Genomic DNA, 172688 nt, shown 5'->3' on the forward strand with positions numbered 1-172688 from the left:
GCTTCTATAGCTACCTTATCGGGCAGTTCGATTAAAGGGCTGAATGATGGCTTGTATGATAAAGCATGGTCCAGTGTGGATAAAGGAGTGACGTTCCCGAATTACATTACGCTTGATTTCGGTGCGAGAACCGTGACCGTGAACAATATGAAGGTCGTAACACGGTTCGGAACGGGTCAAGGGGTAACGAGTCTGGATATCGAAGCTTATGATGGTACATCATGGATTCCGGTGAAGACAGGCGTGCAATGGGTTTGGCAATCGAACGACCAGACGAATGAGACCAAAAGCGTAGATTTTACGGCAACGTCTGCAAGCAAATTCCGATTAAAGATGAATGGAGCGAACCTGAAATGGGGCAATTTCGCAATCAATGAATTGGAACTCTATAATCTCAAGCCATAATAGATAAGAATAGAGGTGGAAAGAGACGGATGAGAAATCATCGGTCTCCTTTTTTCGGAAACGTAGGTTACATGTTTTTTCGTGCGATCTTCAAGGGGATGGTTCTTTTTATTATTCCTGATTATACTTAATGTTGAATCTTGTCAGAAAATGGAGGTATCGCATGAAACTGCAGGCTACGGGGAAGGCCAAATGGTTCGTCTATCAGAAAATTGTCATCGTATTTATTGCATTCCTTGTCCCGCTCATTTCGATGAACATTTGGGTGAATTACAAGGGAATGTCCTTTATGAAGAACGCCATCTTGGATTCATCGCTGGCGGGTGCGTCATTCTATTCGAAGCAGCTCGACAAAGAGATGTATTTCATCCGCAACCTACAATTGCAATTTTTGGGTGATAAAGATTTGCAGAAGCTTAGCTTTCAAGGCGGCAGGTTAGAGCGTTATGACGAGGTTGAACTCATCGACCAGGTTCGCGACCGGTTAAGCACACTCCTATCGTCTAGTGATTATGTGGTCAATGGCGGGGTCTATGTCGAGGCGATCGGCAAAACCATCAGCAGCGAGACAGGGGTCACAAATACGTCGAATGATGAATATAAGCGCATAGATTCGCTGCTGAAGACAAAACCGAAGCCGTCTTTTTATCGAGATGGAGATCGCATCTTTTTCATAGAAACCGAAAATAATGCAGGCATCTGGTCGTACATTGAAATTTCCCGACCCAAGCTCTTAGAGGCTCTTCATGAAATAGCTACCTTATATCAGGAATCCGAAGTTTTGTTAGGGAACCGCGAGATGGGGAAGGTATTATCCACGACAGAAGAAGACCAGGTATCGACGGCCGTTCTTAATCTGATAGATGAACAGAACGCTCATGATCCGGACTTGCCGGAAATGAAAAAGGTGAACGGCACAAGCTACTTTATCATACATAACAATGTCAGTGCGTTGAATGTATCGTTAGTCATGTATGTCAATCAGAATGAAATTACACGTCCCTTAAGCCAGTTCAGCACATGGTTCTATTGCTTGTTCATTATCGCGATCGCAGTCATGCTGCTCTATTCTTACTCGGTAAATATCATGATTCATCGACCGCTCTCCAAACTAGTGAAAGCGTTTCATATGATCGAGACGGATAACCTAAATCTCGTTATCGAGTCCCGAAGCAGGGACGAGTTCCATTATTTATTTCATAGCTTTAATCGCATGGCCTTTCGGCTCAAACGCTCCATTGAGGAGAACTACGAACAGAAAATTGCCCTGCAGCACTCGCAGCTGAAGCAGCTTCAATCGCAAATCAATCCGCATTTTCTGTATAACAGCTTCTTTAATATTTATATGATGTGCAAAGTAGGCGATGCCGACAGCGCAGCGGAGCTATCCCAGAAGCTGGGTAGCTACTACCAATATATTACGAGGAGCGGTTCCGATGAAGTGCCATTCTATAAAGAATATCGGCATGCACTCGACTATTGCGAGATTCAGTGTATTCGATTCTCGAACCGGATCCATTATGAATACGACGAGATTTCGGACGCGACGAATGTGATTGCTGTCCCAAGATTAATCATTCAACCGATCGTCGAGAATGTGTTCGAGCATGCTTTTGAAGATGGTACGATGCATGGCGTGATTTATATTGGCGCGGATTGTCAGGAAGGAAGAGTACGAATTGCGGTAGAGGATAATGGGAATCTATTGACGGATGAAGATATCGTGCGATTACAAGAGAAGCTGGCGATGCATTCCAGCCAAGTCGAGAACACCGGTCTCATCAATGTAAATAACCGATTACAACTAAAATATGGAGCGGGGAGCGGCTTATTCGTCTCGCGCAGCTCGTATGGCGGATTAAAGGTAGAACTGATCATAATCTATCAACATGAGGGGGCATAACTATGTACCGACTATTAATCGTGGACGATGAGCCTGTCATCGTGAATGGACTCGTACAGCTATTTCAGGAGAATCGTGAGTTTGAACTCGATATATGTAAAGCTTATTCCGCCGGCGAGGCGCTCGAAATCGCGAAGAAAACCAAGCTGGATATTTTAGTAAGCGATATTCGCATGCCGCAGAAGAACGGGCTTCAACTCGTGGATGACATCATTTATTATTGGCCGTTATGTCGGATCATCTTTCTTACCGGATATAGTGAATTTGATTATGTATATGAGGCGATGCGCAAGCATGTCGACAATTATATCCTGAAAACCGAAGGGATTGAACCGATCTTTCAAGCTGTGAAGACGGCGATCGGCAAGCTCGAAGAAGAGAATGGACGCAGGCTGCAGCAGGAAAGGGCTCAAATGCATTTTCAAATCGCGGAGCCGTATCTGAAGAAGGAACTAATGGCTTCGATGCTAAGCGGGGAGTCGATAACCAATCTGTTGTCCCACGCCCATTACGCAGAGGTGGAGTTTCTGATTTCGCTCGCGCGACCTGCTTTCTTCTTGGTGGGTCATGTAGATCGGCTCGAGGGGTACTCGTCGCAAATCCTCGCATCGGTGCAGCGGATATTTAGCAATCATTTGCCGAGTTCCATCGTCAGCGAACAAGGGATTTATGACGATCGTGTGCTCGTGTGGCTGTTGCAACCGGATGAAGAATTGCTGCAGAAGCTTCAGGTGCATCAGGATGCGGAATATCCATGGCACGGCATGGTTGTGTATATGAAAGGGATTCTCGAGCTGGTACAGACCCAATGTGAAGAACTGCTCGGGGCTTGTGTTTCATTCGGTATCTCCGGGAACCTATTGAATACGTGGGACACGATTCATCTTCAGGTCGAAGCGGCACTTGCCGGTATTCAACGAAGAGCTTCGCTAGGCCATAACATGGTCATTGTTGATCTTGAGAAGTCAGGGAATCAAGAAGATACCCTCGTTCAGAACAACGTGATCGAACAGGAGGATTACAAGACGCTCGTCATCGAACAAATCCACCGGTTTGTAGCGAATAACTTGTCTGCCGAGGTATCCCTTACTTCGATTGCGGCTGAGGTGCACTTCAATCCATCGTACTTGTCTCGTTACTATAAGCAGATGACAGGCCGAAATTTACTAGAATATATTCAGTCGACGAAGCTGCAAGTCGCGATTCAATTGATGGGAGATAAAACCTTGAAATTGAATGAAATCGCCATGCGAGTAGGATTCGATTCGCACTCTTACTTTACGACGTTTTTTAAGAAAAAGATGGGTGTTTCCCCCCAGGAATACCGAAATTCGAAATAAGTAAAAAAAGTAAAAGCATTGTAAAAAAATCAAAATTGATAGCGCTTTATCTTCAACCTAGAATAAAAGTAAGCACCACAGATTGCTGATTGCACTGCACCAAACAAAGGGGGAAAGGGTCAAGATGAAGTCATTCAGAACATGGAAATTGATTTTGCTGGCTACGATGGTACTTTCGGTATTTACAGCCTGTGCGAGTCAAGAAAAAGAAACGGCTAGTACAACGAAACCAACCGCTACGGAAGAAAATAAGGATACTGCAGCAACACCGCCGGATCCATTAGGTAAATACCCGGAAACGGTTACCGTCTCTGAAGTGCTAGGTTATAATCCACCCGAAGATCCACGAACACCTAAAGGCATTACGCCCGACCAGAATGCTTATATGAAAGATCTCAAAGAAATGTTGAATATTGAAGTGAAATATAAGTGGACGGTACCTTCCAGCCAGTTCGAACAGAAATTCTCGCTTGCCATGGCATCCGGTGACTTGCCTGATATTTTGGAGCTGGATCAGAAGAATTTTGAGAAATTGAAACAGCAAGATATGCTGGCTGATTTGACAGAGGCTTATCAACAATATGCTTCACCCGCCCTGAAGAAGTATATGGAGTCGGACGGCGGATTCGCGATGAAGACATTCAGCTCGGACGGCAAACAACTGGGCATTCCGGCATTTGAAGATCCGTTCCTGTCCACACAGTTGCTATGGATTCGTAAAGATTGGCTCGATAACCTGAATTTGCAGCCGCCGAAGACGATGGATGAGCTGGAGAAAGTGGCAACCGCATTTGTTCAGCAAGACCCGGATAAAAACGGCAAAAACGATACGTATGGCATTGCCATGCAGAAGGAATTATTTTTCTGGGGATTTGATGTAAGAGGGTTCTTTAATGGATTCGGAGCATATCCGTCCATTGGTGACAAACAGTCGGCTTGGTTAAAAGACGGCGACAAATTGAAACCGGGCCTCATTCAACCGGAAGTGAAGACAGCGCTAGGGAAATTGCAATCCTGGTATCAGAACGGGATTATCGATAAAGAGTTCGCGTTGAAAGATGAGAATAAAGCCGTGGAAGATATTACGGCAGGTAAAGTAGGCATTTCCTACGGGGAATGGTGGTATCCGAACTGGCCGTTGAATCTGAATGTGGACAAAGATCCGAAGGCAGAATGGATCGCCATTCAAGTTCCAGGGTTGGACGGACCAGGCCAATCGCTTGTTCCGAAAATCCGCAGCGGTAAATTATTCGCCGTGAACAAAAAAGCGAAAAACCCGGAAGCAGCGATTAAAATGATCAATTTCTATATTGAAATGGGCAACAAGAAATACATGGATCAGAACAAAGCGGAAAAAGGCTATGTATATAACTGGTTTAACCCGCGGATCTACAACCCGGCCCAAATCGAGACGATCTATACGGAAGTGAATAAAGCGCTTGATGCGAAACAGACGGAAATTACGCTAGACGATGAGAATTATAAGAACGTAGCGGATGTCTTCAAGGCCGCGACGGATTATCTTGCAGGAAATACGAAAGATGCGACCAAAGGCGTGAACTGGGGTCAATATTACAGCCGTGCTGCCAAAGACGGAGGCTGGGGATTGACGAGACAGATTAAAGAGAGCAAAGCCTTCGTAAATAATGAATATTACGGTCTTCCGACGTCAACCCAAGTGGAAAAAGGCGGTCAACTAGATAAGCTGATGCAAGAGTCCTTTACGAAAATAATTATGGGTGCTCCGCTAGATGAGTTCGATAAGTTCGTAGCGAGCTGGAAATCTCTTGGCGGCGATCAAATCACACAAGAAGTGAATGCATGGTATAGCGAGCAAGCTGCCAAATAAATGAGGAGATCGTAAAGCGGGAGAGAGGAGTCGATTATGTCGGCAACCCCTCCCGTTTTAAAATTCGGTCATAGGTTAGGAGGATCATCGATGAGAACGCTGAAAAAAGAATATCTGCTTCATTTCATGTTGATACCTGGAGTTATTGTAACTTTGATTTATGCATACGGCCCGATGGCAGGTCTGATTATGGCGTTCCAGCAGTTTGAACCGTTATCCGGTTTCTTTAAATCGAAGTTCGTTGGGCTCGACAATTTCCGTTACGTATTTGAACTGCCCGATTTCAACCAAGTTCTTTGGAATACGATCATTATCGCCCTCTTCAAGATGGTGTTATTTTTACTCGTCCCGCTTATCCTTGCTTTGTTGTTGAATGAAGTGACGAAGAAATGGTTCTCCCGTTTTATCCAGTCGGCCATTTTCTTGCCTTTCTTTCTTTCATGGACCGTACTTGGCGGTGTCGTTATTGAATTATTCTCCTTGCATGGACCGGTTAACGCGATGTTAACCTTTATTGGCTTGAAGCCTATTATGTTTATGTTAGACAACCAGTGGTTTAGAGGCATTGTGATCGGATCAGATGTTTGGAAAGGAATGGGCTATAACATGATTGTTATGCTCGCTGCCATTACTGGCATCAACGCGACGCTGTATGAAGCGGCAGAAGTAGACGGGGCTGGAAGATGGAAGCAAATGATTCACATTACGCTCCCCGGCATGGCTCCGATCTTGATCCTGCTTGGTGTATTAAGTCTTGGAGGAATCCTGAATGCAGGCTTCGAGCAGATCTTAATCATGTATAACCCAACGGTGTATGCAGGGTCAGACATTATCGACACGTTCGTCTATCGTCTGGGGATGTTTAGCCAACAATTTGGACCTGCCGCCGCGATCGGACTTTTTAAATCGGTCATCTCGTTAGGGTTGGTATCTGCAACCTACTATGCGGCTTACAAATATAATAATTATCGAATATTCTAGGCTGGAGGTCGTACTGTGATACACAAACCAACAATCAGCAGAAAACTCTTTGTCGTGATCAATACCATCGTATTAACGGGCATCACCTTGCTTGGAATTATTCCGTTCATTCACTTATTATCGATCTCACTGAGCTCCAATACAGCGGCTATGGCTGGCGAAGTAAAACTGTGGCCCGTCGGATTTTCTTGGGATGCGTATGTGTACTTAGGCGAAAAGGTCGAGTTCTTCCGATCCTTATGGGTATCGATCGAACGTGTTGTGCTGGGAACAGCCGTGAATATGTTTCTCGTGTTCATTACGGCGTTTCCGCTATCTAAATCGAACGATCAATTTAAATATAGAACACCGTATGTGTGGTTTTTTGCGATTACGATGTTTTTCGGGGGCGGATTGATTCCAACCTATATCGTAGTCAAAAATACGGGTTTAATCGATTCGATTTGGTCCTTGATTTTGCCGGGTGCCTTAAATGTATGGAACATGGTCTTAATGTTGAACTTCTTCAGATCGATTCCGAAAGAATTGGATGAAGCAGCAAGAATTGACGGTGCGGGGCATTGGAGGGTCTTATGGCAAATCTATTTGCCGGTATCCCTGCCATCGATTGCAACCATCGGATTATTCACGATTGTAGGGCATTGGAACGCTTGGTTCGACGGGATTCTGTATATGAACTCGCCGGATAAATATCCTTTGCAGACGTATCTCTCTACCTTAATTATGTCGATTAATGCCCAGATGACATCGATCTCGATCGAACAGCTGAAGGCGATGGAAAATTTAAGCGAGAAAACCCTTCGGACAGCACAAATATTTATGGGCGCTTTGCCGATTATGGTGGTATATCCATTCTTGCAGAAGTATTTTGTCAAAGGGATGACCGTGGGCAGCGTTAAAGAATAGTTCCATACAACGTGAGAGGAGAAGGATGACAGATGAAAAAGGTTAGGGTTGCATTAATTGGAGCGGGATTACGAGGCGTGAATTATTTGGATTATGCGCTGCAGCACCCGCATGAACTCGAAGTTGTCGCTGTGGCGGAGCCTGTCGCGGAACGGCGGAATAGCTTCAAAGCGAAGCACGGGATCGCGGATGACATGTGCTTTGAGCATTGGGATGCCTTCTTTGCCGAACCGAAACTCGCAGACGCCGTGCTCATATGCACGCAAGATAAGCAGCATTTCGAACCGACGATGAAGGCGCTTGAAGCTGGGTATCATGTGTTGCTGGAGAAACCGATGTCTCCGGATGCGAGGGAATGTATGCTTATGGGGGAGAAAGCTTCGCAAATGAACCGTGTTTTCTCGATATGTCACGTGCTTCGGTATACGAACTTTTTCTCGACGATTCGCGAATTGCTGCAGCGGGGGACGATTGGCCAGCTCATGTCCATCCAACATAATGAGAACGTAGGGTATTGGCATCAAGCACATAGCTTTGTGAGAGGGAATTGGCGTCGAAAAGATGAATCTAGTCCGATGATTCTAGCCAAGTCCTGTCATGATCTTGATATTCTGCTCTGGCTGGCTGATGCGGAATGCGTGCGTGTGTCTTCCTTCGGTTCGTTATCCCATTTTAAGGCGGATCAAGCCCCGGAAGGAGCTCCGCTGCGGTGTCTGGATGGATGCCCAGTGGCTGACGAATGTCTCTATTATGCGCCGAAGCAATACTTAACAAGTGATACGAATTGGCCCACCTCGGCGATCAGCGATGATCTGAGTTACGAGGCCCGCTATCGAGCGCTGCAGGAAGGGCCGTACGGCAGATGTGTCTATCATTGCGATAACGATGTCGTAGATCATCAAGTCGTGAATTTGGAATTCGCGAATTCTGTCACGGCTGCATTTACGATGAGTGCATTTACCCGTGACGTTAGCCGCACGCTCAAGCTGATGGGAACCAAGGGCGAAATTCGTGGTGCGATGGAGAAGAACGAAATCGAGATTATCCACTTTGGCAGCGGCAAGGTAGAGCGGATTTCATTTGAGGATATGGGCGGACATGTCGGTCATGGCGGCGGAGACATGGGCTTAGTCAAGGATTTCCTCCGGTTAGTTCGTGAGGACGGCAAGAGCCAGGGGCTGACCTCGGCTCATCATTCGGTACAAAGTCATCTGATGGCTTTTGCCGCGGAACAATCCAGGGTGGATGGGAACAGCATAACGCTGCAGGATTTCGCGCAGCAGCTCCGCATGCCTGTTGAGGCTTAATTCACTAACCTGGATTTGACAGAACGGGCATATTCCGTCGGCGTCATATTCATTTTTTTCTTAAACGCTTTGGAGAAATAATGAACGCTGCTGAACCCGAGTTGGGAGGCGATTTCGGTCATATTGGAATTCCCTTCACGGATCATAAGTTTAGCTTTATGCAGCTTTAACTTGAGAAAATATTCCATGACCGTCGACTCGGTTTGATGTTTGAATACGTCTTTAAGCTGTGTTTTGGAGATCAGAAAGGTATGGCTGAGTTCCTCCAGCGTTAGATGGTGACCGATATGGTCTTCCATATAAGCGATTACTTTGCTCACGATGTCTTCATGATTTTTTTCTCTGACAGCGGAGGACAAAGATTTGGCGGGAGGGACTTCGTTTTTACTCCGAATCAATTGCAGGAGAAATATCTCCAGATAACTTTGAATGAGCTGTTCGCTGCCAAGAAGCCCGTCCATTCGCCGGTGTAACGGATAATCGAAAGGAAACGCAAATACGTGTTTTGCTTCTTCGATGATTTTGGCGAGCAGATTTCGTTCTTCATCTTTTAATTGCATCACTTGATCTTCCAAATGGCACATCGCTTGCGAATGGCAGTCAAAGGTCATCACGATCAGATTTGGTGCTTTTCCGTTAAGCGCGTGAAAGCTGTGGTACTCATTTGGTTTATGAAAAATGATCGTTCCCTGTTGCAGCATATGTGTCGTATGATCGACGGTTACCTGCACTTCGCCTCGATCAACATATAAGAACTCCCAGAAGTTATGGCGTTCCCCGGTGAATACATAATCCTTGACGAATTCAAAGTAATGGATCGTGATGATGTTATCAATGTCGATCGTTTTGGTTAAAGGTGTACGTATAAAATCGTCGATCGGTGGCGTTTCCTGACCCACTTTGAAGCACTTCCTTCCCTGCACGGTGTACATTGTTCTCATAGTCAATTTTAATATACGGCTTTCCCTATGGAAAGTACCAAAAAAGTGGCTTTGTAGACAAAGAAACGTCTATGACTTGGTTTTATACTATAGTTGCCGATGGGCAGTAGGATGGAATCGAGGAGATGTTACAGATGAAGTTAGGCGTAATTGGTTATGGAGAACGAATTCAATATGTTATATCTGAAATTATGAGCCAGGATGAGCAGTGCCGCGTGACAGCCATCGTGGACGTTCGAGAGCAAGAGATTCGCGCGGAGCTTCAAGCGAAAGGGATGCAGGATGTGAGGATCTATGCCACAACCGAAGAGATGCTGGCCTCCGAAACATTGGACGGTATTCTCATTGGTACACGCTGCTCGAAGCATACGGAATTGGCACTCAAGGTGCTTCCTACGGGGCTTCCTCTTTTTCTTGAGAAACCTGTCTCTACGACAATAGAAGATTTATATCGGTTAAAACAAGGCTTTGAAGCTTCGAATTCACAGGTTGTGGTCTCGTTTCCGCTGCGCCACAGCGGGATCGTCACGCTCGTGAAAGAGATTATCGATTCCGGAAAAATAGGGACGGTTGAGCATGTCCAAGCGGTAAATAACGTTCCTTATGGCAACGTCTATTACATGAATTGGTACCGTGACGAACAGGAGACAGGCGGATTATTCCTTCAGAAAGCAACGCATGATTTTGATTATCTGAACCATGTGATCGCATTGCCGCCGAAGGATATTTGCGCGATGACTTCCAAGCAGATCTTCAAGGGAACGAAGCCGGCGGGCTTAAAATGTAAAGCGTGCGACGAGAATCGGACTTGTCTGGAAAGTACTGCTTTTGAACCTGAAGGTTCGACGCGTTGGGAATATTGCGCGTTTGCGGAAGACACGGGCAATGAAGATTCGGGCAGTGCGTTGGTTCGATATGCATCAGGAATGCATCTATCCTACTCGCAGAACTTCTTCGCACGCCGAGGAGCACAGGCCCGCGGTGCAAGATTCCTAGGATACAAGGGAACGGTTGACTTCGATTTTTATACAGGGATTGTCAAAGTGCACATGCATCATTCACCGCGTGTTGAGACGTATGATCTATCTGCAGGGCAAGGTCATTTTGGCGGAGATACCGAGCTAGCACGTAATTTTGTGGGGATCATGAGAGGCGAGGAAGTCTCGACAAGTCCATTGGATGCCGGATTGTTAAGCGCTCTCATGTGTCTGAAAGGAAGAGAATCCGCCGTAACGGATACGTTCCAATCCCTACGTTGGGAATAGCACGGCAGGAAGAGGAAAGAGTGATAAAATAACGTTAGGAGTGAAGGAAGGATATGAGTTATCAGCCGCAATTTCAAACGATGTTATTAAGTTCGCTAACGAAGGTATTCGCTGATGAGGTGCCGAATACTACATCGTATAGTCGCGCATCCGCCCTTTTCGGGGAGACATTTTCGTTCCAGGTCGCATACACCTCAGATACCTTACTCAAGAATATCGTCTTGGATATCGATTCAACCTTAGCAGACCGCACATGGATCAGATCCGTCGGGCTAGTCCCTTCGGAAATGCCTTGTTTCAGCAATCATGATACAGACGTATTGCGAACTGCGCCGGGTCTTTATCCAGATCCACTTTACGAGCTTGATCAGCAGTCGATTAACGCCATTCCCGGCCAATGGCGCTCGGTTTGGGTAACGGTTACACTCGATGCGTCGGTTCCAGCTGGAGACCACACCTTCCAATTCACCTTTCGTTCCTCGGAAGGGCAGGTATTTGGCGTATCGGAACTGTTCCATTTGCAAGTGATTCCCGTAAGTCTTCCGCCGCAACGATTAATTCACACGGAATGGTTCCATGTGGATTGTCTTGCAACATATTATGGCGTCGAAGTCTTTAGTGAGGAACACTGGACACTTCTCGAACGTTATGTGGATACGATGGTCAAACATGGCATGAACATGGTATTGACGCCGTTATTCACCCCGCCGCTGGATACGGATATCGGTGGGGAGCGTCCGACGGTTCAGCTCGTTGACGTTGTTGTGGAGGGAGATTTGTATCAGTTCGGGTTCGATAAACTTACGCGCTGGGTATCGATGTGTCAGCGGGTAGGCATGAAATACTTCGAGTTCTCTCATTTGTTCACGCAATGGGGAGCGAAGCATGCGCCGAAGATTATCGTTACGGTAGATGGCGTAGAGCGTCAGCAATTCGGTTGGGAGACGGATGCCTCTTCAGAGGCTTACCGCGGTTTCCTGGATCAATTATTGCCGCGTCTGGCTCAATATTTGAAGGAACATGGATTGGAAGAGCTAAGCTGGTTCCATATTTCGGATGAGCCCGGTCAAGAGCACCTGGAATCGTATCGTGCAGCAAGCGAGATGATTCGCAAGCATCTAGCCGATTATCCGATCATGGATGCGTTGTCCGATATTCAAATGTATGAACAGGGGCTTGTGAAACGACCGATTCCTGCGAACAATCATATCGAACCATTTCTTGCGCACCAAGTGCCGGATCTCTGGACGTATTATTGCTGTGCCCAGGGCCAACAAGTATCGAATCGGTTCTACAACATGCCGTCGGCAAGAAATCGTGTCATTGGACTTCAGTTGTATAAATTCGGACTGCAAGGATTTCTGCATTGGGGCTATAACTTCTGGTATTCGCAGTATTCAATAAATCAGCAGTTGGACCCTTATCGGACGACGGATGCGATGCATGCCTTTCCTTCGGGTGATGCGTACTTGGTATATCCGGGCGCGGACGGACCGATTGAATCGATTCGACTGGAAGTGCTCTACGAAGGATTACAGGATTTGCGCGCACTAGAACTGCTTGAGCAGAAAATTGGCAAAGAACAGACGATTGCGCTGATGGAAGAGACGCTGTCTGAGCCATTGACATTCACCGAGTATCCAAGAGGAAGCGGTGATTGGCTGCTGGCGATTCGGGAACGGATTAACCAAGCATTAGCCGACTAAAATGCTTAAGCGATAAAATAATTTCATGAGGCGGAGAATATATGGCTACATTTCATTATTCAGGTTCATCCTTTTATTACAATGAGCAACCCGTGCGACTCCTCTCCGGAGCCATTCATTATTTTCGCATTGTCCCCGAATATTGGGAAGATCGATTATTGAAATTAAAAGCGGGCGGGTTTAATACAGTTGAGACGTACGTGCCATGGAACTTCCATGAGCCGAAGAAAGGCCAATTCCAATTTGAAGGCATGGCGGATATCGTGCGTTTCATTGAAGTGGCCGGAGAAATCGGCCTGCATGTTATCGTTCGCCCGTCACCTTACATTTGCGCGGAATGGGAATTCGGGGGATTACCGGCATGGTTGCTGGCGGATTCCGAGATGCGCTTGCGCTGTTACCATAAACCGTTTTTGGATCATGTCGATGCGTATTATGATGTATTGCTGCCAAAATTGAAACCGCTATTATGTACCAACGGCGGACCGATCATCGCGATGCAAATCGAAAACGAGTATGGGAGCTACGGCAATGACAAGCGTTATTTGACGCATTTGAAAGACAGCATGATTGCACACGGCATGGATGTGCTTTTGTTTACCTCCGACGGTCCCGAAGACCATATGCTGCAAGGAGGCATGATTCCAGGTGTCTTGGAGACGGTTAACTTCGGTTCCCGCCCTGCAGAAGCCTTCGCGAAGCTGCGTGAATACCAACCCGATGCGCCAATCATGTGCATGGAATATTGGAACGGTTGGTTCGACCATTGGCGTGAAGAGCATCATACGCGTCCGGCGGACGATGTTGCGCAGGTCTTGGATGAGATGCTCAGTCTAGGCGCATCCGTCAATTTCTATATGTTCCACGGGGGGACCAATTTCGGCTTCTATAACGGCGCGAATGGCCATACGAAAGATGGCTACGAACCGACGGTAACGAGCTATGATTATGATTCCCCGTTGAATGAATACGGCGAACCTACAGCGAAATATTATGCCGTGCGTGAAGTGATCTCGAAGTATGAGGACATCGGTGCCTGTGAATTGCCGGCTCCGATTGCGAGGAAAGCATACGGTCGAGTCGCAATGACTGAGCAAGCGGCATTGACGGCGAACTTGGATCGCCTATCGACACCGATCCATACGACGTACCCGGAGACGATGGAGAAGCTGGGTCAGGATTATGGATTCATTCTGTACAATACATTTATCCCTGGGCCGCGGGCGAGACAAGAATTCGTCTTGCAAGACTTGCATGACCGTGCTCAGGTATTCGTGAATGGGGAGCTCGTGGGGGTTCTTGATCGAGCGGTTCCAGATACGAAATTGGAGTTCGACATCCCTGCGGGTGGCGTACATGTCAGCGTGCTCGTCGAGAACTTAGGCCGTGTCAACTATGGTCCATATATGAGAGACCGCAAAGGGATTACAGAAGGAGCACGTTATGGATTCCAGTTCTTGTCCGATTGGACGACGTATACGCTGCCGTTAACAGATCTATCGGGTCTGGTCTTCGGTACGCTGTCTGAACAATCCGAACCAAGCTTCTTCCGTGGAACGCTAACCGTGGATGAGCCTTGCGATACATTCCTGAATATGACGGGATGGACCAAAGGGGTTGTCTTCATCAATGGCTTTAACCTTGGCCGTTATTGGGATATCGGACCGCAGAAAGCATTATATGTGCCGGGGCCACTGCTGAAGCAAGGCGATAATGAAATCGTGATCTTTGAATTACATGGATCTTCGGAAGCGGCAGTCACGTTCGAAGATCAACCGAGTTAAGGATAGGATAGGATGGATGACGGAAGAGCTTGTAGAGGTGTGTACTCTACTAGATCAGAGTGTCGATAAAGTCCAGAGGACTTTTCGGCACTTTATTTTTTTGGTAGATCTCGTTTCGTAGTAGAAAAATCAATTTAAAACGAGCTATAACAACGATGAAGATGAATGAAGTTTGCTATGTTGTTTAAAATCCAGTACAGGTGGGGAAAAAGGACTGGTTGTATAGATTTGTTGGAAAATCCATTTTAGGTCCGCGAACTAGTGATGGTGGCAAGCTATATTGGATAAATCCACTAACTTCGCCGTTTTCAGTACGATTTCGCACTCTATACTGGATAAATCCAATAGAATGTGCTGAAAATGCCTCTAAAATGCTGATTTTCCCTCTCTATATTGGAAACGTCCAGTATAGGTGCGCGTTTTAGTGCTGGTAGTGAAGCTATGTTGGATAAATCCAGTACAGGTCCGCGAAAAACAATCTTTTAGGTGCCCTCCAAAAAACGGGGGTATCTCGACAGCCTAAGCTTGTAGAGATGTATACTCTACAAGCTTTTTTGCATGGAGCAAGACTCGAATGGGGTTTTCGCGGTCGCTCATCTTCGAAAGGTCGAGGGTAGAGGTTTGCTCATAAAATACATCTTGGACAAATGGAAGATTTAATATATAATTTCATTAATATTATATATAATTATTAACTAAATACGATCATGCAAGGAGGAAACAACATGGTTCATCTATCGCTTCGTCAAGAAGAAAGTCAGCGTACCATTAGTCGGAATTTATATGGTCATTTCTCAGAGCACTTAGGACGTTGTATTTACGAGGGATTATGGGTGGGAGAAGACTCACCGATTCCGAATACGGACGGGATTCGCAACGATGTTTTGGAAGCGCTTCGAAAAGTATCCGTGCCTGTTCTGAGGTGGCCTGGAGGTTGCTTTGCCGATGAGTATCACTGGAAAGATGGGATTGGCCCAAAAGAAGGCCGTCCACGCATGATTAACAACAACTGGGGCGGCGTGGAAGAGAATAACCATTTTGGAACCCATGAGTTTCTCCGTCTCTGTGAGTTAATCGGCGCCGAGCCTTATATTAGCGGCAATGTCGGCAGCGGTACCGTTCATGAAATGCAGCAATGGGTCGAGTACATGACTTTTGACGGTACGTCGCCGATGGCGGATTGGCGGAAAGCGAACGGTCGTGAGGAGCCGTGGAAGCTGAAGTATTTTGGCATTGGTAATGAGAATTGGGGATGCGGCGGGAACATGCGTCCCGCGTATTACGCGGATTTGTACCGTCACTATGCTACATACGTTCGGAACTACTCAGGGAATGAAGTCTATAAAATCGCGTGCGGAGCGAGTGAGCATGACTACCATTGGACAGAAGTATTAATGCGTGAAGCGGGCCGCTTCATGCAGGGACTAAGCTTGCATTACTACACGATTCCAACGGGAAATTGGCACGATAAAGGGCGCGCTACAGGCTTTGACGCATCGGAATGGTTCTCGACGCTGAAGAAGACGTTATTCATGGAAGAGTTAATCGTGAAACATAGCGCGATCATGGATCAATACGATCCTGACAAAAAAGTAGGCCTACTCGTCGATGAATGGGGAACATGGTACAACGTAGAGCCGGGTACGAACCCAGGTTTCCTGTATCAACAGAATACGATGCGGGATGCGCTGGTGGCTGGCATTAACCTGAATATTTTCCACCAGCACTGTGACCGGGTGACGATGGCGAATATTGCACAGATCGTCAATGTGCTGCAAGCTCTGATTCTTACCGAAGGTGAGCAGATGCTGCTTACGCCCACGTATCATGTATTTGACATGTATAAGGTTCACCAAGATAATACGCTGTTAGCGCTTGAGTTCGATAACCCGACGTATACCTTTGGGGAGGAAGAGATTCCGCAACTCAGTGCATCTGCCTCGATGGATTCGCAGGGGAACATTCATATTTCGGTATGTAATCTAAGCCATGATACAAGTGCGGAACTACAATGTAACCTTGGTGATCTTGTTCGTACGCAGGTAACCGGTCGAATGTTATGTGGAGATGCACTCGATGCGCATAATACGTTCGCTGAACCTCATCAAGTTCAACCGGTTCGTTATGAAGGAGCACGGCTAGAACAAGGATTATTATCTTTTGCACTGCCTGCTGCATCGGTCGTTGTCATTACCTTAACTTAATCGGGGTGCTATATGGATACAACTTCAAATTGCAAAGGATGTAGGGAAAGTGTCAGGCTCTCTCCAGAGGAGATTGCAACATTGTTTCGAAATACGGTTCAAGATGTGGATCTCCCGCTTGTCACCGTGGAAGAGTATGAGATTCGGATCGAACACTGTCGGCATTGCGAAGCCCTGCAATACGGTACGACGTGCAAATATTGCGGATGTATCGTGGAGATTAAATCCAAGCTGCAGCATGCCAAGTGTCCTTATCCCTATGCGCCGAAGTGGTAAGATCGATGAAGAAGCCCCCCCAAACCGTAAGGTCTGAGGGGCTCTAGTTTTATTAGAAAGCGGAAGAGACCTCTTTCATTTCCAATGTTCCAGAACGTTCTTCAACCCGTAGAATGATAGGGCGTTCCTTCGGATTGTTATTCGGCGCGTGGAGGGTGAGGAGCAAGTTGCCGTACCAATCCTGGAACAACATCCCGTGCCCGCCATCTTCATGGAAGATCGGAGTTTCATCTTGTTTCCATGGACCTATAATTTTACCGCTAACAGAACGTGCCAGACCTGTGGCATAACCCTGGTAACCTCCGCTTGACCAGAGCATGACTAATTGACCGTTCCCCATCCGATGAAGATAAGGGCCGTCCGTCACCTGCTCGCCGCCTTCGCCAGGCTTCGACCATGGAGCAGAAGAGGCTTTGAATAGCAAGATGGGTTCTCCTACGGTATCATACAAGTTCGGCGCTAACTGCACCGCATACATCTCGCCATCGGTTACTTGCAACCATTCACGGCAGAATACCATCCAAGGTGTTCCATCCTTCTCGATATATAAGGTTCCATCAAGACACTCCCAATGGCGCGGGGTTATCGGACTATCCCCATGCGTCTGGAAGGGGCCTAGCGGGTGATCCGCAACGAGGATATGGGTTGCACGTGCGATGCCCTCTGCTTTAAAGGAGGCGAACATATAGAATTTACCTTGATAAAAATGAACCTCTGGCGCCCAATAGTGGTGGGTGCCCCAGAACGTCGGCCCTGGTCGAAAGGCAGGGTAAGGACCTTCCCAGTTGAGAAGATCACAGCTTTTATACACATCAAATCCCGCGGGTTTCCCATGCCAGGCCGTCGCTCCGTCTGTACCGTACAAATAATAAGTGTTCTCTCGGGACACGGGTAAAATGTACGGATCACGTAGGTTGATATCGGATAGCCTTTTCACACAAATTCTCTCCTTTACCATATGGTTAATAGTACTAGAGTAGCATGACTCTGGTAGGTGTTCAATATGTTGGACGGCTGCATGGAGAGAATTCATATAATAGACAATGATGGTAGATTATAGATCGTGAGCTTGATAAGGCTGTAATATTCGCATACATAAAGCCCGCAGCTGGATGCAGCTGCGGGCTTCTCACCTAACACTATTCTGTTCGTTGTTCAGGACTTGAGATTTTGTGATAGAAGAGCTTGAATAGAATGTCCTGGTTATAGTTCCCGAAGCCGGAACCGAATAAGGTGACGCCGCCGATATGTTCAGCATCGTCGAGTACGGCGATCCGAAATCTCCATTGTTGCTGGCGCAAGTTCAAGTCCTTCAATTTGACGTCGGACAGTTGGAGACCGTCCATGAAAGTTCCGTCTTCGGTTACTCTCAATCGCTTCAATAGACCGTATTGGTTAACCACTTCGAACCACCAATCCGGATTGAGCTTTCCTTTGCTTCCAGCAAAGTCCCCAGGACTTGTCCACGTGCCAAGGTTCACGTCGTTCAAGAAAAAGGTAATATCCGAAGGCCAATTGCTGTTCGCGAACGGGGCTTCCGAACCGAGCTCTAATGAAATCTCAAGCTCATTAGGCATTTCGCTTGCTAGGAGGTAGTTCGGGATTTTGTATTCAACAAACCCTTTGCCGAACCATAAGATCTTGGCGTTCACTCGCTCCGGATCCAGGAAATAACGCGGATCATCAAATACGCCTATGACATTCTCGCGCGTGCATATCCCACAGGTGGGAACGATTTCGAAATCGGTATATAAACCAATCGATACTTCGGTAATGTGAGATTCACGGGTTTTCTTCTGTTGTGTAGGGAACTCAATGCGGATCTCATCCAAATGGAGGGAACACATTTTACGTGCGGCACCTTTACTGGGAACCATTTCGCAATGGACGATTCCTGATTTTTCGAGCTTGCGAATGTGCATAGTCATGATGGCACTGCTAAGATTCAAGGCTTCGGCCAGCTCTTTAATATTCATCGATTTTTCATTTAATATATGAATTATTTGAATGCGAACTTTGCTAGCGAGCGCTTCAAAGACGGGGAGATACTTTTCAGATACATCAATATCCATACGCAGGCCCTCCGTATACAATTTGTTAACATATAAATTAATATTACGTGAGGTTCAAGGTGATGGCAAGTTTTTCAAGTTCATACGGCGAATCCATGAATACGGCGCGTTTGTCCTTGAAGTACGAATAAAAGCTTCCGGGGGATACGCCTACCGCGGCAGCGATTTCTTTGGTGTTGGTCTGATGGCACCCTTTTTAAGGCTTATTTAATATTCAAAGGGTATACTTGCGCGTAACTGCAATGAAGGAGGATTTTTATTCATGGGTAAGCCGCGCATCGAAGAATGGACTCAGCTAAGGGCGCTTGCGTTTCTGGCCATCGTCATGCAGCACTCGATCGCTGAGTACATTTACAGGGCCGATATTGAACAAGTCGACTCCATTATGCTGACGATGGTATACCATTTGACCCGTTTTGGCACCCCGACATTTGTGTTTTTGTCTGCTGTATTGTTGTTTTACAATTACGACGGCAAAATGAACTATTACCAATTTATCCGAAAAAGGCTTAGGGATGTCTATGTCCCTTTCCTATGCTGGACTGTGATTTATTGGCTGTATGTCCACGTATTTTCGCCGTCATTTTGGCAGAAGGGCGGACAGGATTGGGGCACCTTACTCCGAGAGCTGCTCATCCCGCAAAATGGCTACCAGCTATGGTTTATTAATATGATCATGCAATTTTATATTTTCTTTCCCGTATTTGCGGCTGTTTACCGAAGCGTTAACGGCAAGCTTCAGTCTCTGCATGAACGGACTCGCAGCCGGAGCGTTTTCGCGATCATCGCCTGCACCGGCATAGGTTATTTCGCGTTGTTGTATCTTTCTTATCATCAAATGGGTTCCTGGGCGGAAGCGCTAGGGAGACCTTGGTCCGATTTGCTCGAGTACCGCAGCTATTCCTTTCTTATGTACGGGTTTTATTTTGTGATCGGTGCGGTATGCGCCGCAAATATTGGAAAGTGGCGGACATGGTGCACAAAGCTGCTGCCGTGGAGTGGGCTTGTCTTTCTGGGCATGTATATCCGGCTTGGCTCTGATGTGCTGCGGGGTTCGGGAGAGGTCGTAAACCTGAATATTTCCACGTATCTCAAACCGGCCACCTTTATCATCATCATGGCACAAATGCTGCTATTATACGGTCTTTTGATCATGATGCAGGGCCGAAATAAAATTTTTTTGCGCCTGCTTTCATGGATCGGCAGGTATTCGTTTGGAGGGTATCTGGTACATGCCCTGATTATTTACGTCATCGCAAATTTTACCCGTCCTTTGGCGCTTGGAGGAAACCATTTGAGGTTCGCGCTGCTGACCTTTATGCTGACCGTGGCAGCATCGCTTGGGATCAGCTACATGTTATCCCGTACGCCGGGTGCGGGTTGGATCGTTGGGGCCAAAAAGCGGAGCCAGCAGCGGAAAACTACGGAGGAATCCGATAACCGGAGCGAGTCCCGAGTGTTTCTTATCGCCAATAATCGCTAGTTTGCGACGAGTGACAATGATATTTCTACGAAAATAAGTAGGGGATATTCATCCAACATAGCATCAAGGGGAGAGAAAAGTGAAATAAAGTTGTAAGCGAATAAGGTGAGACGTACTGGCTAACGAGCTGGTACGTCTCTTTGATGTGCATATCTGGCTTATAGATTCTTTCTATAATTGGATAGAAAACCCTGATAATCCAAGTTATTGACGCTCGATATGCCCGGTGATAAGCTGTATTCACAAGATTAATACCGACAATATTTATAGGAATTATATAATTTAATAAAAGAAGAAATAGAGGAGGAGAGGCGTTATGACGAAACAAAGACAACTAAAATTTGGCGCGATAATTCATGGGGTTGGCGGAAATATGTCAGGTTGGAGGCATCCGGATGCGATTGCAGACGCAAGCGTAAATTTCAATTTTTATAAAGAGCAAGCGCAAAAGGCGGAAGAAGGCAAATTCGATCTCGTATTTATAGCCGATGGGTTGTTTATCAACGAAAAATCGATTCCCCATTTCTTGAATCGGTTCGAGCCCATCACCATCTTATCCGCGTTAGCCGCAGTAACGAGCAAAATTGGCCTCGTGGGAACCTTATCGACTTCGTATAGCGAACCTTTTACCGTAGCCAGACAGTTCGCATCCTTGGATCATATCAGCCATGGCAGAGCAGGCTGGAATGTCGTCACCTCTCCGCTCGAAGGATCTGCGCTGAATTACGGGAAGACGATTGAACAGCATCCGAAGCATGCCGACCGTTACCGGATCGCGGCAGAGTATTTGGAGGTAACAAAGGGGTTATGGGACTCATGGGAGGATGATGCATTTGTTCGGAATAAAGAAACCGGCCAATTTTTTGATCCGAGCAAGCTGCATACGCTGAATCATAAAGGAGAGTTTTTCTCCGTACAAGGGCCTTTGAATATTGCGCGATCCAAGCAAGGGCAGCCCGTCATCTTTCAAGCGGGTTCCTCGGATGCAGGCAAGAATCTAGCGGCCAAAGAAGCGGATGCGATTTTCACGGGACATCCAAGTATCGAAGAAGCGAGAAATTTCTATCAAGATGTCAAGTCGAGAGCTGCGGGATATGGACGGTCTGGGGATGAGATTGTTATTTTACCGGGGATTGGGCCCATTGTGGGTCGAACGGAAGAAGAAGCAGAGCGTAAATATCAGGAAATCGCGAGTTTGGTCACGATTGAGAATGCGTTAGATTATTTAGGGCGTTTCTTCGAACATCATGATTTCTCGCAATATCCGCTGGATGATACATTCCCTGATCTGGGGGATTTGGGAAGCAATAGCTTTAAGAGTGGTACGGATCGGATCAAAAAAGAAGCAAAGGAGAACAACTTGACCCTCCGCCAAGTGGCCTTGCAATCGGCTACGCCGAAGCCGCAATTTATCGGTACGCCGGAGCAAGTGGCAGATCAAATACAAGAATGGTTCGAAGCCGGCGCAGCCGATGGATTTATTTTTGCTACAGCCTATCCGGGTGCCTTACATGATTTCGTCGATGGGGTCATTCCGATCCTCCAAGATCGCGGGATTTACCGCACGGATTATGAGTCAGATACCTTGCGCGGTAATTTAGGACTCGCGGTTCCTGAGAACCGTTATGTCAAAAATCCAGTGGCGAACGGCTAAATGAATAGGCGACATGTAGTTGGAGAAGCTGGTTGAAATCGTACCGAGCGAACAACTCTTTCTTGATCCGGCTCACCATTACACGAAAGGTCTTCTTGCATCTATTCCGGTAGCTGATCCTACACGAAAACGTGAATATGTTGCGATGCAAGGCGAGATCCCATCCCCCACAAATCCCCCGTCCGGCTGCAGGTTCCATACACGTGTCCAGCGGCGACAGCCCGTTGCCGCGGACAACAACCGGAGCTGAGCGAGCTCCGCCCAGGGCATTGGGTAGCATGTCATGATCCGTTATAGATATAGAACTTCATAGATTGATTGATAAGAGGAGTGATGGTTATATGGCTAAAACTGCCGTGATCTCAGGAAGTCCATCCATAAATTCGCGTCTGAACGGGGTTCTGCATCTCCTTCAGTCACAGCTGCTCTCCGCGGGCATCGACATTAAAGTCATTGAAGTTCGGAGTTTACCGCCAGAAGATCTCATCTATACCCAATTCGATAGCCCCGTGATTGTCGAAGCGAATCAAGTGATTGCCGATGCAGATGCGGTTGTTGTTGCAACGCCGATTTATAAAGCTTCCTATACGGGAGTCATCAAAACGTTCTTGGATGTAATCCCGCAGAAAGGCTTGGCGAATAAGGTGATTCTTCCTGTTGCAATGGGCGGAACCATTGCCCATCTGCTAGCGTTGGATTATGCCTTAAAACCCGTATTAGCCGCTTTAGGAGCTAGCGTACAGCTCTCAGGTGTCTACGCACTGGATGCGCAGGTTCTTCGGAATGAGGATGGAACCTTTGAGGTGGCAGACGAATTGAAGCAACGCATATCCAATGTTTCCCATGAATTTCTTCATGAAATTCGGCTTCGTGCCCAAGCGGGGACAACGCGCATTCATTAAAAATAGATCGCAACAATAACCCTCCGGCAGAGCATGGAGGGTTATTGCTTGTCTCGTTTTCTAGACAAACTCTCTCAAAAAAGGGGACTGTTTTGAAGAAAACCGTCGTAAAATATACCAAATTATAGGAGATGGGTGAGATAGGAGAGGATTCTAATGATTATCATTAAAGTTATATCGAAAACAGATTTTCTGAATTTCATGACGATAGATATTGCGCTAGGTTCTGCATGTTACATGGCCTTACGGATCAAGCATACGCTAGGTTATGAATTACTAGGGATAGTTGGAAGTTACGTCATCACAGAAATTGGCAAAAGGGTGATGCGATCCTATCCTATATGGAGTAAATTGCACCAAATTGCTTATCGAATTCAACCTGTTCGCACCGTAGCTCCGTCTAAATAGTACATGCGTTTCAACCCTGCGGGTTCATGAATACAGGAACGATATACGACAACATTAAGATGTTATATAAACCCCTTATTCATGACCGATAAACATAGTAAACGTAATTTTTTATAAGATGGAACAATCATGCACAAACCAATTAATCTTCAAGGAATTATTGATGGACTGGAAATGCAAATGGATGGAACGAGCATTTACTTAAACCTTAAGACCGGTGAAGTCATTTCAGTATCTGATGAAGACATTAGGACAGCGGAAGAGGATGAACCGTTTGATCATTTACCGGATTGGCAGCAAGAAGCTATTAATGCAGTAATTGATATTCTTGAAAACTTTGATGATTATGAAGAGCTGCCAACAAAATTTGAAATCAATGAATATGAAATGATGGAAGATTTCTGTTGTGAAATAAAGGATCAAAGAAATAAAGAGCAATTGTTGGATGCAATTCGTGGAAGGGGAGCATTCAGAAGATTTAAGGATCAGGTCCATTATCTAGGAATAGAACAAGAGTGGTATGCTTATCGGGATGAACGGTATAAACAAATTGCAATTGATTGGTGTAAAGATTATAACTTGAAATACATTGAATAATACTAAAACTAAAATTTTGTGGGTATCTCAGGTTGACGTCGTCTAGGCTAAAGCAAGGAAGCAGATTCAGCGGACACACCCGGGCCACCCAACCGCATCGCGGCCGGACCTAAAGGTCCTTAGGGTGGTGAGGTGTCGCGAACACGGAAACGTATCTGAAAGGGATGCAGATATTGAAACCGTATAAAAAATAAACAAACAACACAAAAACCAATAAATATATAGGAACGCTTGTACGTAGATATAAATAAAGGTAAAATATAACTACAATTGAATCTTGGGTGGGCATGGTTTCCCTTCGAAAGGAGGTGAGGCCATGGAAGTAAAAGATGCAATAACGATTATGTTCCTTTTTGGAATGTTCATACTTGCTCTTTTAACATACATTAATAATAACAACGAGAAAAAGTAAAAACCCACCCGAAGATTGATAGCCGAAGGTGGGTTTACGTTCCTATTTGACTAGGAAGGGAATAACCATCCAAGCCAATTGTACGGACCAAGTGTTCCAGCACTTGGTCTTTATTAAATATATAATAACACACTTAAAAACATGTATCAAAACAGAAAATGAATAAAAGTTAAACAATCTGAAAGAGCATTATTTAAGTATACTCAAAGAAGGCATCCCATCATATAACACCGTTTTCCTACAGGGTCGCGTTGCTCCTTGGTCTTCCCGAGGCATTTCGAGGAAGAGAGTCAGGCAAACAACCCTACGAGGCTAAGTGGCGAAGCCCCCCAGTCGCTGCGCTCCTTTAAGCCCCTCAGGTCCAGGAACACAACAACGTTAGATGAAAGGGATGCACAAATTCAATTCCAAAAACTTATAAAAACAATATAAGAACGCTTGTACGTAAATGTAAATAAAGGTAAAATATAACTACAATTGAATCTTGGGTGGGCATGGTTTCCCTTCGAAAGGAGGTGAGGCCATGGAAGTAAAAGATGCAATAACGATTATGTTCTTTTTCGGAATGTTTATCCTTGCTCTTTTAACCTATATAAATAATAACAACAAGAAAAAGTAAAATCCCACCCCAAGGTTGACCGCCGAAGGTGGGAATTTATCCCTGTAACTTGAAGGGAATAACCATCCAAGCCAATTGTACGGACCAAGTGTTAGCGCACTTGGTCTTTATTAAATATATAATAACACACTTAAAAACATGTATCAAAACAGAAAATGAATAAAAGTTAAACAATCTGAAAGAGCATTATTTAAGTATACTCAAAGAAGGCATCCCATCATATAACACCGTTTTCCTACAGGGTCGCGTTGCTCCTTGGTCTTCCCGAGGCATTTCGAGGAAGAGAGTCAGGCAAACAACCCTACGAGGCTAAGTGGCGAAGCCCCCCAGTCGCTGCGCTCCTTTAAGCCCCTCAGGTTCAGGAACACAACAACGTTAGATGAAAGGGATGCACAAATACAATTCCAAAACTTATAAAAACAATATAAGAACGCTTGTGCGTAAATGTAAATAAAGGTAAAATATAACTACAATTGAATCTTGGGTGGGCATGGTTTCCCTTCGAAAGGAGGTGAAGCTATGGAAGTAAAAGATGCAATAACGATTATGTTCCTTTTCGGAATGTTTATCCTTGCTCTTTTAACCTATTTAAATAATAACAACAAGAGAAAGTAAAAACCCACCCCAAGATTGGAAGTCGAAGGTGGGTTTGTTCCGTACTGACCAAGAAGGGAATACCCATCCAAGCCAATTGTATGGACCAAGTGTTAGCGCACTTGGTCTTTATTAACTATATAATAACACATGTAAAAACATGTATCAAAACAATATTGAAAAACGATCAAAAAATATGTAAGTAATTCAATGGAGGCATTCCCATCATATAATACTATATCTACGCCGCGTCGCTACGCTCCTTGGTCTGCCCGAAGGTTTTCGGAGAAGTGGATTCAGCAGACAACCCTGCAAGGCAAAGAGGCGAAGCCACCCGGCGCGCAAAGGAGACATTATGAGAACAATAATAATCTTGCTTTTTTGTGCGATAATAACTATTGGATGTAATAAACAAAAAATAGATTTTGATGAAGTAACCAATTCATTAAATAAAGCTGAAAAAACAATGAATAGTAAAGATCGTATTGTGAGAATTGAAGCAAGTCCAAATAATGAAACAATAAATTTTAGAATAATGGTTGAAGATCGGATAACAAATGAACAAGCTAAAACTTTAGTTTCTGTATTTCTTAATGAAATTGAAAAGGGTATTCAAAATAAGGATTTATTAAGAAAAAGCTATTTGATTAAATTCGATATAATATCTCAAAAAGACGGGGCGATTTTATATAAAGGCCAGAGAAATAAAGGAGTGGAAGAGATTTGGTGGCAATTCTAGTAGCCAAGGGCTTCGTATAACACCTTCCGGTGTAGAATATATAGAGTTCTCTAGTAGGCTCTGACAGATGGCCCAGGCATGTTTAGGGTTGTCATATTCAGAAACTACAGACATTTCCTCGATAGTTCTTTTGTGATTATTTGAATGAGCAGCTAGAGCTTCAACTAGAACCCAACGATCGGGATAAATATCACGGATATTAACCCATTTCATATATGAACACCTCCGAAAAGACCTTATAAATGAATTGTACGACCCTACTGATGTCCGCATTGTGTTCTTGCCCGTCGAATCAGGATTCCAAACTTTATAGGCGATGATCATAGTTTTTATGTTTATCCCTTGTAAAGACCGCCAAAAATATATATCATATATAACAAATATATAATAATTGGTGAAAACATGAAAAATGAACGGATGCCGCTGTATCAACAAATTCAGGATTATGTTAAAGAGCTGATCGATTCCTCGGGGTTGAAGCAAGGCGACCGCATTCCATCGGAGAAGGAGCTAATGGAGCTCTTTCATGTGAGTAAAATTACCGTTGTTAATGCTTTAGCAGGCTTAGTTAATGAGGGGTTAATATCACGAATTCCAGGTCGAGGAAGTTTTGTGAGTAGCCCGAAATTAGACAAAACATACGCCGATTCAAGTCAACCTGTCGTCCGCCCCATGGATTCCTTGAATGTCATGGAGGAGAGGGATCTTATTGGCATTGTGATGCCGAGTATCGTAGATTATTTTTCAATACGATTACTGGAGGGCATGCAAAAAGGTTTAGAAGAACAAGGCTACCGATCCATCATTCAGCTAACCGGAGGGAGCTTAGAGCGAGAAAAAGAAGCTATTAAGCTGTTAATGGCGTTCGGCGTGAAGGGATTACTCGTTTTCCCGGTTGACGAAGAGAAATATAACGAGGAAATTATAAGCATGAAGTTCGGCAACTTTCCTTTCGTCCTGATCGACCGTTATTTGCCTGGCGTGGAGACGGATTACATTGCATCGGACGGGAAGATGGGCACTCAGCTTGCGGTAGATTACTTATGGGAGCTAGGTCATCGTGATATTGCGATTTGCTCGGACTCACCCATTCAGACGGTTACGGTACAGGAACGAATTGACGGATATATTAGCGCCCTGAAGAATAAAGGTGCACTCATTAATCCGGCGCATATTATAACCGGGTTTAGCATACTTGATTCGCAAGACTTCAAAGATCATGCACTGGCCAAATATATTAAGAGTAGAATGGCTACCGCTTATATTACATTAAACGGAAGACTGGGAGCCCGTATTTATCAAATCGCGGGACAGGCCGGATTACAGGTTCCGCAGGATTTATCGATTGTGACATTCGACGACCCTATGGCAATCATTGAAGGGCTAACGACATTCACGCATATCAAGCAGTTTGAATATGAAATGGGTTATAAGGCAGCCCAAATACTGCTTGAACGTACGAAATTAGAGCGGGAGCAAATGAAGAATTACAATAAGATATTAATGAAACCAGAGTTGATCATCCGTCAAACGACGAGTCCATACGTGTAAAGATCATAACGATAAGGCCCATGCATTTATGCATGGGCCTTATCGTTATTTAGATATCCTTAAGGTTTATCAGGGAGTCCGTTGGCTTGACTAATGAGCGAGAAATACTGATCCGCCCGGACGGCTTGATATTCTGGTCCTAGAGATTCCGTGAGTGCGGCAACATCGGTCGGCGTCATGCTCCAAGCCAACAATCCCAACGAAACGAATAGCGGTGATTTCCCGTCCCAATTGGCTTTGGCTTCATTGAGCACTTTCTTACCGTCATTTACGGTGCTAATGCCTCGAATCGTGGATACCGGAAGGCTATCGTTCATAATGGTAACGCCATACCGATCTTCCCAACTTAGGAACAGACCAGATGGTTTGTAGTATTCCTGATAGGCAGCTGCTTCGGACGGGCTGAGTGGAATATTCTGGCCGTCAATTCGGTTAAGTACATAAGTAATGTTCATGTCTGTTTTCTTCATGTAAGATCGAGTGAATTTCAAGAAATCTGGGAATGTAGCATCCGGCCAAGGGCTAGGACTGAAGTATCCAGCACCGGAAGGTCCTGCGATCAGGAGATCATTTTTTGTTGCTGTCTCTTGGTAGTGATTCAGGATTGCGGGAGCACCGTCATAGAGAAGCGGGCTGGTAGTCCAGTTGATAGGTACTTTACCGCGGCCGGGATCATCCCAGAGAATCCGCAACCGATGCTGGTTGTATTGGAAGTTGTCCCCTTCGCTAAAGGTGTACGTGACATAAATTTTATTCTCTAACTTAGGCGTTTGGACAGGTTTGGCTTCGATGGATTTTGCTTTGGTGCCTGAGAATACGGTCATATTGCTGAACCAATCCGCGGCAAGGACATAGACGCTATAGCCCGACACGATTTCGACGGAACTGAATTCGCCTTCGACGTCATTGCTGAACCAACCGAGGTACGGCGTTCTGGGTTGAACGCCAGATAGAATTTTCTCGAATAATGCTTTTTGTTCAGGCACATTCGAGTCTAACCAGAACACCATGGCTTTGTTGGCGACGGCATAATCGCGAAGGTAGCCGTAAGGTTCCTTCTGTTCGGACGAAGGTGGCTGGGTATTTCCGGCAGATACTTTGTATTGATTCCACATGTCGACAGAAGCGGTTAACTGCGTCGTGCCTGCAGGAGGCGTAAACTTGTAGATGAAGTAACGGTTATTGTCCGCGAACCGGTGTCCACCTTTTCCGGCGGATACTTGGGAATTTTGCCGATCATATAAGTAAGGCTCTTCTTCAGGGGTTCCCGGAATGAACTGCGCGATCGTCTGCCCGTCGGCTTGAACGGTGACTTGATGAACGGCAGCTCCCCAACCGTCCTGCGGGAAGGCGTCATCGAACCGGAGATATACGGAATCTTGGCCTAGATAAGTGGACAAGTCGAGATCATACACTTTGCGATTGTTCCCGTCTCGCTCCTGTGTTGTGTCTTCAGCAATCGTAGTGAAAGATTCAGGTATTCCACCCGGAATCCGGACGGATGTGCTCGGGCTTAACCCAACGAGCATCCGGTGCGTCGTATCCTTCCATAAATTCTCGTATTGCCATGTGTATGCATCCAGACGGTCTTTGAATTTGCCCTGCAAATCATCGATCACCTGTAAATTGTACGGGGATGCTTGCAGCTGCTTCGCCAATTCTGGACTAGCCACAACGGCGTCTTTCAGTCCCGCCAGCGTCGTTGCCACATTGATGGAGTCCTGAATCTTAGGATCATAGACGATGATACCCTGAGCTTCCTTGCTATATTTCTTCACCACATCCCAGTAATCTGCATGTTCTTGATAAGGTACTTGAAGGTCATCCAACCAGGTTTTTTTGCCTTCCTCGACATTCTCGAAGAGGTAGATTCTCGGTTCCTCGCGATTTACGATGCCTTGCAGCGTGGCAAGTAGTATTTTTATATCTCCGGGAGCATCATAGACATCCGCGACATCCAGGTGTTTTGCTTTGGCGAACGTAGGCAGCGCTTGTTGTGGGGACCATGTGATAGATCCCTTCTTCGACTGTGCATCAGGAGATGCATGTGCGCCAAATGAAAAAGATAACGTGCATATCAGTGCTAGACAAGTGATAGTTAGCTTTCGATACATGGTTTACACCTCTTCTTTGGATTAGATAGAACAACCTGATTTATTTGCTTTCTTCCACCTTCACCTCCTTTAACTTGATACCTTCCTTAGCAAAGGATCGTACCTAAAGTTATATTAAATATATTATTAACTTTTTTACAATAGCTTCGATAAAAGCTATCAAAATAGACAGCAATTTGCGATGTTTTTACAAAATAAGCTAACATGAATCTTGTTGTTTCACGGTTTTTCGACCAAGGATATCGATGTTCAGGTGCGATTCGTGTAGGTGATCTATACAGATTTTTCTTATTTTTTAAAAATGTATTAAAAATATATTGAATATATAAGACCTAGAGATTATACTTATAAACAATAAAAGGAATTATTTAACATGATATTGGAATCAATGGGAGATCACGAAAACACGGCATGGAGGTGTTCAGAATGGTTAGAAGCAGAAATGAGGAAAAGACTGGATTTCAAGAGTCTGGTCCGTATCACCCGGCGTATGATTTGCAGACCGATTTTGTCATGGTGTATGGAATTGATGATTCGATGCCTACGCGTATCCAGCAGTGGAAGGATCGGGGATATATTGTTCATTTAATGACAGGTGTTGCCTGGGGGAATTATGAGAATTATTTAAACGGGCAAATCGACGGAAGGACGCATTGGGACGAAGCGCAGATGGATAGGCACGAAGAACGGATCATTCACGGGGATACACCGGAGATTCCGTATATGGTACCAACACTGTCTTATGCAAAATTTTTGGCTGAAAGAATTCGTATTGCCGTTGATGCTGGCGTTGAAGCCATTCATCTGGAAGAACCGGAATTTTGGGTGAACGGCGGTTACTCGGAAGCCTTCCAACGGGAGTGGAGGTTGTATTACAAGGAGCCTTGGGCGCCACCGCACTCGTCACCGGATGCACAGTTCCGCGCCTCGAAGCTCAAAGCCTACTTATATACCCGTGCCTTGGACCGGTTATGCACGGAAATGAAAGACTATTGTTTGACAACGTACGGTCGGGATTTGCGATTTTACGTACCCACGCATAGTTTGATCAACTATACGCAATGGAGAATTGTCAGTCCGGAATCCCAGTTAATTGACCTGCCATCGATCGATGGGTACATTGCCCAAATCTGGACGGGGACATCCCGCACCCCCAACGTCTATCAAGGGCTGCGCAAAGAAAGAACGTTTGAAACCGCATACCTTGAATACGGAATGATGCAAGAGTTGGTCCGGGGGACGGGACGTAGGATGTGGTTTTTGCATGATCCAATTGAAGACAATCCGAACTACACCTGGTCAGATTACCAGCAAAACTATTACCAGAGTGTCACCGCTTCGCTGCTGCATCCCGCTGTATCGCATTTCGAGGTTTCCCCTTGGCCGAGACGGATTTTTCAAGGGAAATATCCATCCGAAGACGGCACAGGAAAAGAGAGCATTCCGCAGGACTATGCCACGACGCTGCTTCAAGTGATGCACACGTTAGGGCATATGGACCAAGATTGGGAACAAACAGAGGATGCGATGCAGCAGGTCGGGGTGTTCATTGCCGATTCGGCTATGTTCCAGCGCATGAAGATAGAAGACGATAACACACCTGCTATTACAAGTAAATATGATGGCACGAATTCGGAAGCACTCGAGGCAGAAGGAGATATAGAGCTGCTTAATTTTTCACCCTTTTATGGGCTTGCTCTACCTTTGCTCAAGCATGGTATTCCGGTTCGACCCGTTCAACTAGACAATGTGCGGCGCTTTGCCCATTATTTGAACGACTACAAGGTTCTGGTGCTGAGTTATGAATTCATGAAGCCGGAATATCCGGACCTTCATTTTGCTCTGGCAGGGTGGGTTAGGAACGGAGGCGCACTGGTGTATGTCGGCGACGATACCGACCCATATCATGGCGTAAGAGCCTGGTGGAATGAAACCGATTCCAAATATGCATGCCCTCGTGAACATCTCTTTGAGCAATTCGGCTTGAAGGATGCAGAGGACGGTGTTTATCAAGTCGGTAAGGGGGCGGTTGGTTATCTGCCTGTGGCTCCAGAGGGTTGCGCCATATCGGAGGAAGGTGCGAACGCCTTACGCACCATGGTTATGAAGACAATGGAAGCGCTTAATAATCCAGATTGCAAGTGGCGGCCGAAGCATTATTTCCAGGTGTGCCGCGGCCCCTACATTATAGCTGCTGTTCTTGACGAGTCGGTTGCAGATTCGCCAGTGACGATACCGGGTCCTGTAGTGGATTTATTCGATCCGTCACTATCCGTCAAGCATGACGTACAAGTAGCTCCCGGGGAACAAGTCTTGTTGTTTGATTTAGAAAAAGGACGCGTTGCCGTCGGAGAGGCGGGTTGTATTGCGGCATCATCACGCATTGAATCAGGATCACGAAGCAGCTCCGGATTTGAATTTCAAGTCAAGGGACCTGAGGATATGTCTGCCACAGCTCGTTTCTATTGTTCGAAGCAGCCTGTTGCCGCTGTGATGGACTGTCACGATAAGGCGGAGTCGATCCCGTTCGAATGGGATGAAGCATCTGGTACGGTATTGCTCCGGTACTGCCATCGAAGCGACACAGATGTCGTTGTGAAGGTAAGTTGGGAAGCGAGCGAAGTGCAATAGAGAGGGGACATAATATGCCATACGAAATCGTCAGGCTGGAGCAACTGAAATCCGCGTTAAACGAATGGAAAGAACAAATATATATTCCGTTGGAAAAATTAAGCGTAACAGCTTGGGTGACAGCGGAACCCGTCCCTTTTGAAGAACGAATGTCTGGAAGAAGGATGGAGCTTTTACCAAGTGATCGGTGGGGCAACCTGTGGGATTGCGCATGGGTTCACTTTACCGGTGCGGTTCCGGCGTCGGCTAAAGGCGCTAAAGTGGTTTTGCTGATCGATGTGAATGGGGAGCTTTGTCTTGTGGACGATGCCGGTTCACCTCGACAGGGACTGACGAATATTAACTCAGAATTTGATTATTCGCTTGGTTTGCCAGGCAAGCGGGTTGTGCATGTAACTGAATCATCGACTGGCGAGGAGCTCATTGAGGTATGGGGCGATGCAGGATGCAATGATTTATTCGGCAGGTATCGAAGCGGAACGCTGAAAGAAGCGGTCATCGCCATCTGCCGCGAGGAAGTTCGACAGCTCTATTATGATGCGGAAGTGCTTCTAGAAACTGCGGAACATCTCCCTGAAGGATCGGCTCGGAAGGAGCAGATCGCGCAAGTGCTGTATGAGGTGTCATTGTTGTTAACGGAATTGACGGATGAGCGCGTTGCTCGCGCAAGGGCGATCCTCGGCACACAGCTCTCGAAACGGGGCGGTGATCCGACGCTAACCATTAGCGCAGTGGGGCATGCACATATTGATCTAGCATGGTTATGGCCGATTCGGGAGACGATTCGCAAAGGCGCAAGAACGTTCTCTACCGCCCTTCGGATGATGGAACGCTACCCTGATTATGTATTCGGGGCAAGCCAACCGCAGTTGTACGATTGGATGAAGTTACACTATCCGAAGCTGTACGAGGAACTGAGCCAGCGCGTTCGGGAAGGTCGTTGGGAGCTTCAAGGCGCGATGTGGGTCGAGTCGGACACGAATGTGCCTGGCGGTGAATCGCTGATCCGGCAGATTCTGTACGGCAAACGGTTCTTTCAACAGGAATTCGGACAAGAGATGAAGTCGCTCTGGATGCCGGACGTATTCGGATATTCCGCGAGCTTGCCGCAGTTATTGAGAAAATCCGGCGTTGACTACATGATGACGCAGAAGTTGTCTTGGAGTGTGTATAACCGACATCCGCACCATACCTTCATGTGGGAGGGCATCGACGGCTCGAAGGTGCTGACGCATATGCCGCCGGAAGATACGTATAACAGCCCTGCGGCGCCGCGATCCATTGTGAAGGCGGAGACGCAATATCTGGACAAGAACGTGTCCGATCATTGTCTCATGTTATTTGGAATTGGCGACGGCGGCGGTGGACCGGGCGAGGAGCACCTCGAGCGACTAGCACGTGAGAAAAACTTGCTCGGTCTGAGTCCGGTGGAACAGATGCCTTCCTCCGTCTTCTTCGAGAAACTGAGCGAAGGGGCGGAAAAGTATCAAACGTGGTGCGGAGAATTGTATCTGGAGAAGCATCAGGGAACATTGACCAGCCAGGCTCGGAATAAGCGGTATAACCGCAAGCTGGAGAAAGCGCTGCGGGAGCTGGAGTTTGCTGCAGTCCTAGCGCGTCTAGCAAGTGGGAACGAGTATCCGGCAGAAGCCCTGGAAGTCATATGGAAGGAAGTCCTGTTGTATCAGTTCCATGATATTTTGCCAGGATCGTCCATTAAACGGGTATACGATGAGTCCTTGGAACGGTATGCCGCATTACAGGCACAAGTTGATCGCTTGATTGCCTCCTCCTATAACGCAGTGGCGAGCAAGCTTCCTGTACATGGGACGGAAGGTAATTCGTACGCGATATTCAACTCCTTGTCTTGGGCACGGGATGGATGGATCAAATTCGATGGGCAATGGATTCGCGTCAATGTCCCATCCATGGGATACGCCGTATCCACTGGGCTTGAACAAGCCAAAGACTTTGAAGAAGTGGCTGCTTCTACGGGTGTGGGGGAGATCTTACCGGATCAAACAGCGACGGGAGCTCCTGTCATCCAGAATGACCTGTTGGTTCTAACGTTCGCTTCTGACGGTTCCATCGCTTCCATTTATGATAAAGAACATCGGCGCGAAGTCGTGCCGCAAGATCAGAAGGCGAATGCGCTTCGCGTCTATCATGATCCGGGGGATGCATGGGATTTTCGCCAGGACTACCGGCAGACCGACAGCCTTTCGATGCAGCTGGAAGAATCGGTTCCCTACCAAGATGGGCCGACAGCTGGCTTGATCCACCAATACCGGTTCAGGCAATCCACATTGACGCAGAAGGTTGTGTTGACGCACGGCAGCCGAAGAATTGATTTCGTGACACATGTAGATTGGCAGGAGTCCGGCAAAATGCTGCGTACATCATTCCCTGTTCAAGTTCGATCGGATACGGTCAGCTGTGAGATCCAATTCGGTTACTTAAAACGGCCGACCCACCGCAATACGATGTGGGATTATGCCAAGGATGAGATCTGTGCGCATCATTGGGTAGATCTGTCGGAACCGGATTATGGAGTAGCGCTGTTGAACGACTGCAAATATGGTCATCGCGCGGAGAATAACGTACTCGACTTGAATCTGCTGCGCAGTACGTCATATCCGGATCCCGAAGCCGATCGGGCAGAACATCATTTTACGTACGCGCTCTACCCTCACAAGGGAGATCATGTTCAAGCTGAAGTGTATAAGCAAGGCTATGACCTGAATGTTCCGCTTCAAGTGATTCCGGTATCCGCTGAATCCGGTGGAGCAGGGCAGCTCCCGTCATCACAAGCTTTGTTATACCTCGATCATCCGAACGTTATGGTGGAAACGGTGAAGAAAACAGAGGATGGAGAGGATCTCATTATCAGGCTATACGAGACAGCTGGAACTCACGCTGCTACAACGCTGCATTTCGGATTCAATGTCTTGGAAGTTTGGGAAGCTGATCTTATGGAAGTAAAGCTTGAATCTATACCCGTCGATGAGGGTAAGGTGGAGCTAACTTTTACACCGTTTGAGATTAAGACGTTACGATTGACGAATCAAGCTATGATTGCAGAGTAAAGGAGGAACTCTTATGATGGCACCTAATTTGAGAAAGCGGATTTGGCAACACAAAATATTCTACTTGTTTATGCTGCCGGGCATCGTGTGGTTTTTCATTTTCTCGTATGTGCCCCTATTCGGCATTCAGGTCGCGTTCCGTGATTACACCTTTTCGGGCGGCTTCACCGGAAGTCCATGGGCGGGTCTGAAATATTTTCAGCAATTTTTCGATTACTACAAGTCCGCGGAAATCATTCGCAACACGATTATTATCAGTTTCATGAAACTGGCTGTCGGTTTTCTGATGCCGATTATATTAGCCATCCTATTAAATGAGGTACGCAGTCTAAAATTTAAGAAAACTGTGCAAACGCTTTCTTACTTGCCTCATTTCGTTTCCTGGATCGTTGTTGTTACCCTGATGCAGCGGCTCTTGACACCCTATGGCGGGCCGGTTAACGATCTGTTAGGCGTTTTTGGAGTACAGCCTATCCAATTCCTCTATAATACGTCTTGGTTCTATCAAGTCATCCTCGGATCGGATATCTGGAAGAACATAGGTTGGAACTCTATCATTTATATGGCCGCGATTGCTGGTGTCGATCAACAGTTGTATGAAGCAGCTAAAATTGACGGCGCGAACCGGTTCCGGCAAATCTGGCATGTGACGCTCCCCGGTGTTCGCAACATTGCCATTATCCTGTTCATCCTGTCGATCGGCAGCTTAATGAGCGCCGGATACGAGCAGTTATTGCTCCTCAACGGGCCGGCTACAGCAGGCATTGGAAGTGTCCTCGATGTCCATGTTATCACATCAGGCATAAGTGAAGGACGATTAAGCTACGCAGCCGCTGTCGGCCTCTTCCAGAGCATCATCGGTCTCATCTTAATTCTGACAGTCAACCGAATTGCCCGCAAGGTTAGTGACGTATCCCTGTTCTAAGGAGGTGGCAAGATGAAACGCAAAGTGTCGATTTTCAACCTTATCAATTATTGTGTATTGGCTTTAGTTGGATTTTCAATGATCTATCCCTTCATCTACATCCTAGCGTATTCGTTGAACGACGGGAAGGATTCCATGTTGGGTGCCTTGTATTTCCTTCCCCGCAAGTTTACGTGGGACAATTATGCCCAGGTATTCGACAATGCCCGTATTTGGCAGGCGTACAAGATTACATTGATGCGTACGATTCTCGGTACGTTCCTTCATGTCGTACTCTGTTCGCTCCTGGCTTATGCCTTGTCCAAAAAGTCATTGCCGGGAAGATCATTCTTCGCCTTCTATATATTCCTGCCTACGATCTTTAGCGCAGGGTTCATTCCATACTTCATTACCCTACAGAAACTTCATCTCATCAACAGCTTCTGGGTGTATGTGATACCGATGTTGTTCAACTTCATGCATGTTGTCATCATTCGAACATTCCTGCAAGGCATTCCCGCAGAGCTGGAAGAGTCGGCCCGCATTGACGGCTATGGGGATTTTCAGATCTTCTTGCGCATCATTCTGCCTTTATCAGGTCCGGTGCTTGCAACGATCTCGCTATTTATCGGCGTCGCGCATTGGAATGATTGGTTTACCGGGGCTTATTACGTATCGGATAAGAATTTAATACCCGTGCAGACCCTGCTTCAGCAGATGTTAAGCCAAGCGGAGGCATTATCCTCCTCCATGGCGCGTTCTGCGCAGCAAGGCGGTCAGACGATCAGCGCCAGCGCACAAGGATCAACCCCTGAGTCATTGCGTATGGCATTGCTCGTTGTCACTGTATTTCCCATTCTCTGTATTTATCCGTTCTTGCAGCGGTATTTCGTTAAGGGCGTTATGATCGGTTCGGTCAAAGGATAAAAGTCCTCATGTAGGACATTATCATACCTTTAAAAATCGTATTGGGAGGGTTCGTATGAAGAAGATCTGGTTTAAAGGCGTATCCATACTAATTGCATCTACACTTGTTTTAGGTATGTTGGCAGGGTGCACGACCAAGGAGAATGCTGAGAATGGCGGGAAAGAGGGTACTTCGACAGATAAGACGGTGAAGCTGAAAGTCTTGCACAATTGGAACGGATCTTCAGGGACTGATGTCGATATGACGCCAATAGCAGAAGTCATCAAAGAGAAAACCGGCGTCACCGTCGAATGGGAGTATACCACGGGCAGCGAAGTGGAGAAGGTGAATGCCATATTCGCAACTCAAGATTTGCCTGATATTTATACAGGACCTGCATGGGGTGGAGAATTGGATGGCATGATCAAAGCAGCCAAGGAGGACCAATTGGTTGACATCTCCGATAAACTGGATAAATATCCGAACCTAGCCAAGTCCATCGCCAAAGAAAACGTCCCGCCAGCATTGTATGAAAAGGCGATCGATGCGTATGGCGGCAAAAAATACTTACTGCTCCAGAACCAGCCTGCAACGGATAAGGACGGTACGGATTGGTTATACGGGTTCTATGTGCGCAAAGATATTGCAGAGCAAATAGGAGTGGATCCGCAATCCATTGTCACAAAAGAAGATTTCTATAACTTTCTGAAAAAGATTAAAGATGCGAACCTACAGGCCAACGGTCAACCCGTCATTCCGTTCGGAGGCTTCAGTAACGGTTGGGCTGTTGGGATCGGTAATACTATGTTTTATGGCGGCGCCGGATACATGGATAAAGGCGACGGTACCCTCGAAAATAGTTTCTTTACCAAGGAATATGATGACTATACGTTGTATTATCGCAAACTGATTGCCGAAGGACTGCTGGATAACGAATCGTTCACGCAAACGGATCCTATCGCCAAAGAGAAAGTATCGCAAGGACGCGTCGCGGTACTTGCTGCACACTTCCCGGCGATATATGACGCATCCAAAGAATATGTGAAATCGCATCCGGGGAGCGATTATATCCCGATCGGCCCATTGGAACGAGGAGGCGTAGATCCGAGTCGTCCAGTCGATCTAGGCATCCAAGGAAATAACGTAACGGCTATTACCAAAGCGTGCAAAGATGTGGATGCTGCACTCCGCCTTCTTGATTTCCTTGCTTCGGACGAAGGTTTCCTGCTAGTTCGTTACGGTGTACAGGGAACGCATTGGGATATGGTAGACGGTAAGCCGACACCGAAGCAGGAATGGTTCGATAAATTTGCTGCCGATACCTCATCTACTTTAACAGTTCGCAAGAGTGTAGGCATTAACATCGGATTTGAGTCGATGACAGGACGAGATCGTCTTAATTCTGTGGGCGCAGGCGATTTCTGGCTCGATAAAGAGCGGGTTCAAGCCATGGAGAGCGCTCGTAAAATTCTGCGGCCAAACGGAGTCAATATCGTTACTGGGTATAACCCGGGTGATGTCATTATGAAATCCGAGCAATGGGAGATGCTGAAGCCGTCGATGGATAAAATGGGGGATGTATGGAAAGAGGCTATATTTGCGAAGTCAGATGACGCAGCGTTGAAACTGATGAATGATTTCCGCAATCAAATGAAGAAAACAGGGTATGACGAAGCCATGAAGTATACGAATGATCAATTGAAAGGCAAAGATGTCGTCACCATCCAAATGCCGAATTAATAAAAGTTCATCGTAGGGAGCCGTTGTGCTCCCTTATTTTTAAGAGAAACCGAATTTAACTGCATATAAAGGAGATGTGTTCCGTGACTAATTCCTTCAGACCCCCATCCGTACCTCTTATTTCAGTGGATCCTTATTTTAGCGTCTGGTCAGCGGCGGATCGTCTTTACGATCAACATACCGTTCATTGGACAAACAAGCGGCATAGTATGGCAGGCATCATTCGAATCGACGGAAAGTCGAGAAGATTCATGGGCAAAGTGGAAATGGCCGATGAGACAGCGAATGAGGAAACGCCGGTATTGGAGCAGCAAAGCTTGAAGGTCGAGCCGTTAATAACGACCTATGTATTTGAAGGTGACGGCATTCAGCTGGAAGTGAACTTTACGACCCCGTTGCTTCTAGATGATCTAGATGTATTATCTAGACCTGTTTCCTATATGACATTTCGTGTTCACTCGGTAGACGGCGAACCGCATGATGTTCAAGTTTACGTCGATATCTCTGGCGAATTGGCAAGGAACACGCCGGATCAACTTCTAAGCTGGTTCCGTACAGAATTAAATGACAATATTACGGCGATGTTCATGGGCACGAAGGAACAACCCGTTTTGCAGCGTATCGGTGACGACACCAGAATCGATTGGGGTTACGCCTATCTTGTCTCGCAACAGTCCGAGAACGTTCACACGGCTATAGGTTCTTATCAGATCAGAAGACAGTTCATAGAAAAGGGATGCTTGCCGCCGAAAGACGCTGATTCCAGCACAAATGATGCAGCAACAGATATCCCTGTCATGGCTTGTGTCATTGATTTCGCTCAAGTTGATGATCGACAAAAATCGCATTATGTGATCGCAGCGTATGACGATATCCATTCCATTGAATATTTTGGCAAGCCATTGCCTGCCTATTGGCGCAGAGAAGGAACATCGTTTGAGGACATGTTATCCTTGGCTGTGACAGAATACGAGGAGATCCATGACCGATGTACAGCTTTTAACCGCCAACTAATTCAAGAAAGCATCGAGGCAGGTGGAGACAAATATGCAGATTTGTTGTCGCTCGCTTACAGGCAGGCTATCGCTGCGCATAAGCTCGTATGTGATGAGAATGGAGAGATCTTGTTCTTATCTAAGGAAAACTTCAGTAACGGTTGCATCGCCACCGTAGATGTAAGCTATCCGTCTATACCACTGTTTTTGCGTTATAACCCGGAGCTTGTTAAAGGGATGATGAGGCCGATATTTCGGTACGCGAATAGTCCGTCATGGACGTTCGATTTTGCTCCACATGATGTGGGTTGTTACCCGAAAGCCAACGGCCAAGTATATGGAGAGAATAAATTGGAGTACCAGATGCCTATTGAGGAATGCGGCAATATGCTGATCATGGCTGCTTCTGTCTGTTTATATGAAGGACGGGCGGACTTTGCAAGGGAGCATTGGGATTTGCTGACGAAGTGGGCGGCTTATTTAAAAGAAAATGGATTGGATCCGGACAATCAACTGTGCACGGATGATTTTGCGGGCCATTTAGCGCATAACGCCAATCTCTCCATTAAAGCCATTGTTGGGATAGGTGCTTATGCTGCCCTCTGTTCGATGCTCGGTGAGAAGGACGCGAGCGTCTATTCCAATCATGCTCAACAAATGGCATCGGATTGGGAGACATTGGCCTATGCGAATGATCATTATAAGCTTACATTCGATAGCTCGGAGGAATCTTGGAGTTTGAAGTATAACCTGGTATGGGATCGTCTCTTCGGTCTGAATTTATTTTCGGCTTCGATTAGGGAACAAGAAATGGAGTATTATAAGGTCCAACAGCATAAATACGGCACACCGCTTGACAGCAGGAATACCTATACTAAGGCGGATTGGCTCGTATGGTGTGCATCCATGGCGAACTCCAAAGCAGACTTTGAACAGATGATCCAACCGCTCTGGCTTGTATTCCATGAATCCGCCAGCAGGGTACCCTTGACGGATTGGTATGATACGATAACGGGCAACCAGATGAATTTTCAGAATCGGTCGGTCGTTGGAGGGTTTTTTATCCAGCTCCTGCATCCTACGACATGGAAGCCCGCCGCGATAGCAGAAACTAAGGTTGGAAGGTCATAGAATGAGGGACTCCCCAAGTGCAGAAATGCTAGGGGAGTCCCTTTCTGTTATTTGCAAAAAATACAGTTATTTACAATGATAGACAGAGATATTATGATCTAAGTAGTGTTCGATTACATAAAGGAGGATTAGATGAATGAGTAAAGTGGGTTTCTCGGTACAAGTATTATTAGTGTCGAATCTGGAACAATCTCAAGCCTTCTATCGCGATGTCCTAGGTTGTGATGTCACCGACTTTTGGGCGGTCCGCGATGATTTCGCGCTTGGCTTCAAATTAATGCAAGCGGATCAAGCGGAAGACGTTAAACCGAACAAACCAGGTCGCGGGCAATTGATTCCATGGGATACCTATGCTTATGTAGAAACACATCAAGAATTGGACCAACTCTATCAACAACTGAAAGATAAGGGAGCGGGTATCGTACAAGAACCTTCGACCACAGAGGCAGATTGGGGTTCATGGAAAGAATTCGCGATTAAAGATCCGGATAGCTATGTGATTGCCTTTGGTTCAGGTAAAAAAGACTAGAATGATCCGCACGTCGGTCCATGTTGACTGATCCGTGCGGATTTTTTTACGAGGGTAGAGGTTTTTCTCATGACGATACGGGAATATCACATGATGACGAATTATGTGATTCCGTGCCACTCGGTTAGATATAAAATAGGATAAAATTTCCATGAAGTTCGTTCTTTTCATACATGATACATGATATACTATGGGCATGTCGTAAAAATGGAGATGAGCCCCATGGCAGATAAACGATTGAGCCGCTATGTTTTAACGGATGAACTCTATGGATTGTTGAAGCAAAAAATCCTGTCCCATGACATATCCGCAGGGAACAAAATCAATATCGATCAATTAGCGAGGGATTTGGGCGTCAGCAATATCCCGATTCGAGAGGCATTGTTCCGCTTGGCTTCCGAAGGGTTTGTCAAAGTCGTGCCATTTAAAGGGATGTATGTCGCAGAAATGAACATGACGGATATCGACGAAATTTTCGAAATTCGCTATGCGTTAGAGGAACTTTCCGTTCGAAAGGCGGCACCACATATCCCCCAAGCCCGACTCGAACAAATTCTGCAAGAACTTGACACCGATGAACAAATATTGGAGGCGAGCCATGAAGCGAACGTGATCTCCAGGATGAATCATGATCTGCATGGAACGATATTAGCTTATGCAGGCAATGAAAACCTGAAGCAGATGGTGACGGCGTTAATCGAACGGGTTCATCGCTATTTGAACTTGGTTCATTACAAAATCGACATCAGCGCGGAAATTGAGGAACATCGAAAGATTGTGTCAGCGTTGCTTGAAAGGGATACGGAAAAGGCCGTAGAGGCTTCCAGAATCCATCTACAGCAGGCCTATCAACGGTTGCGAGGCAACTATAAATAACTTCCATATTCTTCTTTACACTATAAATCGTGTGTGATATTATTCTAAATCATACACGATTTATACTTTTGTATGCGATTACATAATAGCGGAGGGGACGATCATGTTTGTTCGCACAGTGAGCTTGTGGAGGAAAAACATCTATCGGCATTGGCAGCTTTATTGTATCGTGGCATTACCCGTTCTATTCCTCATCACGTTTAATTACGTCCCGATGTTCGGCATCCAGATTGCATTCAAAGAGTTCAACCCCATGCAAGGAATATGGCACAGTCCCTGGGTCGGAGGGAAGCAGTTCGAAATGTTCTTCGAATCCCCTTACTTCTGGCCAATCATCCAAAACACACTCCTTCTTAGTGTCTACGCATTATGTATCGGAACACCTGCCGCCATCCTACTGGCACTCGCACTCAACGAAGTAAAAAACCAACGCTTTAAGAAAATCGTTCAAATGTTCACGTATGCCCCTTATTTTATTTCCACCGTTGTATTAGTAGGTATGATTAACATTATTTTATCCCCCACAACAGGACTTTACGGTCAGTTATCCCATCTCTTTGGCGTCCAGAATGTCTTTGATATTTTAGGAGAATCAAAAGCGTTCTCATCGCTGTATGTATGGTCTGGCGTTTGGCAGGAAACAGGTTATGGCGCCGTCATTTATCTTGCAGCCTTAGCGAATGTGAACCCAGAGCTCTATGAAGCTTCCAAGATTGACGGTGCAACCCGGCTTCAGAAAATCATACATATTGATTTGCCTACGATTCGCCCCACCATCATCGTGCTATTAATTTTAGCGGTTGGCGGGCTGATGAGCGTAGGATTCGAGAAAGTCTTTCTGCTTCAGAATATGTTGAACCTGAGCACGTCCGAAGTCATTTCCACGTATGTGTATAAAATTGGGTTAGTGAACACCAATTACAGCTTCGCGGTTGCCGTCGGCTTGTTCAACTCGGTTGTCGGGTTCATTCTGATCTTCACAACGAATGTGCTCGCTAGAAAATATTCGGATTCGAGTCTGTTCTGATGAGGGGGATAGCCATGGAGAAAGCCATTCACATTCGCGAGCCTTGGAGCGATCGGGTGAGCATGATTGTTATTTACATCTTTCTAAGTATCATTCTACTTTGCGTTGCCTACCCCTTAATCTATATTATCAGCTCATCGTTCAGTTCATCTGCCGCAGTCACCTCCGGTAAAGTATGGTTGTTCCCGGTAGAACCTACGTGGTATGGGTATCAAGCCGTGTTCCAATATCCGCAAATATGGACGGGTTACCTCAATTCCATCATCTATACCGTATCGGGCTCCATCATTAGCGTTGCTCTAACCATCATGATGGCGTATCCCTTATCGCGTAAGACATTTATGAGCAGGAAGGTCCTCATGTGGGCGCTGTTGTTCGCGATGCTGTTCAGCGGCGGATTAATTCCTTACTATCTCGTCATTAAATCTCTTCATCTGCTTGATACACGCTGGGCCATGATCCTTCCAGGTGCACTCAACATCTTCTCTATTATTGTCGCCAAAACATTTTTCCAAAGCTCGATCCCAAATGATTTATATGAAGCCGCTCAGCTCGACGGATGTAATGATACCCGGTTCTTAACACGGATCGTTCTTCCATTATCCAAGCCAGTAATCGCTGTATTACTGCTTTGGGCCGCAGTGAGCAATTGGAACTCCTATTTTAACGCGCTGATCTTCCTGAACAGTGAAAATCTCTATCCGCTGCAGCTTGTGTTGCGCGAAATTCTGGTCTTGAACAATGTCTCGACGAACTCGATTACGTTATCTCCGGAACAGCTCAAACAGTTCGAAGATATGAAGACACTCCTGAAATATTCCGTGATAGTTATCGCAAGCATACCGGTGTTGATTTTGTATCCGTTTATTCAAAAATACTTCGTCAAAGGGGTGATGGTGGGTTCCATCAAAGAATAAGCACAGAGGGTCGTTAGGGTGAATTCCATTTCGAATTTTGGAGGGGTATGCATGTTTCGTTTCAATCGAACGGTATTGGCTGTCATGATGGCATCCATCATGATCATATTATCCGCTTGTTCAGGCAATTCGACGGATCCAAAGGACAATAATACATCGACGAATACCAATGGTACGGTCGACGAAAACAAAGTGGTCGATGTTTCCTTCTTCGCGGTTCCGTCTTCAGATGTGATAGACCTCAAAACGAACTGGTTCACCAATTATGTAAAAGAAACCTTCAAACTGAATATTCAATGGAATCTTGCACCATCCAGCGATTATTTAACAAAGCAATCCCTTCTGCTGTCCAGCGGCAACTATCCGGATGCCTTCTGGTCGGGCAGCTTTTCACCGTCAGATATTCTGAAATATTCACAGCAAGGGATCCTCGTCCCGCTTAATTCTTATATCGAGAAATACGCTCCCAATCTGACGAAAGCGATCGAGACCGCACCAGGCTTGAAGCAAGCCGTTACCGCACCGGATGGGAACATCTATGGCATACCAAGCTATAATTCATGCATTCATTGCTACTGGGGACAGAAATTCTGGATTAATACGGATTACTTGAAAAAATTCGGCTTATCTATGCCGACGACGACGGATGAGCTGACGAATGTGCTGCAAGCCTTTAAAGATAACGGGCTCGTGCCGTTGACCGGCACATCTGACGGGTTTGACCCGACGATCTTCCTCATGAATGCCTTCATTTATGACAATGGGTCCGATTTCTTTAACGTAGAGGATGGGAAAGTGAGCTATGCGCCCGTGCAAGAAGGGTGGAAGAAGGGCCTTACCTATATGCGTGATCTGTACGCGAAAGGACTCATCGATAAGCAAGCTTTCAGTCAAAAGGGCGATGTTATCAAACAGTTGGCTGCGCAGAACAAAGTGGGCGTAGTACCTTATTTGTATAGCGCGGGATTTATTGATACTGCCGATCCGAGCTATCCGAACTGGAGTACTGTATCCCCATTGAAAGGGCCGGATGGTACCCAATATGCAGCATTCAGCGGAAATACGCCTAAATCCCTGACGTTCGTGGTTACGAAAAACGCTAGCGAAGAGCAAATCGTGCGAATGATCAAACTCGTCGATTTCATCTATACACCAGAAGGCACTCAAATGATGAATTTCGGTCAGGAAGGGAAGTATTGGACCAAAGCCGGTGCCGGGATTAAGGGTCTGAGTGGGGAACAAGGGCTGTTCATTACCCAGTCTGATAAATTCTACTCTGCTGGCGCGAAGCAGAATGAAGGCTGGAACCAAATGGGACCGATTTTCCAGAATACGACGTGGAGAAACGGATTTGTTGAAGCGAAGGCACCATTTTCAGCGGATGGTTTGGAATCTCTTTTGATGCTGGAGACGATGAAAAATTATGCAGGTCATCAACCGAAGCAAGTGTATCCAGGGGTTATTTGGATTAAACCTGAGGAATATCAGAATTTTGCGTTGCTGAAGACCAATATTGAACAGTATGTCAAACAAACGATGGCCCAATTTATTAATGGATCGAAATCCATCGAAAAGGATTGGCAGTCCTATGTGGACGGCATGCAAAAATTAGGCTTGACGCAATACTTGGAGATGGCACAGAAAGCCATGACAGCGCCGTTCGATACATCCGCATTCCAATCTGATACGAAGACGGTTGAGTTCTTGTCTTCCTTGAAATAAAGCACGGAGGTGTGCTCGCGAAATGAAATCTAAGACGCTTCGGGTTGCGTTCATTGACGGCCCTGCCTATGCCCCTCTGTATGCATGCTTGGCACAATTCAGCCAACAATTCGGGATACAAGTGGATATCGGGTTCAAGGGAACGCACCCTGATCTGAATCGTCATGTACAAGAATGTTTTGAGAACGGCTTGTCTTCCTATGATCTGATATCCACGCATACGAAATATGCTCCGTCGCAAGCGCGTTATTTATATGGACTAGATCAGGCATTCACAGCAGAAGAGCTGGGGGATTTCTCTCCCGCTCTTCTGGAGCTTGCCCGCGTGCAAGGTGAATTAATAAGCATTCCGCGTAATTTTGATGCCAGGTTGCTGGTCTATCGGCGCGATCGCCTGGAGGAGCTGGGGTTGTCCGTTCCGGAGACATGGGAGGAGCTAGCTGATGTTGCGTCCAGAGCGACAGAAGCAGGCTATACGGGGTTCGTATTCCCTGGGATGGAATCCGGTTTATTCGGGACTTTCTTCGAATTGTTGATCAGTGGTGGTGGACAGCTATTCGATGAGCAATTACAGCCTAGGTTTGCCAGTGAAGCGGGTGTCGAAGCCCTTCATAAGCTCAGGCAATGGTATCAATGCGGGTGGACGCCGAAAGGGCTGCCTGACATGCATTATGATGAAGTATCAGCATCCTTCCGACAAGGTGAAAGTACGATGGTAACGGATTGGCCAGGCTATTTCGGCTTACTCTCCGATCCGATGTCACCTGTTTCTAACTTATTTGATCTTGCACTGACCCCGAAATCGGCAAGCGGCCGTCGCGCAGTTTATTGCGGAAGTCATTCGTTCGCGGTTCCAGCGTCCAGCGAGCATGTGGAAGAGGCGCTTCTTTTGCTGAAATTTTTGACTTCGCCGGAGGTGCAAGCCATTGATGCGGATCAGGGGCATGTTCCTGTTCGGCAATCAGTCATGACACGCCAGAAACAAGGGGCTCCTCCGCATTCGATTGCCGCCAGACGATGGTCTCTTCTGGAGGAAACCCTAGCGACAAGCGTTATTATACCGCCCAAGTTTCCGGAGTACCCTGCGGCTGAGGACATTCTATGGCAAGCACTCCGTAGATGCATTGTAGGAGAATTATCGGAACAGCAAGCGCTAGCCCTCGCATCGGAACAAATTCAGCAGCTTGTTGGTTCTTAGGCAGGGAGCAATCGGACATGGAAATGGTTGAAAGGAGGAATAGCGATGTCTCTTCAAGGCAAAGTGTGCATCGTGACGGGTGGCGGATCCGGGATCGGCGAAGTGACAGTCAAAAGATTCGCTTCAGAAGGTGCAACGGTGATCATTGCGGACGTGAATGAACAAGGAGCGCAGCGGGTAGTCCATGAGATTTTGCGCCATAACGGATCAGCATCCGTTATGTCCGTACGAACCGACGTGTCCGATGATCGGGAGGTTCGATCGCTTGTGACGGAAGTCATTTCGCAATACGGTCATATCGATGTCTTGTTTAATAATGCCGCAACCATTTTGCCCAAAGCATTGGAAGAGGTATCCGAGCACGAATGGACAAGGGTCATCGACATTAACCTGAAGAGCGTATATTTGATGATTAAATATACGATCCCGTATTTGAGGGTTACCCGTGGAAGTATCGTGAATATGGCCTCGTTGAATGGCTTGGTCGGCCAGAAGCAGAATGCAGTCTATGCTGCGACCAAAGGCGGCATCATTGCAATGACGAAAGCGCTAGCTATCGATTATGCTCCCGAAGGGGTACGGGTGAACTGCATCTGCCCAGCGGGCGTCATGACGCCGCTTCTTGAGAAATGGACCATGGAGCAGGCCGACCCAGAGGAGGTACGCACCTCACTCAATGAGATGCATGCACTTGGCAGACCGGCACGGGCGGAAGAAATTTCCGATGCCGTGGTATTTCTGGCTTCGCAATCATCACAATTCATAACTGGCGTTGCGCTACCGGTGGATGGCGGCGCATCTTTAGGATATTGAAGACATCGAGGGGAACAGGGGAGATCGAACCATGAAGATTATTAAGGCAGAGAGTTTCATTTTACACGTTCCTATTACACCTCCCATTACGGATGCGATTAATGTGGCTACGCATTGGGGTGTGACAGGCGTTCGCCTATATACCGATGAGGGGATTACGGGTTACGGGTATACGGGCACTTGCGCCCAAGGAGACGAGATGATCGCAGAGACCATTGATCGTTATTATGCCAAGAAGCTGATTGGCAAAGACCCGTTCATGGTGAAGCAGATTTGGGATGAGCTGCGGTACGGCGAGATGCATTGGATCGGTCGGGCAGGCGTCACGCATATGGCCTTAGCTGCAGTAGACATTGCGTTGTGGGATATCATGGCAAAAGCTTCGAATAAACCGTTGTGGCAGCTGCTTGGCGGACATAAATCCCAGAAGATCAAAGCCTATAATACGAATGGCGGTTGGCTGAATTGGAGCCAGGAACGGCTCATTGCTGATATGAGCAGCATTCTTGAGGAGGGATTTACCGCTGTCAAGATGAAGGTTGGTAAACCAGATCCACGGGAGGACTTCGCAAGGGTACAGGCGGTACGCCGCGCGATTGGGGATCAAGTAGGGTTGATGATTGACGTGAACCAACAATGGAATATCACGACAGCCATGACGTGGGGCAAGAAATTGGAGCAATTCGACCTTCTCTGGCTCGAGGAACCGTTAAATCCAGATGACATCATGAATCATCGAAAACTAGCGGATGAACTGAACGTACCGATCGCACTCGGCGAGCATGTGTATTCCAAATATGCGTTTCGCGATTACATCCATCAGGGTGCAGTCGAATATGTCCAAGTGGATGTCACGCGTGTTGCCGGCATAACCGAATGGCTGCAAATCGCCGGACTTGCTGCTGCATATGACTTGCCTATATGCCCGCATGTCGGGGATATGGGACAAATTCATCAGCATCTGGTTGCATCCACGCCGAATGCGGTTCTGTTAGAGTATATCCCTTGGATCCGCCATATCTTCGAAGAACCAGCGACCGTAAAGGACGGGTTTTACGTGCTGCCGCAGATGCCAGGTGCATCGACTGAAATCATTCCACGTTATTTTGAGGAATACCGAGTGAAGTAACACGATATCTATCGAAGAAATCAAGAGGAGTTGAACGTTCATGAAAGCAGTTCATCCCGAAGCTCAATGGTTTGATGAAGCTCGATTTGGCTTATTTATTCATTGGGGTCCGTATGCGTTGCGAGAAATTGAGGCCTCTTGGCCTTTAATGCCCCATAGCAGGCAGCATCTGGATGTTGAAACCTATGAAAGTCTGGCAGATGAGTTCCATCCAACTCGCTATAATCCGAGAGAATGGGCCCAGCATGCCAAGGAGGCGGGTGCGAAATACGTGGTGCTCACCGCAAAGCATCATGATGGATTCTGCCTCTTCGACACCGCAACGACCGACTATTGCGCGACGAAAAGAGGACCCAAACAGGATTTGATTGCACCTTATGTCGAGGCTATCAGAGAAGTGGGGTTAAAAGTAGGGCTGTATTTTACGACCATTGATTGGCATGACCCTGATTTTGCTACGATCCCCATAAGCAAGCATATTCAATCGCCGAAGCCGAATACGTATGACCCCGCAAGATGGTGGCAGTTCCACCAGCGTTTTATGGAACAGCTGCGTGAATTGCTGACAAATTACGGTCACATTGATCTGATCTGGTTCGATGTGCCGGGATTCGGTGCGGATCGCTGGCGCAGCAGCGAAGTGAAGCAAATGATGTTGAACCTGCAGCCGCATTTAGTCATTAACGATCGATTGCCGGACGTGGGCGATTATGAGACGCCGGAACAATTTGTACCGACACATCCACCGGATGGATGGTGGGAAACATGCATGACCATGAATCATCAATGGGCCTATCATTCGGTTGCATCGACATATAAGAGCGAAGGCACGCTGCTGGATACATTGCTCGAAGTGACGACCAAAGGAGGAAACCTCCTGTTAAATGTAGGCCCTCGACCGGATGGCACCTGGCCTGAAGAAGCGATTGAACGATTACAGCGAATCGGAGCGTGGCTCGGCCATTCGGGAGATAGTATTTATGGAACAAAGCGCATTACAGAGCATTATCCGCCTTGTTATTACGGCCCTATGACCCAAAAAGGAAATACGATTTATTTGCATGTCAGAGACATTCCTCGATTCCCTGTGGAAGTGCGTGAATTGGGGGGCCAAGTGAAGTCCGTGAAGTTGGTGAAGACGGGAGAAGAACTCCCTTACAAGGTGGAAGAAATATTTGGGTACTTGAGCGGAGCAGAAGGAAGCTACAGCGTAAATCGGATCTGGATCGATGTCCCCGCTGAAATCTGTGACGATTGGAATACGGCCATTGCGATCGAGTTTGATCGCGAACCGATTTGGCCCGTACGCAAATAGCTGGTCAGGACTCCCCTTTAGGATTTGTATCTTGAAGGGGGTTCTTGCGTAAATATTAGTTTTATGCAAACTTAACTTAGTTTCATCCATCGTCGCTTGGGAATCTAGCTTCTATAATCATAGTAAGTCAAGGAAATGACTTGACGGTGAACGCGGTACGGTAATCTGTCGGCGATAGTGAAATGGTTTGTCTCCTTGAACCCGGTCTGATCTGATCGTACCATTTAATAGTAGGAATAGGAGTGAATGAAATGCGGTTGCATTATACGCAAGCAGCATCCAAGTGGACCGAAGCGCTGCCGCTTGGCAACGGGCGCCTCGGAGCGATGGTATTCGGTGGCGTTCAGACTGAACTTTTACAATTAAATGAAGATACCCTTTGGTCGGGGGCGCCGAAAGACGGCACGAATCCCAATGCAAAGACCTTGCTTCCGGATATCCGCCGGTTGATAGAAGAGGGCCGTTATACGGAAGCCGACCAGCTCTGTAAAGGAACGATGGGACCTTACACACAATCTTATATGCCTCTCGGAGATTTGACGATTCAATTTCATCATGGTGCCTTATCCAAATCTTATGTTCGCGAGTTAGATCTCAACCAAGGGATATCGGTAACGGAGTATACGATTGGACAAGTGGACTACCGTCGCACGTCATTTATTTCGCATCCCGATCAAGTGTTGGTCTACCGGATCGAAGCCAGTCGTCCGGGGATGTTATCTTTCACGGCTCGGTGCACAAGTCCATTGAAGTATCGTTCGACGACAGATGGAGATCACTTCATAATCAAAGGCGTAGCTCCAACGCATGTGGATCCAAATTACTATGATACGGACGAACCGATCAGATATGGAGACACAGGCATGAAATTCGAGGGTCGTCTTGCTGTGAAGTTAGAGCAAGGCAAGGTACATGTCGATCCAGACGGTATCCATGTCGAGGGCACAACATCCGCAACGTTGATCTTCAGCAGTGCGACAAGCTTCAATGGCTTTGATCATCATCCCGGAACAGAGGGTAAGGACCCATCTCCAATTGCGGCAAGCTATGTGAACTCTGCATTAGCGAAATCGTATGACGAATTGTTACAAGCCCATGTGGGTGATTACCGCCAATTATTTGATCGGGTAAGCTTGCATTTGGGGGATTCAAACATTTCGGAAGATTTGCCGACGGATCGCCGCATCATCGAATATGGCGTACAGGATCCTCGGTTAGTTGAGTTGCTGTTCCAATATGGCAGGTATCTCTTGATTTCGAGTTCGAGACCCGGAACGCAAGCCGCAAATTTGCAAGGGATATGGAATAAGGAGACGCGTCCGCCATGGAGCAGCAATTATACGCTGAATATCAACGCGCAGATGAATTATTGGCTTGCAGAGAGCTGTAACCTAGCCGAGTGCCATGAACCCCTACTCGACTTTATTGGGAATCTGGCGGTGACGGGCGCGGAGACGGCACGCGAGAATTACGGGCTGCGGGGGTGGGTTGCGCACCACAATAGCGATGTCTGGTGTCAGTCCACGCCCGTGGGTGCCTTCGGAGATGGAGATCCCGTCTGGGCAAGCTGGTTCATGGCAGCGCCTTGGCTCTGTCAGCATTTGTGGCAGCATTATGAATTTGGCGGCGATCTGAATTTCTTGCGTGACCAGGCTTACCCTGTGATGCGTGAAGCCGCGTTATTCTGTCTAGACTGGCTGATAGAGAATAAAGACGGATATTTGGTCACATCACCTTCCACATCACCGGAGCACAAGTTCGTTGGTCCAGATGGGAAGCGTACCGCGGTCAGCCAAGCAACGACGATGGATATGACGCTAATTCGCGAATTGTTCACGAACTGTATCCAAGCGAGTGATCTGCTGGGGTTGGATGAAGCATTCAGGCAGCAGCTGGAAGAAGCGCAAGATCGTCTGCTTCCGTATCAAATCGGTCAACACGGCCAATTGCAAGAGTGGTCTTCAGATTTTGATGATGAAGATATTCACCATCGACATGTGTCTCACTTGTATGGGATGTATCCAGGGAATCAATTGACGCTAACTGAGACGCCGGCGTTTTTTGATGCTGCCAGAACTTCCCTCAACCGACGCAGTGATGTGGGAACAGGGTGGAGCTTAGCATGGAAAATTAATCTATGGGCGCGGTTTGGTGACGGCAATCGTGCGCATCAATTGATTGGGAATTTGCTGCAGCTGGTGGATACCGATCAGGGGAGCATGACAGGAGGGGGCGTATATCCAAACTTATTGGATGCCCACCCACCATTCCAAATTGACGGCAACTTCGGCTTCTCGTCCGGTGTGGTAGAGATGTTAATGCAATCCCATACAGGACGAATTCAGCTTCTTCCGGCGCTTCCGAACGCTTGGCATACCGGTGAAGTGAAGGGTTTACGGGCCCGCGGCGGTTTTGAAGTAGACCTATCTTGGCGAGAGGGGCACATTGAACGTGTAGAAATTCTTTCGATTCAAGGCGGCTTCTGTCGGATGGAGACAGCGGTACCTTTACGTATCGAAGCGAATGGAACTCATACGCTTGCCGATGCATACGTTGCGCAATCCGGAGAGCTGGGCTTTAGGACACAACCCGGTGAGCGTTACATCCTCGTTCCTGCATCGGTCCCGGCTTCTACTTAAGCGCCGGAGCAGAAATCGATTTACAGTGATTCCCATGCTATGTTACAGTGTTTGTAGTTATTGGAAAAGGAGAATGGACGTATGCCAGTATCTTTGTAATGGATCGCCTAAGAGTTGCAACGCAAATTTCGTTCGTATAGATCGACGGGATACGTGTGCCTTTTTGACCCATTACAAGTGCGAAGCGAAGATCTGAACCTTCTGCGGAGTGCCTATTTGGGTACTCCGCTTTGTGTTTTCATCCGAGCGAGCGGATCTCTATTCTATTACTTATCCAATAAGGAGTGTTCAACCCATGGAACAAGGTATTCGATTTGAAACGACATCATTAACCATTCGCGAGTTTACTTTTGACGATTATGATGCACTCTATCAATTAACTCGTCAGCGCGAAATTACGGATATATTACCAGACTGGAACGTGTCTGAAGAACAATTAAAGGAATTTCTTCAGTTTGTGATTGCTTCCTACCCGAAGTTCGGTCCGCAGGATGTGCGCATCTTACTTGCGATCGAACATAAGCGAGACCGACAGCTCATTGGCTGGTGCGGCGTATTCCCGAATGATATGTTAGACAGCTCGAAGCGCGAGGTGGCTTACGCAATCTCCAAAGATTATCGGAACCAGGGGCTTACGACAGAAGCGGCGCAAGCGGTGGTATCATATGTGTTCCGACATTCCTACTTGCAAGAGATTGTAGCGATTGTCAAACCATTCAATGCTCCTTCTAGAAGGGTGATCGAGAAGACGAAGTTTACCCATCAGCATGTGGTTCAGCTATCGGACGGTGCGGAGTATGACTATTTTGCATTACATCGGCATTTGTGCATGGTCAGTCCGATTTCATTCGAGGACATTGAGCCGTATATGGATATTTTGGCAGAGGTTGAGCATACGCATTTAAATCGTAAAAATCCGGAACATGAGCAATGGCTGCGGCGCCGTATTCAGTCATTTTACGCGAGAGGCGCCCAATATTACGCTTATCATGACCCGTTTTTGCCAAGTGGGACAGGTATTATTAGTGTTCTGCACGAAGAGGCTCCCTCAGGGCTCGATAGTCTAGGCATGAGAGCAGAAGTGCTTCAAATCGGGGTATCCGAAGACGGGAGACGACAAGGGATCGGTTCGATTCTTCTACGATATGTAGAGGAAGTAATGCGCTGTCGCCGCGTGTACTGCCTATTCATGATGACCTATGCCGAGGAGTACGCTGTGATTTCATTTTATGGAAAAAATGGGTATGTCCCCGTTGCAACGCTGCCTGATGTGTATGGACCGGGCCTGGAGGGCAATGTGTTTATGCGGAAAATTATACGGTAGAACCTTATCATAGAGAGATGATGCATTGCGGCAAATAGGCCCGAGTGGAAAATAGGCTTAGCCTAAATCCTATGATGCTTCGATGAAATAAAGAGGGCTTGGAACACAACGACAAGTTCGTTGTGTTCTTTTTTTACATTCTAGAATTAATAATTTTCGAGAGAATGTCGAAATCAAATTAGGGTGCAGAGAACGGTGCGAGAAATGAACGGACACAGGAGACCTTAATGATGCCAAAAGCACTCAAAATGCAGGTTGAAAGGACACAGCAGCTCTTATCATGCCAAACATAAGCTATATACTCATGATTCGAATGGAATAAGGGACTCTGTGTCCGCAACAACGGCTAATCTATGAGCATAGCTAACAATAAGGTCTCTCGGGTCCGTCATACACAAAGAGCTTATTTAATTTGTCAAGATTTCGCATACACGACAGCTGAAACGCAAAACACCAACCCCCTTTCCTATCCATAAACGTATAGGTTCACACAATAAAGGACCGTCGAGTGATCCCTGACGGTTTTTCTCATGAAATTTTTAAGAAAAGGAGGATATATTCAATTTCTGAGCATAAATAAGAAAAATAATCTTTCTAATGGGAGCTGGCGATGATATGATACGGATAACAATCCTTACCATGTTGGGAGTAGATCAATAACGATGAAGCATGTCCAGAAGTTAAGCAATTCCACGAATACGCTGCTACTGATTTCAAGTGTATATTCTTCCTTAACGAAGGCCGAGAAGAAAGTAGCGGATGCGGTGCAGGGTAACCCTGAAGAAGCGGTGCTGGCTACCGTGACGGATTTGGCTGAGCGTGCCGGTGTCGGCGAGACGTCCGTGATTCGGTTCTGCCGGGCTTTAGGTTTTCGGGGATATCATGAGTTCAAGCTGTCCGTGGCACAGGATCTCGTAAATTTGCCTACCTATATTGCCGGGGAAATAGAGGAAACGGACGATATTTCAACGATCGTGAATAAGATCACCATGAATAACGAGCGTATTCTGAAAAGTACGTTGGATTTATTACATACCGAACAACTTGAACAAGCAGTAGAGATGATTCTGGCAGCGAACAAAATTTACATTTATGGGGTGGGTTCATCCGGGATTACCGCGTTAGATGCCCAGTATCGGTTCATGCGACTGGGTCTCAATGTCGAGGTTCATCGGGACGCGCATATCATCGCGATGTCTGCTGCATTGGCCAAGGAGGGGGATGTCGTCTTTGGGATCTCCACTTCAGGAAGCACAAAAGATTTAGTCGATCCCGTGAAGCAAGCCAAGGAAAACGGCGCCAAAATGATTTGTCTAACCAGTCATGCGAAATCCCCCATCACTCATTATGCGGATCATGTATTACTTATTCCATCGAAGGAGAGCCCGTTCCAAGGAGGATCGCTGTCCACCAAAATCGCTCAAGTTCACATGTTGGATATCTTAACGACCTTAATCTCCAATAGGAGTCAGATCAACACGTTCGATTCGATCAATAAAACAGCCAAAGCGGTTGCTGATAAATTATATTAGGATCCGCCTGTACGAAGCGCAGCTTAGAACCATAAGCTGCGCTTTTTTATTTGGAATAAAAAGAGGAATATTCCACTTTAAATTGCAATATAAAAAGGAATATTCCATATATTTAATTGAGGAGGTGAAGCTGCGTAGAGGATCATGCAAAAATATTACATAGAGATATCCGTAAGTCTGGAGTGTTGAGGGAGGCTTAAATCCATGGAGAATTTAGGGAGGTATGAGAATGAGATGGAAGAACAGATTGTCGATCATCTTATGTTTTACACTCATTTTTTCAGGCACGACGTGGACCGCACTAGCCCAATCAGCGATACAAGCCATCGCATCCAACGGCAATTCCATCGATATTACAGCCGTTAATCGAGCTATTGGTGCGGCGGACGAAATGATCTTGTTCACACGTGAGAACAGTTCTAAACGAACCGATGAGAATCTCTATGCAGCGGCTGCTGTCGTGGATTATCAAGAAGGAACTTATAGTGTAACAGATGTGACGTATCGTGAGGGTGCCGTAGAAATTCCAACGAACGGGTTCGTCCTGTTTGGCCATGGCACAAGTGAACAGTGGATCAAAGACAATATGCATCCAGGTGATCCTGTTGCTATTACCGGATATACCCTGCCGGAACCCATTCTAGGAGGCCCGCAGCTTATAACGGAACACGGGACATTCCCGATTGACGTTGTGGATGAAGAGCAGCCGACGAATTCGCTAGCTGTTTACACACGGCATTATGGCGAAGTGACGAAGCCATTTGCCGAAGATACGGTTCAATATATCATTACCAATGAAGTATCCGTGGTGAAAAATACGTATGGGGAACACGGGCAACAAGGTACATATATCCCTTCCAACGGATATGTTATTTCCGCATCAGGGAATGCAGCATCTATGCTGAACTTGGAGATTGGGAACGCTGTTCAGGTCGTGGGTATCGATATTCCGCTATTACCATCCAAATATATGAGGGTAAATGGGATTGCCGTAGGGATTGACGGTGTGAATGCGCCACGTGGGGCAGGAAAGGTTATCCTGTATCAACCTGATTATGGAGCCACAACCCAACAGAATGCTTGGGGTATGGAGATTACGGTTATTGACGGTAAAGTCTCGCATGTCGCAGCCATATCGGCAGATCCCAATACGGGGGAATATCTAGATAATAATTCGGTGATCCCTCCGAACGGGTATGTCTTATCGATCCAGTCGGGAAGCGCTTTCTATGACCAGCTTGCCGGACAGGTGCAATTGGGGTCTGAAGTGGAGCTTGTCACGGATAGCCTGATTTATCAAGCGGCCAGGACATCCTTTGACGCATTTAATCCCAAAGTGAAAGAGGATAATCCAGGGGGCTGGGATGATGATGGGAATCGGCCATATCCCGGCTTCCGAGGTACAAATCAGCTCATTGTATACGATCGTAACTACGGGAAGTCCGAGACCGGCACGAATCCATGGGGCAATGAAATTGCTGTGAATGCCGACGGATATGTTATTAGTAACGGAGGGAACAACAAGACGATTCCAGAAGGCGGTTATGTCCTGTCAGGCCATGGCGTGAAGAATACATGGCTTACGAACAACGGTCTTGTCGGTGCCAAGGTAAGTTTTGATTTCGCGCAAAAACAAGTCCTGATCATCTTTACGCCGGAATCTTATTTGGATAAAGCAGCGATAAGTATTTCGAGCGCGGAACAAGCATTGCAATTATCGAGAGATTTATATCAAGACGTACCTTATGCTGCCATCGAACAGAAGATCGCAGAAGCCAAGGAGGTCTATGAAACCGCTAAACAACGTCTTCATGAAGGCGGAACAGACGGCCTAATGGATCTGTTACAGGCATTGGATCAGCAAGTTACGGAAGCCAATTACATGAACTCGGAGTCGCCAAAGGTGCAGACACGCGGCCTATGGATGCGACCGAAAGAGAAGAATATCGAGCAGGTGCGGGAGCATGTACGCAAGATCAAGGAGACAGGGCTCAATGCCATCTATCTGGAAACCTGGTGGGATGGTTACACAACATGGCCTACCTCGCTGCCAGATACGGAATTAAATCCAATGTATCAAGGGTTTGATGTCTTGGGAGCGTTTATTGAAGAAGGCAAAAAACAAGGCATTGAAATACATGCATGGGTCGAAAATTTCTTCGCTGGCGGACCTGTCGTCGTGAATCATCCCGATTGGCGTCTTATTAGCCGGACGGGTATGGATTATGAAGTAGGTCCTCATCAAGCCAAATGGTATTGGCTGAACCCGGCATTACCTCAAGCGAGAGATTTCGTATCTACGGTCTATAAAGAATTAATATCGAAATATGATATCGAATCCCTTCATTTGGATTATGCGAGATACCCGGGATCAGGCGACTATACGAATGATTACGGCTATGATACGTACACGCGCCACCTATTTCAAGAAAAATTCGGTGATGATCCGTTAGCGCTTCATCCTGGCGACTCGCATTGGACGGAGTGGTTACAGTTCCGGGCAGATATCATTAATTCTTGGGTGGCTCGGGTTGCCAAGGAAGCCCATGAAATAAAGCCGCAACTTCCAATCACGGCAGCCGTATGGCCGAACTATGAGGAAGCACCGCAATCGCATGCGCAAGAAACGAAGAACTGGCTTGATAATAACTTGATTGATCATCTGTTTCATATGTCTTATGCACCAGGTTCTGAGCTGACCGTAACCGATTTGCAGAATTCGATGGCGCTTGCTGGAAATCACTCGTTCGTCTCGTCTGGACTGGATACATTCCAGGGGAATCCGGTTGCCGCGGTCGTTGACCAAATACAGCAGGCAACCAACCACGGAGGCGCAGGTGCGGCGTTATTCGAATTTGAAGGCTTATTCAACTACAAATATGATCGCGTGTTGAAGATAGGCGTGTATCGCAATGAGGCAATACAGCCTAGCTATCATAAGTCGCAACCCTTAGCGACGTTATTTCAGGAGATGATTCGCAAAATCAACGAGATCTATGTGCCGTTCCAAGGGTTAAGCGCAGATGACGGGCGTAAGGTGAAGCAAGAGCTTCAGGCTGCGGTAGAAACATTACAAGCGAGTCCTGATTTAAACGTTCAATCCGTCAACCAAGCCTTGAAACAAGTCACAGGGATTCAACAAGAACTCGAGAAAAATCCTTCTATTGCTGTTGAAGTGACGAATAGAATGAATCAGGACTTGGCCTATGCGCAACAAATGATCCGTATTTATTTCGCCAAGGCGGCATCCAAAGCCCAATTGAAACAGTTGGAAATCCGTGAAGCCAAGTTATCTCCAGCCTTCCAGTCTTCTACGTATACGTATTCCGCTCAGGTCGGCAATGGCGTGAAGACGATTCATATCCAAGCAGCTGCCAGTCAGGATACTGCCAAAGTATCCGTTCGCGGCAAGATATATACGAACGGAACGGAAATTTCTGTACCCCTTCAAGTAGGGGCGAATGAAGTTGCCGTACGCGTAACAGGTGAAGATGGATTGACCCTGGATTATTACATTGCTATTCAGCGGGAGAGTCAAGGCGGGAATAGCAATCCAGGTGGGGGAGGAACGCCATCGACTTCAACGATAACTACGCCAGTCGCAACAACTCCGGTAGAAAGTTTGGACCAAGTAAAGTTGGATGCCAGCGCATGGGTCGTGACATCGGATTCCACAGATCAAGGTCAGACGAGATTCACGGCACGCGTGAACGGGAACGCGCTGACTCAAGCGATCCAGCGTCTGCATAAAGGAGAAGATTCAACAGGGCAAGTGCTTATTGAACTGACGGGTGAGGAAGATATTCAGCAAGTAGGGATTCCAGCGTCAGCATTGATCAAAGGAGCAGCGATCTTACCGAATGGATCGATCCGTGTGCAAGGCCGTCAGGGGGCATTTGACATCCCGTTATCGCTGCCTAACCTATCTTCCATGCTCGATGAACTTGGAGCCAATTCGTCCCAAGAAGCTATGGTTTATATGTCGATGAAGCGACTGAAGGGCGATGAACTTCTGGAAATCCGTAAAGGAGTTGCCAAGGAGCGTGCAACGCTCGTGGATGATCTTGTCATAGAATTCTCGGTTCGTATTGAAGCGAATGGAACGACGAGGTTCATAACGGATTGGGGGAATACGTTCATTCATCCTAGCCTTATGGTCGGAACATCTGTAGCGGCTCATTCCGCAACAGGAGCGCGAATGAATCCAAAATCGGGAGAATGGGTGTTTGTTCCTTCCGTCATGACCATGACAAAGGGCAAGACAACAGTAAATATGCATCGCGCAGGAAGCGGGACTTATGCATTACTCCAATCATCGCTATCCTTTACAGATATCATGAACCATTGGGCGCAATCAGATATCGAGTCGTTAGCTTCGAAACGCATCGTTAAGGGGATAACGGCATCGGAATTTGCTCCGAATCAATCGGTGACGCGTGCGGAATTCGTTAGTTTAATCGTACGTTCTTTGGGGCTTCGTTCGGATTCGTCATCCTTATCGTTCAAGGATGTCACGGAATCAGACTGGTATGCAGGGGCCGTTCACGCTGCGGCTCAAGCCGGAATTGTCCAAGGAAATGACAACGGTACTTTTTCGCCTCAAGCCAAGATTACGAGAGAAGAAATGGCGGTCATGATGGGGAGAGCCATGGTGGCTGTAACCGGAAAAGATTTGGGAACAGGGACAGCAAAGGATTTGTCGCAATTTACGGATGAGAAGGCGATTCACGAATGGGCGCAAGCATCGGTTCGCCAAGTCATCGCCATAGGCATGATGAAAGGGATGACGAACAACACCTTTGAACCGGGTGAACATGCTACGCGCGCACAAGCGGTTGTTGCGCTCAAGCGGATGTTAGAATATTTGGGCTTTATCAATAAGTGAACCGTCGCGGGGGCTTTTACGCCCCCGCGATCTAAGATTCATTAATGTTGCGAGGGGGAGGAGACGGTGAAATTTGCAGTCATGTCAGATATCCACATCGTGGCATGGGATGAAGAGTCCCATGTTCGCTTTTCCCGAGCGTTGGATGACTATTTGAGCTTGGAAGAACCTCCGGATTATATCGTATTGAATGGTGATCTAACCGATGGACATGAAGAGGACTATAAGGCATTACATGAATTATTACATCGAAGGGAACTACTTCCGCCCGTCTTCGTGACTAACGGGAATCATGAATTTTATTCCATGTGGCATAATTCGAAGCGAGAGATGGTTAAGGAGACCTTTCCCAATGGGGGATCGACGGAGCAAGCGATGGCTTTATTTACAACGGAGATGGGACTTTCATGCAGCTACTATGATGCCTGGGTGGATGGATACCATCTTATTTTTTTGAGCGGGGAAGTTTACCGGGATCGAATGCCTGACATTGGAGAAGATGCATGGATCTCGGAGGAACAATTCATGTGGTTATCACGAGTGTTGATGCCGCATCGGGAGATGGGGCAGGAACAGCCCCTATTCGTATTTCTTCACCAGCCTTTGCCGAATACGGTTGCTGGAAGCTTTTGTCCGACTGAGAGAGGCGTTGTACAGCATCAGCGGCTCAAATCCCTATTGGAGCAATATCCGCAAATTATTTTCTTTTCAGGACATACGCATGTAGAGCTCTCTGCCAGCTCCATTTATAAGGAGGATATCATCGGGTATATGGGGACTTCTTCCGTTCGGCGCCCTTATTGCGAAGATCTCTATCCCATAGATGGACCAGCCAGCGAAAGCGTATGGGTAGAAGTTGGACTAGGCAAAGTAGTCCTGCAAGGCCGAAGGCACGATACGCAAGTCTGGATGGAGAATGTAAGATTCGAGCGGAAATATTAGTATTCATGCACTAGATGGAATATTCCTCTTAATTTTAATTAAAAAAAGAAAAAAACTTCCGAAAAAGTATTGACGAGCGATCTAACCCGTCTTAACATGAGAGATAGAAATAGCGTGGAAGTTTTTTCTAAAACAAAATAAAGGAGGTGCCGCACCACAATCCATCATGTTCGTTCGTCCTAGCAAGGGGTTATTACCAATACAATGAAGGTGGGGAAAGCACAAATGTCAAAGACGTTTCGTTCATTTGCACTCCTATTAGCAACATTTATGTTGATTTCATTGCTTGCGGCTTGCGGTTCCACGAGTTCCGACGGGAATAAAGATACAAAAACAACGGCGGAATCCACCACGGACAACACGACGAAAACAGACACCACGAAAGATACTGCGACGAAAGAAAAACCGAAAGAACCCGTAGAACTTAAATTCTGGACCATCTCGCTTAGCCCGAATTTCGATGATTATGTGAACGGTCGCATTAAAAAGTTCGAAGAACAGAATCCAGGGATCACGGTGAAGTGGACGGATTTGCCTTACGGTTCGATGGAAAATAAATTATTAACCTCGATTGCCGGCGGCAAGTCGCCGGATGTCGTGAATTTAAATACAGGAATGACGATGACATTAGCAGGTAAGAACGCGCTCGTCGATCTCAATAAAGAAGCAACAGAGGAGCAGCGCTCCATCTATTTCCCAGACTTATATAATTCAACCAAATTAGGCGAAAGTGTATACGCTTTCCCTTGGTATTATGGCCTGTCGGTGTTTGCTTACAACAAGAAAATCTACGAAGAAGCAGGACTAGACCCGAACCAGCCTCCTACAACCTATGAAGAGATGAAGCAGCAGGCGATTACGATTAAAGAGAAAACCGGGAAGTACGGGTTCGTACCCAGCTATAATCCTCCAGCGGATTTCTACTTCTTAGGGGTTCCGATGATTAGCGAGGATAAGAAGAAGATCATCATCAACACGCCTGAAGCGCTCGAATGGGCCAAATGGAACAAAGATTTATACGACAAAGGGATCGTGCCTAAGGAAAGCTTATCTGCGGACGCGAACTACGTAACTGATAAATATCAGGCGGGGAAAATCGCGACGTTAATTACAGGCGCACAGTTCCTTAGCCGTGTCAAAACCAATGCTAAGGATGTCTACGAGAACACGATGGTGGCCAAAATGCCAACCCTGAAAGCAGGGGGCAACGTACAGGCAGGCCTGATGAACGTGGTGGTCCCAACCATGAGTACGCATCATACCGAAGCTATCGCATTCGCGAACTTTATTACCAACGACGAATCGCAGCTAGAATTTTGTAAAATCGTAAATATTTTGCCTTCGACGAAGAAAGCGGCTGCGGATCCATTTTTCACCGAAGCCGGAGCTGATCCGGAATCACAAGCCAAAGTGATCACCGCTCAAATGGCTTCATTAGGCAAAGATTTTTCGTTAGGTGTGAAAAGTGAAGGCGAAGTTCTTGACCCGCTGTGGAAGGGTTGGAAGGAAATGTTGAATGGCAGAGTAACGCCAGAGCAAATGCTCACCAAAGTGGAAGCAGAAATGCAGAAGAAGCTCGATGAAATCAATGCCTCTGAGTAAGAATCCGTCGTGAACAGGGAGTGAGTCGATCTCACTCCTAGGGTTAATAGGGAGGGATATCCATTGGCTGTATCGAAAGAGCAGGCTCGCCAAACCAGATTTGCTTATACCATGTTGGCCCCTGGCATTATTCTACTGTTGTTATTCACGTTCATTCCCATCGTCTATGGCTTGCCGCTTGCCTTTACGAATTATTCGGCTGTCGATACAACAAAATGGGTTGGATTCAAAAATTTTATCAGAGCCTTTGAAGATCCGGACTTCTGGATTTCTTTGAAGAACTCCATCCTGTATGTCATCGTGGTCCCCATCATCCAGCTGTTGTCCATTCTGATGGCGATCCTTGTGAACAATAAATTGCGTTTTGTTAACTTCTTTCGCATTTCTTATTTCATCCCTGTTGTCACTTCCATGACGGCTGCAGCCATTGCGTGGAAGTGGGTATTTGAAGAGGACGGGATCTTGAATTACTTTCTAACAACGTTAGGGATTACGGATGCTCCGATTTCGTTCATGGCGGATATGAATCTCGCGCTTTATGGCGTCATGTGTGTGACGATTTGGAAAGGCCTTGGCTATTACATGATGATCTATCTGGCAGGATTGCAATCGATACCTAGTGAGCTGCAAGAGGCAGCTAGAATCGACGGGGCAGGCCGTTGGAAAGTGATCTGGCATATTACGATTCCGCTGCTCATGCCATTCGTGATGTTATGTTCATTGTTATCTGTGATGGGTGCCATCCGCGTCTTTGACGAGATCTATGTCATGCATGGGCCCAAAGGGGATCCGGCATCGGCTACCTTAACCACATCTATTTATACGTATAAGATTTCTTTCCAAGATTATAACTTCGGTTATGGGGCGGCTGTTGGATTAGTGGTCTCCTTGTTAATCATGGTGTTCACGCTCCTTCTGTTCAAGTACACAAGAAAAGGTGGAATGAACTATTATGAGTAATTCACCCCATTCCTTCCCGAAAGCGTTGACTTGGAGAAAAATCGGACCAAAGCTCATTTTATATCCGCTCCTGATCATAACGGCCTTATTTTGTCTAGGACCTTTCTTGTGGTTGTTATCTACGGCGTTTAAGACAGGTGAGAATGTATACGCATTCCCTCCTCAGTTCATCCCGAACCCGATTTCGTTCAAGAACTTCTTGGATGTGTTCGACATCATGCCGTTGTGGACCTACATTTATAACACGATTTATATGACGGGACTTGGGGTTGGTCTGAATCTGGTGATGTGTACGATGACAGCCTACCCGTTAGCACGGATTCGGTTCCCAGGGCGTAATTTCATTTTCTATGCCATTGTAAGTACCATGATTTTGCCCAATGCTGCAGGGATGATCGTGAACTTCATTATTATTCAGAAAATGGGGCTCTACAACAACATGCTAGGTGTCGTGCTCCCTTCGGCTATCAGTGTATTTAATATCTTTTTGCTGCGGCAGGCCTTTATTACGATTCCGAATGATATGGAACATTCAGCACGTATTGATGGAGCACGGGAGTTTAAAATATTCTACAGCATTATGCTGCCCATGATCCGTCCCGCCGTAGCGACGGTCGTTATCTTTGATTTCATGGCGTTCTGGAATAGCTTGATCTGGCCGGTTATTATCCTCGATGATCAGGATAAATATCCGCTGGCACCGGCACTACAGTATTTGCAGGGAACGCTCTCTTATAATTTTCCGTACATCGCAGCAGGCACGATTATTTCCATCATTCCGATGATCATCATCTTTTTGATTCTTCAGAAGCAATTCATTAATGGGATGGTAGGGGCTGTAAAAGGTTAATTCAAAACCAACGAGATAGGAGTCATGAAGCATGAAGAAAATCGTATTCATTCCGCTAGATGAACGACCCTGTAACTATTATTTTCCCACGGCATTGGCGGAGGGAACAGAATTTGCGATTGTGACGCCGCCGTTAGAGATGATGGGATTGAAGAAGAAGCCGGCAGACGTTGAGCGGCTGTGGTCTTGGCTGCTCGAAGAGGCGGCCGATGCTGACGGCGCGATCGTATCGATCGATACGTTGATCTACGGCGGGATTGTTCCTTCTCGGCTTCATCAGCTTTCGCGAGATACCTGTGAAGAGCGAATCCATCTCCTTCGAAAATTAAAGCAGGTTAATCCGAACCTCAAACTCTTTGCGTTCAATCTAATCATGAGATGTCCGAAATACTCCAGTGCGGATGAGGAGCCCGATTATTATGAAGAATGGGGCCGCGAGATTTTCCTTCAAGGATACATCAAACATCGGCTGGAGTTAGGAATCAGTACAGATGATGAACATCAGGAGCTTCGAGAAATCGAATCATTGCTTCCGTCCGAACATTTGGATGATTATATCCAGCGCCGGGCGATAAATGTTGCCGTCAATAAGATGGGGATTGGCTTGGTTCAGGAGAAGGTCATCGATTTCATGATTGTGCCGCAAGACGATTCAGCTCCCTATGGGCTAACCGCAATCAATCAGCAGCAAGTGCGGAACGAAGTGAAGCATCAAGGCGTTCAGCTCTCCGTCTATATGTACCCGGGGGCGGATGAAGTCGGATGTACGCTTCTCGCGCGAATGATGAATGAGATGAAAGGGCGCAAGCCGCTGCTGTATCCGAGATTCTCGAGTGTTCAGGGGCCGTATGTTACGCCGTTGTATGAAGACAGGGTCTTATTTGAGAGTGTGAAGTATCAAATCCTGGCTGCGGGTGGCTTAATCGCTGCTTCTTTTCAGGAAGCAGATGCGGTCTTGTGCATCAATGCACCAGGCGATACGATGCAGGAATCCAACTCGCAACATCAGCCAAACCGAGGTTATCAGGTCCTTAGAAATTTGGTTGAATTGACGGAAACCGTTGATTTCGTCATTCATACGCTGAAAAAGCCGTGTATCGTGGCTGATGTCGCTTTTGCCAATGGGGCAGATCTGGAATTGTTATATCTCTTGCGGGAGAAGAATGTTTTATTTGAATTAGCCGGCTATGCCGCATGGAATACAAGCTCGAATACACTCGGGACCTGTATCGCCCAAGGCATGATCTATCAGCTCTATGGGAATACGGCAGAACATCGTCATTTCCTGGGCTTGCGTATGGTTGAAGATGCAGGTTATTGCGCATCCGTTCGGCGTGCCGTGCAGGAAGAAGTGCTTCCCTCCTTAGGGTACACCTATTTTGAAGTTGATGGACAACGGGGCCAAGTCGCTTGTGCGGTGAGGTCACGACTCGAACAGTTTGTCAGGGATCATCTGAATGACCCACAGTACAAGATTGTACTGGAGGATTGTTATCTGCCTTGGAGCCGCATGTTTGAGGTGGGGCTAACCATTCGGGTGCTTCCCTATGATGATAAATAATGGACAGCAGGAGGAATTTAGGTAATGAACAGCTTGATTATGCTTACAACACCAAGAGAAGGTAGGAACCAGAAATGAAGACTCTTTTTGAACAAATTCATAAAGGATTGATCGTATCGTGCCAAGCGCTCGAGAATGAGCCGTTGTTCGGTGCAGAAGTGATGGCAAAAATGGCTATATCTGCGGAAATGGGAGGTGCCATCGGCATTCGAGCCAATAGCGTCACGGATATTCACGCAATTAAGCAGGTCACGTCCCTTCCCATTATTGGCATCATTAAAAGGGACTATGAGGATAGTGAGATTTATATTACAGCCACACTGCGCGAAGTAAAGGAGCTCATGGAGGTTGGGGTAGATATGATCGCGCTGGATACGACGAGAAGACCAAGGCCAAATGGAGAGACGCTGGAATCCATCATTGCTTATATGAAGGAACGCGGGCAGAAAATCATGGCCGACATCTCGACATTGGAAGAAGCGCGTTATGCGGAATCCTTAGGCGTCGACTGCATCTCTACGACACTCTCGGGGTATACGCCTTATTCCGTGCAGCAAGACGAGCCTGATTTTAACTTGGTTCAAGAAGCCGTGGCGCAATTACAGATTCCTGTCATCGCCGAGGGGAAAATTAATTTACCGAAGCAAGCCGCACGAATGCTCGACTTAGGCGCTCATGCCGTCGTTGTAGGTTCCGCGATCACAAGACCGCAGTTAATTACGGAGCGTTATGCGCAAGAAATTAAATCGGCATGCAACAGCGCGAATGAGCTGAAGCATCCAGCCTCGGAATAGGAGGTCGTGAAGGGGATGCAGACGATTGGCATAGACATCGGCGGAACTTCGATTAAAGGAATCGTGATCGATCAGCAAGGACAGATTGCGCAGGAGGTCAAACTCCCAACCGAAGCATCGCTTGGTAAAGATCATATTCTAGAACATGTAAAGTCTGTGATTGAGCAATTATTGAACAATTACCCGGAAATCCAAGCCATTGGCATAGGAACGGCAGGCAGAGTGGACGTGCTTACCGGTCACATCGTATATGCAACCGATAATTTGCCGGGATGGCATGGTTTTCATGTAAAGGATTGGGCTGAAGCACAATTTAATCGCAGAACGGTGGTAGATAATGACGCCAATACGGCATTGTTAGGCGAACATTGGTTGGGAGCTGGACGAGGTTACTCGAATCTAACGATGATTACGCTCGGAACGGGAGTTGGCGGTGCAAATATGGTGCGTAGCGAGCTTTATCGCGGCGCGCATTGGAATGGCGGGGAATACGGACATGTCATCTTCGTTCCGCACGGGCGCCCATGCAATTGTGGATTTCAAGGCTGTATCGAACAGTATATCTCAGGCACCGCGTTAGTCCGTTCGGCACGTGAAGCCTCTCAAACTTCATATGAATCAGGTCATGAAGTACTTGCAGATTATGTGAAAGGTGTACCCGTGATCGTTGAGGTTGTGGAAGAATTCATCCGAAACATAGCGATTGTTCTTCATAATATTCATATTGGGATGAATCCGGATGCGATTCTTATCGGCGGCGGTATCGTGGAAGCCAAAGCTGTCTGGTGGCAGAAGCTAGAAATGGTATTAGCATCGATGGGGTCTACGGTCACGGTTCTTCCAGCCCTGCTGGGGAATCAGGCAGGCTCGATAGGTGCTGCAAGGTATGCCATGTTGGGTAGTGGGGTTCAAGTCTAGGTATAGGAAGGCGGCTGAATCATGGAGCATGTCATGAAAAGGGATTTGATTGTTATTGGCGGTGGACTTGGCGGATGTATGGCTGCGCTAGCATCGGCCAAGATGGGATTCCATGTGGTGTTAACCGAAGAGACCGATTGGCTAGGCGGACAATTAACAAGTCAGGCCGTGCCGCCGGATGAACATCCATGGATCGAACGGTTCGGATGCACCGCTTCGTATCGTGAATTTCGAGATCGCGTTCGTGCTTATTATCAAGCCAATTATCCGTTGACGGAAGACGCAAAGGGCAATAAGCTTTTGAATCCAGGCAATGGTTGGGTTAGCCGATTGTGCCATGAACCGAAAGTGGCGAAGCGGGTCCTAGAAGACATGATGGCTCCGTACATCCATAGCGGGCGCATCCGCGTGTTATATCAATACCGTCCTGTGGCGGCTGCGTCTGACCAAGATCAAGTCACGTCCGTAACCGTTGAATCCCTCGTATCGGGTGAACGGCATGTTTTACAAGGACAATACTTCATCGATGCCACAGAATGCGGGGATGTTCTTCCCCTTGCGGGTGTTGAGTTTGTCATGGGAGCAGAAGGGAAATCTACAACACTTGAGCCGCACGCTAGTGAAGAAGCGAATCCGCTGGATATGCAAGCTTTTACTTATGTATTTGCTTTGGATTATCTGGAGGGGGAAGATCACACGATTGACAAGCCGGAGAACTATGAATTCTGGCGTGATTTTGTTCCACGTTCTTCCCGGTTCCCGTTATTAAGCTGGTACGCGAATGATGCCGATGATACGACGGAATTCAGAGAGTTTACCTTATTTCCGAATGATCGGGGTCTAATGCCGTTATGGACGTACCGCCGCATCATCGATACGTCGATATTCGATACACCATTGTACGATAGTGATATATCGTTGATCAATTGGCCTCAGAACGATTATTTCTTAGGTCCGATTTACGGGGTTCCTGAAGATGTGAGACAGCACCATATCGAACAGGCGAAGCAATTAAGCCTCTCCGTGGTGTATTGGCTGCAGACGGAGGCACCTCGTCTTGACGGAGGAAAAGGATACCCGGGGTTGCGATTGAGAAAGGATGTGCTGGACACGACGGACGGATTGGCCAAGCACCCATATATTCGGGAATCGCGGCGAATCCAAGCGGTCCACACGATTACCGAACATCATGTGAGTAAAGAAATTCGCGGAGAGCAAGGAATATACCGCGTGGATGACAGTGTTGGTGTCGGAAGCTATCATCTGGATTTGCATCTGACAACGGTTACGAATCGCACATTCTACATCCCAACCTATCCGTACGAAATTCCGCTCGGCGCATTGCTGCCGATTCGTGTCAAGAATCTGTTGCCTGCCTGCAAAAACATAGGCATGACGCAGATTACAAACGGCTGTTATCGCTTGCATCCAACGGAATGGAATATCGGTGAATCTGTTGGATATTTGGCAGCGTTTTGTATGCTCCATCAGATTTCGCCGCATGAGGTTCACGCAGACGATGCCCAATTGAAGGCATATCAAGCGCTCCTTTCGAAGCAGGGGATCGAAATGCACTGGCCGGAACATTTGGAAATCTAAACCATGCCTGAAATGCAGGATTCGATTGGAATCACAGATAACAATTGGTATAATCAATCTAAGGTCTCCTTTGTGGAGACCTCTATTTTTATAGGAGGGATTTGTATGTATTGGATTGGTGTTTATTCCACGACACGTGCGAAGCGCATAGGGGGGGAGATCTACTATGAACCATAGTATTTTGAATGGCTCCCGTAACCAGCTCGTGAATCAACTCGTTTACTTAGACGAGGAAAAATCCAATTTCTTAGATCAATATTTCCCAGTGTATGGCAGGGAACGGATTCATATGGAGCAATTGCTGACGTCATATTGCGAGGTCTTGGAGCAAGTTATTGGTGGACTAGATAAAGGTGCGTTGAATTCGGTAGCTCTGATCGGGAGTCAGGTACGACTTCGCTATGTTGAGGACGGGTTCACCGAAAGCTTCACGCTTGTCCATCCGGATCAAGCCGATCCTGAAGCGAATCGCATTTCTTTCCTGTCCCCGATGGGGAAGCAATTGCTCATGACGAAGGCAGAAGGCAACTTGCAGCTTGAAGTGCCGCTTGGTAAAGTGGATGTCAATATTGAGGAAATTAAGTATATGAATGATGGGAAAGTTCAGCGAAACTGATCCGATTCTGTATTGGTATACAGGTTGCGAAAAACAGCCGAAGTCCGTTAATTAACGAGACTCCGGCTGTTTTTTTGTAATTTTAGTCCATCGATGTGATTGTCTGAGCGTCTCAAGGAAATAACTAACAAAGGGAGCAGCTTCATTACACATGGCTTACATAAATGTAAGTTGAATGTTTATGCCGTTTACCCTCATAATTAATTATGATCAAGTGAGCTAGCCGTCCTGTAAGGATTTGCTATCATAGAGGAGATCATCATGAAAAAATCAGATGCACAACAGCATTTCGTTATGCGTAATGTGACGGTATCGGAGATGGAACAATTCTATGACTTATTGAATTATGTGTTCCAAGTCACGAATACCGATATTAAGGAAATTGGAGACGATTTTCTCAAAAACCAAAAACGACCGCTGCTCACGAATTGTGATGTCATCGGATGGTTCGACAAGAATAAATTGGCGTCCCAACTGATGATTTATCCTTTTGAAGTGAACATACACGGGACCTCCTATGCCATGGGAGGCATTACCGGTGTCGGGACCTATCCCGAATATGCGGGACATGGATTAATACAGGCATTGATGCAGGAAGCCTTGCAGCGGATGAGGGCCCAAGGGCAGTCTGTATCCTACTTGTATCCCTACTCGATTCCTTTTTACCGCAAAAAAGGGTGGGAAATTATATCGGATAAAATCCATTACAAAATTCGGGATACACAGCTCCCGAAAGTGTATCCTGTCCCAGGTCGATCGATTCGGGTGGAATGGGGGCATTCGGACATGCAGGATGTATACGATCGGTTCGCCAAGAAGACCAATGGTGCGATGATTCGAGGAACCCTGGCATGGGACGAACGGTTTCGCTGGGAGCGTCATGAGCTCTCTTTTGCCGTGTATTACCGCAGCGATATGGAGCCTTCCGGATATTTATGTTACAAAGTTGAAGATGAAACGTATTATGTGATGGAAATGGTTTATCTGGACAACGAAGCGCGTCAAGGCTTATGGAATTTCATCCATGCGCATTTCTCGATGGTATACCATGTAGAAGGCCAGATTTTTACGAATGAACCCATTGCGTTTTTGCTGGAAGATGGGGAAATAGAGCAGCATATTGCTCCGTATTATATGGCGCGAATCGTGGATGTGGAGCAGTTTTTGATGAAATTTCCATTTGCTGCAGGAAGCACGGGAGAAGTGGTTCTGGGGATTCAAGACCCGATGGCTTCTTGGAATCATGATACATTTGTCATACGATTGCAAGCCGGACAATCGGCTGTTATTACAAGAGAGAAGCGAGAGTATGATGTGTTACTTGATATTCAGACGTTAACAACGATGATGTTGAGCTATAAACGGCCTCGATATTTGAATCAAGTGGGACGGTTACATGCCTCCAAGGAAGTCCTTGAATGTCTTGAAAAATGGATTCCTGCTGATCAGCCGTGGTTCGCAGATTACTTCTAATGAATGAAGGGGCGAGTGAATGAACAAATTTATTCAAAGTAATGGCTTCAAACGATTAATTATCCTCATTAGTATTGCTGCAGTATTATACCTGATGCGAAGTATGATGAATCTCATTCTGATTACATTTATCTTCACATTCTTGATGCACCAGCTGTCGAGTGTCACGACAAAGGGATTGCGACACATTATTCCCGTGAAGGAGAGAGCTGTCGTCGTCACGCTCTATCTTCTTCTTATCTTAGGACTTGTGGCTGTACTGTATAAGTATTTACCGCTCGTCACATGGCAGATATCTCAGCTCGTCGATCTTTTAACAGGCTTCAAGGATAGTCCGACGGATAATTCGATTATGAGTTATTTGGCCGAGGCCTTTCAGAAGTTCGAGTTGGATAAGTATTTGCAACAAGGTTTTGATATCCTGCTGAAGAACATTACGAGCATCGGTAAAGTTAGTATGCAGGTATTTATGGCGCTTATATTGAGCCTGTTCATTCTATTAGAGAAAACCAGAATCATTGAATTTACGGCTAAATTCCATGATAGCAAAATTGGTCCGTTCTACGATGAACTAGCCTTTTTCTGCAAAAAGTTTGTTCGTTCCTTCGGCAAAGTCATCGAAGCTCAATTCGTAATTGCGATCGTCAACTGTGTGTTGTCCGTCATTGTGCTGTGGATTATGGGATTCCCGCAACTTATTGCTTTAGGAATCATGATTTTCCTGCTAGGTCTCATTCCTGTAGCAGGCGTAATTATTTCCCTTATTCCTTTGAGCATTATTGCGTATAGTATTGGCGGGTTTGCGTATATTGTCTATGTTCTTATCTTTGTAGCGGTATTGCATGCGATCGAGGCGTACTTCTTGAATCCGAAGCTGATGTCCGCGAAGACGGATTTACCTATTTTCTATACCTTTATCGTTCTGATTTTTGCGGAACATTTCTTAGGGGTGTGGGGATTGATTATCGGGATTCCGATCTTTATGTTCTTACTCGATGTGCTAGACGTATTACCGTCGAAAGACGAAAAGTTAACTTAACAATGAAAGGGACTGTATCCTTGGATGCAGTCCTTTGTTGTGTTGCGGAGAAGCACAAGGCCTCTCTGGTTATTTGAATATCGAATACATGATAAAACAGATGGCGAACACTGCGATACCAATCGTAGACGTCACAGATAATAATTTAAATAACGTACTGTACAGATCAGAGCTGATATGTTCTCCCTTTTCGTGGGGGAGTGCTCCGTTTTTCTTCACTTCTATCACTCGCTTATCATTTATTGGTTCGGTACACGACAAGAATGGTGCTTCTCTGGTGCTCGGTACCTGAAGGGGTTGACTTAACGATGGAACCGTAACATACATTGATGACTTGTTCCTCGAGTAATCCGGCTAAGAATTCATTGGCTTTGTTCTCCGCGTAAGAGTTATCCGTATCGACAAATTCTTTAACTTGGATCATGGACACACCTCCCCTCTAAAAGTAACATTTAATGTCAAAAATACATAAAAAAAGATCAAGGCATTCCGCAGAGCCTGCGGAATGCCTATACTCAAGCTCAGATTAGCATGTAATATTAGAAGTGTCAACGATCTTTCGTATACATCTGCGTAAATAATTGTGTGATATAGATCACACGAAGAAGGACATCGCATTTGCCTTGGCGAATCCCTTACTAGAAATAAATATTTGGAAATAAATGGGTCGTACAAGGGATGATTCAACTGCAAGTAACAAGCAATGAATAGGAGGTTCATATGGAACGTGTTCGAATTGGAATTATAGGTGTAGGTCAAATTGGTAAGGTCCACTTGAATGAATATGCGGATATGGAGAGCGTTGAAGTTGTCGCCGTATGTGATGTGAATGAACAAGAAGTGCGCCGCGTAGCAGAGAAATTCAACATTCCTAACGTATATACCGATTATCACGAAATGCTGCAACGAGATGACATCCATGCTGTGGATGTGTGTTTGCATAACAACTTCCACGCCCAAGTTACGATTGATGCCTTCCGGGCCGGCAAACATGTCTATTGCGAGAAGCCAATCGCCGGTACTTTTGCCGATGGACAAGCAATGGTGAATGCGGCGCGCGAATGGGATAAAAAGCTTCATATCCAGATGTTCACGCTCTATCAGAGCGAGACGATCGCAGCCAAATCGCTCATTGAAGATGGAAAACTTGGCAAGTTGTATCACGCGAGATCCACGGGATTTCGCCGTCGCGGCCGTCCTTTCGTCGATGGATATGGAACGAAGTTTTTTACACGGAAGGAATTTGCATCCGGTGGGGCGCTATATGATATGGGGGTTTACCATATTTCGCAAATGCTCTATTTACTCGGGTTACCTGAAGTGAAACGGATCTCGGGCAAGGTTTATCAAGAAATGGCGATGGATTCGGCACGCCAGCAGGAAAGCGGCTTTGATGTGGAAGAGTTGGGGCTTGGATTCGTACGATTCGAGAACGGGATCACGATGGATATTATCGAAGCGTGGTCTGTACATCTGGGCAAATTTGAAGGCGGAAGCGTGTTAGGTTCGGAGGGAGGCATTCAACTTCCATCGTATATCGACGGAAGCATGAAATCGCCGTTCAGCTACCATACGACGATTAGTGATATGGATTTCGATAGCACGTTAGACATGCCTGCGATGCGTGAACGCAGAAGAAGGCTTCTAGCCAATGAAGAGGCGTATAGTTCCTCTCACCACCATTGGATCGCGGCGCTGAACAACCAGGTTCCATTGCTGCCAACAGCAGAGCTCGCGCTGAAGACGAGTCTTATCAGTGAGGGGATCTATCTCTCGGACCATCTTGAACGTGAGGTTGCGGCAGACGAAGTTGCAGCTGGGTCCCTTCTTACTATCCAGCAGTGAATTCGTTAAGAACATTATCGATAGGACTTGGGGAGACGATAGAGGTTCTTTCTTAAAAGTTCTGTTATCACAAAAGGACTGCTTCTCCACAAGGGAGGGCAGTCCTTTACGTATGGCTTAGGCTTGGGCTTTTGCGAGTTTGCTGCGTCTCATCTTGATCAGACGGTATCCTGTAAGCAGGGCAGCTGCGAAACAGATGGATGAGGACAGAATGAATACGATACGCATGCCGTATAAGAAAATTTCCGGATGTCCAGGGATGAGGCTGGTTACACGGTGTCCAGCTTGTTGACTCATCATCATAAACAAGACCGTGGTGGCTACTGAAATCCCGACGACCATCCCCATATTCCGAACTAATCCATTGATACTTCCGGCAATCCCGAGTTGATTCTTCGGTACGGTTGACATGAGGAGCGAGTTATTCGGCGATTGGAAGATCCCGTTCCCAGCCCCGAGTGCAACGAATAATACACCCACGAAGATGAGTGAACTATTTCCGTTCAGTGTCATCAAGCCGATTTGTGCGCTCGTCAAGAGAATCAGCCCCCAGAATGTTAACCATTCCGAACCGATTCGATCCGATAGAGCTCCGCTGAGCGGTGCAACGAATGCCATCATGATCGGGAATAACATCAATAAGAGACCCGCCTCATGAGGCGACATACCAAGGATGCCTTGCATATAGAACGGGGTAAGAATGTTGAAGCAGAAATTAGCGACAAATACCAAAAATCCTGTAAGAATGCTAAGCGAGAACAGACTGTTTTTGAAAATTTTTAGTTGGAGCATCGGTTCATCTTTCCGGATTTCGATCCAGATAAAGAGAGCAAAGCTGATGACGGCTAGGATCAAGGAAAATACGATGCCAGGGTTCCCATAACCAACCTGCTGACCAATCAAAATACCGGTGAATAAGGAAATAATAAATACGGCAAAGGTAATCATGCCGGTTACGTCAAATGTTACTTTTCGCGTAGATAGATCGTCCGGCAACAGCTTCCAACCCGCAATAATCAAGATCAGACCAATCGGAACGTTAACCCAGAAAATATATTCCCAACCGAGTGAGGATACGATAAAACCTCCAAGACCCGGTCCGGTAATGCTGCCTAGCGATACGAATGTTCCTAGGAGACCCAGTGCTTTTCCCCGCTCATGAGCAGGAAAGATATCCGTTACAATCCCCATATTGCTTGCCATCGTCATAGAAGCGCCAATCGCTTGAATAATACGGGCGCCGACGAGAATCGGCAAGGAGTGGCTGAATCCACATAGGATAGAGCCGATCACGAATACGATAGCACCGAGCCGGAATACCTTGATTTTTCCAATGCCATCGGCCATTTTACCGAAAAATAAGATAAAGGAACAAATGGTCATTAAGTAACTAGTCACTACCCACTCCGTTTGTGCGACAGCGAGATTTAGATTATTTGAAATTACAGGTAATGCCACGTTCACGATACTGCCGTCAAGGGTTGCCATAAAGGTGAATAGGTTGAGAATAATGAGAATCATCCAACGATTCTTCTGTACTTTGGGATCGTCTTGATACGTTCGAATCGCTATGTTCAAGAGAAAACACCTCACTTTTTTAATCATTAGTTGTGTATGCAACTATTTGCTGTTTATCAGTGTACTTCAATTTAGTTGCGCATGCAACAAAAACTTTGACACGATAGTATGCATGTTCAAGATGAGATGAATCGGCTATGATAGGAAGAGAGAATCCGTGGCACGGGAGGTTTGAGTCATGCAAAAAGAATCGATAGGAAGGCTCATTTCGTTAATAAATCGGCATCATCAAAAGTATTTAACCAAGGCGCTAGAGCCTTACCAAATTGGCTCTGGACAATATGCCTTCTTGAAAGTCATTCTAAGAAACCCCGGAATTAATCAGGATCAATTAACCTATGAATTAAAATTTGATAAGGCAACAACCGCGCGTTCGGTAAAGAAACTGGAGGAAGTCGGCTATATCGAGCGGATTGTCGATGAGAAGGATCGCCGCGCTTTTAAGTTGTATCCAACCCGTAAAGCCAAAGCATTTGAGCCGACACTGCAAGACGTGTTGGGTCAATCGAACGAGAAACTCATTCAGTATTTGCAACCGGAAGAAGAAGAGCAGCTGGTTCGATTGCTCCAAAAAATTAATATTGATCACGGAAAATGAATGAAGGACTGCGACTCGCCGACATGCGGGAGACAGTCCTTTTCTCATTCTTCGATGACCCGCTCTCTTTTATAATATTCACTAGGGGGCATTCCTACGTATTTCTTGAAGACTTTACTGAAATAATAAGGGTCCTCTAGTCCGGTAAGATAGCCAATTTCACCAATGCTTAAATGGGTAGCATCCAGCAGTTCCTTCGCGTGGTTGATTCGCACCTGATTAATATATTTCGTAATCGTATGTCCCGTGATTTGGCTGAAAACCCGGTTAATATAGTCGAAATTGCATTCGAACGCTTGCTCGATATCGGCGCCTGTTATTTTTCGTGCATAGTTGAGATGAATGAAATCGAGCAGCGCATTGACTTTGATTAATGATTTCGTGCTTTTCTGGTGGTTGCTCTCAAGGGCTGTCTTTAAATATTCGCGCGAAATCTCAATGAATAATTCGGATAAACGCATGGCTGTCAGCGTCCGATTGTAAGAACGACCGTGATAGAGCTGGACCATCTCATTCAGGAAATGATAGAAATGCTGAAGACGTGTACTTGTAGAGAACCGAACAAATTTGGGAAGGTAGCAAATAGCGTGCTCAGCGGGCGATGGAACACTCCCTTCTTCCAAGAGAATTCGTCTGGCTAAGGTATGCAAGTCCTCGATTTCAACGGGTTGAATCTCCGTGTGTGTGAAATGAATGTAATAATAATCACAGGCATGCTTCGCCGTTCCTTCATGCTCAAGGTTCGGTTCCAGCAGGAATGAGTCGCCTTTTTTTAGAATATATTCAACGCCATCCTCTTGGATATGCATCTCGCCGCTTTTCATAAAGTAGAGAATATATTCATTGACATTACGTTTGAAATGGAGCCATGGTGTCTTATACGATACATAACCAACCAGCCTAATTTTCGGTAAAATATCCATCGGAATGGCTAGCATAGTCAATCTCCTTCCTGAAGTGAAAAGTCGCTTTTGTACAAAAAGAGTCTTGATCCGACATTCTCAATTATTCTATCACACTCTATACTGAGGTAGAAATTTCAATCGTACTGAGGAAATGGATAGTGGATAATGGAGAAGCTCAAAATCGGTGTCATTGGGCTTGGCGACATTCTAGAGCAGAGAGGGAGTACATATGATATCCCTGAATCTCGTCGGTTTCTTAATCACGAAGAGATACTTAAGGACCCAAAGTTAGATGCCGTGACGATCGGCACACCGAATTGGAATCACTTCAAAGTGGCGTATGATGCCATCCAGTACCGCAAGCCATTCGCACTGGAAAAACCGATTGCATTGGATACCGATGAAGCGGCTATGCTGCGTGATGCGCCGTAATTATCAGCAGATTGAAATTTATGGTACCGAGGGTGCACTCGTCTATAACTTGGAGGCAGAGGATGTCTTACAAGTGAGATTCGAAGAACAAAGGGACACAACCTTTTATCCTGTAGAAATTCCTGACGCGTGCCACACCGGACAGATGCAAGCATTCTTCCGTTTGCTGCGCGGGAGGAGTGACGGCTTGGATGCAACCATCGAGGATGGTTATAGGAATCAAGTTACGCTAGATGCAATGATTCAATCTTGTACAGAAGAACGATGGATTTCAATATCTTAGGAGGTTTATTTTCATGGCTCACATTCAAGTAACTGTATGGAACGAATATCGACACGAGAAACATAACGAAGTTGTAGCAGGCATTTATCCTGAAGGGATTCATAATGCGATTGCTGGATACTTAAAGAAGGAAGATACGTACGAGGTAAAAACGGCTGTGCTGGATGATCCAGATCATGGTCTGGACGACGTTACGTTAGCGAACACGGATGTGCTAATCTGGTGGGGGCATATCGCCCATCAAGAAGTGCGCGATGATATTGTTGAGAAGGTACGCAGCAGAGTCTTGGACGGCATGGGGTTGATCGTGCTTCATTCCGGTCATGCTTCCAAAATTTTCGAGCGTCTGCTTGGGACGAAGACCGGTGCATTGAAATGGCGTGATGACGGTGAAAAGGAAAGAATTTGGGTCATCGAGCCAGGTCATCCCATCGCTGAAGGACTCGGAGAATATATCGAGATTCCGAAAGAAGAAATGTACGGCGAGCGCTTCGAAATTCCTGCGCCGGATGAATTGGTATTCATCTCTTGGTTCGAGGGGGGAGAAGTATTCCGCAGTGGTTGCTGCTATCGCAGAGGACAAGGGAAGATTTTCTACTTCAGACCAGGACATGAGACATTCCCTGTCTATCATCAACCTGAAGTGTTGAAGGTAATTTCGAATGCTGTTCGTTGGGCTGCTCCAACGCAAGGTCCGAGTATAACTTACGGACGAGTAGCACCGATCGAGAACATTGGGAAATAGAGATTCGCAGACATTGGGCATGACATCTTAAGATAAAGCAAACGGGGCAACAAAAAAATGGAATCGTCGCCCGCGTGCGATTGATTCCATTTTTGTTTGTGTTTCTTATGCAGTTTCAATTGCGCTTCTTGGCGTGTAGGCGTGGTGCGTTCAATCGGGAGGATTCCATTCCAAGATCCTCTTTGATTCGTTGGATCGTATTTGCCTTCGCGAATACGTTTTTCTCTTAGCTTTTTGGCTTTCGTTGCTCCCATAGGTAGAGCCCCCTTCAAATATGTGATGTGAAATGCTTACCTACTTATTATACGTAATAGTTGAACAAAAGACATCAGGAATCGCTTGGTGGGTTTACGAGATACCACAGTGGAATCAAGCTCAAGATATGAAATGAAAATGAAACAGTACATTATAGGAGGTACGAGATGACAACAGGTGCATTTTGGCAGGAACAAGTGGTGTATCAGATTTATCCTCGCAGTTTCAAAGATAGCAATGGGGATGGTATTGGGGATTTACAAGGGATTATCAGTAAGCTGGATTATTTACACGAGCTTGGGATCGGCATCGTATGGTTGAGTCCTGTGTACCAATCTCCCAATGATGATAACGGATATGATATTAGCAATTATCAAGCGATCATGGATGAATTTGGAACGATGGCGGATTGGGAAGCGTTGCTGCAAGGACTTCATGACCGCGGCATTAAATTAATCATGGATCTGGTCGTCAATCACTCGTCTGATGAACATGCTTGGTTCCAGGAATCGAAGAAATCAAAGGATAACCCGTATCGTGATTATTATATTTGGAGACCGGGGAAGCCGGATGGCACGGAGCCGAATAATTGGTTATCGTTTTTTGGCGGCTCTGCATGGCAATATGATGAAGCTACGGAAGAATACTATTTGCATCTCTTCTCCCGCAAACAACCGGATTTAAATTGGGAGAATCCGAAGTTAAGACAAGAAGTGTATGACATGATGAACTTCTGGATGGAGAAAGGCATTGACGGCTTCCGCATGGATGTCATCAATTGCATTTCAAAAGCGGACGGATTGCCAAGTGCCGGGACGGATCGGTACAGTTGGGGCGGAGAGTTCTTTATATGCGGTCCAAGACTGGAGCAGTATTTGCAAGAAATGAATGAGCAGGTTTTGTCCCGTTATGATGCAATGTCTGTGGGAGAAATGCCTGATGTAACCCCAGAACGCGCTGCACGGTATACGAATCCCGACAATCATGAAGTGAACATGGTCTTCCAATTCGAGACCATGGGGATTGATTCCGGTGAAGGCGGGAAGTGGAATGTGAAGCCTTGGAAGCTGTCTGACCTGAAGGCTGTTACGAGCAAATGGCAATATGCCTTGAACGGCAAAGGCTGGAACAGCTTGTATCTGAACAATCATGATCAACCTCGCATGGTATCCCGGTTCGGAAATGATACGGAGTATCGGAAAGTATCTGCCAAGATGTTAGCGACCTTCCTGCATACGTTACAGGGGACGCCTTACATTTATCAAGGTGAAGAAATCGGTATGACGAACGTGAAATTCGACAGTATTGAACAATACCAGGACATTGAAACGTTGAATTTCTACCGTGAAGCGGTTGAAGAGCAGGGAGGATCTCCTGCACAAGCGATGGCTTCGATTTATGCGAAAGGCAGAGATAACGCGCGGACGCCGATGCAATGGGATACGTCGGAGCAAGCGGGGTTTACCACAGGGGAACCATGGCTTCGCGTCAATCCGAATTACCATTCGATTAACGTAGCGGAATCGTTGCAGGATGAAGATTCCATCTTCTATTACTATCAGAAACTCATCCAATTGCGTAAGGAGCATCCGATTATGGTGTACGGTGCCTACGATATTCGCGCCGAGGACCACGATCAAATCTATGCCTATACACGTACCCTTGGGGATGAGCGATGGCTTATCGTGCTGAATTTCTCGGATCAAGTTGCACATGTTGATTTACAAGAGGGCGCTAGCGTGTCCGAGCTTATCATTGCGAACTATGACGATGTCACTGTGGAGCCGCAAGCCAAGATGGATTTGCGTCCTTACGAGGCTAGAGTGTATAAGCTGAAGTAAGAATGTATGGGGAAAAGGCCGTGATCAAAGGATCATGGCCTTTTTGTGATTATGTGAAGGAGTGTCTAGGGTAACGAATGTGACAGATACCGTTTATGCTTCGGATATCACATTGAATAATGATGCAGGCATGTTCGAGCTACAACAAGTAAATCCGTAAAGCAGTATCATGATGAAATCATGGCTTATCCTGCATGATTCCATCTTTTGTTTTCTCCTATCGCTTGGAATGAGGTACAATGGGAAGGAAATCAGGATGAGTTCGTGAGACATGAGGTAAGGAGCGCTTCGATGAAGAATCTTTTAGTGACAGGATATCGCGCCCATGAGCTTCAGATTTATAATCAGAAGCATGTGGGAATTGACTATATTAAGAAATGCATCACGAATAAGTTAATTCCCTTGATCGAAGAAGGTCTGGAATGGATGATTACGCCAGGAACGTTCGGCGTGGATCTGTGGGCTTGCGAAGCAGGAATTGCTTTGAAATCGGAATATCCTGATTTTAAAGTATCGATCATTACTGCCTATGCAAATCCCGAGGAGAAGTGGAAAGAAGACAAGCAGAACTATTATCGAGACCTGCTTCGCCAAGTTGACTACTATGCATCGGTTAGCAAAGAACCGTATAGCGGGGGATGGCAACTGAAAGCGCGGGATGATTTACTCTTTCGCAAGACCGATGGAATTCTGATCTTATACGATGAAGATGCAGGGGAAGGCAGTCCGAAATTTTACAAAGAGCGAGCCATAAAGAAACAGATCGAGGAGGGTTATCAGGTTATCAGTATTACGCCGGAAGATATACAAAGTGTAGCAGAGGAAGAGAATCTGCGGTTTATGGAATAGGAGTATGGAGTAGGAGTATGGAATAGGAGCATGAACTACGGATATCTTGGGCACCCATTTAGGGGTGCTTTTTTTTGTAATTCCATAAAAAAGACATAAACAAATAAAACTATTATTTGTTTTTCTTTGTTTATATTGTATTTGTTTTGTAATAGAAGTAAAATAAAAATAGAACAACAGCAGCGAATTTGTATGATTACACAAATTATCGTGGATCTTGGAGCTACGTAGCATGCAACAGAATATATCATTAGGAAATGGAGCAATGACTTGAAAAATCGTACACATTACTAAGTGAAAAATTTCTCAATGCTTGGAATTACCCTCCGGTAACGTATAAATAGGTGAAGAAATCGGAGGAAGATGTTCGACTTAAAGGATAAGCCTTAAATGGAGACAGGGGAGAGAGATGACATGGGTATGATACCTGCTAAGAAAAACGTAAAGGCCTTGGATGTTCCGTTTATTCGAGAGGTTGCTGAAATAACCCAACATATGTGGAAAAATGGGTGGGATGAACGAAATGGCGGCAACGTGAGTTACCTGTTGGAGGAAGCGGAAGTAGCGCAATACTTGGATATTCATCATGTAGAGCGGACGCTGAAGCTTGCATTTCCGGTACCAGAATTAATTGGCAAATACTTCATTGTCACAGGGTCTGGCAAATATTTCAAGAATGTGATGGCTGATCCGGAGGGTAATCTTGGTGTCATTCGTGTAGATCCTTCGGGAGAGCACCTGGAAGTGATCTGGGGGCTTGCCCATCATGCAGTGCCTACAAGCGAGCTGCCCACCCATTTCATGAGTCATATCGAGCGATTGAAGATCGATCCGAACCATCGTGTCGTTATGCATAACCATGCTACGCATGTTCTGGCCATGACGTTCATTCATGATTTAGACGAGCTGAAGCTAACGAAGATCTTGTGGCAGATGTGTACGGAATGCATTGTTGTTTTTCCGGACGGTGTCGGAATTATCCCTTGGACAGTGCCCGGAACGACGGAAATCGGTCGACTAACCGCAGCCAAGATGAAAGATTTCCATGCGGTTATCTGGCCTCAGCATGGAATCTTCGGAACGGGAACCTCAATCGATGAGGCTTTTGGTCTCATTGAAACCGTGGAGAAGGCCGCGCAGATTTTTATGCTGACAGCAGGTCATGAGATCAAGCGCGTGATCACAGATCAACAGCTCTCGGATTTAGCGCAAGCGTTCGGCGTCACCCCTTTGGCTGGTGTATTACATTTACAATAGTTCTACCAATAGATGATGAAAAAGGGAGTGTATTATCAATATGGCAAATCGAATGATACTGAATGAGACCTCATATTTTGGTGCAGGCGCCATTGTACACATCGTGGATGAAGTGAAGAAGAGAAACTTCAAGAAGGCGCTCGTTGTCACCAGTAAAGATTTAATTCAATTTGGCGTTACGACGAGAGTAACCGATATGCTAGATCAACAAGGACTTGCTTACGATATTTATGATGAAGTGATTCCGAATCCAACCATTGCTGTGGTGAAAAAAGGGGTCGAAGCTTTTGCGCAATCCGGTGCCGATTATCTCATCGCCGTAGGCGGCGGATCTCCCCAGGATACGTGTAAAGCGATTGGGATCATCAGTAATAACCCAGAATACGCTGATGTAAAGAGCTTAGAAGGGGCTGTTGATACGGCTCATCCTTCGGTTCCGATCCTTGCCATTCCAACGACGGCAGGAACTGCTGCAGAGGTCACGATCAACTATGTGATTACCGATGAAGAGAAGCGTCGCAAGTTCGTGTGCGTCGATCCGCATGATATTCCCGTTGTCGCTTTCATTGATTCGGAAATGATGGCGAGTATGCCGACAAATCTAAAGGCTGCGACAGGTATGGATGCATTGACGCATGCGATTGAAGGCTATACGACAAAAGGTGCTTGGGAACTGACGGATATGCTCCATTTGAAGGCGATCGAAATCATTGCTCGTTCCTTGCGGGCTTCGGTTCAAGGCGATCCATTAGGCGGAGAAGATATGGCATTGGGCCAATATATTGCGGGCATGGGCTTCTCGAACGTTGGCTTGGGTCTCGTGCATGGGATGGCCCATCCTTTAGGAGCGTTCTACGATACGCCGCATGGTGTAGCCAATGCTATTCTTCTGCCGCATATTATGGCCTATAACGCGGATTACACGGGCGAGAAATTCCGGGATATCGCACGTGCGATGGGAGTTAAGGACACGGAATCGATGTCTATTGGGGAGGCGCGGCAAGCAGCAATCCAAGCCGTTGCTAAGCTCGGTCAAGACGTAGGTATTCCTACGAGACTGCGTGATGTGAGCGCTCGGGAAGAGGATATTTCTGCTCTTGCAGAATCGGCCTTTGCGGATGTATGTACGGGTGGGAATCCTCGGGATACGAGTGTCGATGAAATCGCATCCTTGTATCGTTCGATTTACTAGCATTCTGCATGGAATTGCGTTCTCTTCGGCGCAGTTCCATTTTTCTATTCGTGAATTCATCCATTCAATAGTAAAATAGAAGAATAAAAGCGTGAATAAGGGAAGTGGTTCATCATGAGCAGTAAGACCAATGCGTGCCGCCTGCTGGACAAGCATAATATCGCGTACACCTTGCATGAATATGAAGTGGATGAAGATAATTTGAATGCGATGCACGTGGCTGAGCAGATAAACCTGCCTTGTGAGCAGGTATTTAAAACGTTGGTGCTTCGCGGGGATAAGACAGGGATCTTGATGGCTTGCATTCCGGCCCACAAAGAACTTCAATTAAAAGCGCTAGCGGCCGTTAGTCGGAATAAAAAAGTTGAGATGGTTCCGATGAAAGATATTCTGGGACTCACGGGATATATTCGTGGCGGGGTTTCTCCGATGGGAACGAAGAAAAATTACCCGTTGTTCATCGATGAGACGGCATTGAACCTTGATCCGATTAGCATAAGCGCCGGCAAGCGGGGGTTGCAAATATTTCTGAAGGGTTCGGATCTGATTGAAGTGAGTCAAGCAACGCTTGCTTCGATCACGTAAAAGAAAGATAGAATCCTGCGAAAGGCACAGAGAGCACCCGAGAGGGTGCTCTTCTGTATGTTTTATGGATGGGAATCCAATTGTGGGGAATCCAAAGCCTGCGACGATTTGAAATAAGCTTTGGCTTCAGAGGAAGTACCCGAATCACTTTTTTCGTATACGGCTTGGTTGGACAGGCGGTTAGACAACTCGTAACGCTCGGGCGATTGTCGTACGGCTCCTGGCGTAAGATCGAATTTCTCCTTGAATACTTTATGGAAATAGGAGTAATTATTGAACCCGCAAATCTCTGAAATGTACTCCAACGTATAGTCGGTGAATTGAATGAGATTTAAGCCATTACGTAGCCGAACCTCTTGAACGTATTGAATCATCGTATACCCGAAGTAATCTTTGAATAGATGGGATGCCCTGGATTCGCTGAGTCCCACGTCCTTCGAGATATCCTCTACGCGGATCGCTTCAAAAGCGTGCTCTTCAATATAATGTTTCATCTCTTTACATAACATGACGGATTTGTTCGAGAAGCGCTGCGTCGTATCCGATTCTACCGATATCTGATCGATCGACAAGCATAACGCGCATAACAGATGTTGAATGAGCAGCGTATTGGGCTCTAGACGGTGTTGTTCCGCACAGAGCTGCTGCCACAAGGAGACAATCCCGGAACTTAACCGAATGCGCAGCTTGGTTTTACGTGCAGACTGCTTCCACCACGCTTCGATCCAGGCCCCTTCGCAGAGTAAGAAATAATCTCCGCTCTCTGCAGGGCCTTTTTTCCCGATTTGCAGCTCATAGGGATCTCCCGGTTGGTACATGAGTAAATCACCAGGCTCAATGACGGTCAGCTTCTGATCAACGAGCGCTTTACACGTGCCATGCATTTGCAAGCGAAAGAGAAAGAAGGGCGGCCGATGATAGAATAAACGGTACGGCTTAGTATGGTATGCATAGGAACAAGCATGCAGTTTTACTTCCATTGTGAACACTTCCTAGCAGAATAGTTGATGTTTATGGCGAGATATCTTATTCAAATAATAGATTAATTTAATTATAATGGATAAGGTTTACCTTTTCATCATGAGATACAGAAACTAGGAGGCATTTTGGGATTGGGTACGCGGATGATCAAATTATTGCGAATAGAGAACTATTCACTTTTTATTATTTCCATGACATTGCTCGGCATTGCAATGTCATTAACAGGACCTTTCTTATCGTTATACTGCACGGAAGTGCTCGGGATGAGTACGGGAGCTTTCGGGCTATTTATGGCTACGTTGTCCCTCTGCGGCGTCATTGTCAATTCCTTGATCGCTTCAAGATCGGATAAAGGAATGGATCGGAAAATCATCATTATGGTAGCCACCATGTCTTATGCCATGGGATATGGATCGTATTTGGTCTTTCACAATTATTACGTGTTATTGGTTGTCGTGGCCTTATTCATTGGCATCGGTTCGCCTGCTATGTCGCAAATTTTTGCATCGGCAAGAGAATCTCTCATTGAAAGTGAGTCACAGGACACGACTTTTGCAAATTCACTATTACGTTCCTTATTTTCGCTTGGGTTCCTCATAGGTCCTCTCGTAGGAACGGTTCTTTTGACGAATGTGGGGTACAAGGGGGTATTCAGTGGTACGTCGATCATCTTTTTGATCATTACGGTATCTGTTTTTCTATTCTTGAAACCCATGCCGAAGAAGATTGGAGCGATGTCGATCTCACAGGACAAATCTCCTTTGCGGCAAAAACAAGTGTTAGTTCCGTTCATCGCGTTGATTATTTTGTTCATATGTCATAGCACGAATTATATCAACACGGCGTTGTTCATTGTGCATACGCTAAATGGAACGAAGGCAGACGTAGGAATTGTCACAAGTTTGTGCGCCGGATTAGAAGTTCCGATTATGATTGGATTGGGATTGTTATCCGCTCGCGTGTCGAGTCGCAGCTTGATGATCTCGGGCTGTCTGGTGGGGCTGTCGTATTACGCCGTCATGCTTGTGTCAACGCAGGTATGGCAGATCGTTGCCGCGCAGCTGCTGCAAGCGACATTCGTCGCGATCCTGATGAGTATCGGGCTTAGTTATTTCCAAGAGTTGATGCCCCATATGGCAGGGACGGCGACAACGATGTTCTCGAATGCAACGATTATTGGCAATCTGGTCGGCAACATCAGCGGGGGATTCTTCGCACAGGTCGCAGGGTACCGGAATGTGTACCTGATGTGTTTGATGCTAGGCGCAGCGGCGCTATTCTTATTCACGCGGACGAAAGCACAAACCGTGAATGAAGGCGTAACGGTTGCCCATTCATGAATGAAAAGCCATGCTAGATATTCTAGCATGGCTTTTGTTTGTCGGGGATGACGATGATATACACCCGTATGATGTAGCCCTTCTTAGAATCGGCGACGCAAGGCAAAGGGCAGCGTTCAAACCTCGTGGTTTGAACTTCTGCCCTTTTTTTGTGCGATTGAATTCGAATTTACGGTCCCGGTTAACGACGGAGTTGCTGCGGAGAACGATGTTGGGGCTGGTGTTGCTGATGCCGATGGACATGGGCTTGTTGGTTATCGTCGCTTTGCGGTTGGTTTGCGGGTTCTTGGGATGCTATTTGCACGGGTTGTTGCGTGTTTTGCTGTTCGCGCGGTTGGATATTATTGCAGTTGATCGGAGGTCCGATGACAACGGTTTTGGTAATCGGCGCAAAGGCCTTTTTGACTGTTGCTTCATCTAGACAGTAAGTATGGGCAAGGACGTTCGCTGGCGTCAGTCTGAATATGTCAGAGCCGAAGATCGCTTCCGGCGTCGGAGCATCGAATATCGCAAGCAGATGGGTATTGTCTTCGGTCGCGATTTCATAATGCCACCATCCCTGCGGAACATTTGCGACCTGACGGGGTTTGATCGGGAAGTTCATGAGCAGATTCGTGAACGGGTTGATGAGGGACACGACCGCAGCGCCGGCGATACAATAGACAAGCTCCGAAGCATTCTGGTGAATATGGGGTTCCACGACATTTCCGGTGTTTAGGAATATATCCAATAAGGAAGTGTCTCCCAACGTATTTAGTTGTTCAATCCCTAGTTGATTGATGTAGTTCTGATTATCTTTTTTGTAGAACGATTTATTGTTCAGATCAAAAGTAAATTGCGTGTTAGGAGACGTGTAATCCATGTACGAAACAGCCATTCTTTAATTCCGCCCTTCATTCAAATTAAATAACCAATAGGGTATCCTATGCGTTCGCCTAGGGAAGGGTGAATGTCTAACCTTTTGGTTGATGCACACCGTTAACTGGAAACATGAAGCACGAGTTATTTGAAATCCTATTATTGAAAGTAAAAAAACGCCAGCCCCGGATCATAAGGGTTGGCGTTTATGGCTATATATTTACTTTTCACGATTAAAGAAGAAATTCATGAGGATGTTACATCTTTCTTAACCTTTACCCCTTTGATAGACACAACGACACTCCCAAGCAAGACGAGCGCACCGAACAGATAAGGTAGATTGATGTGCACATCGAATAATATCCCTGCAATGATAGGTCCGAAAATACTGCCAAGACTCATGTAAGCATTGTTCATCCCGGCCACGAGTCCTTGATCCTCTCCGGCTTCTTTTGATAATAATGTATTAATTGTAGGTCGCAAGATGTTACCGAACGTGAAGAATAACATCGTGATGGTCATCACGTAGTAGAAATTGCCGGAAAACAGTAAAAGTATAAGTGTTACTGCAGAAAAGAGCAGCGTGTAATTGATAATCGCTTTCTCGCCAATCTTTCGCGTTAACCAGCCGGTTAACACAATTTGGTTGAACGTAGCGATCAACGAACATACCGTAAATAAGATCGCGATATCTCGAGTCGTGAATCCGTAGCTCTGAACCACGAACAGCGGATAAATCGCTTCGAAGTGAGTAAGACCAAACGTCATCGCAAATATAATCAACAGGAGAATGAAATAACGGGATTTAAACGAAAGTGCGAGCTGACGGAAAATATTTTCCCTTTTATCCTTAGATTGCTGCCGCTTCAAGCGAAGGTCCGAAGACAGGGATTCGGGCAATAATATAATGGTACATACCATCGTTAGAAGACCGAGGCATGCAGATGCATAGAAAGGTGTACGCATACCAAATTCAGCAAGAAAGCCGCCAACACCTGGTCCGATGATGAAACCGGAAGTCATTGATGCACCGAGCCATGACATTCCTTTTCCCCGCTCTTCTTCGGATGTAATATCCGCTAAATAAGCCATGATTGAAGGGACTAGTGCGGCTGAGCCGATACCGCCGATGAAGCGGGATACGAATAATAGCGTCAGATCAGATGCGATGGCTGCTAGTAGATTCGAGAGAGCAAACAAGCTAATCCCGAAGATGATCATCGGCTTGCGCCCGTATTTATCTGATATATCTCCTGCAATAGGCGAGAAAATAAATTGAGTGACTCCAAAGGCAGAAACAAGATATCCAGCGGCCTGTCCACCTGCACCTAATTCATGGAGAAACTCTGGCAAGACTGGGATAATCAGACCCATACCCAGCATAGCTAAAAACATGTTACTTAATAAAAGTGGAAATGAAGATTTATTTGACACGAAATTTACCCCTCTGTGATCGATATGGTGTGGACGAACTGAAAGAAGAGTCTATTGCGCTCAAAATCGTTGATAGTCTCATCTGCTTGCATCTTGTTATAGTATCATAGACATTCATAAACGAAAAATATTTGTAAAGTTTAAATATCATACTTTTATGGTTTGAAAGGCAAGCGCAATTCATGAAATTTGAAAACAAATAGGGTGAGAAGGTGCGAAGTGGCAGCGGAGGGTTGTGCTTATTCACGTAATATGCTCGTGGAACATAACTTACGTCTTGTGGCGCATTTCGTCATAGGTCATGAATATGAAACGAGGTAATTTTGTTGGACAAGTTATAGTGCTTTCGCATACGACACATGTGGAGTGCTGCTCACTGTTAATTTGGAAACGACAAAAAAAGGTGGTTTACGAGGCACCCCAAATCTACGGGAACGCAGCGATAGTCTTCATGTTCATCGTTATATTAGACGATAATCCGGTTCAATCCTTTTCCTGTACTCATACCATAAATGAAAAACAGGGGAGGAAATGAAGGATGGCAAATAACGGTTCGCTTTGCGAGCGGTTCTCCAGGATTATTGGGGGTCAATCCGGCTTTGCTGGCGGAAAATGCGTCTCGACAATCAATCGAAATCAAATAAGGGCAACAATTTTGGGGAAAAGATTTAGAGTAACGTCTTCTTTTTCGTTCGAATCATTAAATGATAGAACTGGCAGAGCGCTTTGTGTAGGTAGAGCGGCATTCTTACAGAAAGAAGTCAATAAATTCATTACAGCCATTCGTAATCAAGGAATAAAAGTTTCGTCTGTCCATAACGAATGGTTATTCGAGCAGCCTCGTTTGATTTATATCAATATTGAAGTGGTTGATAGACCACTCGTTTTTGCAAGAAAAGTGAGACGAGCGTTAGATGTTATTCATAAATGAGAAAAGAGAGGGGCGATTCGTCCCTCTCTTTCATGTACCCGAACATGTATGTTGTCGATATGCTGACCTTACTAATAATAATCTAGAGACCCACACGTCATTGCATCGCTCACGCATTTTATATTGAAATGGGCGGCAAGGTGTTTCCTGTTTCGAGCAAACTTTTTAAGTTGCTCATAATGGCAGGCCATCCATTATTTAATCCCTCAAAGGTATCGTCCTTATCTACAATGTCAGTAGGCACCAGATTTTCATGTTTAAGTGTTAGTTTTACGGTTGAATGATCCATCGGTTTCAGTTCAAAAGTAACTTGTGACGGCTTCTCGCGAGAGGCTTTATCTTCCACATAAGTCCATGTAAAAGAAAGTAAGCGATGCGGCTCACACTTTAGTATTTTTCCGTAATCGGAAACTTGCCCATTCCGCGAAAAGGTAATGTCTGAACCTTCGTACCAATCAGATTGAATTTGGCTTCCGAAGAAGTATTGCTCGGTAAAATCGCTGCTAGTCAACGCTTCCCACAGTTTTTCCGGTGTTGTTGCGATGTAGGTAACATAAACGAAAGTCGTGTCAGTCATCGTTTCTCTCCTCCAGATTTTTTTTCAGATTACGCAAAGCTTTAATGCGATGATGTTCATATTTTCCAATCCAACGATCGTATATCTCTCCGATAGGAGCGACATTCAGGTAATGCAGTTTATTTCGTCCGTGCCATTCAACGACAATTAAATTCGCATCCTTTTGTCTGCATGTCGAATTTGGCTTTTTGGTTATTTTTCCCGTTCGTTTTAGTTTTATAAGGAAGATTTTTTATTGTGAACAGCCGTTTCAGAAAAAATGAAGTGTGGGACAACGAGGGGGATATTGTTGTTATTTTTTGAGGGCGGACAAGCCTCCATAAAACAAGCTATATCTATATCTTTTGAATATAGAGTTCCGTGTTATGATGAAGGAAATTAAAGTATCGAATGGTGCTGACCGAGCGGATTTTCACAAAAAATAAGTTTGCCCGCTTTCACGAACCAATGTTACACTGTAACGCGAACAGAATATCGAATGGACAGGAGTGTTCTGTGTGACTAAGTTTCGCAGATTTTACCGTAATCATCTAAAACGGAAAATGTTCAACAAGATTATTCTCTTGTACTCGGCTGTAATGATGGTACTGTTCGCTACGGCGGCAATTATGATGTATCAGTATCAGATGCAGCGGATCATCCGCGAGCAGACGGATGCCAATATGAAGACGGCCCAGGTACTGAGCCTCTATCTTAATAGGCAGTATATGAATATTCAAAATATGGTTCAGCAAATATATGGGGATGCGACGCTAAGCGATGATCTGGTTTATTTTCTGAATCATCCGTATGAGAATTATTTGGGCTATCGGCTGAATCAATTTACGAAGACCAATGAGCAGCGGCCTCGTTCCTACAGCACCTTGGTCAAAAATTATTTGGAGCAAGAGCCGGGAGCAAGGAGAGTGACAATTTACAGTTATCCGCGAAAATTCAGCATGAATTTTGAAAGGGATAAACAGAATCTCGAGTATGAAAGCGGTTCCAGTGATTCATGGGAAAATTGGTTAATGATGCGACATGCCTATATATGGGATACGGCGAGCAATGCACTAAATACATCTGACTCTGTAAATGACTCTTCATCTCAGATGTACTCGTATTCTCGTGAGCTTCAGGATCCCTGGACCCTGGACAAAATAGGAATGCTAGTTGTGGATTTTGATCCTAAGCAGTTATCTGCCTGGTTAAGCAGTCAGGTTCCGGTTAATCATGGACAGATGCTGGTCATGACTTCGCAGGGCAAAGTGCTGTATGATCCAACGGGTCAATATGTCGGGCAGGTATATCCTTATCGACACGAGCTGAACACTACCGGAAAATGGGTGGAACTGAACGAGCCATCCAAGGTCAATGTTCTGGATATCGGGAATGCGGGTCTTTCCGTTGTTGGCATTGTGTCAAAATCGACGATTGAGGCTAGTATGGTGGGTCTAAGGAACACATTGATTATCGTAACGCTACTGTTTTTTATCACTAGCTTCGTGATAACGTCTACGATGATGAGGAAGTATTCCAATAAAATACGCAGAATCATCGTGTCCATGAGCCGCATCGGAGAAGGGGATTTGTCAACCCGGATTCAGATGACAGGAGAGGATGAGCTGCAGCAAATTTCACAAAGATTCAACGATATGTGCGAACGGCTAGAGCAGTATATTGATAAAATGTATACCTCGGAAATCAAACAGAAGCATGCCGAGCTGGTAGCTTTGCAGTCTCAGATCAATCCTCATTTTCTGTATAATACACTGGAGTCGATCCGAATGAAGGCTTACTCGATGGGGGCTAGAGATGTCGGGAAGATGGTGTACAGCCTCTCCGTTATGTTCAAGAGCATGGTGAAGAAAAATACGATCGTAACGATTGAGGAGGAGATCGAGATGTGCTCCAATTATTTGGATCTGCTCCAAATCCGTTATGAAGGCAGGCTAGAGGTAGAAATTGAGATGGAGCGTTGCATCAGCGGCTGCAGCATTATTAAATTGCTTATTCAGCCGATTGTGGAGAACTATATTGTGCATGGCTTTCGATCCCTCGATGAGGATAATCGGGTGATGATTCGAGCGGCGCGATGTGGTGAACGGGTTGCCATTACGGTTAAGGACAATGGACTCGGAATCCCGGCCGAGAGGTTGAAGGAGATCGACCAGATGTTATCCGCGTCTACGCACCTCATGGAGAAGAGCAACCCGTCGATCGGGATAATTAACGTGCATGACAGAATTCGTATGAATTACGGGGAGGACTATGGTATAACCGTGTTCAGTGAACTTGGGAAGGGTACGGAGGTTCGAATGGAGATACCTATGCTGAAAGAGGGGATACTTTAATGAAAAAGGTATTTTTTGTTGATGATGAACCATTGATTGCTCAAGGTCTAAGCTCTATAACGGATTGGCAGCATTACGGCATTCAAATTACCGGATCTGCGAATGATGGGGAGACCGCGCTTCAGCGGATTAAGGAAGAACCTGTGGATTTGGTGATTACGGACATCATGATGCCGCGAATGAACGGTTTGGAGCTGATTAAAAGGGTTAAGGAGATTCATCCGCGCACACGGTTTATTGTACTAAGCGGTTATGAGGAGTTTGAATATGTTAAAGTGGGGATTACGTTAGGAATCGAGAATTACATATTGAAGCCGATTAATATTGACGAGTTGGAATCGACAATTAGACATATCCGGGGTGACTGGGAACGGGAAAAACTCAATATGTTCCGTTATGAGGAAGATTGGAGAGTACTGCAGAGCAATATTTTACAGCGCTGGGTTCTGGGAGAGATCGAAGTTCAGGAATTCAAGCATCGAGCCGAGCTTCTGGGAATTCCGTTAAATTACAAGTATGTTCAGACGCTGGTGTTCCACATCGTATCCGAGGAGAAGTCGATTTCTCGGTTGCACCGGCCGAATGGACTGAGTGAGGAGTGCGGCGCCATTGCACGTGCGGCTGTTGAGACAGAAGACGAGGTAGAAGTAATCTGTTTCCCTGACGGGGATGAGGATTTGGTCGTTCTCTATGTCTCAGATCATTTAGAGCATCAGGAGGCCGTACTTGAGAACGCCTCTGTTACGGCAGAGAGAATCTCTAAGATGACAGATTTGCCGGTGTGGGCGGTACGCGGCGTGATCAGTAGTGATTTTCAAGGAGTTCAGCATAGTTATAGGCAAGCTAAGATGGTGTTTCAGCGTTACCTTATTACCGGTCAGGATAAGACAGTCTTTATGGAGTCCATATTGCCGGAAGAGGAGGAATCTTCCACCGCAGTCTGGGACCAGGAGGCTTATATCAGGTTGTTGATCGAAGGTAAGCAAGAGGCAGTCGTTGAGTTCATCGAATCGATCCTTCCAGATCTGTTCAAGAGCAGTAGAATTCCTAGAAGCACTTGTCTCAATACAGCGATTGGGCTCATGCTAAGCGCGAAGGATTTGGAGGATCGTCCCGACTACAGTGAGGTTTTTGCTCAACTTGCAAGGATTAATACACTTTGTGGATTGATACAGCATGTCGTGTCGGTTGTACAGCGCAGCATGAATAATAGAGAAGAGACGATTCAGCACGAATACAGCGGGCATGTAGCTGACTTAATAGAGCAGGTGAAGGAGCATTACGCCGAGGAATTATCGCTCAAAACAATAAGTCAGAAGCTGGATATGCATCCGAACTATTTAGGCCAACTGTTTCAGCAGGAGGTCGGCCTCAGCTTCTCTGATTATGTGAACCACTACCGGATTGAGAAAGCCACACAATTGTTAATTCACACGGATCAGAAAACGACGGAGATCGCAGCTGATGTAGGTTATATCGACACCTCCTATTTTTATCGCCAGTTCAAGAAATACGCGGGTGTCTCTCCGACGGAATTAAGGCATATGTATACGAAATAAATCCATTATTTTGGCGAAATTATATACATCAGTATTCCTATTGAGGGCCGTCCGTGATATGCGGGCGGTTCTTATTGTCTTCGTATCTTTAATTTGTACATAGGATTCGAGCATTTTTCAACTTGATGCTGATAGCGCTTTCTTGGGACAATAGAAGAAGTTAAGACAGACATTTTCTATATTCCATCCAAGAGGGCTTTTTAGGCACCTGAGGATGACAGCAGCAAAGGAGGGAGAGAATCATGTCGGCTTTTTTAAAGAAAGTTGTTAGAAACAGAGCATTGCTGATCATGATTTTACCAGGAACAATCTGGTTTCTAGTTTTTGCCTACTTGCCTATGTTCGGGACAGTTCTAGCATTCAAAGATTTCCGGATCAGCCGTGATGGTTTCTTCGCTAGCGTGATGAACAGCGAGTGGGTTGGGTTCAAAAATTTCGAGTATCTGTTTTCGACAAATGACGCTTACATTATTACGAGGAACACAATTCTGTATAACCTAGCCTTTATTTTGCTGGGGCTAGTCATTTCAGTCACTTTCGCAATTCTCTTGAGTGAATTGGTCAACAAGAAGATGGCGAAGGTGTATCAGACCGGGATGTTTCTACCGCACTTTCTGTCCTGGGTTATTATCAGCTACTTTGCTTTTACCTTTCTGAGCATGGATAAGGGAGTATTAAATCAAATTATCACATTCTTCGGCGGGGAAAAGATAAGCTGGTATTCCGAATCGAAGTATTGGCCTTTCATCCTTATCTTTGTAGGGATTTGGAAAGGAGTCGGCTACAACAGTGTCATCTATCTAGCCTCCATTACCGGGATCGATAAATCCTACTATGAAGCCGCGGTGATCGACGGGGCGACCAAGTGGAAGCAAATTCGCTATATTACTATACCTCTGCTTAAACCGTTAATGATTATTTTGACGATCTTGGCCATTGGCGGAATTTTCCGATCAGACTTCGGACTGTTCTATCAGTTGCCAAAGGATTCGGGTGCGCTATACCCAGTGACCAATGTTATCGATACCTTCGTTTATCGTGGTCTTATGAATATGGGTGATGTTGGTATGAGTACTGCGGCCGGTTTATATCAATCACTCGTAGGTTTGGTGCTTATTCTAATTGCCAACTACATCGTCAGAAAACTCGAAAGAGATCATGCGATCTTCTAATTAACGGAGGTGCTATCCATGCCACAGATCAAGACGAAGCCCGCCGGACAACTAGATGCGGGAAGAAGAAAGAAGAAACGCGATCATAATGCTATATCGCCTTTCTGGAATGTCATATTTAATGTTATCATCGGATTGTTTGCTTTCTCTTGCGTCTTTCCGTTTATCTTCGTCATTATCATTTCTTTCACGGATGAACAGACGCTGGCGCTTGAGGGGTTCAGCTTATTTCCTAGTAAATTCAGTACGGATGCTTACGAGTACATATTCAAGACAGGTAGTGAATTGTTTACCTCTTTTGGAGTGACGCTGCTCGTAACCGTAATAGGTACATTGCTCAGTCTGTTTCTTGTTACAACCTACGCCTATGCACTTTCAAGACGAAGCTTTGAATTCCGTGGATTTTTTAGCTTCCTGGCGTTTTTCACGATGTTATTCTCCGGTGGTATGGTACCGAGTTATATCGTAATGACACAGTTCTTGCATTTGCAGAACACGTTATGGGCACTGATCTTGCCGCTATCGATGAGTGCCTTCTTTATCATCGTAATGCGGACGTTCTTCCAAACCACGATTCCGGATGAAATTATAGAATCGGCGAAAATTGATGGAGCCGGCGAGTACCTGACTTTTGCTAGAATCGTATTACCGATCTCTTTACCGGGGATCGCAACGATCGGACTGTTCAGCTCGCTCGGTTATTGGAACGATTGGTTCAATGCTCTGATGTACTATAATAGTCCAAAAGTTACGCCTCCGCTGCAGTATTTGCTCATGCAGATTGAGAAGAATATGGACTTCCTGACCAAAAATGCGCAGAATATCGGCTCTACTGTCGATTTAACAGCGAGTTTGCCTACGGAAACGATACGGATGGCAATGGTCGTACTGGCGACCTTACCTATCGTTATGGCTTATCCGTTCTTCCAGCGGTATTTTGTACAGGGCTTAACAGTAGGCTCAGTCAAAGGTTAAGACTTGGATTCGAGCAAGTGATTTACATGATCAAGTTTGTTACCGCGACAGCATGCAGCTTATGGGGAATTGCCTAAGGCTCGTTGTTAAGCGGTTTCAATAGGCATTTAAATTCTACAATCAGGGGGAAAGAAAATGACGAAGAAGAAATTTTCATTGTTGTCACTCACAATGGTTATGTTGCTGTCCGCTGCACTAACCGGATGCGGAAGCAAGAATGAAACAAGCACATCACCTGCCAAGGAGAAAGATGCCGTCCAAAACGATGGAACTATCGATGTTTCTAAATTGGATCCGGTAACGTTGAAGATGTATATGATTGGACCTAATCAGAAGGATCTGCCTAAGGTACAAGAAGAAATTAATAAATATTTGACTGAGAAGATCAATGCCAAACTCGACATTAATATGATCGACTGGGGTGATTACAGTCAGCGGATGCAGGTTATCACCAGCTCCGGCGAGGATTATGATATCGCGTTTACAAGCTCATGGGCATTTGACTACTTGCCAAATGCGGCTAAAGGCGCATTTATGCCATTGAATGATCTGCTTGAACAGTATGGAAAAGGAATCAAAGAAAAACTCGATCCTCGTTTCCTTGAAGGTACAAAAGTAAAGGGTGTTAACTACGGGATTCCGGCCAATAAAGAATTGGCTCAGCAATTCGTATGGCGCTTCAACAAGAAGTATTTAGATAAATACAATCTAGATATTTCTAATGTAACGACATTAGAGGATCTGGAGCCGTTGCTGAAGACGATAAAAGAGAAGGAACCGGCAGACATCACTCCGTTAGCCGTTCCTAAGAGCTTCAAGCCTTACTTGCCAGTTGATTTCCTGATTGGTGATGAGATTCCGATCGGTATGTTCCTGGATACGAAAGACTTTAAATTCATGAATCTCCTCGAGTCGCCAGAGCTGAAATCTGCATTGAATACAATGCGTAAGTACTATAAGGCTGGTTATGTACGCGAGGATATTGCAACTCTGGATGGAATCGACAACATTAAGACTGGTAAATTCTTAGTCGACCGTGAAATTACGCAACCGTACGCAGAACTTGGCTGGTCAAGAAATGCTGGATATGACATCGTAACGAGACCAATGCAAGATCCTGTCATCTACACGAGCTCTGCTGCCGGTTCAATGATGGCGATCTCCTCGTATTCGAAAAATCCGGAGCGCTCGATGATGTTCCTTAACCTGCTTAACACAGATGTTTATTTGCGCAACTTGATTCAAAGCGGTATTGAAGGCGTGCATTACAAAAAATTGGAGGATCCGTACATTGAAGATCTTCCAGCAATGAAAGATAACTATGCAATGCCTGGCTTTGCGCTCGGAAATATGTTCCTGACTTATCTTCACGAAGGCGAACCGAAGGATAAATGGGATGCGTTTGAGAAATTCAATTCTTCGGCGATCGTAGCTCCGACCTTTGGCTTTAACTTCGATACGGCTCCGGTAAAAACAGAAGTCGCTTCGGTAACGAACGTGGCTAAGGAATTTATCCCGACACTGTACACAGGTTCGGTTGATCCGGACGAATATTTGCCTAAAGCGATCCAAAAATTCAAGGATGCTGGAATCGATAAAGTTATCGCTGAGGCCCAAAAGCAATTTGACGCCTGGAAGGCAGAACAAAAATAATGAGGAAGCAAGAAAGGGAAACGGTTGAGAGATTGACCGTTTCTTTCTTTCTCATCTCGCTTAAATGTATGACATGTAATAGAAAGTAGGAGGTTTAATAATGAAACGTTTAAAACAAAATTATTTGATGAAATCGAAACGGAAACATCAGATTGCAATGATGGCAGGTAGCATGATGCTTGCGGCATCATTATTTGGCTTTAGCGGCCAAGCGAAGGCTGAGCAGCCCCATTCCTCTTATTGGTATCCGAACACACTGATTGAATGGTCTCCGGCAAAGGATAAGGATGCACCGTTTAACCGGGGAACGGTTGAATTGAAGGAAGGACGCTTCCAGGGTGTGAAGACCAATTCGACCTCTAAAGAACAGCCAAAATTGATAGCGCTTTCCTCGATGCATCCAAGTACCAGCGGTGCACCTTCACAAGGTTCCGAAAATTTCCGTTCGTATACGTTCAGCTTCTGGCAGTATATCGATAACCTGGTGATGTGGGGTGGATCAGCTGGTGAAGGGCTGATTGTACCGCCGAGCGCCGATGTGATCGATGCAGCCCATAAGAATGGCGTGCCGGTGCTGGGCACTGTTTTTCTGCCGCAGACAGAACATGGAGGAAAGATCGAATGGATGAGGGATCTGCTGCAGCAAAGGAAGGACGGATCCTTCCCTGTTGCAGATAAGTTGATCGAAGTAGCTAATTATTATGGGTTTGACGGTTGGTTCATCAATCAGGAGACCCAGGGGGCTACGCAGGAAGATGCGGCTAAAATGCAGCAGTTCCTGAAATATATGCAGCAAATGAAAGGCTCTAAGATGGAAGTGGTCTGGTATGACTCCATGATCGATGAAGGGAAGATTAAATGGCAAGGAGCTCTGACGGATAAGAATAAGATGTTCTTCCAGGATGGAGCGTCCCGCGTATCCGATCAGATGTTTCTGGATTTCCGCTGGCAGTACAAGGATGAAGTGAACGGTAAGTATGATTACGTTACGCCGTATCTGAATTCCCCGCAAAAAGTGAAAGAGCTTGGCCGCAATCCGTATGATCTGTTTGCCGGCATTGATGTCGAGGCTGAAGGATACGAAAATGAATACAATTGGCCTGTCTTGTTCCCTGAAGGGAAAGAGGCTACGACATCGCTCGGCATCTATCGTCCAGATTGGGCTTATAACAGCTCGAAGACGCAAGAGGAATACATGGAGAAGGAAGAGATTTTCTGGGTAGGCGCCAATAAAAATCCGCTCCATACAGGCCCGTCAGAAGCCGGAAATCCTTATTCCTGGAGAGGTATCGCACATGACATTACAGATAAAAGTGTAGTGGACGGCTCCGAATTTATTACCAATTTCAATACCGGGAACGGCCATCTGTATGCGGTTGACGGCAAAGTGATGCGCGACAAGGATTGGAGCAACCGCAGCCTGCAGGATATTCTCCCGACTTGGCGCTGGATCGTCGAGACGAACGAAGGAGAGACGCCACTAACTCCTGCCTTTGATTTCGGCACGGCTTACAACGGGGGTAGCTCCTTGAAGCTTGAAGGCGATTTGTCTGCAGCCAATCCGACTCATCTGAAGCTGTATAAAACCAATATGCCAGTTGAGGCTACAACTGAATTATCAGTAACCTATCAAGCCAATTCAGAGGCAGGCAAAGTGAAGATCGGTGTCGCCTTCTCGGACGCTCCTGACCAATATACCTTCTTTGAACCGAAGAAATGGACGACGGTCGGGGATAATAATTGGAAGCAAGGCGATGTGCGGTTGAATCAATATAAAGGCCGCACGATCGTTGGATTATCGTTGAAATTTGAGAGCCAGACTGTGATTAAGGATTATAAGGCGAATATCGGTCAACTGTCGGTGACGCAGGTGAATGATCAAGCTAAAACTCCGAAGGCCGTTACAAATCTTAAAGTGACGGATAATGATTTCCGTGACGGAATCTATGGAGATGCAAGATTATCGTGGGATGCTCCTAAGAACGATGAGGACGTACTCTATTATCAGGTTTATCGCGTGAAACCAGACGGTAAATATGAGCTTATGGGTATGACGGGAAATACCGTGTACTATGTACCGGAAATGAGACGGCTTGATAAGGAGCTTGCGACAAAACTGATCGTGATTCCGCTCAATCGCCATTATGAAGCGGGTAAATCGGCCAGTGTGACTTTTGAGTGGCCGGGATATCCGAAGCCTGTGGCCAATTTTGAAGCGGATCAGACCTTAATCGCCCCAGGGGACAGCGTTAAATTTACGGATAAGTCCTCAGAAGTGACGGAGAGCTGGAACTGGAGCTTCCCTGGCGGAGAACCTTCTTCCAGTACAGAACGGAATCCTGTCGTTACTTATCATGAAGAAGGAAATTATGCGGTTACGCTGACAGCAAAGAATAGCGAGGGTGAAGATGTCATTCGCAAGCAAATGATTACGGTAACCAAAGAAGCTGTTGGCGGTGTCTCAGACCTGGCGTTGAAACAGAAGGCGACAGCCTCCAGCTTCGTGAACGAGAAGGAAGCAGCTCCATTTGCCGTCGATGGAGATGACCATACGAAATGGTGTGCCGTTGGTGACGCTCCGCATACACTGACCGTTGATCTGGGAGCAGAACACAAGATTAGTGAATTTGTGATCAAGCATGCTGAAGCTGGCGGGGAAGCAGCCGCCTTTAATTCAAGAGCTTTTAAAATTCAGCTCAGTACGGACGGAGAGCATTGGACTGATGTTGTCGCAGTGAAAGATAACACTGCTGGAGTCAGTAAACATGCGATTGCGTTAACTCCAGCCCGGTATGCAAGGCTGATTGTTGAAAAACCGACTCAAGGCGGAGATACAGCCGCACGGATCTATGGATTTGAGGTAAAGGGATTAAAATAAGGTAAAAAGAGACAGCATCTTTTGCGGCGTGATCGGGAATCCGATTTTAGCAGCAAGGGGGGGCTGTCTCTTATTTTATGCAGACCTCATACATAACAAGATACGTTTCTTCTTTCCAGAAAAAGAACTTGTTAAAATACAATGTCCAAACGTCATATCAGCATGACAAACGAGCTGGCGTGTACTCAAGCCTGAACTTGGCAAATGGAGCTTGTGATCTAACATTTGACAAACTGGCGAATATTGGAGTAGGATGGTAAATGACCCTTAGGTCATTATAAGAACTATAGAGTTCTATGAAGAGGAGATGGGGAGATTGTCAGTACCAAAGCGAAGATCCGGTTCGCTCATTATTCTAATGATTAACATGTTTATCGCCATGGTTGGGATGGGATTGATTATCCCGATATTGCCGAAGTATGTTACAGAGTTTGGTGTAACAGGCCAAGCAATGGGATTTCTCGTAGCGGCATTCGGAGTGACTCAGTTTCTGTTCTCACCTATAGCAGGCGAGCTTTCGGATAAGTACGGGAGGAAATTGCTTATTGTATCCGGGATGGGGCTGTTTATGGTCTCACAGCTGCTGTTCGGAGTTGCTACAGAAATGTGGATGCTTTATTTATCCCGCTTATTGGGTGGCATGTCGGCAGCATTAATGACCCCGCCAATGATGGCGTATGTAGCGGATATTACGACGGAAGAGAAGCGAGGCAAAGGACTTGGGCTGCTTATGGCTTCCATGACGCTCGGAGTTGTCATCGGTCCAGGAATTGGAGGTTTCTTAGCGGATTATGGGATTCGTGTGCCGTTCTATTGTGCGGCTGCATTGGCGGGCATATCTACAATTGTATCGCTGCTGTTCCTACCGGAATCATTGTCGGCAGAAGAACGTGCACGTGCAAGAAGCAGTATGCAGAAGCGCGATAATTTGCTTCGTCAGCTTGTCGCTTCAACGAAGGCGCCTTACTTCATGCTGCTGGTGCTCGTATTCGCCTTGTCGTTTGGATTACAGAACTTCGAAGCGATATTTGGCCTGTATGTCGATGTGAAGCATGGCTTTACACCGAAAGACATTTCACTCATGATTACGCTCGGTGCGCTCATCGGTGTAATATGCCAAGCTGTACTTATTGAACGCTTGCTTCATCGATTCGGTGAGAAGAAAGTGCTGCTCTCCATGTTCATCTTATCAGGAGTTAGCATGATTGCGATGCTGTTCGTGTCAAATTATTTCCTCATATTCGTCGTGAGTATGCTATTCTTCGTAGCAACTTCAATTGTGCGGCCAGCCATTAACACGCTGCTGTCGAAGATGGCCGGGAACGAGCAGGGATTCGTGGCTGGCATGAACAATGCATATATGAGCTTGGGCAACATTATCGGTCCATCCATCGCAGGCATTCTGTTCGACGTCCATATTCAAATTCCTTACGCCTTCGGTGCTGTTATTTTGTTCATTAGTGCAGCAATATTCGCGGTGTCAGGGAAGAAGTCGTCTCATTCGTCATCGGCTCAGCAGGCTAAGCACTCACAGACATCGTAATTTTTGTCTCTATGTAAGTGTCGTGTTCAACTCCATATGTTCTCTACGTGGTTGCAGCTAATAACCGCTTTTGTTATCATGAAAGAAAGTTAAGAGGTTTTCTTATGACGATGAGAACTTATCGGTCATAGTAAGAACCTTGGAGGTCATAGCGTAGGGGGCAGCATTATGGAAGAGCATATGCCAGAGAAGAAGAAGCAAATCATGCTCTCAGCGATGAAATTATTCGCAACGAAGGGTTTCTCGCATACGACGATGCAGGAGGTAGCCTCCTTCTGCAAAATGTCGAAAGGAAGTGTCTATCAGTACTACAGTTCCAAAGATGAGCTGCTGCTGAACATTTTCATGTATCAATCCAAGCTGTTGGAAGATCGTATGCAAATCATGGAACGGGCAGGCGATCTTCATCCACGAGAACGGCTAATACGTAAAATCGAAGTTTATCTTAGCATATGGAACGAACACCCTGAATTTATTAAAATGCAAATGCGGGATAATGCGGATCATGTAAATAAAGATATTCGTGAATTTATGTTTAAGATGAGCAAGGTTAATATCGATATGCTTGTAGGAAGCCTGCGAGATATATACGGACAAGAATTTGAGCCTTATCTTTTGGATGGCGCATCTTTGCTTAGCAGCTTGGTATTCACCTATATGAGTTTTAAGCTATTAGATAACATTCCGATTCAGATAGAGGAGATTAGCAAGTATATCGTCGAAATCATGGATTACACGGCAGAGGGAATGATAAAGCATCGTCCAAGTCCATTGCTGAACGCGCGTATGTTCTCCTTCTTCGAGGGAGATGAAGTAAAGACGAAGCTCGTACATCCTCTTGTCCTCGTGAAGCAAATACGAGAGGCCGTGGAAGGAGCTTCGATCGAGAAGTCGAATAAGCAGGATATACTGGACTCTATCCTTGTGCTTGAAGAGGAATTACTACAAGTGCAGCCTCGCAAAGTCATTCTTTTAGGAATGCTGTCGAATATAAAGGAAGTTGCATCTTGGAGTTCATTGTATGAGCAGCTATGCCACGCTATTGATTCTACATTTAGATATGCACCAGGCACTTTTCGTTGAGCATCCAACGGGAAGTGCTATTTTTTTTCTCATCCTTCGAACGGACCGTGAATAGAGGTTTTTCTCATATCATCGATGTTAAAAATGGGATAGAAGGATGACTGTGTATTGATTTTACTCCTGTATCAAGTGTAAAGTTATGAAACAGTAACATACATTCTATAGATGTACCGAAGGAGGTTACCTAAATGGAACCACGCATGCTCGTGTTCGTTGGATCTTATGCCGAAGCAGATGCTCCCGGCGTATATACGTATTCATTTGATGAGAAGTCTGGGGAGTTGACCAAGCTTGATGAAGTGTCGGGATTGAAAAATCCGACCTATTTAAATGTAGATATGGATCATCAGAAGCTATATGCAATAGCAGAAAATGTAACGGAAGAGGGAACGAAGATCGGGGAGGCCGTCAGTTTCTCGATTGATACAGCCACTGGCAAGCTGAATGTTATGAATCGTGCGAAGACTCTTGATGCTCCGCAATGTCATATTCAGCGGGACAAGCATAGCCGCTATCTGATCGTATCCAGCTATCATGGAGGATGCGTTGGACTTGTCTCACTTGAAGCTGATGGACAAGTTGGAAAACAGCTCGATGTACAGCAGCACCACGGTCACGGGCCGCATCCGAATCAGAATCAACCGCATGTGCATTCGGCATTTTTCAGTCCGGATGAGCGTTACATCTATGTGTCCGATTTGGGCATTGATCGCGTGAAATGCTATACGATTGATTCAGATCGTAATATGCTTGTGCTGCAAGGAGAATCCGCGGTTCCAGCAGGTTCAGGCCCGCGGCATTTGACATTCCATCCGAATGGAAAATTCGCTTATGTTATTAACGAGCTTAGCTCATCCGTGAGCGTCTTCTCTTATCATTCGGCATCGGGTGAGCTTCGCTTGACCGAGACCGTGTCAACATTACCGGATGATTATGATGGCGACAATGGTTGCGCGGAGATTGCAATATCCGCTGATGGACGCTACCTATATGGATCGAACCGCGGACATGACAGCATCGTCGTTTACGAAGTTCATCCAGACTTAGGTACATTGACGGTTATCCAGCATGTCTCGACCGAAGGTCGTCACCCGCGTCATTTCGCACTAACGCCAAGCGGGCAATATTTGCTCGCAGCGAATCGCGACACGAACAACATTGCCGTATTCCGCGTCGATACATCGACAGGGAAGCTGAACTATACCGGACATTCTATTGAAATATCCAAGCCGGTATGTGTCCAGCCTGTGTATTGCAATGCTTAAATCTTTAGAAAACGAATAGTAAACAGAAAAGCAGCCTGTATTGCAACATGAAAAGTGACCCCAATGAGGGTCACTTTTTTCATTTTGGGCCACAGTTCAAAATCGGGATAAGGTCTAGTGTTGTAAATTCTCCTGAAGAAACGCATCTAGCGTTCGTGGATCTCTACCGAGCAATCGTTTGACCGTATCCGTAGGTCTTTCCGGCACTACTGTGGCCATCATCTGAATTTCTACAACGTGATCCGCTAGCCATGGCGGCATCTGTGCGAGCTCGATCAAATTATTGCGTTGAACTTCGGGCTCTAAATTGATATATCGAATGGTTCTGTCCAGCAAGATAGATAACTTATCTGCGATCTGCGGATAACTGAACGTTTCCGAGCCTGTCAAAGTGTAAATCTGTCCGGCTGTTTCGCGGTTAGTCAATACCTCAGCGGCAACATCCGCGATATCTCGACAGTCAATAAAATTACATGAAGAATTGCCCATCGAGCCGAAAAACATACTTTGTGTCGTAACCGTAGGTATAAGACGCAGCAGATTTTGCATAAAAGCATAAGGACGCAATACGGTATAAGTCAAACCTGATTCGGCTAACACCTTCTCAATTTTCTCGTGCCAGCCGGCTACAGCTACTGGAGATCTCTCTTCAAAAGCAGGACTTGAAATTTTGACAATATGCTTTATGCCGGCTTGGATAGCTATATGAATGATTGATGTCTCCATTTCAATTTGTTGAGGGCTATTGGACATTGCAAGAAAAAGCTGATCTGTTCCAGTAAAAGCGCGATACAGCGACGAAAGGTCGGATGCATCCGCCATAACAGCCTCAATATTTGAACCACCTAATTCCTTGATTTTAGCATGCAGCTTCTCAGGGTTTCTGCTCAGCGCCCGAGCGGGTACACCTAACTTGATCAAACGTTCCACTAGGGCATTTCCTATCGTTCCTGTTGCTCCAATAATCGCTATCATTTCAGCATTCCTCCAATTGATCTACTTTTTGATTGACGCGCGCCACCGCCAGCTTATGATTGTACTTGCAATCGTTGCTGACAGCGGAAAATCGATCCAGATATGACCTGACCAAGCTAAAAAATCAGTCAGTTTGGCTATTTCAAATATACTTGTTGTTACAAACGCGGATAGTAAGCCTAACATGCTTCCGCCAAGTGCGAATAGCCCTATCACTACCCATTGCGGACTACGTACAAGCCAGTATTTTTGCTTCCCTTTAGCTCGCAGCCAAAGGCCTATCAATAAAGCAAACAAAGCAGACGTTCCACCAATCGTGGTTAATGCTCTAAATTGAAGAATCTTATCCGCAGTAACCAATCCACCAATACCTGCCATAACCGCAGGGGAGACATAAGCCATTAACACTTCTCGCAATAGCACAAATGTCTTGGTACCGGAACGAACAGATCTTATGCTATATGCATCTTCTGTCGTGTCCGAGTATTTTGTCTTATTCATCAGGCTGCTCCTTTTCGATTAATTAGGAACCTAACTATATATGTGTAATAAAAGGCCAACTTCACAAGCCGTACGACACATATCATGTTTATTCCTTCCTTCCACACGATCCACTCGCTAGCAACGTTGTTATCGTAGATCACAAATATAGTATGGTACCTAACTATATTTGTGTCAACAACTTTTTTTACTACCACTTCGCTTGACATGGAAACTGGTTAGGTGCCATATTATACTTATGACTAAAAACTCTAACTTCTCTAATGAAAATAATGCTGTTCCATCACTTTTACAATCGAAGCAACAAATTGAGCGCTATAACTTAAAGGTAGACGCACAAGCTATACTTGTCGCAGCTAGACTCATGGAAGCAGGCTCCAAACTTGGTCAGGCTGCTGAGATTCACTTCTCCAGATTCGGTTTGTCGACAGGCCGCTATCGATTATTGGCTGACCTTGAAGATCAAGAAGGCGAAGCATTACCTTCACAATTAGCAGAGCATCTTGGCGTTACGCGCGCTACTGTTACGGGACTTATCGACATTTTGGAGCGTGATGGTCTCGTATCCCGTCGAGCCAGCTCGAAAGATGGTCGGCAAAAGACAGTCATCCTAACTGAGCTGGGCGCAAAAAAAATGCATGACATGGCTCCAGAGCACTTTTCAAGATTGGAAGCCATGGTCTCCTCATTAAGTATCGAAGAACGCAGCATATTCCTCGATTTGCTTGATCGCGTGACAAATGGCATTTCAGCGCTGACAGACGGATCAGGCGAAGCAACATAATCAATTCAATCGGTTTGTTGAACCATCATTTTAAAAGAAAGGAGTTTCACTGCTCGAATCTTTGGAGCTTCCGAATCGTCCAGATTTCTGGAATGGCCTCGAAGCTTGGTCAGTTGAACACCATTACATCATTCATTCAGAAAGAATTCCTTTTTGATCAATGAAAAATTGACTATCTAAATGGAATATGGAAAGAAAAGTGAATAGAAAACCAACCTCATAAGGATCACAAACTTTAGACCAATTTTATTTAGCAGAGAAGGTAATTAGCTTTTTCCAACCGTACATGCACGCATAGGCTCCTGCCCACATAGAATGTAACGTTCTCGGTCGTATGGATCAAGAAGGTGTTTACGTCTTAGGAGGTGGAGAAATGCTTGGATTTTTGTCAACGATAGCCATGTTCATTAAGCAACTTTCCTTGTTGGTATCCTACGTTAAAAATAATGCGTTCCCCCAACCATTAACGGAAGATGAAGAAATGAAGCATTTGCGGCTTATGGCTGAAGGCAACGCGCATTCGAGAAACATGCTTGTCGAACATAACTTACGTCTTGTGGCGCATATCGTCAACACGTTGTGAACACGAACCGATGTCAGAAACGGCGCTATTTAAGTTCAGCGGGAGGTACGTGCGATGAACTGGACAAGCTACTATAGTGGTCCGTTACTTGCTCAAAAGAGTCGACTGACCAAAATCTGGGTTTGAAATGCTAAGGTAATATTGATTTTTAGGTCCGCACCGGCTTGAAAAATGCTCTTGATGGGAGTGGTATCTGTGGAAAAGGTAAGCTCACCAGAATATCGCAAATATGAGCAGCGATTCATTCAAGCAGAGGTTGAAGCGAATTCAGAGCTGAAGGCTTCCGGTCTTAAGTAAAGCTTATACGGAAGAAGATGATCCTTATGCAGGTATGTTCCACATCGTTATGAGGGGAGGAGGGCTTACTTTGAGTTTCTTGCACTGATAGTTGCTGTTTTGTTTCTTGACTAGAAATAAATGGATTAATCTTGAAGTATGAGAATGTAACACGAGAAATTTTAGAATAAAGCACTGCGAACTCAATTTGAGAGAATGCAGTGTTTTTCAGTTTATGCTATCTAATATCACTATAATCTATAAATCAGATACAGGCTAAACAGAACGAACGTTTGGAAGGGTTTAGGTGATTATTGTTGAATTATGTATTTATATGTAGATGTGTAAAGTCAATAGGTCTTTATCATTAGACGATATATATCAAAAGTTACAGATGTGAGAGATACAAAACGTATTATTGCTTTGTAGAAAGTATGTTCTGTGAGCATTTGAAAAACAAGAGTTGAGCAGCCTTACATTAGGTTAGAGAAACAAAAACCGAAAAGTTAACCTTAATTAGACATTACTTCAAAACGAGGAAGGATGAAAGCAATGCAGCAAGAAGAAGTGATTTTGGGAGCAAGAGCTCTAGGTGATCAAATTTTAAAAATAATGCCAACTTATGACATTATGTTAAGTCAAATAGAAGATATAAGAGAATCAGTGAAACTGTTGAACGACTGTAATAGTGATCGAGACACTAGAAAGCAAGTCTATAATAATACAATTGGCATATTTGGGCCTAGAGGCGCAGGGAAGTCGTCTGCACTGTATACCTTGAAAAGTGATTTGGATAACAAATCCAGCATTCTATTCCCCTTAATTGAGCCAGATAACTTTGGTGAAAATACGAAGATCATCGGATCCATTGTTGGTTTTTTGAAAAAAGAGGGAGAAGCTTTGTTAGAAGAATTGAAAAAGGGGGAATTAAAGGAAGAACAACGACAGAAGTTGGTAGACTACTATAATGCGGGGGTATATAAGCCTAATAATAAGTTGCAACAGTTAATACATGAAACGATTGAATATCACTTATATACTGAAAATCAGTATCGAAATATACTTACCCAGCATTACGAGGATTTAGCCGTTTATATTAAAAATTCCTCCCGTGTGCTTAGTCCCGACATTGCCTTCAAGAGGAAGTTAAATGAGCTGATAGATGAAATTATTCGCGTAAAGCAGGCATTGGACACCCCTAATGAACCGATATTAGTCTTTATTTTTATTGATGATATTGACCTCAAGACCTCCAAAACAAGAGAGTTGATGGAGGCACTATTGCAATATACGGATCACCCCAATATTGTTACAGTACTGTCAGGAGACTACGATATTCTGTTAGAATCACTTACGCTAGCATTGCTTGCAGATGAGCCTTTACAACAAATTGGCTTGGATGTGTATGATTCATTAAAAGCACTGGAGCATCCTTACAATAGATCCGGTGTAGAGAAAATTGAATTACTTACAATTATGAAACGCAAGTCGGAGCTGGCTCATGAATATTTGAAGAAAATCATTCCTTCAGCCAGAAGACATCAGTTGGTGAATTGGAATACGGTAACGATTCCGCGTTTTTCATTTGGTAAATATGACTTACTAGACCGTATGGCTCAGTTGATGGGTGACCGGTCAATTTTTAACTATGTAAATTTAAATGTAAATACAAATGATAAGAATGAACGAGATCACTATTTACCGATTAAAAACAGCTACATAGTATTTGATGAGAGACCGCGCGGGCTTGTTAATGCCTACTACAATTTGGTACAGTTGATAAACGATCTTGAGGTTAGCAAGACAGATTTACTCAGATCTGTTAAGGCCTTTGTTGATACGTTGATTCTCTCGAATACGAAATTGGTCAAGCAACAGCAATGGCTATTTGATCAATTTCTGCAGTGGGGGAGTGATGAGAATTCCACTTACATTAATTACTCTGTTGCTGGCAAGAATAACAACGAGGATAGTGATAGAGAAAGTCTGGAGTTACAAATCTTCATAGTTGCAGAAATTGTGAAGAAATTATTGCCTAATGTGAGATATAATGCGGGAGACTTTACAACGTTTAAAGGCAGTTTGTTTGAGAAATTTATCCACGGAAATAAAGGGAAAGAAGTTAATGTTCATTCTTACGGGTACAGGCTATATCATTTGATGCGGGGATTAGTATTACATATGGATGTGCCTGCGGCAATGTTAATGATAGAGTATCTTTCGATGTCTACATATGATCCTTACTATTATGAGTACGAGTACACAAGGGATAATAAAAGAAGTGAAAAAGATCGGTTTGTAGTGGAACGTGTAGCGCAATTACTACAACAGTATCCATCCATATTTGAGCCACTTTATTATAAAGCTCAGAATGAAAAAAATGACGAAATCAATAAGGCGCTAAATATTTTATACGACCTGTGTTACGTGCCTTCTGGGTATGAAGTAACAGAGCTCGTATTTGAAGAAGTACTACGTAATTTCAAATTCCAAAAAACTCAAGATGGCTTAAGCGACGAGGAAATTAAAAGGACGTTGTTCATCAATAATCTAACCAGAATTAGAGAGAAACAACAGAAAGAATTTACTGAAAGAAATCGTGCTGATTTGGTTAGTAGTGTAGTAGTTTTAGCAAAAGATCAAAATCGCAATTTGGCAAAAGCACTAGAGTTCATTTCTAGAAAGCTATCTGAGAACCCATCGATTGAGCTTTCAAAGAGTGTAACTCAAACCATTGAAATTAATATGGGGAAATTTAGTGATTATGTTTTTGATAAGCTTAAGGAACCAAATATTAAGGTGCAGATTGAAATGACGGCATCAATTGGCAAGGTTTTTGAAAAATTCATGAGTGAATATTCTGGGGGAAATAACACTATTTATAGTGAATGTAAAAATCTTGTCCGGGATTATATTAATCCAGATAATAAATACACCTACCTTGATTTAAAGGGATACATAAAAATAATAAATCGATTAAAAGCATTAGCTTCAAATAACCGTGTGTGGTATGGACGAAGCGAAGCCAGAAATTTGTATAACTCTTTGCAATACTCCTCAATTATAGCTGAGCACAGTCTGAACAATAATGAGGAGAATAACAACTTGTTTTTCACTGGTAATGATATTTTCATTTTAAGTTTATATTATCAATATTATGCTAGTACTCAGAAATTTTCAGATGACCAGAAATATGAAAGTGCAAAAGCCAGAATTAGAACGGAACTTGATGAGGCCTTTAAGAATATTAAAGACCAAACCGAGATCGAACTTCGTGAATTTGATTTAAGATTAGATGAAGCTGAAGAACAATTGAAAACCAGCGGTGAAATAGAATGATATCCAAGATTAATCTTTTGATAAATGTCTCTTTGTTTCCCATTCAGAATCTTAAATTTTATGGACAGCAGGATATTTTGCAAGCTCTGGAATATGAAGAATCTGGAAGTATAGCCAAAAAGAATCGAGCGAATGCGCAAAATATCATTCGACGCAAGTTGTATACTCAGATTCTTAGTAAGGCTGAGTCGAATAGCCTAGATGAAATCGATCTTATGCTGCAGAAATTTTATCCTATGCTATGCAGTGAGAAAGGGGCGGACCGCTGCGGGTTTATACCGATGAATTTAGAAAGTAGAGCTCATCATATCGAAAAAAAATTGTATCAGCACTATTTTCAAATTTTAGAAGAGTTTTCGGATGCACTGCTTTCGTATCGCGACGGAGATGTTATATTCAAATATTGGAAAAATGATGCCAATGGTCACAAGCGATGGAGATTTATTGATTTTATGGATCAGTATAAGGGTCAGGATAAGGTGCTTTTCTTTCATGCGTTCAGTCGATTTATTCCAATTGATCTATTGATCGCCTTACATCATTCAAAAAATAATATTCATGATCCTATACAGCTTCACGAATTTTATCAGCACATTAATCTAGCCGATGCGCCATTAGACGACATCCTTGCAAGAGGAGTGGCGGAGAATCATATACATGCTTCAGCAGCATTTAATTTCACAATTTTATGGCAAATGATGATGAATGGGTTCTACCCATCAGCGTATTTTAAAAAGTTCGAAACGAATCATTTGGCTGTCTCTTCAGAGGTGCAGGAATATATATGGACAGCACGATTACTGCGTTTGGTGATGTCACAGTATTTAAAGGATACTCAAGCTAGAACACCCCTTTCTATGTATAAATGGATAGAAGTCAACTTTACAGGGGAGCCTGAAACTCGTAATCTGCTGCTTGATCTATATGATAATAGAGACCTTCGGATAATTCCATTAGACAAGCTCAAAGAAGCCATTGAGCGAGTAGAGATTACATTTTTGGGGATAGAGGAGAAAAACCCCTTTGATTATATCCCCAGAATTTTTGCCGAACATCAACATATTAAGACCTATGGAGAAAATATTTTTCTACATAAAGTAATGGCATACAAGCGACAGATCGAGGGGAATGCTGATTTTTCGGGTCATTATGAACAATTTTTCCGAATGTTTTTTAAGTATATTTCTATCAAGAATGAATTTTATCAGCAGGTAACACAGCCTACAGTTTTGCATGGCTTGGATTTTTTTAGAGGATATTTTGATAGAGCAACAGATGGGATTTTAGCAGATCAAGCGTATTTCACGATTATGCTGAGAACGCTCTTTCAAAACAAATACTTACGAAAAATCGAACTTCGGATATCGATATTAAATAGTGAAGCTAAGAACCGAAAAAAGTTGCTTCATATATTGGAATCGTACAAACAAATTCTGATTGAGGACTATAAGGTGAATGATGATCCCAATTCAGAATTTCCATTGATAGGTATTGTGTATCATTTGATTAAGCGCCCAGATAATTTGGATAAGGATAGTGTGTGGTTTGATGAAGCGCGTGATCATACATTAAAGTATCTTCATTTTGGTGTGCATCAAGAAACGTACATTAAACAGGTACAGATGGTACAGAAAATTCGCAAAAATGTACCAATGGCTACAAATTTTATTGTTGGACTGGATGCGGCGAGTTTAGAGAATTATACACCTGTTCAAGTATTTGCTCCCGTATTTGAGGAAGCGCGAGATAGTCAATATGACTCGTTGAGGATCGTAGATCCAGAAGGCAATGTTCTGCCAAGACAAAGTTTGTTTTTCACGTTTCATGCAGGAGAAGAATTTCGTCACTTGAATTCGGGTTTGAGACGTATGGACGAGGTTATTGATTACTGTAAGTTGCATGCCGGAGATCGAATAGGGCATGGAATTGCACTGGGTGTAGATATTGAGGAATGGATTCGAAGGAACCCTATAGTCATTATACCACGCGGAGAGTATCTGGACAATTTATTATGGGTATGGGGAGTATATAGCCGTACAACGCAGTTGCGTACAGAGACGCTGGTTTATTTGGAGAAACGGATCGATGAAATGGCTCGGTGTATTTTTGGAGATATCCTTTCTGCTGGTGATCTTCGATTGCCTTCCCTTTTCGAAACGTATAGAAGACGCTTCAAGAGAATAAAGGATGAAGTAAATAGAGTTAATACTCAGATGATTGGTGTGGATGAAGGAGAGATAGCATTATATCACAAAACCTCGATCCGGCCCTTAATGGGTATTGAGAACGCTGAGGATAGATTATTCATATGCTATCACCAGGAAAGCACCTTAACTAAAATGGATGAGCCAATATATGTAGCAATGAATGAGATAGAGAAAATGATGGTCAAAGATATGCAAGATTATCTGATTCAAAAAATTGCATCCATCGGCATTGTCATTGAGGTCAATCCATCTTCTAATGAAGCCATCGGAGAGATAGACTCGCTGTTTGGCAACCAGTTGTTTAAAATTCAGTCTGCTGGAAATCGGGATTTATCCAATATTTTAGTGAATATAAACTCCGATGATCCGATGATCTTTAACACGAATGTCAGCAACGAATTGGTGTACATATATTACGGGATGCTGCAGCAAGGAATAGGGCGAGAAGCCGCACTGGATTGGATTGAGAAACTCAGGAAGTCAGGCATGGACACATCATTTATTAGAGGAACTCGAAGCCGAGCAGAATATTTGCGTATCCTGGATATGACAATTCAGGCTTTAAAAGATCCATATTATTGTTAGCATAGTATAGTAGAGATTGAGAAGCAGGAGATATTACGAACTATGGAAAAAGTGCTGGATTACATTTATGATTTTATCGGAATATTTATACCAGGTGTTACCTTTTGGATTTTCCTTTGGATGACCACGGTCTTGCTTCTTCCTATAGAAGCCATACAAATTCTTTCTACCCTGCTTCCGGTAAAACTATTACTGTTGGCAGATACATCGCATCCCTTCGTTCAAGTTATTGCGTCTCGTGAGGGCCTTATTATTCTTCTTGTTGTTATCGTTTGTTATATTTCCGGACTTGTATTCTCCGAGAAGTATACATTTGATAGCAAGGATGATTGTGAGACGAATACTAAAGCTGGGGTACTAGACTCAGACCTTGATTTACCAGACGCGAATTCGTTGAATACATATAAGCATCTAGAACTTAAAGATGTGTACAAAGAAAATAAGAAGTTAGTTGCATTAATAGATGGAAAGTTGTATCTCCAAATGAAAGTTGACTGGGAGAAAGTAGACTATAAAAAGAAATGGATTGTCTATTATCGATGGGCAAACATTTTGAGTCACACTACTTCTGATCGATCAAATTTGCAACTCATGTTGGCAAAAACAATCTTGTATCGCTCGTTAAGGGGAGTGTTCAGGTTACTAGGCTGGTATGTTTGTATACTGATCCTGCTAGTTACGGCGACGTTTGCTTTTTCTTCGAGTTTTAATTTAGTTCAATGTATCCTTTACGTTGTATGTGGCTGTTTTTTGTTTGGGATATACGAATGTTTTCTATCTCATTTCTTCTTACGCACAAGCGAGAAACATCGAAAGCTTCTGCAAAACGAATCTATACTTGTATTGTCTAAGTATTATTTAGAGAAGAAGGATGTTTAAAGGGTTTTCTATAATTGAATACACAAACAGATAGAGGTCGTGTGCATTTCAAATTGCAAGGTATCTTTTTTACAGTACAATCACAGTGCGCTTATGCCCACATAATATGAGCAGACTGTAGCAAACATTACTCAATCCATCAGGAAGTGTCATCCTTACTCAGACTGTTCAGCGCAGTTGCCCTGTTTATCCGGTAGATCATCTTATTGGTCTTTTATGTAAAATGTTTTGTTTTTTCCTAGCCTTGACGGAGAAGGAGGCGAAGCATCTGGAAAGGATGATCGAAGGCGATCTGGTCTCCCGAAATGTGCTAATCGAGCATCGATACTAGTGGACTGATAGAACTTTTTGCTCATACTACGATTGTCCTTTTGTACCACCAATGGTAATATGAGGGTTTGTGGGGGCGGGTTTTGCTAGTTCTAACTGGGGAGCTGATATTATGACTACTACACTTCCTCGTGAAAACGATCAGATGTTTTTTATTAATAAAGAGGTAATCGTTGTTAAAGTGTTTTTAAGTTTTCAATTGGTGGAAGTTCGTTATCTTAGTTCTTTTGATACCTTCATTGTTGATATTAATGTTCTATATCAATACGCCGATGAAAGAAGCTCAATTTCCATTAAGTTATTAGGTGGGGTAGTTTAATGATCCTTAATTTTATAGACACTCCGTTAGACGGTAAGTCATGGGAAAGTTTAATAAATTCATGTTATAGAATGAAATTTCAAGATGAGCATTTCACAGAGATACCAGCAGTTCATGGCGGTGATGCTGGAATAGAAGGTTTTACACGTCAAGGTAGGGTTTATCAATGCTACTGCCCTGAACGTGAGTATAGTGATGATGAGTTATATGATCATTTAAGAGACAAAATGACCAAAGATATAAACAAACTTACATCGCTTAAATATGGCGGAAGATTAAAAGAACTAGGGGTTCCCAAGATAAAAGAATGGCATTTTGTTATTCCCCATTATAGAGACGCGAGGATCATATCACATGCAGAGACTAAACGTAAAGAAGTACTCTCCTTGAAAAAATCTGATCCTAGTAACTATGATTACATTGATGACAATTTTATTGTTGTTATTAAACAAGCAGAAGATTTTAAAGTTGAAATATCCAAAATAATTAGAACAACTTTGACGGACGTGCAGCTTAATATTGCTATCTATCATACAACTACTCCTGATTGGTCGCAATGTGATTCAGAGAAAGCTAACAACATTAAAAGAAAGGTTAAAGCAGTTATGGGAGACATTGATGACTCTGATGAAGATTATAATGATCTTGTTAACATGTATATAAATTCTTATATAAAGGGGATTGAAATTCTAAGAGTACTGCGAGTTTCCTATTGCGAGGTTTATGAGGATATATATATGTTAGAGCAATCATATAAGAAGCAAGTATCATTAAAGACTAAAATGAATACAAATAGTTCAATAAATTTACAGCTTTTTAATGAAATACTCGACGATTTTCAAAATAAGTTAGAACAGCAATTTAAATATCTGACACTGGCGTCAGTAATGGAGCTAAAGATAGACCTTATTAGTGGCTGGCTTGCTGATTGCTCAATGCAATTTAGAAGTAGGTGAACAAAGTAAACAATGTATAATAGTTATTTGATATCCGATGAAATACTATTTGAAGCCAAACCAGACGCAGTTCCCTATAATTATAGGATAAGCTATAAAATGGCTCAACTTTGCTTAATAATTGAAATGTGTTGTCGTGGAGGGTGTTCATTATTAAAACTACACATGATTTCAATAGGCCTTAGTACGAAGCAAGATATGGATAAGTTAAAGGACTTGGCTTATGATAGGCTGACAAGTTATACCGTTGTGAGGTTTGATCCAGCAGTTAATCATGCTGTAAGGTATGCAGTAGCCGAAGGACTAATCTTTCAACAACAAAATGGTTTGTTTAGATTGACAAAAACGGGTAAGATCTATGTAAAACGAATCATAAAAAATACGGAGCTAATGTGTGATGAAAAGCGTTATTTGTTCTCATTGTCAACTATGTTGACAGAAGAAAAAATAAAAGCTCTTACTTCTCTTTGGAGGTATTCCAGTGCTGAGAATTAAAAGATTGAAAATTGAAATTATGACGAGCAATGGTGTTTATGGGTTCGATAATACATTCACTGAAGGTTTGAATTTTATTGCCAGTGAAGACAACACTTGTGGAAAAAGCTCAATAATAGCTGCTATATACTATTGCCTTGGATTTGAAGAGATAATTGGGGGTAAGGGTGAAAAAGTACTTACATCAGTTTATAAAACCTCTATAGAAGAAGGAGAAAGCATCTGGCCTGTTCTTGAGTCAGGAGCCTATTTGGAGATTTCTAATGGAAAAGAAGTAATTACCATATATCGTGCTGCAAAAATGGAGAATAGAGATAATAAATTAATTACAGTCTATCACTGTGGAATCGATGAAATTGGAGACCCAAATAAATTAACCGAAGATATGTATGTACACATGCCTAATTCAACGGTTAACAAAAAAGGTTTTCACAGCTATTTAGAAACATTTTTGCATATTGAGTTACCTTTGGTGCCAGCTTCTGATGATGGAACAAGAAAACTATATTTACAATTGATTTTTTCTGGGATGTTTATTGAACAAAAACATGGGTGGGCAGATATTTTATCAGGAATACCTGTTCTAGGCATTAGAGAGTCGAAGAAGCGCGTATTAGAGTTTATTATGCATCTTGATACCTTAGAGAATGAAAAGAAAAAAGACTACTTACGAACATTGGATAACAGCATAAAGCATGAATGGGATTCCTTAATTAAAGAATTAATTGTTCTTACAAATAGGGAAACTTGTACCCCACAAGGGCTTCCACTAACTCCAAAGATATTGTCAGAAGAGGACTATTCTAAAATAAGCATTAATAAAGATAATGATAGCATAGATGAGTATATTGAAGACCTTAAAGAACAGTATAATAATTTGACAATTATGAAACCCAAAATTGTAGATAATTTTGACGAGATTCAAACTGAACTAAATGAGACTGAGACTTCTATAGAAGAATTTGAGAGAGAGCTTTATAAACACAGGAGTTTGCTTTATTCAGAAAATAGTAGTATTGATAAATTAACTAATAATCTTGAAATTATTGATACTGATATTAGAAATAATAAAGATGCAGCTCGATTACGAAATCTTGGTTCTGAGCTAGATTTAGCTACTTCAAAGGATACTTGTCCTCTATGTAATCAAGCTATTCAGGATACTTTGATTCCAGATACTAGCCATATACAGGTCATGAGTATAGATGAAAATATTAGACACTTAAATGCTCAGAAAGAAATGCTTGAATTTGCACAAAGCAGCCATAGGAGAAATAAGGAGAAGATACAAGAGAAAATAACACAACTAGAGAACAGCCTATTCACACTCCGCAGCCTAGCCAAGTCTTTACGTAATGATCTTTACTCCATAAATGATAACATATCTGAATCAATTATTCATAAAAGATTACAACTTGATTCTGAAATAAATAGTCTTAATAGAATGTCTGAGTTTTTCAATAATCAGAAACTCAAGCTAAAGGAGTTATCGGATGCATGGAAGGACTATTTAAAAGACAAATCAACCCTTCCTAAAAAGAAGTTTTCTGATTTGGACGATGAAAAAATCAGAACATTAAGAAACCATTTCATTAGTAACCTAACACAGTTTGGATATAAAAGTATACTCAACTTAAATCAAGTTGAGATTTCATCAGAGTCGTATCTACCCGTAATTGAAGGATTCGATATGAAGTTTGATTCTTCAGCGAGTGACAATGTAAGAGCAATATGGGCTTTTGTATTGGCATTACTCCAAACATCCAATGATAAGTCTGGGAATCATCCAGGGGTACTAATTTTTGATGAACCTGCACAACATAGTATTGTTATTAATGACATGGAAAAGTTTTTTGATTATATTATCAAATTAAAGAATAGTCAGGTTATTATTGGAATTACAGTGAAAGATAGCGATACACGTCAAGCTATAAGCAAATTGCCTGCTGAAAAATACAATTTGATTAGAGTTCCAAATAAAGCATTTCGCAAGTTACCCTTAGAAAATGAATAACAATTTGGAGACTGCTGAAAAGGTTATATTTTTGAACTAAGCAACTAGTTGCGGAGATATAAAAGGGACTAGGCTTATGGAAAGCTTCCTAAGTCAAGCCTGCAAAGATATTCTCGCGCATTGGTGAGGACGACTTGCTTAGAATTGCATTGTTTTCGGATCGTTTCCGGAGATAGTGCTATTTTTTTGCTTGCATATTGTGGATTTCAGGAGATATCAATAAAAGTAGGAGATGAAACAAAAAGGTTAGGAAACGGAATGTTCATTTAGGACATGGTACTAAAGATAGTGCTGATAAAAATTGCTATGATGTTTAGGTGAATTTTAGTTAATTCAAGGGGACTAAATGTTAGCTATTGAAACCGTTTATCCTATTTGTTAGTCGTTTTTTTCCCTTACATAATTGATTCTAACGAGTAATTGTTGATCAGTATAGGCACATAGATAGAACTAAAACAGCGACCTGAATGTTGGGTATGACCGGCTACTCTTGGAGGAGCGGGGTGTGGGTACTTTCAACAGCCGCGCATACAGATGAAATGGAATGAATTTATGTATAGTGGCGACCTTATCTACCGAGATTAGCTTATACTCTAGTCCGATTGTTTACATTGTACCTAGAGTTACATTTAGCGTACCCTTGCTCATTATTTCCATCCGTATTGTCAAATCTCAATCTGTATTTTCCTTTTAATCGATACCGATGGGGGCTTAATCAACCGTTCAGATCCGCTTTCGCCGTACTTAATATTATTCCAACTTCAATTATTTGATCCACAATCAAAACGTTGCAACCTTACTCTGAAAGTACCGAGGTTAGGTAAATCTCCTAGTCCTGTAACTTCACTCGTCTCAATATCCTAGACAGCTTTACTATCGAGCCCAAAATATTAAAGAATCAATAATATTTTTTTGTAATCTATACTTTGTGGACATCCAGTCAACAAATAATTCCAGTAAAATTATTATCCAAAACATAATGATAACAAGATAGAAGAAGGCGATTGCATCCCTTAATCAAAGGGGGATCGATCGCCTAGTTTGTTTTGGAAGCTCAGTCCTCTAATTCATTTATTATTGACCGCAAGTGGCTGTAAACCTCTTCATGTTGTTTGATTTTTATATTCCGATTTCTATAATAATGTGGTTGAGTATAGTGAAGTGTTGATTGGAATTTTTCGTGACCAAGCAACTCCATAATTGTAAAAAGATCTATTCCGGCATCTCTCATATAAGTTGCAAATGAGTGTCTACTACTATGAATGCGCATAGGAGGTAGTTTTGCTTTATTTAGAAATGTTTTAAACAATTGGTTAATATCATTTCCAGTCATAGGTTGAAATTGCCCACCTTGAACCTTAGTAAATAAAAAATGAGAAGTGTTATTCCTGATATACTCTTTGAATACTACGCCAAAGCCTTCCCTAAGTACAACAACTCTCTGTACTTTGGTTTTGGTTTTTTGAAGGAAAATCATTTCTTCGTCCGAGTTAACATCGGATGATTTTAAATTCAAAAGTTCTGATATTCGGCACCCTGTTGTAAACAATAAACCAAATAACATTAGATCCCGTATTAAATCATTGCTGTGGGAGACAAGGCTATGTAAAAAGCGGAGAAACTCGTGTCGGCTTAAAATTCGAATAGGGATAGCTTGAGGTTTATAATGACTTAATTTAAGTTTAGAATAAGGAATAATATCTGGAAAGTTTCTATTGTTTTTTAGGTACTTAAAAAAGCTTCTAACGGCGTGCGTTTTATTTGATAATAATGAGTAGCCTGACTCAGTATACTGAAATAAATACGTATCAATTACACGTGCATCGATTGCTTTATAACCAATGATATTATTGGTAGATGTCTTTAACGTATATATTTTGTCTAGCATTACCTCGGATGGTTCACATTGAAGACGTTCAGAAAGATAGAAGCAAAAGTCCAAAAGCTCTGTAGTATATTTTTTTAATGTACTATCTGATAATTTTGAAACAGCAAAATAGTTGTTTATTTCTTTATGAAAATTAATCATGATGCGGATCTCCTATCCCCATGACATTTGTCAATATCTTCTCTAGAGGAAATGGGAATTTCATAACCGATGCTTTAAGGTCCTTTGGATGGCGTTTAGTATATATACGTGTAGTTTCAATATTGTTATGTCCTAATATCTCTTGGAGATCATAGATTTCAATTCCCTCTTTTAAAGCATTTACGGCAAACGTATGCCGAAAGCTATGGATAGTATATTTTCCTTTTACCCCTATTGCATCAAAAATGTGATTTATCATATATTGAATATTGCTAACCGAAAGTGGCTGACGCTGTTTAATACACCTTTTAGTAAATAAGTATTCATTATTCCGAATATCCCACTTGTAAATGCCTGTACGTTTTAAATAATCAATGATAATTTGTTTTACTTGCGGGTACATAGGGACATAACGCTCCTTTTGTCCTTTACCGTTTCTAATGTAAATAAGATCTTCATATATGTTAAAATCTGAAATTCTTAAATTTGCTACCTCGCTAATCCTACAGCCGGTTCCTAACATAAAATATATTAATGCAAAATTGAGGAAAGGCCATTTTGACTTTTTCGCCTGTGTAAGGATCTTCGGGATAATTTCATTTGGGATATATTTTGGTAGTATTTCATCCTTTATCCTACCAAATCTATTTTTAAGATCCTCGGTGATGTATTTACGTGTATACGCATACTTTATTAGATTTCCTATGATTGCAGCATATGTGTTAATTGTTCTGGGTTTTAAATCTGATCCTTTTAAAGGCTTACATGTACCAAGAAACTCATAAAATAAATCTTCAGTTAAGTCATACATACGATACTGTGTCTGTCTAGATAGGAGAAACTGAGCAAACCGACGGAGAATTGTAATGTAATACTCAATTGTTGTAGGAGATTTTTTCTTATTCAATTTAAGTGCTGATATATAATCTTCAATAACGAATAATATAGTTTTTTCATCTCGAATTACTTTCTTACCTTCAAGAAGATTCATAAAATCTGAAAGGTTAATTTGATACATCTGTGCGATCTTTTCGGGTGTAATACTAACTTCTATATCGAAATCCATATTTATTCTCCGTTCATAATTTGATTTAGTGGATTGTGTGGAAGTGCACGCCGGAGCATTCTTTGCACACTACGGTGAATATACCACTCAGTCGAACAACGATGAAGATGGCCCATAGATGCAGAAACCTCGTCGAAATCATTTTCATTATCAAGGGCGTTAGTGGCATAAGTATGACGCAAAGCTTTTGGATTGAAGCGACGTTCATTAAAAGCTTTTTTATTTGCTCGTTCAAAAATTGATCTAATTCCATTAGTAGTGATGGGTTCTCCAAATGAATTTATAAACATATTCGTATTTGTAATCTGTAGAGAGTCTCTGATTTCAAGATATCGTTTTAAAAGCTGACTCAAGTCCTTACTTATCTTTAGTGTACGTGTACCAGATTTTCTGGAATGTATTCTGATTCGACGTTCGGTTATTATTAAGTCGTCTATCTTCAAATTAGTAATTTCAATTGGTCGGCAACCAATTTCCATAGTTAATAATATTACACACATATCCCTAAACTTAACTTGACTATTACTCTTTACAACTGATTCAATTAATGTATTTATCTGTTCGGTTTCGATGTAATCATTTGAACGTTTTCCTTGTTTTCTTAAAGCTTCAGGTATTACATAATGAATAGTTGAGATAGACTTTTCATGAAGCATTTGCAGTAACAATTTGACGGTGGATAAGTACCTATACACGGTACTTCCTTGAATTTGTTCAGTGTTCAGTTTTTCAATTAAAAATTCTTCAAAAGAAACTATCATTATCTTAGTTAGCCGATGCAATTCCAATATCGTATTAAATGAACCGTAATTGGCATAAGAATAATTGAGAAAACTAACAAACTGTCTCAAGTTCCGCATATGTGTGTCCAAAGTACTAGGAGCATAGCCTCGCCTGGAAAAAAACTCTTTAAATTCTAATGCTATCTGGGGAAAAAGAGTGTTTTTATCAATCAATGGTTTTTTTCTTGAATTCACCTTATCTTGCTTAATTTTTTTAGAAATAACCTCATTAAGCTTTAGTAACATCTGTTCCTCAGTCATTGTTGAATGATCATTAAAAATGTTTAGAATCGTTTTAACGGATATTTTTTTGTTTAATAGCTGTTCGTTTATCGTAATCGTTGGACGTTTATTTTCTAATGCCATTTAAATCACCTCTTAAATTAGTATTTCAATGTTGATAGTTTCATATACCTGTGGTAAAATTTTCATTATACTGTAGTGATTTCTTGATTGAAACTTCCTGCCAGGCGGCTTAGGGAAAATTAATTATTTTAAATGACCTCTATCTGAGGGAGAAGTGTGTACTTTTAGCCCAATTCTCAATATTGAGTAAGATATTAAGTGATGATAATTATTCCATCACTTTTTTACATTTTCATCCATTTTTGAACCAAAATTTTTCTTATGGTTTAAAAACTTTAGTTGGATAAAGGAAATCATATAGTTTAAAGCAAATTTGATGGCTTGTATTTACATGGTCTAACTTATTGATAAAGGAGGTGGGAAAAATGAGCGAAAGTAAACTTGTATACCTTATAAAGTTGTGTAAGTTAGTTATACTTCTTGAGTTTTTACATTTTCTCACTACTGTTTTTTCTTCACTGACCATGTTAATTGAAAGAAAGTCATCAAGTATTATATTCTGAAAATATATATAAAACACACTTGTATCCTTATGGATACAATCCTGATGGTTGTATAATAAAGAGATATCCTTATATTGGTGATAATGAATGAAACATGACCGAGTTAAGGATGATCCAAATTATTGGAGAAAACTTCCGATCGAAGCTTCGAAAAAATTCATACATATAGAAAATGCAAATTACCAACAAATGAGTGAGGAAAAATTCCTTGAGACAGTTATTGAGGAAAACCCATATCGCGAAAGCTTTCTGAAAATGCTGCTAAGTAGTCAGCATCAAGGTCTTTTTTTAGAAATCCTTAAAAAACTATCACTGAAGGGGAGAAGATACTTCCTTTTTAAAATTAATGGTTTTGCCATTCATAGGACTTCGAAATTATTAAATATAAGTTCAAAAAAAACTCAAAATTACTTAAATATGATGGGGAATGATGTTGAATTAATACGACATTTTGCGTTACAACATCAAATTCCGCCTTCATGGTTGGAACTAGAAAAAGTTATAGAAGAATGGGAGTTTGAGTTTATTAAGTACTTAGCGCCAAGCTCAAATGATATTGAGACTTTAATTAATAATTTGAAAAAATTGTGTAAAACTAAAAGTCAACGAATAAATGGGTTTCGCTTAGAAGGAAAAAAAGATAGCATATACCTAAAAGTTGAGTTACAAGAATCTCATATTTGTATAGATGTATATAATGATATTCATCCATTGGATTTAGGTTGGTTACAAACAAATCTTGAAAGACACTTCCATGTCCTTCTTGGCTATAAAATATCTATAATCCCTGGTCTAGAAAGAGTCTCTTTAATTTGTACAAATGGATACTCTGAAGCGATATATCCACCAGGATTTTGTTCTCATTATGTATCCAAAAGGGCACAAACTTAGAATAGTCGTTTAGAATGGAAAACCTTCTGATATCAAATAGTCAGGAGGTTTTTTTGTGTCTAAGAAGGATGATGAACACCAAAAGAACGAAAGGAAGAAGCAAGTGCTTAGAATTATTGAGGAATGGATGAGGGAAGAGGAAAGTAGAGCGCAGTGGCCAAAAGAAGATGGTGACACATATAAAAAGTGCACCTAATCACTCATTTAAGTTAATTACAAATTCAATTGCTGCTAAAAAAAGAGTGATTGCTTACATCCTAAAAATCCTCTTGCCCAAAACCGACTAAATAAAGTCGGTTTATTTTTTAATTTATTGGGAAAAGTATGAATGGGAACAGACGTTCTTTGAATAATCCGTGAGGTGCTCAAATGAAACGCGTGAAAGCAATGTTAACTAAGCAAGGAATCCTTTATCAAAACTCGATGTATTCATGCAGACAAGCATTCAGCGGTCAATGGTTTGCAATCGTTGATCATGTAGGAGAACTAGAAATTGACATATTTTATGACTCAAACAATCCAAATGGGATTTATTTGGATTCAGGATATGGATGTATTTGTTGTAATAAATTGCTACCAAATCGAATCGACGAGGTATATGAAATGGAATATTACAATCGTCTTCAAGAAATTCTTATTTTAAGAAAGAATGAGAAATAAATAATGAAAGCAGCGATTTATGCAAGAGTCTCTACGGGTATGCAAGTGGAAGGAACAAGTCTAGATGTTCAGATACAGTTATGTCTTAAAAAAGCAGATGAACTTGGTTTTAACCCTGATAAAGTCATTATTTACCGCGAAGAAGGTGCAAGTGGGGAAGATTTAGAAAGAGCAGCTCTCAATAATTTAAGAGCTGAAATTGCTACTGGAGGAATTTCACATATTATTGTCACCCATCCGGATAGACTATCAAGGGATCTGACGGATAAGCTTTTAATCTGTAAGGAGTTTGATGTTAATAGTGTTAATCTTGTTTTTGTTGATGCTGAATACAAGACCACTCCGGAAGGTATGTTATTTTTTAATTTGATGAGTGTTATAGCCCAGTATGAACTACAGCTTATAAAAAAACGTACCGTCAGGGGAAGATTAAGAGCGGTTGAAAAAGATAAAAAAATAATGCCTATGAGAGTCCCGCCTTTTGGATACGATCTTATTAATCAGCAGTTAGTAATTAATGAAGTTGAAGCAGAGGTTGTTAGGGATATTTACGAATGGTATGTAGTAGAGCATTTAACATTACGGCAAATCGGTGAAAAACTTGTTCAGATGGGCATTGAACCCAAGCGGTGTGAAAGTAAGAATTGGAGTGCCAGTTCTATTTTGAACATTCTGAGTTCAGAGGTTTATACAGGCAGATTTTATTATAACAGAAGAAAAACTAAGAAAATAAAAGGAGAGAAAACTAAAGGTGGTTCTCCTAAAAAGAAATATGAATATAGGGATCCAGAAGATTGGATTATAGTTGAAGTTAGTCCGATTATTGATAGTGTATTGTATCAATTGGCCAGGGAGCAAAAAATTAAAAACAGAAAATTATCAGGTAATACAAAGTATGAATATCTTCTTAAATCAAAATTAAAATGTGGATTGTGTGGAAGGACATGGGATTGTACAACCTATTCGGGGAAATTAAATAAAAAAACAGGTATAAAATCTAAATACACTTGTTATCGATGTCCAAATCATATCCCTCGAAGATATGGAGAAAGTGTCGAAAGATGCCCTTCTAAGACAATTCGTACTGAATTGCTTGATAATTACATTTGGAGTCTATTGATGGATGTTTTATCAAATCCTCAAGACTATATCGATCAATTATTGGAGACCTCTAGATGTGTGGTGAAAGAATTGTTACATGCGAAGGATCTCTTACAGAAAGGGTTGTTACAAAAGGAGAAAGAAATTGAAAAAGTCAAAATATTATTTAAGCATGAGGTAATACATGAAGAAGAAATGTTGAATGAATTTAAAAGGATACAAAAAGAACGTGAAGAGGTTAATGCTGAAATAAAAAAGTACGATATTCAAATCATGAAATTTAATGAGGAGGAATTATTTAATGAAAATATGAGCGTAGTAATACGCAAAGTTCAAGAATTTATTGATAGTGGTGGCAAACAGTTAGACTATGATCAGAGAAAGTATATTCTCGATACTTTGGTTGATGAGATAATTGTCCGATACAAGGAGGAAGAAGTTATGTTAACCATTGTAGGTCATATTGGCGCGTTGTCTGGTATGGACGGAGTAACCCTTCAAAAAAGTTTCCAACTTATTCGAACCGGGCCAAGGAATGAGAAAAAAATTGTGGAAATGCTTCATGATAATAGTAAAATGCTAAGAATGGAATGAGTAAATATGGATGAATTAATAGGCGAAATAGAAAAAATAGTAAAATCGATAGATAGTAACATTGAACGATCAAAAAGGATGATTGATACTCCAATAATGAATGACAATAGTCAATACTATCGATTAATGAGCCTGAGCATTTCTTTGGAGAAATGGGAATCAGTATTGAATATGATAATGAAATATCGCAATAGCAGATGTATACCAATAGAAAAGAAAAGTGAACATTTTTCGAAGATAATTGAGGTTCAAATAAAGGGGGTTCCTGGCTTTATAACAAGACCTACTATTTATTCTATGATTGAGTATATAAAACAATTAGAGTGGAAAATTGACTCACTGAATGGAATATGGAAAGAAAGGTTAACAGAAAACTAACATCATAAGGATCACAAACTTTAGACCAATTTTTATTTAGTAGAGAAGGTAATTAGCTTTTTCCAATCGTACATGCACGCTTAGGCATACGCCCACATACAATGTAACGTTCTCAGTCATTTGATTTATACGGTGTTATGCCTCAGGAGGTGGAGAAATGCTTGGATTTTTGTCAACGATAGCCATGTTCATTAAGCAGCTTTCCTTGCTGGTATCCTACGTTAAAAATAATGCCTTCCCCCAGCCACTAACGGAAGACGAAGAGATGAAGCATCTGCGGCTCATGGCAGAAGGTAACGGGCATTCAAGAAACATGTTAGTTGAACATAACTTAAGACTCGTCGCCCATATCGTAAACAGATTATGAACATGAAAAGATGTAGTATTGTTGGACAAGACATAGTGTTTCCGTATTCGACACATGTGGAGTGTTGCTCACTGTTGGTTAGGAAAGACTACTAGTTGAGGTGTATTGGCGGATAAAAGAAAGAGAGGGGCGATTAGTCCCTCCCTCAGACTGTCGATTAACCCTCATATTTAAGATCGAGGTAGCGCAGGTGGCTCGGGAACTAAACCTTCATAATAACACGTTGTATCGTTGGTACCGAACTTAAGCAAGATGCCGAGAATGCATTTCCAGATAGTGGTCAACTGAAGCCTGAAGAAAAAGCGATGCGCGATCTTTAAAAAGAACTCCGTGAGCTGAAAGAAGAGAATGAAATTCTAAAAAAGGCGATGCACTACTTCTCTAAAGGCCGGCGCTAATTTTTAGATCTATCCACAAGCACCGTAGCAAGTTCCGAGTCGCGATGATGTGCACTTTATTTCAGGTTTCAAGCAACGGTAATTATGAATGGACCCTACGTCATCTGACGTGCCATCAACAGTTACTTCATAATGTCCAACTACATCTAAATAGGTTTGGAGCATAATAGTAACGCCGGCACTGCTTCATAGAGTTTCATATAAATGTGAGTTATCTGTTCCATTACATTTTTCAGATAATGAGCTTAGAAAGCCGTATCTTAGTATAGGTTGAACCAGCTGCCTAGAGGAACAAGAAGTTCAATTCGAAGTTTCTGAATGTGTAACATACTGATAAGAATTAGGGAACGTAAATTCCAATTTCTTTAAACGCATTCAACATATCATTTACTAAGATTTGTGGATTCTCAAGACCAATATAAATTCGAACCAATGATATCGAGTCTTTTTTTTGATCAGTAGTCTGCTTAGTAACAATAATTAGACTTTCATATCCTCCCCAGCTAACCCCAATACGAAAATAAGTAAGTTTATCTCCCCAATTTCTAACAATATGATATGGTAAAGTTGTTTCGAATGAAAACAAGCTGCCTAACCCCTTCATTTGGGAGTGCACCAAACTATATTGTTCGTGAGAGGGAAGTCCGGGGTGATTTACTTTTGTTATAAAAGGTATTTGCTCAAGATATTTCGCAACATACAGACCATTTGCTTGAAGCTTCTCCATTCTCAGAGGTAATGTACGCAAACTTCTCATTACCTGGTTAGCTGTATGTGGAGTCATAATTCCCCCTAACAAAAGAAACTCATTTTTGCTTAACTTATCAATTAATTCTGCTGAACCAATTACTACCCCACCAACTAGATCACTGTGTCCACCAATATATTTTGATATTGAATGAATTACAAGGTCAATATCAAATTGTAAAGGATTCTGAAAACACGGAGAAGCCCAGGTATTATCGATAATTGTTATTGCACCGATCTTCTTAGCTAATTGAGCACAAGATTTCAAGTCTTGTAATTTAAAAACCATACTCGTAGGGCTCTCCAGATAAATTAATTTTGTATTAGGACGTACAGCAGATACTAAATTCTCAATTGATGCCCCATCAACAAATGTAGTTTCAATTCCATAATTACTCAAATAATCATTCAAAAATCTTTTAGTTACACCATATGCTTCATCAACACATATTACATGATCACCAGATTGTATCGTTGATAGGATAGCAGCTGAAATAGCAGCCATTCCCGAAGCGAAACACCTCGCTTTTTCTCCATCTTCAAGTAAAGCAAGGCGCTTTTCAAGTTCAAATACACTTGGATTATTACCTCTTGTATAAACATGATTATCTAAGAACTTAGAAGATGCCATATCAAATGCATCATGTGTTGGAAAAGTAAACAGACTGTTTTGATAAATAGGGAATGCTACGGCGCCGTGATGACGATCATCATGTGAATCGTGTACTACTGCTGTTTGATAATCCAATAATGAATTATCATATGTATTATTCTTTTTCATATAAAACCCTCTCAGTCTAACCATTGTTTGTTAATCGTAGCAAAAAACTGGTCTAGTATATCTTCGAAAAACTACAAGTTTCGGATAATTACTTATTACTTATTGAACATCTAAGTGGACTCGAATATATGTCCTCTTTTCTTATTTAATTCTATAATCATTTTATGTAATAACTTTTGTTCTTCTTCTTTAATAAGTCCTAATAAAGTAATCATTTTTTCAATCAAATAATCATTTTTATTAATATGATACTTCATCAACATATTCCTAGTTATCAGTGTGTTTTGTACAATAGTATGACACTCGTTTATAATATCTGGAGCAATAAGTTTATTTTCCTCAAAAAATTTTGCTCTTAGAAACATACACAGTTTATGCTCATATAACACATGATAGTTAACGAGGCTTGGCGAATAATTAGATTTCTTATTAAGAAATCCAACTAAGTTTTGTTGAATGAACTGATAGGAATTTAATCCACTATAAGTTTCTATAGGTGATAAATACTTTTCCAATTTGTTTATTATGCTACTTAGTTCATAGTGATATTTTTTTTTCTTAAAAGTCATACTATAAATGTTATTTAGAATAGGATCAGGGTCACTATAATTTAAAAAAGCATACTCAATGTCAGTATAACTAACAACAATGTTATTAAATTTCAGTGAGTTATCAAAAGTCATTACATTAAATGTACTTCGATGACTATCATAACCATAAATAAACAAATTGTGATTATGATTTTTATTTTTATATGCCTGAGTTCCAGGTACATAATATTTGTTGAAAAATGCATAAACATATTGATTTGAATCAATAGCTTTTTGTAGAAAATCTATTATTGAAAGGTTGAGGTCAAAAAATTCATCCCTAGTTATTGTTTCATGGTCAATTACAGGCTTATACGCACCACTTATAATGCGAGCGTTTTCTAGTGTAAATAGTTCTGGTGTATCCATGTAAATATCAATATACATACTGTAGAACCAAGGAAACAATGAATCGTAAGCAGAAATAATAGATAATGGAATACCATATGTCATTCGTCCATAAATAAGCGGATCTCTAATGGGGAGTATTTTCATTTATTAATATCCTTTCTTAATTAAAAAAGTATATTTAGTTCTATCATATAACCTGCGTGTCTGACCGTTTCGCATCTTGACAGGGAAAGCTAATCTTTCCAGCATGTGTATCATGTAGGCGACATATTGTTCTTCCATGCCAAACCGCTTTTGAAATTGAATCATTAACACCGTTTCAGACTTGGCCATTACAAAAATACCACCCTAAACATTTGTTTTCATATCCTGTCGAAGTGTTGAGTAATCAATGTTCATTGCACCAAACACAAAGTTTTCGTATTCTTCTAGAGACAAACCAGCTTCTGTTGCGTAAGCGGGGGTTGGATACTGAACCAGCACCCATCGTTTTCCCTGAGCCCGTAAGTATCCAAAAGAGACTGAGTATGCTACCAGGCGTTTCTGAATTTTTGTAGAATCAATAGAAGTCAGCTCACTCAAATGCTCTTCCGATTTGATTCGGATCATTGCATCAACATACTGATAAAGCATCTTTAAATGTTCAACCTCATTGAGTTGATCTTCACCGGCCTCTTTATAGTAGATGTAATTGATTCAAGGAATTTCAACATGAGTGATCGGATGGGCATCGCATTTGAGTATCCTTCGGTACAATTCTTTAATTAATGGTGTCGCAGGAGTGCTGCCCAATCAAAATCTTTTCTCCTTGTTTTACATGTATAGAGTAATGAAGCAATATATCGGCTAGCTTTTCGATGCTTGAATCAACCATAGCTATGCCTCCTAAAAAATTTAGCCTCTCGGCATTCACCGAAGTAGATGGGACAAGGGTTTCCTTGACTCACCCAGAATCTTCTTCTCATACTTTTGTAGAGTGCTATATTTCAGCACATTACAACTGGTAAATTATAAGGAATATGCCCGTTTCTTTGCAAAAATACTGGAATAAATGAGAAACCCTCATACTGATAAAATAAAAACGATGAAGTTCTCAATGTGCCCGCACTGGCAGTAAAAGCGAATAACGTTGTAGCGATAACTCCAAGTTCGTCACAATAATCGTAAATTGAAAGAACAGTTCGCCAACCTCGCTCGTTCCATCTTGATGACACGGCGCACTCGATCCCAACTGTCCGTTTTGTAGAGAAACTCTCGATTAGATTTTGATCAAACAACTCATCAACACTACCGAAATTTTACTCTATTCCTGTACTTTTGCTTCAATTTACGGGTGACGACGTATTAATTTCCTTCTGGACTATTAATGTACCTGGGTTTTAGTACATTTTAGTGTCGTGCTATGAATATTTCAAAGTGATTCATCCAGAATTCATCTACTCACTGCTAATTCCGTTAAGTTCAAGATAACGATCATGTTATACAATCTAAACCATCTAAAAAGTCCTGGGATCCTAACGAGTTGTCCCACAGCTCGTACAAAGATATGTTAGGATATACTGAATCTAATCTCGTTTTCGAAAATTGTCTTGGTCAGAACTGAAAGTACCAGGTTTATGTAGTGTCTTGTATTCCTTCGTCATTTACATGTCTCAAGTTGACCTCAGCGGTTTTGTCGATATAAAACTACTATAACAAATACCTACCATATTGTGGTAACGCTAGGTTATGATAAAATGTTGTTAGATTAAGAAAAAAAGGTAAGAAAGATTGGGGACGATATTTGTCGTGAATCCGTATCATATGTCGATTAATTTTACGAAGTATCCGTATGTGTATGCTTTCCAAAGAAAAACGGACGACCGTAATTTCAACATTTTTCATACGCATCAAGGAATGGAGTTTTTATATATCTATCAAGGCAATGTAAACCTGACCCTGGAGCAGACCGTTACGTGTGTAGGGCCGAGGACACTGATCTTTTTCCAGCCTTATCAGCTTCACGGCGTCCATATGGAAGTCGGTACCCCGCGTCATTGTCCTTACGTTCGCACCGCACTGCACTTTGAACCCACATTGTTCGAACGCTATTTCCAATCTTTCCCGGAATTGTTCCGGTTTTTTCAATATCTTTGGAAAAGCCGGCTACCTGTCCAAATTTTCCCTGATATCCACGAACATTCCCCGATCATCTCATTGTTTGAGGGTTTACAAGAAACACTCGGCACCCCGAATAAAAATGAGCGGCTAGAAGAGGTCGGTATTTTCTTGGTATCGTTCCTACAGCAGCTAAAAACGAATTTTTTGCAACGAAGCCAACCATATGAGGAGAACAAGAAGATGAAGCAATCCATTCATGCCGAAAACATTATACATTGGCTAGAGAGGCATTATGACCAGCGATTCGAGCTTAATAAGTTAGCAGACGATCTTCATTTGACGCCACAGCATATTTCTTCCATTTTTAAGAAAACAACTGGAAGTACGATAACTGAGTACTTAACGGTCAGAAGATTGCAGGAGGCGTGTTTGCTTCTAAAATCTACTTCGCTTTCCATCGAAGAAATCGCAACGGAAATCGGCTTCACCAATATTTCGTATTTTTGTCAATTGTTTAAAAGGAAAGTAGGCATGAGCCCTCTGCAATACCGATTGAGCGCGAAGTTTATGTGAGAAACAGCCTACCTCCATCATGGTTCACAGGCTGTTTCTCGTGTTGATTATTTACCGAATCAGTTATTGCCACTGCAACTGTGCGTGCTTTTTCCGAGTCAGTAAAAAAGATTGTGTAAACTCTTAAACCTATTAAAATCTATTGGAAATACTGGGGAGAACATATGGGATTATGGATAAAGCAACAGCTCGCGAGTATATCAAGGAGAATAATTTAGTAACACCTCAAGATGCCCAAAACGCATTGAAGAACCTATTTGCAGAGACGATCAGTAGATAAATACACATTTGGGCTACCAAAAACATGAAGTAGACAACAAAGAAACGTCTAATAGTCGAAATGGAAAGAGCAAGAAGAGAGCAGGCAGTGAATACGGTTGCATGTGGAACATCCATATTATGGATGAAATTCTTTTGCAAAGAAGCAGTATTATACGAACGTGTATCTAAAAAACTACCAGCCAAATAACCAGTGGGTTGATAAGTAGTTGGCTAATTAAAAATAGAGAAATCGTCGATATTAATTCTTTTACCAGACCTTCCCGATACATTAACTTTGAATCGGTCGGACGTATCCTGAATAGTTTACATAGATCGTTTGTTCTGTCAGTGTTGTAGTGCTTGTATTAGAACTACTCACAACTATCCAAGAGGAAACTGCATCGGTCGAAATTTGTAGCTTCCAAGAAGCTCCTGTATCTGAACAGAAATTCGTATGGTTCACTTTCCCAACTTTCACTTTAGCCACAGAAGTTCTTGTTGATAAATCCAACGAGTTCTAGACTGCCTCTGCAGCAACATGAAGGCGGGGTGTAGGCTTCTACATTGCGAGTCGTTCCAACTAAAATTTTAGCTAACTTGCCACACAGTTTCATAATGGACCTCATTTTCTTTATCTTTTTTAGCTGTACATTGTATGCATGCATAGCTATAAATTCCGGATTGTGCACTACTAAACTCATAGTCATCAAGAAGATAAAAACGTCGGAGGAGAGAGCCCGCGTTTGCTATTCTTTATCAGTCCGGTCTATTTACCTGAACTTCTTCTGCGAGGTTAAGGTCAGTATGACGTAGCAAACATTACTGTGCACAAATAAAGTCACTTAAATCCCCCGCCTCACCGAGAATACCAGCTAGTAAAATGGCAGTAATCCATTGTAACAGCAAGCATGGATTTAGCTAAAGGATTTTCTCTAATGTTCGTTGAAAATAAAGGTTTAGACTGTAGTAGTTGATTCCAACGCGGTTTTGGATTACAAAATAGACAGCCTTTGTAAACTAAGTTTAAGACTGATTGGCGAAACAAGAACATTCGTTCTGTTTTGGTGATAAGTCAAATTACCCTTAAAAGTTATTAAAGCTTTGATCACAGAAAACGGGATAATTGTTGGTGAGGAGGTATATACATGTTCCTTGGCAATTAAAGAACAATGGTTTAAGAAGGCTAAAGATAGAGGTCCAATTGAAACAGTCTTTTATGTAGATCAAGATAACCTTGAGGTTGGATTTCTCGAAGTTGGTATCGGATGTAACTGTTGCTTTCGTGTTACAAGAAGTGATATTCCATTAGACATGCTAGAATTATATTTTGAACAATTTGCTAAATTGAAATGTCACTATAGTCAGAAATTCAAACTATAAGACCGCTCTAAAGAGAGTCGGAGTCAAAGTAGCTTATTACGATTCTGATGTTTCCTAATCCGTAGAAATAAATTAGTTATGTATAAAACTGACGAGGGTGAAAAAATATATTACAAACGGATACAAGAACTCCATATTTTACGAACGGGGCTACAAAAATGAAAGCAGCGATTTATGCAATATAATTGATTCTAACGAGTAATTGTTGGTCCATCGTCTATCAAGGCACATAGATGGAACTAAAACAGCGACCTGAACGCTGGGTATGACCGCTACTCTTGGAGGAGCGGGGTGTGGGTACTTTCAGCAGCCACGCATACAGATGAAATGGAATGAATTTTTGTATTGACTGATCGCAGTTTTGGTTTAATTATCTTAAAGAACCGAGTACGACGGAAGATGATGGAATCACAAGCCGGCGAACTTTGTATAGACATTATGCTCTAGGAGTTATTACCGAACTGCAACAATTAGGATATCCTGGTGTGAATAGGAAAAGGCGGTTTTCCTTGGTCATTATAGGGGGATGAAGCGAGCTTTTGGTTTTCAACCCAATGTGCATGATTTTGCAAAAATATTCGATGAGAATGAACGAGCTGTGAAGCGAAAGTACAACCTGGATGATTCAGAATTCTATTTATGTAGGGCATCTTCGTGATAGCTTTAAAAAGTCGAAATTAGTACGGATGGAGACAGAGTGGTGTTAACTGATTTGGAGGAAGTCGATATCTTTATTGCTCTACATACGAAGAGTACATTAAGCAAAATATATGTTGATTCTCTTGGTCATTATAATAAAATAGAAATAAGTGAGCGTTATAAAACAAATAATGAAACACTTAATTCTTTTGAGCATGTTATCTATTCAAATAAATAACTATTGTTCCTTATAGTACTGTCAAGAATTCTGTGTAAACTTCTTTATAAGGTAACTCCGAGGTCCAATCCGACCCAGGAAAAACATGGATAATTGAAGCAACATTTGTCCTAAGTTTTGGACTCGCCCTATCCAATTGTGGGTGACGTCCTAGTGACCTGATAGAGCATGTTCAAAAGTGTCTCATAACTTTGAAAGATTCTTTTACCGTTAGTCACTTTACGCAGCTCAGGTGGATACTTGAAGAAGGAGCGAGCTCATCCCAATTGCTTCGCCACAAGCGGATAATGAGTAGGTATTTAGCTCCCCAGGTTTCTTGGATGCGGTCCAATTCTAATAGCCCATTTCCTCTGTCACCCCTTTGTAGATCGGCTTCAAATCTGCCGTCACTTTCTAGAGATCCTTGTAGGATACGTAACGTGTAAAGTTGCAGATTTGGTGGATGATGTATTTTTGAATCTCGGCTTTTGGACAGCAAGCGGAGATCGCCTGAGAGAACCCCGTTAGGTTATCCACGCAGGAGATCAGAATGTCCTCTTCGTCTCGGTTTTTTAGATCGTTCAGTACACTCAGCCAGAACTTGGCCGATTCATTTTCGCCAATCCACATGCCCAGCACGTCTTTGTTGCCATCCAGATCAATGCCAATAACCATGTAGGCTGCTTTATTCACAATGGCTCCGTACTGCTTAACCTTGAAGTGAATGGCATCCAAGAAGACAACGGCATACACGTTCTGTAGGGGGGGATTTAACGCATTCCTTGATGAGCGGCACAACTTTGTTGGTTACATTCGAGATAATCGTAGGGGATACCTCAATGCCATACAGATGGTTCAAATGATCATGGATGTCTCGGGTACTCACGCCTTTAGCATACATAGCAATGATTGGTCCTCAATACTGGTGACGGTGGACTGATGTTTTTTGATAATAACCGGTTCAAACTCGGTGTTTCGGTCACGTGGGATTTGGATATCAACATCGCCGTATTCACTGGTCACCGTTTTCTTACTCTTTCCATTCCGGCTGTTGGTTGTCGCTTTATTCTTCACGTCATACTTCTCGTAACCAAATTCTGTGTCTAGTTCAGCCTCCAGCATCGACTGAAGCGTTTCAGCGAACAACTCCTTGAGTGCCGACTGAACATCATCCATGGTCTTGAGATTATTTTCTTTTACAAATGCCTTCACTTATTTGTTACTGAATCGAGCCATTGCAGCCATCCTCTCAAACCAGCCTTTCTTTCATTTTAAGAATTTACACAATTGATTTTACAGACTCGAATAGACAGACTATGAATTTTATATAACAAGGTTTTTACTGCTGAACAGGCACACATAGGCAGTCGCCCACATAGAATGTAACGTTCTCAATCGTAGAGATGGTGAACGTGCATGTATAAGGAGGTGGAGTAATGCTTGGGTTTTTGTCAACAATTGCGATGTTCATAAAGCAGCTTTCTCTATTGGTGTCCTATGTTAAGAATAATGCTTTCCCTCAGCCTCTGACCGAAGAAGAAGAGATGAAACATTTGCAACAGATGGCGGAGGGTAATGCATATTCACGGAATATGCTTGTTGAACATAATCTTAGACTTGTCGCCCATATAGTGAAAAAATTTGATAATACGGGGGAAGATCTTGAAGACCTGATTTCTATTGGGACAATTGGATTGATTAAGGCTATTGAGAGCTTCCAACCGAATAAAGGTACGAAGTTAGCTACATTTGCTGCTCGTTGTATAGAGAACGAAATACTTATGCACCTTCGCAGTCTGAAAAAAACGCGAAAAGACGTCTCCCTGCATGACCCGATCGGGACGGATAAAGAAGGGAATGAAATTACGTTGATCGATATACTCGGCTCGGAAGCCGATGACGTCGTGGAGAAGGTGCAGCTGAAAATCGAGAAGAGCAAAATCTATCAGAATCTCGAAATCCTGGATGACCGCGAAAAAGAGGTCGTCGTGGGCCGCTTCGGACTTGAGGCGGGTGGCGAGGAGCGGACGCAGCGGGAGATTGCGAAGGAGCTAGGCATATCGCGGAGTTATGTCTCGCGGATCGAGAAGCGGGCGCTGATGAAGCTGTATCATGAGTTTTATAAGGCAAAGCGTTAAGGAATATTTAGAACCATTCCTAGAGAAATAACTGGAATGAAGATCCCTTTTTTGGGGGGGGGATTGTAAAAGTCATTTTAATTCTTGTGAAATGAGCTCAGTGCCATGTTGGTACTGGGTTTTGTTTTATAATTAACAGAAATTAAAAGAGTTAGAAACATTTCTGCACTCCGCGAAAAAAAATATCCAACTCATGAACTCATAGAATTCTAGTTCATTCATGAATTGGTTTGTTCTACTTACTTTATTGAGTTAAGAAGAGCGCCTAACGAGCCGGAACTCCTACCGATTGCTGTTTTTACAGGTTCTCTACAATTTTTCAGATTAGAGGATCATCCAAGAAGATCGGGTGAATCTTGCCAATAAGTGGTTTCGGGGGTTTTAATCCGTAAGATCCACTTCCAGATTCTTCTCTATTATCTCGCATTCGGAATCATCGGTTAGTTGCTGGGACTGTGTATGAGGTGCTCAAATCCGTTGTTTGACAGTATATCGAGAAGACCTTGGAAAAATAGAAGACCATTACTATGGAAGCCACTTTTAGCTGGCAGGATCCGAAGTACAGGATATAATGTCAAATCATACCGATAAAGTGAGATTTTTGAGTCATCCCTTGCGCTCTCATTTTTTTTGCAATATATAGCACTATCTAATTAACAAGGCTCAGCTGTAATGTTTCAGTTGAAAAAAATCAATTTCATCGAACGAATATCTTCCCCAATTAGAAAAATTCTATTGCTAGAACAAAGTTAGTATATCAAATTATTTTGTCAAATTTCTGTGTTTTCAAACAAGTGATTACAAAATTCGAGGTTAAATGTGGAAAAATATTGACTTAAATTTATTAATAGGTAAAATCAGGATATGGAGTAAAAAATGGGTTATATCTTTTGGGTTATTAATGCCGCTTAGAAAAGAATAAGTTATATTCTTTAGATTCAACGAAGCATTTAGATTAGTATGTCGTGGATTTGAAATAGGGTATTTTAATGGCAGGATTAGCATAGTTGCAGCTGAGTGACAGTAATAAATCTTCGATTCACTTACCACAAAGGAATCGAATCGATACAACGTATCTTTACCGGAGAAAGATTGTTTTGTCGCTTGTTAACAAACAAAACCAGTTCTTTTAGTAGAATAGAAGAAAGAAAACAAGATGAAACAGACAAACAGAAATAGGTAACCTTAGTTTTTCTTGAAATCGCGATTTTTAATTCTTCAAATGCTGGTGTAATTTCTTTCAAAAGGCCAAATGGATAGTTCGTCTAATGACATCAAGCATTTTGTTGAATTTAAAGAAATAATAATAAATAATGCTCAAGAAAACATATAAAAAGCTAATGTGATTACCAAAAAGACCCACTATGATAAAAATTTAAAAAATTGATATTAAATTTTATGATTTTATTAATCTATGATTATATGAGAGGGAGAATATGATGGGATATTTACAGGAACTACAGATTGATCAGTTTCCAAGAATCACTAAAAATATAACACCATCATACTGTTTTGACGATTGCATTGCTACATTTGCAACTTCAATGGGGATTGATTATGAATTAGTTTATCTTGATGCATTAATGATGTGGTTTGATAGTGGAAAAATACACGAAGGCTTAGGTAAAAGTATAATAAATGACTATGATATAACTGTTTCGTTTGAGAAGTACACAAATATAGGAACAAATAAATATTCAGGTGATTATGATTATTATTTTAATGACATTATAGAAAAAATGCATTCAGGAAGTGCTATTTGTATATCAATATTGGGTTATTATTGCCCTTGGGATTGGAGATACCAAGAAATTAAAGATGGTGCGCATGCATTTTTTATTACAGAATACGATGAGATTAATGATCTCTATACATGCCTCGATCCATATTATGATAAGAAAGACATCTGTTTGCCCGGAGAAAATATTAGAAACGGATTTCAATCATTCCGCGAATTCTTTTTGACGAAAAATACCAAATGTTTTCCGAGAATGACATTGTTAAGAGATGTATTAACCGATATCAATTTTAGACAGACAATCGATTCGTTTAAAGGTCTTGGTGAGGGGATTAAAAATAATTTTCAGTTGAACATAGAAATAGAAGAATTTGATGAGGAAAATGATTATGCTATTGATGAAATACATGGAAAGATGTTTCTAAATCAAGAGTTGAAAGAAATGGTACATAATTGTGTGAGATTTTCTGTATTGTTGAGTAAATTTGCTGAATGGTATCCCGTGTATGAACAAGAGTTTTTGACAACTGGTATTGAAATGAAAATAATTGCTGAAAAGTGGGAAATGATAAGATTTCAATTATTAAAAATGTTGTTTGCTTCTAATTATCAAAAAGTTTCGGAATCAATTTGCCGACGAATTTATATTTTGGTTGATGAGGAAAAAGAGCTAATTCAAAAAATTTTAAATATTGTAAATCGAAAAAATGAAGTAAAAACAATTAATCAATCTGATGTTTACAATTCAGGAGCCAATGAATATATAGACCTTGATAAATATTTTAATAATAAAGGTATTAGCACACCAAATTCACAAATAGCCGACTTCAACGGAATTGGTGAATATGTTTTAGAACAATCTTTGAAAACTATTAGTAGTGATTTTAAGCTTCCAGATTATAAAAGTATTAACTATGATAACATATCTTGCATGCAACAGATTATTAGTGTTGAAAATGTTGATTACTATACTGAAGTTCTACTTTTGGGTTGTTCTGAATGGGGATCATATAAAGATTATTTTATTATTATATATGATGATGATACTTTTGATAAAATCTTGGTGGAATTATATGATTGGACGCCGAATTCGTTAGATGACTTAGAATATTTAGAGTTGGTACAGTGCGAAAAAACAATATTTGGAGAGATTGTTGAAGAGAATATAACAGAAAAGTGTTTTATTTACATACTCTCTCGAAGAATTAATGCACAGAAAAAGGTAAAAGCAGTTAAACTTCCAGAGTGTGAAAATATGCATATATTCGCATTAACATTGAAATTGACTAAAAGTGAGTTGAATTTATGAATAAAAGTAATGTGAATGATAATTTTCTCAATATTAAAACTGATGTAGAAGATAGAATTTCTCTTCCATATAGAAAAATATTTTTGAATATGTGCCTACAAGTTATTTATTCTTGGAAAATTTGTTTACAAAATATCCATTCGATGCAGATGATCATTTAATTGATTTTGGTTGCGGCGCAGGTCGGGTACTTATCACTGCAGCTTATTATTCATGCAAACATCTGACAGGATTTGAAGTAGATACTGAAAGGTATAGCATACTACTTGAGAATGTTGAGAATATATGTATTGACTACAGCAAATAAATTTTTTTCTTCAATCCTTTTCATTTGAAAGTATACATAAAAGTATTAGTTGCAATTCATGTTTCTTTACTCAGAAATAAAAGAAAGATAACCATATTCTTATATCATCCGATGGACAGCACATTAAAGTACATAGATTCTCTTGGGAAATACCAAAAAATAGAAATCACTGAGCGTATTAAATCAAATATTGAATCGATTAATTCTTTTGAGCATGTTATCTATTCAAATTCTGAATTATAGAATAGTTGGGTAATAGAGAAAATGGAGGACAATATTTATGGAAACTATTTTTACTGAATTAGAATCGAACGTACGGAGTTATTGTAGAAGTTTTCCCAAAGTATTCGGTAAAGCTAAAATGTGTGAGATGTATGATGAAGATGGACAGAGATATTTAGATTTTTTTTCCGGAGCGGGAGCACTAAATTATGGACATAATAATCCTTATATTAAAGACAGTCTTATGAATTATCTTGAAACTGATGGTATACTGCATGCTCTAGATATGTTTACTGAAGCTAAAAGAACGTTTCTTGACATATTTAAGGAATATGTTTTAAATCCTAAAGGTTATGATTATAAGGTTATGTTTTGTGGTCCTACTGGTACTAATTCAGTGGAAGCTGCGGTTAAACTTGCACGTAAAGTAAAGGGTAGAGAAACAATCTTTGCTTTTTCTGGAGCCTTTCATGGAATGACATTAGGAAGCCTATCATTAACAAGTAATATTGAATTAAGAAAAGGGGCAGGTATTCCACTAAATAATGTTGTATTTATGCCATTTCCATACGGATTTAACGCATCTTTTGATACTATCGGTTATATAGAAAATATCTTAAATGATGATCACTCAGGAATTGAAAAACCAGCTGCAATAATTGTTGAAACAATACAGGCAGAAGGAGGTGTAGTTGTTGCATCGTCCGATTGGCTGAAGCGCTTAAGAGATATGTGTGATCAACATGACATATTGTTAATATGTGATGAAATTCAGGTAGGGTGTGGAAGAACTGGAACTTTTTTTTCTTTTGAAAGAGCGGGTATTGTTCCAGATCTGGTGACATTATCAAAGTCGATTAGTGGTTTAGGATTGCCCATGTCACTTCTTTTATTCAAATCGGAATACGATATATGGAATCCAGGTGAACATAATGGTACTTTTCGCGGTAATCAGCTTGCTTTTGTATGCGGCTCAGCTGCTCTTGAGTATATGTATAAAGAAGATTTACTTAATGCAGTCAAGATTAAGGAAGAATTCTTGGTCAATTTTATAGAGCATGAAATATTGTCATCTTATCCTTTACTTAAGTATAGGGGAAAGGGATTAATATATGGAATTGATTTTAGTAGAGTTCCTGAAAAAGATGTTTGCTTTAAAGTTGCAAGAAAATGTTTTGAAAGAGGATTAATCATTGAAAGAGCTGGAAGAAATGATAGTGTTCTAAAAATATTGCCACCATTGGTTATAACTTTGGCAGAACTAAAAGAGGGACTCTCCAAGGTAAAAGAATCGATTGATGAAGTTTTTTGTGATAATTTCTAAAAATTATCATGAAAGGGGTGAAGATAAATGTTTCAACTAGGAATTATCGGTGGAATGGGACCGTTAGCAACAGTAGAGTTTGTTAGAAGAATTATAAATTATACTGACGCAAATTGCGATCAAGAGCACATCGATATTTGTGTTTTGAATGTCCCTAAAATTCCGGATCGTACCGAAGCAATAATTCATTATGGAATATCACCTGTTAAGGCTATAAATAAATGCTTTGTCGATATGGTAACTCTTGGTGTGAAATCTGTAGCTATACCATGTAATACAGCACATTATTTTGTTAATGAGTTTTCATATCCATCAGAAATCAATTTTATTAATTTGATTGAAGAGACTGGGATATTTTTGAACTCATTACGTCTTACTAAGAAAATATGTGTTTTAGGTACTCAAGCTGTAGCTTATTCAAAAATATTTAATATAAACATTAAGCAAGGGGTATTATGTTATCCAAATGATGTTGAGCAGAAGGTATTATCAGAGATTATTATAAAAATTAAGAGTGGAATTAAGCATGACGATTTAATGAATGAGTATAACGACATGTTAAGACTTATTTACAATAGAGTTAATGGTTGCATTTTTTTGATAGCTTGTACCGAGATTTCTGGATTTTTAGAAGTCACTTCTAAATATTATAAATGTCTTGATACTATGGATATTTTGGCTATAAGTTCAATAATAAAATGTGGCTATAAACTAAATAGAAAGAATTTGCAGGAATTTTATCTAGAAACAGACAGTGGATGCTTTCTAGAATATTATTGAAAAGGAAGGATATAAAAATGAAAGAACAATTATTAAGACAAATTGAAAGCGTTGTTAAAGACAAGAATATTACAATTGAAAGTGAGATATTAGGTATTTTAGACTCTGTTACCTTTATCAAAATTATAGTAGAGATAGAAAAAACATATGGCATTGAATTTGATGATGATAAGTTGCTATTATCGGAATTTCCATCTATAGGGTCATTAATTAACTATGTAGTGTCTAAAATTGAACTTTTAAATGCATAGATGAAAAATGAGTAAATTATTTTTTGTTGGTATTACAGATACAATTGATAAATCAAAGTTTAATTTATTGCAAAATTTAGTGTCGAATGAAAAACAAGAAAAAATTAAACGGTTTAGGTTTGATATAGATAAAAAATTAAGCCTATATTCCGAATTGCTTATAAGAATTATAGTGTGTCGAAATACGGATATTAAAAACCAAGATATTGTTTTTGAAAAGACATACTATGGTAAACCTATGTTAAGAAATCTTTCTGAATTTCATTTTAATATATCACATACGAGAAATGCTATTGCTGTAGCTATATCAGACTATCCAATTGGAGTGGATATAGAATCAATAAAGAATGCAGAGATGGATATAGTAGAAAGATTCTTTAATATTGATGAATTTTCATATATTACTGAGAATACTTCTGATCAGGATAAGCGTTTTTATGAAATTTGGACCAAGAAGGAAGCCTATATTAAATACATTGGAAAGGGATTATCAATGAGTTTGAATTCCTTTAGCTCATTAGATCATAAGATTCCCTCTTATTTTTACAATATTAATGGAGCAGAATATGTAATTTCTGTTTGTAATGGTACGCAAAAAAGCGAATTAATTGAATTATCAGAGCTAGATATAGAGGAGATGTCTATGCCTTTATTAGTGTAAGGCACTTGTTTGAATTATAACACTCTTATTTTCTTTGGTTTTATATAAAAGACTTTGTATACGTTTATTTAAGGAAGTTTTCTTTATATCTGAATTGTCAAAAAAATTAAGATAAATTTCCTATTTAATTAAAATTAGCATGGGAAATAAATGAAGTGAAATGAAGAGGACTGAAGGAAGGGAAATTATGAAAAAAAATGATGAAAAAAACACACATGGTTTTTTGAGTAACTTGATATTTATGATACGCGAACAATGGAATTTTGAAAAAAAAGGGGTCATCATACCTTTTATTAGGATTCCTTCGGATATTGCAGTAGCGTTATTGGGTGTTTTATTAACAAAAGTTGTACTTGATGCAATAACGAAATCAATTCCTGCATATGAATTTCTTGAACAAATTGGTCTATTGACAATCCTATTGATGATTTTGTCATATGTTAGCTATTATACAGAGCAAAATATCTATATGAATTCAGTGAAAATATGGAATCTTCATTTTTATCTCAAAAAAGATTGGAAAATAGTTGATATGGATTATCCTCTATTTGCATCTCCTGCTGGAAAAACAAAGATTATGAAATCACATCAGGCTTTAAACAGGAATATCTATGTAAATATGGTTTCTTTTTACCCACATTTTGTTGAGTTAGTCAAAAATCTCTTTGGACTTTTTTCATTTTGTGCAGTATTGGTATTTCTCAATCCAATTATTATATTACTTCTTATACTAAGTTATGTTATTCATGGGCTGGTTGTATTATATATCGAAAAATGGGAACATAAAACAAAAGATGAACGTGCAATAATAGACCGTAAACTGGATTATGCCGTGCATTGTACGAGTGATAGTTCCGTTGCTAAAGATATTCGTCTTTATAATATGAAGAGCTGGATAAACACAATAGCACAAATTTTTTTGAATGAAAAACTTAGTTGGCAAAATAAAATTGCATCTAAACATTTTTTACAATCTCTGCTTGAAACCCTGTTGATATTTTTACGTAACTTTGGCGCTTATATTTACCTAATATGGAAAGTTATGAAGGGTGAAATGACTATTGGAGACTTTGCCTTGTATTTTGGTGTTATTACAGGATTTGGACAATGGCTTGAACAAATTATTCAAAGACTTCGCAAATTATCAACAGCGAATCATAAGGTAGATGATTATAGATATTTAATGGATACAGAAGATATGATGAGACGAAATAAAGGTGCTTTATTACCACGATTAGATGAACCAATTGAAATTGTGCTTGAAAATGTTAGCTTCAAATATGTTGGCAATGATGATTTTATTCTTGAAAAGATTAATTTGAAAATTCATAAAGGTGAACGACTTGCAATAGTTGGCTCAAATGGTGCTGGAAAAACAACATTGGTAAATCTTATTTGTGGACTCATTGAACCAGTTTCAGGACGTATCTTACTAAATGGTACGAATATCAACGAATTTAACAGAGACGAGTATTATGCGCTAATTACTGCAGTGTTTCAGAAAGTATGTTTGCTACCAGCAAGCATTGCAAAGAATATTGCTTTACGGTGTGACAATGAAATTGATTGGGGTAGACTTTGTGAAAGTGCTGAAGACGCTGGTATTAAGGGGAAAATTGAAAGTTTGCCAGATGGTTTTAATACTAATCTTGTGCCGTCAGTGACTGAAAATGGTGTGGCATTCTCAGGAGGAGAGAATCAGAAATTATTGTTAGCACGAGCACTTTATAAAGATGCTCCTTTGCTAATCCTTGACGAACCGACAGCGGCACTTGATCCTATTGCTGAAAATGAGATGTATCTAAAATATGATGATTTGACAAAGAATAAAACATCAATCTACATCTCACATAGACTTTCTTCAACACAGTTCTGCGATAGAATAATTTATCTAGATAATAAAAAGATAGTGGAGACGGGAACACATGATGAACTTATGACACTTGGCGGAAAGTATAGACAAGTTTACGATGTTCAAAGTCAATATTATCGAAGTGATGAAGAGGAGAAAGCAGTATGATAAACAAAAGTATAAAAAAAGATCTAAAATTGATAAAGCGTGGTTGTAGTATTATTAGACAGCTTTCTCCAGGTCAAATTGAATTAAGTCTCTTTAAGTCAGTTTTAAACGCACTTATTCCTTATATTTCGATATACATGTTAGCAGTAATTATTGATGAACTAACGCAAAATAGAAATACTACGTTACTTGCAGTCTATGTAGGAGTAACATGTGGTGGAACACTACTGCTGATGGTGTTATCAAATTTAATATCAAAAAAGGTTGCAATAAAGGAAGGAATGTTTGAAGCACGTTTTGAAAATTACATGAATGATAAGAAATTATCTATGAATTTTTCGCAACTAGAAGATCCAAATATTACACAGCTACGAGAAAAAATTATTGCAGGTATGTTTGCAACTGATGGAGGCATAACTGCTATTGTTGGTAGATTAACATCTATTGTTGAAGGTCTAGTCTCTGTAATAATTGCTATTATAATATCATATGGAGCAATTATGGCAACTGATTCTACGGATAGTCAAGTTATAAGTGTAGTGAACTCTGGATGGTTTTCGCTTTTATTAATATTAGCAATAGTTATCTGTATTTTTATAACAGTGAAAAATTCAAAAAAAGTTGATAAGAAAGTATTTGAGTTATATCAAGATGGTGCAACGAATAATGGGTATATTGAATATTATCATTATATTTATCTTGAAGATGACCATGCGGGTAAAGATGTCAGGATATACGATCAAAAGAAGCTTATTATAGATGAGGTACTTAAAAAGGGAAGACTACCATGGCTTAAAATTGTTAATGGAACATATAGACTGCATCAGCAGTATTTTAGTGTAAATCTAGTGATTTCAGTATTTATTGGGGGATTAGTTTATATTTTTGTTGGACTTAAAGCTCTTGCAGGTACTATTAGCCTTGGAGCCGTTACCAAAACATATGCTGCAATAGCTAAGCTAGCTGTTGCTATTGCAGAATTATCAGTTTCAATTTCACAAATTAGAAGTAACAATAATTATCTTGAATTACTTTTTACTTATCTTGATTTACCTGTGGAATTGAATGAAGGTAAAGAAATTCTTACGGTAAACAATGATGAATGGGAGATTGAGTTCCATAATGTATCATTCCGTTATCCATCTAGTGAGAAATATGCATTGAAAAATATATCAATGAAAATATCCTCAAACAGTCGTACAGCAATAGTAGGAATGAATGGCTCGGGTAAAACAACAATGATAAAGTTGCTTTGTCGACTTTATAGTCCTGAATCGGGGTATATAACGTTAAATGGAAAAGATATTAAAGAGTATGATTACGATGCATATTTAAACAATTTTTCAGTTGTATTTCAGGATTTTCAACTTCTTTCTTTTTCGATAGGGCAAAATGTGGCAGCATCAAAAGAATATGATGAAAATAGAGTATGGAGTGCGCTTGAGATGGCAGGAATTGACGATAGAGTACGTACACTACCATTAAATTTGGAACAATCTCTATATAAAAGATTTGAAGAAAACGGAATTGATATTTCAGGTGGAGAGGCACAGAAGATAGCATTAGCGAGAGCTGTCTACAAGAATGCGCCATTTGTTATTCTGGATGAGCCAACAGCTGCACTTGATCCAATTTCGGAAGCTGAAGTGTATTCAAAATTCAATAATATGGTTGGTAATAAAACTGCTTTATTTATTTCGCATAGACTTTCTTCTTGCAGGTTTTGCGATACAATAATGGTTTTTGATGAAGGACAGATTATACAAATCGGAACGCATACTGAATTATTAACAAATCTAGAAGGAAAGTATTATGAGCTATGGAATGCACAGGCACAATATTACCAAAATAAACAAGAAGATAGCACTGACTTAAATCACATAGATGATAATGAGTACTCAAATATTTAAAAACGAAATATTTGGAATAAATATGACATAAACGTTCACAAAGATTTTAGGTTCTTATGTAGCTGTGTGTGAACACTAACAGGAATTGATACATGTACATACAATAAGCAACATTCAAGTCATGTATAAGGGTGCTAACTTCTGATGGGTTAGTAAAAGACCAACAAAATAGTCGTATTTCGGTGTAAAGGGGTACCGTTCGCTTCTAACCATATATCCAGCTATTCCATTTTAAGCTCGTTTCATCGTCAAAAATTCTATATGTCGTAGGGAATAATTAATTCAACAAAAATCAACCGGAGGGATAATAATGAATAACTTCCTGCCAAACGCAAAAAGAGCGATTATTGAGCCAATAATGAATAGTCACCCCCAATTAATGATTCGTCCGATAAATTCAGATGAAAACTTACTTTCTTGGGTTAAGGAAAATCGAAACTATATTCAAAGCACTTTACTCTCAGCAGGAGGAATTTTATTCCGGGGTTTTCCAAACATTTCACTACAGGCTTTCGAAAGTGTGATGGAGGAAATCACACCAGTACTGGAAGAGTACAATGAGAGATCTACACCGAGAAGTGAAGTGAAGGGGAAAATCTACTCCTCTACTGAATATCCGGCAGATCAGAGAATCCCCATGCATAATGAAAATTCATATGCCCATACATGGCCTTTAAAAATCTGGTTTCATTGTGTTCAGGTAGCTATTGTAGGGGGAGAAACTCCAATTGCCGATAGTAGGAAGGTATATCAACTCATAGATCCCTCGATTCGAAAGCGATTCGCTGAGAAAAAGGTGTTATACGTCCGTAATATGGGAGGAGAATATGACTTACCTTGGCAAACTGTCTTTCAAACCGATAATCCCAATTTCGTCAATGAATACTGCAGACAGGTTGGAATAGAAGTCGAATGGAATGGAACTGATCGTATTCGGACTAAATCTACTCGCTCTGCGATTGCCAAGCATCCTATAACAGGGGAAGATTTATGGTTCAACCAAGCTCACCTTTTTCATATATCGAGTTTGCAACCAGAGATTAGAGAGTATTTAGTTGACACTTTAGGAGAAGAGAATTTGCCAAGGAATGTTTATTACGGAGACGGATCTAAAATCGAAGATTCGGTTTTAGATGAAATTCGTGAGGTATATGATGAAGTTAGTCTTACGTTTCCTTGGGAAAATGGAGATATTTTACTACTAGATAACATGTTGAATACTCATGGTCGAAATACTTTTACAGGTATGCGAAAAATTGTAGTGGCAATGGCAGAACCTTGGAAGGATTATGGTATTTAATGCTATTTAAAATCTTCAGCCTTTGAGAATGATTCTTGATATTAATTAATTTGAGATTAGAACGAAAGAGCACCTCATGTAGGCTGGGTTAGGAAGCTAACTGCTTCATTTCACTAATAATAGAGAGCGCTTACTATGAGGTATGAGCAAAAACGAATGAAGAAGAATCAACGAATTCTGCAAACATACATGCTATGCATCAAGTGAATTCCATCATTATTGGGACTGGTTCGTAAGGCTCAGTTACAGAGGGTGGACTAATAGATCATAACTGATGCTCATTTATGAATGAACTCATCATCGATAACGGAAGCACGGAGGACGCGATTTTTACTGTAAGGGTATAGACCCAGTAATGAAGCAAGAAGCGGCAATCACCCCTTGAGAGGTAGAATGAAAGAATGTGAGAGCGTATCCAGTATGATAAAGGAGTATAAGAGGAATAGTTGTGAATATCCAAAGTGCAACTCGATTATCTACATATAGGAATTTAAGGAGTATATCCTTATTCCATCCACCGGCTTTACTTACAGAAAATATCTCTACTTGATGGTATCCCCATCTCATGAGTTAGTAAATGATGAAATAACTGGAATGAACGACATAAGCGAGAAAATATTACCTTATAGTAGGAGGGTTTAAAGTGAATTTTTTAATAGGGGATTTTGACAGTAATATAATTAGCGAAACAAAAAAAGCTGATATATCGGTTCAGAGGGACTATTGGGTTAACGAATTCAGCGGCGAAGTACCGGTTATGGACATGCCGACAGATTATCTACGGCCGAAGGAACGGAGATTTTGCGGGGCAAAAACAGCACTAGGGACAGGGAGAGAGCTTAGAGAAAAGATAAAGAAGCATGCGGAAGAAACAGGAACAACGGAATACATGATATTTCTATCGGGCGCCATGATACTTCTGAGCAAGTACAGCAGACAGGAAGACATCGTAATTGGAAGTCCTATCAGTGCACGAACACATAAGGATACTGAGGGTATGCAAGGGATATTTGTAAATACGCTTGCAATGAGGGGGGCACCAGAGGGGAGTAAGACATATGAAGCGTTTTTGGAAGAAATAAAGGAAAAATGCTTAAGGGCATATGAGAATCAGGAATATCCGTTTGATGAACTGGTGGAGTCCTTAAAGGTAACGAGGGATATGTCCAGAAATCCGCTGTTTGATGTCATGCTAACCCTGCAAAATAATGAAAAAGCTAAATATCACCTGAATGGCATCAAGGTTGATTATATTGATACGGAAGTTGAGATATCAAAGTTCGATTTAGAATTTAATATATATGATGTAGATAATAGATATGGGATAACATTATCTTACTGCACTGACCTATATAAGAAAGAAACAGCAGATCTGATGCTAAGTCACTATAAAGTGATACTGGAACAGATAGTAGAGAACAGGTATAAACAGATCAAGGAAATAGAAGTGATCACAGAAGAAGAACGCAGCAAGATCCTTGGTGAATTCAATGATACACAGATTGAATATTCAAAGGATAAAACCGTGATTGACCTCTTCGAAGAACAGGTGAAGAAGACTCCTGATAACATATCGGTAGTTTATAATAACGAAAAACTAACATACAGTGAATTAAATAAGAAGGCAAATCAGGTTGCAAGAAAACTTCGCGAATTTGGTGTAAAACCTGATGATTTTGTTGCAGTTATTGCTGAGCGGAGTCTTGAAATGATAATCGGCATCTATGGGATATTAAAGGCAGGAGGGGCGTATGTACCTATAGATCCAGACTATCCGGAGGAAAGAATTAAGTATATGCTGGAGGATTGTTCTCCAAAAGTAATTATGACAGTTAGGGTAGTGAAATCATTTAACTCAAATACCCCAGTCATTAATATAGGTGATCAACAAGTATACAATAATAAGGATGATGAGAATCTACAGATAATTAATAAACCAAGTGATCTTGCTTATTGCATTTATACATCAGGAACAACTGGGATACCAAAGGGCGTACTTATTGGGCATGGAAACCTTGTAAATTATTGTTCAAATAATAAAAAAAACGTAATGCGCATAGGTTTTGAATCTGGATACAAAAAAATAGTTTCAGTAACCAATTATAGCTTTGATATTTTTGGTACAGAAATCTGGCTGGCTTTATTAAATGGTATGACAGTATATATTGCAAGTACTGATTCTCTTAGAGATGATAAATATTTTAGTCAATTAATAAAAAATAATAACATCGAAATTTTACAGACCACACCTAGCCTCATAAGATCCTTGTTGTCCAACGAATGGAGAGAATGTTATGAAAGTCTTAAATTAATATTGTTGGGCGGTGAAAAAGTTGATCAAACCATTGCCGAGTCGATTTATAAAATGACAAATGCGAGTCTTATCAATGTATACGGGCCAACCGAAACAACAATTTGGTCAACTTGCTTTTTAACTGAAAAGGCCATAAAAAAAAATATTCCAATCGGTAAGCCGATTTCAAATACAACAATATATATATTAAATGACAAAAAACTATGTGGAGTAGGGATGAGGGGAGAACTGTGCATTGCAGGTGAGGGTGTTTCGCGTGGATATTTGAACCGTCCAGAGCTGACGGCGGAGAAATTTGTTGAGAATCCATATGGTGAAGGGATGATGTACCGTACAGGAGATCTCGGGAGATGGCTTCCGGATGGTAACATAGAATATCTAGGACGTATGGACGAGCAGGTTAAGATTAGAGGATTAAGAATAGAGCTTGGCGAGATTGAAAGTACGTTAAGGAAGATAGAGTACGTAAAAGACTGTGCAGTTATTGCAAGAGAAGATAAGAACGGAGAAAAGTCAATTTATGCATATGTCGTAAGTGAACAGGAAATAAGTGTATCGGAGGTTAGGGATAAGCTTAGTAAGTCATTGCCAAGTTACATGATACCGTCATACATGGGCCAGATAGAGCAGATTCCTGTCACAAGTAATGGGAAACTGGATAAGAGAGCGCTACCTGAACTGGAAGCAAACACAGGAAAGGAATATGAAGCACCTCGGAACGAAACCGAGAACATGCTATGTGAAATCTATCAAGAGATCCTGAATGTCGATAAAGTGGGAATTAATGATGGTTTTTTTGAACTGGGTGGACATTCTTTAAGAGCAATCAGGGTAATAAACAGAATAGAAGCAAAGACAGGTATCCGGTTAGGTATAAAGGATATCTTTATCACACCGACGGTAAAGGGATTAAGCGAGAAGATAGCAAAACAGGTAAAACATAAATATGAATCGATACCGGAAGCAGAGATAAAGGAATTTTATCCGATGTCATCGACGCAGAAAAGGATATATTTCGTATGCCAAATGGATGATGCAGGAGTGGCCTATAATATGCCACGAGTAATGAGGGTGACTGGAGAAGTGTGCCCTGAAGGAATAAAAGCAGCAATGCAGGAAATGCTAAACCGTCATGAGATACTGCGTACGGAGTTTCTAATGAAAGACGGGGAGCCGGTACAGAGAATCAGAGAAGAGGTCAGGGCAGATTTTAAGTATATTGAAGACAGCGAGACAAGTGAAGTAGATATTATAAAAGATTTCATAAAACCGTTTGATTTAAGTGAAGCCCCACTATTCAGGGCGGAGCTTGTTAAGAGGGACGATCATTATTTGTTCATGCAGGACACCCATCATATCGTGAGTGACGGTATGAGCAATGAAATATACACAAAGGAATTCCATACACTATATAGTGGCGGGAAGCTTGAACCGCTGATGCATCAATATAAGGACTACAGTGAGTGGATGCTCAGAAGGGATTTATCTGCCCAAATGGAGTATTGGGTCAACGAGTTCAGTGGCGAGGTACCAGTCCTAGACATGCCGACTGATTATCGACGGCCGCAGGAACGGAGTTTCAGTGGGGCAACAACGACAGCAAGGACAGGGAAAGAGCTCGGAGAAGAGATCAAGAGGCTTGCGAGAGAAACCGGAACAACGGAATACATGATATTCATAGCGGCTGCAATGGTATTGTTAAACAAATACAGCAGACAGGAGGATATCATAATAGGAAGCCTCATTGGTGCAAGGACACATAAAGACACCGAGAGTATGCTGGGAATGTTTGTAAATACTCTTGCGATGAGAGGGACTCCTAAGGGGAATAAAGCATTTCAAGAGTTTCTTGGAGAGATAAAGGATAAGTGTTTAAAAGCGTATGAGACTCAGGAATATCCGTTTGAGGAGTTAGTGGATTCCGTGGATGTGACAAGAGATATGTCCAGAAATCCATTATTTGATGTATTGCTTGTGCTTCAAAATAACGAGAAAGCAAACTATGGTTTCAAAGGTATAGATGCAGAATATTGTGAATTAATAAATACGGAAGCAAAATTTGATTTAACCTTTGATATTTATGATGTTAATGGCGATTTTGAAATTGAACTTGAATACTGCACATCATTATACAGGGAAGATACTGCTATAAGAATGACGCAGCACTTGATTGAGATATTAAAGCAGGTGACGGATAACAGAGAGATCAGGCTTTTGGAAATCGAAGCAATCACAGAAGAAGAACGCGTAAAGATGTTGGGCGAATTCAATGATACTCACATTGAATATCCAAGAGATAAAACGGTGGTAGAGTTGTTCGAAGAACAGGTAGAAAAAAAACCTGACAAGGTTGCCATTAGCTTTAACAGCAATGAGCTTACATTTAGGGAACTGAGCGAAAAAGCCAATCAGCTTGCAAGAGTTCTTATTGGAAAAGGTGTGGGGAAAGAAGTTATTGTAGGATTGATGACTACTCATTCCCTAGAGTCAGTTCTTGGTATTCTTGGTGTTTTAAAAGCAGGTGGGGCTTATTTACCCATCGATTCTGATTATCCTGCAGCCAGGATAAATTACATGCTTGAGGACGCAGGCTGCAATATATTACTTACCAATTGTACAATTCATGAAGGGATCAGTTTTAAAGGTGACATTATAAACCTTGATCTCCCTAGTTTATACATCGGCAATAAAACAAACATCGAAGCGATCAACAAACCAAATAATCTCGCGTATGTAATATATACATCGGGATCGACAGGAATGTCGAAGGGCGTAATGATAGAACACCAGGGGTTGGTGAATTATATTTGGTGGGCAAAGCAAATGTATGTAAAAGATGAGAATGAGGTATTTCCCTTATATTCATCTTTGGCATTCGACCTTACGGTTACATCAATATTTACCCCATTAATCAGTGGAAACAAAATTGTTGTTTACCGAGATAACGAAGATGAATATGTATTATACAGAATAATGAAAGACAATAAAGCTACTGTTATCAAGCTTACTCCTTCTCATCTGTCATTATTGAAAGACATAGAAAATGGGCAATCTACAATTAAGAGGTTCATAGTCGGAGGAGAGGACTTGAAGGTTAACCTTGCAAAGCTTATATATGAGAGCTTTGGAGGTAGAATTGAAATATACAATGAGTATGGTCCTACCGAAACAGTTGTAGGAAGTATGATTCACAAATATGATTTTGAAAATGATCTAAGAGCTTCAGTACCTATAGGGTTGCCTGCACATAACGTACAAATATATATACTTGATACTAACCTTAATCCAGTACCTGAAGGTATTATAGGAGAAATGTATATCTCGGGAGATGGTGTCGCTAGAGGTTACATGAATAGGCTTGATCTGACACAAGAAAGGTTTATTGCGAATCCTTTTATAGAAGGTAAACGAATGTACAAAACGAGTGACCTTGCGAGAAGGTTGCAGGATGGTAATATTGAATTCTTAGGAAGGATAGATGAGCAGGTTAAGCTAAGGGGGTATAGGATAGAACTTGGAGAAGTTGAAAATGCAATTAAAAGGATAGAAGGGTTAAAAGACTGTGTAGTAATAGTTAGCGCTGATCAAAACGGAGATAAAACTATTTGTGCATATATTGTAAGTGATGATGTGATAAGTGTGTCAGAAATTAGGGGAACTCTTGGTGATTTATTACCAGAATACATGATACCAGCAAAAATAATGCAGATTGAAAGTATTCCTATAACAAAAAACGGGAAAATAAACAAGAATGCGCTGCCTGAAATAATGAGCATGAAAGAAAGGGAGATTATAGCACCTAAAAATGAACCAGAAGAAGTAGTAATCAGAGTATTTAGAGATGTTCTAGGGATTGAACAAGTAGGAGTAAAAGATAATTTTTTTGAACTTGGTGGAGATTCTATAAAGGCAATACGCATTGCTTCAAAAATGCGTGAAGCAGGATATGAAGTATCAGTAAAAGATATAATGAATAAGCATTCGGCTGAGGCAATATCACAAATAGCTAAGCAGGCAAAGAAAAATAAATATGAGCAAGGCGAGGTTTTTGGGGAAGTTAAAGAAACCCCGATACTAGCTTCTTTCAGAGAAAATAAATATAAAGTTCCGTGGCATTATAACCAAGAGGCTATGTTTAAGATCGATTCTGACAATTCCGAGATAGTATGTGAAATATTGAATGCGATTGTCGAGCATCATGATATATTAAGGTCTGTTTACAGAAACGATATTCTTGAGATTCTCCGTTGCTCAGATAGCAGGAAGTATGGTTTTGAATATCTTGATCTTAGCAGTGAAGAAAATGAATATAAGCAAATAGATGAGGAGTGTACAAGAATTCAGTCAAGCTTTGACTTGGCAAATGGCCCTTTAATTAAAGCAGCACTGATCAAGTCGACAAAAGGCAACTTCATGTTTATTTGCATTCATCATCTTGTAATAGACGAAGTGTCTTGGAGAATATTGATTGAGGATTTTAATACGGCGTACAGGCAAATAATAAAAGGTGAAAATATAAAATTACCGCAAAAGACAGCATCATACAAGGAGTGGAGCGAAACACTTGAGGAATATAGCCAAAGTGAAATACTAAATAAAGAGAAGGTCTACTGGAATAATGTTGTTGATAAACTGACTGAGGGTTTTTTAATAGGGTTAGAAAAAAACACCGAAACGAGGTTTGATATTGGTAAAATATGTATTTCATTGACTGAAGAAGAAACTGAAAATCTTGTTAAAAAATCAGGAAAGGCATATAACACGGAAATTAATGACTTATTGCTATGTGCTCTAGGTATGGCGGTAATGAAATTGACAGGGCAGGAGACATTGACTGTTGGCCTTGAAGGGCACGGACGTGAGGAAATACATAAAAAGATAGATGTTGACAGGACGGTTGGATGGTTTACGAGCATATATCCGGTGATTATTACTACTCGAGAGAATATAGAAGAAACTATAATTGAGACGAAGGAAATGTTGAGAAGGGTACCGAATCGTGGAGTAGGCTATGGACTTATGAAAAAGTTCCTAGGCGACATAGTAGCGGATATATATTTCAACTATCTTGGAGAAACGGATGCGGAAAACAAAAGAATAGAGGATGATTACTCGATTGGGAAGAGCATTGCTGATGAGAATTATGAAGATTACATCAACATAAACGGAGAAATTGTAAATCAAAAATTATCCTTTGCGTTCACTTACAAAAAATGTATGTATAATGATGAAACAGTTGGAAAGTTGGCAGGATTTTTAAAGGACAGTATTAAAGAAGTTATAAATTTTTGCACAAATAAGGGAATCGGACATCAAACACTTGCGGATGTGATTGTAGATAGGAATGATTTGAATAATGATGATCTTGATATACTTAATTCCTTATTTAATTGAGGAGATGCAATGAAAGAAGGTATTTCTGTGAAAAGTAGCATAATTGTTAATAATTCAATCGAAAAGGTATACTCCCTTTCACCACTACAAGAAGGCATATTATATCACTATATTTCAGGAGAAAAAAAACAAAGCTATATTGTTCAGCAGGTTTATGAACTGACCAGCTTTATTGACGAAGAATTGATGAGGCTATCTTTGAGGCTCCTTGCGAAAAGGCATAATTCTTTGAGAACGTCAATAATTTATGAAAATCTATCTGTGCCTAAAATTGTTATTGTAAGAGATAAGGAAATTGAATACGAAATGAAAGATTTATCTAGACTAAGTGATTGTGATCAGCAAAAGGGGATAGCTGGGGTATTATCTTCAGAAATGGAGAGGGGGTTTAATTTTCAAAAAGATTCACTTTTAAGAGTTAAACATCTAAAATTTAGTGAAAATAAGCATATACTTATTTGGACCTACCATCACATTATTATGGATGGTTGGTGTACATCGTTAGTATTCAATGATTTTTTACGGTTTTATACAGAGCTAAAACAAGGAGCAAGTTTTTCTGAGATTGAAAATATTATTGTTGGTGAATTGCTTCAAACCGCTGATTATAGTGATTATATCAAGTGGCTGGAAAAACAAGATAATAATGCCGGGATGGAATATTGGAAGAGTTTACTTGAGGATTACGACGAGAACACTGAGATTTTGCCTATTGGCACACGAGAGTTTGCCGATAAGCAGGCTGATAAAGCTGAATATAGATTATCTGAGGAATTAAGCAACCGTATTGTATCCTTTGCAAACAAAATTAATGTCACACTTAACACAGTAATAGAAGCAGCTTGGGGAGTTGTACTTCAGAGGTTTAGTAATTCAAATGATGTTATATTCGGGAAGGTTGTATCAGGTAGGAATGCTCCCATTTACGGTATTGAGGATATTTTAGGTTTATTTATAAATACAATTCCGGTTAGAGTAAGGACAGAAAAAAACTGCACAGTTACTTCATTAATACGTGATGTACAAAAACAAGCGATCGAAAGCAATGATTATCATTATTGTTCGTTGGCAGATATACAATCAATGACAATGCAGGGAAGTCAACTGATAAAGACACTTTTTACTTTTGAAAATTTCTACAGACATAAAAATGAATTTGACGAATTTCAAAGCAAAATGATTGAGTGCAGGGAATATACATCTTATTCTATCTCAGTCAGTGCATGTTTGAATGAAAATATTCTAGACTTTGGGATTGAATTTGACCCTAATATATTTTCGATAAATGAAATTAATGGTCTGCTTATTTATATTGAACAAACGCTATTAAAATTTGTAGAAAATCCTACTTTGGAAATCAACAAATTGGAGATAATCTCTAATGAAGAAAAAGCAAAGATACTGGGCGAATTCAACGATACATATATTGAATACCCGAGAGATAGAACGGTAGTGGATTTGTTTGAAGCGCAGGTGAAGAAGACACCGGAAAACATAGCGGTGATTTATGAGGATGAGAAAATAACGTATGCGGAGCTGGACAGGAAAGCGAACCAACTGGCAGGGAAGCTAAGGAAACTTGGGATAAAACCGGATGATTTTGTTGTGATGTTCACAGAGAGAAGCATCGAAATGATAATTGGTATTTACGGGATACTGAAGGCAGGAGGGGCGTATGTACCGATAGACCCGGAATTCCCGGAGGATAGAATAAAGTATATGTTGGAGGATTGCAAACCCAAAGCGGTGTTGGTCCATCAAGCTGAAATAAGTACTAAAATACCTATAATCGACCTGGGGAACAAAGCGATATATACAGGGACGTCAGGAAATCTCAGTAAGGTGAATACACCAAACGATTTGGCGTATTGCATATATACCTCGGGAACAACGGGCAAGCCCAAGGGTGTATTAATTGAGCATCAAGGTTTGCATAATTTAATGATTGCTTATACTGAATTATACCAATTAAATCCGAGTGATACAGTACTTCAGGTTGCAAATTATATATTTGATCAGTCGGTATGGGATACTTTTAACATTCTTACAGTGGGCGGAACATTATGCTTGATTTCAAGAGATGATGTCAGAACACCCGCAGCAATAGAAAGATGCTGTAATAAAAACCATGTAACGGTAGCATCATTTACGCCGGCGGTAATAAGGGAGTTGGATCCGGACAATTATTCTGGGTTAAGAATATTAGACTCAACTGGAGAATCGGCAGATCCGGAGGTTTTGAAGAAATGGGTAAAGGGCAGGAACGTATTAAACACATACGGACCGACTGAAATAACAGTCAACTCATCAAGTTACAGATATAGTGGAGAAAATATAAGAAATATCCCCATAGGAAAACCTGTAGCGAATACGAAATATTACGTAGTGTATGGCAGTCATAGCCTGTGCGGGATTGGAATACCAGGGGAATTGTGCATAGCGGGAACAGGTGTAGCCAGAGGTTACCTGAACAAGCCCGAGTTAACGGCGGAAAAGTTTGTGAAGAACCCATTTGAAGAGGGAATGATGTACAGGACAGGTGACCTCGCGAGATGGTTACCAGACGGAAACATAGAATATCTCGGCAGAATAGACGAACAGGTTAAGATAAGAGGACATAGGATAGAACTAGGGGAAATTGAAAATACGATACGAAGGATAGAAAAGGTAAATGACTGTGCAGTAATCACGAAGGAAGATGATAGCGGAGACAGGTCCCTATATGCGTATATCGTGAGCGCAGAAGCAATAAACGTGCTTGAAATTAGGGAAGTGCTGGAGAACAGTATGCCCGATTACATGATACCAGCATATATAGCGCAAATAGAGTCCATACCGTTGACAAGGAGCGGAAAGCTTGACAGGAGGGCGCTTCCGCATATAGAGAGCAGGAGTGAAAGGGAGTACATTGCACCGAAAACAGAGGAAGAGGAAGTTTTATGTAAAGCTTTTTGTGAAATACTAGGGGCAGAGCAAGTTGGAGTTAACGATAACTTTTTTGAATTGGGAGGTGATTCGATAAAATCAATACGAGTGATCTCTAAATTAAGGGTATCTGGGTACGAGGTAACGGTAAGAGACATAATGAAAAAAAATACCGTTCGATTAATTGCACAAGCTATGGTGAAAATAGGGCTGAATAGATATAGCCAGGGTGAAATAACGGGAAGAGTCAAACCGACCCCAATTATTATGGATTTTATTAAAAGTAACTATACGGAGCCGTATCATTATAATCAGGCAATGATCATGAGACTTGAAAAAAAGACTACAGAGGCAATAAAAAAAACGATTACCGCAGTAGTAAAGCATCATGATATATTACGTTCGGTGTACCGGGAAAATACTCTTGTAATATTGAGTAAATCACAAAGTAAACTGTATGATTATGAGGAAATAGAGGTGAAAGGCGCTGGATACGTACAGGAAATAGAGAAAGAGTGTACACGAATTCAGAGAAGCATAAATCTTGAAGATGGCCCGCTTGTAAAGGCTGCAAAGATAAGTACGGTAAAAGGTGAATATCTGTTTTTATGTATTCATCATCTGGTAGTAGATGGAGTATCGTGGAGAATACTTATTGAGGATATAATCAGTGGAATAAACCAGGTGGAATCAGGAAGGGAGATAAAGCTACCGGAGAAAACGGCATCGTTCAAGGAATGGGCGGAAGCTATAGAAGAATACCGTGGAAGCAAACAACTTGCAAGAGAAAAAGCGTATTGGGAAGAAGTCACGAATAATCTGAAATACGGGATCATTAAAAATGAAGAAACAGGAGAAGTTGGATATGGAAATATAACAATAGAGTTTGAAAAGAAGATAACGGAGCAGCTGTTGTATAAATCGGGAAGGGCATATAATACGACAATTAATGATTTACTTTTAGCGGCAATGGGAACAGCGATAAGAAAACTGACAGGGCAGAACAAGGTATCTGTAATGCTGGAAGGACACGGAAGAGAAAGAATACACAAAAAAATTGATATAGACAGGACAGTAGGATGGTTTACCAGTGAATACCCTGTGATAGTGGAGAGTGGGGGAAATATTGAAGAAGCCATCATAAACACAAAAGAGATGCTACGAAAAGTACCAAACTATGGATTAGGATATGGACTGTTGAAAGAAGAAGAGGGACAAAGAAAGGCCGGTATATTATTCAACTATATGGGGGAAATGGATGCTGAAAACAAGGGAGGAGGAAGTGTTCCATTACCAGTGGGGCAAAATGTATCACAAAGAAATCATTATAGTCAACCAATAGAAGTTAACGGAGAAATTGCGAATGGTTATCTAATTTTTAAAATTTCATTCGATAAGAGTAAGTATTCGACAGAAATGATAGTTAAACTTTCAAATTGGTTCAAAAGATCACTTGATGAAATAGTTGAGCTTTGCGTTTCACACAAGCAAGAACTGAATACAATATCTGATATTACTTCAGAAGAGATAACATCAGATGATCTAAGTTTAATTAATTCTTTATATGGTCATCTATAAACATCAACGCATGCTGATGGCGGCGTATACAGAAGTCTATAATCTGAGTTCAAAAGTTACAGTATTGCTAGTTGTAAATTATGTATATTTGGTCAGTCCGTGTAGGGTATTTTTGATATTTTATAAGAAGAGGAACAATGCTGATATTACGAGATAATGTTAGGACACCATTAGCAATCGAAAGTTACTGAAAGCTAATACGTTTAGAATCCTTTACACTGACGGATAACTAAGTTAGATGCAGAAAACATGCTGAATCAGAAAGGGAATAATACCCCCAAAAAAGGATGGCATCGTTCAAGGATCGGAAGCACTAGACGGGTACCGTAAGTGCAAAATACTTGAAAGAACGTATTGGAATATAATAGTCAATGATCTGAGTTATGGAATGATTAGTAAGAATCTATATTTTGGACGAAATGTTTCGGAGATAATCTATTTCAAGAATATATAGAATTTAATGAGGAGATTTACAATATTTCTTTTGATAGGACTCGATAATTCAACCATTTTGAATTTGCTGAGTTATTAGAATGTCACTTAGAAATTTAACTAAGTTTTAAACTTTCTACGTGTTTGGGTAAAAAACAGAGCCCTGCCTTTTAAATTAAATAAGTATTATATTGGAGGTAATTATATGTTACTTAGTCAAAAGGATATTAATGACTATAAAGAAAAAGGTTATCTTTTCTTCCCATCTTTTTTATCTAGTCATGAAATTATTCAATTAAATACAGAACTTTCTATTTTGATTAAAGAAGAATCAATTAAAGTATATGAAAAAAATGAGAAAACAATAAGATCTTTACATGCTCCAAACTTACAGAGTGTTGTATTTGATGATCTTCAGAGTGATCCAAGACTACTTGAACCAGCTATGCAATTATTAGAAAGTGAAGTATATGTTCATCAGTATAAAGTTAACTTAAAAGCTGCATTTGATGGAGATGTATGGAAATGGCATCGGGATTATATCTTCTGGCAAAAAGAAGATGGGCTCCCAAAATCACTTTTGACAAACGTAGTAGTATATTTAGATGAGGTAACTGAATATAATGGTCCATTGATGTTAATTCCATGCTCTCATAATGTTGAGATGAAAAACAGTAGAGTAAAGGGAGATATAAATCAAAATAATAATGAAGAATGGTTAAATCATTTAAGTGCAGATTTTAAATATACAATAGATAATAAGGAAATTAAAACGTTAGTAGATTCATATGGAATTGTCGCACCAAAAGGTCCTTCTGGTTCAGTATTATTTTTCCATCCAGAACTTGCACATGCTTCTGCTCCAAATCTATCACCATATAATCGGAATATTGCGATAATTACATATAATAGTATTAGTAATACTCCTATTCAAGAATCCAAGCGTCCAGATTTTCTAGCAAATAAAAATTATTCCCCTCTCAAAGTGAAAATTATCGAGAAGGGCAGATAATACGACAATAATTGATTTACTATTAGTGGCAATAGGAATAGTTAAGAAAAGTTACAGGGCTGAGCAAGTTATCTGTAATGCTGGCAGGGCACGGAAGAGAAAGAGCACTCAAAAGAATTGACATAGACAACATTAAGTTGGTTTAACAGTCCCTTTTATGGTTAAAAATGTAATAAAATACACAATAATCCATCGAAATACAAAATAGATTACTCTTCTTTAAAATACTCACCCGAAGGAGAGTAGTTCACTCACAATAGATGTTGTTCGAATCCGTTGTAGACAAAAAATGGAAAGATGATGGAGAATCTGGCCTAATTTTGCACTTGGTGAGTCCATTTGCGACTCTTATCCGTTAGTTATCATATAAATCATTTCAATGAAAGATGCTTTACCTTTTATCGCTTCTTAGTAGACGGTAATAGGTTTAGATCATATTCGTTGTAGATAAGATTGCGAATCTCTGGTGGGTATTTTAAAAATGTAGCAATACCTCTCAGTTTCTTCGGAGCAGCTATATTTGGTGCTTAAGACTTCTTCGAAGCGATTCAACTCCACCAGAGTTGCTTCTTTGATAGCCGTTTTTCTATATGGTAGAGAGGAAGCTTGTTAGAATATCATATACAATGTTTCCTTTCTTTGAATTGATTGCTTCCAGGAATACGATAGCGTACACGTGCTCTGTAACGGGCAATAATGTCATTCCTTGTTGAGCGAAAAGATATGAGATTTGAGGCGTTGGAAATGATCGTCAGTATAGGTAGTTCATATGATCATGAAAGTTTTTTGCATTTACACATTTCCCTATATGCAAATATTCTTCAATACCTGTAAAAATTCTTCCGTGATATGTAGCTCAAACTTGTTGTTGCGATCGCGTGGAAATGCCGAATACTCACGAATTAACCTTTTCTTGGTTTTGACGTTAGACTGTTGCTAGTTGTCTTATTCTTAATGTCCTGCTTCTAGACCAAGCTCACTGTCGATTCTAAGCAAACTGGAAATCGTCCACCGTTAGTGGTTAGTTGTTTTCGACAAATGCTGTGCCTTTTTTTTAATCACGCTATTTACGTGATCCACTTTTATTAATCATTAATACAAGCTGATTGGAGGAAGGGATAGGATGGATAGAAATATAGTTAATAGTGCGATTGAAAGGATTTATGCTTTAACGCCGTTGCAAGAAGGTATGTTGTATCACTATTTGGTAGATAAGGGATCAAAAAGTTATGTAACTCAGGATGTGTATTTAATAGATGGAATAGTAGATGAACAATACATAAAGAAGGCATTGCATTTTTTGACACAGAAATATTCGGTATTAAGGACAAGCATAATGCATGAAAAAATATCAATGCCAAGACAAGTTGTATTGAAGGAGAGAGATATTGAGTATGAAAAAATTGATTTATCCGAATCTGATGAAGAAAAGCAAAGTGAAAAAGTAAATAAAATACTATACGATGATATAAACAGGGGATTTGACATACAAAGAGATTCACTTTTAAGGATTACTTATATCACCTTAAAGAATAAGAGCTACATGGTTTGGACATCCCATCATATTATATTAGATGGCTGGTCTACCTCGCTTGTTGTCGGAGATTTTAAGAGATATTATGCAAAGTTGAAGAAGGGTAACCGGGCAGCCCAAATAGAAAAAGAAATAGAAGAAGAAAAGAACAAAACACCTGAATTTGGAGCTTATGTTAACTGGGCAAAAAGTCAAGATAAAGAGAGTGCAATTGAGTATTGGAAACAATTCACTGGAGATTATGAAAGTAAAGCAGAAGTACGTCCGATGTTAAAGCCGAAGAAAATAGAAAAACAGGTGGATTCTATCGAATTGGAAATCCCAGAGGAGCTTAGCCAAAGAATCATAAAGCTAGCTAAAAAAAGCAATGTTACAATAAACAACATAGTGGAGACAGCATGGGGAATATTACTGCAAAAACACAATAACACGGATGATGTTATATTTGGGAAAGTAGTATCCGGCCGGGAAGCACCACTTAATGGAATAGAAAAGATGGTCGGATTATGTATTAATACTGTACCAGTGCGGGTAAAAACCGATAAGGGAATGACAATAGAAGAGTTGATAAGGGCACTTAAGGATCAGGGGATCGATGGGAAGAATCACGAGTATTGTTCACTCGCTGAGATACAAAGTGCTACGAAACAGAAAAGTGAGTTAATAAAAACACTATTTGTGTTTGAAAACTATTATGTTGACGAAGATAATTTAATTCTCAGTGCAGACAGTCTCAAATTGACTTTAGTAAAAACAAGGGAACAAACGAATTATGCATTGACTTTTGGAGCGAGAATGATCGGAGCTAAATTGAATTTTGACATCATGTATAATCCAAATGAATATGAGAGAAATGAAATTGAAAACATTTTAGCGCATATTGAAGTGGTTTTGGGTTTAATTTGTCATAATCCGCAAAAAAAGGTGAATGAGATAGAGGTAATGACTGAAGCTGAGAAGCTAAAAGTATTTGGCGAGTTCAATAATACAGATTTTGAATATCCAATGAAAAAAACGGTTATAGATTTATTTGAAGAGCAGGTAGAGAAAACACCAAATAATATAGCTGTAGAGTATGAGGGAGAAGAAATATCCTATTCAGTTTTAAATCGAAAAGCGAATCAACTTGCGAGAAAGTTACGAAAAATAGGGGTCAAGCCAGATGATTTTGTTGTGTTGTTAACCGATAAAAGCATCGAAATGGTAATTGGATTACTTGGAATACTGAAAGCGGGCGGAGCATTTGTGCCAATTGATCCTGATTATCCAGAGGAAAGAATAAGGACAATACTAGATGATTGTAAACCTAAGGGTATTATTACATACAATGCAAAAATTAATACTGAAATACCTTTAATTAATCTTGTAGACGAAGGAATATATACTGGAATATCAAGTAATTTAAGTAAAGTAATCACTCAAGAGAATCTTTTTTATTGTATATATACATCAGGAACAACCGGAAAACCAAAAGGAGTTATGCTTGAGCACATAGCAATATATAATTTGATTTTATGTGGTTTTCAATACATTGGAATGTTGCCATTTTCTCGAGTAGCATGGACAACGAATTTATGTTTTGATGCATCAGCTCATGAAATTTTTTGTACACTTTTAAGTGGTGGAACGGGGTTAATAATAGATAATAGAATAAAAAAAGAAATAGATTCTTGTGTGAAGAGGCTGAAGGATTTTAATACAGATACAATTTTTACAACACCTTCATATTTCAATACTCTTGTATCGGAAGATGAGAATTATTTTGCAAATGGTATTAACCAAATCGTATTAGCGGGCGAAGAATTTAAGGTTAATTCAGCAATTAAATTTTCAGAAAATGTAAGGTTTTATAACTTTTATGGTCCTGCTGAAACACACTGTGCAACCTTTAAAAAGGTTGAAATAGATGAATTGCAGAATAATAACATTTCTATAGGAAAACCATTTTCGAATTTCCAGATATATATACAAAATGAAGGTCAGTTGCAGGGGATTGGAATTCCTGGAGAAATATGCATAGCTGGCATTGGAGTAGCAAGGGGATACTTTAATAATCATGAATTAACTACGAAAAAATTCGTAAAGAATCCATATGGAATAGGCATGATGTATCGCACAGGAGATCTGGGAAGATGGTTGTCTGATGGGAACATAGAATACCTAGGACGTATTGACGAGCAGGTGAAGATCAGAGGAATAAGGATTGAGCTTGGCGAGATCGAGAGTACGTTAAGGAAGATAGAGAACGTCAAAGACTGTGCAGTCATTGCAAGAGAAGATAAAAACGGAGAAAAGGCAATCTATGCATTTATCGTAAGTGAACAGAGAATAAGTGTATCGGAGTTTAGAGATACGCTTGGTAAGTCACTGCCTAGTTACATGATACCGTCTTATGTAGGGCAGATAGAGAAGATTCCCGTTACAACGAATGGAAAACTCGATAAGAGAGCACTACCTGAACTGGAAGCAAGTACAGGAAAGGAATATGAAGCACCTCGGAATGAAACAGAGAAAATGCTATGTGATATCTATCAAGAGATACTGAATATCGATAAAGTGGGAATTAATGATGGTTTTTTTGAACTGGGTGGACATTCATTAAGAGCAATCAGGGTAATAAACAGGATTGAAGCAAAGACAGGCAATAGGTTAGGGATAAAGGAAATTTTTATCACGCCAACGGTAAAGGGATTAAGTGAGAGGATAGCCAAACAGGAAAAGCAAAGATATGAACCGATACCAGAAGCAGAGACAAAGGAATATTATCCGATGTCTTCGACGCAGAAGAGGACCTATTTCATATGCCAAATGGATGATACAGGATTGGCATATAATATACCATGGGTAATGAAACTTACGGGAGAAGTGTGCCCAGAAGTAATTAGAGAAGCAATGCAGGAAGTGCTCAATCGACACGAGATACTGCGCACAGAGTTTCTGATGAAAGATGGGGAGCCTGTACAGAAAGTCAGAAAAGACGCCAGCGTTGATTATAAGTTTATTGAAGACACAGAGACAAGTGAAGAAGATATTATAAAAGATTTCATAAAACCGTTTGATTTGGGGAAAGCACCATTATTCAGAACAGAGCTTGTAAAGAGAGAGGATCATTATTTATTGATGTTTGATACGCATCACATTGTAAGTGATGGAATGAGTATTGTAACATTCTTAAATGAGTTCAGAACACTATATAACGGGGAAACGTTCAAAGCGTTGCCACGTCAATATAAGGACTACAGCGAATGGATGAATGCAAGAGATTTATTTGATCAAAAAAAGTACTGGTTAGATGAGTTCAGCGGTGAAATCCCAGTGCTGGATCTGCCGACAGATTATGCAAGAAAGCAAAAATTAAGTTTCCGAGGGACAACAACAGAAATAGAAATCGGGAAGGAACTTGGAGAAAAAATTAAGAAGCTTTCAGAGAAAACAGGAACAACAGAGTACATGATATTTCTATCGGTTGCAATGATACTCATGAGCAAATATAGCAGTCAGGAAGACATCGTAATTGGAAGTCCTGTCAGTGCACGAACACATAAGGATACTGAGGGTATGCTAGGGATGTTTGTTAATACACTTGCGATGAGAGGAATACCAGAGGGAGATAAGATATATGAAACGTTTTTGGAAGAAATAAAGGAAAAATGCATAAGGGCATATGAGAACCAAGAATATCCTTTTGAGGAATTGATTGAATCGGTTAACGTGACAAGGGATTTATCCAGAAATCCACTGTTTGATGTCATGCTTGTATTGCAGAATAATGAAAAAACAAGTATGGAACTAAATAAAGTTGTAGTGGAACATATTAATACAAAAGATGAGATATCAAAATTCAATTTAGAATTTAATATTTGTGAAGTAAATAATAAATTTGAGATAATATTATCATACTGCACTGATCTATATAAGAAAGAAACTGTAGAACTGATGCTCAGTCACTATATCGTGATACTAGAACAGATAGTAGAAAATAGATCTAAACAGATCAAAGAAATAGAAGTGATTACAGAAGAAGAACGCGGCAAGATCCTTGGTGAATTCAATGATACACGGGTTGAATATCCGATGGATAAAACTGTGATCGACCTCTTTGAAGAACAGGTAATGGAAACTCCTGAAAACATAGCGGTGATTTATGAAGAAAAGAAAATCACATATGCTGAGTTAAACAAGAGATCAAATCAACTCGCAAGGAAATTGAGAAAATTAGGGGTAAAGCCAAATGAATTTGTTGCCATAATCTCAGAGCGGAGCATCGAGATGGTCATCGGTATCTACGGCATAATGAAAGCCGGAGGCGCATATGTACCGATCGATCCGGAATTCCCGGAGGAAAGAATTCAATATATGCTGGAGGATTGCAGATCGAAGGCAGTACTGGTATATAATGCAGAGATCAATACGGAATTACCAGTGATCGATCTGTCTGACAAGGATATATATATAGGTGAATCTACAAATCTCCAAAAGGTAAACAAGTCGGAAGATCTAGTATATTGCACGTATACTTCAGGGACAACAGGTAATCCAAAAGGAATACCTGTACGGTACAGAAATGTAGTAAATCTAATAACCTGGTATAAAGACAGGTTTGAGATGAATGAGAGATCCAAAGTCATGCTAATGGCATCCTTAAGCTTTGACTTAACACAAAGAAACATATTTGGACCACATATAAGTGGAGGAACCGTATGCTCATGCGGAGATACTAATGTCTATGATCCAATAAAGATAGTGGAATTTGTAAAAGAACAGGGCATCACAATAATCAATTGTGCGGCAAGTGCTTTCTATGCATTGATCAATGCAGAAAAGCAGAACGGGTATAACGGTCTTAAATCATTAGAAAAAGTATATCTTGTAGGCGAAGCTTTGTTATATGCAAAGCTGGAAGATTATATGTCTTCCAGTAACTGTAAGGCAATAATCGTAAACGGATATGGTCTAACAGAAGATTCTGGAATAGCCAGTACTTATGAAGTAACGAATCAGGCTGTGAATGAATACATAATTCCTATAGGTAAGCCTTTGTATAATAAACAGATGTATATCGTTGAAAATGGGAAGCTTTGCGGAATTGGAGTAAAGGGTGAGATATGCATCTGTGGGGCAGGTGTCACAGATGGTTATTTAAATAATGTGGAGCTGACGGCAGAGAAATTTGTGCCAAACCCATATGGCGAAGGCATGATGTACCGTACAGGAGATCTAGGAAGATGGCTTCCGGATGGTAACATAGAGTACCTAGGACGTATGGACGAACAGGTGAAGATCAGAGGACTAAGAATAGAGCTTGCCGAGATCGAAAGTACGTTAAGGAAGATAGAGAACGTCAAAGACTGTGCAGTCATTGCAAGAGAGGATAAGAACGAAGAAAAGGCAATCTATGCATATATCGTAAGTGAACAGGAGATAAGCGTATCGGAAGTCAGGGATACGCTTGGTAAATCACTGCCAAGTTACATGATACCTTCTTATGTAGGGCAGATAAAGAAGATTCCCGTTACAAGGAATGGAAAACTGGATAAGAGGAAGCTGCCTGTACTAGAAGCAGGCATAGGAAAGGGATATGAAGCACCTCGGAGCGAAACCGAGAAAATGCTATGTGAAATTTATCAAGAGGTCCTGAATGTAGATAGAGTAGGAATAAGCGATGGATTTTTTGAGCTGGGCGGCCATTCCTTAAGAGCAATCAGGGTAATAAACAGGATAGAAGAAGAGACAGGCATTCGGCTAGGCATAAAGGAGATCTTTATCACACCGACGGTAAAGGGGTTAAGTGAAAAGATAGCAAAACAGGGAATCCAGAAATATGAACCGATACCGGAAGCCGAGATAAAGGAATATTATCCGATGTCTTCGACGCAGAAGAGGACCTATTTCATATGCCAAATGGATGA

The 172688-nt window shown here is 42.1% G+C and carries 123 protein-coding genes and 7 pseudogenes (1 of these 130 only partly in view); 107 read left to right on the forward strand and 23 right to left on the reverse strand.

Annotation, left to right across the window (positions count from 1 at the left end; genetic code table 11):
- The 7 genes from BVG16_RS07155 to BVG16_RS07185 all read left to right on the forward strand — a co-directional run.
- A protein-coding gene (locus tag BVG16_RS07155) for a right-handed parallel beta-helix repeat-containing protein (RefSeq protein ID WP_233146912.1) crosses the window boundary here: on the forward strand, positions 1-405 show its 3' portion. Its footprint begins 1686 nt before the window's first position; 405 of the gene's 2091 nt are visible here — the last part of the coding sequence; its start codon lies beyond the left edge, outside the window; the stop codon is at positions 403-405.
- Between the two features lie 163 nt (positions 406-568).
- On the forward strand, positions 569-2308 hold the full coding sequence (locus BVG16_RS07160) for a sensor histidine kinase (protein WP_078497842.1): 1740 nt from the start codon (positions 569-571) through the stop codon (positions 2306-2308).
- Positions 2309-2310: 2 nt separating this feature from the next.
- On the forward strand, positions 2311-3648 hold the full coding sequence (locus BVG16_RS07165) for a response regulator transcription factor (protein WP_078497843.1): 1338 nt from the start codon (positions 2311-2313) through the stop codon (positions 3646-3648).
- A 124-nt stretch (positions 3649-3772) separates the two neighbouring features.
- Positions 3773-5497: an extracellular solute-binding protein gene (locus tag BVG16_RS07170; RefSeq protein WP_078497844.1), complete on the forward strand. Its 1725-nt coding sequence runs from the start codon at positions 3773-3775 to the stop codon at positions 5495-5497.
- A 90-nt stretch (positions 5498-5587) separates the two neighbouring features.
- Positions 5588-6478 carry an ABC transporter permease gene (locus tag BVG16_RS07175; protein ID WP_078497845.1) on the forward strand — a complete coding sequence of 297 codons (891 nt, stop codon included), beginning with the start codon at positions 5588-5590 and terminating at the stop codon, positions 6476-6478.
- An 18-nt stretch (positions 6479-6496) separates the two neighbouring features.
- Positions 6497-7384, forward strand: coding sequence for a carbohydrate ABC transporter permease (locus BVG16_RS07180; RefSeq protein ID WP_078497985.1), 888 nt, complete (start codon positions 6497-6499; stop codon positions 7382-7384).
- A gap of 32 nt (positions 7385-7416) precedes the next feature.
- Positions 7417-8691, forward strand: coding sequence for a Gfo/Idh/MocA family protein (locus BVG16_RS07185; protein ID WP_078497846.1), 1275 nt, complete (start codon positions 7417-7419; stop codon positions 8689-8691).
- On the opposite strand, the gene BVG16_RS07190 is transcribed toward BVG16_RS07185, so the two are convergent.
- On the reverse strand, positions 8688-9590 hold the full coding sequence (locus BVG16_RS07190) for an AraC family transcriptional regulator (RefSeq protein ID WP_233146913.1): 903 nt from the start codon (positions 9588-9590) through the stop codon (positions 8688-8690). The genes BVG16_RS07185 and BVG16_RS07190 overlap by 4 nt on opposite strands.
- Positions 9591-9766: 176 nt before the next feature.
- Between BVG16_RS07190 and BVG16_RS07195 the strand changes: the two genes are divergently transcribed.
- The 5 genes from BVG16_RS07195 to BVG16_RS07215 all read left to right on the forward strand — a co-directional run bounded on the left by BVG16_RS07195 (position 9767) and on the right by BVG16_RS07215 (position 16867).
- Positions 9767-10897, forward strand: a complete 1131-nt coding sequence (locus tag BVG16_RS07195; RefSeq protein ID WP_078497848.1) for a Gfo/Idh/MocA family protein — start codon at positions 9767-9769, stop codon at positions 10895-10897.
- 53 nt (positions 10898-10950) lie between these two features.
- Complete coding sequence (locus tag BVG16_RS07200) at positions 10951-12603, forward strand: DUF4091 domain-containing protein (RefSeq protein WP_078497849.1); 1653 nt, start codon at positions 10951-10953, stop codon at positions 12601-12603.
- A gap of 41 nt (positions 12604-12644) precedes the next feature.
- Positions 12645-14387, forward strand: coding sequence for a glycoside hydrolase family 35 protein (locus BVG16_RS07205; RefSeq protein WP_078497850.1), 1743 nt, complete (start codon positions 12645-12647; stop codon positions 14385-14387).
- 725 nt (positions 14388-15112) lie between these two features.
- Complete coding sequence (locus tag BVG16_RS07210) at positions 15113-16591, forward strand: alpha-N-arabinofuranosidase (protein ID WP_078497851.1); 1479 nt, start codon at positions 15113-15115, stop codon at positions 16589-16591.
- Between the two features lie 81 nt (positions 16592-16672).
- Positions 16673-16867, forward strand: coding sequence for a DUF6171 family protein (locus BVG16_RS07215; RefSeq protein WP_078497852.1), 195 nt, complete (start codon positions 16673-16675; stop codon positions 16865-16867).
- 52 nt (positions 16868-16919) lie between these two features.
- Here BVG16_RS07215 and BVG16_RS07220 read toward each other — a convergent pair whose 3' ends face one another.
- From BVG16_RS07220 to BVG16_RS33975, 3 genes and pseudogenes are all read right to left on the reverse strand, one after another.
- On the reverse strand, positions 16920-17804 hold the full coding sequence (locus tag BVG16_RS07220; RefSeq protein ID WP_078497853.1) for a glycoside hydrolase family 43 protein: 885 nt from the start codon (positions 17802-17804) through the stop codon (positions 16920-16922).
- Between the two features lie 202 nt (positions 17805-18006).
- On the reverse strand, positions 18007-18939 hold the full coding sequence (locus tag BVG16_RS07225) for an ArsR/SmtB family transcription factor (protein WP_078497854.1): 933 nt from the start codon (positions 18937-18939) through the stop codon (positions 18007-18009).
- A gap of 43 nt (positions 18940-18982) precedes the next feature.
- Positions 18983-19123: pseudogene (locus BVG16_RS33975) on the reverse strand (TetR/AcrR family transcriptional regulator); the annotation flags it as partial.
- 78 nt (positions 19124-19201) lie between these two features.
- Here BVG16_RS33975 and BVG16_RS07235 point away from each other — a divergent pair.
- The 11 genes from BVG16_RS07235 (at position 19202) to BVG16_RS07270 (ending at position 27898) form a co-directional block, all read left to right on the forward strand.
- The gene (locus tag BVG16_RS07235) at positions 19202-20422 is read left to right on the forward strand and encodes an acyltransferase (RefSeq protein WP_078497855.1); all 1221 of its coding nucleotides are present in this window, start codon (positions 19202-19204) and stop codon (positions 20420-20422) included.
- A 316-nt stretch (positions 20423-20738) separates the two neighbouring features.
- On the forward strand, positions 20739-22076 hold the full coding sequence (locus BVG16_RS07240) for an LLM class flavin-dependent oxidoreductase (protein WP_078497856.1): 1338 nt from the start codon (positions 20739-20741) through the stop codon (positions 22074-22076).
- 19 nt (positions 22077-22095) lie between these two features.
- On the forward strand, positions 22096-22326 hold the full coding sequence (locus tag BVG16_RS07245; RefSeq protein WP_233146914.1) for an oligopeptide/dipeptide ABC transporter ATP-binding protein: 231 nt from the start codon (positions 22096-22098) through the stop codon (positions 22324-22326).
- Between the two features lie 91 nt (positions 22327-22417).
- On the forward strand, positions 22418-22978 hold the full coding sequence (ssuE, locus tag BVG16_RS07250) for an NADPH-dependent FMN reductase (RefSeq protein ID WP_078497857.1): 561 nt from the start codon (positions 22418-22420) through the stop codon (positions 22976-22978).
- 156 nt (positions 22979-23134) lie between these two features.
- Positions 23135-23386, forward strand: coding sequence for a hypothetical protein (locus tag BVG16_RS07255; protein ID WP_078497858.1), 252 nt, complete (start codon positions 23135-23137; stop codon positions 23384-23386).
- 129 nt (positions 23387-23515) lie between these two features.
- The gene (locus tag BVG16_RS07260; protein WP_078497859.1) at positions 23516-23983 is read left to right on the forward strand and encodes a UPF0158 family protein; all 468 of its coding nucleotides are present in this window, start codon (positions 23516-23518) and stop codon (positions 23981-23983) included.
- Positions 23984-24299: 316 nt separating this feature from the next.
- Positions 24300-24395 (forward strand): competence inhibitor ComI, encoded by a 96-nt coding sequence (comI, locus tag BVG16_RS33275; RefSeq protein WP_233146915.1) that lies wholly within the window; start codon positions 24300-24302, stop codon positions 24393-24395.
- A 523-nt stretch (positions 24396-24918) separates the two neighbouring features.
- Positions 24919-25014 carry a competence inhibitor ComI gene (gene comI / locus BVG16_RS33280; RefSeq protein WP_233146916.1) on the forward strand — a complete coding sequence of 32 codons (96 nt, stop codon included), beginning with the start codon at positions 24919-24921 and terminating at the stop codon, positions 25012-25014.
- A gap of 519 nt (positions 25015-25533) precedes the next feature.
- Positions 25534-25629 (forward strand): competence inhibitor ComI, encoded by a 96-nt coding sequence (gene comI / locus BVG16_RS33285; protein WP_233146917.1) that lies wholly within the window; start codon positions 25534-25536, stop codon positions 25627-25629.
- 334 nt (positions 25630-25963) lie between these two features.
- Positions 25964-26347, forward strand: coding sequence for a hypothetical protein (locus BVG16_RS32380; protein ID WP_144027313.1), 384 nt, complete (start codon positions 25964-25966; stop codon positions 26345-26347).
- Positions 26348-26749: 402 nt separating this feature from the next.
- On the forward strand, positions 26750-27898 hold the full coding sequence (locus BVG16_RS07270; protein WP_198957430.1) for a GntR family transcriptional regulator: 1149 nt from the start codon (positions 26750-26752) through the stop codon (positions 27896-27898).
- A gap of 59 nt (positions 27899-27957) precedes the next feature.
- Here BVG16_RS07270 and BVG16_RS07275 read toward each other — a convergent pair whose 3' ends face one another.
- Positions 27958-30012 (reverse strand): GxGYxYP domain-containing protein, encoded by a 2055-nt coding sequence (locus BVG16_RS07275; protein ID WP_078497860.1) that lies wholly within the window; start codon positions 30010-30012, stop codon positions 27958-27960.
- A 426-nt stretch (positions 30013-30438) separates the two neighbouring features.
- On the opposite strand from BVG16_RS07275, the gene BVG16_RS07280 reads away from it, so the two are divergent.
- From BVG16_RS07280 to BVG16_RS07425, 30 genes are all read left to right on the forward strand, one after another.
- The gene (locus tag BVG16_RS07280) at positions 30439-32643 is read left to right on the forward strand and encodes a hypothetical protein (RefSeq protein ID WP_078497861.1); all 2205 of its coding nucleotides are present in this window, start codon (positions 30439-30441) and stop codon (positions 32641-32643) included.
- A gap of 14 nt (positions 32644-32657) precedes the next feature.
- Positions 32658-35729 (forward strand): alpha-mannosidase, encoded by a 3072-nt coding sequence (locus BVG16_RS07285; protein ID WP_078497862.1) that lies wholly within the window; start codon positions 32658-32660, stop codon positions 35727-35729.
- Positions 35730-35742: 13 nt separating this feature from the next.
- The gene (locus BVG16_RS07290) at positions 35743-36654 is read left to right on the forward strand and encodes an ABC transporter permease (RefSeq protein WP_078497863.1); all 912 of its coding nucleotides are present in this window, start codon (positions 35743-35745) and stop codon (positions 36652-36654) included.
- Positions 36655-36666: 12 nt separating this feature from the next.
- On the forward strand, positions 36667-37560 hold the full coding sequence (locus BVG16_RS07295; RefSeq protein WP_078497864.1) for a carbohydrate ABC transporter permease: 894 nt from the start codon (positions 36667-36669) through the stop codon (positions 37558-37560).
- Between the two features lie 55 nt (positions 37561-37615).
- On the forward strand, positions 37616-39280 hold the full coding sequence (locus BVG16_RS07300) for an extracellular solute-binding protein (protein ID WP_078497865.1): 1665 nt from the start codon (positions 37616-37618) through the stop codon (positions 39278-39280).
- A 74-nt stretch (positions 39281-39354) separates the two neighbouring features.
- Positions 39355-41406, forward strand: coding sequence for a glutaminase family protein (locus BVG16_RS07305; RefSeq protein WP_078497866.1), 2052 nt, complete (start codon positions 39355-39357; stop codon positions 41404-41406).
- Between the two features lie 136 nt (positions 41407-41542).
- Positions 41543-41935 (forward strand): VOC family protein, encoded by a 393-nt coding sequence (locus BVG16_RS07310; RefSeq protein WP_078497867.1) that lies wholly within the window; start codon positions 41543-41545, stop codon positions 41933-41935.
- Between the two features lie 222 nt (positions 41936-42157).
- Positions 42158-42811 (forward strand): GntR family transcriptional regulator, encoded by a 654-nt coding sequence (locus BVG16_RS07315; RefSeq protein WP_078497868.1) that lies wholly within the window; start codon positions 42158-42160, stop codon positions 42809-42811.
- Between the two features lie 103 nt (positions 42812-42914).
- A complete protein-coding gene (locus tag BVG16_RS07320; protein ID WP_078497869.1) occupies positions 42915-43838 on the forward strand; it encodes an ABC transporter permease in 924 nt (307 codons plus the stop codon).
- A 14-nt stretch (positions 43839-43852) separates the two neighbouring features.
- Positions 43853-44755, forward strand: a complete 903-nt coding sequence (locus BVG16_RS07325) for a carbohydrate ABC transporter permease (protein WP_078497870.1) — start codon at positions 43853-43855, stop codon at positions 44753-44755.
- Between the two features lie 51 nt (positions 44756-44806).
- On the forward strand, positions 44807-46477 hold the full coding sequence (locus BVG16_RS07330) for a type 2 periplasmic-binding domain-containing protein (protein ID WP_078497871.1): 1671 nt from the start codon (positions 44807-44809) through the stop codon (positions 46475-46477).
- Between the two features lie 22 nt (positions 46478-46499).
- Positions 46500-47675, forward strand: a complete 1176-nt coding sequence (locus BVG16_RS07335) for an extracellular solute-binding protein (protein WP_078497872.1) — start codon at positions 46500-46502, stop codon at positions 47673-47675.
- Between the two features lie 45 nt (positions 47676-47720).
- On the forward strand, positions 47721-48488 hold the full coding sequence (locus BVG16_RS07340; protein ID WP_078497873.1) for an SDR family NAD(P)-dependent oxidoreductase: 768 nt from the start codon (positions 47721-47723) through the stop codon (positions 48486-48488).
- A gap of 31 nt (positions 48489-48519) precedes the next feature.
- Complete coding sequence (locus BVG16_RS07345; RefSeq protein ID WP_078497874.1) at positions 48520-49617, forward strand: mandelate racemase/muconate lactonizing enzyme family protein; 1098 nt, start codon at positions 48520-48522, stop codon at positions 49615-49617.
- A gap of 40 nt (positions 49618-49657) precedes the next feature.
- The gene (locus BVG16_RS07350; RefSeq protein WP_078497875.1) at positions 49658-50932 is read left to right on the forward strand and encodes an alpha-L-fucosidase; all 1275 of its coding nucleotides are present in this window, start codon (positions 49658-49660) and stop codon (positions 50930-50932) included.
- A gap of 251 nt (positions 50933-51183) precedes the next feature.
- Positions 51184-53571, forward strand: a complete 2388-nt coding sequence (locus BVG16_RS07355) for a glycoside hydrolase family 95 protein (RefSeq protein WP_078497876.1) — start codon at positions 51184-51186, stop codon at positions 53569-53571.
- 295 nt (positions 53572-53866) lie between these two features.
- Positions 53867-54895, forward strand: a complete 1029-nt coding sequence (locus tag BVG16_RS07360) for a GNAT family N-acetyltransferase (protein WP_078497877.1) — start codon at positions 53867-53869, stop codon at positions 54893-54895.
- A 662-nt stretch (positions 54896-55557) separates the two neighbouring features.
- Complete coding sequence (locus BVG16_RS07365) at positions 55558-56427, forward strand: MurR/RpiR family transcriptional regulator (protein WP_078497878.1); 870 nt, start codon at positions 55558-55560, stop codon at positions 56425-56427.
- A 229-nt stretch (positions 56428-56656) separates the two neighbouring features.
- Positions 56657-61312 carry an S-layer homology domain-containing protein gene (locus BVG16_RS07370; protein WP_158081639.1) on the forward strand — a complete coding sequence of 1552 codons (4656 nt, stop codon included), beginning with the start codon at positions 56657-56659 and terminating at the stop codon, positions 61310-61312.
- Between the two features lie 66 nt (positions 61313-61378).
- Positions 61379-62254 carry a metallophosphoesterase family protein gene (locus tag BVG16_RS07375; protein ID WP_233146918.1) on the forward strand — a complete coding sequence of 292 codons (876 nt, stop codon included), beginning with the start codon at positions 61379-61381 and terminating at the stop codon, positions 62252-62254.
- A 225-nt stretch (positions 62255-62479) separates the two neighbouring features.
- On the forward strand, positions 62480-63856 hold the full coding sequence (locus tag BVG16_RS07380; RefSeq protein WP_158081640.1) for an ABC transporter substrate-binding protein: 1377 nt from the start codon (positions 62480-62482) through the stop codon (positions 63854-63856).
- 63 nt (positions 63857-63919) lie between these two features.
- Positions 63920-64816: a carbohydrate ABC transporter permease gene (locus BVG16_RS07385; RefSeq protein WP_233146919.1), complete on the forward strand. Its 897-nt coding sequence runs from the start codon at positions 63920-63922 to the stop codon at positions 64814-64816.
- A complete protein-coding gene (locus BVG16_RS07390; RefSeq protein WP_078497881.1) occupies positions 64809-65666 on the forward strand; it encodes a carbohydrate ABC transporter permease in 858 nt (285 codons plus the stop codon). Before BVG16_RS07385 ends, BVG16_RS07390 begins: the two co-directional genes overlap by 8 nt.
- Before the next feature lie 31 nt (positions 65667-65697).
- Entirely contained in the window at positions 65698-67227 is a 1530-nt protein-coding gene (locus tag BVG16_RS07395) for a DUF4127 family protein (RefSeq protein WP_078497882.1), read from the forward strand.
- A gap of 74 nt (positions 67228-67301) precedes the next feature.
- Positions 67302-68021: an N-acetylmannosamine-6-phosphate 2-epimerase gene (locus BVG16_RS07400; protein ID WP_078497883.1), complete on the forward strand. Its 720-nt coding sequence runs from the start codon at positions 67302-67304 to the stop codon at positions 68019-68021.
- 15 nt (positions 68022-68036) lie between these two features.
- Positions 68037-68939, forward strand: a complete 903-nt coding sequence (locus BVG16_RS07405; protein WP_078497884.1) for an ROK family protein — start codon at positions 68037-68039, stop codon at positions 68937-68939.
- Positions 68940-68957: 18 nt separating this feature from the next.
- Positions 68958-70538, forward strand: coding sequence for an FAD-dependent oxidoreductase (locus BVG16_RS07410; RefSeq protein WP_408635310.1), 1581 nt, complete (start codon positions 68958-68960; stop codon positions 70536-70538).
- A gap of 166 nt (positions 70539-70704) precedes the next feature.
- Positions 70705-71154 carry a GreA/GreB family elongation factor gene (locus BVG16_RS07415; RefSeq protein WP_078497886.1) on the forward strand — a complete coding sequence of 150 codons (450 nt, stop codon included), beginning with the start codon at positions 70705-70707 and terminating at the stop codon, positions 71152-71154.
- 261 nt (positions 71155-71415) lie between these two features.
- Entirely contained in the window at positions 71416-72627 is a 1212-nt protein-coding gene (locus BVG16_RS07420) for a GNAT family N-acetyltransferase (protein WP_078497887.1), read from the forward strand.
- Between the two features lie 19 nt (positions 72628-72646).
- Positions 72647-73666, forward strand: a complete 1020-nt coding sequence (locus tag BVG16_RS07425) for an AI-2E family transporter (protein WP_078497888.1) — start codon at positions 72647-72649, stop codon at positions 73664-73666.
- A 235-nt stretch (positions 73667-73901) separates the two neighbouring features.
- On the opposite strand, the gene BVG16_RS07430 is transcribed toward BVG16_RS07425, so the two are convergent.
- Positions 73902-74090, reverse strand: coding sequence for a hypothetical protein (locus tag BVG16_RS07430; RefSeq protein WP_078497889.1), 189 nt, complete (start codon positions 74088-74090; stop codon positions 73902-73904).
- Positions 74091-74386: 296 nt separating this feature from the next.
- On the opposite strand from BVG16_RS07430, the gene BVG16_RS07435 reads away from it, so the two are divergent.
- Positions 74387-75511 (forward strand): Gfo/Idh/MocA family protein, encoded by a 1125-nt coding sequence (locus tag BVG16_RS07435; RefSeq protein WP_078497890.1) that lies wholly within the window; start codon positions 74387-74389, stop codon positions 75509-75511.
- Between the two features lie 117 nt (positions 75512-75628).
- Here the strand turns inward: BVG16_RS07435 and BVG16_RS07440 are convergent, their stop codons facing one another.
- Positions 75629-77032 (reverse strand): MFS transporter, encoded by a 1404-nt coding sequence (locus BVG16_RS07440; RefSeq protein WP_233146935.1) that lies wholly within the window; start codon positions 77030-77032, stop codon positions 75629-75631.
- A 235-nt stretch (positions 77033-77267) separates the two neighbouring features.
- Here BVG16_RS07440 and BVG16_RS07445 point away from each other — a divergent pair, with 235 nt between their 5' ends.
- On the forward strand, positions 77268-77687 hold the full coding sequence (locus BVG16_RS07445) for a MarR family winged helix-turn-helix transcriptional regulator (protein ID WP_078497892.1): 420 nt from the start codon (positions 77268-77270) through the stop codon (positions 77685-77687).
- A gap of 44 nt (positions 77688-77731) precedes the next feature.
- On the opposite strand, the gene BVG16_RS07450 is transcribed toward BVG16_RS07445, so the two are convergent.
- Positions 77732-78625 carry a helix-turn-helix transcriptional regulator gene (locus BVG16_RS07450; protein WP_078497893.1) on the reverse strand — a complete coding sequence of 298 codons (894 nt, stop codon included), beginning with the start codon at positions 78623-78625 and terminating at the stop codon, positions 77732-77734.
- A 132-nt stretch (positions 78626-78757) separates the two neighbouring features.
- On the opposite strand from BVG16_RS07450, the gene BVG16_RS33290 reads away from it, so the two are divergent.
- From BVG16_RS33290 to BVG16_RS07460, 3 genes are read left to right on the forward strand one after another with little or no spacing between them, the layout of a single operon-like run.
- Positions 78758-79024 carry a Gfo/Idh/MocA family oxidoreductase gene (locus BVG16_RS33290; protein ID WP_233146920.1) on the forward strand — a complete coding sequence of 89 codons (267 nt, stop codon included), beginning with the start codon at positions 78758-78760 and terminating at the stop codon, positions 79022-79024.
- On the forward strand, positions 79014-79307 hold the full coding sequence (locus BVG16_RS33295; protein WP_233146921.1) for a Gfo/Idh/MocA family oxidoreductase: 294 nt from the start codon (positions 79014-79016) through the stop codon (positions 79305-79307). The genes BVG16_RS33290 and BVG16_RS33295 overlap by 11 nt, the downstream gene beginning before the upstream one ends.
- A gap of 13 nt (positions 79308-79320) precedes the next feature.
- Positions 79321-80052 carry a ThuA domain-containing protein gene (locus BVG16_RS07460; RefSeq protein WP_078497894.1) on the forward strand — a complete coding sequence of 244 codons (732 nt, stop codon included), beginning with the start codon at positions 79321-79323 and terminating at the stop codon, positions 80050-80052.
- Here the strand turns inward: BVG16_RS07460 and BVG16_RS07465 are convergent.
- Positions 80013-80306: a hypothetical protein gene (locus BVG16_RS07465; protein WP_078497895.1), complete on the reverse strand. Its 294-nt coding sequence runs from the start codon at positions 80304-80306 to the stop codon at positions 80013-80015. The two genes, BVG16_RS07460 and BVG16_RS07465, sit on opposite strands and share 40 nt — an antisense overlap.
- A gap of 168 nt (positions 80307-80474) precedes the next feature.
- Here BVG16_RS07465 and BVG16_RS07470 point away from each other — a divergent pair, with 168 nt between their 5' ends.
- The 5 genes from BVG16_RS07470 (at position 80475) to ybaK (ending at position 86031) form a co-directional block, all read left to right on the forward strand.
- A complete protein-coding gene (locus BVG16_RS07470; protein WP_078497896.1) occupies positions 80475-82148 on the forward strand; it encodes a glycoside hydrolase family 13 protein in 1674 nt (557 codons plus the stop codon).
- Between the two features lie 291 nt (positions 82149-82439).
- Positions 82440-82997 (forward strand): DUF1273 domain-containing protein, encoded by a 558-nt coding sequence (locus BVG16_RS07475; RefSeq protein ID WP_078497897.1) that lies wholly within the window; start codon positions 82440-82442, stop codon positions 82995-82997.
- A 414-nt stretch (positions 82998-83411) separates the two neighbouring features.
- Positions 83412-84254 carry a rhamnulose-1-phosphate aldolase gene (rhaD, locus tag BVG16_RS07480; protein ID WP_144027315.1) on the forward strand — a complete coding sequence of 281 codons (843 nt, stop codon included), beginning with the start codon at positions 83412-83414 and terminating at the stop codon, positions 84252-84254.
- A 40-nt stretch (positions 84255-84294) separates the two neighbouring features.
- Positions 84295-85446, forward strand: a complete 1152-nt coding sequence (gene fucO, locus BVG16_RS07485; RefSeq protein ID WP_078497898.1) for a lactaldehyde reductase — start codon at positions 84295-84297, stop codon at positions 85444-85446.
- Positions 85447-85560: 114 nt separating this feature from the next.
- Entirely contained in the window at positions 85561-86031 is a 471-nt protein-coding gene (gene ybaK, locus BVG16_RS07490) for a Cys-tRNA(Pro) deacylase (RefSeq protein WP_078497899.1), read from the forward strand.
- A gap of 62 nt (positions 86032-86093) precedes the next feature.
- On the opposite strand, the gene BVG16_RS07495 is transcribed toward ybaK, so the two are convergent.
- Positions 86094-87011 (reverse strand): AraC family transcriptional regulator, encoded by a 918-nt coding sequence (locus tag BVG16_RS07495; RefSeq protein WP_078497900.1) that lies wholly within the window; start codon positions 87009-87011, stop codon positions 86094-86096.
- 132 nt (positions 87012-87143) lie between these two features.
- On the opposite strand from BVG16_RS07495, the gene BVG16_RS07500 reads away from it, so the two are divergent.
- Complete coding sequence (locus BVG16_RS07500; RefSeq protein ID WP_144027316.1) at positions 87144-88352, forward strand: sugar efflux transporter; 1209 nt, start codon at positions 87144-87146, stop codon at positions 88350-88352.
- A 181-nt stretch (positions 88353-88533) separates the two neighbouring features.
- Here the strand turns inward: BVG16_RS07500 and BVG16_RS07505 are convergent, their stop codons facing one another.
- Together BVG16_RS07505 and BVG16_RS07510 are read right to left on the reverse strand one after the other, a co-directional pair.
- Complete coding sequence (locus BVG16_RS07505; RefSeq protein ID WP_078497901.1) at positions 88534-89229, reverse strand: cupin domain-containing protein; 696 nt, start codon at positions 89227-89229, stop codon at positions 88534-88536.
- A 227-nt stretch (positions 89230-89456) separates the two neighbouring features.
- Complete coding sequence (locus BVG16_RS07510; RefSeq protein WP_198957431.1) at positions 89457-90644, reverse strand: MFS transporter; 1188 nt, start codon at positions 90642-90644, stop codon at positions 89457-89459.
- Positions 90645-91182: 538 nt separating this feature from the next.
- Here BVG16_RS07510 and BVG16_RS07515 point away from each other — a divergent pair.
- Positions 91183-91575: a DUF1259 domain-containing protein gene (locus tag BVG16_RS07515; protein WP_078497902.1), complete on the forward strand. Its 393-nt coding sequence runs from the start codon at positions 91183-91185 to the stop codon at positions 91573-91575.
- A 118-nt stretch (positions 91576-91693) separates the two neighbouring features.
- Here the strand turns inward: BVG16_RS07515 and BVG16_RS07520 are convergent, their stop codons facing one another.
- Entirely contained in the window at positions 91694-92152 is a 459-nt protein-coding gene (locus tag BVG16_RS07520; protein ID WP_078497903.1) for an SRPBCC family protein, read from the reverse strand.
- A gap of 497 nt (positions 92153-92649) precedes the next feature.
- Here BVG16_RS07520 and BVG16_RS07525 point away from each other — a divergent pair, with 497 nt between their 5' ends.
- The 9 genes from BVG16_RS07525 (at position 92650) to BVG16_RS07565 (ending at position 106613) form a co-directional block, all read left to right on the forward strand.
- On the forward strand, positions 92650-94485 hold the full coding sequence (locus BVG16_RS07525) for a sensor histidine kinase (protein WP_233146922.1): 1836 nt from the start codon (positions 92650-92652) through the stop codon (positions 94483-94485).
- Positions 94485-96044 carry a response regulator transcription factor gene (locus BVG16_RS07530; RefSeq protein WP_078497904.1) on the forward strand — a complete coding sequence of 520 codons (1560 nt, stop codon included), beginning with the start codon at positions 94485-94487 and terminating at the stop codon, positions 96042-96044. Before BVG16_RS07525 ends, BVG16_RS07530 begins: the two co-directional genes overlap by 1 nt.
- A 242-nt stretch (positions 96045-96286) precedes the next feature.
- Complete coding sequence (locus tag BVG16_RS07535; protein WP_078497905.1) at positions 96287-97216, forward strand: ABC transporter permease; 930 nt, start codon at positions 96287-96289, stop codon at positions 97214-97216.
- A gap of 18 nt (positions 97217-97234) precedes the next feature.
- Positions 97235-98191 (forward strand): carbohydrate ABC transporter permease, encoded by a 957-nt coding sequence (locus BVG16_RS07540; RefSeq protein WP_078497906.1) that lies wholly within the window; start codon positions 97235-97237, stop codon positions 98189-98191.
- A 135-nt stretch (positions 98192-98326) separates the two neighbouring features.
- On the forward strand, positions 98327-99844 hold the full coding sequence (locus tag BVG16_RS07545) for an ABC transporter substrate-binding protein (RefSeq protein WP_078497907.1): 1518 nt from the start codon (positions 98327-98329) through the stop codon (positions 99842-99844).
- A 100-nt stretch (positions 99845-99944) separates the two neighbouring features.
- Positions 99945-102722, forward strand: coding sequence for an endo-beta-N-acetylglucosaminidase (locus BVG16_RS07550; protein WP_078497908.1), 2778 nt, complete (start codon positions 99945-99947; stop codon positions 102720-102722).
- Positions 102723-103038: 316 nt separating this feature from the next.
- Entirely contained in the window at positions 103039-104265 is a 1227-nt protein-coding gene (locus BVG16_RS07555; RefSeq protein WP_078497909.1) for an MFS transporter, read from the forward strand.
- A gap of 168 nt (positions 104266-104433) precedes the next feature.
- Entirely contained in the window at positions 104434-105348 is a 915-nt protein-coding gene (locus BVG16_RS07560; RefSeq protein ID WP_078497910.1) for a TetR/AcrR family transcriptional regulator, read from the forward strand.
- Between the two features lie 188 nt (positions 105349-105536).
- On the forward strand, positions 105537-106613 hold the full coding sequence (locus BVG16_RS07565) for a lactonase family protein (protein WP_078497911.1): 1077 nt from the start codon (positions 105537-105539) through the stop codon (positions 106611-106613).
- A 114-nt stretch (positions 106614-106727) separates the two neighbouring features.
- Here the strand turns inward: BVG16_RS07565 and BVG16_RS07570 are convergent, their stop codons facing one another.
- Both BVG16_RS07570 and BVG16_RS07575 read right to left on the reverse strand, forming a co-directional pair.
- On the reverse strand, positions 106728-107588 hold the full coding sequence (locus BVG16_RS07570; RefSeq protein ID WP_078497912.1) for an SDR family oxidoreductase: 861 nt from the start codon (positions 107586-107588) through the stop codon (positions 106728-106730).
- A gap of 21 nt (positions 107589-107609) precedes the next feature.
- Positions 107610-108089, reverse strand: coding sequence for a hypothetical protein (locus BVG16_RS07575; RefSeq protein ID WP_198957432.1), 480 nt, complete (start codon positions 108087-108089; stop codon positions 107610-107612).
- A 238-nt stretch (positions 108090-108327) separates the two neighbouring features.
- Here BVG16_RS07575 and BVG16_RS07580 point away from each other — a divergent pair, with 238 nt between their 5' ends.
- The 9 genes and pseudogenes from BVG16_RS07580 to BVG16_RS07625 all read left to right on the forward strand — a co-directional run bounded on the left by BVG16_RS07580 (position 108328) and on the right by BVG16_RS07625 (position 120856).
- Positions 108328-108873, forward strand: coding sequence for a MarR family winged helix-turn-helix transcriptional regulator (locus BVG16_RS07580; protein ID WP_078497913.1), 546 nt, complete (start codon positions 108328-108330; stop codon positions 108871-108873).
- 373 nt (positions 108874-109246) lie between these two features.
- Positions 109247-109444: pseudogene (locus BVG16_RS07590) on the forward strand (RNA polymerase subunit sigma-70); the annotation flags it as partial.
- A gap of 840 nt (positions 109445-110284) precedes the next feature.
- Complete coding sequence (locus BVG16_RS07595) at positions 110285-113071, forward strand: LYR motif-containing protein (RefSeq protein WP_078497914.1); 2787 nt, start codon at positions 110285-110287, stop codon at positions 113069-113071.
- Entirely contained in the window at positions 113068-115863 is a 2796-nt protein-coding gene (locus tag BVG16_RS07600) for an amidohydrolase family protein (RefSeq protein WP_078497915.1), read from the forward strand. The genes BVG16_RS07595 and BVG16_RS07600 overlap by 4 nt, the downstream gene beginning before the upstream one ends.
- Before the next feature lie 42 nt (positions 115864-115905).
- Positions 115906-116742, forward strand: a complete 837-nt coding sequence (locus tag BVG16_RS07605) for a hypothetical protein (protein WP_078497916.1) — start codon at positions 115906-115908, stop codon at positions 116740-116742.
- A 442-nt stretch (positions 116743-117184) separates the two neighbouring features.
- Complete coding sequence (locus BVG16_RS07610) at positions 117185-117391, forward strand: hypothetical protein (RefSeq protein WP_144027318.1); 207 nt, start codon at positions 117185-117187, stop codon at positions 117389-117391.
- Positions 117391-118347 carry a hypothetical protein gene (locus BVG16_RS07615; protein ID WP_078497918.1) on the forward strand — a complete coding sequence of 319 codons (957 nt, stop codon included), beginning with the start codon at positions 117391-117393 and terminating at the stop codon, positions 118345-118347. The genes BVG16_RS07610 and BVG16_RS07615 overlap by 1 nt, the downstream gene beginning before the upstream one ends.
- 12 nt (positions 118348-118359) lie before the next feature.
- A complete protein-coding gene (locus tag BVG16_RS07620) occupies positions 118360-118842 on the forward strand; it encodes a hypothetical protein (RefSeq protein WP_078497919.1) in 483 nt (160 codons plus the stop codon).
- Positions 118829-120856, forward strand: coding sequence for a coiled-coil domain-containing protein (locus BVG16_RS07625; RefSeq protein WP_078497920.1), 2028 nt, complete (start codon positions 118829-118831; stop codon positions 120854-120856). Before BVG16_RS07620 ends, BVG16_RS07625 begins: the two co-directional genes overlap by 14 nt.
- 1054 nt (positions 120857-121910) lie before the next feature.
- Here BVG16_RS07625 and BVG16_RS07630 read toward each other — a convergent pair.
- Genes BVG16_RS07630 through BVG16_RS07640 form a run of 3 tightly spaced genes read right to left on the reverse strand, consistent with a single transcriptional unit; the run spans position 121911 to position 125099 of the window.
- Complete coding sequence (locus tag BVG16_RS07630; protein ID WP_078497921.1) at positions 121911-122885, reverse strand: tyrosine-type recombinase/integrase; 975 nt, start codon at positions 122883-122885, stop codon at positions 121911-121913.
- Positions 122878-123951 carry a tyrosine-type recombinase/integrase gene (locus BVG16_RS07635; protein WP_078497922.1) on the reverse strand — a complete coding sequence of 358 codons (1074 nt, stop codon included), beginning with the start codon at positions 123949-123951 and terminating at the stop codon, positions 122878-122880. Before BVG16_RS07635 ends, BVG16_RS07630 begins: the two co-directional genes overlap by 8 nt.
- A 2-nt stretch (positions 123952-123953) precedes the next feature.
- Entirely contained in the window at positions 123954-125099 is a 1146-nt protein-coding gene (locus BVG16_RS07640; RefSeq protein WP_078497923.1) for a tyrosine-type recombinase/integrase, read from the reverse strand.
- Between the two features lie 590 nt (positions 125100-125689).
- On the opposite strand from BVG16_RS07640, the gene BVG16_RS07645 reads away from it, so the two are divergent.
- The 6 genes and pseudogenes from BVG16_RS07645 to BVG16_RS07665 form a co-directional block, all read left to right on the forward strand.
- Positions 125690-126493 (forward strand): hypothetical protein, encoded by an 804-nt coding sequence (locus tag BVG16_RS07645; protein WP_078497924.1) that lies wholly within the window; start codon positions 125690-125692, stop codon positions 126491-126493.
- A gap of 55 nt (positions 126494-126548) precedes the next feature.
- Positions 126549-126689, forward strand: coding sequence for a hypothetical protein (locus BVG16_RS32740; protein ID WP_158081641.1), 141 nt, complete (start codon positions 126549-126551; stop codon positions 126687-126689).
- Positions 126690-126862: 173 nt separating this feature from the next.
- Positions 126863-127153: a hypothetical protein gene (locus BVG16_RS07650; RefSeq protein ID WP_078497925.1), complete on the forward strand. Its 291-nt coding sequence runs from the start codon at positions 126863-126865 to the stop codon at positions 127151-127153.
- A gap of 3 nt (positions 127154-127156) precedes the next feature.
- Positions 127157-128848, forward strand: a complete 1692-nt coding sequence (locus tag BVG16_RS07655) for a recombinase family protein (RefSeq protein WP_078497926.1) — start codon at positions 127157-127159, stop codon at positions 128846-128848.
- A gap of 6 nt (positions 128849-128854) precedes the next feature.
- Positions 128855-129226 carry a hypothetical protein gene (locus BVG16_RS07660; RefSeq protein ID WP_078497927.1) on the forward strand — a complete coding sequence of 124 codons (372 nt, stop codon included), beginning with the start codon at positions 128855-128857 and terminating at the stop codon, positions 129224-129226.
- A gap of 157 nt (positions 129227-129383) precedes the next feature.
- Positions 129384-129587 (forward strand): annotated as a pseudogene (locus BVG16_RS07665) (RNA polymerase subunit sigma-70); the annotation flags it as partial.
- A gap of 744 nt (positions 129588-130331) precedes the next feature.
- Here the strand turns inward: BVG16_RS07665 and BVG16_RS07670 are convergent.
- The 3 genes from BVG16_RS07670 to BVG16_RS07685 form a co-directional block, all read right to left on the reverse strand.
- Positions 130332-131519 carry a trans-sulfuration enzyme family protein gene (locus tag BVG16_RS07670; protein ID WP_078497928.1) on the reverse strand — a complete coding sequence of 396 codons (1188 nt, stop codon included), beginning with the start codon at positions 131517-131519 and terminating at the stop codon, positions 130332-130334.
- Between the two features lie 110 nt (positions 131520-131629).
- Entirely contained in the window at positions 131630-132604 is a 975-nt protein-coding gene (locus tag BVG16_RS07675; protein ID WP_078497929.1) for a hypothetical protein, read from the reverse strand.
- 204 nt (positions 132605-132808) lie between these two features.
- Positions 132809-133156, reverse strand: coding sequence for an aminopeptidase (locus tag BVG16_RS07685; RefSeq protein WP_144027319.1), 348 nt, complete (start codon positions 133154-133156; stop codon positions 132809-132811).
- A 1074-nt stretch (positions 133157-134230) separates the two neighbouring features.
- Here BVG16_RS07685 and BVG16_RS07690 point away from each other — a divergent pair.
- Both BVG16_RS07690 and BVG16_RS34180 read left to right on the forward strand, forming a co-directional pair.
- Positions 134231-135133, forward strand: coding sequence for an AraC family transcriptional regulator (locus BVG16_RS07690; RefSeq protein WP_078497932.1), 903 nt, complete (start codon positions 134231-134233; stop codon positions 135131-135133).
- A 164-nt stretch (positions 135134-135297) separates the two neighbouring features.
- Positions 135298-135511, forward strand: a pseudogene (locus BVG16_RS34180) (IS256 family transposase); the annotation flags it as partial.
- A 362-nt stretch (positions 135512-135873) separates the two neighbouring features.
- On the opposite strand, the pseudogene BVG16_RS34185 reads toward BVG16_RS34180, so the two are convergent.
- A pseudogene (locus BVG16_RS34185) lies at positions 135874-136319 on the reverse strand (hypothetical protein); the annotation flags it as partial.
- A 227-nt stretch (positions 136320-136546) separates the two neighbouring features.
- Here BVG16_RS34185 and BVG16_RS07700 point away from each other — a divergent pair.
- Entirely contained in the window at positions 136547-136774 is a 228-nt protein-coding gene (locus BVG16_RS07700) for a hypothetical protein (protein WP_078497933.1), read from the forward strand.
- A gap of 700 nt (positions 136775-137474) precedes the next feature.
- Positions 137475-137651: a hypothetical protein gene (locus BVG16_RS32745; protein WP_158081642.1), complete on the forward strand. Its 177-nt coding sequence runs from the start codon at positions 137475-137477 to the stop codon at positions 137649-137651.
- Positions 137652-137672: 21 nt separating this feature from the next.
- Here BVG16_RS32745 and BVG16_RS07705 read toward each other — a convergent pair.
- Positions 137673-138806 (reverse strand): annotated as a pseudogene (locus BVG16_RS07705) (IS256 family transposase).
- 260 nt (positions 138807-139066) lie between these two features.
- Between BVG16_RS07705 and sigK the strand changes: the two are divergent.
- The 14 genes and pseudogenes from sigK to BVG16_RS07770 all read left to right on the forward strand — a co-directional run.
- Entirely contained in the window at positions 139067-139768 is a 702-nt protein-coding gene (sigK, locus tag BVG16_RS07710; RefSeq protein WP_018757275.1) for an RNA polymerase sporulation sigma factor SigK, read from the forward strand.
- Between the two features lie 213 nt (positions 139769-139981).
- Positions 139982-140250 (forward strand): annotated as a pseudogene (locus BVG16_RS33825) (transposase); the annotation flags it as partial.
- Positions 140251-141204: 954 nt separating this feature from the next.
- The gene (locus tag BVG16_RS07715; RefSeq protein ID WP_078497934.1) at positions 141205-142815 is read left to right on the forward strand and encodes a hypothetical protein; all 1611 of its coding nucleotides are present in this window, start codon (positions 141205-141207) and stop codon (positions 142813-142815) included.
- Between the two features lie 587 nt (positions 142816-143402).
- On the forward strand, positions 143403-144668 hold the full coding sequence (gene ectB / locus BVG16_RS07720; protein ID WP_078497935.1) for a diaminobutyrate--2-oxoglutarate transaminase: 1266 nt from the start codon (positions 143403-143405) through the stop codon (positions 144666-144668).
- 27 nt (positions 144669-144695) lie between these two features.
- Complete coding sequence (locus BVG16_RS07725) at positions 144696-145448, forward strand: aspartate/glutamate racemase family protein (RefSeq protein WP_078497936.1); 753 nt, start codon at positions 144696-144698, stop codon at positions 145446-145448.
- 17 nt (positions 145449-145465) lie between these two features.
- Positions 145466-145699 (forward strand): acyl carrier protein, encoded by a 234-nt coding sequence (locus tag BVG16_RS07730; protein WP_158081644.1) that lies wholly within the window; start codon positions 145466-145468, stop codon positions 145697-145699.
- A 7-nt stretch (positions 145700-145706) separates the two neighbouring features.
- The gene (locus BVG16_RS07735) at positions 145707-146360 is read left to right on the forward strand and encodes a 4'-phosphopantetheinyl transferase family protein (RefSeq protein WP_078497938.1); all 654 of its coding nucleotides are present in this window, start codon (positions 145707-145709) and stop codon (positions 146358-146360) included.
- 187 nt (positions 146361-146547) lie between these two features.
- Positions 146548-148380, forward strand: a complete 1833-nt coding sequence (locus BVG16_RS07740) for an ABC transporter ATP-binding protein (RefSeq protein WP_158081645.1) — start codon at positions 146548-146550, stop codon at positions 148378-148380.
- Positions 148377-150290, forward strand: a complete 1914-nt coding sequence (locus BVG16_RS07745) for an ABC transporter ATP-binding protein (RefSeq protein ID WP_078497940.1) — start codon at positions 148377-148379, stop codon at positions 150288-150290. The genes BVG16_RS07740 and BVG16_RS07745 overlap by 4 nt, the downstream gene beginning before the upstream one ends.
- A 310-nt stretch (positions 150291-150600) precedes the next feature.
- Entirely contained in the window at positions 150601-151590 is a 990-nt protein-coding gene (locus tag BVG16_RS07750; protein ID WP_078497941.1) for a TauD/TfdA family dioxygenase, read from the forward strand.
- A gap of 643 nt (positions 151591-152233) precedes the next feature.
- Positions 152234-159298 (forward strand): non-ribosomal peptide synthetase, encoded by a 7065-nt coding sequence (locus BVG16_RS07755; protein WP_078497942.1) that lies wholly within the window; start codon positions 152234-152236, stop codon positions 159296-159298.
- Between the two features lie 9 nt (positions 159299-159307).
- On the forward strand, positions 159308-163801 hold the full coding sequence (locus tag BVG16_RS07760; protein ID WP_078497943.1) for a non-ribosomal peptide synthetase: 4494 nt from the start codon (positions 159308-159310) through the stop codon (positions 163799-163801).
- A 637-nt stretch (positions 163802-164438) separates the two neighbouring features.
- A complete protein-coding gene (locus BVG16_RS07765) occupies positions 164439-165245 on the forward strand; it encodes a phytanoyl-CoA dioxygenase family protein (protein ID WP_078497944.1) in 807 nt (268 codons plus the stop codon).
- Positions 165246-166368: 1123 nt separating this feature from the next.
- Positions 166369-172688 (forward strand): non-ribosomal peptide synthetase (locus BVG16_RS07770; protein ID WP_144027320.1); only part of this gene is annotated, 6320 nt, incomplete at its 3' end.

This window comes from Paenibacillus selenitireducens, from assembly GCF_002021565.1.
GTDB lineage: Bacteria > Bacillota > Bacilli > Paenibacillales > Paenibacillaceae > Paenibacillus_K > Paenibacillus_K selenitireducens.

Excerpts from the sequence above, each read along its gene's own strand:
- BVG16_RS07160 (WP_078497842.1), top strand. The coding sequence starts at position 569 with ATGAAACTGCAGGCTACGGGGAAGGCCAAATGGTTCGTCTATCAGAAA.
- BVG16_RS07165 (WP_078497843.1), top strand. The coding sequence starts at position 2,311 with ATGTACCGACTATTAATCGTGGACGATGAGCCTGTCATCGTGAATGGA.
- BVG16_RS07170 (WP_078497844.1), top strand. The coding sequence starts at position 3,773 with ATGAAGTCATTCAGAACATGGAAATTGATTTTGCTGGCTACGATGGTA.
- BVG16_RS07175 (WP_078497845.1), top strand. The coding sequence starts at position 5,588 with ATGAGAACGCTGAAAAAAGAATATCTGCTTCATTTCATGTTGATACCT.
- BVG16_RS07185 (WP_078497846.1), top strand. The coding sequence starts at position 7,417 with ATGAAAAAGGTTAGGGTTGCATTAATTGGAGCGGGATTACGAGGCGTG.
- BVG16_RS07195 (WP_078497848.1), top strand. The coding sequence starts at position 9,767 with ATGAAGTTAGGCGTAATTGGTTATGGAGAACGAATTCAATATGTTATA.
- BVG16_RS07200 (WP_078497849.1), top strand. The coding sequence starts at position 10,951 with ATGAGTTATCAGCCGCAATTTCAAACGATGTTATTAAGTTCGCTAACG.
- BVG16_RS07205 (WP_078497850.1), top strand. The coding sequence starts at position 12,645 with ATGGCTACATTTCATTATTCAGGTTCATCCTTTTATTACAATGAGCAA.
- BVG16_RS07210 (WP_078497851.1), top strand. The coding sequence starts at position 15,113 with ATGGTTCATCTATCGCTTCGTCAAGAAGAAAGTCAGCGTACCATTAGT.
- BVG16_RS07225 (WP_078497854.1), bottom strand. The coding sequence starts at position 18,939 with ATGGATATTGATGTATCTGAAAAGTATCTCCCCGTCTTTGAAGCGCTC.
- BVG16_RS07235 (WP_078497855.1), top strand. The coding sequence starts at position 19,202 with ATGGGTAAGCCGCGCATCGAAGAATGGACTCAGCTAAGGGCGCTTGCG.
- BVG16_RS07240 (WP_078497856.1), top strand. The coding sequence starts at position 20,739 with ATGACGAAACAAAGACAACTAAAATTTGGCGCGATAATTCATGGGGTT.
- ssuE (WP_078497857.1), top strand. The coding sequence starts at position 22,418 with ATGGCTAAAACTGCCGTGATCTCAGGAAGTCCATCCATAAATTCGCGT.
- BVG16_RS07255 (WP_078497858.1), top strand. The coding sequence starts at position 23,135 with ATGATTATCATTAAAGTTATATCGAAAACAGATTTTCTGAATTTCATG.
- BVG16_RS07260 (WP_078497859.1), top strand. The coding sequence starts at position 23,516 with ATGCACAAACCAATTAATCTTCAAGGAATTATTGATGGACTGGAAATG.
- comI (WP_233146915.1), top strand. The coding sequence starts at position 24,300 with ATGGAAGTAAAAGATGCAATAACGATTATGTTCCTTTTTGGAATGTTC.
- comI (WP_233146916.1), top strand. The coding sequence starts at position 24,919 with ATGGAAGTAAAAGATGCAATAACGATTATGTTCTTTTTCGGAATGTTT.
- comI (WP_233146917.1), top strand. The coding sequence starts at position 25,534 with ATGGAAGTAAAAGATGCAATAACGATTATGTTCCTTTTCGGAATGTTT.
- BVG16_RS32380 (WP_144027313.1), top strand. The coding sequence starts at position 25,964 with ATGAGAACAATAATAATCTTGCTTTTTTGTGCGATAATAACTATTGGA.
- BVG16_RS07270 (WP_198957430.1), top strand. The coding sequence starts at position 26,750 with ATGAAAAATGAACGGATGCCGCTGTATCAACAAATTCAGGATTATGTT.
- BVG16_RS07275 (WP_078497860.1), bottom strand. The coding sequence starts at position 30,012 with ATGTATCGAAAGCTAACTATCACTTGTCTAGCACTGATATGCACGTTA.
- BVG16_RS07280 (WP_078497861.1), top strand. The coding sequence starts at position 30,439 with ATGGTTAGAAGCAGAAATGAGGAAAAGACTGGATTTCAAGAGTCTGGT.
- BVG16_RS07285 (WP_078497862.1), top strand. The coding sequence starts at position 32,658 with ATGCCATACGAAATCGTCAGGCTGGAGCAACTGAAATCCGCGTTAAAC.
- BVG16_RS07290 (WP_078497863.1), top strand. The coding sequence starts at position 35,743 with ATGATGGCACCTAATTTGAGAAAGCGGATTTGGCAACACAAAATATTC.
- BVG16_RS07295 (WP_078497864.1), top strand. The coding sequence starts at position 36,667 with ATGAAACGCAAAGTGTCGATTTTCAACCTTATCAATTATTGTGTATTG.
- BVG16_RS07300 (WP_078497865.1), top strand. The coding sequence starts at position 37,616 with ATGAAGAAGATCTGGTTTAAAGGCGTATCCATACTAATTGCATCTACA.
- BVG16_RS07305 (WP_078497866.1), top strand. The coding sequence starts at position 39,355 with ATGTGTTCCGTGACTAATTCCTTCAGACCCCCATCCGTACCTCTTATT.
- BVG16_RS07310 (WP_078497867.1), top strand. The coding sequence starts at position 41,543 with ATGAGTAAAGTGGGTTTCTCGGTACAAGTATTATTAGTGTCGAATCTG.
- BVG16_RS07315 (WP_078497868.1), top strand. The coding sequence starts at position 42,158 with ATGGCAGATAAACGATTGAGCCGCTATGTTTTAACGGATGAACTCTAT.
- BVG16_RS07320 (WP_078497869.1), top strand. The coding sequence starts at position 42,915 with ATGTTTGTTCGCACAGTGAGCTTGTGGAGGAAAAACATCTATCGGCAT.
- BVG16_RS07325 (WP_078497870.1), top strand. The coding sequence starts at position 43,853 with ATGGAGAAAGCCATTCACATTCGCGAGCCTTGGAGCGATCGGGTGAGC.
- BVG16_RS07330 (WP_078497871.1), top strand. The coding sequence starts at position 44,807 with ATGTTTCGTTTCAATCGAACGGTATTGGCTGTCATGATGGCATCCATC.
- BVG16_RS07335 (WP_078497872.1), top strand. The coding sequence starts at position 46,500 with ATGAAATCTAAGACGCTTCGGGTTGCGTTCATTGACGGCCCTGCCTAT.
- BVG16_RS07340 (WP_078497873.1), top strand. The coding sequence starts at position 47,721 with ATGTCTCTTCAAGGCAAAGTGTGCATCGTGACGGGTGGCGGATCCGGG.
- BVG16_RS07345 (WP_078497874.1), top strand. The coding sequence starts at position 48,520 with ATGAAGATTATTAAGGCAGAGAGTTTCATTTTACACGTTCCTATTACA.
- BVG16_RS07350 (WP_078497875.1), top strand. The coding sequence starts at position 49,658 with ATGAAAGCAGTTCATCCCGAAGCTCAATGGTTTGATGAAGCTCGATTT.
- BVG16_RS07355 (WP_078497876.1), top strand. The coding sequence starts at position 51,184 with ATGCGGTTGCATTATACGCAAGCAGCATCCAAGTGGACCGAAGCGCTG.
- BVG16_RS07360 (WP_078497877.1), top strand. The coding sequence starts at position 53,867 with ATGGAACAAGGTATTCGATTTGAAACGACATCATTAACCATTCGCGAG.
- BVG16_RS07365 (WP_078497878.1), top strand. The coding sequence starts at position 55,558 with ATGAAGCATGTCCAGAAGTTAAGCAATTCCACGAATACGCTGCTACTG.
- BVG16_RS07370 (WP_158081639.1), top strand. The coding sequence starts at position 56,657 with ATGAGATGGAAGAACAGATTGTCGATCATCTTATGTTTTACACTCATT.
- BVG16_RS07380 (WP_158081640.1), top strand. The coding sequence starts at position 62,480 with ATGTCAAAGACGTTTCGTTCATTTGCACTCCTATTAGCAACATTTATG.
- BVG16_RS07390 (WP_078497881.1), top strand. The coding sequence starts at position 64,809 with ATGAGTAATTCACCCCATTCCTTCCCGAAAGCGTTGACTTGGAGAAAA.
- BVG16_RS07395 (WP_078497882.1), top strand. The coding sequence starts at position 65,698 with ATGAAGAAAATCGTATTCATTCCGCTAGATGAACGACCCTGTAACTAT.
- BVG16_RS07400 (WP_078497883.1), top strand. The coding sequence starts at position 67,302 with ATGAAGACTCTTTTTGAACAAATTCATAAAGGATTGATCGTATCGTGC.
- BVG16_RS07405 (WP_078497884.1), top strand. The coding sequence starts at position 68,037 with ATGCAGACGATTGGCATAGACATCGGCGGAACTTCGATTAAAGGAATC.
- BVG16_RS07415 (WP_078497886.1), top strand. The coding sequence starts at position 70,705 with ATGAACCATAGTATTTTGAATGGCTCCCGTAACCAGCTCGTGAATCAA.
- BVG16_RS07420 (WP_078497887.1), top strand. The coding sequence starts at position 71,416 with ATGAAAAAATCAGATGCACAACAGCATTTCGTTATGCGTAATGTGACG.
- BVG16_RS07425 (WP_078497888.1), top strand. The coding sequence starts at position 72,647 with ATGAACAAATTTATTCAAAGTAATGGCTTCAAACGATTAATTATCCTC.
- BVG16_RS07430 (WP_078497889.1), bottom strand. The coding sequence starts at position 74,090 with ATGATCCAAGTTAAAGAATTTGTCGATACGGATAACTCTTACGCGGAG.
- BVG16_RS07435 (WP_078497890.1), top strand. The coding sequence starts at position 74,387 with ATGGAACGTGTTCGAATTGGAATTATAGGTGTAGGTCAAATTGGTAAG.
- BVG16_RS07440 (WP_233146935.1), bottom strand. The coding sequence starts at position 77,032 with ATGATTCTCATTATTCTCAACCTATTCACCTTTATGGCAACCCTTGAC.
- BVG16_RS07445 (WP_078497892.1), top strand. The coding sequence starts at position 77,268 with ATGCAAAAAGAATCGATAGGAAGGCTCATTTCGTTAATAAATCGGCAT.
- BVG16_RS07450 (WP_078497893.1), bottom strand. The coding sequence starts at position 78,625 with ATGCTAGCCATTCCGATGGATATTTTACCGAAAATTAGGCTGGTTGGT.
- BVG16_RS33290 (WP_233146920.1), top strand. The coding sequence starts at position 78,758 with ATGGAGAAGCTCAAAATCGGTGTCATTGGGCTTGGCGACATTCTAGAG.
- BVG16_RS33295 (WP_233146921.1), top strand. The coding sequence starts at position 79,014 with ATGCGCCGTAATTATCAGCAGATTGAAATTTATGGTACCGAGGGTGCA.
- BVG16_RS07460 (WP_078497894.1), top strand. The coding sequence starts at position 79,321 with ATGGCTCACATTCAAGTAACTGTATGGAACGAATATCGACACGAGAAA.
- BVG16_RS07465 (WP_078497895.1), bottom strand. The coding sequence starts at position 80,306 with ATGGGAGCAACGAAAGCCAAAAAGCTAAGAGAAAAACGTATTCGCGAA.
- BVG16_RS07470 (WP_078497896.1), top strand. The coding sequence starts at position 80,475 with ATGACAACAGGTGCATTTTGGCAGGAACAAGTGGTGTATCAGATTTAT.
- BVG16_RS07475 (WP_078497897.1), top strand. The coding sequence starts at position 82,440 with ATGAAGAATCTTTTAGTGACAGGATATCGCGCCCATGAGCTTCAGATT.
- rhaD (WP_144027315.1), top strand. The coding sequence starts at position 83,412 with ATGGGTATGATACCTGCTAAGAAAAACGTAAAGGCCTTGGATGTTCCG.
- fucO (WP_078497898.1), top strand. The coding sequence starts at position 84,295 with ATGGCAAATCGAATGATACTGAATGAGACCTCATATTTTGGTGCAGGC.
- ybaK (WP_078497899.1), top strand. The coding sequence starts at position 85,561 with ATGAGCAGTAAGACCAATGCGTGCCGCCTGCTGGACAAGCATAATATC.
- BVG16_RS07495 (WP_078497900.1), bottom strand. The coding sequence starts at position 87,011 with ATGGAAGTAAAACTGCATGCTTGTTCCTATGCATACCATACTAAGCCG.
- BVG16_RS07505 (WP_078497901.1), bottom strand. The coding sequence starts at position 89,229 with ATGGCTGTTTCGTACATGGATTACACGTCTCCTAACACGCAATTTACT.
- BVG16_RS07515 (WP_078497902.1), top strand. The coding sequence starts at position 91,183 with ATGGCAAATAACGGTTCGCTTTGCGAGCGGTTCTCCAGGATTATTGGG.
- BVG16_RS07520 (WP_078497903.1), bottom strand. The coding sequence starts at position 92,152 with ATGACTGACACGACTTTCGTTTATGTTACCTACATCGCAACAACACCG.
- BVG16_RS07530 (WP_078497904.1), top strand. The coding sequence starts at position 94,485 with ATGAAAAAGGTATTTTTTGTTGATGATGAACCATTGATTGCTCAAGGT.
- BVG16_RS07535 (WP_078497905.1), top strand. The coding sequence starts at position 96,287 with ATGTCGGCTTTTTTAAAGAAAGTTGTTAGAAACAGAGCATTGCTGATC.
- BVG16_RS07540 (WP_078497906.1), top strand. The coding sequence starts at position 97,235 with ATGCCACAGATCAAGACGAAGCCCGCCGGACAACTAGATGCGGGAAGA.
- BVG16_RS07545 (WP_078497907.1), top strand. The coding sequence starts at position 98,327 with ATGACGAAGAAGAAATTTTCATTGTTGTCACTCACAATGGTTATGTTG.
- BVG16_RS07550 (WP_078497908.1), top strand. The coding sequence starts at position 99,945 with ATGAAACGTTTAAAACAAAATTATTTGATGAAATCGAAACGGAAACAT.
- BVG16_RS07560 (WP_078497910.1), top strand. The coding sequence starts at position 104,434 with ATGGAAGAGCATATGCCAGAGAAGAAGAAGCAAATCATGCTCTCAGCG.
- BVG16_RS07565 (WP_078497911.1), top strand. The coding sequence starts at position 105,537 with ATGGAACCACGCATGCTCGTGTTCGTTGGATCTTATGCCGAAGCAGAT.
- BVG16_RS07570 (WP_078497912.1), bottom strand. The coding sequence starts at position 107,588 with ATGATAGCGATTATTGGAGCAACAGGAACGATAGGAAATGCCCTAGTG.
- BVG16_RS07575 (WP_198957432.1), bottom strand. The coding sequence starts at position 108,089 with ATGAATAAGACAAAATACTCGGACACGACAGAAGATGCATATAGCATA.
- BVG16_RS07580 (WP_078497913.1), top strand. The coding sequence starts at position 108,328 with ATGACTAAAAACTCTAACTTCTCTAATGAAAATAATGCTGTTCCATCA.
- BVG16_RS07595 (WP_078497914.1), top strand. The coding sequence starts at position 110,285 with ATGCAGCAAGAAGAAGTGATTTTGGGAGCAAGAGCTCTAGGTGATCAA.
- BVG16_RS07600 (WP_078497915.1), top strand. The coding sequence starts at position 113,068 with ATGATATCCAAGATTAATCTTTTGATAAATGTCTCTTTGTTTCCCATT.
- BVG16_RS07605 (WP_078497916.1), top strand. The coding sequence starts at position 115,906 with ATGGAAAAAGTGCTGGATTACATTTATGATTTTATCGGAATATTTATA.
- BVG16_RS07610 (WP_144027318.1), top strand. The coding sequence starts at position 117,185 with ATGACTACTACACTTCCTCGTGAAAACGATCAGATGTTTTTTATTAAT.
- BVG16_RS07615 (WP_078497918.1), top strand. The coding sequence starts at position 117,391 with ATGATCCTTAATTTTATAGACACTCCGTTAGACGGTAAGTCATGGGAA.
- BVG16_RS07620 (WP_078497919.1), top strand. The coding sequence starts at position 118,360 with ATGTATAATAGTTATTTGATATCCGATGAAATACTATTTGAAGCCAAA.
- BVG16_RS07630 (WP_078497921.1), bottom strand. The coding sequence starts at position 122,885 with ATGATTAATTTTCATAAAGAAATAAACAACTATTTTGCTGTTTCAAAA.
- BVG16_RS07635 (WP_078497922.1), bottom strand. The coding sequence starts at position 123,951 with ATGGATTTCGATATAGAAGTTAGTATTACACCCGAAAAGATCGCACAG.
- BVG16_RS07640 (WP_078497923.1), bottom strand. The coding sequence starts at position 125,099 with ATGGCATTAGAAAATAAACGTCCAACGATTACGATAAACGAACAGCTA.
- BVG16_RS07645 (WP_078497924.1), top strand. The coding sequence starts at position 125,690 with ATGAAACATGACCGAGTTAAGGATGATCCAAATTATTGGAGAAAACTT.
- BVG16_RS07650 (WP_078497925.1), top strand. The coding sequence starts at position 126,863 with ATGAAACGCGTGAAAGCAATGTTAACTAAGCAAGGAATCCTTTATCAA.
- BVG16_RS07655 (WP_078497926.1), top strand. The coding sequence starts at position 127,157 with ATGAAAGCAGCGATTTATGCAAGAGTCTCTACGGGTATGCAAGTGGAA.
- BVG16_RS07660 (WP_078497927.1), top strand. The coding sequence starts at position 128,855 with ATGGATGAATTAATAGGCGAAATAGAAAAAATAGTAAAATCGATAGAT.
- BVG16_RS07670 (WP_078497928.1), bottom strand. The coding sequence starts at position 131,519 with ATGAAAAAGAATAATACATATGATAATTCATTATTGGATTATCAAACA.
- BVG16_RS07675 (WP_078497929.1), bottom strand. The coding sequence starts at position 132,604 with ATGAAAATACTCCCCATTAGAGATCCGCTTATTTATGGACGAATGACA.
- sigK (WP_018757275.1), top strand. The coding sequence starts at position 139,067 with ATGCTTGGGTTTTTGTCAACAATTGCGATGTTCATAAAGCAGCTTTCT.
- BVG16_RS07715 (WP_078497934.1), top strand. The coding sequence starts at position 141,205 with ATGATGGGATATTTACAGGAACTACAGATTGATCAGTTTCCAAGAATC.
- ectB (WP_078497935.1), top strand. The coding sequence starts at position 143,403 with ATGGAAACTATTTTTACTGAATTAGAATCGAACGTACGGAGTTATTGT.
- BVG16_RS07725 (WP_078497936.1), top strand. The coding sequence starts at position 144,696 with ATGTTTCAACTAGGAATTATCGGTGGAATGGGACCGTTAGCAACAGTA.
- BVG16_RS07730 (WP_158081644.1), top strand. The coding sequence starts at position 145,466 with ATGAAAGAACAATTATTAAGACAAATTGAAAGCGTTGTTAAAGACAAG.
- BVG16_RS07735 (WP_078497938.1), top strand. The coding sequence starts at position 145,707 with ATGAGTAAATTATTTTTTGTTGGTATTACAGATACAATTGATAAATCA.
- BVG16_RS07740 (WP_158081645.1), top strand. The coding sequence starts at position 146,548 with ATGAAAAAAAATGATGAAAAAAACACACATGGTTTTTTGAGTAACTTG.
- BVG16_RS07745 (WP_078497940.1), top strand. The coding sequence starts at position 148,377 with ATGATAAACAAAAGTATAAAAAAAGATCTAAAATTGATAAAGCGTGGT.
- BVG16_RS07750 (WP_078497941.1), top strand. The coding sequence starts at position 150,601 with ATGAATAACTTCCTGCCAAACGCAAAAAGAGCGATTATTGAGCCAATA.
- BVG16_RS07760 (WP_078497943.1), top strand. The coding sequence starts at position 159,308 with ATGAAAGAAGGTATTTCTGTGAAAAGTAGCATAATTGTTAATAATTCA.
- BVG16_RS07765 (WP_078497944.1), top strand. The coding sequence starts at position 164,439 with ATGTTACTTAGTCAAAAGGATATTAATGACTATAAAGAAAAAGGTTAT.